Consider the following 170,002-nt stretch of genomic DNA (forward strand, 5'->3'; position numbering starts at 1 on the left):
CCGACCACCGTAAACACAAACCGGGCTCCGGTCGCGGCTGGATGAAAGACCCGTGGCAGGTCACCTTCACCGAACATGTTGTCGGCCAGCTGTGTCGCAGTCGCGGACGTGTTCACCGGAAGCTTGGTTGCCTGGACCATCTGATAGACCTTGGATGTACCTGAAAAAGGCGAGCACGGCCCCAGATGGCCGCGGCGGGGGCCATACCCTCTTACAGTTGATCGCCAAAATGAAGAAATAAACGGTCCATCAGCAACCTGGGATTGTGTTGCTTATTAGTGACACTGTAGTGGGTCATATCCTCCAAGAGATCGATGCCCCAGCGTGCCGCTGGCCTGCGCAACCTGGATGCCATGGCTCGACATGGCCTTCGAGCCGGGGCCGGTCTGGCCGAACGGGTGGCGCTGCCATGTGCCAGCGTGATCCGGTTGCCTGCATCGGTATCACGCCGGTGGCGTCGACGGTAATAGTGGAAGGCAAACCGGCGCGGGTATTTCCCCGCGCGCAGATGCTGGACTTGATGGTGCGGATCGGGATCGCACTGCGGGAAGGGTCGCACCGCAATGCCTAAGCAGGCAGAGCTTAGACTGCAAACAAAACCATAGCGAGCGGCAAGACTGGTATTGCAACCTAAGGTTTAAATGAGGCTAAGTTCATCTGCTTGGAATCGACAAGTGCCCTTCGAACCGCCTGCATGCAGGCTTCTGTCAGGACGTTTAGGTGAATGCGAAACCGCTTCATCCCGTTTGTCATCTTTGGCGCCGCGATAAACGGGCAAGCTCCTGATAGATGTACCTCGCTCGAACCTGGCGCCCGCCGGCTTTGACATTCATCTCGCTCGGAGCAGATCATGCCCTACATTACTCAACTTCCCGCCAGTTTCCTGACCTTGGACGCGGATGCCGGTGTCGCCGACCTTGGGTACAACGGTGTTCTGAACGACCTTAGCGGCTCGCAGCCTTTCGACAGCTACGATGTCGCCGCGACTGAAGGCACGACCCTGACGCGCGGAGACGCGATCACTACCGTGCAGGCGGACGGGACGCCGGTTATCTCGGGCACCTATGGCGGCTCGGGGACGTTGTCGACGGCAGCGACCACAGTTGGCCTGCCACCTCTCACAAGCCTGGTTGTTCAGGTGAACCCTGTCTCGGGATACTTCGTTGAAGGTGATGACGGAAACGCCTACTTCATTTCCGAGGAACCCTTTGACGGAAACAACGTGGGCGTGACTGTTACTGGCACTCTCTTGGGAGAGCCGCTCACAACCATCAATCTACCGTTGTCTGAACTCGAACAGACGCCTCTGCTCGGCGATGCTCTCGATGACGTTCTTGCCTCGGTGAACAACACCCTCAACACTGCAATCGTGAACGTCGCCTATGACCCCAATGGCGATCTCGTGCTGGAAGATGCGGAGGTTGTTCCGTGCTTTGTAGCGGGAACACTGATTCTGACCGAAGATGGCGAGCGTGCTGTCGAATCTTTTTCCGTCGGGGATGGGGTGGTGACGCGCGATGACGGGGCACGGCTGATCCGCTGGATCGGTTCCCGCAAGGTGAGCGCCGCAGAATTGACGAGGAACCCGAGGCTGCGCCCGATCCGTGTTCGTGCCGGAGCCTTGGGCGAGAACACACCGTCCTCGGATCTGCTCGTGTCGCCGCAGCACCGTGTCTTGGTGCGCTCGAAGACCGCGCAGAAGATGTTCGGCACGGAGGAGGTCCTGGTCGCGGCAAAGCAGCTGGTGCTGCTGGACGGGATCGACATCGCCGAGGATGTTGAGAGCGTGGAGTATTTCCACATCCTCTTCGACCGGCACGAGGTGGTGATCTCGAACGGCGCCGAGACCGAGTCCCTTTATACCGGCCCCGAGGCGCTCAAGTCGGTCGGCAAGGCGGCCCGGGAGGAGATCTTCGCGCTCTTCCCCGAGCTTCGCGACCGCGACTACGCGGTCCCCGGCGCGCGCGTCCTGGCGTCGGGCCGGATGGGGCGGAAGCTTGCCATGCGTCACGCGCAGCACGGGAAGCCGCTGGTTCACTGAAGATCCGGTTTCCGGCAATCAGGGCGGCCTCGGAAGGGGCCGCTCCTTTTCTGTCCACGCCCGCTGGCGCTGCCTGGCGGACACAGGGGGCGGCGGACGAGTCACCGCGGACGGGGGGCATCGATCGTCCGGCAGGCCCGTCCTCCCGGGCGGAACGTGGCGAATAGCGGCTTTCGCGGGCCGGGTATCGGCGCTATAGCCCTCGCGGACCGACGAAAGGGTTGATGGAATGGCAAACGTGGTGGTGGTCGGCGCCCAGTGGGGCGACGAGGGCAAGGGCAAGATCGTTGACTGGCTGTCCGAGCGCGCCGACGTGATCGCCCGCTTCCAGGGCGGCCACAACGCGGGCCACACGCTGGTCATCGGAAACCAGGTCTTCAAGCTGTCGCTGCTGCCCTCGGGGATTGTCCGCAAGAACAAGCTGGCCGTGATCGGCAACGGCGTCGTGCTGGACCCCTGGGCGCTGTTCTCGGAAATCGAGAAGCTGTCGGGGCAGGGCGTCGCCATCTCGACCGCCAACCTGATGATCGCGGAAAACACGCCCCTGATCCTGCCGCTGCACCAGGACCTCGACCGCCTGCGCGAGGAAGCCGCCGGCGCCTCCAAGATCGGCACCACCGGCCGCGGCATCGGCCCGGCCTACGAGGACAAGGTCGGCCGCCGCACCATCCGCGTCGCGGACCTGGGCGACGAGGAGACGCTGGACCAGCGCCTCGACCGCCTGCTCGCCCATCACGACCCGCTGCGGCAGGGGCTGGGGGCCGAGCCGATCGACCGCGCGGAACTCAAGGCGAAGCTGCTGGAAATCGCGCCGAAGCTGCTGCCCTATGCCCAGCCGGTGTGGAAGATCATGGCCGACGCCCGCAAGTCCGGCAAGCGCATCCTGTTCGAAGGCGCTCAGGGCTCGCTGCTGGACATCGACTTCGGCACCTATCCCTATGTGACCTCGTCCACGACCATGTCCGGCATGGCTGCCTCGGGCACCGGCATGGGGCCGGGCGCGATCGGCTATGTGCTGGGGATCGTCAAGGCCTACACGACCCGCGTGGGCTCGGGCCCCTTTCCGACGGAACTGACCGACGGCATCGGCCAGCGGCTGGGCGAGCGCGGGCACGAGTTCGGCACCGTCACCGGCCGCAAGCGCCGCTGCGGCTGGTTCGACGCGGCGCTGGTGCGCCAGACCTGCGCCATCTCGGGGGTGAACGGCATCGCGCTGACCAAGCTGGACGTTCTGGACGGCTTCGAGACGCTGAAGATCTGCACCGGCTACACGGTGGACGGCCAGCATTATGATTACCTGCCCACCGCCGCCGCCCTGCAGGCCCGCGCCGTTCCCGTTTACGAGGAGATCGAGGGCTGGTCGGAATCGACCGAAGGCGCGCGGTCGTGGGCGGACCTTCCGGCCGCCGCGATCAAGTATGTCCGCCGCATCGAGGAGCTGATCCAGTGCCCCGTCGCGCTGCTGTCCACCAGCCCCGAGCGCGACGACACCATTCTCGTCACCGACCCCTTCGCGGACTGAAGAAATGGCGGGGCCCGAAAAGGAGGGGATGAGCCTCAAGCAGCGCAAGCGCTGGTCGCTGGTGCTGCTTCTGGTCTGGATGCCGATCTGGATCGTGATCGCGGTCACGCTGATGAACTGGCTCGACGCGCGCTTCGGCCGGATGCCGATCTGGGCCGAGGTGCCGATGTATGTCTTCCTGGCCTTTGTCTGGGTCGTGCCCTTCCGCCGCGTCTTCCGGGGCGTCGGCCGGGGCGAATGACTCCCGTCCTGACCTCACCCGCCGGCGTGACGCTGATCGGCGGGGGCGAGGTCACGGCCGCCGACCTCGCCCAGGCGCTGGCGCTGGCGCCGGTGGCGGCGGCGGCCGACAGCGGCGCCGACCGGGCGCTGGCCGCGGGGCTGATGCCCGAGGCCGTCTTCGGCGACCTCGACTCCCTCTCGCAGGCGGGCCGCGCCGCCATTCCACCCGACCGCCTGCACCGGGTGGCCGAGCAGGAAACCACCGACTTCGAGAAGGCCCTGTCCCGCATCGGTGCCCCCTTCGTGCTGGGGGTGGGCTTTTCCGGCCCCCGCACCGACCACCTGCTGGCGGCCCTGACCACGCTGGTCCGCCTGCGCCGTCCCCCCTGCCTGCTGCTGGCAGGCGAGGACCTGGCCTTCGCCGCCCCCGACCGCCTGCGCCTCGACCTGCCGCCCGGCACGCGGCTGTCCCTTTATCCGCTGGGGCCGGTCACGGGCACCAGCCGGGGCCTGCGCTGGCCCATCGGCGGGCTGACGCTCGACCCCGCACATCGCACCGGCACCTCGAACGAGACGACCGGCCCAGCCGAGCTGGCGCTGCACGGCCCCTGCATCATCATCCTGCCGCGCGAACATGCCGCCGCCGCCATCCGCGCGATCCGCGTCTGACCGTTCACCGGGCCGGGTCCTTCTTCTTTGTGCAAATATCCTGGGGTGAGGCCCCGAACGGGGCCGAGGGGCGAAGCCCCTTCTCCTCTTCCCCTTGCGCGGACGGCGCGGGCCGCTAGCCTTGCGGCGGAAGGAGAGCATCATGCCCGTCAAGAACCGTTTCGCCGAGCTTCAGCCCGAGATTGCCGCCTGGCGGCGGGACTTTCACCAGAATCCCGAGCTTGATTACGATGTCCACCGCACCGCCGGCCGCGTGGCCGGGCTGCTGCGCGACTTCGGCTGCGACGAGGTGACCGAAGGGGTGGGGCGTACCGGCGTCGTCGGTGTCATCAAGGGCCGCAGCGACACGAAAGGCCGCGTCATCGGGTTGCGCGCCGACATGGACGCCCTGCCGATCGCCGAGGCGACGGGTGCGGCCTATGCCTCGAAGACGCCCGGCGTCATGCATGCCTGCGGCCATGACGGCCATACCGCCATGCTGCTGGGTGCGGCGAAATACCTGGCCGAGACGCGCAACTTCGACGGCACGGCCGTGGTGATCTTCCAGCCGGCCGAGGAAGCCGGCGCGGGCGGACAGGCCATGGTGCAGGACGGGCTGGTTGAACGCTGGGGCATCCAGGAATTCTACGGGATGCACAACATGCCCGGCCTGCCCACCGGCCAGTTCGCCATCCGCGAAGGCGCGATCATGGCCGCCGCCGACCAGTTCGAGATCGTCCTGACCGGCAAGGCCGCCCATGCGGCCCGCCCGCATGACGGGGTGGACACCACGCTGATGGCCGCGCAGGTGATCGTGGCGCTGCAATCCATCGTGTCGCGCAACATCGATCCGCTGCACAGCGCCGTCGTCTCGGTCTGCGCGGTGGAAACCAGCACCCGCGCCCACAACATCATTCCCCAGACGGTCCGCCTGCGCGGCACGACCCGCAGCCTCGACCCCGCAGTCCGTGACAGGCTCGAGGAACGGCTGCACAAGGTCGTCACCGGTGTCGCCGAGGCGATGGGCGGCTCGGCCCGGATCGACTACCAGCGCGGCTATCCCGTCACGATGAACCACCCCGCGGAAACGGTCCATGCGGCCGAGGTCGCGCGGCAGGTTGCGGGCGACGTGAACCTCGAGATCATGCCGCTGATGGCGGGCGAGGATTTCAGCTACATGCTGAACGAACGCCCGGGCGCTTACATCTTCGTCGGCAACGGCGACACGGCCGGGCTTCACAACGATGCCTATGATTTCGACGACAACGCGATCCCCGCGGGGTCGAGCTGGTTTGCGGGCATGATCGAGGCCCGGATGCCCGCCGCCTGACGCCCGGTCCTTCGGCGGCAGGACGCGTGCAGCGCGCGGCCCGCGCAGGCCCGGGAAACCTTGGAAAGCAGGCTGATCCGGCGGGTGGTGCCGGATCAGCCGCATTGCCTCAGCTGCGGTAAACCTCGACCTCGGGCAGGTCGGTCAGGTCGGCCCCCAGCGTCGTCAGCGCGGGCAGGGACACCTGGCTGCCGCCCGAGGCCGGACCCGACAGGGGGATCAGGTCCACGTTGACCGACCGGCCCGTCGCCGGATCGACGATCCGCCCCTTGCCGGGGGACTGGACCAGCGGCGTCTTGATCCAGAACCCGCCCTCGGTCGCGTCGCCCAGCGAGGCGATGGTGGTCCCGAGCCGCCCCCCGGTTGCGGTCGGGCGGGTGGCGGCGGCCTTCTCGGCGGCCGAGGCGTCCAGCTGCGACACGCTGCGCGACCCGGCCGGGCGCTGCAGCGTGCCCTCGGCCACGCCGGTGCGCGCCTCGGTGGCCGCGGCGGCCGCGGCCGATCCGGGCGCGGTCGGTGCGGCGGTGACCGTGCCGGCGGGGGTGCGGGGCGGAGGCTCGGGCCGCGGGTCCGCGCCCATGTCGCAGGCGGTCAGCGCCAGAAGCGGCAGGGCCAGCGCGCAAAGGCGCAGGGTCGGGCGGGTCGTCATGTCATATCCCTCGTGCATGATCCGTGCATCGGCTGTGCATCGCTTGCACGCCGAGATTGCGCCCCTTACCGTGCCCCTGTCCACGCCCCGGCCGTTGTTCGGCGGCAAGGCGCCCATCCTTGTGCCCCGGACGACACGGACCTATGTAACCCCCATGTCTGCCGCCCCCCTGATCGACCCCTTCGCCCGCCCGATCACCTATCTTCGGGTGTCGGTCACCGACCGCTGCGACTTCCGCTGCACCTACTGCATGGCCGAGCACATGCAGTTCCTGCCCAAGGCAGAACTGCTGACGCTGGAGGAACTCGAGCGGCTGTCCAACGCCTTCATCGACCTCGGCGTGCGCAAGCTGCGCATCACGGGCGGCGAGCCCTTGGTGCGGCGCAACATCATGTCCTTCTTCCGCGTGATGTCCGAACGGCTGGGGCAGGGGCTGGACGAGCTGACCCTGACCACCAACGGCAGCCAGCTTGCGCGCTTCGCCGGGGAGCTCGCCGACTGCGGGGTCCGGCGCATCAACGTCTCGCTGGACACGCTCGACGCCGACAAGTTCGCCGCGATCACCCGCTGGGGCCGCCTGGCCCAGGTGATGGACGGGATCAGTGCCGCCAAGGCGGCCGGATTGCGTATCAAGATCAATACGGTGGCGCTGAAGGGCTTCAACGAGGACGAGCTTTTCCCGCTGATCGACTGGTGCGGCGAACAGGGCCACGACCTGACCTTCATCGAGGTCATGCCGATGGGCGACATGGGCGAGGAGATGCGGCTTGACCAGTACTGGGCACTGAGCGACCTGCGCCGCCGTCTGGAAAGCCGCTTCACCCTGACGCCGCTGGCCGAGCGCACGGGCGGCCCGGCCCGCTATGTCCGGCTCGAGGAAACGGGCCAGAAGATCGGCTTCATCACGCCGCTGACGCATAACTTCTGCGAAAGCTGCAACCGCGTGCGCGTCACCTGCACGGGCGAGCTGTTCATGTGCCTCGGGCAGGAAGACCGTGCCGATCTGCGCGCTCCTCTGCGTGCTAGCGAGGGCGACGAGGCGGTCAAGGATGCGATCCGCGCTGCCATTGCCCGCAAGCCCAAGGGCCACGATTTCGACTATTCGCGCGGCGTGGCGGGCCAGATGACCCGGCACATGAGCCACACGGGCGGCTGAAGCCCGGCCGGCGCCGGTCCAGCCGCCGGGCGCGGGTTTACTTCACGCTGATGCGGCCATCCGGCGCGGGCGCGTAGCTCGTTCCCTGCTGCGACAGCCAGTCAGCCAGCACCTCGGCAAGGTCGGGGCCGAAGTCATAGGCGTCCGTGGCTTGGGTCGCGAACATCGCATAGCCGTCGCCGCCGCCGCGCAGGTAGTTGTTGGTGACGATGCCATAGGTCGCCTCGGGGTCGATCGGCGCCCAGCCCTCGGCGGCCTTCACCTGCACGTCACTGATCCGGCTGCCTGGGGGCGCAGCGGGATCAAGCGCATAGCGCAGCCCCGCCACTTGAGCGAAGCGGCCCGCGCCCTCCTCGACCTGGCTCGCGCCGTTTTCAAGCGCCGCCAGAACGGTCGAGCCCTTGGCACGGAAGGTCGACAGCGTGTTCTGAAAGGGCAGAACGTCATAAACCTCGCCCATGGTCACCGGGCCTGCGTCGATCGAGGCACGCAGCCCGCCGCCGTTCTGGATGGCAATGCTGATCCCCTGGTCCGCGACCCGCGCCAGCATCGCATCGGCCACGACGCTGCCCATGACGCATTCCCGCGCCCGGCAATCCGCGCGGTCCGCGCTTAGAGGGGTGGCGATCTCGGCCACCTGCTTTTGGCGCAGTTCCTCCAGCGGCTTCGCCATCTCGGCCACGCGGGCGGCGAGGGCTTCGTCCTCGGGGTGGCTGGCGTCCAAAAGGATCGGCGCGCCCTCTGCGGCGGTCAGGCGGCCCTCGTCATCGAAGGTCAGCTTCAGCTCGCCCAGATACTTGCCATAGGCATAGGCAGTTGCGACAGGAACCTCGGCGCTGTCCGAACCTTTGGCGCGGGTCGGATAGGGGCCTGCCGCGCCCTCCATGTTGCCCAGCAGCGTGTGGCTGTGGCCGCCGATGATGGCGTCGAGGCCGGGCACGCCCGCAGCGAATTCAAGGTCGCGCCCATAGCCCACGTGGGTCAGGGCGATGATCTTGTCCACGCCCTCCGCCTCCAGCGCCTGCACCCCGGCCTTCAGGCTGTCCATGTCGTCCTGGAAGATCACCGAGGGACCGGGCGAGGCCGTCTCGGGCGTGTCCATCGCAAGGGCCGAGACGAGGCCGATCTTCTCGCCCCCGACCTCCAGCGTAACGGTATGGCGCAGCTTGCCCGCCAGCACGTTCGACCGCGACACGTCGAGGTTGCCCGACATGACCGGGAACTGCGCCCCGTCGAGCAGCACCGCCGCGCCTTCGGGGCCGTCGTCGAACTCGTGGTTGCCAAGCGCCATGGCGTCGTAGCCGATGGCGTTCATGAACTCGACCGTGTCCCGGCCCTTGTAGGTCGTGTAGAACAGCGACCCTTGGTACTGGTCCCCCGCGTCCAGAACGATGACGTTGCCGCCCTCGGCGCGGATCGCCTCGCGCCGCGCGTCGATGGCCGCCTTCAGCCGGGCTACGCCGCCGAAGCATTCGTCCTTGGCCAGCGTCTCGGCGTCACAGGTCGAATCGAAGGCGTTGATCGGCTCGATCCGACTGTGGAAATCGTTAGTGTGCAGGATGTGCAACACATAGTCGGCCTGCGCGGCGCTGGCGAAACCCAGCATGGCGGCCGAGGACAGAAGCAGGCGGATCATGGCGGGCTCCGTGAGGCGGTCGGGTTCAGCCTGCCAGCGGCATGCCCCTGTGACAAGCAGAGTTCAGCGCAGATGTTCGCCTGATGTTCCAAGGCGCTTGCGTTCCGGCGCGGTCTGCCTATCTCTGGCCCTTGTCCCCCCGAGAGGTCCGCATGGAACAGAAGTTCATCGAGGTGCGCGGTGCGCGCGAGCATAATCTCAAGGGCGTGGACATGGACATCCCCCGCGACTCGCTGGTGGTGATCACCGGCTTGTCGGGCTCGGGGAAGTCCTCGCTGGCTTTCGACACGATCTATGCGGAAGGCCAGCGGCGCTATGTCGAAAGCCTGTCGGCCTATGCGCGGCAGTTCCTCGACATGATGGGCAAGCCGGACGTGGACCATATCTCGGGCCTGTCGCCGGCCATTTCCATCGAGCAGAAGACGACCTCGAAGAACCCCCGGTCCACCGTGGGGACGGTGACGGAAATCTACGACTACCTGCGGCTGCTGTTTGCCCGCGCGGGGACGCCCTATTCGCCCGCAACCGGCATGCCGATCGAGGCGCAGCAGGTGCAGGACATGGTGGACCGGGTGATGGCGCTGCCCGAAGGGACGCGCGCCTATCTGCTGGCCCCTATCGTCCGCGACCGCAAGGGGGCCTATGAGAAGGAGTTGCTGGACCTGCGCAAGCGCGGCTTCCAGCGGGTCAAGATCGACGGGGCGTTCCACGAGCTGGATACGCCGCCGACGCTGGACAAGAAGTTCCGCCACGACATCGACGTGGTGGTGGACCGCATCGTCGTGCGCGAGGGGCTGGAGACGCGGCTTGCCGACAGCCTGCGGACCGCGCTGGACCTGGCGGAAGGCATCGCCGTCCTTGAAACCGCACCGGCCGAGGGCGAGCCCGAGCGCATCACCTTCAGCGAGAACTTCGCCTGCCCGGTTTCGGGCTTCACCATTCCCGAGATCGAACCGCGCCTGTTTTCCTTCAACGCGCCCTTGGGTGCCTGCCCGGCCTGCGACGGCCTCGGGGTCGAACTGTTCTTCGACGAGCGGCTGGTTGTCCCCGACACCGGCCTGTCGGTCGCCCAAGGGGCCATCGCGCCCTGGGCCAAATCCAAGTCGGCCTATCTGATTCAGACGATCAACGCGCTTGCCGCGCATTACGGGTTCGACCGCAAGACCCCGTGGCGCGACCTGCCCGAGCATGTCCGCCATGTCCTGATGCACGGCTCGGGCAGCGAGGAAATCCGCTTCCGCTTCGACGACGCGGGCCGGGTCTATGAGGTCAGCCGCACCTTCGAGGGCGTCATCCCCAACATCGAGCGCCGCTATCGCGAGACGGACTCCGCCTGGTCGCGCGAGGAGCTTGAGCGTTACCAGAACAGCCGCCCCTGCCATGTCTGCAACGGCAACCGCCTGAAGCCCGAGGCGCTGGCGGTCAAGATCGCGGGTCGCCACATCGGCCAGATCACCGACCTGTCGATCCGCGAGGCGCTGGATGCCATCGGCGAGGTCGCCCCCACGCTGTCGCGCCAGAAGGGCGAGATCGCCGCGCCCATTCTCAAGGAGATCCGCGAGCGGCTGGGCTTCCTTGTCAACGTGGGCCTCGACTACCTGACGCTGAGCCGTGCGGCGGGCACGCTGTCCGGGGGCGAAAGCCAGCGCATTCGCTTGGCCTCCCAGATCGGCAGCGGCCTGACCGGCGTGCTGTATGTGCTGGACGAGCCCTCCATCGGCTTGCACCAGCGCGACAACGACCGGCTTCTGGATGCCCTGAAGGGGCTGCGGGACCAGGGCAACTCGGTCATCGTCGTCGAGCATGACGAGGACGCGATCCGCCACGCCGATTATGTCTTCGACATGGGGCCGGGGGCAGGGGTCCACGGGGGCGAGGTCGTCGCCAAGGGCACTCCGGCCGAGATCGAGGCCAACCCGGCCAGCCTGACGGGCCAGTACCTGTCCGGTCAGCGCGAGATCGCGATTCCCAGCGAACGCCGACCCGGCAACGGCAAGGCCGTGACCGTCGAGGGTGCGACGGGTAACAACCTGCATGACGTGACCGTCGATTTCCCATTGGGTCGCTTCGTCTGCGTGACGGGCGTCTCGGGCGGGGGCAAGTCCACGCTGACCATCGAGACGCTGTTCAAGACGGCCTCGATGCGGCTGAACGGCGCGCGGCAGACGCCCGCGCCCGCCCGCGCGGTCAAGGGGCTGGAGCATCTGGACAAGGTCATCGACATCGACCAGCGCCCCATCGGCCGCACGCCGCGGTCGAACCCCGCGACCTATACCGGCGCCTACACCCATATCCGCGACTGGTTCGCCCGCCTGCCCGAGGCGAAGGCTCGGGGTTACGGCCCCGGCCGCTTCAGCTTCAACGTGAAGGGTGGCCGCTGCGAGGCCTGCCAGGGTGACGGCGTCATCAAGATCGAGATGCACTTCCTGCCCGACGTCTACGTCACCTGCGAGACCTGCAAGGGCAAGCGCTACAACCGCGAGACTCTGGAGGTCGAGTTCAAGGGCAAGTCCATCGCCGACGTGCTGGACATGACCATCGAGGACGCGCAGGAGTTCTTCAAGGCGGTGCCCTCGATCCGGTCCAAGATGGACGCGCTGGTCCAGGTGGGGCTCGGCTACGTCAAGGTCGGGCAGCAGGCGACGACGCTTTCGGGCGGCGAGGCGCAACGGGTGAAGCTGGCGAAGGAGCTGTCCCGGGCTTCCACCGGCAAGACGCTGTATATCCTCGACGAACCCACCACGGGGCTGCATTTCGACGACACCCGCAAGCTGCTGGAGGTGCTGCAGCGTCTGGTCGACCAAGGCAACACCGTCGTGGTGATCGAGCACAATCTCGACGTCATCAAGACCGCCGACTGGATCATCGACATCGGTCCCGAGGGCGGAGATGGCGGCGGGCGGATCGTGGCGGAAGGCACGCCCGAGGACGTGGCGCAGGTTGCGGAAAGTCATACGGGCCGTTACCTCGCGCCGATGCTGGAACTCGCGGCGCAGCGGCGCGAGCCCGCCGCGGTTCCCAAGTCCAGGCGGACGCGCGTCTCCGCGGCGTAAGGCCACCCCCCGACAGGGCAACCCCTTCGGCGTCCGGTTCGTTCTGTTGCGAACGAACCGGCGAAGGAGGCTTTCATGTCCGACATCACGTTCGACTTCTCGGACCGGGTGGCGATCGTCACCGGCGCGGGCTCGGGCATCGGCAGGGCGATCGCGCTTGAACTCGGCCGGTCCGGCGCGGCGGTTGTCGTGGGCGACCTCAAGCAGGAGGTCGCCGAAAAGGTCGTGGCCGAGATCGAGGCCGCCGGCGGCAAGGCCTTGGCCGTTGCGGGCGACGTGGCCGACCCGGCCAATGCCGAGGCGCTGGTGCGGGCGGCGGCAGGCCTGCCCGGAACGCTGTCGATGGCCGTGAACAATGCGGGCATCGGCGGCCCCCATGCTGACGCGGGGGACTATCCGCTGGACGGCTGGAAGCGCGTCATCGACATCAACCTGAACGGCGTCCTGTACGGGATGCGGGCGCAGCTTGCGGCGATGGCGGCGGCGGGAACGAAAGGCTCCATCGTCAACATGGCCTCGATCCTGGGCAGCGTGGGCTTTGCGGGCTCCTCGGCCTATGTCGCGGCCAAGCACGGCGTCGTCGGCATGACCAAAAGCGCCGCCTGGGAATACGGGCCGCGCGGGATCCGCGTGAACGCGGTCGGCCCCGGCTTCATCCTGACGCCGCTGGTGGAGGAGGCCATGGACGAGGCCGCCCTGCAGGCCCTGGCCGAACGCCATGCCCCGGGTCGCCTCGGCACGCCCGAGGAGGTCTCGGCCCTGACCCTGTTCCTGCTGTCGGACCGCGCGAGCTTCATCACCGGCAGCTACCACCTGGTCGACGGCGGCTATACCGCGAGCTGACGGAACGGATCGGGGGCGGGTTCCATTGACCCCCGGTGCCGCCGCGTCTAAATGAGGCCCTAGCCAAGCCACGCCGCGCCCATGGGCGCCGCGCCGTCAGGGGAGCCCGCCTCGTGGACTATCTGCTATCCGAATATCTGCCCGTCCTCGTGTTCCTGGGCATGGCCTCGGCGCTGGTGATCATCCTTGTCCTGGCCGCCGCGATCATCGCGGTCCGCAACCCGGACCCGGAAAAGACCAGTGCCTATGAATGCGGCTTCAACGCCTTCGACGACGCGCGGATGAAGTTCGATGTCCGCTTCTACCTCGTCTCGATCCTGTTCATCATCTTCGACCTCGAGGTGGCGTTCCTGTTCCCCTGGGCGCTGAACATCGCGACGATGAGCGACGTGGCCTTCTGGTCGATGATGGTCTTCCTGGCGGTGCTGACCATCGGCTTTGCCTATGAATGGCGGAAAGGGGCCCTCGAATGGGCGTGACGGACGACATGCGCACGGACGCGGGCGCGGCCGGGGATACCGGCGGCAATATCGGATCGGCCATCGGCACGGGGACGGGTCCCGCGCATCACGGCGGCCATCCCACCCATGCCAAGTCGGGGCTGATCTTCCCGGAAGGGGTGCAGACCGGGCTGAACACCGCCGGGCCCGACCGCGAGGTCGCGACCCAGGCGCTGAGCCGCGAGCTGCAGGACAAGGGCTTCCTGCTGACCACGACCGAGGACATCATCAACTGGGCCCGTAACGGCTCGATGCACTGGATGACCTTCGGCCTGGCCTGCTGCGCGGTCGAGATGATGCATACCTCGATGCCCCGCTACGACCTCGAACGCTTCGGGACCGCACCGCGCGCCTCGCCCCGCCAGTCGGACCTGATGATCGTCGCGGGCACGCTGACCAACAAGATGGCCCCCGCGCTGCGCAAGGTCTACGACCAGATGCCCGAGCCGCGCTATGTGATCTCGATGGGGTCCTGCGCGAACGGCGGCGGCTATTACCATTACAGCTATTCCGTCGTGCGCGGCTGCGACCGGATCGTGCCGGTGGACGTCTATGTCCCGGGCTGTCCGCCCACGGCCGAGGCGCTGCTGTATGGCATCCTGCAACTGCAGCGGAAGATCCGCCGCACCGGCACCTTGGTGAGGTAAGCGATGGCCGTCTATCCCGATCCCCAGGCCTTGGCCGAACTGGGCGAGATGATCGCCGCCCGCCGCCCCAACGACGTGCTGGATTACAAGGTCGCCTTCGGCGAGCTGACGCTGACGGTCCATGCCGGTTCCATCGTCGGCCTGGTGCAGGCGCTGCGCGACGACCCGGCCTGCCGCTTTTCGACGCTGGTGGACATCACGGCCGTGGATTATCCCGAGCGGCCCGCGCGTTTCGACGTCGTCTGGCATTTCCTGTCGATGTACACGAACCAGCGCATCCGCTTGAAGGCCGCGATCCGCGAGGACGAGCTGGTGCCCTCGATCACCGGCCTGATCCCCACGGCCAACTGGTTCGAGCGCGAGGTCTTCGACATGTTCGGGATCCTGTTCTCGGGCCACCCGGACCTGCGCCGCATCCTGACCGACTACGGCTTCAAGGGCTATCCGCTGCGCAAGGACTTTCCGACCACGGGCTATGTCGAGGTCCGCTATGACGACATCGAGAAGCGCGTCGTCTACGAGCCGGTGAACCTGACCCAGGAATACCGCATGCGGAACTTCGACTTCCTGTCGCCCTGGGAAGGCACGCACCAGTTGCTGCCGGGCGACGAAAAGGCGCCGGCCACCATCGGCGTGACGGCGGAAGGCAAGAAATGAAGCCCGGGCTCAAGGTCGGCGACAGGTCCAGCCACGCGATGACGGTCGAGGAAGCGCATGTCGTGCCCCGGCTTTTCGCCGAGCAGAACGACGGCGCAGGCGCCTTTCCCGACATGCCGCCGGTCTTTGCGACCGCGAACATGGTCGCGCTGATGGAATGGGCCTGCGTCGAGCAGCTGAAGCCCTTCTACGAGGACGGCGAGGACAGCGTCGGCATCCATGTGGACGTGGACCAATCGGCGCCGACCCTGCCGGGCCAGACCGTGACGGTAGACTCCGAGGTGGAATCGATGGACGGCCGCTTCGTCTGGTTCAGGGTGCGGGCGCATGACGGTGTGGACGTGATCGGGCAGGGGCGCCACCGCCGCGCCGTGATCGAACGGGCGAAATTCGCCGAGCGGCTGGCCGGCAAGGCCGCCCTCGTGGCAGCAAGGGGGTAGGCCGATGGACGGCGACATCCGCAGCAACACGTATGACGACGGCAGCTTCGATGTGCTGACCGGCGAACAGCGCATCCGCAACTTCAACATCAACTTCGGGCCCCAGCACCCGGCGGCGCACGGCGTGCTGCGCATGGTGATCGAGCTTGACGGCGAGATCGTCGAGCGCGTGGACCCCCATATCGGCCTGCTGCACCGCGGGACCGAGAAGCTGATGGAAGACCGCACCTATCTGCAGAACCTGCCCTACATGGACCGGCTCGACTACGTGTCGCCCATGTGCATGGAACACGCCTGGTGCCTGGCGATCGAGCGTCTGACCGGCGTCGAGATCCCGCGCCGCGCCAGCCTGATCCGGGTGCTGTTCTCGGAAATCACGCGCATCCTGAACCACCTGCTGAACGTGACCACGGGCGCCATGGACGTGGGGGCGCTGACCCCGCCGCTGTGGGGCTTCGAGGAACGCGAGAAGCTGATGATCTTCTACGAGCGGGCCTCGGGCGCACGGCTGCACGCGGCCTATTTCCGTCCCGGCGGCGTCCACCAGGACCTGCCGCCCGACCTGATCGACGACATCGACGAATGGGCGGTCCACTTCCCCAAGGTCGTGGACGACCTCGACACGCTGATCACGGAAAACCGGATCTTCAAGCAGCGGACCGTGGACATCGGCATCGCCAAGGAACAGGACATCCTGGACTGGGGATGGTCGGGCATCATGGCGCGCGGTTCCGGCCTGGCCTGGGACCTGCGCCGCTCGCAGCCCTATGAATGCTATGACGAGTTCGACTTCGAGGTTCCCGTCGGCACCAACGGCGACTGCTACGACCGCTACCTGCTGCGGATGGAGGAGATGCGGCAATCGGTCCGCATCATCCGCCAGGCCGTCGCCAAGCTGAAGGCGGAACCGGCAGGCGACGTGCTGGCCCGCGGCAAGCTGACGCCGCCGCGCCGGATGGACATGAAGCGCGACATGGAAAGCCTGATCCACCACTTCAAGCTGTACACCGAGGGCTTCAAGGTCCCGGCGGGCGAGGTTTATGCCGCCGTCGAGGCGCCCAAGGGCGAGTTCGGCGTCTACCTGGTCAGCGACGGCACCAACAAGCCTTACCGCGCCAAGCTGCGCGCACCGGGCTTCTGCCACCTGCAGTCGATGGACTGGATGGCCAAGGGCCACATGCTGGCCGACGTGACCGCCCTGATCGCCACCTCGGATGTCGTCTTCGGCGAGGTGGACCGGTGAGCCCGTCCGTGATCCCGTCGCCGCGTCCGGCGACCCCCGCCGTTACCGGAGTGCCCGCCTGATGCTGCGCCGCCTGTCCCCCGTCCAGCCCGACTCGTTCGAGTTCACGCCCGCGAACCTGAAATGGGCGCGCGCGCAGATGACCAAGTTCCCCGAAGGCCGGCAGATGTCGGCCATCATCCCGCTGCTGTGGCGGGCGCAGGAGCAGGAAGGCTGGCTGTCGCGCCCCGCCATCGAATACGTGGCCGAGATGCTGGGCATGTCCTACATCCGGGCGCTGGAAGTGGCGACCTTCTACTTCATGTTCCAGCTGCAACCAGTTGGAAAGATTGCCCATATCCAGATCTGCGGCACCACGACCTGCATGATCTGCGGCGCTGGCGACCTGATCCGGGTCTGCCGCGAGAAGATCGCGGCCAGCCCGCATGTGGTCTCGGCCGACGGCAACTTCTCGTGGGAAGAGGTCGAGTGCCTGGGCGCCTGCTCGAACGCGCCCATGGTCCAGATCGGCAAGGACTATTACGAGGACCTGACGGCCGAGAAGCTGTCTGCGCTGATCGACGCGCTGGCGGCGGGCCAGGTGCCCGTGCCGGGGCCGCAGAACGGCCGCTTCTCCTCTGAGCCGATGGGCGGGCCGGTGGCGCTTGCCTCGATCGAGCGGGTCGAGAAGATGAACGCCTCGGCCGCGCTTGCGGTGGCGCAGCGCGACACGGTCAAGCGCATCGACGGGACCGAGGTGCCGCTGCTGACCCCGTGGATGCGCCAGCCCGAGAAAGCTGAGGGGGAAGGCGCGTACGATCCCCATCCCGGCGAGGGACGTCCCGTGGACAAGACCGGCGTGACGGTGCAGGAGGCGGCCGGGACCTCGGCCGCGCGGCCCCCGTCCAAGCGGGAACCGGCGGGCCAGCCGGCCGACGCGAAGGACACCGAGTGAGCTGAACCCCAAGGACAGGAACCCTCCCCATGAGCACCTGCACACGCCAATGCTGGATCTTCGCCGCCGTGATGGGGCTGGTTGTCTTCGCCCTGACGGCGGGAGTGGGCGGAATCGGGGTGCTGCCGGGGCTGTTCCTGGGCCTGGTCACGGCCGGGCTGCTGGGTGCGCTGCTGGTGATCCTGTTCTGCCAGGGCGCCGAGGATGCCGAGGAATGGCAGAATCCGGTGGAGAACGCCAAGGAGCCCGAAGGGGCCGCGCGCCGCTCGATCCGCCGCGATGACGGCGCGGTCGCGCAGGTGCCCGTGGCGCGTCCCTTGCGTCCCGAAGGGATGGCCGGTGCGCCGCAGGGCGCGGCGCTCGACCCGGCGCAGGCGATGACCTTCACGGCAGGCGCGCAGGCGGCAGAGACGCCGTCTGGCGCCGGGCCGTCCGAGACCACCGACGCGAGCCGGGCGAAGCGCCGGGGCAAGGGCAAGGCGGCGCTTGCCGAAACGCCCCGGACGGCGCATTCCGGTTCGGCGGGCGCCGGTGAACCGACATGACGGCGCCGCGGCGTTCCCCTGACGACACCGGCCAGATGCGGCTGGTGGGCGGGGTGATCGCCGGGGCGATGCTGGCCTGGCTGGCCGCGAACTGGGCGGGTCAGCATTACGGCTGGCCTGCGGAATACGCCTTTCTCGCCGATCTTGCGGCGATCGGGGCCTTGGTCTGGTCGCTGCTGGTGACCTGGCGGATCTGGCGGCGGCGCGACGGCGCGCCGCGCGAACGATAGGACGACACACGCGATGCTGAGCGATCAGGACCGGATCTTCACCAACCTCTACGGGATGGGCGACCGCACGCTGAAGGGCGCGCAGGCGCGCGGACATTGGGACGGCACCGCCGAGATCATCGCGCGCGGCCGTGACGGGATCATCGACGAGATGAAGAAGTCCGGCCTGCGCGGGCGAGGGGGCGCGGGCTTTCCCACCGGCATGAAGTGGTCCTTCATGCCCAAGGAAAGCGACGGCCGCCCGTCCTATCTCGTCATCAACGCCGACGAATCCGAACCCGCGACCTGCAAGGACCGCGAGATCATGCGCCACGATCCGCACACGCTGATCGAGGGTGCGCTGATCGCCTCCTTCGCGATGGGCGCGCATACGGCCTATATCTACATCCGCGGCGAGTACATCCGCGAGCGCGAGGCGCTGCAGGCGGCCATCGACGAATGCTATGACGCGGGCCTTCTGGGCAAGAACGCGGCAAAATCGGGCTGGGACTTCGACCTGTTCCTGCACCACGGCGGCGGCGCCTATATCTGTGGCGAGGAAACCGCGCTGCTGGAAAGCCTCGAAGGCAAGAAGGGGATGCCGCGGATGAAACCGCCGTTCCCGGCGGGGGCTGGCCTTTACGGCTGCCCGACCACGGTGAACAACGTCGAATCCATCGCCGTCGTCCCCACCATCCTGCGCCGGGGCGCCGAGTGGTTTGCGGGCTTCGGCCGCCCGAACAACGCGGGCACCAAGCTGTTCGCCATGACCGGCCACGTCAACACGCCCTGCGTGATCGAGGAAGCCATGTCGATCCCCATGCGCGAGCTGATCGAGAAGCACGGCGGGGGCATCCGGGGCGGCTGGAAGAACCTCAAGGCGATCATCCCCGGCGGCGCGTCCTGCCCCGTGATCCCCGCGCATCTGTGCGAGGACGCGATCATGGACTTCGACGGGATGCGCGAGCTGAAATCCAGCTTCGGGACTGGCTGCATGATCGTGATGGACCAGTCGGTGGACATCGTGAAGGCGATCTGGCGGCTTTCGGCCTTCTTCAAGCACGAAAGCTGCGGCCAGTGCACGCCCTGCCGCGAAGGGACCGGCTGGATGATGCGGGTCATGGACCGTCTGGTGCGCGGCGAGGCCGAGGTCGAGGAGATCGACATGCTGCTGGACGTCACCAAGCAGGTCGAGGGCCACACGATCTGCGCCCTGGGCGATGCCGCGGCCTGGCCGATCCAAGGCCTGATCCGCCATTACCGCGAGGAAATCGAGGACCGCATCAAGGCCAAGCGCACCGGCCGCATGGGCGCGTTGGCGGCGGAGTGAGGCGTGAAGGGTCAGATCCTCCATATCGATGCGCAGTCGGGCGACGGTGTGATCACCGGCGCCGACGGCCGTCGCTATGCCTTCCGCGAGGCTGACCTGCTGGGCAGCGGGCAGATCGCCCGCGCGGGCGCGCTGGTGGATTTCCAGGCCCGCGGCGACGCGGCGGTCGAGGTTTATCCCGATCCCGGCACGCCGCATGTCGCGGTCCACGGCGACAAGAACAAGTTCATCGCCGGGCTGCTTGCGCTGTTCTTCGGCACCTTCGGCGTCCACAAGTTCTATCTCGGCTTCAACAAGGCCGGGCTGATCATGCTCGCCTGCACGCTGCTGGGCTGGATCGTGTTCTTCCTGCCGACGATGATCGTGGGCGTGATCGCCTTCATCGAGGCGATCATCTACATGACGCGTTCGGACGAGCAGTTCCAGGAAACCTACGAGATCCGCCGGAAGGAGTGGTTCTGATGGAGGCCCGGCGCGATCCCGCGGATCACGGGTCCCTGACCGCCTCGTGTGGGGCAAGGGGCGGGTTCGGGTCCTATGTTGCAGGCGTCTGCAACAAGGGGACTGCCATGACCGCCGGAAAGACCTTCGCCTCTTTGACCGCATTGCTGATGACGCTGGGGGCTCTGGCCAGCCCCGTTGCCGCGCTCGAGCCGCTGAGCCAGGAACGCTACATCAACGACCGCCTGATCGCCGCGCGCGTGGCCGACCGCATCCGCCGCGAATGCCCGACACTGGATGCGCGGGTGCTGTATGCCTATACGCAGGCCCGCGCGCTGGAGCGCTATGCGCTGGACAAGGGCTATTCGCGCCAGCAGGTGGACGCCTTTCTGGATGACAAGGCCGAGCGCAAGCGCATCTATGCCGTGGCCGAGGACTACATGGCGCGAAACGGCGTGCAAAAGGGCGACGCCGAAAGCTATTGCCGCCTGGGCCGGCAGGAGATCGCGAACGGGACGGTGGCGGGCTCGCTGCTGGTGGCGAAATGAAGCGGGCAATACGCTGGATCGGGATCGGCATCACCGTGGCCGCCGCTGCGACAATGCTGCTGGCCGATGTCGCGCTGGCCACGCCTGCCGGTCGTCAGCCGGGAACGCCCGTGCACATCTATGTCATGCGCTTCGACGTGCTGTCGCCCGGCGGCATCGACTGCGCGGTGGATGCGCCCGGTTCCGAGGTCCGCAAGGAACGTGACCTGCTGGGCCATCCCCTGATCCGCATCTGGGGAAACCCCCGCGCGGCGACCATCACCTGCACCGACGCGCAGGGCGCGCGCTGGCAGGCGACGGCGCAGCAGTCCGCCCCCTACCTGCGGGCAAGCACCATTTATGGCACGGTTGTCTATCGTCCTGACCGTGCGGCGACGATGACCATTGTCGACGCCGGTCAATGGACCGAGTATCAGCACAAGACCTTCGTCCGGCTGGACTGAGGCACAAGCGCAAGGCACAGCTAGATGAGCAATCTTCGCACCATCAAGATCGATGACCAGCTGATCGAGGTCGATCCGAACCTGACGCTGATCCAGGCCTGCGAGATGGCCGGGATCGAGGTGCCGCGCTTCTGCTATCACGAACGCCTCTCGATCGCGGGCAACTGCCGCATGTGCCTGGTCGAGGTCGTGGGCGGCCCGCCCAAGCCCGTGGCCTCCTGCGCGATGCAGATCAAGGACCTGCGGCCCGGTCCCGACGGCGCGCCCTCCGAGGTTCGCACCAACAGCCCCATGGTCCGCAAGGCCCGCGAGGGGGTGATGGAGTTCCTGCTGATCAACCATCCGCTGGACTGCCCGATCTGCGACCAGGGCGGCGAATGCGACCTGCAGGACCAGGCGATGGCCTATGGCGTCGATTTCAGCCGCTACCGCGAGCCGAAGCGCGCCTCGGAAGACCTGGACCTGGGTCCGCTGGTCGAGACGCACATGACGCGCTGCATTTCCTGCACCCGCTGCGTGCGCTTCACGACCGAGGTCGCGGGGATCGAGCAGATGGGCCAGACCGGCCGGGGCGAGGACGCCGAGATCACCTCGTACCTGGGGCTGACGCTCGATTCGAACCTGCAGGGCAACATCATCGACCTGTGCCCGGTAGGGGCGTTGGTGTCGAAGCCCTATGCCTTCACCGCCCGCCCGTGGGAGCTGCGCAAGACCGAATCGATCGATGTCATGGACGCGCTGGGGTCGTCGATCCGCATCGACACCCGCGGGCGCGAGGTCATGCGCATTCTGCCCCGCAACCATGACGACGTGAACGAGGAGTGGATCAGCGACAAGACCCGATTCGTCTGGGACGGGCTGCGCCGCCAGCGGCTGGACAAACCCTACATCCGCCAGAACGGCCGCCTGCGCCCCGCCACCTGGGCCGAGGCGCTGGAAACCGCCGCCTCGGCGATGACGGGCCGGAAGGTCGCGGGCCTGGTCGGCGATCTGGCCCCGGTCGAGGCGGTCTTTGCGCTGAAGCAGCTGGTCGAGGGCCTGGGTGGCAGGGTCGAGTGCCGCACGGACGGCGCGCGCCTGCCCGCGGGCAACCGCTCGGGCTACGTCGGAACCGCCAGCATTGCGGACATCGACGAGGCCAAGCGCATCCTGCTGATCGGGACCGACCCGCGTCTTGAGGCGCCGGTGCTGAACGCCCGCATCCGCAAGGCTTGGCTGCACGGCGCGCAGGTCGCGCTGGTGGGCGAGGCGGCGAACCTGACCTATGACTACCACCATTTCGGCAATGACCGCGATGCGCTGGCCAGTCTGCTGAACGAGGATCTGGCCAACAAGGACGGCACCCCCGGCATCGTCATCGTGGGGCAGGGCGCCCTGCGCGAGGCGGACGGGGCGGCAGTCCTGGGCCACGCCATGCGCATCTGCGAGATGGGCGACTGCAAGCTGCTGGTCCTGCACACGGCGGCCTCTCGGGTAGGCGCCATGGACGTGGGCGCCGTCACCGAAGGCGGGCTGGCCGCGGCCATCGAGGGGGCCGAGGTGATCTACAGCCTCGGCGCCGACGAGGTCGAGATTACGCCGCGCGACCAGGGCGCGCCCTTCGTGATCTACCAGGGCAGCCACGGCGACCGGGGCGCGCACCGCGCCGACCTGATCCTGCCTGCCGCCTGCTACACCGAGGAGAACGGCCTGTTCGTGAACACCGAGGGCCGGCCGCAGCTTGCGATGCGCGCGAACTTCGCCCCCGGTGATGCCAAGGAGAACTGGGCCATCCTGCGGGCGCTTTCGGCCGAACTGGGCCGGACGCAGCCCTGGGACAGCCTTGCCCAGCTGCGCCGCGCGCTGATCGACGCGGTGCCGCACCTGGCGCAGATCGACGAGGTGCCCGCGAATGCCTGGACGCCGGTCGAGCCGGGGACGCTGGGACGCGCCACCTTCCGCAACGCGATCCGGGACTTCTATCTGACCAACCCCATCGCGCGCTCCTCGGGGCTGATGGCCGAGCTTTCGGCCATGGCCGCGGCACGCCGCGCGCCCGCGCTTGCGGCGGAGTGACAGGATGCGCCCCGCGATCACCGCACTGATCGCCGCAACCGCCCTGGCCGGGCTGGCCGCCTGCTCGGCCAAGCCGGAGGGCATGGGCCTTGCGGCGCCCCCCAGGGCGAAGCCCGAGGCGGTGGGCGTCAAGATCGTGGACCGCAGCGCGGCGGGCACGAAGCTCAGCCGGGCGCGGGTGTCCACCAAGTCGGGCGACATCCTGATCCTGGAACCCGACGGGTCCGTGACCGAGGTGTCGCTGGACAGCCCCGCCGGGCGCAATGCCTTCGAAGTCACCGAGGCCGAACTAGCAGAGCTCGAGGTCAATCTGGGGCTCGACCTGTCGCCGGCCGACATCGCCAATTTCGATGTGGTGTCGCCCGAGCCGCGCCGCCTGCCCACCGCTCAGCAGAAGGCGCTGGAGGAGTTCGCGGCCCGCACCCAGCCCGCCTTTCCGACGCTTCCCGCGGGGTTCGTGGCCGATCCGGCGGACTTCATCACCGCGCAGGTCGATCCCTTGGCCGGCGACCGCAAGGGCGACCTGGTCGAGGTGACCGCGAACCTGCGCGCGGGGGTGGACGCCGAGATCGCCTTCGCCTATGCCACCTGCGCGCTGGCGGGCTGGGCGAAGGGTCAGGGCAAGGACTTCGGCCGCCACATCCGCACCGTGCAGAACAAGCGGAACGGCAGGCTGCTGGTCGGCTCGGTCTTCACGCTGTCCGACTCGAAGCCGATGGGGCTGAGGGTCATGGAAACCGATGACACCTTGCGAAGCTGCAAGGACCGCGGCATTCCGGCCGCATGACAAGGGGGAAACGAACACATGGCTGACTTCATGGGATCCCCCTTGTGGCACGCGATGGTCCTTCTGGCGCAGGGGCTTGCGATCATCGCCTTCGTGATGATCTCGCTGCTGTTCCTGGTTTACGGCGACCGCAAGGTCTGGGCCGCCGTGCAGATGCGCCGCGGCCCCAACGTCGTCGGGCCCTGGGGCATCCTGCAGACGGTGGCCGACGCGCTGAAATACGTGCTCAAGGAAATCGTCGTGCCCTCGGGGGCCGACAAGTTCGTCTTCTTCCTGGCGCCCTTCCTCAGCATGATGCTGGCGCTGTTCGCCTGGGTGGCCATCCCCTTCGCGCCGGGCTGGGTCATGGCCGACATCAATGTCGGTATCCTGTTCATCTTCGCCGTCTCCTCGCTAGAGGTCTACGGCGTGATCATGGGCGGCTGGGCCTCGAACTCGAAATACCCCTTTCTCGCCTCGCTGCGCTCGGCCGCTCAGATGATCTCGTACGAGGTCTCGCTTGGCCTCATCATCATCGGCGTCATCATCTCGGCGGGAACGATGAACCTGTCGGGCATCGTGGAAAGCCAGCGCGGCGCCTACGGGATGCTCAACTGGTACTGGCTGCCGCATCTGCCGATGCTGGTGCTGTTCTTTGTCAGCGCCATGGCGGAAACGAACCGCCCGCCCTTCGACCTGTCCGAGGCGGAATCGGAACTGGTCGCCGGCCACATGACCGAATATTCGTCCACGCCCTACCTGCTGTTCATGGGCGGGGAATACATCGCCATCTGGCTGATGTGCGCGCTGATCTCGATCCTGTTCTTCGGCGGCTGGCTGTCGCCCATCCCGGGCCTTCCCGACGGGGCGCTGTGGATGTTCCTGAAGATGACCTTCTGGTTCTTCATGATCGCGATGGTGAAGGCCATGGTGCCGCGCTATCGCTATGACCAGCTCATGCGGATCGGCTGGAAGGTGTTCCTGCCCATGTCGCTGGCTTGGGTCGTGCTGATCGCCTTCCTGGCGCGGTTCCAGGTGCTCGATGGCTTCTGGGCGCGCTGGGACCACCTGGTGCCGATCGGCCAAACCGTTGTCGGAGGATAAGCCATGATCACGAATGAAATCGCGGTCGCCCTGCGCGACGCCACCGAGAACGACAAGGCCGAGTTCGCGCAGTTCCTGATGGACGCTCTGGCGCCGCACGGGATCACGCCGGACGGCTCGGTCAAGCGCATCCTGGTGGGCGCCATGGACCGCTATGCCGCGCCCGAAGGCGGCGTGGATGCTGTCGGAGAAACCCTGTAATGGCCGTCGATTTCGTCCGCGCGACCAAGTATTTCCTGATGTGGGACTTCATCAAGGGCTTCGGCCTCGCGATGAAATACTTCTTCGCGCCGAAGCCCACGCTCAACTATCCCCATGAAAAGGGCCCGCTGTCGCCGCGCTTCCGGGGCGAGCACGCGCTGCGCCGCTATCCCAGTGGCGAGGAACGCTGCATCGCCTGCAAGTTGTGCGAGGCGATCTGCCCGGCGCAGGCGATCACCATCGACGCCGAGCCGCGCGAGGATGGCTCGCGCCGCACCACGCGCTATGACATCGACATGACCAAGTGCATCTACTGCGGCTTCTGCCAGGAAGCCTGCCCGGTGGATGCCATCGTGGAAACCCCGAGCTTCGAATTCTCGGTCGAGACCCGCGAGGAGCTGCTTTACGACAAGGCCAAGCTGCTTGCGAACGGTGAGCGCTGGGAAGCCGAGATCGCCCGCAACCTCCAGCTGGACGCGCCCTATCGATGAGCGACGGTTTCACCAGGCTGTTCCAGCAGATGCTCCAGTCGGGGCAGGAGATGGCGCGCGCCTTCAACCCGGCGCTGGAGAAGTTCGATCCGCGCACGCTGGAAAAGATGTTCCCCACCATGTCTGCCGACATGATGGAGATGTGGTTTGGCCGCACCTTCAACCGCGAGGGGCTGGACGCCAAGACCCGCCTGCTGCTGACGATCGGCGCGCTGACCGTCCAGGGCGCCGTGGCCGAGCCGCAGCTGCGCCTGGCCGTCCGCCACGCCCGCGCGGCGGGCGCCACCCAGCGCGAGATCGCCGAGACGATCTGGCAGATGAGCATGTTCGGCGGCCTGCCGGCCATGCAGAAGGCGCTTGAACTGGCGCAATCGGTCTTTGCCGAGGAGGAAGCCGAGAAATGATGACCTTCGCCTTCTACCTGTTCGCGCTGAGCGTCGTGATCTCGGGCTTCATGGTGGTGATCTCGCGCAACCCGGTCCATTCGGTGCTGTGGCTGATTCTGGCCTTCATCTCTGCCGCGGGGCTGTTCGTGCTGCAGGGCGCCGAGTTCGTCGCCATGCTGCTGGTCATCGTCTATGTCGGGGCCGTGGCGGTGCTGTTCCTCTTCGTGGTGATGATGTTGGACATCGACTTCGCCGCGCTGAAAGGGGAACTGGCGCGCTACCTGCCGCTGGGGCTGCTGATCGCGCTGGTGATGATGGCGCAGCTGGGCATCGCCTTCGGCATCTGGGAGTCCGCTGCCACGGCCGAGGCAGCGCGCGTGGCGCCGATCGTGGAAAACACCCTGAACACTCATGCGCTGGGGCTGATCCTTTACGACCGCTACCTGCTGCCTTTCCAGCTGGCCGGGCTGGTCCTGCTGGTTGCCATGATCGGCGCGATCCTCCTGACCCTGCGCCACCGCCGCGACATCAAGCGGCAGGACGTGCTGCAGCAGATGTGGCGCGATCCGGCCAAGGCCATGCGGATGACGAACCCCAAGCCGGGGCAGGGGCTGCAGTAAGGCGTCAGGCCGGCACCGGAAACGTGCCGGCCACGCCGCACGCGCGGGCGCTGTTCACTCGCGCGCGCGTGATCTAAACAGCAGCGCAAGAGAGTCGCGCGCAAAAAGACCGGACCCACGAACCGGAAGGGACGAAGGCAGATGATCGGACTGACACATTACCTGGTCGTAGGGGCGATCCTGTTCGTCACCGGCGTGTTCGGCATCTTCGTGAACCGCAAGAACGTCATCGTCATCCTGATGTCGATCGAGCTGATCCTGCTGTCGGCCAACATCAACTTCGTCGCCTTCTCGGCGCACCTGGGCGATCTGGCGGGTCAGGTCTTCACCATGTTCGTCTTGACCGTGGCCGCGGCCGAGGCGGCGATCGGCCTCGCCATTCTCGTGGTGTTCTTCCGCAACCGCGGCACCATCGAGGTCGAAGACGCCAACGTGATGAAGGGCTGAGGCAGCAATGGAACAGTTCATCCTTCTCGCCCCCTTGGTCGCCGCCATTGTCGCGGGCTTCGGCTGGCGGGTGATTTCCGAACGGGGCGCCCAGATCCTGACCACGGGCGTGCTGTTCATCTGCGCCGCGCTCAGCTGGATGCTGTTTTTCGGCTTCGACGGGCAGCCCTACAAGGTCCACCTGATGGACTGGATCGTGGCGGGCGATTTCGCCGCCGAATGGGCGATCCGCATCGACCGCCTGACGCTGATCATGCTGATCGTCGTGAACACCGTTTCGGCGCTCGTGCACCTGTATTCGATGGGCTACATGGCCCATGACGACAACTGGACCGAGGACGAGCCCTACAAGGCGCGTTTCTTCGCCTATCTGTCCTTCTTCACCTTCACCATGCTGGCGCTGGTGACGGCCGACAACCTGCTGCAGATGTTCTTCGGCTGGGAGGGCGTGGGCCTCGCCTCGTACCTGCTGATCGGCTTCTACTACAAGAAACCGAGCGCCCTGGACGCGCAGATGAAGGCCTTCATCGTCAACCGCGTAGGCGACTTCGGCTTCCTGCTGGGGATCTTCGGGCTGTGGTGGCTGACCGGCTCGATCCGCTTCGACGACATCTTCGCGCAGGTGCCGGCCCTCGCCACCACCGAGGTGCCCTTCCTCTGGACCTCGTGGAATGCCGCGAACCTGCTGGGCGTCCTGCTGTTTATCGGCGCGATGGGCAAGTCCGCGCAGCTTGGCCTGCACACCTGGCTGCCGGACGCGATGGAAGGCCCGACGCCGGTGTCCGCGCTGATCCACGCCGCAACCATGGTGACGGCGGGCGTGTTCCTGGTCTGCCGGATGTCGCCGCTGTACGAATTCGCGCCCGAGGCCAAGCAGTTCATCGTGCTGATCGGCTCGGCCACCGCCTTCTTCGCGGCGACCGTGGGCCTGGTGCAGAACGACATCAAGCGCGTGATCGCCTATTCGACCTGTTCGCAGCTGGGCTACATGTTCGTGGCGGCGGGTGTCGGGGTCTATTCGGTCGCGATGTTCCACCTGTTCACCCACGCCTTCTTCAAGGCCATGCTGTTCCTTGGCGCCGGTTCGGTCATCCACGCGATGCATCATGAACAGGATCTGCGGAACTATGGCGGGCTGCGGAAGAAGATCCCCTATACCTTCTGGGCCATGCTGATCGGCACGCTGGCCATCACCGGCGTCGGTATCCCGCTGACCACCATCGGCTTCGCGGGCTTCCTGTCCAAGGACGCCGTGATCGAAAGCGCCTATGCCTCGGGCAACGCCTATGCCTTCTGGCTGCTGGTCATCGCCGCCTGCTTCACCAGCTTCTACTCCTGGCGGCTGATGTTCCTGACCTTCTGGGGCGAGCCGCGCCCGCAGAAGGTCTGGGATCCCGCCGTCAAGGCCGAGGAAGAGGTCCAGACCGCCGCCGCCGCCGCCGAGCCCGTGGCGCATGGTCATGGCGATCACGGCCACCACGACCACGATCACCACGACGGGCTGCACGCCCATGAGCATGCCCATGAAAGCCCGGCCGTGATGCTGGTGCCCCTGGGCGTGCTGAGCCTCGGTGCGATCTTCGCCGGCATGATCTGGTACGCGCCCTTCTTCGGCGACCATGACCGCGTCAGCCAGTTCTTCCACATGCCCCATGTGGCCGCTGCGGCCGACCACGGCACCGAACCCGCCGACCATGCCACGGCACCGGCCGAGGCGGCCGAGCCCGCCGATCACGCCCCGGCACCCGCCGCCGAGGGCGAGGCCCATGCGGCCGTCGCGGCCCCGGTCGGAGGCGCGATCTACATGCACCCTGACAACCACGTGCTGGACGACGCGCACCATTCGCCCAAGTGGGTCAAGGCGTCGCCCTTCATCGCCATGCTGATCGGCCTCGGCCTTGCCTGGGCGATGTACATCCGCAACCCGGCCGCGCCCGCGCGTCTGGCCGAGACACAGCGCCCGCTGTACCGCTTCCTGCTGAACAAGTGGTATTTCGACGAGCTGTACGACGCGATCTTCGTGCGGCCCGCCCGCTGGATCGGCCGCGCGCTGTGGCATGGGGGCGACCGCCGGACCATCGACGGGGCAATCAACGGCCTTGCGATGGGCCTGATCCCGCGCATCACCCGCTTCGCCGGCCGCGTGCAGTCGGGCTATCTTTTCCACTACGCCTTCGGGATGGTGCTGGGCCTTGTCGCCCTGCTGATCTGGGTGATGGCGCGGAGCATGAGCTGAGATGACGACCTATCCGCTTCTTTCGATCATCACCTTCCTGCCGATCGTCGCGGCGCTGATCCTCGCGCTGTTCCTGCGCGGCGAGGACGAGGGCGCGGGCCGCAACGCCAAGTGGCTGGCGCTGGTCGCCACGGTCGCCACCTTCTTGGTGTCCTGCGTCGTGCTGGCGGGCTTCGACCCGCAGAACACGGCCTTCCAGTTCGTGGAAGACCAACCCTGGATCATGGGCCTGCGCTACAAGCTGGGCGTGGACGGCATCTCGATCCTCTTCGTGATGCTGACCACCTTCCTGATGCCGCTGGTGATCCTCTCCACCTGGGAGATGACGGACCGCGCCAAGGACTACATGATCGCCTTCCTGGTTCTGGAAGGGCTGATGATCGGCGTCTTCGTGGCGCTGGACCTGGTGCTGTTCTACCTGTTCTTCGAGGCCGGGCTGATCCCCATGTTCCTGATCATCGGAATCTGGGGCGGGAAGGACCGCATCTACGCGGCCTTCAAGTTCTTCCTCTACACTTTCCTCGGGTCGGTCTTCATGCTGGTCGCGATGATCGTGATGTACCGCATGGCGGGCACCACCGACATCCCGACGCTGCTGGGCTTCGACTTCCCGAGCGATCCTTTCACCATCTTCGGGTGGAGCCTGGTGGGCGGCACGCAGATGCTGCTGTTCCTCGCCTTCTTCGCGAGCTTCGCGGTCAAGATGCCGATGTGGCCGGTCCATACTTGGCTGCCTGACGCGCACGTCCAGGCGCCGACCGCGGCCTCGGTCCTGCTGGCGGCGGTGCTGCTGAAGATGGGGGGCTACGGCTTCCTGCGCTTCTCGCTTCCGATGTTCCCCGAGGCCTCGGCCATCGCGCAGGGCCCGATTTTCTGGCTGTCGGCCATCGCCATCGTCTACACCAGCCTTGTCGCGCTGGCGCAGTCCGACATGAAGAAGCTGATCGCCTATTCCTCGGTCGCGCACATGGGCTTCGTCACCCTCGGCACCTTCGCGGCCAGCGAGCAGGGCGTGCAGGGCGCGATCTTCCAGATGCTGTCGCACGGCTTCATCTCGGGCGCGCTGTTCCTTCTGGTCGGCGTGATCTACGACCGGATGCACACGCGCGAGATCGACGCCTATGGCGGCCTCGTGAACCGGATGCCGATCTACGCGCTGATCTTCCTGTTCTTCACCATGGCGAACGTGGGCCTGCCGGGCACCTCGGGCTTCGTGGGCGAGTTCCTGACGCTCATGGCCGCCTTCCAGGTCAACACCTGGGTGGCCTTCGTGGCGACCTCGGGCGTGATCCTTTCGGCCGCCTATGCGCTGTGGCTTTACCGCCGCGTGACGCTGGGGCAGCTGGTCCGCACCGGACTGCGCTCGATCGCCGAGATGACCCCGCGCGAGCGCTGGATCTTCGTGCCGCTCATCGCCATGACGATCCTCCTGGGCGTTTATCCGCGGGCCGTCACCGACATCACCGGGCCCTCGGTTGCAGCCCTTCTGAACGACTATCACGCCAGCCTGCCTGCCGCTGACGCCGCGACCGCCGTCGCCGCCGCGCCCGCAGACGGCCACTAAGGGGCATTCCGTCATGATGACGTCTCTCGACCTTTACACCCTCATGCCCGAGGTGGCGCTGTCGGTCTTCGCGCTGGTCGCACTGATGTTCGGGGCCTTCTTCGGCAAGGACCGGGTCGCGGGCGCCGTGCTGTGGCTGTCGGTGATCGCGCTGCTGGTCGCTGCGGTCGCGATCGGCTGGGGCGGGCGCGGGGACGCGGAGGCGTTCTTCGGCATGTTCATCGACGACGCCTTCGCGCGCTTTGCCAAGGTGACGATCCTTTTGTCCGCCGCCGGCGTGCTGGCGATGAGCGCGGACTACCTGGTCCGCCACGGGCTGATGCGCTTCGAGCTGCCGGTGCTCGTGGTGCTGGCGGTCATCGGCATGATGGTCATGGTTTCGGCCGGCGACCTGCTGACGCTCTACATGGGGCTCGAACTGCAATCGATGGCGCTTTACGTTGTCGCGGCCATGCGCCGTGAAAGCGCGCGCTCGTCCGAGGCGGGGCTTAAGTACTTCGTGCTGGGTTCGCTCAGCTCGGGGATGCTGCTCTACGGCGCCTCGCTGGTCTACGGCTACGCAGGCACGACCAACCTGGCGGGCGTGATGGAGGCGATCACCGGGGACCGCCTGTCGCTTGGGCTGCTCTTCGGCCTGGTGTTCCTGCTGGTCGGTCTGGCCTTCAAGGTCTCGGCCGTTCCCTTCCACATGTGGACGCCCGACGTCTACGAGGGCTCGCCCACGCCGGTGACGGCCTTCTTCGCCACCGCACCCAAGGTCGCCGCCATGGCGATGATCGGGCGGCTGATGTGGGGTGCTTTCGGGGGCGTTCCGGGTGAATGGACGCAGGTGATCGCGGTCATGGCGGTGCTGTCGATGTTCCTCGGCTCGATTGCCGGGATCGGGCAGCGCGACATCAAGCGCCTGATGGCCTATTCCTCGATCGCGCATGTCGGCTTCGCCCTGATCGGTCTTGCGGCGGGTACCGTCTTTGGCGTCCAGTCCACGCTGATCTACATGGCTGTCTATGCGGTCATGAACGTTGGCACCTTTGCCTTCATTTTGTCGATGGAACGCGACGGCCGCCCGGTGACCGCCATCGACGATCTCAACCTGCTGGCGCGGGCCGAGCCGCTGAAGGCGCTGGCCATGACCGTGCTGCTTTTCAGCCTTACGGGCGTTCCGCCGATGCTGGGCTTCTTCGCGAAGTTCGGCGTGCTGAAGGCCGCCGTGGACGTGCAGATGGGCTGGCTTTCGGTCCTGGGCGTGATCGCCTCGGTGATCGGCGCCTATTATTACCTCCGGATCGTCTACTACATGTACTTCGGCACGCAGCGTGACACGCCGGTAGAATCCCGGATGGGCGGCGCGCAATGGGTCGCACTGATGGGCTCGGCGGCTGCGATGATCATCGGCGCCTTCTCGCTCTTCGGAACCGAGGCCGCGGCCGAGCGCGCGGCGCTGTCGCTGGTCGGCGAGAATGCCGTCGTCGTCCCGGCCCCCGTCGCCGTCGCGACCGCGCCCGTTGACTGACGCCAGTCTGCCGCTGTCGGCGTCCTGGCCGCAGGGCGTCGGCCGCCTGATCCTCGAGCAGACGGACAGCACCAATGCCGAGGCGGCCCGCCTCGGCACGTCGCTGGCGGGGCCGACCTGGATCATGACGCGCAGGCAGGACGCAGGGCGCGGGCGCCGTGGCCGGAGCTGGTCCATGCCTGCGGGGAACTTCGCCGCTACCCTGGCGCTGCGCCCGCAGGGCTCGCCGGCCGACGTGTCGCTTTACAGCTTCGTCGCGGCCCTTGCGCTGCACGAGGCGCTGACGGCGGTCTGTGGTCCCGCCGCGCGGCTGGCGATCAAGTGGCCCAACGACGTCCTGTTGAACGGCGGCAAGGTGGCGGGCATTCTTCTGGAAAGCGCGGGGCAGGGGCGCGACGTGTCGCTGCTGGCCGTCGGCATTGGCGTCAACCTGGCCGCTGCCCCCGAACCCGGTGCGCTGGAACCCGGCGCCGTCCCGCCCGTCTCGGTCCTGGGCGAAACCGGCCATGCCGTCGCGCCCGAGGAGTTTCTGGACTTGCTCGCCCCCGCCTTCGCGCGCTGGCAGCAGCAGTTGGCGGCCTATGGCTTCGGCCCGATCCGCACCGCCTGGACCGCCCGCGCGGCACGGCTTGGACAGACGATCACCGCCCGCACCGGCGCCACCAGCCGCACCGGCAGGTTCGAGGGGATCGACGACAGCGGCGCCCTGGTCCTGACTACCGCCGCCGGCCGCGAGGTCATCCCCGCCGCCGAGGTTTTTTTCGACGAGGTCGCCTGATGCTTCTCTGCATCGACACCGGTAACACCAACACCCTGTTCTCGATCTGGAACGGCGAGCGCTTCCTGTCCCACTGGCGCATCGCCACCGATCATCGCCGCACGGCGGACGAATATTTCGTCTGGCTGCGCTCGCTGATGGCGCTGAGCAAGCTTGAGGTCGAGGTGGACGGCTGCATCATCAGCTCGACCGTGCCGCGCGTGGTGTTCAACCTGCGCGTCCTCTGCAACCGCTACTTCGACACCCGCCCTCTGGTCGTGGGCAAGCCCGACTGCCTGCTGCCCGCGCCTCCGCGCGTCGATGCGGGCACCGTGGTCGGACCCGATCGCATCGTGAACACCTGGGCGGCCTTCGACCGCTATGGCCCGGACCTTGTGGTGGTGGATTTCGGCACCGCGACGACCTTCGACGTGGTGGGCGAGGATGGCGCCTATGTCGGCGGCGTGATCTCGCCTGGCGTGAACCTGTCGCTGGAAGCCCTGCACATGGGCGCGGCCTCGCTGCCCCATGTCGATATCTCCCGTCCCGCGCAGGTCATCGGCACGAACACCGTCGAATGCATCCAGTCCGGCGTCTTCTGGGGCTATGCCGGCCTCGTGCGCGAGATCTGCTCGCGCATCGCCGCCGAGCGCGGCCGCCCCATGAAGATCATTGCAACCGGAGGGCTGGCCGCGCTGTTCGACCAGATCGAGGATCTGTTCGACCGCTGGGACGACGACCTGACAATGCACGGGCTGCGGCTCATCCACGATTACAACAAGGAGATGGGCAATGTCTGAACGCCTGATCTATCTGCCGCTCGGCGGCGCGGGCGAAATCGGCATGAACGCCTATGTTTACGGCTACGGCAAGCCGGGACGGGAACGCCTGATCCTGGTCGATCTGGGCGTGACCTTCGGCGACATGGACAGCGCGCCGGGCATCGACCTGATCATGCCCGACGTCCGCTGGCTGGAAGACAACCGCGACCGGCTGGAGGCGATCTTCATCACCCACGGGCACGAGGATCACGTCGGTGCCCTGGGCCTGCTGTGGAACCGCCTGCGGGCGCCTGTCTATACCCGCCGCTTCACGGGTGCGCTTGCCCGCATGAAGATGGAGGAGGCGGGCCAGCCCGTCGACAAGCTGCGCACTGTCGGTGCCCGCCCCGAGGTGGTCGAGGCCGGTCCCTTCCGCGTCCAGTTCGTGCCCGTCAGCCACTCGATCCCGGAAAGCGCGGCGCTGATCATCGACACGCCCGCGGGTCGCATCGTCCATTCCGGCGACTTCAAGCTGGACGGAACCCCCATCGTGGGCGAGGCCTTCGATCCGATCCTGTGGCACGAGATCGCGGGCGAGGCACCCATCACCGCGCTGATGTGCGATTCGACCAACGTCTTCACCCGCCATCCGGGCCGGTCCGAGGCCGTGCTGGCGAACCCGCTTCTGGACTGGGTGGTGGCGCAGAAGCAGATGGTGGTGGCGACGACCTTCGCCTCGAACATCGCGCGGCTCAAGACGCTGGCGGATGCGGGAACTGCGGCCGGGCGGCAGGTGTGCCTGCTGGGCCGGGCCATGCGCAAGATGGTGACGGCGGCGACCGAGGCCGGCATCCTGCGCGACTTCCCCCGCGTGATCGGTCCCGAGGAGGCCGTCGACCTGCCGCGCGACAAGGTGCTTCTGATCGTCACCGGCAGCCAGGGCGAGCGCCGCGCAGCCTCGATGCAGCTGTCGATGGGCCGTTACCTCGGCATCGAGCTGAAGGAAGGCGACAGCTTCCTCTTTTCCAGCCGGACGATTCCGGGGAATGAACGCCCGGTCGGCCGCATCATGAATAACCTCAGCCGCATCGGCGTGAACGTCTTTGATGCGGACTCGGGCCTTTACCACGTCTCGGGCCATGCCAACCGCCCGGACCTTGAGGCTGTCCATGACCTGCTGAAGCCCCGCATCGTGATCCCCATGCATGGCGAGCACATGCACCTGCGCGAACACGCCAAGCTGGCGCAGGCCAAGGGCATGATCTCGGAAATCGTGACCAACGGCACCATGATCGATTTGGCGGGCGACCGCCCCCGCGTCGTGGACGAGGTCGAAACCGGCCGCATCTACCTGGACGGCAACGTGCTGATCGGGGCGATGGATGGGGTGGTGCGCGACCGCATCCGCATGGCGCTGAACGGCCATGCCACCGTCTCGGTCATCGTGGACGAGAACGACGAGGTCCTGCCCGACGCCTGGGTGGAAACCATGGGCCTTGCCGCCCAGGGCCGCGCGGGTGTGCCGCTGGCGCGCCATATCGAAAGCGAGCTGGCCGATTACCTCGACCGCGTGGATGACGCGACGGTGATGAACGACAAGAAGCTGGACGAGGGCGTCCGCCGCATCGTCCGCCAGGTCTCGATGGAGGAGGTCGGCAAGAAGCCCGAGGTCAAGGTCATCATCAGCCGCCTTGCCGCCGACTGAGCGCGGGGCGCCGCAGCCCGGCGCCCTGACTTTCTTCTTCGGGAAAATATCCCGGGGGCGCACGAAGTGCGGCGGGGGCAGCGCCCCCGTCCGGCCTTGCCGCTTGACCTTCCGCCGCCGCCTTGGCATCGCCCCCGCATGAGCGAGTTCGATCCCACACCCACGCACCGCAACTTCTACGGCCGCCGCCACGGCAAGACCCTGCGGCAAAGCCAGAAGGGCTACCTGTCCGAGGATCTGGGCAGCCTGCGCCCGCGCGGGATCACGGTCGAGGAGAACCCCGACCGCACCCCCATCGATCCCGCCGCGATCTTCGGAGACGACCGCCCCGTCTGGCTGGAGGTCGGCTTCGGCGGCGGCGAGCACATGGTTGCCATGGCCGCGCGCTATCCGCAGATCGGCATCATCGGCTGCGAGCCTTTCATCAACGGCGTCGCCATGCTGCTGGGCAAGATCCGCGCGGCGGGCGTGTCGAATGTCAGTGTCCATCCGGGCGATGCACGCGACCTGATGGACGTGCTGCCCGATGGCTCGATCTCCAAGGCCTTCCTCAACTATCCCGACCCATGGCCCAAGGCGCGCCACCATCGCCGCCGCTTTGTCACGCCCGAACACCTGATCCCCCTGCACCGCGTCATGGCCCCAGGCGCCGAGTTCCGCGTTGCGACCGACATTCCCGACTACATGCGCCAGACGCTGGAGGAAGTGCCGAAGGCCGGTTTCGCGCTGGTCCATGAGGGGCCGGAGCCTTGGGACGACTGGCATTCCACCCGCTACGAGCAGAAGGCGCTGCGCGAGGGCCGCGTGCCGCATTACGCCACCTTCCGACGCTGACGTGGCCCGCGCCTCCGGCGGGGATATTTTCAGACAGAAGATGGCAGGGCCGCGCGCCCCGCGCTAAGGTCTCGCCCGAATAAAGGAGAGCCCCATGTCGCACAGCGCCGAACCCATGCCCATGTCCGCCCGCCGCTCGGGCCCGCTGAAGGGCGAGGCGCAGGTGCCCGGCGACAAGTCGGTCAGTCACCGCGCGTTGATCCTGGGCGCGCTGGCCGTGGGCGAAACGCGCATCACCGGTCTGCTGGAAGGGCAGGACGTGCTGGACACGGCCAAGGCCATGCAGGCCTTCGGCGCCGAAGTGCAGCGCGTGGGCGAGGGCGAATGGGTCGTCCATGGCGTCGGCGTCGGCGGCTTTGCCGAACCCGAGGGTGTGATAGACTGCGGCAACTCCGGCACCGGCGTCCGGCTGATCATGGGCGCCATGGCGACAACGCCCATCACTGCGACCTTCACCGGCGATCCCAGCCTCTCGCGCCGTCCCATGCGCCGGATCACCGACCCGCTGGAACTGTTCGGCGCGCAAGTGACGGCGCGCGAGGGCGGGCTGCTGCCCGTCACGATCCGGGGCGCGGCGGACCCGGTGCCGGTGCTCTACCGCACGCCTGTCGCCAGCGCACAGATCAAGTCGGCGGTGCTGCTGGCGGGCCTCAACGCTCCTGGGCAGACGGTCGTGATCGAGTCCGAGCCGACGCGCGACCACACCGAACGGATGCTTGCAGGCTTCGGCGCCACTGTCACAACCGAGGTGACCGCCGAGGGCCGCGTCATCACCCTGACGGGCCGCCCCGAACTGCGCCCCTGCGCGGTCGCCGTGCCGCGCGACCCGTCCTCGGCCGCCTTCCCGGTGGCCGCGGCGCTGATCGTGCCGGGATCGGAAATCCGCGTGCCGGGCGTCAGCCGCAACCCGACGCGTGACGGGCTTTACATCACGCTGGAGGACATGGGCGCCGACCTCATCTGGGAAAACCAGCGCGAGGAGGGGGGCGAGCCCGTGGCCGACCTGATCGTCCGCCACGGTCCCCTGCGCGGCGTGACCGTTCCCGCCGAGCGTGCGGCCAGCATGATCGACGAGTTCCCCATCCTGTCAGTGATCGCGACCTTTGCTGAAGGGACGACGGTGATGAACGGCGTGGCGGAACTGCGCGTCAAGGAAAGCGACCGCATCGACGCCATGGCGCGCGGGCTGGAAGCGAACGGCGCCCGCCTTGAGGAAACCCAGGACAGCCTGACCGTTCACGGCACTGGCGGCCTTGCGGGCGGGGCGACCTGCGCCACCCATCTCGACCACCGCATCGCGATGTCGTTCCTGGTCGCGGGGCTCGCGTCGGACCAGCCGATCACCGTGGATGACGCGGGGCCGATTGCGACCAGCTTCCCCGATTTCGTGCCGCTGATGACGCGACTGGGGGCGCAGATCGGCTGACAGCCGGATCGGCGCTCCGCGTTCAGGCGCCGTTCGTACGAGACCGGGCCGCCAGGTGCATGGCGGCCCTGATCCTGTTACTTCATGCGTTGGCCGCCATGTGGCCGGTCTTGCGCAATGCCTCGCGGATCTCGTCCAGCACCGCGGGGTCGTCGATGGTGGCGGGCATCTTGAACTCCTCGCCGTCCGCGATCTTGGCCATGGTCGCCCGCAGGATCTTGCCCGAGCGTGTCTTGGGCAGCCGGTCCACCACGACCGTGTCCTTGAAGGCGGCGACGGGGCCGATGCGGTCGCGCACCATCTTCACGACCTCGCGGCCGATCTGCTCGGGCGCGATCTCCACGCCCTTCTTGAGGCACAGGAATCCCAGCGGAGTCTGGCCCTTCAGCGAATCCGCCACCCCGATCACCGCGCATTCCGCGACGGCGGGGTGCGAGGCCAGCACCTCCTCCATCGCGCCGGTGGACAGCCGGTGGCCCGCGACGTTGATGACGTCGTCGGTGCGGGCCATGATGTAGAGATATCCGTCCTCGTCGATGTAGCCCGCGTCGCCGGTCTCGTAATAGCCGGGGAAGGTGGTCAGGTAGGACTTGCGGAAGCGGTCCTCGGCGTTCCACAGGGTCGGCAGCGTGCCCGGGGGCAGGGGCCGCTTGATCGCGATGGCGCCCAGGGTGCCGGGCGGCACCGGGTGGCCCGCCTCGTCCAGCACCTGCACGTCATAGCCCGGCATGGGGACCGAGGGGCTGCCGTGCTTGATGGGCAGGGTCTCGATCCCGAAGGGATTGGCGGCAATGGCCCAGCCGGTTTCCGTCTGCCACCAGTGATCGATCACCGGCACGTTGAGGTTCTGTTCCACCCATTGCACCGTGTCGGGGTCCGCCCGCTCGCCCGCGAGGAACACGGCTTTCAGCGACTTGAGGCTGTAGTCGCGGATATAAAGGCAGGCCGGGTCCTCGCGCTTGACGGCGCGGATGGCGGTGGGCGCGGTGAAGAAGACCTTGACCTTGTGGTTCTGGATGATGCGGCCGAAGATGCCGGGGTCGGGGGTGCCGACGGGCTTGCCCTCGAAGACGATGGTGGTCGCGCCCGCCAGCAGGGGGCCGTAGCAGATGTAGCTGTGGCCCACGACCCAGCCCACGTCGGAGGCCGCCCAGAAGACATCGCCCGCGTCGATGCCGTAGATGTTCTTCATCGTCCAGTTCAGCGCGACGATATGGCCCGCCGTGTGGCGGACGACGCCCTTGGGCTGGCCGGTCGTGCCCGAGGTGTAGAGGATGTAGTGCGGGTGGTTCCCTTCGACGGGAACGCAATCGGCGGGCTCGACGCCATACTGGAAGCTGTGCCAGGCGTAGTCGCGGCCTTCGATGAGTTCAGCCACCTCCTGCTCGCGCTGGAAGATCACGCAGAACTCGGGCTTGTGCTTCGCCTCCTCGATCGCGCGATCCAGCAGCGGCTTGTAGTGGACGACGCGCCCTGGCTCGAGACCGCAGGAGGCGGCGATGATCGCCTTGGGGGTGCAGTCGTCGATGCGGACGGCCAGCTCATGCGCAGCGAAACCGCCGAAGACGACCGAATGTATAGCGCCCAGGCGCGAGCAGGCCAGCATCGCCTCCAGCGCCTCGGGCACCATGGGCATGTAGATGATGACGCGGTCACCTTTCTGGACGCCCTTCTCGCGCAGGGCACCGGCGAGGCGCGCCACGCGGTCCCGCAGCTCGGCATAGGTGATGCCCCGGTAGGAATGGGTGATCGGGCTGTCGTGAATCACGGCAAGCTGGTTGCCGCGGCCTGCCTCGACGTGCCGGTCCACCGCGTTCCAGCAGGCATTGACCTGGGCGTCCGCGAACCACTCGCCCGCCGGCCCCTGGTCGAAGAAAGCGCGGCTGGGCGGCTTGACCCAGCCGATGTCCTGAGCGGCCCTCATCCAGAAGCCCTCGGGATCGTTCTTCCACGCGGCGTAGATGTCCTGGTAGCCCATGCCCGTCTCTCCCCCTTCGACGTCCTCCATAAGCCCTAGAGGCGAGGGTGCGGGCAAATCAACAGTATTGGCCCGAACGCCCCGTCCATGTGGCGGATTGCCTCAGGCGAGGAGCCCGGGGCTTTGCAAACTTCCGGCAGGGTTTGCGGCAGGCCGGGCAAGGCCCGCCGGTCTTTGCAAAACAGCCTGCCTGCCAGGGCGAATCGCCTCAGCCGTAATGGGCAACCGGGGTTCCGGCCAGGGCGCTGATGTTCAGCAGTCCCCGCGCCGTGATCGAGGGCGTCACGATATGCGCCTTGTTGCCCATTCCCATCAGGATCGGCCCGACCTCGAGCCCCTGCGCCCGCGTCTTGAGGATGTTGCGCACCGCCGAGGCCGCGTCGGTGCCGGCGAAGACCAGCACGTTCGCCGGTTCGTCCCCCAGCCGCGACCTGGGCATCAGCCGGGCGCGGACCGCCGGGTCCAGGGCGGCATCGACATGCATTTCTCCGTCATAGACGAAGTCGACCTCGCGCTCGGCCAGGACGTCCATCGCCGCGCGCATCTTGCGGCCCGAGTCGGTGTCGAGGTTGCCGAACTGCGAATGGCTGCACAGCGCGATGCGCGGCGTCAGGCCGAAGCGGCGGACATGGCGGGCGCAGCCCATGGCGGTTTCCGCGACCTCCTGCGGGGTCGGGTCGTGATGGACCTGGGTGTCCGCGATGAAGAGGGGACCTTCCTCCTGGATCATCATGGACAGCGCGCCGACCGGATGCAGCCCCCCGCGTGCCAGGATCTCGCGCACATAGCGAAGGTGCCAGGTGTATTGGCCGAAGGTGCCGCAGATCAGGCTGTCGGCCTCGTTCCGATGCACCATCACCGCGCCAATGGCGGTGGTGTTGGTGCGCATGATCGCGCGGGCGATGTCGGGGGTGACGCCGCGCCGCGCCATCAGCGTATGGTAGGTTTCCCAGTATTCCCGATAGCGGGGGTCATCCTCGGGGTTGACGATCTGGAAATCGACGTTCGGCCGGATCGGCAGGCCCGCGCGCTCGGCCCGCATCTCGATCACCTCGGGGCGCCCGATGAGGATCGGGACGTCGTTGGTATCCTCCAGCATGGCGTTGGCGGCGCGCAGCACGCGCTCATCCTCGCCTTCCGCAAAGACGATGCGGCGCTCGGCACTTGCCGAGGCGTCGAAGACCGGGCGCATGATCAGCGCCGAGCGGAAGACCGAGCCGTCCAGATGCCGCTTGTAGGCGTGGATATCGGGCAGGGGGCGGGTCGCCACGCCCGATTCCATCGCCGCGCGGGCAACGGCGGTGGCGACCACGCCCATCAGGCGGGGGTCGAAGGGCTTGGGGATCAGGTAGTTCGGCCCGAAGGTCAGCGTCTCGCCCCTATAAGCAGCGGCCGCCTCGGCGCTGGTGGTGGCGCGGGCCAGCGCCGCGATCCCCTCGATGCAGGCGATCTGCATGGCGTCGTTGATCTCGGTCGCGCCCACGTCCAGCGCGCCTCGGAAGATGAAAGGGAAACACAGGACGTTGTTGACCTGGTTCGGATAGTCGCTGCGGCCCGTGGCGATCAGCGCGTCGGGGGCAGCCTCGCGCACGTCCTCGGGCGAGATCTCAGGCGTGGGGTTCGCCAGGGCGAAGACGATGGGACGGCGGGCCATGCGGGCCACCATCTCGGGCTTCAGCACGCCGGGGCCGGAGAGGCCAAGGAACAGGTCAGCGCCGCCGATCACCTCGTCCAGCGTTCGCAGGTCGGTCGCCTGTGCGAAGGCGGCCTTCTGCGGGTTCATGTCCACGTTCCGGCCCTCGTGAACCAGCCCGTGGATGTCGCAGAGCCAGATGTTCTCGCGTTTGACGCCCAGCTTCAGCAGCATGTTGAGGCAGGCGATGCCCGCCGCACCGCCGCCGGTCGAGACGACCTTGATGTCCTCGAACCTCCGGCCCGTCACCCGCAGGGCGTTGGTCGCGGCGGCGCCCACGACGATGGCAGTGCCGTGCTGGTCGTCGTGGAAGACCGGGATGTTCATCGATTCGCGGCAGAGCTTTTCCACGACGAAGCAGTCCGGCGCCTTGATGTCTTCCAGGTTGATCGCGCCGAAGGTGGGTTCCAGCGCGCGGACGATGGCCGCGAGCTTCACCGGGTCGGCTTCGTTCACTTCGATGTCGAAGCAGTCGATATTGGCGAATTTCTTGAAAAGGACCGCCTTGCCCTCCATCACCGGCTTGGAGGCACCGGCGCCGATGTTGCCCAGGCCCAGCACCGCCGTCCCGTTCGACACGACCGCCACCAGGTTGCCCCGCGCCGTATAGCGCGCCGCGCAGGCGGGGTCGGCCTGGATCTCCAGACAGGCCTCGGCCACGCCCGGCGAATAGGCGAGGCTGAGGTCGCGCCCGTTGGCCAGGGGCTTCGTTGCCCGGATCTCGAGCTTACCGGGGCGCGGAAACTCGTGATACCGTAGCGCCGCCTGCCGCGCATTGTCCTGCCGCCGATCGTCCATGCCCTGCCTCCGTAAGCTCGTCCTTTCGTCCTAGTCGTGGCGACGCGGCGTCACAAGCGCCGCGCCCATGGCTTTGCGCCTGGCGAAAAGCGCGGGGTTGCGCAGGTCCGCCTCGGGGCGGATGATGCCGCAAACTGCCCAAAGGTGCCCCATGTCCCTGATCGACGCCGCCCGCCGCGTGCGAGAGGCCGCTTATGCCCCTTATTCCGGCTTCAAGGTCGGTGCGGCGGTGCGCGGCGCCTCGGGCGCGATCTATGCCGGCTGCAACGTCGAGAACGTGGCCTATCCCGAGGGCACCTGTGCCGAGGCCGGCGCCATCGCCGCCATGGTCGCGGCGGGCGAGACCGAGATCACCGAGGTCTGCGTCATCGCCGGCAGCGCCCGCCCGACGCCTCCCTGCGGCGGCTGCCGCCAGAAGCTGGCCGAGTTCGCCCGCGGGGAAACGCCCGTCCTGCTTGCGACGGTGGACGGCGAGACCCTGGCGACGACCGTGGCCGAACTGCTGCCCGGCCGCTTCGAGGTTGGCCACATGGGTTGAAGGCGGACAAAGACGGACGGGGTGCGAACTGATCTTGCTGCATCTTCCTGCCTGTCGATTCGGCTCCTGCCCCATGGTCATCGCATGAAATTCCTTCCAAAGACTGAACCGACCCTGAACTCCGGACCTCCGATGACCCAGTTTCCGAACCTCACGATCGTCGATCACCCGCTGGTGCAGCACAAGCTGACGATCATGCGGAAGCACACGACCTCGACCAACAGCTTCCGCCGCCTTCTGCGCGAGATCAGCCTGCTTCTGGCCTATGAGGTCACGCGCGATCTGGAGCTGACCACGATCCGCATCCAGACGCCTCAGTGCGAGATGGACGCGCCGGTGCTGGAAGGAAAGAAGCTTGCGCTGATCTCGATCCTGCGGGCGGGCAACGGCCTGCTGGACGGGATCCTGGAACTGATCCCGGCGGCGCGGGTGGGCTTCCTCGGGCTTTACCGCGACCCGGACACGCTGCAGCCGGTGCAATATTACGCCAAGGTGCCCAACGACCTGGATGCCCGCATGGTCATCGTCGTGGACCCGATGCTGGCCACGGGAAACAGCGCGGTCGCGGCGATCGACCTTCTCAAGGCCGGCGGCGCGCGCAACATCTGTTTCCTCTGTCTTCTGGCCGCGCCCGAAGGCGTTGCGCGGATGCAGGAATCCCATCCGGACGTGGCCGTCTACACCGCCTCGCTGGACGAGAAGCTGGACGAGCATGGCTATATCGTGCCGGGCTTGGGGGATGCGGGCGACCGGATGTTCGGCACGAAGTGAGCTTGCGTTAACCGGGACTTAGTGCCCGGCCCTGTAGACCCGACCCCGGAAAGAACCGAATCGAAGGGGCCGGCGATGGGGATCTCGGGGTTTTCGCTGCTGCTGGCGGCCGTGGCCGCTCTTGCCGCACTGGCGAGCGTGACAGTCCCAACAGAGGCCGGCCAGCCGGGCGAAGGGATGCGCCGCCTCGAGGTTCCGGCCAGCGAGCTGTCTCCGGCGCTGCAGCCGGCAGAAACGCCGCCACCCGACTTCACCGCGGGCCAGTACATCGATTCGGCGGGCTGCGTCTTCGTCCGCACCGATGGGGGGTGGCGCGGACGCATCGACCGTGACGGCGCAGCGGTCTGCGGCTATCCGCCCACGCTGTCTGCCCGACACACCGGTCCGGACAGCGAACCGGCACTGTTTCCTGAGCCCGAACTGCCGCGCGCTGCCCGCATCGAGCGCGAGCTGACGCAGGTCATCATCCCCAACCTTCAGGCTGCTGAACTGGCCGAAGGCAGCCCCTCGCGCGAGACCAGGAAGGAGTCGGGCAACCCGGACCCTGACGCGCTGGGCATTCCGCAGGTACCTCAAGGCAAGGCGCCCCCCGATCCGCTGCAGATTGGTGCGACAATCACGCAGGCGCCGGCGATTTCCCGAGAGATGGCGGGTCCGGGGCGCATCGACAGGCTTTGCGCGCTGATCGGCGGCGACGCATCGGCGCAGGATGGCGCCAGCCTGGGTCTTTGCGGGGGCGCGACCTCGCTTGCCTCGCTGGCCCGTGTCTCGTCTGGACACAAGGAAAACAGCAAGGCGGGCAGAACTGCTGCGAAGGCCGGTGGAACAAAGGGCGTCTCACCGAACGCGGGGGCGAAGAGGCGGAAGGCCAAGGTCGCGGCCAGCGAGGGCTTCGGGGCAAGCCGGGCTGGCGCGTCCGCGAAGGCTCTGCCGCCGGACGACATCCGGATGATCCCGCCGGGCGCGCGCTTCGTTCAGGTCGGATCGTTCCGCGAGGCAGGACAGGCGCAAGCGGCCGCGGCTAGGCTTGCCCGGATGGGCGTGCCGGTGCTCCGAGGGACAGAGGGCAAGGCCGAGTTGGTCATGGTGGGCCCGCTCGACGGCCGGGAGGCGATCGTGCGGATGATCGAGAAGCTGCGCCGCGCAGGCTACCCCGACCTCCGCGCCCGCAGATAGGTCGAGCAGGAGGTCGGCCGACAACATGGCGGGCTAGGGCCTGCAAGAGCCGCAGTCTCACCCTCGCCTCACGTCTGATCTGTTTCCCTGTGGGGGGCTGAGCCCGAAGATGTTGGAGTTCAGGCTCTTGTGCTTGGAGATTCTCTCAAGCCACGGTGCTGGCAGCACCAGTAAGGGTCGAGCCGCTGGAGCGGACCTGAGGCGATGGCACAAGACTCTGATAGCGACAGACGCCATGCCATCGTCGCGGGAACGCGTCGGCGGCACGCAAGGGTTCTCAGCGCGCGCAGATCTGCTGCAACTGCACCCACTCGCCTTCGGACATCAGCGGCTCGGGCGGATCGGCGGCGCGGAAGGGGTCGGCCTCGATCAGGGCAAGGACCGTTTCGCCGCTGGGGTCGAGCGAGCGGGCATAGGGCGCGCTGGGCACGCCTGCCTCGCGCATCCGGTCCAGCAGCGCGTCATCGGCGGGGCGCGGGGCAGGGCGCAGCAGCAAGGCCGTTCCCTGACCAGCGACGGCACGGGCTTTCAGTTCCCCCGAGGTCAGCATCGACACAGCGGCGGGCAGCCCCGCCTTCTGCAGAACCTCAAGCAGCGGGTCCGACTGTGCTGCGGCTAGATCGGCCGCAAGCACATGGCCCGCCGCCACCTGCGGGCCCGGCTCGCCCGCGATCATGTCATCGCCGATCACCACGATGCGGCCGGGCAGGGGACGCGCGCCCCGCATCGTCGCGGGCAGCACCACGATCCGGCCGTCAGGCCCCAGCAGGCGCGCCGACAGCCGGTCCAGCACGGCCGCCCCCGAGGCACGGTCGCAGGGGGCGCCGGTCGCCTGCCGCATGTCGGCCAGAATCGAGAGCCCGACAGCCGTCCTCTGCGCAGGCGGCGCGATCCGCGCAGCATGGGCGATCACCGCATCGGGAAGCCAGATCGCACCGGCAATCACTGCGGTGCCCACCACCGTCCAGACCAGCGCGCCGCGCAAGCGGCCGGGATGGGGGCGGCTGGCAGCAATGGCGGAATGGACGCGCTCGATCGCCTGGACCATCAGCGTGTCGTCAATCTCAACCACCTCGTCCTGCTCTGCGTCCCCGGGCGCGAAGATTGCGGGCATCTGGCCGGGGTTCAGGCGGGTCACGGCAGGCAGGGACCAGTGGGACAGCGGTTCCTCGGAGCGGGGGTCGCGCAGGATCAGCGTGGCATCGCCGAAGGACACGATGACGTCGCGCAACCGCTCGGAAGGGTGGGGCCGCCACACGCCGGTCGCCTCGAGCCGCTGGAACTGCGTCAGTGCCGTCACGATCGCGGAAGCCCTTCCGTGTGGTTGCGCCAGCCTTGCCCGGGACAAGGCGACCGCCCCGGCTTCTCGGCAAGAATGTGCCGATTCATCGCACTACGTCCAGACCCGCCGCGACAAAGGACCATGAAGGGCGGAAGCGGTCAGTGGACAGCCTTCACCATTGCGGGAAACGCAGCGGTTGTCGCCCGGGCGGACGGACGAACATCATGCGAGGCAGGGATGGGCTGGGCGAGAGTTTACTCACCAATTCGAGAAAAACGCTCAGAGGCGATCCGGGCATCTTCACCGCATTTCCTTCAGGCAGTGCGGACCCTGGCCACTGTCTTGCCGGCAACAAGCGCGATGAAGCGTCCCACTTTCGTCAGGACCTTGCGCGCCCGCTCGGGGGCAGAAGATAAGGGGCAGACCAGCGCCCAAGGTGCCCTGAGCGGGAGCGGTCGGGGCCATCGCGGAATGTACCTATTCGATTGCCCGGAGCGTCAGCGTGTCGTGCATCAGATCATCCCGTCCTGCTCGGCATGGCGAGGGGCGAAGATCGCGGACACCTGCTCAAGGTTCAGCCGCGTGACAGCAGAAACCAGTCGAGCAGCAGATGCCCGGGAAGTGCAAAACCTGCAGTCGCTCCTCAGGCCGCGCCGATCTCGATGCCGCGTTCGCTGGCCAAGCGGCGCATCCGCTCTTGCAGCTTCTCGAAGGCGCGGACCTCGATCTGGCGGATGCGCTCGCGCGAGACGCCATAGCGTTCGGACAGCGCCTCGAGCGTGACGGGATCGTCGCGCAAGCGGCGCTCGGTCAGGATGTCGCGCTCGCGCTCGTTCAGCACATCCATCGCGGCGGCCAGCATCGAGCGGCGGGTGTCGAGTTCGTCCTCTTCGGCATACTGGCTAGCCTGGTCGGCGTTCGTGTCCTCCAGCCAGTCCTGCCATTGCGCGGTCGACTCGCCCTCGCCCGACCCCACGGTCGCATTCAGGGATGCGTCGCCGCCCGAAAGGCGGCGGTTCATCTCGATCACTTCCTGCTCGGTTACGTTCAGGTCATTGGCGATCTGGCGCACGTTTTCCGGCCGCAGGTCGCCTTCCTCCAGCGCGCCCAGCTTGGCCTTGGCCTTGCGCAGGTTGAAGAACAGCTTCTTCTGGGCCGAGGTGGTGCCCATCTTCACCAGGCTCCAGGACCGCAGGATGTATTCCTGGATCGAGGCGCGGATCCACCACATCGCATAGGTGGCCAGCCGGAAGCCCTTTTCGGGGTCGAAGCGCTTGACGGCCTGCATCAGCCCGACGTTGGCCTCGGAAATCACCTCGGCCTGGGGCAGGCCATAGCCGCGATAGCCCATGGCGATCTTGGCGGCGAGCCGCAGGTGCGAGGTCACCAGCTTGTGCGCGGCCTCGGCGTCCTGATGATCGACCCAGGCCTTGGCGAGCATGTATTCCTCTTCCGGTTCCAGCAGGGGGAACTTGCGGATCTCCTGCAGGTAGCGGTTGAGGCCCTGCTCGGGGCTGGGCGCGGGAAGCTTGTCGAAATTTGCCATTGTCCTTTCCTGTGCAGCGACTCTGGCGGGGTTATTCAGCGAACGTCGCGTCAACCGCCGGGGTTCCCCGCAGGGCCGCCAGCAGGGCCTGCATATCGGCGGGTAATTCACTATCAAATGCAAGCCAGCGCCCATCGACCGGATGGGCAAAGCCCAGGTGCGCCGCGTGCAGCGCCTGGCGCGGGAAGGCGGCGACGGCCTCTGCCGCATCCCCCAGCGCACGGGCCGAGGCACGGCGCGCGCCGCCATAGACCGGGTCCCCGATCAGCCCCAGCCCGCAATGGGCCAGATGCACGCGGATCTGGTGGGTGCGCCCGGTTTCCAGCCGGCATTCGACCAGCATCGCGGCGGGAGGCATGCCGAAGGTTTCCAGCATGGTCGCGCGGGTGACGGCACGGCGGCCCTGCTTGAGGCTGACGGCCTGCCGCTGGCGGTCGGTCGGGTGGCGGCCCAGCAGGGTGGCGATCTTCAGCACGTTGCCCGGCTCGAAGCTGACGCCCGGCAGGCCGCGCAGGCGCGGGTCGACCGGGTCGATGGTTCCGTGCGCCAGCGCCAGATAGCGGCGGGCGGCCGAGTGGTCCTCGAACTGTCGGGCCAGCGCCTGATGCGCCAGGTCCGTCTTGGCGACGACCAGCAGGCCCGAGGTGTCCTTGTCGATCCGGTGGACGATCCCTGGCCGCGCCGCGCCGCCGATCCCCGACAGGCTGCCTGCGCAATGGGCCAGAAGCGCGTTCACCAGCGTCCGCGAGGGCGAGCCGGGGGCGGGATGGACGACCATGCCCGCAGGCTTGTCAATGACGATCAGGCTGTCATCCTCGTGAACCACGTTCAGCGGGATGTTCTCGGGGCGGGCGTCGATCGGTTCGGGTTCGCCAAGCGTGACGACATAGTCGCCGGGCAGGGCGCGGGCCTTGCCATCGGTGACGGGGCCGTTCGGGCCACGGATCGCACCCGCGGCGATCAGCCTGGCGATGCGCGAGCGGGACAGGGCCGCAGAGTCTGGCGCGGCTTCGGCCAGCGCCTTATCAAGCCGCGAGGCGTCGGCCGCAGCGAGGTCGGCCGGAAGGGTCAGGATGAGGTCGGGCATGGCGCGGGATGATAGGGCAGGGAAGCCGGATGCGGAAGTGCCCGAACTCGCCTGGCTGCGCCGGCTGGTGACGGGGCTGGCCGTGGTGATGGGCCTGGGGATGGTGGCAGTGGCCGCCATCCTGTGGCTCAGGCTGGCGCAACCGCCGCTGCCGGAACTGCCGCCCGGGCTGGCGCTGCCCGAGGGGACGGGCGCCGCCGCGGTCACCTTCGCCCGCGACTGGACCGTGGTGGTCACGGACGCGGGCGAGGTTTTGCTTTACGATCGCTCGGGCGCGTTGAAGCAGAGGGTTCTGCCGGGGCAGTAAGCGCCCCTCGCAGGGGCGGGTCAGGTCACGCCTTGTTGCCGGCGTCCATGTCGGTCGTGGGCGCCTCGGCCTCGCTGGCGCCGGCTTGCCCGCCGGTGTCGCCCAGGTCGGGAGGGGTCATGTCCGTGGCGGGCGCCTCCGCCTCGGTGACATGGGGAGTGTCCGATCCGCTGTCATTGCCCTGGGTCCGGCCCGACTGCGCCCCGCCAGTCATCGCCGCGATCATTGCGCGCAGCTCGGCATTCTCGCTGCGGGCCTTGATCGCCATCTCGCGCACGACCTCGAATTCCTCGCGGGTGACCAGGTTGCGCTCGGCCAGCCAGCGGTCCACCCAGCCCTTCATGGCCGTTTCCGCCTCGCTTTTCGCGCCCTGAGCGACGCCCATCGCATTGGTCATCAGCCGGGACATGTCGTCGAAAAAGCGGCTGGGGCCGCTGCCGTGGGTAGTCATCGCGCAATCCTTTCGCAAAGCGTGTGGGTCTATATGGCGAGCGCGCGGCCCCCCTTCAATGCGCTGCGGTTGACACCCCCGCCCCGCGCGGCCAAGCAACCGCAGGACGCGCGAGGCCCCCATGATCCCTTTTCCCGAGATTTCCCCCGACATCTTCAGCATCACGGTCGCGGGTCGCGAGTTCGCCCTGCGCTGGTATGCGATGGCTTATCTGGTCGGGCTGCTGCTGGGCTGGCGGATCATCGTGGCGCTGATGCGTCGCCCGCGCTTGTGGGGTGGAGCCGCGCCCATGCCCCCCGAGAAGGTCGAGGAGCTGCTGACCTGGGTCGTGGTGGGCGTGATCCTGGGCGGACGGCTGGGCTTCGTGCTGTTCTACGAGCCTGCATATTATCTGTCGAACCCCGGCCAGATCATCAAGGTCTGGCAGGGCGGCATGTCCTTCCACGGCGGCTTCCTGGGCGTGGTGCTGGCCGCCTGGGCCTATGCCCGCCGGAACGGCATCGCCCCCCTGCGGCTCGCCGACGCGCTGGCGATCGCGGCGCCCGTGGGCCTGTTCCTGGGCCGCATCGCAAACTTCATCAACGCCGAGCTTTGGGGCCGTCCCACGACCGCGCCCTGGGGCGTGATCTTCCCCGGCGAGGCCGCGCAGGACTGCCCCGGCGTCGAGGGCCTGTGTGCCCGCCACCCCAGCCAGCTTTACGAGGCGGGGCTTGAAGGGCTGCTGCTTGGGTTGGTCCTGCTGCTGCTGGTCCGTCGCGGCGCGTTGGCACGTCCGGGCCTTGCGCTGGGCGTGTTCTTGGCGGGCTACGGCCTTGCCCGCTTCGTGGTCGAGTTCTTCCGACAGGCCGACGCGCAATTCGTGGCCCCGGACAACCCTTGGGGCCATGTCCTCGGAGGCCCGGTCTGGGGGATCACCATGGGCCAGCTTCTGTCCCTGCCGATGATCGCGGTGGGGCTTGCCTTTGCGCTTTGGGCGCTGCGGCGATGACTCCGCTGGGCCGCATCATCGCCGCGCGGATCGCGACCGAGGGGCCGATGCGGCTGGACGACTACATGCGGCTGTGCCTGATGCATCCTGCGCACGGCTATTATTCCACCCGCGATCCCTTCGGCACCCGTGGGGATTTCACCACCGCGCCCGAAATCAGCCAGATGTTCGGAGAGTTGGTGGGTCTTGCGCTGGCGCAGGCCTGGCTGGATCAGGGGGCGCCTGCGCCCTTCACACTGGCCGAGCTTGGACCGGGCCGGGGGACGCTGATGGCCGACCTGATGCGCGCCACGCGCCGCGTGCCGGGCTTTCACCAGGCCGCACGGGTGACGCTGGTCGAAACCTCGCCCCACCTGCGGCAGGTCCAGCGCGAAAGGCTGGGCGAGATCACGCATCTCTCCTCGGTCACCGAACTGCCCGAGGCCCCGATGTTTCTGATCGCCAACGAGTTCTTCGACGCCCTGCCGATCCGCCAGGTGCAGCGCGTGGCGGGCGGATGGGCCGAGCGGATGGTGACGCTGGACGCCGAAGGCGGCCTGGCGCTGGCGCTGGCGGCTCCCGTGGCCCTGTCGCGCGAGGCGCCCGAGGGCGAGATATGGGAGATCTGCGCCGAGGCTGCGGCGATCATGGAAGCCGTCGCCGCCCGCATCGCGGCGCATGGGGGCGCGGCCATCGCCATCGATTACGGCACCTGGAACGGCAAGGGGGACAGCCTGCAGGCGCTGCGCCGCCATGCGCCCGACGGCATCCTGAGCCATCCGGGCGAGGCCGACCTGACCGCCCATGTGGACTTCGCGCCCCTCGCAGGGGCCGCGATCCGTGCCGGCGCTGCCGTCTCGGCGCCCGAACGGCAGGGGGACTGGCTGCGGGCGCTGGGGATCGAGACCCGGGCCGCGCGGCTGGCCTGGGCGGGCGACGAAGGCGCGCAGGCCGCGCTTCATCGCTTGACCGACCCGGCGCAGATGGGGCACCTCTTCAAGGCAATGGCCGTCTGGCCGTCCAAGCTTCCGCCGCCGCCGGGCTTCCGGCCGCTGCCTCTTGCCGCCCAGCCCGTTGCGAGCGCCGGGCTGTCCGACCTCGCCCCTCGTCCCGAAGCAGACCCGCCGGCCCGATGACACTCGAAATCCTGACCCACCCCGCCCTTCACCCTCTCAAGCACGGGTTCTTCACCCGCAAGGGCGGCGCGTCCTCGGGACTGTTCGCCGGGCTGAACTGCGGTCGCGGCTCGTCGGACCAGAAGGAGATCGTGGCGATCAACCGCGCCCGCGTCGCGGCGGCGCTGGGTCTTCCGCCCGAGCGGCTGGCGACTGTGAACCAGACACATTCCGACAAGGTGGTGACCCTGACCGGGTCCGAGGACCTCGACGCCGTCGCCCGGACCGAGGCCGACGCCATCGTCACAACCGTTCCCGGCCTTGCCATCGCCGTGCTGACCGCCGACTGCCAGCCGATCCTCTTTGCCGACCCAGACGCGGGCGTGATCGCCGCGGCCCATGCGGGCTGGCGCGGGGCGCTGGACGGCATCCTGCAGGCCACCGTCGGCGCCATGCGTGACGCGGGCGCGCGCGACATCCGCGCCGTCATCGGCCCCTGCATCAGCCAGCGCGCCTATGAGGTCAGCGAGGACTTCATGGACCGCTTCCTGATCGAGGACGAGGGTTACGCCCGCTTCTTCTCGGGCGGGCCGAACGGGCGGCCGATGTTCGACCTGCCGGGTTTCGGGCTGGCGACCCTGCGCGAGCTTGGCGTCGACGCCGAATGGATCGGCCACTGCACCTATTCCGACGCCGCGCGCTTCTTCAGCTATCGCCGGGCCACGCACGAAGGCGCGGCCGATTACGGGCGGCTGATCTCGGCCATCACGCTCTAGCGGCCCTCGACCAGCTCGAAGGGGACGCCCGGCTCGTCCTTGGCGCAGCGGATGACAAGGCTTGTCTTGACGCTGGCCACGTTGTCGGCGGCCGTCAGCTCATCCGTCAGGAAGCGCTGGAAGGTGGACAGGTCGGGGCCCACGCATTTCAGGATGAAGTCGATCTCGCCGTTCAGCATGTGGCATTCGCGGACCAGTGCCCAGCCGCGGGCGCGGTTCTCGAAGGCGGTCAGGTCGCGCTCGGACTGGCTGTGCAGGCGGACCATGGCGAAGACCTGCACCTCGAAGCCAAGACTGCGGGGGTCCACGTCGGCATGATAGCCGCGGATGAAGCCCTGTTCTTCCAGCGTACGGACGCGGCGCAGGCAGGGAGGGGCCGAGATGCCCACGCGCCGGGCCAGCTCGACGTTCGTCATCCGGCCGTCGGCTTGCAACTCGGCCAGAATGCGTCTGTCGATGTCGTCCAGCCGGGCGCCTGCCATGTCTTCTCCGATGCTTGAAAACAGACGGTTCCTTATCCGTCGGCGGGTTGATCCGCAACATTGTTTCGCCATCTGACCTTTGCGCCGTTGCGGAAGACCAGCGTGGCGGCAAGGTTGAACCGCGGCCTCCGCGGGATTAACTCGGGCGCAAATCATCCATGAGGCCACCCGTGACCGAGACCGCCGCTTCCGTGCCGACCCACCACCGGCTTGTCATCATCGGCTCGGGGCCCGCCGGTTACACCGCCGCCGTCTATGCCGCCCGCGCCATGCTGGTGCCGCTGCTGATCCAGGGCATCCAGCCGGGCGGGCAGCTGACCATCACCACCGAGGTCGAGAACTGGCCCGGCGACACCCAGGTCCAGGGCCCCGACCTGATGGTGCGGATGGAAAGCCACGCCCGCGAGATGGGCGCGCGGATCGTGTCGGACACCGTGACCCGGCTGGACCTGTCGCAGCGCCCCTTTGTGCTGGAATGCGACAGCGGTGCCCGGCTGACGGCCGACGCGCTGATCCTGGCCACCGGGGCGCAGGCGCGCTGGCTGGGGCTGGACAGCGAAAGCCGCTATCAGGGCTTCGGCGTCAGCGCCTGCGCCACCTGCGACGGCTTCTTCTATCGCGGGCGCGAGGTGATCGTCGTCGGCGGCGGCAACACCGCCGTCGAGGAGGCGCTGTTCCTGACCAACTTCGCCAGCAAGGTCACCTTGGTCCACCGCCGCGACAGCCTGCGGGCCGAGCGCGTGCTGCAGGACCGCCTGTTCCGCCATCCCAAGGTCGAGGTCATCTGGAACCACGAGGTCGCCGAGATCACCGGCACCGACCAGCCGCTGGGCGTGACCGGGGCGGTGCTGCGCTCGACCAGGGACGGAAGCACCCGGACGGTTGCGGCCGACGGTGTCTTCATCGCCATCGGCCATTCGCCCGCCTCCGAACTGGTCAAGGGCCAGCTGGATCTGCGCGACGGCGGCTATGTCAGGGTCGAGCCGGGCTCGACCCGCACCTCGGTCCCCGGCGTCTTCGCGGCGGGCGACCTGACGGACGATACCTACCGCCAGGCGATCACCAGCGCGGGGATGGGCTGCATGGCCGCGCTGGATGCCGAGCACTGGCTGGCCGCCCAGGGACTGGCCGAGGGTGGGGCGACGCCCGCCAGCGTCACGGACGTTGCCCGCGAGACCGAGGTCGCAGGCTGATCCGAGCCATGCGCCGGGCGAAAGGCTGCCCGGCGCAAACCCCCAGGTTGCGGATGGCAGGCGCGGGCGATAAGGGGCAGGCGCACACCGTGGCCCCATTGCGCGGTGCAGCTCCATGTCACGAAGCACCGAGTGGAAGATGAGCCAGCAGCCGAACCTCGCGCCGATCCCGGAACTCTATGTCAACGCCGACTCGGCGCAGAAGCTCAAGGCCGACGCCGGCGAGATGCTGTCGTGGGACCTGACCCCGCGCCAGCTGTGCGATGTCGAGCTGCTGATGAACGGCGGCTTCTACCCGCTCAAGGGCTTTCTGACCGAGGCCGACTATGACGGCGTGGTCGAGAACATGCGGCTGTCCTCGGGCGGGCTGTGGCCGATGCCGATCACCCTGGACGTCAGCCAGGAGTTCGCCGACAAGATCGAGCCGGGCACCGACATCGCGCTGCGCGACCAGGAAGGCGTGATCCTGGCCATCCTGTCGGTCACCGACAAGTGGGTCCCGAACAAGAAGCGCGAGGCCGAAAAGGTCTTCGGTGCCGACGACCTGGCCCATCCCGCTGTCAACTACCTGCACAATGTCGCAGGCCCGGTCTACCTGGGCGGCCCGATCACCGGCATCCAGCCGCCGACGCATTACGATTTCCGCGCCCGCCGCGACACGCCGAACGAGCTGCGCGCCTTCTTCCGCAAGATGGGCTGGCGCCGGATCGTGGCCTTCCAGACCCGCAACCCGCTGCACCGCGCCCACCAGGAACTGACCTTCCGCGCTGCGCGCGAGGCGCAGGCGAACCTGCTCATTCACCCGGTCGTCGGCATGACCAAGCCGGGCGACGTGGATCACTTCACCCGCGTCCGCTGCTACGAGGCCGTGCTGGACAAGTATCCGGCCGCGACCACGCACCTGTCGCTGCTGAACCTGGCGATGCGCATGGCCGGCCCGCGCGAGGCGGTGTGGCACGGCATGATCCGCCGCAATCATGGCCTGACGCACATGATCGTGGGCCGCGATCACGCCGGTCCGGGCAAGAACAGCCAGGGGCAGGACTTCTACGACCCCTACGCCGCGCAGGACCTGTTCCGGCAGTACCAGGACGAGATCGGCATCGAGATGGTCGACTTCAAGCAGATGGTCTACGTCCAGGAACGCGCCCAGTACGAGCCTCGCGACGAGGTCGAGGACGGCGCGACCATCCTCGACATCTCGGGCACCGAACTGCGCCGCCGCCTGCGCGAGGGGCTTGAGATCCCCGAGTGGTTCAGCTTCCCCGAGGTGGTGAAGCAGCTGCGCCGCACCTCGCCGCCGCGCGACCAGCAGGGCTTCACGGTGTTCTTCACGGGCCTGTCGGGCTCGGGCAAGTCCACCATCTCGAACGCGCTGATGGTCAAGCTGATGGAAATGGGCGGCCGTCCCGTGACGCTGCTGGACGGCGACGTGGTCCGCAAGCACCTGTCGTCCGAACTGGGCTTCTCGAAGGAGCACCGCGACATCAACATCAAGCGCATCGGCTATGTCGCGTCCGAGATCACCAAGAACGGCGGCATCGCCATCTGCGCCCCGATCGCGCCCTACACGGCGACGCGCCGTGCGGTCCGCGAGATGGTCGAGCAGTATGGCGCCTTCGTCGAGGTCCATGTCGCCACCTCGCTGGAAGAATGCGAGCGGCGAGACCGCAAGGGCCTCTACAAGCTCGCCCGCGAGGGCAAGATCAAGGAGTTCACGGGCATTTCGGACCCCTATGAGGAGCCGCAGAACCCCGAGCTGCGCGTCCAGACCGAAGGCGTGGACGTGGACTATGCCGCCCAGCAGGTCCTGCTGAAGCTGGAACAGATGGGCCTGATCGGCCTGTCCTGAGCCGCCCATTGACAACACCGCCGCCCCCCGGTCCAACCGGAGGGCGTTTTTCATTGGGGTGCCGATGACCGATCCCGTCCTGATCCTGACGATGAAATGGGGTACGCTCTACGGCGCCGAGGACGTGAACCGCCTGGCCCGGCAGGTCCGCCGTCACCTTGCGCGGCCCCATCGATTCATCTGCTTCACCGACGACGCGACCGGGATCGGCGAAGGGGTCGAGGCGCTGCCCCTGCCCGAACTGGGCCTGCCCGCGGGCCACGGCGATACGCGCTGGCGCAAGCTGGCGCTGTTCCGGCGCGACCTGGGCGGCTTCGCGGGGGCGACGGCGCTGTTTCTGGACCTCGACCTGGTGGTGGTGGACGACCTCGGGCCGTTCTTCGACCTGCCGGGCGACTTCCGCATCATCCGCGACGACGACCTGTTCCGGCCGAAGCCCCTTCGGCAGATCAACCCGGCCCGCGACCGCTTCCTGCATTCGGTCGGCAATTCCTCGGTCTTCCGTTATCGGGTGGGGGCGCACGCCTATATCCTCGACGCCTATCTGGCGGACCCGGCGGCGGCGACGAAGGGCTACGAGATCAGCCAGCAGTTCCAGAGCGCGCAACTGGCCGCGCATGGGCACCTGAACTACTGGCCGCGCGGCTGGTGCGTCAGCTTCAAGAACGATTGCGTGGGCCGGGGGCTGGGCAGCTACCTGCGCGACCCTGCCTGCCCGGAGGGGGCCAAGATCGTGCTGTTCGCGGGCGATCCCAAGATGGCCGATGTCTTCACCGGCAAGGGCGGCAAATGGTATCGCCGCATCGGCAACATCGACTGGCTGCGTGCGGCATGGCAGGCATGATCGCGGACGCCTTCCGGCGCTGGAAGCAGGACCGCCGGCTGGCGCGGGCCGAGGCTGAGATCCTCTCCCGCCGCCTTGATCCGGCACCGCACGGGCTGAACAGCCCCCTGATCGTCAGCCTGACCAGCTATCCCGCGCGCTTCGGCTCGCTTCACCTGGTGCTGCGTTCGCTTCTGGCGCAGAGCGTGCGGGCTGACCGCGTGGTCCTGTGGCTGGACGAGAGCGACGAGCGCCTGCTTCCGCCCGCCGCCACGGAACTGGGAATCGAGATACGGGTCTGCCCCAACTGGCGGTCCTACAAGAAGATCGTGCCGACTCTGGCGGAATGGCCCGACGCGCATGTCGTGACCGCCGACGACGATGTCTATTACGGACCGGACTGGCTGGCCGGGCTGGTGCGCCATGCCGGGGCGGGCGTGGTATGCCACCGCGCCCATCGCGTGGCACTGGGCGCGGGGGGCATTCCGCGCCCTTATGCGGACTGGCAGCGCAACATCGACGCGCCGGACCGCTCGACCCTGGTCTTCCCGACCGGGGTGGGGGGCGTCCTTTATGCGCCGGGCGTCTTTCACCAGGATGTCTGCCGCGAGGACCTGTTCCAGAGACTCGCTCCGACAGCGGACGATGTCTGGCTTTACTGGATGCACCAGCTTCGTGGCAGCCAGCCTGCCAAGATCGGCGGTCGCTTCCGGATCACCGAATGGCGTGGCACGCAGGCGCAGAACCTGCGTGCCGGGAACCTGGCCGGGGACGGCAATGATCTCGCGGTCCGCGCCCTGATCGAGCACTACGGTTTTCCGGTGGAAGGCCGGAACGCGCCGGCCTAGTGGACGCTGACCGGCTCAAGCTCGTTCTGGCGTGCCAGGACGAAGGCCAGCTTGCGGTCGGCGACCAGTGCAAGGCGTTCGCCATCCACACCGTGGACGGCGTAAAGCGCGTCCAGTTCGGGCGCCTGGGCGCGAACCTCGTGGGGCAGGCTGTCCATGGCGACGCGGCGGATATAAACGGTGTTGCCGTGGACGGGCGGAAAATCATGTTTCATGTTCATTGCGATCCCCTTCACTTGCGGCTGATCGGTATGGTCTTGACGATGCCTTGCGGCGTGACGCGCCGCAGGTCGATATGCAGCAGCCCATTTTCCAACGCGGCAGCCTCGACCTCGATCCCTTCGGCCAGCACGAAACTGCGCTGAAAGGCGCGGGCGGCGATGCCGCGATGCAGGAAGACCCGTTCGTCGGCCCCCTCGGCCTGTCGCCCGCGGATCACCAGCTGCCGGTCCTCGACCGTCAGCGACAGGTCGTCCTCGGCAAAACCGGCGACGGCCAGGGTGATGCGGAACCCGTCCGGGGCGCGATGCTCGATGTTGTAGGGCGGGTAGCCTTCGGCCCCCTTGGCGGCACGTTCGGCCAGCCGTTCGAGCTGGTCGAAACCCAGCAGATAGGGGTGGGTGCCCAGGGTCATCTTGGTCATCGGCGTCCTCGGTCAACAAGCGACTGCTTCGGTCCGGCCCCGTTGCGGCGACCGGTCCCGGACCAAATATGTGGACTGAGGCATCTTCTCGCAAGTGCCCGCTAAGTTTTGCTTAGCAAAGCAAAAATCTGCGCGTATGCTGCGACTGCGCAAGGCAGGCCGAAGCAGACGATGAACGCCCACCACGAGATGTCGCCCGAGGAAATCGCCCGCACCCGGCTGGAAGGCCTGCGGCGCGAGCACCGTGAACTGGACGAGGCGATCGCCGGCATGGCGGTGGGCGGGGTCGTGTGCAGCCTGACGCTGGGGCGGATGAAGCGGCAGAAGCTCGCGCTGAAGGATCGCATCGCCCGGCTGGAAGACGAGCTGACTCCCGACATCATCGCCTGATTGCACCCGTCCGCGCCGCCGGTATGATGCGGGCTTTCCGCGAAGGGGGCAGGGGATGACGGTTCCGGTCGGCATCATCATGGGCAGCCAGTCCGACTGGGCCACGATGAAGGAAGCGGCGGCAGTTCTGGACGAACTGGGCGTGGCCTATGAGACGCGCATCGTCAGCGCCCACCGGACGCCCGACCGGCTGTGGGACTATGGCCGTTCCGCCGTGGACCGCGGCCTGAGGGTCATCATCGCGGGGGCAGGAGGCGCGGCGCATCTGCCCGGCATGATGGCCTCCAAGACCCGTGTCCCCGTGATCGGCGTCCCGGTCCAGACCCGCGCCCTGAATGGCGTCGATTCCCTTTACTCCATCGTCCAGATGCCCAAGGGCTATCCCGTGGCCACCATGGCCATCGGCGCGGCAGGCGCGGCCAACGCGGGGCTGATGGCCGCCGCGATCCTCGCGCTGGACGACGCGGACCTTGCGCTGCGGCTGGACGACTGGCGCGCGGCGCTGTCCGCCTCAATCCCGCAGGAGCCCGTCGATGACTGAGACCCTGAAGCCCGGCGCCACCATCGGCATCCTCGGCGGCGGCCAGTTGGGCCGGATGCTGTCGGTTGCGGCCAGCCGCCTGGGCTATCGCTGCCACATCTTCGAGCCCGGTCCCGCGCCTGCCGCCGACGTGGCCCACCGCCTGACGACCGCTCCCTACGAGGACGAAGCCGCCCTGCGCGACTTCGCGGCGTCAGTCGATGTCGTCACTTATGAATTCGAGAATGTCCCCGCGGCCTCGCTGGACCTGATCGAAAGCCTCGCGCCGATCCGCCCCAACCGCCGCGCGCTGTCCGTCAGCCAAGACCGGCTGGACGAGAAGGACTTCCTCACCGGCCTCGGCCTGACCACCGCTCCCTATGCCCGCGTCGATTCGACCGAGGATCTGACGACAGCGATGCAGGGAAAGGACCGCGCGATCCTCAAGACGCGAAGGTTCGGCTATGACGGCAAGGGGCAGGTCCGCATCGCGGCGGACGACGACCTCGCCGCCGCTTGGGCACAGGTGAACGCGCCGGCGGTGCTGGAAGGCTTTGTCGAGTTCACCGCCGAGATCAGCGTCATCGTCGCACGCGGACAGGACGGCGCGGTCGCGGCCTATGATCCCGGCCTGAACGTCCACCGCGAGGGCATTCTGCGCACGACCACCGTGCCCTGCGGCCTGCCGGCGCGGCTGATCCCCGACGCCGTTCTGATCGCCAGCCGCATCGTCACCGCGCTCGATTATGTGGGCGTCATGGGGGTCGAGCTCTTCGTCACGCCGCGCGGCTTGGTCGTCAACGAGATCGCGCCGCGCGTCCACAACTCGGGCCACTGGACCCAAGCGGGCTGCGCCGTGGACCAGTTTGAGCAGCATATCCGCGCCGTGGCGGGCCTGCCGCTCGGTGACGGCAAGCGCCACGCCGACGTGGTGATGGAGAACCTGATCGGCAACGACATCGACCGCCTGCCCGACCTGCTGCGCCAGTCCGACACCCAGGTCCATCTGTATGGCAAGGCCGAGGCGCGCCCCGGCCGCAAGATGGGCCACGTCAACATCATCCGGCGCTGACGCCCGCGCACCACCAGCGGGCTTCCTTTCTGACCCAAATACCCGTTGCAGCGGTGCCATCGGGCGCACCGCCACCAGTTCAGGCCCGAGGCAGCACCTCGCGCAGATAGCGCACCATGTTGCCGCCCATGACCTTGGCGATCTGCGCCTCGGACAGCCCTTCGTCCATCAGCGCCTGTGTCAGCGCGGGCAGTCCCGCCGCATCGAAGGGCACGCCGACCGAGCCGTCCCAGTCGGACCCCAGCGCCACGTGATCCTCGCCCACCAGCGCAATCGCTGCGGCGATCGAGGCCGCAATCCCTGCCGGGCTGTCGTTGCAGGTCACATCGGGCCAGAAGCCGATGCCAATGATCCCGCCGCTGCTTGCCACAGCGCGCAGCATCTCGTCGGGAAGATTCCGCAGCGTGTTGCAGACCCCATGCACGCCGGTATGGCTGATGATCGGCCGCGTCCCCGGTAGCGCCAGCACGTCGCGGACCATCCGCGGCGAGGCATGGGCAAGGTCGATCACCATGCCGCGCTGAGCAGCCTCGGTGACAACCGCGCGGCCGAAGTCGGTCAGCCCCGCCTGCGACTGCCCGTGCAGCGATCCGCCAAGCTCGTTGTCGAAGAAATGCGTGAGGCCGATCAGGCGATAGCCTGCGCCCTCGAGCACGGCGAGGTTGCCCAGGTCGCCTTCCAGCGGATGGGCGCCCTCGATCCCCAGAATCGCGCCGATCACGCGCCGGTTGGCGGCACGGTTCGCCAGCACCGCGTCCAGGTCGTCACGGCTGCGGATCAGCCGCAGGCGGTCGGGTTCAGCCTCGACGAGGTGACGCAGCCGGGCGGCCTGGTCGAGCGCCCGCTCCTTGAGGCTGAACCAGGTCTGCACCGGGCGAAGCTGACCGATGACCAGCGGCGTGATGTTGTCCGGGGCCTCGGTGTCGTTCTCGGCATAGTTCTGGCCGCGCGGACTGCGGGTGACGGCGGTGAAGACCTGAATCGCGACGTTGCCCTGATCCAGACGTGGCAGGTCCACATGGCCCTCGGTGCGGCGCACCGACAGGTCGCGGCCCCACAGAAGCGCGTCGGCGTGCAGGTCGCCGATGACCAGCCGGTCATGCAGCGCCTGCGCCTTGGCTGAAACCGGCCACTCGGCCTCGGCCGTGACTGGGTTCAGCCGGTCTGCGACGAGGCGCGGGCCGAAGACGGCGACGGCCGCAACCGCCAGCACGACCATCGCCGTCAGCACCCCCAGGACGCGGGCAAGGCGGCCCCGGCGGCGCTGGCGGAAGGGGTCGCGCGCCATCCGCTCAGGCTTCCATCGCCTCGAGCTCGTCGATGAAGCCCTCGATCATCGACAGGCCCTTGTCCCAGAAGGCCGGGTCCGCCGCGTCCAGCCCGAAGGGCGCCAGCAGTTCCGAATGATGCTTGGACCCGCCGGCCCGCAGCATGTCGAAGTATTTCGCCTGGAAGCCCTCGGGCTGCGCCTCGTAGGCCGCGTAAAGCGCGTTCACCAGCCCGTCGCCGAAAGCATAGGCATAGACGTAGAAGGGCGAGTGCACGAAATGCGGCACATAGGTCCAGAAGCTCTCATAGCCCGGCATGAACTCGAAGGCGTCGCCCAGGGATTCATGCTGGACCTGCATCCAGATGGCGTTGATGTCGTCGGGGGTCAACTCGCCCTCGGCGCGCGCCGCGTGGAGCCGGCATTCGAAGTCGTAGAAGGCGATCTGGCGCACGACCGTGTTGATCATGTCCTCGACCTTGCCCGCCAGCAGGGCCTTGCGCTGGGCAGGGTCCTCGGTCTTGGCCAGCAGCGCGCGGAAGGTCAGCATCTCGCCGAAAACGCTCGCCGTTTCCGCCAGCGTCAGGGGCGTCGAGGAGAGCAGTTCCCCCTGTCCCGCCGCGAGCCGCTGGTGGACGCCGTGGCCCAGCTCATGCGCCAGCGTCATCACGTCCCGCGGCTTGCCGAGGTAGTTCAGCAGCACATAGGGGTGCGCGTCGGTGACGGTCGGATGCGCAAAGGCGCCCGGAGACTTGCCCGGCTTGACGCCCGCGTCGATCCAGCCCTTCTCGAAGAAGGGCTCGGCCAGCTTCGCCAGTTCAGGGTCGAAGCCCGCATAAGCGTCCAGCACCGTCTGGCGCGCCTCGTCCCAGTTGACCAGCCGGGGACTTTCCTGCGGCAGCGGCGCGTTACGATCCCAGACCTGCAGCTTGTCGAGGCCCAGCCACTTCGCTTTCAGCCGGTAATAGCGGTGCGACAGGCGGGGATAGGCCGCGACCACGGCATCGCGCAGGGCTTGGACGACCTCGGGTTCCACATGGTTCGACAGGTGCCGCGCGGTCTGCGGCGTCGGCATCTTGCGCCACTTGTCCTCGATGGCCTTTTCCTTGGCCAGCGTGTTGTGGATGCGCGAAAACAGCTTGACGTTGTCGCCGAAGACCTGCGCCAGCGCCTTCGCGCCCGCCTCGCGGCGCGAACGGTCGTGGTCGGTCAGCAGGTTCAGCGTGGCTTCCAGCCCCAGTTCCTCGCCGTCCACGTCGAAGGTCAGCGCGGCAGTCGTTTCGTCGAACAGCCGGTTCCAGGCGGCGGCGCCCACGACCGAGTTGTCGTGCAGGAACTTTTCCAGTTCGTCCGACAGCTGATAGGGGCGCATCGCCCGCATCCGGTCGAAGACCGGCTTGTAGCGCGACGGCCCGCAAGGGGCGCTGAAGGTCTGCGCGAAGACGTCGTCGGGGATGCGGTTGAATTCCAGGCTGAAGAAGACCAGCGGGGTCGTCATGTCCGTGATCTTCGCCTGCAGGTCGCCCAGAGCCTTGGCGCGGGCCGCGTCCGTGGTGTTCTGGTAATAGCGCAGGCCCGCATAGGACATGATGCGCCCGGCGATCAGGTCGATCTCCTCGTACCGCTGGATGCATTCCAGCATCTCAGCGGGGGTCAGGCCGGCCAGCTTGCCCTCGTAATCGGCGGCGAAGCTGGCGCAGGCGGCCTGCAGCCGCCCAAGGTCGCGGGACAGTTCCGGGGCGTCGGGCGAGGGGTAGAGGTCCGTCAGGTCCCATTCCGGCAGGTCCCCCAAGGCCAGGGCGCCATGGGCTTCGACGTCGCGCATCAGGCTGTCGCGCAGGGGCAGGCGGGTCATGGGCGTCTCCATTTTCAGCGTTGCCCAACATCTGTCCCTTGAAGGCCGCCGGTTCAACCCGTCGCGCAGGCGATTGCCAGACTGCCACGCTGCGCCTAGCCTCTCGCCCGACGACCCAAGGGGAGAGTTCCATGTCCGACAGCGACCGCCCGCAAGCCTTTGACACGCTTGCCATCCATGCAGGTTCCGCGCCCGATCCGGCGACCGGCGCGCGGCAGGTGCCGATCTACCAGACCACCGCCTACCAGTTCCGGGATGCCGAGCATGCCGCGCGGCTCTTCGGACTGAAGGAGGTGGGCTACATCTATTCCCGCTTGACCAACCCGACCGTGGCCGCGCTGCAGAACCGCGTGGCGGCTCTGGAAGGCGGGGCGGGGGCGGTCTGCTGTTCCTCGGGGCACGCCGCGCAGATCATGGCGCTGTTCCCGCTGATGGCGCCGGGCAGGAACATCGTGGCCTCCAGCCGGCTTTACGGCGGCACGGTCACGCAGTTCAGCCAGACGATCCGCCGCTTCGGCTGGTCCTGCCGCTTCGTCGATCTGGAAGACCTCGACGCCGTCCGCGCGGCCATCGACGAGGACACGCGGGCGATCTTCTGCGAATCGATCTCGAACCCCGGCGGCTATGTCACGGATATTCCGGCCATCGCGGGCATCGCCGACGCGGCGGGCGTGCCGCTGATCGTGGACAACACGCTGGCGACACCCTGGCTGTGCCGCCCGATCGAGGCGGGCGCCACGCTGGTCGTCCACAGCCTGACGAAATACCTGACCGGCAACGGCACGGTCACGGGCGGCGCAGTGATCGACTCGGGCCGCTTCGACTGGTCGGCATCGGACAAGTTCCCCTCGCTGTCCGCGCCCGAGCCCGCCTACCACGGGCTGAAGTTCCACGAGACCTTCGGGCCCGCCGCCTTCACCTTCCATTCCATTGCCATCGGCTTGCGCGACCTCGGGATGACGCTGAACCCGCAGGCCGCGCATTACACGCTGATGGGGATCGAGACGCTGGGCCTGCGGATGCAGCGCCATGTCGAGAACGCCCAGACGGTGGCCGAGTGGCTGGCCGCCGATTCCCGCGTGCAGGAGGTCAGCTACGCGGGCCTGTCCGACTCGCCCTGGAACGAGCGGGTGCAACGGCTTTACCCCAAGGGGGCAGGGGCGCTGTTCACCATCCGGCTGAAGGGCGGCTATCAGGCCTGCGTGGAGATGATCGGGCGGCTGAAGATGATCAGCCACGTGGCGAACCTGGGCGACGCGCGGACGCTGGCGATCCACTCGGCCTCGACCACCCACAGCCAGCTGACCGAGGCCCAGCAGATCGCGGCGGGCGCGGGGCCGGACCTCGTGCGGCTGTCCATCGGCATCGAGGACGCGCAGGACATCATCGCCGACCTGGACCAGGCGCTGGGCTGAGCCCCTTGGCGTCTATCCCCGCGGCCCCAGCAGGATGACCGCGGCCCCGGCAAGGCACAGCAGCCCCCCGATCGCATCCCAGCGGTCGGGAGGCACCCCTTCCACGGCCCAGAGCCACCCCAGCGAGGCGCAGATATAGAGGCCGCCATAGGCCGCGAAGGCCCGCCCCGCCGCATCCGCCGGCACCCGCGTCAGCAGGACGGCAAACAGCGCAAGGCTTGCCATGCCGGGCAGCAGCCACAGCCAGGACCTGTCCAGTCGCAGCCACGCCCAGAAGGCGAAGCACCCTGCGATCTCGGCAAAGGCGGCGATGGCGTAGAAGACAGCCGTCATGCCCGCGCCCCGCCTTGCGCGGCGCTGATCCGCGATGGCGATGTCGCGGAATGGACAAAGCGAAGGTCCGGCGAACCCATGTCCTCGACCAAGAGCAGGCCGCCATGGCGTGAGAGCATCAGGACATCCCCTTGGCTTGATCCTGCAGAGTCCTGCTACGCCGGCCTTCATCTCGCAACCGGAGGAACGTGCAGGTCGCCTGGGGACTGACGGATGCGAACACCAACGTCCCAGCCCAACCGCCGCCAAGGACAGAGCAAGTGCTGCCGCATCTGAGCCTCTGGTCGCCAGCTGCCAGGGCAGGGCTTTCTGGGATCACCCAGGCGGCGGCAATCACGCCTCCCGGGCAGAAGCCCTTTCAGCCATGCTCCGGGCCAGAAGCGCCTTGGCCTGCGGCGTCAGCTCGCGGTCGCAGGCAGTTTCGACAAGCCTGATCTGCTCGGGCGTGAGGTAATCGGCGAAGCCGCCCACCTTGCCGCGCCGCATGCGCCGGCTTTCAATGTCGCTGCGGTCGTATTCGTGGCCCGGCAGCCCCTTTGCCAGTTCCAGCTCCTGCATGTTCTGGAAGCGAGCGGCCTCGACGGCCTTGTCCAGGATCTCGGGCCTGGTTTCCACGCCCAAGAAGGACAGAACTCTTGCCGTCTGGCCATGCGGATCGTCGGAAAGCTCCTCGTAGCTGACCACGACATGCCTGCGCCCCCGCAGACCGGCGGCCCAGTCGTTCAGGTACTTCGCCAGCGAGGTGACACCCTGCCCGGGGTCCTTCAGGAATCCGTCGATGTCGCCCGAAAAGCGGTGCTTCTGGCGCGTGGCGTGGAAATAGGACGACACCATCACGTCCCTTGGATCGCGAACCATGAAGATGACGGGATGGTTGCGGAACCGCCGGCGCGAATAGGGCAGGTGGCTGACGGGGACGAGGGGCGGCCTGGGCCGGTGGCGGGCATGGGCAAAGGCGGGCAGCCCGCGTTCCCGGTCCATGTCGAAATTCGGCATGACGCCGAACATCGAATACAGGTCCGGCCTTGCCTTCAGGTCGAAGGCGTCCGCCAGATAGGTCGACAGGATGAAGCGGAACCACGTCCGGCCGGACTTGGGATAAGAGGCCAGGACCGCGTCGATCCGGCCGGAATGATATGCCATCCCGACGCCGTTCGCGGCACGCTTCCACATGATCTGCGGCGACTTGAACAGTTTGGTCATGAGAACTGCTTTTCCACGAATGCTTCCCCTTCACCCGATTGAGGTTCGACCGCGCGTCCCGTTCCCGCCGTGCCCCCGCGCAGCGCGATGACGGCGCGTGCAAAGACCAGGGCGCAGATGCCAAGGAAGGCGAACCCCGACAGCAGTCCCAGACAGCTGGCGGCGATGACGCCGTAGTGGGGGACCACGAGGGGGATCGGGATAAAGAAGACAGCCGCCGTGATGATCGAGACGGCCGTCAGCTGGCCCACCCTGCCCACGGTCTGCAGCGCCGAGCCGAAGATCTTTCCGATCAGGAACAGGCAGGCCCCGGCAAGCTGGACAAGGATGTTCGGAAGGGCGGCAACATATTCCGGCCCGAAGGCGAAGGCGACCAGCGGTTGTCCGACCAGCGCGACAAGCCCCACGCCGCAGAGGCCAAGACCCAGAAGCATCGCGACCGAGGCGAAGACGAAGCGCAGCAGGTGCCCGAGATCGTACCGCGCCATCAGCTCGCACATGCGGGGGTAAAGAACGAGCTGCACCGGGCTTCCCAGCCGGATCACCAGCATCGCGAAGCGCTTCGCCAGCACGTAGAAGCTCAGCTCGGCAGGACTGACGAAGCCGCCCAGGGCCGCGATGTCGAACTGCCGCGTCGAGTTTCGCGCCAGCACGTTGAGGTTCGAGGCCATGATGAACCGCCACAGGCCTCCGCCCTCTTGCGTCACCCCGGTCAGCGGCGTGCCCAACAGCCCGGACCCAACCCTCTGCCGCAAGAGAGGCCAGCAGTAGAAGACGGGCAACAGGCGCTCGAGGCAGGAAACGGCGCAGAGGAGAAGGACAAAGGCCGTCAGGTCCCCGCCCGCGACGAACAGGACGCCTGTCATGACGAGGCGGAAGACCGACGCCAGGACGGTCACCCGCGCGTAAAGGCCGAAGCGGCCGAACAGGCGGAAAAGTGCGGTAACGGTCATGGGCGCGGGAAGAAGAAAGGTCAGGCAATAAAGCACGACCAGCGGCTGCACCTTTGCGTCGAAACCGAACCAGCCGCTCAGCAGGGGCAGGCAGGCCAGCGCCGCCGCCGCGGCAAGCACCGAGCCGCCGGCATCGAGAAGGAAGCCGAACTTCAGAAGCCTGCGGAACGGCAGTTCATGTGCCCTGTCGCGGTGCGGCATGCCCATGCGGATCAGGGCCTGGCTGGGCTCGAGCCGCAGGACCTGGTCGAACATCCGGCCGTAGGCCTCGATCAGGACAAGCAGCCCGAGCCCCGCTGGCGACAGCGCCTGCGAGGTCAGCGCAAAGGTTCCGAGCGTCAGGATCGCAATCGCGGCATTGGAGGACAGAATGACGACCAGGCTGCCAAGCAAGCCCTCGGAGGAGCGGGAAAACGATCGTTTGAGCCGCCGTCTTATTCGACGCATTTGCAACTGCCAGATGAAAATGCAGCGCGTCGGGAAGGGACAGAGCAGACGGAAACACGCCCGCTTGTCCATGGACCTATTGAAATAAAATCAGAAAACGATCCGAAGGCCGGCTTGCGCCGAAGCTGACTTGCCTGGAAAAACGCAGCACTCACAACATCTCCAGATCATGATTGGAGCCTAGGTTTGGAACAGAACAAACCGTTGCCGTTCATGATAGGAGGGACATGAAATTTCGCCAGCTTTTCTTTTGGCGATTGTAATGGGCTGAATGGAAGGGTGGGCCAACGACCAGCTTCGTGCCCCAAGGCAGTTGTAGAGGCGCCGAGGCTGACCACCTCTGCTCCCCTTTCGCACTGTCCCCGTGCACCGTGGAGCCATCTGAGGGTAACAGTCTGTGCAGGATCACACGCCCGCCATCACCCTGAGAATGCCCCAAGGGGTCACCCCTCCTTCCAAGTATGCAGAACAGGTGAGCTTGGTCTGCTTGGCGGCCTGCAAGAGGCGAGGGCTTGCTCTCCGGCAAACAGCGGAGAGATCCGCTTAGTGCAGCGGATGGGATGTGGAAAGCCAATCCAAGCCTCGCCTGAAGGCGAGTTCTTGTGCAGCATTATCGAGGAGATTTGGTGGAGCCAAGGGGAGTCGAACCCCTGACCTCTTGAATGCCATTCAAGCGCTCTACCAACTGAGCTATGGCCCCACCGGAGGTCTCGGGCTGCAGCATCTGCCGCCCGCGTGGGGGGTCGTATAGGGGCAGCCGCAGCAGGGCGCAAGCGGAAAAATCACGCTCGTGCAAACAACGGCGGATATTCGGTCCAATCGTTTGTTTGGAAATGAAAAAAGGGGCCCGAAGGCCCCTTTTTTGTCACGTTTGTCCGGCGATCACTCGTCGTCCGGCTCGGCAACGTCGGCGATCTCGTCCAGCGAGACGTCGGCGTCATCATCCTCGTCCAGCAGATCGTCGTCGATCTCGCCGGTGTCGGCGGCATCGTCCAGATCGTCCTCGATCACGTCATCCGTCTCGGTGTCGCGCGCCGCCGTCTTTTCGGCGATCATCGAGCGCGTGCGGGCGCTGGTCAGGCTTTCCGCCGAGAACTCGGACCCACAGGCCGGGCAGGTCATTGGGTCGTGGCGCAGGTCGTAGAAGCGGCTTCCGCAGGTGGGGCAAAGGCGCTTGGTGCCCCATTCCTCTTTGGGCATGGTGTTCTCTTTTCGCCAAAGGTCAGGTAAATCCGGCCTCCCCTGCCACAGGGCATGAGGGGTGTCAAAGGCTTTTGCCTCGGGGGCAGGGAGGCAAGGATGGGCACGGTGATCCTGAAGGACGGCACGCCCGTCACCCTGCGCCGGACCGCGCGGGCGCGGAGGATGACGCTGCGGGTGTCGCGCCGGGACGGCACCGTCACCCTGACCCTGCCGCCGCGCCTGCCCGAAGCCGAGGCGCTGGCCTTCCTGGACGACCGCCGCGACTGGCTGGCGCGCGCGCTGGAGGGGATCGAGCCGCCCCGCCCCGTGGCTTTCGGCGCGGCGCTGCCGGTCGAGGGGCGGCCCTTGCTGCTGACCCCGGCGCCGGTTCGTGCCCCACGGGTCGAGGGCGAGGCGCTGCTGCTGCCTCGGGGACGGCCCGTGGCGGTGACGGCGGCGGCCTTCCTGCGAACGCTGGCGCAGGCGCGGCTAGCGGAGGCCAGCGACCGCCATGCGCGCGCGCTGGGCTGCCGATTTACCGCCCTGGCGCTGCGTGACACGCGCTCGCGCTGGGGCAGCTGCACCCACGAGGGGCGGCTGATGTATTCCTGGCGGCTCGCCATGGCGCCGCCCCCGGTGCTGGACTATGTCGCCGCCCATGAGGTCGCGCACCTGGCGCACATGGACCATTCCTCTGCCTTCTGGGCGGCGGTGGAGCGGCTGCTTCCCGGTTACGAGAGGCAACGGCAATGGCTGCGCCAGCATGGCGGCAGCCTGCATGCCTGGCGCTTCCGCGAGGATTGAGGCACCGGGGGCGCTGCCTCAGGGGCGGAACATTTTCCAAACAGATGATGATGCGGTGAGAGCGCGGATTTCCGCCCTGCGGCATAAGGAAAATTGACAGGCGCACTGGATGTGATCACAACGCAGTCCATGGCCACTCCTCGCGCCCTCGCCCCGTCCCCTCCCGCCGCGCATGAGCGGCTGTATCGGGCCCTGAGGACGCGGATCATGCTGGGGGAACTGCCGCCCGGCCGGGCCCTGACTTTGCGCGGGATCGCCGCCGAGGAGCGCGTCAGCATGACGCCCGCGCGTGAGGCCGTGCGGCGACTGGTGGCCGAGGGTGCGCTGACGCTGTCGGCCTCGGGGCGCGTCTCCACGCCCGCGCTGTCGGTCGAGCGGATCGAGGAGCTTGCCGCCCTGCGCGCGCTGATCGAGCCGGAACTTGCCAGCCGCGCCCTGCCGCGCGCGCATTTTGCGCTGATCGACCGGCTGGCCGCGATCAACACCGCCATCGGAGAGGCCGCGCAGAACCACGACGCGGTCGGCTATATCCGCACGAACCTGGAATTTCACCGAACGCTCTACCTGCGCGCGCAGGCGCCCGCGATGCTGGCGATGCTGGAAACGATCTGGCTGCAGCTGGGGCCGACCATGCGCGCCGTCTATCAGCGGATGCGCCGGAACGAGGCGCCGCGCCACCACCGCATGATCCTGGCCGCGCTGCGGGCGGGCGACGAGCCCGCGCTGCGTCTGGCCGTGCGGACCGACGTCACGCAGGGCCTGCGCCATCTGCTGCCCGCCCCGGCCGAAGCCGGGCGCTGATCAGACTTCCTCGATACGCAGTTCGACCGGCTCGCCCTCGACGACGCCGGTGCGGGGCAGGGCCTGCATGGCGTGTTCGATGGCCTCGGGCGTGGTCTTGTGGGTGACGATCAGCACCGGGGCCGCGCCCGAAGCATGACCGTACTGCCGCATCCGGTCGATTGAGATCCCTGCGTCGCCCAGCACCGTCGCCACCTTGGCCAGCGCCCCCGGCTTGTCGGCCAGCGTCAGCCGCAGGTAATAGGCTGCCGGTACCGCCGTCCGCGCAGGCTGGGGGGTGTCCAGGGTCGTGGCGGGCTGGCCGAAGACAGGCATGCGCACGCCGCGCGCCAGTTCCACGATGTCGGACAGGACCGCGCTGGCGGTTGGCCCTTCGCCGGCGCCCGCGCCGCGCAGGACGATCTGGCCGACCGCATCGCCCTCGATCACCACCATGTTGGTGCCGCCCTCCAGTTGCCCCAGCGGGCTGTCGCAGGGCACAAGGCAGGGCGACATCCGCTGTTCCAGACCACGGCCCGTCATCTGCGCCACGCCCAGCAGCTTGATGCGATAGCCCATGTCGGCGGCGCGGCTGATGTCGTCGATGGACACGCGCTCGATCCCCTCGATCTCGACGCCTTCGAAGGCGACCTGGGTGCCGAAGGCGATCGAGGCGAGGATCGCGAGCTTGTGGCTGGCGTCGATGCCGCCCACGTCCAGCGTCGGATCAGCCTCGAGATAGCCGAGGCGTCGGGCTTCCTCGAAAACGGTCTCATAGGGCAGGCCCGCCGACTGCATGCGGGTCAGGATGTAGTTGCAGGTGCCATTCATGACGCCCATGACGCGCTTGATGCGGTTGCCCGCCAGGCTTTCGGTCATGGCCTTGATGACCGGGATGCCGCCTGCGACCGCCGCCTCGAAGCGGATGGTGCGGCCCTGCGCCTCGGCCCGCTCGGCGAGAGCCTGCCCGTGGACGGCCAGCAGCGCCTTGTTGGCGGTGACGACGTCCTTGCCTTGGTCCAGCGCCAGCTCGATCAGTTCGCGTGCGGGGCCCTCGTCGCCGCCGATCAGTTCAACGACCACGTCCACGTCGTCGCGCAGGGCAAGGTCGCGCGCCTGGTCCACCCAGGCATAGCCCGACAGGTCGGCGTCGCGGTTGCGCGTCCGGTCGCGCGCGCAGATGGCGGTGATCCGGACCGGGCGGCCCGAGCGCAGCGCGATCAGGTCGGGGTGGTTCTGGATGATCTTGACCACGCCGATCCCGACGGTCCCCAGACCGGCGATGCCAAGGCGCAGCGGCGCGGGCGAGGGGGTGGGGGACATGGAAAGCCTCGTGTCAGGAATGGGGCGCAGGGGTCGCCGGGGTGTTAGCGCGGGGTAGATGGGTTGGCAACGCGGGCGCTTACAGCCAGCGCCGGGTGCGCGCGGCCCAGGCCTCGAAACCGGCGGCGTCGCGGGCACGCAGCCATGCTTCTTCCTGCCGGATGAACATGCGGTCGATCACCAGAAGGAAGCCGGGCACCAGCACCAGTGCGGCGAGGGGCTGCCAGACAAGGCAGAGCCCCGCCACGATCAGCAGATCGCCCAGATAGATAGGGTTCCGCGTGAATCGGAAAATGCCATCCGTGACCAGTGCCGTGGGCTGCCGCGTCGGATCGACCGTCGCGCCCGCGCGCAGCATCGTCACCGCCGCGACTGCCATCAGCGCAAGCCCGGCCCCCACCAGCGCCCACCCCGGCAGAGGGGCGGTCGGCATCGGCGCAAGGCGTCCGGCAAGGAACGCCAGCCCGGTGAAGATCACCAGCCAGACCTGCGGATAGGCAAACAGCTTCCGTATCACTCCGACACTCCGTTGCCGTCGTCCAGCGCGTGGATGAAGCGGGCGACCCGGCGCGCGGCATCCAACGTCATCGCGCGGATCGCCGCAAGGTCGCTGGCGTCTAGGGTATCCTCGAAGATCTCGCCTTGAGTGTTTGCAAAGCGTGGCTGCCAGCCGCCTGCTGCGGGCGTCCATGCCGCGTGGCACAGCAGGTTGCGCCAGTTCTTGATCTCGTCCAGCTGCCCCAGCAGTTCGGGGTCAGCCACGTTCTCGCGGGCGAGTGTGCGTTCCAGCCGCTCGATCAGCGTGCCCAGCGAATCCGCCGCAACGTGGTCCATCCGCCGCAGCCAGGCGCGGAAGTCGGCCTCGGCGATGCCGCCGGGCAGGCGATGGCGGTCGAGTGCGAAGATGGCGCGCTTCAGCATGTCCTCGACATGGCCAAAGCTGGCGATGGTCTGGCCCAGCTCGGCTGCCAGCGGCGCGGGCAGCTCGTGCCAGACGGCGGGGGCTCCGTCTATTCGCGCCACAGCCTGCCGACCCAATCGGCGGGGCGGAGATAATGGCGCAGGTGCCGAGGCAGGCTTTCGCGCCGCCGTCCGTCGAAGCCGGCGCGCAGGTGGTCCGCCGGATCGCGCGGGGTGTCCTTCTCGCTCCACCGGCCGAGAATGGCGTCGGGCGGGTTCAGGCTGCCCGCAAAGATGACGATCCTGGCGCCCTTGGGGATGCGCGGCGCACGCCAGTAGCGAGCCGGGAAGGCGGGCACGCAGTCGGCGCGGAAATGGACAACCCAGCCTTTGGGCCAGAACTTGACGCCGTCCGGCGCGCGGCGGGTGACGAAGCGCTGCTCGAAGCGGTATTCGTCGGCGACCGCCTGAGGGTCGGCGCGGAAGATCTGCTGCAAGGTGGCGAGCTTGCCCACCCGCATCCGGTAGACCGAGGTCTGGCCCAGCTTCTCGAAGGGCTTCACCTTCTGGGGGTTGGTGGCCAGCACCGTGTCCTCGGGATCGCCGAAGGAGAAGAAACCGTCGAGGTTTCCGACGATCACCACGTCGAGGTCCAGAAACAGCACCGTTCCGGTGATGTCGCCCAGATCCCCCCACAGCCGCGACTTGGGCCATTTGCCCAGCGTGTTCTTCGGCGGCTCGTAGTCGAAGCGGGGCAGGGGGCGAACGGCGATCTCGGGGTGCAGGCCGGTGCCGTCGTCGGTGAAGCAGACCAGCCGGAAGGGCGGCGTGATGTTGCGCGCGATCATCCCCCGCAGGCGGTTGACGTATTCGGGGCCGAACTTTGTGCCCCACTTGATGCAGATGATCTGCTTGATCGTGCCGGTCATGGGCTCAGTGGTCGCACGGAGGACCGGCTGCGGCAAGCACCCGAAGCAGGGGCTTCGCCCCTCGGCCCCTTGCGGGACCTCACCCTAGGATATTTGGGCGAAGAAGAAACTGCTGGCCGGCTTCCTCTTCGCTCAAACGGCCCCGAGGCAGGGGCAAGAGCCCTGAAGCGGGAGCCCCTGGTCCAGCGGCGACGCAAGGGCCTCAGCCCCGTCGTTCGCGGACGATCCCCAGGATCTCGCGCGCGGCGGCCGGGATGTTGGTGCCGGGGCCGAAGATCGCGGCCACGCCCGCGTCGCGCAGGAAGGCATAGTCCTGCTGCGGGATCACGCCGCCGCAGATGACGATGATGTCGTCCGCGCCCTGCGCCTTCAGCGCCTCGATCAGCTTCGGGGCCAGCGTCTTGTGGCCCGCAGCCTGCGAGGAGATGCCGACGATGTGGACGTCGTTGTCGATGGCGTCCTGCGCGGCTTCCTCGGGGGTCTGGAACAGCGGGCCCACGTCCACGTCGAAGCCGATGTCGGCAAAGGCCGTGGCGATCACCTTGGCGCCGCGGTCGTGGCCGTCCTGGCCCATCTTGACGACCAGCATCCGGGGACGGCGGCCTTCTTCCTCGGCAAAGGTTTCGACGTCGCGCTGGATTTGGGCGAAGCCCTCGTCGCCCTCGTAGGCGGCGCCATAGACGCCGGCCAGGGTCTTCACCTCGGCCCGGTGGCGGCCGAAGACCTTTTCCATCGCCATGCTGATCTCTCCCACGGTTGCACGGGCGCGGGCAGCCTCGACCGCCGCTTCCAGCAAGTTGCCGCCCTCGCGCGCGCGGCGCTCGACCTCGGCCAGCGCCTGATCGCAGGCGGACTGGTCGCGGGTCCCCCGGATGCGCTCCAGCCGCTCGATCTGGCTGCGGCGCACGGCCATGTTGTCGATGTCGAGGATGTCGATCGGGTCTTCCTTGTCCTTGCGGTACTTGTTGACGCCGACGATCACTTCCTCGCCGCGGTCGATCATGGCCTGCCGCCGCGCCGCGGTTTCCTCGATCCGCAGCTTGGGCTGGCCCGAGGCGACCGCCTTGGTCATGCCGCCCATCGCCTCGACTTCCTCGATGATGGCCCAGGCCTTTTCGGCCAGTTCGGCAGTCAGGCTTTCCACGTAATAGGACCCGGCCAGGGGATCGACGACATGGGTGATGCCCGTTTCCTCCTGCAGGATCAGCTGAGTGTTCCGGGCGATGCGAGCCGAGAAATCCGTCGGCAGCGCGATCGCTTCGTCCAGCGCGTTGGTGTGCAGCGATTGCGTGCCGCCAAGGGCCGCGCTCATCGCCTCATAAGCGGTGCGGATCACGTTGTTGTAGGGGTCCTGCTCCTGCAGGGACACGCCCGAGGTCTGGCAATGCGTCCGCAGCATCAGGCTGGACGGCTTCCTGGCCCCGAACTCGGTCATGATCCGGTGCCACAGCAGGCGCGCGGCGCGCAGCTTGGCGATTTCCATGAAGAAGTTCATGCCGATGGCAAAGAAGAAGGACAGACGCCCGGCAAAGGCGTCCACGTCCATGCCCGCCGCGATGGCCGCGCGGACATATTCCCGCCCGTCCGCCAGCGTATAGGCCAGTTCCTGCACGAGGTTCGCCCCGGCTTCCTGCATGTGATAGCCGGAAATCGAGATCGAGTTGAACTTTGGCATCTCGCGCGAGGTGTAGCCGATGATGTCCGCGATGATCCGCATCGAGGGCTCGGGCGGATAGATGTAGGTGTTGCGGACCATGAACTCCTTGAGGATGTCGTTCTGGATGGTCCCCGACAGCACCGAGCGGTCGTGGCCCTGCTCCTCGCCCGCCACGATGAAGTTCGCGAGGATCGGGATCACCGCGCCGTTCATGGTCATCGACACCGACACCTTGTCCAGCGGGATGCCGTCGAACAGGATCTTCATGTCCTCGACGCTGTCGATGGCGACGCCCGCCTTGCCGACGTCGCCTTCCACGCGCGGGTGGTCGCTGTCATAGCCGCGGTGGGTCGCTAGGTCGAAGGCCACCGACACGCCCTGTTGCCCGGCGGCGAGGTTGCGGCGGTAGAAGGCGTTCGACTCCTCGGCGGTCGAGAAGCCCGCATATTGCCGGATCGTCCAGGGACGGCCGGCATACATCGTCGCGCGCGGGCCGCGGGTGAAGGGCGCGACGCCGGGCAGGCTGCCCATGTGATCCAGCCCCGCCGTGTCCGCCTCGGTATACAGCGGCTTGACGGTGATGCCTTCCAGCGTGTCCCAGTTCAGCGTGTCGGGATCGGCGCCCTTCAGTTCCTTCGAGGCGAGGCTGCGCCAGAGATCGAGGTCGGGGGTCCGGGTCATGGCTTGGTCCTTTCCGATGCGACCGCAGTCGCTATATTCTGAAACATGACGATCTGGATTTGGAAAATGTCGGGCCTGGCGCTGGCGGCGGGGCTGGGAACGCAGGCTCTTGCCATGGGCGCGCCTACGCCTCCGCCCGAGCCGGTCCGTGTCGAACGCGCGGCCCCCGCGCGCCCCGTCGCAGCCCGGGCGCCGGATGCCGGCGTCCCCGCGCCCGGCCCGGCCGAACTGGACATCCGTGCGGCTGCCGAGGTTTCCCCCGAGTCGCTTCTGTTCGAAAGCCGCCCCGTCATCGTCTTTGCCGATACCGCGCAGGAGCCCGCCTTCATCACGCAGATGGAGCTTCTGGCCCGCGATCCGGCCGCGATGGCGCGGCGGGACGTGGTCGTCATCACCGATACCGACCCCGCTGCCAACTCGGCCTGGCGGCAGAAGCTGAGGCCGCGGGGGTTCGCGCTGATCATCCTCGACACCGACGGCACGGTGATCGACCGCAAGCCCTTTCCGTGGGACACGCGCGAGATCGGCCGGGCGATCGACAAGACCCCCGTCCGGCGCGAGGAGACGCGGGCCAGCGGCGGGCGATAGGCGTTGCGCGCGATTTCATTGCGGAACCGGCGCGGCGCAACTATCTTGATCCGTGAAGGATGCGCCTTGCTGCACCGCGCATGAAGGGACAAAGCCATGGCCAGGGAAACTTCACCGCGCAAGATCGAGAACCCGCCACCGCCGCGGCAGGTCAAGCGGCCCGCCACGACCGACGAACTGGTCGAGCGTCTGCTGAATGCCCGCAATTCGAACGAGATTGCGGCGGTGATCGGATTGCCTCCCATTACCGGCCTCTCGGGTCCGAAGATCGCGTATTGAGACCGGCGCGCAACCGCGCCAGTTCACCGGGCAGGGTCGCGGCAATGCGCGCGGCCTCTCTCTGACGGGCGGCGGCTGCAAGGGCCTCGACCGCCTCGCGCCCACCCTCCAGACTTGCCGTCAGGATGATCATCGCGCGGCGCCCGGTCATCAGCGTCTCGTCGTTCAGCGTCAGGTAGTCGCGGAACATCTCGGTCGCGCGTTCGGGCTGGTCCTTGGCATTGGCGCGAATGTCCTGCGCCAAGGCCGAGCGGACGGCCAGCAGGCGGTAATAGCGCACCACCGGGTCGATGGCCCATTCGGGCAGGATGTGCACCTCCTCGACAATGGCGCGGAAGATGCGGTCGTTGGCGTCATGCGGCAGGATCGGAACATGACGCCCCTGAGCCAGACGCGCCACCATCGCCTCGCGCGCGTCCGGGTCATCCAGCGTCTGCCCTTCCAGCGCGGCCACATGGGCGCGGATCTCGGCCAGCAGCGCGCGCTGGATGTCGCCCACGCGCTCCTCGCGCAGCTGGCGGTCGCGGCGGCGCGACAGCGCGTGCGTCCAGAACCATCCGGCCGCCACCACGCCACCGCCGACAAGGGCGGTGACGAGCGCCGCGGCGACCCGGTCGTTCAGGAACAGCCCGCGCAGGTCCACCTGCTCACTCGAACTCCATGATGACGTCGTCGACCTTGAGGCTCTGCCCGGCTTCGGCGTTGACCGACTTGACAGTGCTGCGGCGCTCGGCGCGCAGGATGTTCTCCATCTTCATGGCCTCGACAGTGGCCAGCGCCTGGCCCTCCTGCACCTCGTCACCGGGCTGCACGTTGATGCGGACGACAAGGCCCGGCATCGGGCAAAGCAGGAACTTCGAGGTGTCGGGCGGCAGCTTTTCCGGCATCAGCCGCGCGAGTTCCGCCGTGCGGGGACGCCGCACATGGGCCTTGAGGTCGGCGCCGCGCGTCCGCAGGCGCATCCCGGCGGCGATCTTGTCCACCTTCAGCGCCAGCGGCTCGCCGTCCACCGTCAGGCGGGCCAGCGACATGCCGGGCTTCCAGTCCGATTCCACCCGCAAGCTGCGGCCGTTCACCTCGACGGACGAGCCGGTCCTGTCGGCGCGGACGCGGACCGGGAACTCCTGCCCGTTCAGCACGACGACCCAGTTCTCACCCACGCGGCGCTCGTGGTTGTCCAGCCGGCCGGTGATCTGGGTGCGGCGGATTTCCGCGACGCGGTGCATGGCGGCCGCGGCGGCCGCGACACGTTCCATCTGCTCAGACGGCAGGGTCGCACCCTGGAAGCCCTCGGGATATTCCTCGGCGATGAAGGCCGTCGAGATGTCGCCCGAGACGAAGCGGGGATGATCCATCACCGCCGACAGGAAGGGCAGGTTGTGGCCGATGCCTTCGACTTCGAAGCCGTCCAGCGCCCGGCGCATCGCCTCGATGGCCCCGGCGCGGTCGGGTGCCCAGGTACAGAGCTTGGCGATCATCGGGTCGTAGTACATCGAGATCTCGCCGCCCTCGTAGACGCCGGTGTCGTTGCGGACGCCGGTGTCCGCCGCAGGGGGGGCGTCGCCGGGATGGGCGGGCACCCACTTGTCCGCCTCCAGCAGCGGACCTGCCGCCGTTTCGACGGGCGGACGATAGCGCGTCAGCCGCCCGATCGAGGGCAGGAAGTTGCGATAGGGGTCCTCGGCATAAAGGCGGCTTTCGATGGCCCAGCCGGTGATCTTCAGGTCACCTTGGGTGAAAGGCAGCGGCTCGCCAGCGGCGACCCGGATCATCTGCTCGACCAGATCGACGCCGGTGATGAGTTCCGTCACCGGATGCTCGACCTGAAGACGGGTATTCATTTCAAGGAAGTAGAAGTTCTTGTTCGCGTCAACAATGAACTCGACCGTGCCTGCCGAGGTGTAGCCGACGGCCTTGGCCAAGGCGACTGCCTGCTCGCCCATGGCGCGGCGCGTCTTGGGGTCGAGGAAGGGCGAGGGCGCCTCCTCGATGACCTTCTGGTTCCGGCGCTGGATCGAGCACTCGCGTTCGTGCAGGTAGACGCAATTGCCGTGCTTGTCGGCCAGCACCTGGATTTCGATGTGGCGCGGCTGGGTCACGAACTTCTCGATGAAGATGCGGTCGTCACCGAAGCTGCTGGCGGCCTCGTTCTTCGAGGACTCGAAGCCCTCGCGCGCTTCCTGGTCGTTCCAGGCGATCCGCATCCCCTTGCCGCCGCCGCCGGCGCTGGCCTTGATCATCACCGGATAGCCGATCTGCGAGGCAATCCGCACCGCCTCGTCGGCATCCGCGATCAGGCCCATGTAGCCGGGGACGGTCGAGACGCCGGCCTCCTGCGCGATCTTCTTCGAGGTGATTTTGTCGCCCATGGCCTCGATCGCGGGCGAGGGCGGGCCGACGAAGACCACGCCCTCTTTCTCAAGGGCCGCGGCGAAGTTCATGTTCTCGCTGAGGAAGCCATAGCCCGGATGCACCGCCTCGGCGCCGGTCTGGCGGATGGCCTCCATGATCCTGTCGATCACGATATAGGACTGGTTCGCAGGCGGGGGGCCGATATGGACCGACTCGTCGGCCATGCGGACATGCAGCGCGTTGCGGTCGGCGTCCGAATAGACGGCGACGGTGGCGATCCCCATCTTCCGTGCGGTCTTGATGACGCGGCAGGCGATCTCTCCGCGGTTGGCGATCAGGATCTTCTTGAACATGCGTGTCCCTTGGTGGCGCTGGATATGAGAAAGCCGCCCCGGTCGATCAGACCGGGACGGCGGAAAAGGACTGGAAACGCGCGAGACGCGCGCGGGTCAGCTTACTGGCAGAGACGGACGTCGTCGCAAAGCGCGCCGCCGACGGCGCCGATCGCCGCGCCCTTGAGGCGGTCGCTGCCGCCCTTGCCGCGAACCTGCTGGACGACATAGCCGGCGCCCGCGCCGATGATGGCGCGGTCGGCGTCGGTGGGCTGGATGTTCTGCGTGCAGCCGGCCAGCAGCGCCGCGCTGAGACCGCCCACGATGAGGAGCTTCCGGGACATGAGATATCCTTCAACGAGAGGCCGGGACCTTGCACCCGGGCAGCGTGCCCCTGCGCAGTGACTCCCGGCCATTTGGAATTCGAACCGTCTTGGCTGGCGATCAACGCCAGCCAGGGGTCAGGGTTCCGCTCAGGGGGCGCAGACGCCCACGTCGTCGCACAGGGCACCCGCCGCACCGCCGATGAGGGCGCCGGTCGACACGCGCTCGTCCAGCGCCTTGGCGACGACGGCACCCGCGACTGCGCCACCCGCGGCACGCTGCGCGTCGGGCGACAGGCCGGTACCGTAGCCGGGCTGGCAAGCCGCAACGGTGCCGACGAGCAGGGCCGCGCCGCAAACGCGGAGGAGGAAGGATTTCTGCATGGTATTCTGCCTGTATTCGTGGCCCGCGAGCGGGCGAGTGGTTTAGCGTGCGCGATCACTATGACATCCCCGAACGGGACGTCAAACTGACAAGCGGGTGATGGCGCACACACAGGCATCATCCCGCGCATCACTCATCTTCCTCGTCGAAGTCCTCGTCATCCCAGCGAAAAGTCTCACGGGCGTCCGGTGCGAAGAGTTCGGGGAAGCTTGCCTCGGCACGCTTGAGGTCGACGCGAAGAAGCTGCTCGTAGCTGGTCGGATTCAGCTTGCCGACAGGCACGACCTCGCGCCCCAGCAGCCAGGACAGGCGGCCCGCGTCGAGGTTGCCGCGCTCGAAGGGCTCGTCGCCGAAATGTTCGATCAGCGCGGCCAGAAAGCCCGCATCGGCGCGCCGGTCGCCGGGCGAGCGGTCACGATAGCGTTCGCGCGCGACCAGCTTGGTTGCCCCCTTGGGACTGGCGCGGCGAATGACGAACTGGTGGTCGGTGGACGGAAGCCGTCCGGGGAAACCGCGATGCTTCAGCATGATGCCTCGCCTCTCGAAAGGACGCAAAGCGGCGCGGCGGCGGCGATGCGCGGACCCGAGGGCCCGCGCCGCAAGGCGTCAGTTGGCGCCGTACTTGCCCTGGAACACAGGCTCGGGCGCCACGACGACGGGCGCCGGGGTCGGCGCGGGCTGCTGCTGCTGGCAGGCCGAGACCAGGCCGGCGAGAACCAGCGCGAGGGCGAGCTTTTTGGACATGAATGGCTCCTGTTAGGCGGGGTCTGAGTGCCCCGGCTGCTCGATGAGCGGACCGCACCGCGCGGCCGCCGGCACATGTTAGCCGGGGCGCCCGACAGGGGACAGGGCGCGGCCGACGCGCCGCGCGCGCCATGTGGCAGGGTTGCATCAGGGCGGCTGCCGCCGCAGTCCTTGCAGATCATCACATCGGTTCCCACACACAGGCGTCACGGTTGGCGGGGATCGAGAACCCCTCGAAAAGCTGCACGATCCCGGGGTCGAAGCTGCCGAAGGGGCTGGGCGCCGAGGCCATCGAGATCACCACCTGGCTCGGGCGCGGCGACTGCCCGGCCAGACGGGGCAGGGCATAGTTCTCGCACAGCCAGACGATGTCGCGGTGGACGGGGTCCTGCATCAGGATGTCCGGGGCCGCCGGCAGCGCCATCTCGCCCCCAGCCCCCAGCGCCGCCTCGTCCTGGTGGGCCTCGTCCAGCGGACTTCCCTCGGCCCCCTCGGGCAGGGTGGCGTCCGGCGGCGCAAGCTCGGACGGCAGGGGCGCGTCGTTGATGCCGCCGCTGTCCGGCAGCGGCTGGAGCGACAGGCCGCCCGCGCTGTCGTCGGGAACCTCCTGGATGATCAGGTCGCCCAGGGCGTCGTCCAGTTCGGCCTGCTCTTCGGGCGTCAGGGGCACATCCTCGCCGAAGGGCTCGTCCAGCATCTCGGGGGGCAGTCCCTCGGCCATGTCACCCTCGTCCAAGGGCGGGACCAGGGTCGCCAGCGAGGGCATGACGAAGCGATAGCGCTGCACCAGCCCCAGACCCGGGACACGGTCCGTCAGCTCTTCCTGCAGCCAGACCTCGGCGCCCGAGGGCACCGGGATCAGCGGCTGCGCACCGTTCGCGGCCATTCCGGCTGCGGTCGAGGCAAGGAGAAGAGCGGCGGACAATGGCGTCACAGCGGGATGTTGTCGTGCTTCTTCCAGGGGTTGGACAGCTGCTTGCTGCGCAGCGAGGCAAAGGCCCGTGCCACCCGCTTGCGGGTCGAATGGGGCTGGATCACCTCGTCGATGAAGCCCTTCTCGGCCGCCACGAAGGGGTTGGCGAAGCGGTCCTCGTAGTCCTTCGTCCGCGCGGCGATCTTGTCGGCCTGGCCCAGCTCGCTGCGATACAGGATCTCGACCGCGCCCTTGGCGCCCATCACGGCGATCTCGGCCGTGGGCCAGGCGTAGTTGAAATCGCCCCGCAGGTGCTTGGAGGACATGACGTCATAGGCCCCCCCATAAGCCTTGCGGGTGATGACCGTGACCTTCGGCACCGTCGCCTCGCCATAGGCAAACAGCAGCTTCGCCCCGTGCTTGATGACGCCGCCGTATTCCTGCGAGGTTCCCGGCAGGAAGCCCGGCACGTCCACCAGCGTCAGGATCGGGATGTTGAAGGCGTCGCAGAAACGCACGAAGCGCGCGGCCTTGCGGCTGGAGTCGATGTCCAGCACGCCCGCCAGCACCATCGGCTGGTTGGCCACGACGCCGACCGTCTGCCCCTCGATGCGGATGAAGCCGGTGATGATGTTGCCCGCAAAGTCGCGCTGGATCTCGTAGAAGTCGCCTTCATCGGCGACCTTCGTGATCAGCTCCTTCATGTCATAGGGCTGGTTCGGGTTATCAGGGATCAGCGTGTCCAGCGACGGCTCGATCCGCGCCGGGTCGTCGAAGAAGGGCCGGGTCGGGGCCTTTTCCCGGTTCGACAGCGGCAGGAGGTCAAACAGGCGGCGGATCTCGGACAGCGCCTCGACGTCATTCTCGAAGGCGCCGTCGGCGACCGAGGACTTCTTCGTGTGGGTCGATGCACCGCCCAACTGTTCCGCCGTGACGACCTCGTTGGTCACGGTCTTCACCACATCCGGGCCGGTCACGAACATGTAGGAGGTGTCCTTCACCATGAAGATGAAGTCAGTCATGGCCGGCGAATAGACCGCGCCACCCGCGCAGGGCCCCATGATGACGCTGATCTGCGGGATCACGCCACTGGCCATGACGTTCCGCTGGAACACGTCAGCGTAGCCGGCAAGCGACGCCACGCCTTCCTGGATGCGCGCGCCGCCCGAGTCGTTCAGCCCGATCACCGGCGCGCCGTTCTGCATCGCCATGTCCATGATCTTGCAGATCTTCTGCGCATGGGTTTCCGAAAGCGAGCCGCCAAAGACGGTGAAGTCCTGGCTGAAGACATAGACCATGCGGCCGTTGATGGTGCCCCAGCCGGTCACGACGCCATCGCCGTAGGGGCGGTCATCCTCCATCCCGAAGTCGGTGGAACGGTGGCGGACGAACATGTCGAACTCCTCGAACGAGCCCTCGTCCAGAAGGATGTCCAGCCGCTCGCGCGCCGTCAGCTTGCCGCGCGCGTGCTGCGCGTCGATACGGCGCTGGCCACCGCCCATGCGCGCCTGCTGCCGCCGGTCTTCCAGCTGTTCGACGATGTCCTTCATGCCGCCCCTCCGTCCATGCCTGGCGGGACAATAGGGAAAGCCGGTGGTGACGCAAAGCGGAAAGGGGGAAGTTTGCAAAGTGGCCTGTTAACGGCGGCCAATTGCCGCAAAATGGCAAACACCGACGGATGCAGGGCCTTGACGCGACCCTTGGCCCCCGTCATGCCGTGGCGCATGGGATTGACGATCGACCTCGGTGCCCTTGTGGCGAACTGGAAGGCGCTCGCGGACCGCGCACCAAGCGCGCGCCCCGGCGCGGTGGTCAAGGCGGATGCCTATGGCCTAGGCGCGGCGCAGGTGGCGCCGGCGCTTTACGCGGCGGGCGCGCGCGACTTCTTCGTGGCGCAGGCCTTCGAGGGCAGGGCGATTCGCCCTCTGCTTGCGCCGGATGCCCGCATCTTCGTGCTGTCCGGGCACATGCCGGGGCAGGACCTGGCCGGGCTGATCCCCGTGCTGAACAGCCCCGAGCAGTTCTTCCGCGACCGCGCCCTGCGGCCCCGCGCACCGTTTGCGATCCAGCTCGACACCGGCATGAACCGGCTGGGGTTTGAGCCCGCCGAATGGGCCTCGGTCTGGTCCGAGGCGCTGTCGGCGGGCACGGACGAGGGCACGGGCCCGGCGCTGGTCATGTCGCACCTGATGTGCGCCGACGAGCCGGGCCATCCCGCCAACGCTGCCCAGCTTCGCGCCTTCCGCGAGATGACCGAGGGCGTGACGGCGCCCCGCTCGCTGGCGGCGACGGGCGGCATCCTGCTGGGTCCCGACTATCACTTCGACGTGACGCGCCCCGGCATCGGCCTTTACGGCGGCGAGCCGTTCCTCGACGCGCGTCCTGTCGTTACCCTTGCGCTTGAGGTGATACAGACCCGCAGCGTCGCGGCGGGCGAGGCGGTGGGCTACGGCTGCACATGGATCGCGCCGCGTACCAGCCGGATCGCCACGGTCTCGGCCGGCTATGCGGACGGACTGCCGCGCGCCCTTTCGGGCAAGGGGCTGATGCTTTGGGCTGGGGACCGCAGCGCGCCGGTCGTGGGCCGCGTCTCGATGGACCTCATCACGGTCGATGTGACTGACCTGCCCGATGTGCCGGACAGGCTGGAGATCATGAACGCCCGGCAGGGCATCGAGGATCTCGCGCGCCTGGCCGGGACCATCGGCTATGAGATCCTGACCTCGCTGGGTTCGCGCTATCCGCGCGATTACCGGCCGGCTTAACTGTCGGTTAGGGACCCCATGCTACGCAATCTCCTGTCTCATCGCCTCAGGAGGATTCGGCATGGCTTACGCGACGATCGACTTTCACCACCCGCAGACCGGGGCGCTGAAGCAGGCGCCGGTCGGATTTTCCTGGACAACGCTGTTCTTCGGCTTCTTTCCGGCGCTGTTCCGGGGGCACTGGACCGGGGCGCTGATCATCTTCCTGATCGGCTGGATCACTCTGGGCTTCGCGCAACTGGTCTTCGCCTTCATCTACAACAAGATGTATGTGAAGCACCTGCTGAGCGAAGGTTTCAAATTGTCCAGCTCCTCCTCCGATCCGGCCGAACTGTCCCGCCGCCTGCGGATCGATCTGCCCCTTGACCCGACCCGCGCCCAACCCCTTCCGGCCTGACCCCGTCCGCGCAGTCGGCCGCGCCACGCTGGCGCTTCTGCGCGGGATCGGCGCGGTCGCCATCTTCGCCGCGCGGGGACTGGCCGCGCCGGGGTTCTCGCCCCGGCTGCTGGCCGAACAACTGCTGCGCATCGGCTGGCTGTCCCTGCCGGTCGTGGGGCTGACGGCGCTTTTCACCGGCGCTGCGCTGGCCCTGCAGATCAACGCGGGCGGTGAGCGGTTCCAGGCGGGCGACGTGGTGCCCGCCATTGTGGCGATCGGCATGGTGCGGGAACTCGGGCCCGTCCTGGGCGGGTTGATGGTGGCAGCACGGGTCGCCTCGTCGATCGCGGCCGAGATCGGCTCGATGCGCGTGACGGAACAGATCGACGCGCTGGTGACGCTGTCCACCGACCCGGTGGGCTGGCTTGTGAGGCCGCGCCTCTGGGCCGCGATCCTGTCGGTGCCGGTCCTTGTGGGCGTGGGCGATACGATCGGCATCATGGGCGGCTGGCTGATCGGGACGACGACGCTGGGCTTCACCTCGCAGGCTTATCTGGCGAACTCCTGGGCCTATCTTGAAACCTGGGACGTGCTGTCGGGGCTGCTGAAGGGCGCGGCCTTCGGCTTCATCGTGGCGCTGGCCGGCTGCTGGTTCGGGATGAACGCGGGCCGCGGCGCGGCGGGCGTGGGGCGGGCGACGACAAACGCGGTCGTCGCGGCGTCGGTCGGTATCCTTGCCGCGAATTTTGTCCTTACGGGATTGTTCTTTACATGAGCGCGCCGGTCATCGAGACGCGCGGCCTTTGCAAGTCCTTCGGGCCTCAAAGGGTGCTGGACGGCGTAAACCTGACCGTCGCGCGGGGCGAGAGCCTTGTCGTGATCGGCGGCTCGGGCACCGGCAAGTCGGTGCTGCTGCGCACGATCCTGGGGTTGGAAAGCGCCGACGCGGGCGAGGTCCTGCTGGACGGCCAGCCTGCCTCGGTCGTCGTGCGGGCGCGGTTCATGCGCGACTTCGGGATGCTGTTCCAGAACGCCGCGCTGTTCGACAGCCTGCCCGTCTGGCGCAACGTGGCCTTCCGGCTGTTGCGTGTGATGCCCGCCGACCAGGCCCGCGCCCGAGCTGTCGAGCGGCTGGCCCGCGTGGGCCTTGGCCCCGAGGTCGCGGACCGGATGCCGGCCGACCTGTCCGGGGGGATGCGCAAGCGCGTGGGTCTTGCCCGCGCCATCGCCGCCGACCCCCGGGTGATCTTCTTCGACGAGCCGACCACCGGCCTTGATCCCCAGCGAGCGGCTGCGATCAACCGCCTGATCCGCGACATCGTGACCGAGACGGGCGCGACCGCCGTGACCATCACCCATGACATGACCAGCGTGCGGACCATCGCCGACCGCGTGGCCTTGCTGGATCAGGGCAGGGTGCGCTGGCAGGGGCCCGTCGCGCAGATGGATGGGGCCGACGACCCGGTGCTGCGCGCCTTTGTGCAGGGCGAGCCGCTGGACTGGGGACCACTCGCCGCAACCGGGCCGCGAGGATGAGCGCTGCCGAGCATCCGCACATTTGTGGCCCGAGGCTTGCCTTCGCCCACCCCCGCCTGCAACATGAATGCAAGCCACAGACGAGGACGCAGTGGGTCTGACCCCGACAAACCCTTCCGCCGCAGCGGGCGAGACCCTGCTTGAGTTTCCCGACAACCGCCTGCTCATGGACCTGTGCGGCCCCCATGACCGCCATCTGGCCCGGATCGAGCAGGCGCTGGGCGTCCACGTCCTGCGGCGTGGCAACCAGCTGTCCGTCGTTGGCCCGGCCGAGGCGCAGGCAGAGGCGGCGCAGATCCTGCGCGGCCTTTACGCCCGCCTGGAACAGGGCCGCGCGGTCGAACTGACCGAGGTCGAATCGGCCCTGCGCATGGGCACCGAGGCTGATGGCCCCGCCGCCACCCCGGCCCAGCAGCTCGAGATGTTCGGCCAAGGCAAGGTCGAGCTGCGGACCCGCAAGAAGATCGTCGAGCCGCGCACCGAGGCGCAGCGCGACTATGTCCGCTCTCTTTTCGCCAACGAGCTTGCCTTCGGGATCGGCCCGGCGGGCACGGGCAAGACCTATCTGGCCGTCGCCGTCGGCGTCACCATGCTGATCGACGGCCATGTGGACCGCATCATCCTGTCGCGCCCCGCTGTCGAGGCGGGCGAGCGGCTGGGTTTCCTGCCGGGCGACATGAAGGAAAAGGTCGATCCCTACATGCAGCCGCTCTATGACGCGCTGAACGACTTCCTGCCCGCGCGCCAGATGCAGAAGCTGATGGAGGAAAAGCGGATCGAGATCGCGCCCTTGGCCTTCATGCGGGGCCGGACGCTGGCGAATGCCTTTGTCGTGCTGGACGAGGCGCAGAACGCCACCACCATGCAGATGAAGATGTTCCTGACCCGCCTGGGCGAGGGCTCGCGCATGGTCATCACCGGCGACCGCACCCAGGTGGACCTGCCGCGCGGCGTCCAGTCCGGCCTGCGCGACGCGGAACGCATCCTCGCGGGCGTGCCGGGGATCTCGTTCAGCTACTTTACCGCCTCGGATGTGGTGCGTCACCCGCTGGTCGCCCGCATCATCCAGGCCTATGACGCGGACGACGAGGCCAGCGGCAGCGATGACCGCCCTGCACAGGGTTATGGCGGCTATCCGCCCCGCCGCGACTGGCGCCGCGGCCCTGAGGGGTCGCGCGATGTCTGACCTGTCCAACCCTGACACCCTGCCCGAGCCCGACCCCGTCGATATCGTCATCGAGGACGAGCGCTGGCTGGACGTCGACCTGCAAGGCATGGCCGAGCGGGCAGCGGCGGCTGCGACCCGCCACTTGGGCATCGACGCGGTCGAGATCGTGGTGATGGGTTGCGATGACGCCCGCATCGCCGCGTTGAACGACCACTTCCGGGGCAAGGCCAAGCCCACGAACGTGCTCAGCTGGCCCTCGGTCGAGCCTGCGCCCCGCGCGCCCGGCGACGTGCCGGTCCCGCCCGAAACGGACGAGCTGGGCGACATCGCCATCAGCTTCGACACCTGCAAGGCCGAGGCCGAGGCGCAGGGCAAGCCCTTTGCCGACCATGTCACCCATCTTCTGGTCCACGCGATCCTGCACCTGGCCGGCTATGACCACGAGGCGGATGCCGACGCGGAAACCATGGAGGATGCCGAGCGTTCGATTCTCGCCAGCCTCGGCATTCCGGACCCTTACCGAGAGCACTGAGTCCCATGAACGATCCCCAGAGTCCCGGCGAAGCTTCAGGCGACGCCGAACCTCCCAGTCCGAACAGGACCCTCCATTCCCACCCTCTTGCTGAGTGGGAAGCCCCGCCCCCCGAGACACCCGATCCACCCGCCCGTGGCTTTCTGGGCCGCATCCTCAGGACGCTGGGGCCGCTGGCCCCCGAGCCCGAGGACGCCCCGGACAGCATGATGGAGGCCGCGACCTCGGCCGAGGCGCCCAGCATCCTCAACCTGCGGCGCATGTCGGTGGACGACGTCGCCGTGACCAAGACCGACATCGTGGCGGTCCCGGTGACCGTCGGCCTGCCCGAACTGGTCGAGGTCTTCCGCGAGCATGGCTATTCCCGCGTCCCGGTCTATCGCGGCAACCTGGACCAGCCGCTAGGTCTGATCCACCTGAAGGATCTGGCGCTCAAGCACGGCTTCGCCCCCAAGGGCGCGCCACGTTTCGCGCTGCGTCCCCTGCTCAGGCCGCTGCTTTACGTTCCAGGCTCGATGCCCATCGGCGCGCTGCTGCAGCAGATGCAGCAGAAGCGCATCCACATGGCGCTGGTGATCGACGAATACGGCGGGGTGGACGGGCTGGTCACGATCGAGGACCTGATCGAGCAGGTCATCGGCGAGATCGACGACGAACATGACGAAAGCGAGGACGGGTTGTGGGTGCAGGAACGCCCCGGCCAGTGGCTTGTCCTGGCCCGCGCCCCCATCGACCGGGTCGAGGCCGAGATCGGCGTCAAGCTGATCAGCGGCGTCTACGAGGAAGAGATCGACACCTTGGGCGGCCTGATCTTCATGCTGGCGGGACATGTGCCTGTCAGGGGAGAGGTCGTGACTGACGACAGCGGCGTCCAGTTCGAGGTGGTGGATGCCGATGCCCGGCGCATCAAACGCGTTCGCTTGCGCCTTCCCGGCACGGCTGAAGGCGGAACCATCGCCTGATCCGACAACGGCGGGGCGCGCGTGCTGCGCGCCCGCCTTATAGGCCCTCAGCCAGCGGGCACCACGTCACCCCTAGCCATGATCTCGCGGATCTGCCGGGGAATGTCCGAGGTTGCGGCGGCCCAGGGGCTTGCCTTGGTGCGGGCGCGATGGGCTTCCAGTGCGGCCGCGTCGCGGAACAGTTCCTCGACGCGCCAGACCAGCGGGTCGTCCGTCTGCGCGATCTCGAAGAAAAGGCATCCCGGCTCGGCGCGGCTGGCAGCGACATGGGCCTCGACATGCGTCAGAAGGGCCATGAGTTGCCCCATATCGGCGCAGGTGATCTGTCCCGACAGCGCGACCTGGGATCCGACCGGGTGGGGGCGGGCGCAGTCATGGTGGGCGTGGTGCTGGCCGCAGGCGCAGGCTGACACGGGCATTCTCCTTCGTGGCGATCAGCCCCGGATCAGGGCATCGAAATCGGGATAGCTGTCCTGCTGCGGCATCCCGGCGGAATAGCCAAGGGCCTTGGGACTTTCGTAAGGATCATCGGTCGCGGCGCCGGGGTGGCAGGCGCGCAGGTATTGCCGCGTGACGCTTTCCGTCGCGCCGTAGACCTCGGGCAGGGGCAGGACCAGCCAGCTTCCGTCGTCAGTCTGGAACGCAGGGCGCGCGGGCGAACAGAAGAACTGAACGTTGTGGGGCTTGGACCAGGCCAGTCCAGCAGGAGCGGAGGTCGGATAAAGGCCGCCGGAAAGTTCACTTTGCGCCACGGTGACGGTGGACTCGACGCGCCGGCCGGGGACAGCCGCGCTGCCCTGTCCGATCTCGCGGGCAGGGGACTGGCTGAGCCAGGTGCAGCCTTCCATGTGGCAGCGGCCGACGAACACGCCGCCCTTGTTTCCGGCGTCGGAGGTAGTGTTGCCCGCGGCACGGACGCAGATGGTGAAGTCCGCACCCCGCCAGCAGGCCCGGTCCTGGACCATCCGCCGCGCCTCGCCCCAGCGGGACCGAACGCCGAAGGGCGTCAGGCCGCGCACCTCGCCCATACCGGGGCCGACGACATCCAGCGACAGCGAACTCGCGCCGCCCATCGTGCGCTCGTCCATCATGGCGATGTCGAAGCTGCCGCCACGGCGGGCCGAGAATCGGCAGGGGCCGTCCACGCGTTCCCCCTTGGCCGTGATCTCGCACAGGGCCTCGGCGGCATGGGCAGGAACTGCCGAAAAAGGCAGGCTCAAGGCGAGAAGAAGGACTTGCAATCTGCGCATGATCGGTTCTCGACGGAACGCTTGTCCCCTCGGATCATGCACAAGAACGGATGTTTGCCAATCATCCGCCAAGGAATGTTGGGCAGATCCCGGAGGTCTCCGGTCTTTCGCGTCAGTACGCGTTTATTCCCATTCGATCGTGCCCGGGGGCTTCGAGGTGATGTCGTAGGTCACGCGGTTTATGCCCTTGACCTCGTTGATGATCCGGGTCGCCGTCTCGCCCAGGAACTGGTGCGTGAAGGGATAGTAATCTGCCGTCATCCCGTCCACCGAGGTCACCGCCCGCAGCGCGCAGGCAAAGTCATAGGTGCGCCCGTCGCCCATGACGCCCACCGTGCGGACCGGCAGGATCGCCACAAAGGCCTGCCAGATCTCGTCGTAAAGCCCGTGTTTGCGAATCTGGTCGATGTAGACGGCGTCGGCCTTGCGCAGGATGTCGAGCTTCTCGCGCGTGATCTCGCCGGGGCAGCGGATGGCGAGGCCGGGGCCCGGGAAGGGGTGGCGGCCGATGAAGCGGTCAGGCAGGCCGAGCTCGCGGCCCAAGGCGCGGACCTCGTCCTTGAACAGCTCGCGCAGGGGTTCGACCAGCTTGAGGCCCATCTTCTCGGGCAGCCCGCCCACGTTGTGGTGCGACTTGATCGTGACCGAGGGGCCGCCCGAGAAGCTGACCGATTCGATCACGTCGGGATAGAGCGTGCCCTGCGCGAGGAACTCGGCGCCACCGATTTCGGCCGCGTGCTTCTGGAACACGTCGATGAAGAGGCGTCCAATGGTCTTGCGCTTGACCTCGGGGTCGCTGACGCCTTCCAGTTCGCCCAGGAACAGCTCGGATTCATCGGCATGGATCAGCGGGATGTTGTAGTGGTCGCGGAACATGGTCACGACCTCCTCGGCCTCGCCCAGCCGCAGAAGGCCGTGGTCCACGAAGACGCAGGTGAGCTGGTCGCCGATCGCCTCGTGGATCAGGACGGCGGCCACCGAGGAATCCACGCCGCCCGACAGGCCGCAGATGACCTTGGCGTCGCCCACCTGCTCGCGGATGCGGCGCACGGCCTCGGCGCGATAGCCGGCCATGGTCCAGTCGCCGGTGAAGCCCGCGAGGCGCAGGAAGTTCTCCAGCATGGTGCGGCCGTTCGGGGTATGGTGCACCTCGGGGTGGAACTGCACGGCATAGAAGCGGCGCACTTCATCCGCGATCATGGCGTAAGGCGCATTGGGCGAGGTGCCGATGACCTCGAAGCCGGGCGCAAGGGCGGTGACGCGGTCGCCGTGGCTCATCCAGACTTCCTCGCGCCCGTCGGCGAACAGGCCTGCGAAGATGCCGTCGCCCGTGTGGCCCGGCGCGGGGGCGATGAAGGCGCGGCCGTATTCGGCGTGGTGCCCGGCCTCGACCCGGCCGCCCAGCTGCTGCATCATCGTCTGCTGGCCGTAGCAGATGCCGAAGACGGGGATGCCGAGGTCGAACAGCGCCTGCGGGGCGCGGGGGCTGCCCTCGCGTGTGACGCTGTCGGGGCCGCCCGACAGGATCACGGCCTGCGGCGGGTCGGCGCGCAGTTCGGCATCGGTCACCGCCTGATAGGGGCGGATCTCGCAAAACACGTTGAGCTCGCGAAGCCGACGCGCGATGAGCTGCGTGACCTGAGAGCCGAAGTCGATGATGAGCAGGCGCTGGTGCTGGGTCATGCCCGCGCTTTAGGCTTGCGCGCGGGCCTCGGCAAGCCTGTGCGAGAAAGGCTGCCTATACGCCCCACAGCGCCGACAGGGCGGCGGCGGGGTCCTCGGCCGACCAGATCTCGGGGCCGATGGCAATGAAATCGGCGATGCCCCAGAGACGGCGCACCAGGGCGGCGTCCAGCGCGCCCTCGGCCACGACGGGCACCTCGATCATCTCGGACCACCACTGGAAGAGGTCGAGGTCGGCAGGCTCTCCATGCCCCAGCGCGGTCGGACCGCAGGGGCCGAAGGAGACGTAATCTACGCCCGCCTCGCCCGCGTTCATTCCCTCGTGCCGCGAGCCGCCGCAAAAGGCGCCGACGATGGCATCCGCGCCCAGTTCCTTGCGCGCGTGCCGGACGGCGCGGGCACCATTGGTCAGGTGCACGCCATCAAGGCCGTGGCGCAGGGCCAGCGCCACATGGTCCTCGATCACCACCGCCACGTCGCGGGCATGAGCGATGTCGCGGGCCAGGTCGGCGATGCGGCCCAGTTCCGTCTCGTCCCCCGCGCCCAGCAGGCGCAGACAGGCGACGGGATGGGCGTCCAGCACCGCCGAAAGCCGGTCCCCGAGTTCCGAGGCAGGGATCAGCGCGGGGGCGATCAGGTAAAGCTGCGGCGCGTCCTCGGTCATGGCGTGGTCCCTTTCGTGGCAGTGGGTCGGGATACCGCAGGGACGCCGCGCGGGGAAGGGGGCGTCGGACCGGGGCGCTGCCCCATCGTCGTATACGACGATCCCGGGATGTTTGCACGAAGAAGAGAGAATGAGGCTTGTTGCCCGCCCGCTTGCCCGTGGCGCCGCTGCGCGCTAGGGGCGGCGCATGACCGAGACCTCTGCCCTGCAACCCGTCGTCATCCTCGTGCGCCCGCAGATGGGCGAGAACATCGGGGCCGCCGCCCGCGCGATGCTGAACTTCGGCCTGACCGAGATGCGGCTGGTCGACCCCCGCGATGGCTGGCCGAACCCCCGCGCCGTGGCGATGGCATCCGGCGCGGCGGGGCAGGTGCTGGACCGCGCGCGGGTGTTCCCGACGCTGGCCGAGGCGATGTTTGACGTGGATCATGCCTATGCCACGACCGCCCGAGGCCGCGAGCTGACCAAGCCGGTCCACACGCCCGCGACCGCGATGGCCGAGGCGCGGGGACTCGTGGCCGAGGGACGCCGCGTTGCCCTGATCTTCGGGCCGGAACGGGCGGGGCTGGAAAACGACGACATCGCGCGGGCCAATGCCATCGTGACGGTGCCGGTGAACCCGGATTTCCCCTCGCTGAACCTCGCGCAGGCCGTGTTGCTCATGGGCTATGAATGGGGGCGCGAGGCGCTACCCGCCCAGCCCGCGCCCGCCGCCAAGCGTCCGCCGGGCGAGGTGCCCGCCACGCGGCTGGAAATCGAGAAGCTTGCCGACCACTGGGAGGAGAAGCTGACCGAGGCGCGGTTCTTCTTCCCGCCCGAAAAGGCCGCGCCCATGCGGCTGACGCTGCGGAACCTGTGGTCGCGCCTGCCGCTGACCCGGGCGGATGTCCAGATCCTGCACGGGATGGTGCGGCAACTGACCTGGAAAACCCGCGCCGATTGACCTTTGCGGGCCGGACGGCCAATGTCCGGGCCGCGTCCCGCAAGCGACTGCAAGCGAACACCGAAGGGGCCCCCGCATGGCCAAGCGCCCGATTTTCGAGGAGGTGTCCACCGCGACACCTGCCGCCCGACCCGTCGCCAATCTGATCGACACCGCGTCCAAGGGCGCGCGCGGCGCGATCAGGGTCTGGCTGGTCGTCCTGTTTGTCATGGTCATGGCGATGATCGCGCTGGGCGGGGCCACGCGGCTGACCGGCTCGGGCCTGTCGATCACCGAATGGAAGCCCGTGACCGGCGCGCTGCCCCCCAGCGGGCAGGCGGCGTGGGAGGCGGAGTTCGCCAAATACCAGCAGATCCCGCAGTTCCGCGAGGAAAACCCGACCATGGACCTTGCCGGGTTCAAGCGCATCTACTGGTGGGAATGGAGCCACCGGCAGCTGGGCCGCGCGGTGGGCCTTGTCTGGGCCGTGGGCTTCCTGTTCTTCTGGCTGACGAAGCGCATCCCGCCGGGCTGGACGCCGCGGCTGCTGACGCTTGGCGCCCTGGGCGCGCTGCAGGGCGCCATCGGCTGGTGGATGGTCGCATCCGGGCTGGTCGAGGGCATGACCTCCGTCGCCTCCTATCGCCTCGCGACGCATCTGGGGTTGGCCTTTGCCATTCTCGGGCTGATCGCCTGGTATGTGTTCCACCTCGGCCGCCCCGAAGCGCAGCTGATCCGGGCGCGCCGCGCGGGCGAGCCCAAGCTGTTTTCCATGACCACGGGCCTGATGCACCTGTCATTCGTGCAGATCCTGATCGGTGCGCTGGTCGCGGGCATCGACGCCGGGCGGCAATATACCGGCTGGCCCACCATGGGCGGCGAGTGGATTCCCGACGCCATCTGGGACCCCGCGCTCGGCTGGCGCAACTTCTTCGAGAACGCGGCCACGGTGCAGTTCACGCACCGGATGGTGGCCTACCTGCTGGCTGTCTTCGCCGTCGTGGTCTGGCTGCGCGCGCGCCGCTCGCCCCATCCGGTCACGCGCGGGGCCTTCACGGTGATGATCGCCGCCGTGGCCTTCCAGGTCGTGCTGGGCATCGTGACCGTCATGCACGGCGCGCCCCTGCCCGAGGCGCTGGCCCACCAGATCGGCGCCGTGGCGCTGTTCGTCCTGATCATCCGGGCGCGCCACCATGCGCGTTATCCTTATGAAACCAGCGTGCGGGGGACGATCCGATGATTTCGGAAAACGCGGCCATGAACGAGCTGCTGGCTTTCCAGCGCGGGACCGAGGCCCTGTCCTCGATCGCCGAGCGGCTGTCCTGGGACCAGGAAACCGTGATGCCCCGCGGCGCGGTCGAGCAGCGGTCCGAGGAGATGGCCGCGATCGAGGCCGTCCTGCACGAGCGCCGCACCGACCCCCGCATCGGCGAATGGCTTGAACTGGCCGTCCCGCAGACCGAAAGCGAAGAGCGGATCGTCGCCCTGATCGCCCGCGACTTCGGCCGTGCGAATGCCATTCCCGCCGAGCTTGCGACCGAGATCGCGCGTCAGACGAGCCTCGGGCAGGGCATCTGGGCCGCCGCCCGCGCCAACGAGGCGCCGCAGGATTTCTTGCCGACGCTGGACCAGATCCTCGTGCTGAAGCAGGACCAGGGTCACGCGCTGGTCCGCGCGGGCTTCGGCAGCGACCCCTATGACGCACTGCTCGACGATTACGAACCCGGCACCACCCAGGCCGAGATCGCCGCCCTGTTCGATGCCATGCGCCCCCGCTTGGTGGCGCTGCGCGAGGAGATCCTGGGCGCCCCCGACCAGCCCGAGGCGCTGGAAGGGCGGTTCGCGCAGGAAACCCAGATGCGGCTGGCCCGCGCCTGCGCCACCGCCTTCGGCTATGACTGGTCGCGCGGGCGGATGGACATCGCGGTCCATCCCTTTTCCAGCGGCCGCTGGCAGGACAGCCGCATCACGACGCGGATCGTCGAAACGGACCCGTTCAACTGCATCTACTCGACGATCCACGAGGTCGGCCATTCCAGCTATGAACTGGGGATCGACCCCGACCACGCCTTCACGCCGCTGGGGCGGGGCGTGTCGATGGGGGTCCACGAAAGCCAAAGCCGCATCTATGAAAACCAGCTGGGCCGCAGCCGTGCCTTCACCGGCTGGCTGTTCGCGCGCATGACCGACATGACGGGCGGGCTGTCGGTGCCGGACGCCGATGCCTTCTACCGCACCGTGAACCGCGTGACACCCGGTTTCATCCGCACCGAGTCGGACGAGGTGCAATACAACCTGCACATCATGATGCGCTTCGACCTGGAACGCGACCTGATCTCGGGGCGGCTGTCCACCGACAACCTGGAGGAGGCTTGGAACACCCGCTTCCAGCGCGACTTCGGCGTGGCGGTGGACCGGCCCTCGAACGGCGTCCTTCAGGACGTTCACTGGTCGGTCGGACTGTTCGGTTATTTCCCGACCTATGCGCTGGGGAACGTCTATGCCGGTGCGCTGAATGCGGCCTTGCGGACGGCAGTGCCGGACCTCGACGACAGCCTTCAGGACGGGGACGCGACGCCCGCCACCGAATGGCTGCGCGAGAAACTTCAGCGCCACGGCGGCCTTTACGAGCCGCGCGACCTGGTCGAGCGCGCGACCGGCAGGCCGGTCACGCCCGAGCCGCTGCTGGCCTATCTGGAAGAAAAGTTCGCCGGCATCTACGGGCTGTAAGGCCCCTCAGATCGCCAGTTCGGCCAGGATGCGGTCGGCCTCGGCCCGGCAGGGGCTGAGCGTGCTGCGGTCCTCGCCGGGGAAGAAGCGGGCGCGGACGGACGTGGGCATCGGGTTCGGGGTAGCAATGACCACGCGCGGCCCGAGCCGCTGGTTTTCCGCCTGCCAGCTGCGGGCAAAGGCAATCTGCGCGGCCTTGGTGGCCCCGTAGGCGCCGAAGAACGGCTGGCCCGCGCGGGGATCGTCGAAGAACAGGGCGGTGCCGTTGCGCGCGCGCAGCAGCGGGTCCATCAGCACCGACAGCCCATGCGTCGCGGTGATGTTCAGCGCGACCGAGCGGTCCATGTCCTTGGGATCGACATGGGGCGCGGGCGCCAGCGGCGCGGCATGGACCGCCGCATGGGCCCACAGGTCGCAGCCGCCCCAGCGGTCCAGCACCGCCTGGACAAGCTGGATCATCGCGGCGGGTTGCGTGATGTCCATCGGCGCCAGAGTGGCCGCGCCGCCGACGGCTCGGATACGGTCGTCCAGCTCCTCCAGCGCGCCGGTCGTGCGGGCGACCGCGACGACGTGATAGCCGCGCGCGCCCAGGCGCTCGGACAGGGCCGCGCCGAGCCCGCGGGAGGCGCCGGTCACGATGGCAAGTTTCTGGTCTGTGTCGCTCATGCCCAGCCCCTTGCCACTGCCCGCGCGCCGCCGCAAGCGGTGAATGGACGCAGGCCCCGCCCTACACGTTCAGCAGCAGGTGCTCACGCTCCCAGGGCGAGATCACCTGCAGGAACTCCTTGTATTCGTTGCGCTTGACAGCCTCGTAGACGGCGACGAACTCGGCCCCCAGCACCTCGCGCATGGGCTGCGAGGCCACCATCTCGTCCAGGGCGTCGCCCAGGTTCGTGGGCAATTCGTCGTCGGACATGTAGGCGTCACCCAGGCATTCCGCGCGCGGGTTCGCCCCTTGCACCAGCCCGAGGTATCCCGTCGCCAGCGAGGCCGCGATCCCCAGATAGGGGTTGCAGTCCATCCCCGCCAGCCGGTTTTCCACCCGCCGTCCGTCTGCCCCCGAAATCGGGACCCGCAGCCCGGTGGTGCGGTTGTCGCGGCCCCATTCCAGGTTGATGGGCGCCGCGAAGTCCGGGACATAGCGGCGATAGCTGTTGACGTAGGGCGCGAGCAGGGCGATCGCGGCGGGCAGATGGTTCTGCATTCCGGCGATGAAATGCAGGAACTCGGGCGTCTCGCGGCCCTTCTCGTCCGAGAAGATGTTGCGGCCAGTCTGCGCGTCCACGACCGAGTGGTGGATGTGCATGGCCGAGCCCGGCTCGCCCTCGATGGGCTTGGCCATGAAGGTGGCGAAGCAATCGTGGCGCAGCGCAGCCTCGCGGATCAGGCGCTTGAAGAAGAAGATCTCGTCCGCCAGCCGCACCGGATCGCCGTGGGCGAGGTTGATCTCCACCTGTCCCGCGCCGCCTTCCTGCAGGATGCCGTCGATCTCGAAGCCCTGCGCCTCGGCGAAGTCGTAGATGTCGTCGATGACCTTGCCGTATTCGTCCACCGCCGACAGCGAATAGGCCTGCTTGGCCGCGGCACGGCGGCCCGACCGGCCCATGGGCGGCTGGATCGGCTGGTTGGGGTCGATGTTGCGGGCGACCAGGAAGAACTCCATTTCGGGCGCGACGATGGGACGCCAGCCCCGTTCGGCGTAAAGCCCGACGATGTGCTTGAGGACATTGCGCGGCGCGACCGGCACGGGGCGTCCCTGCTGGTCGAAGACGTCGTGGATCACCTGCAAGGTCACATCGGCTGTCCAGGGCGCGGCCGAGACCGTCGAGAAATCGGGGACCAGGATCATGTCCGGCTCGGTAAAGGCGCCGGCCGGGTTGTCGGCCCATTCCCCCGTGATCGTCTGCAGGAAGATCGAGTTCGGCAGGTAGAAGCTTTCCTGCCGCGCGAACTTGGACGCGGGCATCGCCTTGCCGCGCGCGACGCCCGCCATGTCGGGGACGATGCACTCGACCTCGTCCAGACGGCGGCCCTCGATGTAGTTGCGGGCAGATTGCGGGATTTTCGTCAGCCAGTCTGACATGGAAACTTTCCGCCGGGGCTTCCGGCTTTCTCTGTATCGGGCGCCGGTCGGACCGGCCGCCGCCTGGGTCAGAGAACGGCTTCGGCCGTTCCCCTGGGGTTTTTGAAGAAGGCCTCGATGCTGTCGGCCAAGGCCGAGGAATCGGCGCTGCCGCGCCGGGCGCGCGCCTGGTCCAGCAGCTCGCCGGGAACCGCGCCGCCGCGATGCTCGATCAGGCCGTCGATAAAGCCGTCGCGGAACTCGGGGTGGGGCTGCACGGTGAAGGCGCGGTGGTCATAGACAAGCGCCGCGGCCTGGCAGAACTCGTTGGTGCCGGCGATGGCTGCGGCGGGGGGCAGGTCCACCACCTGATCCTGGTGCCAGGCGTTCAGCACCATGGGCTTGCCGCCGATCACATAGTCATGCGCGCCGACGCGCCAGCCTTCGGGATGCTTGACCACGCGCCCGCCCATCGCCTGGGCGATGATCTGGTGGCCGAAGCAGACGCCCACCATCGGCACCTCGGCGGCAAAGGCCGCGCGGATGAAATCCTCAAGCGGCGGGATGAAGGCATGGTCCTCGTAGACGCCGTGGCGCGATCCGGTGATCAGCCAGCCGTCAGCGGCGTGGACGCTTTCGGGAAACTCCATCGCCTCGACATGGTAGCGGGCGAAGGTGAAGCCGCGGCCGGCCAGGAGCCGCTCGAACATGTCGTCGTAATCGCCGTGCTCGGCGCGCGTGACGTCGGGCGACTGGCCGCATTTCAGGATGCCGATGCGCATCGGAACTCTCGCAGGTGGTGGTGGGGCCAAGGTAGGCGCGGGGGCGGGGCGGCCGCAAGGGGGCCGGAACGCCATGCCAGTCCCCGCGTTGCCTCACACGACAGTCGTGCTGGAAGCGGGCGGCACGCTTGGCTAGGGTGCCTGAAATGGCATCAGGAAAGGGACGGCGATGAATGGACTTGGCCCAGGTGGACGCAGCGCGGTCGATCCCGACGGGTTGATGGAGTTCTCGGTTGTCTTCACCGACCGCAGCCTCAACCACATGTCGAAGAAGTTCCAGGCGGTCATGCGCGACATCTCGGACATGGCCCGCGAGGTCTACGGGGCCGAGGGCGTGGCACTGGTCCCGGGGGGCGGCACCTATGCGATGGAGTCGGTCGCCCGCCAGTTCGCCCGCGATGCAGACGCGCTGATCGTGCGGAACGGCTGGTTCAGCTTCCGCTGGACCCAGATCCACGACGCGGCCCAGTTCGAGGCGGCCGCCGAGGTGCAGCCCGCGCGCCCCGAGGGCAATGCCCCGCGTCCCGCCTATGCGCCCCCGCCGATCGAGGACGTGGTGGCCGAGATCGCCCGCACGCGTCCCGGCGTTGTCTTCGCGCCGCATGTGGAAACCTCGGCCGGGCTGATCCTGCCCGACGACTACATCGCCGCGCTGGCGCAGGCAGTGCACGAGGTCGGCGGGCTGATGGTGCTGGACTGCATCGCCTCGGGGGCGATCTGGGTGGACATGAAGGCACTGGGCGTGGACGTCCTGATCTCGGCCCCGCAGAAGGGGTGGAGCGCCTCGCCCGCCGCCGGGCTGGTGATGTTCTCGGCCCGCGGGCTGGAACGGCTGGAGCAGACGAACAGCGACAGCTTCGCGCTGGACCTAAAGAAGTGGCGCGCGATCATGAAGGCCTACGAGGACGGCGGCCACGCCTATCACGCCACCATGCCGACCGACGCGCTAGTCACGCTGCGCGACGCCATGGTGGAAACGCGCGAGATGGGGTTCGAGGCCGCGCGTGCGGCGCAGTGGGACCTCGGCCGCAGGGTCCGCGCGGCGCTGGCCGAGCGCGGCTTCCGTTCGGTCGCGGCGGACGGTTTTGCCGCGCCGGGGGTGGTCGTCAGCTACACGGACGATCCCGACATCCGCAACGGCCGCAAGTTCGCGCAAAAGGGGATGCAGATCGCGGCGGGCGTGCCCCTGCAGGTGGGCGAGGGGGCCGAGTTCTCGACCTTCCGACTGGGCCTGTTCGGCCTCGACAAGCTCAAGGACGTGGATGGCACCGTGGGACGCTTCACCCGCGTGCTGGACGAGGTGCTGGCGGGCTGAAGCTCAAGGGCCCGGTCCTTCCGCTGCCAGCAACACACATGGAAACGCCGGGGCCGCGATGGCCCCGGCGCTGTGCAGGGATGGGTCGGGATCAGTCGAGGCTGACGTTGGCCTCGACCACGACCGGTTCCCACTTGGTCATCTCGGCCTTGACGTGCTCGGCCAGTTCCTCGGGACCCGAGGCCACGATCTCGGCCGAGAACTCGGCCATGCGCGCAACCACGGCCGGGTCGGCCATCGCGGTCTTGGCGGCGCTTGCCAGGGTCTCGACCACCTCGGGCGGGGTGCCGGCCGGGGCAAAGAGCGCGTTCCAGCTGTAGGTCTCGTAGCCGGGCAGCGTTTCCGCGATGGCGGGAACGTCCGGGAAGGAGGGCGCGCGCTCGGCCGTCGTCACGCCCAGCGCCTTGAGCTTGCCGCTGGAAATGTGGCTGGACGCCGAGGGCAGGTTGTCGAAGATCACCGGCACCTGGTTGCCCAGCACGTCCGTCAGCGCAGGGCCCGAGCCCTTGTAGGGGATATGGGTGATGTCCACGCCCGCCATCGACTTGAACAGTTCGCCCGACAGGTGCAGCGGCGTGCCGTTGCCCGACGAGGCATAGGCCAGCGGTTCCGTCTTCGCCAGGTCGATCAGTTCCTGCACGGTGTTGACCGGCAGCGCGGGGTTCACGGCCAGCACGTTCGGCACCAGCACCAGCAGCGACACGGGGGCGAAGTCGGTCACCGGGTCATAGGGCTTCTGCTTGAGGATCAGCGGGTTCAGCGCGTGGGTGGCCACGGTTCCCATCAGGATCGTGTAGCCGTCGGCATCCGCCTTGGCGACCTGCTGGGCGCCCAGCGAACCGCCCGCGCCGCCGACGTTCTGCACGACGATCTGCTGGCCGAGCTCCTGGCTCATGCGGTCGGCGACGATGCGGCCCACCACGTCGGTCGAGCCGCCCGCGGCAAAGGGGATCACCAGCGTTATCGCGCGGTCGGGGAAGTCTTGCGCCGCGGCGGCGCCCGCCAGCCCGAAGGCCAAGGCCGTGCCCATCAGGGCGCGGCGGGTCAGGGTCAGGGTCATGTCATTCTCCCGTTGGAACTTGCAGGGGTACGCGAGGGCCGGGGCGCAGGGCGGCGCGCCCCGGACCAGGGATCAGCCTTCGCTTTCGGTGAAAACCTCGTCGCGCTGCTTGCGGATCTGGGGCAGGAAGACCAGCACCAGCACGATCAGCGACACGACCAGAAGCCCGGCGCTGATGGGACGGGTCACGAAGGTCGTGGGATCGCCCCGCGACAGGATCATGGCGCGGCGCAGGTTTTCTTCCAGCAGCGGGCCAAGGACGAAGCCCAGCAGCAGGGGCGCCGGCTCGAACCGCAGCTTGGACATGATGTAGCCCAGAAGGCCGAAGAAGGCGACGGCGAACAGGTCATAAGGGTTGCCGTTGACCGAATAGACCCCGATCGAGGACATCGCCATGATGATCGGGAACAGCACGTAATAGGGCACGGTCAGCAGTTTCACCCAAAGCCCGATCAGCGGCAGGTTCAGCACCACCAGCATCAGGTTGCCGATCCACATCGAGGCGATGATGCCCCAGAAAAGCTGCGGCTGGTCGGTGACGACGCTGGGGCCGGGAACGATGCCCTGGATGATCATCGCGCCGATCATCAGTGCCATCACCGGGTTGGCCGGGATACCGAGTGTCAGCAGCGGGATGAAGCTCGTCTGCGCGCCCGCGTTGTTGGCACTTTCGGGACCTGCAACGCCCGCCAGCGCGCCCTTGCCGAATTCCTCCGGCGTCTTCGACAGCTTCTTTTCCATCGTGTAGGAGGCGAAGGACGCCAGGATCGCGCCGCCTCCCGGCAGAATGCCCAGGACCGAGCCGATGCCCGTGCCGCGCAGGATCGGGCCGGCCATCTGGCGGAACTCGTCGCGCGAGGGGAACAGGCGGTTGATGTTCTTCGTCATCACCTCGCGTTCGTGTTCGTCTTCCAGGTTGCGCAGGATCTCGGCGAAGCCGAAGACGCCGATGGCCACCGCGACGAAGTTCAGGCCGTCCGCGAACTGGGTGATCCCCATCGTGAAGCGGGGGGTGCCGGTGTAGATGTCGGTGCCGACGATGCCCAGGAGAAGCCCCAGCACGACCATCGCCAGTGCCTTCAGGACCGAGCCATGCGCCAGCGCCACCGACATGACGAGGCCCAGCACCATCAGGCTGAAATACTCGGCCGCGCCGAATTGCAGGGCGACGGCGGTCAGCGGCGGGGCAAACAGCGCGACCAGGAAGGTCGCCACGCTGCCCGCGAAGAAGGACCCGATCGCCGCGGTGGCCAGCGCCGTGCCCGCGCGGCCCTTGCGGGCCATCTGGTAGCCGTCGATGGCGGTGACGGCCGACGAGCTTTCGCCCGGCATGTTGATCAGGATGGCGGTGGTCGAGCCGCCGTACTGCGCGCCGTAGTAGATGCCCGCCAGCATGATCAGCGAACTGACCGGTTCCAGCTGGAAGGTGATCGGCAGCAGCATGGCAATGGTCGCCGTGGCGCCGATGCCCGGCAGCACGCCGATCAGCGTGCCGAGAATGACGCCGATCAGGCAGAAGCCGAGGTTCGCGATCGAGGAGGCGACCGAGAAGCCCATGGCGAGGTTGGAAAGAAGATCCATTGGCAGGCCCTCAGAACGGAAGCCAGGGGCCGAAGCGCCGGAAGGGCAGCCCCAGGCCATAGCTGAAGATCAGCGTGGACAGCACCGTCACCGCGACGGCGAGGATCAGGGCGTGCAGCGGCCGCATCTTCACCGAGGCCTGCGAGGCGATCAGCGTGGTGATGAACAGCGCGGGCACGAAGCCCAGGCCCCGCACCGTCAGGCCGAAGAAGATCGGCGCGGGCAGGATGAACAGGATGCCCCGCCAGGCGATGGGGGTGCCCGGCTCGCCTTCGCGGCCGAAGGACTGCAGCGTGACCAGCAGCCCCAGAAGGAACAGCAGCCCCGACAGGATCATCGGGAAATAGCCCGGCCCCATGCGCAGCGACGTGCCGATTTCCAGTCCGATCGTCTGCCAGCCGAAGAAGGCCGCGACCGCCATCAGGCCCAGGCCGGCGATCAGGTCCGTGTCGTCTCTTGGTCTCGTGGACATGGTGCCTCCCCGCCCGCATGCCGACAACAAACCCGCCGCCCAGGAGGGGGGCGGCGGGCGCATGGATCAGTTCGCCGCGGTTTCCGCCAGCAGCTTGGACCAGCGTTCGATCTCGGATTTGAAGCGCTCGTCCATAGCCGCAGGCGTTGCCAGATCGGCTGCGACCGGCGTGGTGCCCAGCGTCGCGAGACGGTCGATCACCTCCTGATCGGCAAGGGCCTTCTGCAGAGCGCCAGACAACCGGTTGCGCACATCCTCGGGGGTGCCCGCCGGCGCCCAGATGGCGTGCCAGGCCGAAAGGTTGAAGCCCTCCAGGCCGCTTTCCGCCAGTGTCGGGGTGTCGGGCAACAGCGCGATCCGTTCCGGCGTCGTGACAGCGTAAGGCTTGATCTCGCCTGCCTTGATCTGGTTGGCCGTGTTGGTCGTCTGGTCGCACATCAGGTCGAGCTGGCCACCCAGAAGATCGGTCATGGCCGGGCCGGTGCCCTTGTAGGGAACGACGGTGAATTCGATCCCGGCCGCCTCGGCCAGCTGCCGCCCGCAAAGGTCGGAAACCGAGCCGACGCCCGCAGTTCCAAAGGTGGCGCCGGTTCCCTCGCCCTTGAGCCAGCCGAGAAGGCCAGCAACATCGGCCGCCTCCAGATCCTTGCGGCTGACCAGGGTCATCGGCACGTCCGTCACCAGGCCGACCGAGGAAAAGGCCGTGTCGGTATCATAGGGAAGGTCGGGATAAAGAGCGCCGAAGGTCGACACGCCCACGTGATACAGAAGCAGCGTATAGCCGTCGGGCTCGGCCTTGGCGACGCGCGCCGCTCCCAGCGATCCTCCCGCGCCGCCCATGTTCTCGATCAGCACCTGCTGGCCGAACTCGGCGCCCATCTTGTCGGCGATCAGCCGGGCGACCGTGTCGCTCGGCCCGCCTGCGGCGGCAGGCACGACGATGGTGATGTTTCGGCTCGGATAGTCCTGTGCCATGGCCGCGCCTGCCATGAGGGGCAGGATCCCCAGAATTACTGTAGCCTTGAACGTCCTCATCAATCTCTCCTCCATGTTGATGATTGTCGTCTTGCCGAGGTCAGCGCAGGATGCTTCTCCCTGCGTATTCCCCTGTCGCACCCAGCATCTCCTCGATGCGGATCAGCTGGTTGTATTTCGCCAGCCGGTCCGAACGCGCGAGGCTGCCCGTCTTGATCTGGCCGCAGTTCGTGGCCACGGCGAGGTCGGCGATGGTCGCATCTTCGGTCTCGCCCGAGCGGTGCGACATGACCGAGGTGTAGCCCGCGCGGTCGGCCATCATCACCGCGTCCAGCGTTTCGGACAGCGTGCCGATCTGGTTCACCTTCACCAACAGCGAGTTGCCGCAGCCCTGGGCAATCCCTTCCGCCAGCCGCGCGGGGTTCGTCACGAACAGGTCGTCGCCCACAAGCTGGACCGAGGCGCCCAGCTTTTCCGTCAGCAGGCGCCAGCCGTCCCAGTCGTCCTCGGCGCAGCCGTCCTCGATCGACAGGATCGGGTAGTCGGCGCAGAGGGCTGCGAGATAGTCCACGTTCTCGGCCGAGGTGAAGGACTTGCCCTCTCCGACCATCTCGTAACGGCCGTTCTTGAAGTATTCGGTCGAGGCGCAGTCGAGCGCCAGCATGATGTCGTCACCGGGCTTGTAGCCGGCCTTCTCGATCGACCGCAGGACGAAGTCGAGGGCGTCGCGGGTGGACGACAGGTTCGGGGCGAAGCCGCCCTCGTCGCCGACGCCGGTCGCCAGACCAGCGGCCGACAGTTCTTTCTTCAGCGTGTGGAAGACTTCCGAGCCCATGCGGACGGCCTCGCGGATGTTCTCCGCCGACACCGGCATGATCATGAATTCCTGGATGTCGATCGGGTTGTCGGCGTGCTCGCCCCCGTTGATGATGTTCATCATCGGGACCGGCAGGATGCGCGCGCCCGTCCCGCCGACATAGCGGTAAAGCGGCTGCGAGGTTGCCTCGGCGGCAGCCTTGGCCACGGCGAGGCTGACACCCAGGATCGCGTTCGCGCCCAGGCGGCCCTTGTTGGGAGTGCCGTCCAGTTCGATCATCATCATGTCGATGGCGCGCTGCTCGGTCGCGTCCTCGCCGATCAGGGCCTCGGACAGCTCGCCGTTGACCGAGGCCACGGCCTCCAGCACGCCTTTGCCCAGATAGCGCGACTTGTCGCCGTCGCGCTTTTCGACCGCCTCATGCGCGCCGGTCGAGGCCCCCGAAGGAACGGCGGCGCGGCCCATCGTGCCGTCTTCGAGCGTCACATCGACCTCGACGGTCGGGTTGCCGCGGCTGTCGAGGATTTCGCGCGCGAAGATGTCGATGATGGCGGTCATGGGATATCCTTCCGCCCCAAGGGCGTGACGCGGATGCTGTTGGTGGTGCCAGGCACGCCGAACGGAAAGCCGCAGACCACGACGATGCTGTCCCGCTCGTCGCCGATGCCCAGGCGCCGGACCGCCTCTTCGGCCATGATCGGAACCGTGTCATGATCCGTCACTTCCCTGTCGATCAGCGAACGGATGCCCCAGACCAGCGACATGCGGCGTGCGACCGCAGGATCGGCGGTCAGCAGCACCGTCGGGCGGGGCGCCCGATACGAGGCGATGCGCCGCCCCGAGGCCCCCGTGGAAGAAAAGGCGACGATGGCCGACGTGTCGAGCGAGCCGGCCAGATCGACGGCCGCTTCGGCGATGGCGCGGTTCGCGGTATCGGCGCGCGGTGCCGTCGCGGTCAGCGAGGCGGCATAGAAGGGATGCGCCTCGGTCCGACGGATGATGCGGTCCATCATGGCCACCGCCTCGGCCGGGAACTGGCCCGAGGCGGTTTCCGCCGACAGCATCACGGCGTCGGCCCCGTCATAGACCGCGGTGGCGACGTCCGACGCCTCGGCACGGGTCGGCGTCGGCGTGGTGATCATCGACTCCAGCATCTGCGTGGCGACGATCACCGGCCGATCGAGCTGGCGGCAGAGGCGGATGATCTCCTTCTGCCGGCCCGGCACGTCCTCGGGCGGGATTTCCACGCCCAAGTCGCCGCGTGCGATCATGATCGCGTCGGCCTCCGCGACGATTTCGGCCAAGCTGTCCAGGGCCGAGGGCTTCTCGATCTTGGCGACCAGCCCGGCGCGGCCCTGGATCAGGGACTTGGCTAAGGCCAGATCCTCGGGCCGCTGGACAAAGGACAGTGCGACCCAATCAACGCCGAGCGACAGGCCGAATTCCAGATCGGCGCGGTCCTTTTCGGTCAGCGCCGGCAGGTCCACCACCGTGTCGGGCAGGTTCACGCCCTTGCGGTCGAGAAGGCGGCCGCCGGCAACCACCCGCGCGGTAATGGTCTTGGCATCATGCGTCATCGCCTCTAGCCGGATCCGGCCGTCGTCGATCAGCAGTTGGTGGCCGGGGCGGATGGCCGCGAAGATTTCCGGGTGCGGCAGGGGAATGTCGCCCGTGCCAAGGGTCAGGGTCAGGGTCTCACCCGGCGCGACCTCGCGCGGGCCACCCGGCAACTGGCCGATGCGGATCTTGGGTCCCTGCAGGTCCTGCAGGATGCCGATGGGTTGGCCGAACTCGGCCTCCAGTGCGCGGATGGCCGCATAGGACTGCCGGTGATCGTCGTGGCTGCCATGGCTGAAGTTCAACCGGAAGGTGTCGGCGCCTGCCAGAAACAGGCGGCGCAACATCTCGGGGCTGCGGCTCGCCGGCCCGACAGTCGCCAGGATCTTGGCGCGGCGCGGGCGCAGCGCGGAAGGTGATTGGCTGTTCATGTGATATAGACCGCCCTGAAGTCGTTGACATTGGTCAGGGTCGGGCCGGTCTTGACCAGATCGCCGATCCTGTCGAACAGGCTGTAGCTGTCATGCGCGGCCAGCACGGCGCGAGGGTCCAGCCCGGCGGCGCGGGCGCGGGCCAGGGTATTGGGGGCGATGATCGCGCCCGCCGCGTCCTCGGTGCCGTCGATGCCGTCCGTGTCGCCCGACAATGCGTGGATGCCCTCGTGCCCATCCAGCGCCACCGCGAGCGACAGCAGGAATTCCGTGTTCCGCCCGCCCCGGCCCGGCTTGGCGGGGCCGATGGTGACGGTGGTTTCGCCCCCGGACAGCAGCACCGCCGGACCTTTGACAGGTGCGCCATGCACTGCGGCGCTGCGGGCGATGCCGGCCATCACCAGGCCGGCGCCAGCGGCCTCGCCCTCGATCGCATCGCCCAGGATCAACGGCGTTATCCCCTCGGCCCTTGCCAGCTGCGCCGCCGCTTCGAGCGCCATCAGCGGGGTCGAGATCAGCCGATAATCCGCGTCGAACCACGGCAGCGGCTCGGGCGTCTGCATGAGAAGGCGCCGCGCTGCTTCGGGCAGGTCGGGGCCAAGCATACGGACGGCATTGGACAGATCCGCCCCCGCATCCGGGTCATGGACCGTCGGCCCCGAGGCAATCGCCAGCGGATCGTCGCCCGGCACGTCGGAAATCGCCAAGGTCACCACCCGCGCCGGCGCCGCGGCCAGGGCCAGCCGCCCGCCCTTGACCGCGGACAGCCGCCGCCGCACCCGGTTCATCACCCCGATCGGCGCGCCCGAGGCCAGCAGCAGCCGGTTGACCCGGATCTTGTCCTCCAGCGTCAGCCCCGGCGCCGGCGCCGTCATCAGCGCCGAGCCGCCGCCCGAGATCAGCACCAGCACCAGGTCGTCGGGACCAAGGCCCCGGGCCGCCTGGAGGATGCGCTGCGCCGCCTCGGCCCCGGCCTGATCGGGGACTGGATGCGCGGCCTCGATCACCTCAATCCGCCGCGTCGGCACCGCATGGCCGTAGCGGGTGACCACCAGACCCGACAGATCGACGCCGGGCCAGGCCTGCTCGACCGCGCGGGCCATGGCGGCGGCGGACTTGCCCGCCCCCACCACGACGACCCGCCCGCGCGGCAGGTCCGGCAGATGGCGCGCAACCGTTGTCGCCGGATCGGCGCTGTCCACCGCCGCGCGGAACAGGCGCAGCAGAAGGTCGTGGGGGTCGCGCGCCATCACCTCACCTCAGATGTTTGCGCCGCGGATCGCGTCGCAGACCGCGTCGGTAACCTGCTGCGTCGTCGCCGTGCCGCCCACGTCCGGGGTCATGACGCCATCGGCGCAGACCTGCTCGACCGCGGTCATCAGGCGCTTGGCGGCATCCGCCTCGCCGAGGTGCTCCAGCATCTGCGCGGCGGTCCAGAAGGTCGCCACCGGGTTGGCGATGCCCTTGCCGGTGATGTCGAAAGCCGAGCCGTGGATCGGCTCGAACATCGACGGGAAGCGGCGCTCCGGGTCGATGTTGCCGGTCGGTGCCACGCCCAAGGATCCCGCCAAGGCGCCCGCGAGGTCGGACAGGATGTCGGCATGCAGGTTGGTGGCGACGATCGTGTCCAGGCTCTGCGGGTTCTTGACCATGCGCACGGTCATGGCGTCGACCAGCATCTTGTCCCAGGTCACGTCGGGGAACTCCTTCGACACCTCGGCCGCAATCTCGTCCCACATCACCATGCCGAAGCGCTGCGCATTCGACTTGGTGACCACGGTCAGCAGCTTGCGCGGACGCGACTGCGCCAGCCTGAAGGCGAAGCGCATGATCCGGGTGACGCCGACGCGGGTGAAGATGGCGACCTCGGTCCCTACCTCCTCGGGCAGGCCCTTGTGGGCGCGCCCGCCGTGGCCGGAATATTCCCCTTCCGAGTTCTCGCGCACGATCACCCAGTCGAGGTCGCCCGAGCCGACATCCGCCAGCGGCGACTGGATGCCGGGCAGGATCTTGGTGGGCCGGACGTTGGCATACTGGTCGAAGCCCTGGCAAATCGGCAGGCGCAGGCCCCACAGGGTGATGTGGTCCGGCACATCCGGGGCACCCACCGCGCCGAAGAAGATGGCGTCGAAGTCCTTCAGCTGCGCCGGCCCGTCCTCGGGCATCATGACGCCGTTCTTCTTGTAGTAGTCCGAGCCCCAGTCGAACTGGGTCACGTCGAGCCGGAAGCTGCCGTCGCGCCTGGACAGCGCCTCGAGGGCCTGCAATCCGGCGGCGATGACTTCCGGGCCGATGCCGTCTGCGGGAATGGCGGCGATGCGGTAGGTGCGGGTTTCCGTGGTCATGTCCGAGGTTCTCTGTGCGATGGTCATGGGTCAGGCCTTCTGGATGGAGTTGGTTGAGGGGGAGGGCACGCCCTTGCGCGCCGTGCCCGCAATGATCAGGGTGACGGCGGCCGACAGGATGAGCAGGCCGCCGACGAAGTAGAGACCCCATTCGAAGCTGCCCGTGGACTGCTTGATCAGGCCGATGACATAGGGGCCGACGAAGCCGCCGAGGTTGCCTAGCGAGTTGATCGTGGCGATGCCGGTCGCAGCAGCCGAGCCGGACAGGAAGATGGTCGGCATCGACCATAGCGGCGGCTTGGCGGCGCTGACGCCCGCGTTCACCACCACCAGCGCCAGCACCACGGCGACCAGGGAAACAGCGAAGCCGGCAAGGAAGAGCCCGATCCCGGCAGCCGTGCAGGCCAGGGTCACGTGCCAGGTCCGTTCGCCTGTCCGGTCCGAATGGCGCGACCACAGATACATGGCGGCAACGGCGAAGATCGGCGGGATCGCATTGACCAACCCGGTCTGGACCGAGGTCAGCCCAAGGCCGTGCAACATTTGCGGCGCCCAGATACCCAGCGTGTAAAGCCCGGCCGACGTCCCGAAATACACCAGTGAAAGAGCAAGGACGCGCGGATCGGTCAGGCCCTTCAGGATCGAATGGCTGGCGCCGGCGCTTTCCTTGGCCGCGCGCTCGGCATTCATGGTGCTCGACAGCCATTCGCGCTCGTCGTCGGCCAGCCATCTGGCCTTCTCCGGGCGATCGGTCAGGTAAAACAGAACCACCACGCCCAGAACCAGTGCCGGGATGGCCTCGAGCATGAACATCCACTGCCAGCCGTGCCAGCCCATCAGCCCATCCATTTCCAGCAGCGCCCCGGAGATCGGAGAGCCGAGTGCGACCGAGATCGGCGCGGCAGCCATGAACAGGGCCGTCACCTGCGCCCGATTCTTGGCCGGGAACCAATAGCTGAGGTAAAGGATAATGCCTGGGAAGAACCCGGCCTCAGCGGCGCCCAGCAGGAAGCGCAGGATGTAGAAGCTGGTCGGTCCCTGAACAAAGGCCATCGCCCCCGAGATCAGCCCCCAAGTCAGCATGACCCGCGCGATCCAGATCCGTGCGCCGAACTTCTCCAGCGCCAGGTTCGAGGGCACTTCGAACAGGAAGTAGCCGATGAAGAACAGGCCGGCCCCGAAGCCGAAGATTGCAGGCGAGAGGCCCACGTCCTCGTTCATGTGGATGGCCGCAAAGCCCACATTCACGCGATCCAGGAACGCGATGAAGTAGAGCAGCATGATGAAGGGAATGATGCGCCATGAGATCTTTCTCATGACGCGCTTCTCGAGCGCATCGCTCATGTGATTCTCCCGGATGCGGAAAGCGCTCTCCCCAGCGCTTGTGTAAAACTACCAGAGCGGCCGGACTTCCCTCAATCACTCAAGGACTGTATAGTAAAACGATATAATCTGGTGTCGTCATGGATCTGAGGCAGTTGCGTTGCGCTCTTGCGGTTGCCGATGTGATGCATTTTGGTCGGGCCGCCGCCCGGCTGGAGATGATGCCCGCCGCCCTGGGGCGTGCCGTGCAGCAGCTCGAGGACAGCCTGGGCGTGCAGATCTTCGAGCGCACGACGCGATCGGTGGTGATCACCCCTGAAGGATTGCGGCTTCTGAAGGAAGCGCGCGTTCTGCTGGAACAGGCGGACGCCGCCGAGGCCCGCTGGCGCAAGCTGGGCCGGAAGGGTGGTCAGGTGCTTCGGCTCGGTGCTATTGATACGGCCGCCAGTGTGGTGGTGCCTCGGCTCTTGCAGGCCGTTCATGCCGTGCATCCCGACCTGCGCATCCAGCTGGTCGAGGAACGGTCCATCAAGCTGATCCCCCGGCTTCTGGCCGGCAATCTGGACCTTGCCCTTGTCAGGCCGGGTCTGAAGCCCTTCCACCGGCGCTTGCGCGGGCACCTGCTGCTGCACGAAAGCCCGGTCGTGGTCCTGCCGCCCGGTCATTCCCTGGCCGGTCAGGAAAGCGTCAAGGTTCAGGAGTTGGCGGACACGCCGCTGATCGTCCCCGATCGGCGGTCGCGTCCGCACAGCCACGCCATGGTTCTGGCACTGTTCGAACAGGAAGGCATCGAGCCGCGCATCATCCAAAATGCTGATGAAAAGCAGACCATGCTGAATATGGTGGCGGCGGGCATCGGCGCTGCGATCGTGCCGCGGTGGTGGTCAGGACTGGTGCCACGTAGCGCACATGTCTGTGCTCTGGAGATCGGCCCGGACAATGCCCGCGCCAGGCTGCCGCTTCATGTCGTCTGGCCGCGCGACGTGCGCGATCCATCCCGCGATGCCGTGGTTGACGTCTTGCTCTCGATCACCGACGAGCTTTCGGCTTTGGCGTGATGACAGCAAGAGGTGCTATAGTCGAGTGGACTGACGAGAGCACAGCATTCCCTACCTAAACTGCAACTCATCTCAACTGCAGCTTCTTTCGAGTTAGCCATTTCGAGATCTTGGTCTTGAATGCTGCAATGCAGCATTATGCCCCCGGGAGGCGGTGGGCTTCAGGAGTAAATGTCGCTGCACTTGCGACGGACTCTGTCGCGCCATGTGCTGTTTACGTGTCGTGAAAGGATTCATGGCGTCGGCTGAACTGGTTCACATGCTTGAATTCTCGCAGAGCCGAATGTCCGCCTAAGACCTCCGTGGAGGCGTCCTTCTGCACCGGCGTCCGACCGTTCCAGGGAGAACCACTTTTCAGAGCGTCGAACACACAACAGAGCGGACCCGCTCGTTGGATGCCGTTCCAATATCGCGGGAGATCCATCCCACAAACAGTCAAATTCATGCGAACTTGGCCATCTCTTCAACCGCCTTCTGGTGGCATGCGTCGATATGGGCTGCGAGATCAGCTACCATCACGAATTTCTTGCCCTTCTGACCATCTGTGGCGCGGAAGTAGGTCAGGCCGATCTTGCGCTGGTTCATCTTATTGACCAGCGTTTCCGTGTCGACGGCGAGATAACTGGCCACGGTCTCGATCGAGAGCATAGGGTTCCCGGCGAAATGGGCGAGCAGGCAGTCGAAGGTCGTCGGTTTCATGTCGTTCCTCATTAAAATTATGAGGAGCAGATTGGTTCATCAGCAACTGCCCAAAAGAAATTCTGGTCTTTCGTATCACTATAGTTAACGCACGCCCTTCAGGCGCAGACTGGCTGCGCCTGACGGTGTTGGCAATAGACGATGTCACGCACAGATCCCGTGAATGACGCGGTCGAGCCAGCACCAATTGGCGAACTTGTTACCCTTGTTCCTGACGTGGGCGTAGCGTGCCAGACAGCCACCGGGTTCATGACCCGAAATCTGACGCACGAAGTAGTCGGTCTCGCCCATCTCGAAGAGCCAGCTGATACCTTCATGTCGGAGGTCATGAAAGCGCAAGTCAACGATCGGGATAATGTCCCGCTGACGACGAAACGCAGTGCCCACAGACCTGGGATTGAAAGGAAAGATGAATGCACCCTCGCGCGGCATCGATCGTATAATCCGCATGGCCTCGTCAGGCAGAGTAACTGTGACATTGTTGCCCTTCTTTTTTCTCGGGTGTTTCATGTCCCTGACCAAGATCTTGCTCTCGACTTCGTTCAAATCGCACCACCGCAGCCTACAAATTTCGCCAAGGCGACGGGTCGAAAAAATCGCAAAGACAATAAGCTTTGCGAGTGGCAGCTTCTGCCGCTTGTTAGCTTCGGCGGCACTTAGGATTTTGTCGAGTTCGTCGAGGGTCGGGCGCCGGTCCCGCTTCGAGGAGCGTGCGATGATGTGTTCTTCCCACAGGATGTCCATGCCGTCTTCGACGACTTGGGGCGGAATGTGGGCTCCACGCTTGCGGGCCCTTTTCAGAGTCGTGCTGAGCAACGACATGTAGCCCGCAACCGTTTGCGGCTCACGGTCTTCCGAGACCATGAGTTCCGCGAAATCGACCAAATCCGCCACAGTCAGATCCGAGCAGCGCTTAGATATCCACAGAGGGTGCTTGCTCAGATAGCGCAGGTACTGCTTAGCGCTGCGCTCGATCTTCTTATCTTTGTCCAGGCGCGCATGAATGATGTCTGCAACGGTCGGCGCAGCTTGTTCCGTTTCCGGTGCGGGAAAGCCGTTCAGCTCAATTTCGGCTGTTGTCCGCTTGCGCCACGCGCGGGCGAGCGTAAGCGTGCTGAAGGTACGGCAAAGGCTGTGCTGCTTTCCGTGGACGCGCCCGCGGATCTGCACACGGTAGGATGTTGTTCCGTCGGAATTCTGGATGACTGTGGTGTTCGGCTCCTTCTTCTTTGTGGCCTTCATAGTTGCATCCCTTGCCTTCCCTACAGTTGCTGGACTCGTGGTCGCGGGTGTCATTTCAAGGGCGGGGCCGGGAAGCTTTGCGGCTTGGTCGCGCGTGATGCGTGCCAACAGGTCGTGGGTTCCATTCGATGGCGAGTGAGGGTAGGTCATTCTGTGTATCCTGACTGAGTACGGATCGGAGATCGGTCGAAGACGGCCCGCCCGGAAAAAAATTTTCTGGCGGGGCTTGGTCAGGAGACAGAGGAGGGTCACGGGCACGGAACGGCGTGCTGCGCTTGGTCGTGCTACGCCGTAGCACGCAAGAGTCGGAAACCTCGGGGAACCGTCGGAAAACCCCGAAAATCCCCGCAAGCACGCTACATGGCAGACAGGAGCCAGTGTTGGAAAGAAGCAACGAAAACAACGCGAAAGCAGCGTCGCGTTTGTCGGTTGCACCGATGATGGACTGGACCGACCGGGCATGCCGGGGCTTCCACCGCCTGCTCAGCCGCCGGGCGCTGCTTTACACCGAAATGGTGACGGCACCCGCGATCATCCACGGCGACCGGGCGCGGCTGCTGGACTATGACGCGGCCGAGCATCCCGTGGCGCTGCAACTGGGCGGGTCCGACCCCGCCGAGCTGCGCGAGGCGACCCGGATCGCCGCCGACTGGGGCTATGACGAGATCAACCTGAACGTTGGCTGCCCCAGCGACCGGGTGCAGTCGGGCTGCTTCGGTGCCGTGCTGATGAAGACTCCGGCCCTGGTGGCGGACTGCGTGGCTGCCATGCAGGAGGCCAGCCCAGTGGAGGTTACGGTGAAATGCCGCATCGGGGTGGACGAGCATGCGCCCGCCGAGGTGCTGCCCGCCTTCCTGGATACCATCGCCGCGGCTGGGGTCCGGCGCGTCACCATCCACGCGCGGAAGGCCTGGCTGCAGGGCCTCAGTCCGCGTGAGAACCGCGAGATTCCTCCGCTGGACTATCCGCTGGTCCATGCGATGAAGGCGGCTTTCCCGCAGCTGCACCTGTCCATCAACGGCGGCATCGGCTCGGCCGAGGCGGCAAGCAAACACCTTGAGGTCATGGACGGCGTGATGATCGGCCGCGCGGCCTATCACGAGCCCTGGGCCATCCTCGGCGCGGCCGACCGGCTGTGGGGCGATGAGCCGCGCTTCGCAGAGCCGGCCGAGGCTGCGCTTGCAATGCGCGAGGTAATAGCGCGGCATCTCGAAACCGGTGGGCGGATGCACCAGATCACGCGGCACATGCTGGGGCTGTTCCACGGTCGCCCCGGCGCCCGGATGTGGAAGCGGATCCTGTCCGAGCGAGGCTCGGCGGGCACGCTGGACGACTACGACGCGGCGCTGGCGGCGGTCGGCGCACAGGAATTCGCCTGAAAACGGACGCTTCGGAAATCCGCCTCGCCCTGTGATCCGTGCAAGACAGGGCATGCTGACCCGAGATGCTTCCTGCTGGGCAGCCTCGCCGCTGATCGCCTCGGCTCGGACGGATTTTGGCGATCCTCATGAACGAGCCGCTGCACACCGGGAGAGGCGCTGCCTCACGCCTTTTCGGCCACCTTGGCCGCGTCCCACAGCGCGTCCATTTCTTCCAGCGTAGATTCCTCGGGGCGGCGACCCTGGGCGGCGAGGGCCGCCTCGATGGACTGGAAGCGGCGGGTGAACTTGGCGTTGGCGCCGCGCAGGGCTTCCTCAGGGTCGATCTTCAGGTGTCGGGCGAGGTTCGCCATCACGAAGAGCAGGTCGCCGAACTCCTCGGCCAGATGCGCCGGGTCGGCGCTGCCCTTCGCGGCAACCAGTTCGGCCGTTTCCTCGCGGATCTTGTGCAGGACCTGTTCGGTCGCGGGCCAGTCGAAGCCTACGCGCGCTGCGCGGTTCTGCAGCTTGATCGCGCGGGTCAGCGCGGGCAGCCCCAGCGCCACGCCGTCCAGCGTCCCACGTTCCGCCTTGGCGGCGCGTTCCTTCGCCTTGATCGCCTCCCAGTCGCGGACCTGCTGCTCGGCTGACTTGTCGCGGGATTCGTCGCCGAAGATATGCGGATGGCGCGCGATCAGCTTGTCCGAGATCGCGCGGGCCACGTCGGCAAAGTCGAACATGCCCTGTTCCGTTGCCATCTGCGCGTGGAAGACCACCTGCAGCAGCAGGTCGCCCAGCTCTCCCGGCAGCTCGTCCCAGGCCTGCCGGGTGATGGCGTCGGCGACCTCGTGCGCTTCCTCGATGGTGTAGGGCGCGATCGAGGCGAAGTCCTGCTCGATGTCCCAGGGACAGCCGGTCTGCGGGTCGCGCAGCGCGGCCATGATGTCGATCAGGCGGCGGGTTTCGGCGGTTGCGTCGGACATGGGCGGCGTTCCTTGGAAGGGCAGGGCCTCACGAAGACACGAGCGGCGGGGCAGAGTCCACCTCTGGCCCCCGCGTTCGTGACCTGAACGCGCATGGGGGACGGCGGCTGTTTCTGGACAAGGGCCCTGGCTGCGACTAGGTTCCGCGCCAATCCGCCGCCGGGGCCCTGGTCCTGGCGTTCCCTGACCCTGCGACAAGGATCGCCCATGTTCGTCACCCCTGCCTACGCCCAGGCCGCGGCTCCTGCCGCTGGCGGAGCCGCCGCGTTCGCCCAGTTCGTCCCGCTGATCCTGGTCTTTGTGATCATGTATTTCCTGATCATGCGCCCCCAGCAGAAGAAGATGCGCCTGCACCGCGAGATGATCGCGGCCCTGAAGAAGGGCGACAACGTCATCACCCAGGGCGGCATCATCGGCAAGGTCGTCGGCGTCCGTGACGAGGAGATCGAGGTCGAGATTGCCCAGGGCGTCCGCATCCGCGTCGTTCGCGCCACCATCACGCAGGTGGTCAACCGCGCCGCGCCCGTCGCCGCGAACAGCTGAAGCCGCAGAGCCGCCATGCTGCAGATCCCGACCTGGAAACGCGTCCTCATCCTCGGCATCGTCCTGGTGGGGCTGCTTTATGCGATGCCGAACCTGTTCTATCAGCGGGTGGAAACGCATAACGACGCGATCACCGCGGCCGAGCGGGCCGGGTTCGAGACGCCCGAGCAGGCTGCCGCCCGCTCTCTGTGGCCGGACTGGCTGCCGTCTTCGCTGGTCAACCTGGGGCTGGATCTGCGCGGCGGCGCCCATCTTCTGGGCGAGGTCAATGTCGAGGAGGTCTATGCCTCGCGCATGACCGGCCTCTGGCCGGAACTGCGCGACGCGCTGGCGGCCGAGCGCGACGTGCTGGGCGCCGTTCGCCGCGTGCCCGGCCCGCCCGACCAGCTGCATGTCGAGATCGGCAATCCCGACCAGATGGCACGCGCGGTGGAAATCGCCCGCGGTCTTGCCGCGCCGGTCGTGTCGCTGTCCGGGGCGGGTGCCTCCAGCCTCGACATCACGGCGCAGGGCGCGACCATGATCGTGCAGCTGTCCCAGGCCGAGCGCGCCGCGACCGACGACCGCACCATCCAGCAGTCGCTGGAAATCGTGCGCCGCCGCGTGGACGAGGTCGGCACCCGCGAGCCCACGATCCAGCGCCAGGGCAAGGACCGCATCCTGATCCAGGTGCCCGGCATCGGTTCGGCCGAGGAACTGAAGGAACTGATCGGCACCACCGCCAAGCTGACCTTCAACCCGGTGGTCGGGCGCGGCACCGACCCGAACGTGCAGGCGGGCCTGGGCAACATCGTCGTGCCGTCGATGGATGAGCCGGGCGTGTACTATACGCTTGCCGAGGCGCCCGTGGTCACCGGCGAGGACCTGACCGACGCCCGGCCCAGCTTCGACCAGAACGGCCAACCGGCTGTGGACTTCCGCTTCGGCCCCCAGGGCGCGCGCCGCTTCGGGGCCTATACCTCGGCCAACATCGGCCAGCCCTTCGCCATCGTGCTGGACAACCAGGTGATTTCGGCTCCCGTGATCCGGCAGGCGATCACCACCGGCTCGGGGCAGATCTCGGGCGCGATGACGGTGGAGGAATCGACCCAGCTTGCGGTCCTGCTGCGTGCGGGTGCGCTGCCGGCGGAAATGACCTTCCTGGAAGAGCGGACCATCGGTCCGGAACTGGGGCAGGACTCGATCGACGCGGGCACCAAGGCCGCGACCATCGCAACCGTGCTGGTTGTGGGCTACATAGTGGCCAGCTACGGGCTGTTCGGCGTCTTCGCCTCGGTCGCGGTCATCATCAACGTCATCCTGATCCTGGCGATCATGGGGGCGATGGGGGCCACGCTGACGCTGCCGGGCATCGCGGGGATCGTGCTGACCGTCGGCACCGCAGTCGATGCCAACGTCATCATCTACGAACGCATCCGCGAGGAACTGCGGGCCGGAAAGAAGGTGGTCAAGGCCATCGACGACGGCTTCAACGAGGCGATGAGCGCCATCATCGACGCCAACGTCACCACCTTCATCGCCGCGCTGGTGATGTTCTTCCTGGGCTCGGGCCCGGTGAAGGGCTTCGCCGTGACGCTGGTCATCGGCATCGCCACCTCGGTCTTCACCGCGATCTACCTGACGCGCCTGATGATCGTGTTCTGGCTGGAACGCCGCCGTCCCGCGGCCCTGGTCCTCTAAGGGGAAACCTTCATGGCATTCCGTCTGAAACTCGTCCCCGACAACACGAAGATCGACTTCTTCCGCTGGCAGTGGCTGACCACCGGCATCTCCGCTCTCGCGATGGTGGCCTCGGTCATCATCGTCCTGACCATGGGGCTGAACTTCGGCATCGACTTCAAGGGCGGCACGACCATCCGCGCGGAAAGCCCGACCGAGTTCTCGGTGTCGGAATACCGCGACGCGCTGGCCGGGCTGGACCTGGGCGACGTGTCCATCACCGAGGTCTTCGACCCCTCCTTCGGCCCCGACCGCCATGTGGCGCAGATCCGCATCGGCACCACGAACGAGACCGGCTCGGTCACGCCCGAGGAGCTGAACCGGATCGAGGCGGCCCTGCGCGAGGTCGATCCCGGCGTCACCTTCGCGGCCGTGGAATCCGTCGGCCCCAAGGTCTCGGACGAGCTGATCAAGACCGCCTTTTACGCGGTGGGTGCGGCGACCATCGGCATCCTGTTCTACATCTGGCTGCGCTTTGAATGGCAGTTCGCCGTGGGCGCGGTGACGGCGCTGGTCCATGACGTGCTGGTGACCGTCGGCATCTTCTCGCTGTTCCAGTTGCGCTTCGACCTGACCACCATCGCCGCGCTGCTGACGATCCTGGGCTATTCGGTCAACGACACGGTGGTCGTCTTCGACCGGCTGCGCGAGAACCTTATCAAGTTCAAGACCATGCCGCTGATCGACGTCATGAACCTGACGGTGAACGAGACACTGTCGCGCACCGTGATGACCGCCATGACCACGGCCCTAGCCCTGGGGGCGCTGCTGATCTGGGGCGGGGACGTGATCCGGGGCTTCGTCTTCGCGATGTTCCTGGGCGTGTTCATCGGCGCCTATTCGACCGTGTATCTTGCGAAAAGCGTCGTGCTGTGGCTGGGCGTGCGCCGCGACTGGGGCAAGCCCGAGAAGACCGCCCGGGCCGAGCGGGACGAACTGTCGGGCACGCCCTTCCAGGATACGCCCTGATGGCCATGCGCGAAAGCGACTATCCCGGGGGCGTTCCGGTGGACGGCTACGGGCCGGGCTTCTTCCGCGTGGAAGGGCAGGTCCATCGTGGGGCGCTGATCGTCACCTCCGACGGCGCCCGGACCTGGTCGGGGCTTGAGGATGCGGCGCCCCTGGTGGCGCTGGGGGGCAGGATCGACGTGCTGTTCCTGGGCATGGGCGCCGACATCGCCCATCCGCCTGCCGCGCTGGTCGCCCTGCTGGAAGACGCGGGGCTGATGGTCGAGCCGATGTCCACCCCCAGCGCCGCGCGCAGCTACAACATCACGCTGTCCGAGGGGCGGCGGGTCGCCTGCGCCCTGCTTCCCGTCTGAGGTCCGGCATGGGCGTGCTCGTCCGGGCGCATGACCTCGCCGTGTCGCGTGGCGGCCGGCGCGCCGTCGAGGGCGTCGGCTTCACCCTTTCCGCGGGCGAGGCGCTGATCCTGCGCGGACCCAACGGCATTGGCAAGACGACCCTTCTGCGCACGGTGGCGGGGCTTCAGCCCCCGGTCGGGGGCCGCATTGAGGCAGACCCCGACGCCATCGCCTATGCCGCCCATGCGGACGGGCTGAAGGGCGCGCTGAGCGTGGCCGAGAACCTGCGATTCTGGCGCGATGTCTTCGGCGGCCCGCCCGTCGAGCCCGCGCTTGAAGCCATGAACCTGACCCAACTGGCCGAACGGCCCGCCGCGATGCTGTCGGCGGGGCAGAAACGCCGCTTGGGGCTTGCGCGCCTTCTGGTCACGGGCCGCCCGGTCTGGGTGCTGGACGAGCCCACGGTGTCGCTGGACGCAGGCTCGGTCGCGCTGTTTGCGGATGCCGTGCGCGCCCATCTGGCGGCGCAGGGCGCGGCGCTGATCGCCACCCACATCGACCTCGGCCTGCCCGAAGCGCGGGTGCTGGACCTCGGCGCGCATCGGGCAATCGCCACGGCCCCCTCGCGCGCGCCTGCGAGCTTCGACGAGGCCTTCGGATGAGAAGCCTTTCCCACGTGGAACTGCCCGGACAGGAGCACCCATGCTCGCGCTGCTGATCCGCGACCTGAGGCTTGCCACGCGGGCCGGGGGCGGCTTCGGGCTGGGCCTCGCCTTCTTCCTGATCGTCTGCACGCTGGTTCCCTTCGGCGTAGGCCCCGAGGGCGGGACGCTGGCCCTGATCGCCCCCGGCATCCTGTGGGTCGGCGCGCTGCTGGCCTGCCTGCTGTCGCTGGACCGCATTTTCGCGCTGGATTGGGAAGACGGCAGCCTCGACTTGCTGGCCACCGCCCCCGTGCCGATGGAGGGTGCGGTGCTGGTCAAGGCGGCGGCCCACTGGATCACCACGGGCCTGCCACTGGTGGTGGCGGCGCCCGTCTTCGGCATCCTGCTGCATCTGCCCTCGGGCGCGCAGGGATGGCTGGTCGCGGCGCTGCTGCTGGGGACGCCCGCGCTGTCGATGCTGGGCGCTTTCGGGGCTGCCCTGACGGTGGGCCTGCGGCGGGGCGGGCTGCTGATGTCGCTGCTGGTCCTGCCGCTCTACGTGCCCACCCTGATCTTCGGGGCCGAGGCGGTGCGACGCGGGGCCGCAGGGGGCGACGGGACGACGCCCTTGGTGCTTCTGGCCGGGATCACCCTTGCCACGCTGGCCGCAATCCCCTTTGCCGCCGCGGGCGCGCTGAGGGTCAACCTGCGGTGAGGGGGCTTCACGCGGCCCCCCCGCGCGGCTAGAGGAAGCAGCATGTCGATCTGGGAATACGCCAACCCCGTCAAGTTCATGCGCACCTCGGGCGCAGTGCTGCCGTGGTTGATAGGCGCCACGGCGATCTGCCTGCCGGTGGGACTGGTCTGGGGCTGGACGGTGCCCGAGGACTACAAGCAGGGCGCGACCGTCAAGATCATGTTCCTGCACGTGCCCTCGGCGATGATGGCGATCAACATCTGGGTCATGATGCTGGTAGCCTCGCTGATCTGGCTGATCCGCCGCCACCATGTCAGTGCCTTGGCCGCCCGCGCCGCGGCGCCCATCGGAGCGGTGATGACGGTCATGGCTCTGGTCACGGGCGCCGTCTGGGGTCAGCCGACCTGGGGAACCTGGTGGGAATGGGACCCCCGGCTGACCTCGTTCCTGATCCTTCTGCTGTTCTACCTGGGCTACATGGCCCTGTGGTCCGCGATCGAGAACCCGGACAACGCGGCCGACCTGACGGGGGTCATGTGCCTGGTGGGCTCCGTCTTCGCCTTCCTGTCGCGCTATGCGGCGCATTTCTGGAACCAGGGGCTGCACCAGGGATCGACCATCAGCGTCGCGCCGGGGGACCGGATCAGCTCGGTCTACAGCTATCCGCTGTACACCTGCATGCTGGGGTTCTTCCTGCTGTTCGTGACGCTGCTGCTGATCCGCACCCGGACCGAGATCCGCCGCCGCCGCACCGCGGCCCTGCTGGCAAGGGAGATGCGCGCATGATCGCTGAACTCGGCCGCCACGCGGCTCCCGTCCTGGCCGCCTGGAGCATCTCGGGCGTCCTGCTCGTCGGGTTGATCGCCCAGACACTGGTTGCTGCCTCGCGCGCCCGGCGTGCGCTGGAGAAGGTGGAACGCCGTGGCTAGGATCTCTCCGCTTGTTGCCATTCCGCCGCTGGCCTTCGCAGGGCTGGCCGCCATGTTCCTGTGGGGCATGGGGCGCGAGGACCCGACTGCGCTGCCCTCGGCCCTGGTCGGGCGGCAGGCGCCCGCGGTGCCCGCAACGACGCTGCCCGGCAAGCGCCAGCTGACCGACGCCGACCTGCGTGGCGGAGAGGTGACGCTGGTCAACTTCTGGGCCAGCTGGTGCCCGCCCTGCCGGGCCGAGCATCCGACGCTGGAAGCCCTGACGGCCGAGGGCATCAACGTCGTCGGCATCGATCTCAAGGACCCCGAGCCCGCCGCGCTGCGCTTTTTGGCCGAGCATGGCGATCCTTTCGCCGCGCTGGCGACCGACCCGCAGGGCCGCACGGCGATCGAATGGGGCGTGACCGCCCCGCCAGAGACCTTCATCCTGGACGGAGAGGGCAACATCCTTCACCGCCATGCTGGTCCGCTGATCCGCGAGGATTACACCAACCGATTCCGTCCCGAGCTGGACAAGGCGCTGGCTGCCGAGCGGTGAGGGCAGGGCGGCTTTCGCCGCCCCAGGCCCGGATCACCAGATGAAGTCGTCCACTCCCAGGCTGGCGAGCGAGGTCCACTCGATCTTCAGCGAGGCCGTGCCATCGTTGAAGAAGACATGACCGCCCGATTGGGTCAGGTGCTCGCGCACGTCGGCGAAGGTGTCGAGGCCCGCGAAGCTGCGCAGGTCGATCTGGTCGTCGTCGCTGCTGTCATTGAAGTTGCGGATCGTGTCCCGCCCGCCGTTGAAGATGAAGCGGTCATCGCCCTCACCCCCGCGCAGCAGGTCATTGCCGGCGCCGCCGTCCAGAGTGTCGTTGCCTTCGCCCGCCGCCAGGTCGTCATTGCCTGCGCCGCCGAGGATCAGGTCGTTGCCTTCGCCGCCGATGACGATGTCGTTGCCGGCGCCCGCGTTCAGCGTGTCGTTCCCCTCGCCGCCGAAGACCCGGTCGCCGCCCGCACCCGAGAAGACGTTGTCGTTCCCTTCGCCTGCGTTGATTGAATCCGAGCCGCTGCCCGCACGGATCGTGTCATTTCCATCATCGGCGTTGATGCGGTTGTTGCCTTCACCACCGTCGATGAAGTCGTTGCCGTCATCGTCGGTGATCAGGTCGTTGCCTGCGCCGCCCCACAGGCTGTCATTGCCGTCGTCGCCGATGAGCCGGTCATCCCCGGCCTCGCCCCAAAGGCGGTCATCGCCATCGCCCCCGACGAGGGTATCGTTGCCGGCCCGTCCCCAAAGACGGTCGTCGCCCCCGCGCCCGCGGATGAGGTCACCCAAGGTCGTGCCGACAAGACTGTTGTCGTCGTCGTTGCCATTGATGGTCGCCATGTCGCGTCTCCTTCTCTGATCCGGTTTGGGTCAGAAAGGGTAGGCGCAGGCCCGTGTGACGCCCGCATGACAAATCCGGGATCATCTGCGGCCCGGCGGGAAACCGCCCGTCAGGTGCCGCATTGGGCCTGTTCTTCCTCCTTGCTCAGAAAGACCTGCGGCTCGGGGCGTTCGCTGCTGGCATAGGCGACCGCGAATTCGCGACTGTTGTGCATCCAGCCGAAGCGGCCGTCGGGGGTCAGGACGATGCCCCCGGCCTCGCCGCCGATGTCGGCCACGTGGCGGACGGCAAGCTCCAGCGCGGCGTCCGGCTTTATCTGCCCAAGTGCGTGCATGACCCGCGCCGCCAGCATCTTGCGCGCGATATGTTCGCCATCGCCGGAGAAGGCCACCGCGCCGACGCTGTTGTCGGCATAATAGCCGCAGCCCGGCATGGCCGAGTCGCCCATGCGGCCGACCGGAGTGCCCTCAAGCCCGCCGGTCGAGGTCGCCGCGACCAGCAGCCCGTTCCGGTCCAGCGCGACACAGCCGACGGTGTCGTGGGCTCCGGCCTTTTCACGTTTCTGCCCGCTTGTCGCCTTGAGGGCGACGGGATCGCAAAGCTCCAGTCCCTTTTCTGCGGCGAAGTCCCGCGCGCCCGGACCCGCGATCAGGATGGTCTCCTCTTCCAGCATGGCGCGGGCCACGCTGACGGGATTGCGGACGCCCTGAACGACGCCCACGGCGCCGACGTTGAAGGACTGACCTTCCATCACGGCCGCGCACATCTCGACCTCGCCCGCACGGTTCGGAATGCTGCCATAGCCACAGTTGAAGATCGGGTCATCCTCGAGCACCCGCAGGGCGGCCTCGGCCGCATCAACGGCCGAGGCCCCACGTTCCAGAACTGCCTGCCCGGCAGCAAGCGCCCGCAGGCAGCCCGAGCGGTTGGCCTCGGCTTCCTCCGGCTCGATCTCCTTGGCGCCGCCGTGCAGAATGATCGCCCACATGGGATGCTCCTGATGGAAGTCTTCCTGTTCGTACCGGCGCGTGAGGCGATCCTGCGAGGCACCGGTCCCGGATGCGCCGGACCAGTCCGGATCGACCCGCGGTTACGGGTCGTCCTCCGAAAAGGCCTGCGGACGGCGCCCGGCGATGTCGAAGCGGTCGCCTGCGCCCAGGACATGCAGCGTCACGTCGAAAAGCGACAGCACCCGGTCGGGTTCGGCATCGGCGATGTTCGAGTGGGTGATGCGATGCCCGTCCACGACGGTCACCCCGCCGCTGCCGATCACGCGGAAACTGTCGCCCTCGACCACGATGGCGGTGTCCTCGTCGATGCCGATCCCCAGCGTGCGCGGGTTCTGCGACACCGCACCGAGCAGACGCCCGATCCGGCCGCGTTCCGCGAAATGCTGGTCGATGACCACGTCCTTGACCAGCCCCAGCCCCGCCGCCATCCGCAGGTCGCCGATGCGGTGGGATTCCGCCCCTGCGCCCCGCACCAGCATCGTGTCGCTCATGACCGAGGCGCCTGCCGAGGTGCCCGCGATCACCGCGCCCTGACGGTGCAGCTCATAGATGCGCCGTTCCAGCGGCGTGTCGCCGATCTGGCTGGTGATACGCAGCTGGTCGCCCCCGGTGAAATAGACCCCGGCGGCGCCGTCCAGCAGCGCCAGCTTGGCGCTGTCATGGGCTTCCTCGCGGTTCTCGACATAAAGTTCGACCAGTTCGGTGACGCCCAACTTCTCGAAGGCGGGTCGATAGGCCTCGTAATAGCCCTCGGGCTCAGACGAGGCCACGGTCGCAAGAACCAGACGGCCCCCGCGCACGCGCCGCGCGACTTCCCTCAGGATGACGCTGTCCTCGTCCTTGCGCTCATGCCCGCCGATGACGATCAGTGCGCCCGCCGTCACGGTTGAACCTTGCGCAGCAGACCGTTGGCCCCGATCTCGGCCCCCTCGGGCTCGGGAAAGGGGGGCAGGGCCCAGCCCGCGCCCATCCGGGGGCGGAGCAGATCGGGGTCGGTGCCCGCAGGGGCGATCAGTTCGACCTCCCCGTCAAGCGTTGGCAGGCGCAGCACCGGCTCGACCTTGGGGCGCCTGGGTTCCGGCTGCCAGTCAAGCACCTGCCGCCACATCTGCTCGACCTCGGTCGGGGTCAGGACCACCAGATCGCCGGGACGGGCGAGCCTCAGGCAGGTGTCGGCCGCCTCTTCCTCGTCCAGCACGCAATGCATCCGCTCGGCCGGGAAGCCTGCGGCCCGCGCGCCCTCGGCCAGAAGGCCCACGATCTCGCCCTGACCGCGGCCGCGCCGGGCCGGGTCCTCACGGAAGACGATCTCGTCGAACAGGCCGGCCGCGATGCGGCCCATCAGGTGCATGTCCTCGTCGCGCCGGTCGCCGGGGATGCTGACCATGCCGATGGCGCGGGGATGGCGCGCCCTCAGCCCCGCGACCACCCTGCCGAGCGCCGCCAGCCCCGCCGGGTTGTGGGCATAGTCGAGGATCACCCGGAAGCCGTGCGCGTCATGGATGTTCAGCCGCCCCGGCGATTGCTCGTAAGAGGTGGTGAAGCTGGACAGGGCGCGGGCCACTGCCTCGGGCTCCACACCCTGGGCAATGGCCATGGCGGCAGCGGCCATGGCGTTCTGGACGTTGAACTCGGCCAGGCCGTCCAGCGTGGCCGGGATCTCCCCCACCCGCATCAGGCGGCGGGTTTCGCCATGCCGGTGCAGGACAAGCATCCCGCCCTCACGGACCACCGCCATATCGCCCTGAGCCACATGCTCGCGCAGGAAGCCCGGCATCTCCTCCCCGCCCTTGAGCGAGAAGAAGACGATCCGCCCGCCCGCATGGCGGCGCATGGCTACAGTCAGGGGATCGTCGGCATTCAGGATGCTCGCGCCCGAACGGTGGACGGACTCGGTGACGATTGACTTGACCCGGGCCAGGTCCTCGATGCTGTCTATGCCCTTCAGGCCGATGTGGTCCTCCTGCACGTTCAGGACGGCGCCCACGTCGCACCAGTCGAAGCCGAGTCCTTCACGCAGCATCCCGCCGCGGGCAGTTTCCAGAACCGCCACCTCGACAGTGGGGTCGCGCAGCACCTTGCGCGCGCTCTGAGGGCCAGAGGCGTCCACCTCGGCGATCAGGTGGTCGCCCACCTGGATGCCGGAGGTGGTCGTGAAGCCAACGGTCTTGCCCAATGAGCGATAGATATGCGCCAGCATCCGCACGGTGGTCGACTTCCCGTTGGTGCCGGTGACGGCCAGAACCGGAATGCGGCCATTGCTACCGTCCGGGAACAGCCGGTCGATCACAGGGCGGGCCACGTTGCGGGGCTGACCCTCGGACGGCTCCAGATGCATGCGGAAGCCGGGGCTCGCGTTCACCTCGATCACGCCGCCGCCGGTCTCGCGGGCCGAGCGGGTGATGTCGGGCAGGGTCATGTCGATCCCGGCCACGTCGAGCCCGATCACCTGCGCGGCACGAGCGGCCAGCCAGGCGTTCTCGGGATGGATCTCAAGCGTGCGATCGATGGCGGTGCCGCCGGTGGAAAGGTTCGCGGTGCCGCGCAGAAAGACCTGCTCGCCTGCCCGGGGCACGCTGTCCGGGGTCAGCCCGGCCAGTTCCAGCCGCGCGCGGACATGGTCGTCGATGACGATCTTCGTCATCACCTTCACATGCCCCTCGCCCCGGCGCAGGTCGCGGTTCTCGGCCTCGACCAGTTGCGCGATGGTGGACCGGCCGTCGCCGGTCACATGGGCAGGTACGCGCTCGGCCACGGCGCAGACCTCGCCGCCGACGACCAGCACGCGATAATCGCGGCCCCGGAACTGCTGTTCGACGATGACACGGCGGCTGTGGCTGCGGGCTTCCTCGAAGGCGGCCTCCAGCTTCTCGGCGCTGTCGATGTCCAGCGTCACGCCCCGCCCGTGGTTGCCGTCGAGCGGCTTCACCACCACGGGCCAGCCGAGGTTCCCTGCGGCCGCCAGCGCGTCGGTAACCGAGCGCACCACGGCGCCCTGCGGCACCGGCACGCCCGCGTCGTCCAGAAGCGCCTTGGTCAGGCTCTTGTCCGAGGCAGCTTCGACGGCCAGCGAAGAGCTTTCGCCCGTCACGCTGGCGCGGATGCGCTTTTGCGCGGCGCCGTACCCAAGCTGGACGAAGCTGTTGGCGTCAAGCCGCATCACCGGAATGTCGCGCCGCCGCGCCTCGTCCACCAGTGCGCGGGTGGTGGGACCGAAGCCCACGCGGCCGATCAGCCGGGAAAGGTCCTGGATCGCGGCCTCGACATCCACGCTGCCGTCGGCGCTGCGGGGGGCGGGAGTGTCGTCAAGCCGCGACAGGCCGGTGATGCCGCGCAGGTTCGCAGGCAGCAGTCCGTCCACGATTTCCAGCGCGAAGCGCCCGGCCATGCGGCCCGCTTCCTCGTAACCAAAGGCGAACATGACGTTGTAGACGCCGCGCTGCCCCCGGACCGAGCGGGTCTTGCCGCGCGTGACCGGCGTTCCCGCCTTCGATTGCAGTTCCAGCGCAACATGCTCGGCCACATGGCCCAGCCAGGTGCCGTCGCGCAGCCGGCGCAGGAAGCCGCCCGGCTCGCCGAAGCAGCAGCCATGTTCGTGAAGGCCCGGAAGCGCCTGCATCAGCCGGTCAGTGAAGCCCTGCAGTCGGTTCGTGGGCCAGTCTTCAAGCGCGCCGAGGTCCATTTCGATCCGCACCATCGGCGTGGCACTGTAGAGATGGGGGCCTCGATAAACTCCGGTCCCGCGAACCTGCATGGGAGTGGCGGAAACTGAACACATGATGTTCTCCATTGTATGGCCCGCAGGCAGGGACCATGAGCAACCGGAAGTTGCGGCGAGTGATGTCTGCCGGATCAATCTCGGACAGGGGTCCTCGGCTCCGGGTGCGGAACATCCTGTAAGCTTAAAGAATGTAAGCAGGAATTCTGCTTGGCCAAGCAGAGAGGCTGGTAGATGAACCGGCTTGGTTCCCGCTTGTCAGCAGGACCGCATGAGACACTCTGCCGGATAGAGCGCCCTTGTTCCGCGAGCAGCAGGTTTCGTCCTGACTTGCGCGAATGGCGTTCCGATGGTTGCACGCAAGGGCAAACCAACTTTTTTTAGTCGGGTCCTTTCCCGGCCGATGTGCGTTGAGGCGCGAGGATGACGTTCGTCGGTCTTTCCTCGCACCCGCCACACAAAGGATTCGACAGATGTTTCTTCGCGTCGACAAGTTGCAGGTCGAACTGCCCGCGCCCGCGCGGCAGGATCCGAACGCCGGTGCCGCACTCCAGGAATTGCTGGGCGGCAAGTACGGCGAGATGTCCACCTTGGGCAACTACCTGTTCCAGAGCTTCAACTTCCGCTCCAAGAACAAGCTGCGGCCGTTCTATGAACTGGTAGCGGCGATCACTGCCGAGGAACTGGGGCACGTCGAACTGGTCTCGAACGGCGTCGCCATGCTGAACAACGGCCCCGATGTGCCGGGCGCCGACGAAGGTGACGGGGGCGACATCTCGAATGCGCCGTTCGAGATGATGAAGGACATCCGTTCGGCCGCGTCCTTCTATAGCCATGCGGGCGGGTCGGTCCCGGTCAACTCGAACTCCATGTCCTGGAACGTGGACATGGTCACGACGACCGGCAACGTGATCATCGACCTGCTGCACAACTTCCACCTGGAATGCGGCGCGCGCCTGCACAAGCTTCGGGTCTATGAATCGCTGACCCAGGACAACGTGACCGGGCGCGAGATCTGCGGCTATCTGCTGGTGCGGGGCGGCGTGCATGCCCATGCCTATGGCCTGGCGCTCAAGCGCCTGACGGGCGTGGACATCCACCAGATGCTGCCGACGCCGAACATTCCGACCGACAAGGTGCCCGAGGCGCGCAAGTATCTGCAGGCGGGGTCGCACCGCCGCATCTACACCTTCTCGCCCGGCGACTACCAGGCGCTGGCGGGGGTCTGGAGCGGCGAGGCGCTGCCGACCGATCCGCCCGGACCGCTGGAAGTGATCGAGGGGATGCCGGAAGGCGGCAAGATCCACCAGCTTGTGGGCGTGCCCTCGGCCTTTACCCCGGATTATGCGCCCGAGGAAATGTTCGAGATTGCCGAGAAGCTGACCAAGGCGGCCATGCAGGGCGGCGGCTCGCTGTAAGGCAACCCGGTGGCCGACATCGGTCGGCCACCGTTTCCTCCCTCAGGCGGCTTTCGCAGCCTTTGCGGCCTTGCGCCGGGCCACGCGGGCGCGGATCGCCTCGACATCCGTGATCGGGGTCGCGGCGAAAAGCTGGCGCGTATAGGGGTGCTTCGGGTCCGCGAAGACTTCCTCGCGCGTGCCCTGTTCCACAGCCACGCCCTCGCTGATGACCATCACGTCGTCGGCGATGTAGCGCACCACCGACAGGTCATGGCTGACAAAGACATATGTCAGCCCGAACTCGTCCTGCAGGTCCGCGAGCAGATTCAGCACCTGCGCCTGCACCGACAGGTCCAGCGCCGACACCGGCTCGTCCAGCACCAGAAGCGAGGGGTTCAGCATCAGCGCCCGCGCGATGGCGATCCGCTGCCGCTGGCCGCCCGAGAACATGTGCGGATAGCGGTTGAAGTGTTCCGGCCCCAGGCCGACCTTGACCAGCATCGCCTCGGCCCGCGCGCGGCGCTCGTCTGCGGGCACGTCGGTGTTGATGACCAGCGGCTCCATCAACACGTTGCCGATTTTCTGGCGCGGGTTGAGGCTGCCATAAGGGTTCTGGAACACCATCTGGACCTTGGACCGCATCGCCGGACCCGGACGGGTCTTCGAGATGTCCACGCGTTGCCCGTCGATCAGCAGTTCGCCACCCGAGGGCGCGTCGATCAGGGCGATGATGCGCGCCAGCGTCGACTTGCCAGAGCCGGATTCGCCCACGATTGCGAGGGTCTTGCCTTTCTCGACCTTGAAGTCGATGCCCTTCAGAGCCCGCACGGTCTTGGCGCCGCCGAACAGTCCTCCGGGAACATGGTAATCCTGGACCAGCTTGCGGCCTTCCAGCACCACGGCGCTCATCGGGCGGCCTCGGCCGCGAAGAAGTCGGACACGGTCAGAAGCCGGTCGCCGGTCGCGTTTTCCGGCAGGGCCGACAGCAGCGCCTTTGTATAGGGGTTCTGCGGGGATTCGAAGATCGACAGCACGTCGGCGTCCTCCATCTTCCGGCCCTTGTATTGCACGACGACGCGGTCGGCGGTCTCGGCCACCACGCCCATGTCATGGGTGATGAGGATCAGCGCCATGCCGTAATCCTCCTGCAGGTCCATCAGCAGGTCGAGGATCTGCTTCTGGATCGTCACGTCCAGCGCGGTCGTCGGCTCGTCCGCGATCAGCAGGCGGGGCTTGGACGCAATGGCGATGGCGATCATCACCCGCTGACACTGGCCGCCGGAAAGCTGATGGGGATAGGACTTGAGCTTCTCCTCGGGCGAGGGGATGCCGACGGCGCGGAACAGGTCCAGCGCGCGGGCGCGGGCCTCGCGGCGGCCAAGCCCGAGGTTCAGGCGCAGAACCTCCTCGATCTGGAAGCCGACGGTGAAGGCCGGGTTCAGCGAGGCGATGGGCTCTTGGAAGATCATGGTGATCTCGCGCCCGATTAGGCGGCGCCGCTCAGCCTCGGACATTGCCAGCAGGTCGCGGCCGTCATAGGTCATCTCGTCGGCGGTAACGGTGGCGGTGTCGGGCAGCAGGCCCATCACCGCCAGCATCGACACCGACTTGCCGGACCCGGATTCGCCCACGATGGCCAGCACCTCGCCCCGGTCCACGCGGATGTCCACGCCATCGACGGCGGTGAAGCTGCCGGTGGCGGTGGCGAAGCGGACGGTGAGGTTGCGGATGTTCAGGATCGCCATGCGTCAGCTCCGCTTGAGTTTCGGGTCGAGCGCGTCGCGCAGCCCGTCGCCCATCAGGTTGATCGCCAGCACCGCGATCAGGATCGCAAGGCCGGGGAAGGTGGCGACCCACCAGGCGCGGGAAATGAACTCGCGCGCCTCGGCCAGCATGGTGCCCCATTCGGGCGCGGGCGGCTGCGCGCCCATGCCGAGGAAGCCCAGCGCGGCGGCGTCCAGCACGGCCGACGAGAAGGACAGCGTCGCCTGCACGATCAGGGGCGCCACGCAGTTGGGCAGGATCGTCAGGAACATGAGCCGCAGGTTGCCGGCGCCGGCCACGCGGGCCGCGCTGACATATTCGCGCTGCTTCTCGGCCATGACAGCGGCGCGGGTCAGACGCGCGAAATGAGGCTGGTAGACGATGGCGATGGCGATCATCGCGTTGGTCAGGCCGGGGCCAAGGACCGCCACCAGCACCAGCGCCAGCAGCAGGGATGGAAAGGCCAGGATCACGTCCATGATGCGCATGATCAGCGCATCCAGCCAGCCGCCGAAGAAGCCGGCGATCAGCCCGATGATGACGCCCCCCAGCAGCGCGATCGAGACGACCACGATGCCGATGAACAGCGAATACTGCGATCCCGCGATCAGCCGCGACAGAATATCCCTGCCCACGGGGTCAGTGCCCAACAGGAACTCGGCGCGGCCGCCATCCAGCCAGGCCGGTGGCAGCAGCAGCGCGTCGCGATACTGCAGCGTCGGGCTGTGGGGGGCGAGCCAGTCGGCGAAGATCGCCGTGAAGACCATCAGCAGGAAGATGCCGAGGCCCACGACCGCGCCCTTGTTGCGGCTGAAGTAGAACCAGAACTCGCTGAGTTGACGCCGGCGGATGGCGGCGTCCGAAAGCTTGACGGATACGTCGCTCATCTGTGGCGGATCCTCGGGTTGATGAGGCCATAGGTGAGATCGACCAGCAGGTTCACGACCATCACCACGCCCGCGATCAGCAGCAGGCCGGATTGCACGGCCGGGTAATCACGGCGCGAGATGGAATCGATCATCCACTTGCCGATGCCCGGCCAGGAAAAGATCGTCTCGGTCAGGATCGCGCCGGCCAGCAGCACGCCGATCTGAAGGCCGATGGTGGTCACGACCGGGATCAGGGCGTTGCGCAGCGCGTGGACGCCGATCACGCGGCGGCGGGGCATCCCCTTGGCGCGGGCGGTGCGGACGTAATCCTCGGACATGACCTCGAGCATGGCCGACCGGGTCTGGCGCGCGATCACGGCAAGCGGGATCGTGGCCAGCACGATCGAGGGCAGGATCAGGTGCTGCACCGCCGAGGCGAAGGCGCCGTCCTGGCCCGAGATCAGGCTGTCTATCAGCATGAATCCGGTGACGTTCGGGAAGAAATACATCAGCGAGATCCGCCCCGACACTGGCGTCCAGCCGAGATAGCCCGAGAAGAAGATGATGAGCAGCAGGCCCCACCAGAAGATCGGCATCGAGAAGCCGACCAGCGCCCCGGTCATCGACAGCTGGTCGAACCAGCTTCCGCGCTTGATCGCGGCGATGACGCCGATAGGGACGCCCAGCAGGACGGCGATGAGGATGGCGACCAGCCCAAGCTCGACCGTCGCCGGGAACAGCGACAGGAACTCGGCCAGCACCGGCTTCTTCGTGACCAGCGAGGTGCCCATGTCACCATGCAGCAGCCGGCCGAGGAAGTCAAAATACTGAAGCACCAGCGGCTTGTCGTAACCCAGTTGCGCGCTGAGTTCGGCGTGCCTTTCCGGGGTGACGCCACGCTCGCCCGCCATCAGCAGCACCGGGTCGCCCGCAAGGAAGCGCGGGAAACTGAATGCGATGATGGTGATGCCGATGAAGGTCGGGACGAGGTAGAGCAGTCGTGAGAGGATGAAACGGATCATTCGCCTCTTTCCTGTGGGATGCGCGGAGGTCCGGCCCCGCGCATCCGGTTGGTACCCGGCGGGGCCGGATTATTCCGCGATGTCCACGGTCTCGAAAGTATAGTCGCCAAGCGGGCTCATGACGAAGCCGGTGACGTTCTGGCGCATCGGCACGTACTGGGTCGAATGCGCGATGGTGAACCAGGGCGCCTGTTCCTTGAAGATCACCTGCGCCTGCTCATAAAGCTTGGTCCGCTCGGCTTGGTCCGAGGTCACTTTCGCCTGCTGCAGCAGGTTGGAAAATTCCTCGTTGCACCAGAAGGCACGGTTCGCACCGCCCTCGGTAGCCGAGGCGCAGCTGAGCAGGACCGAAAGGAAGTTGTCCGGGTCGCCGTTGTCGCCGGTCCAGCCCAGGATGACCGCGCCTGCGCGGCCCGGGTCCATCGACTTGGACAGGTATTCGCCCCATTCATAGGACACGATATTGGCCTGCACGCCGGCCTTGGACAGGTCTTCCTGCATCAGTTCGGCCGTGCGGCGCGCGTTCGGCATGTAGGGCCGCTGCACGGGCATCGCCCAGATTTCCATTTGCAGGTTCTCGACGCCCGCTTCGGCCAGAGCGGCCTTGGCGGCTTCCGGATCGTAGGGGTCGTCCTGGATCGCGTCGTTATAGGACCACATGGTCGGCGGGATCGGGTTCTTCGCCGGCTCGGCCGCGCCCTGGAACACCGCGTCCACGATGGCCTGCTTGTTGATGGCCATGTTCAGCGCCTTGCGGACCTTCGGGTTGTCGAAGGGCGCGACGGTGGTGTTGTAGGCGAGGTAGCCCACGTTCAGGCCGGCCTGCTCGTCCAGCTTGAGGTTCGTGTCGGCCTTGATCGCCTCGATGTCGGCCGGGGCAGGGTAGGGCATCAGGTGGCATTCGCCGGCCTTCAGCTTCTGCAGGCGCACGGCGGCGTCCGGGGTGATCGCAAAGACCAGGTCGTCGATCAGCGGCGCGGTGCCCCAGTAGTCGGGGTTCTTCTGGAAGCGGATCACCGCGTCCTTCTGGTAGGCCACGAACTTGAAGGGGCCGGTGCCGATGGGGGCGTTGTTCAGGTCTTCCTTGGTGCCCGCCGCTTCCAGCGCGTCGGCGTATTCCTTGGACAGGATCGACATGAAGGGCATGGCGACGTTGGCCAGGAACGGCGCCTCGGGCTGATTCAGCGTGACCTTGACGGTCAGGTCATCGACCTTCTCGACGGACTTCACCAGCTTGGGCATGTCCATCGAGTTGTAATATTCGTAGCTCAGCCCCGGGATGTACTGGTTCCACGGGTGGTTGGCATCGGCCTGACGCTCGAACGAGAAGACGACGTCATCGGCGTTCATGTCGCGCGTGGGGGTGAACTTGTCGTTCGAGTGCCACTTGACGCCCGGGCGCAGCTTGAAGGTGTAGACGGTGCCGTCCTCGGACACTTCCCAGCTTTCCGCCAGGCCCGGCTCGACCTCGGTGGTGCCCTTCTTGAACTCGGTCAGGCGGTTGTAGACCGGATGCGCCGAGGCGTCGAAGGTGCTGCCCGCGGTATAGGGCGCGGGGTCGAACCCTTCGGGCGAGGCTTCGGAACAGTAGATGAAGGTCTTGGCCATGACCGGCGTCGCGGCGGCCGACAGGGCGATCGCCGACGCGGCGATCAGCCCGCGGGAGAGAAGCGTCATCGAAGGGTCCTTTCACTCACTGTTGAGAGTCGTTCTTCCCCGATCACGCCCTGCGCGCCGGAGGCTGTTCCGTTCTATAGAGGAAGTCGCGGCAGATATTCCACTGTGCAGTGAAGCGTTCGTAACGTCAGGCCACGTTCGCGTCAGGACCGAAAGGCCGTTCGATATCATAGGCCGGCGGGCAGAACCAGCGGGGTCCGTCCCCGGTCATGAAAACGATATCCTCAAGCCGGATGCCGCATTCGCCGTAAAGGCAAAGCATCGGCTCGATCGAGAAGCACATGCCAGGAGCCAGAGGGGTCCGGTTGCCCTTCACGATGAAGGGGTCCTCGTGAATGTCGAGACCGAGCCCGTGCCCCGTGCGATGCGGCAGGCCGGGCACCGCATAGCCCGGCCCGAAGCCCGCTTGGGTCAGGTGATCCCGCGCTGCCTGATCCACCGATTCGCAAGGCGCGCCGATCCGGGCGGCCGCGAAAGCAGCTGCATGGGCGGCCCGCTCATGTTCCCAAAGCTCGCGCTGGCGGGGGGTAGGGGTGCCGAAGACATAGGTGCGGGTGATGTCGGAGGGATAGCCGTGCAGCCGCGCGCCCATGTCCACCAGCACCATGTCGCCAGGCTGCAATTGCTGCGGACAGGGAACGCCATGGGGGTAGGCCGTGGCCTCGCCGAACTGCACCGCCGCAAACAGGGGCGACAGCCCTTGCGCGCGATGGGCCGCGTCGATGAAGGCGCAGACCTCGGTGGTCGAGACGCCCGCACGCAGTCCCTGCCACACGGCGCGTTGCACCTGCCAGCTGGCAGCCATGGTGGCCTGCATGATGGCGATCTCGGCGGGCGACTTGATCTGCCGCATGGCCGAGATCAGCCCCTTGGCCGGGACCACTCGCCCCTCCATCGCCGCAGAGATGGGGGCCGCGAACAGGAACGGCGTGGTGTCGTCCAGCGCAAGTGTCGCGCCCTCGCCACAGCGGGTGCCGACGGCGGCGGCGATCAGGGCATAAGGATCTTCGTCTTCTTCCCAGCAGGCGATCTCGCCGGGCTGGCGCAGAAGGCTGCGCAGCTTCGGCTCCTCGAAGGTCGGGCTGACGTGCAGCGGCTCGCCTTCGGCAAAGATAAGGGCGCCATGGATGCGCTCGGACCGGCCCAGGGCGTGGCCCAGGAAGTAGACCAGCGAGGTCGAGGCATCCAGCCAGACCGCGCCCACGGCCTCGCGGCGCATGGACTGCTGAAGCGCAGCCCGGCGCGCCGCGAACTCGGCGTCCGTGATCGCAGGGACCGAGACAGGCTGAAAGCCACGCAGCGCTTGATCAAAGTCGGTATCAACAGTCATTACAGGCCCGCAGTGGATTCGCTGGCGCGTTCTGACCCCGGAATCGGGCGAACGGCAAGCCACCGGCCATGCCTGATCCGCGCGCCCGCAACACCACGCCCCTTCTTCTTCGAAAAGATATCCTGGGGGAGCCGGCTGCCCGCAGCCGGCGGGGGCGAAGCCCCCCTGTGACCGTGCAACCCGCGGCACCTCAGCCCGGCAGGGTCAGCGTCGCCTTCAGCCCCCCCAAGACCGAGCGGCCAAGATCAAGCCTGCCGCCATAAAGTCCCGCAAGGTCCGCGACGATGGCCAGCCCCAGACCCGCCCCAGACGGTCCCATCTCGTCCAGCCGTCCGCCACGGCTGAGCGCAAGGGCATGGTCCGCATCCGCCATGCCGGGGCCGTCGTCCTGGATTCCGACGACCAGCCTGCCGTCGTGCCGAGCCGCCGAAACCTCGATCCGGGAGGCCGCGTATTTGGTGGCGTTTTCCAGAAGGTTGCCCAGCATCTCCTCGAGATCCTGACGTTCGCCGGCAAAGCGCGCGTCGGGCGCGCCGCGGAACGTGATCGCCACCGCCCGGCTGTCCGCCATTCGGCGCAGGACCAGCAGCAGATCGTCGATGACCGCAGCGACAGGCGTGCTTTGTCCCAGCAGCCGGGGCGTGCCCGCGCTACGCGCGCGGCGCAGGTGCCAGGTGATCTGGCGGTCCATGCGGTCCACCAGCACGCGGCCGGGGTGATCAGGGGACAGGGTGTTCGCCAAGGCCGACAAGGGTGTGCGCAGCGAATGGGCAAGATTGCCAAGGTGCTCGCGTGATCGCGCAATGACCAGACGGTTCGCATCCAGCAGGGCGTTCAGTTCGGCCGCCATGGGGCGCAGTTCGGCGACCGTGGGCAGGGGCAGGCGCTCGGCCTGTCCTGCCCGGATTGCCCGGATGTCACGCCCCATCCGGTCCAGCGTCCGCAAGCCCCAGCCGACCTGCGCAAGGCTTGCCGCGGCAAGGCCCGCCCCCAGCACGATCAGGGACAGGGCGAGCGGCTGGCGGACACGGAACAGGGAGACGTCGATCTCGGACCTGGGGACCGTCACGACCACGGCCAGCGCTTCCTCTGCGCCGGGCAGGGTGAAGACGCGGCGCATGACGCGGAGGGGCTCGCCCTCGGGCCCGGTTCCTGCGCCGCCGCTGTAGCTGCCCGGTGGGGCGGCAAGCCTCAGGTCCAGCAGCGATCCCGACCGCGCGAGCAGAGCGCCAGCCCCGGTTTCGAGCTGCCATCCGTAAAGCGACAGGGGCTGCGACAGGCGCGGGTCCGTGGGCGGGCGGACAAGGGCAGGGCGGCCGTCCACCCCCACCTCGGTTCCGGCAATGACGGTCTCGGCAATGGCGGCGGCCTCGGCGTCGAAACGCTCGGTCACGAAGCGGTCCAGCACGCCGCCGATGATCCACCATGCCCCCAGCAATGCCAGCGTCAGCCACAGGGCGGCGGCGGCGAGCAGCCGCGCGCGGATGGAATCGAGGCGCGAGCGGATCATGCGGATCGCCGCAGGACGTAACCTTCGCCGCGCCGTGTCTCGATCAGCCCGTCGCCGATCTTCCGGCGCAGGCGGCCGATCACGACCTCGATCGACTTGAAGTCGCGGTCGCTGCCCGCGTCGTAAAGATGCTCGCTCAACTCGGTGCGGCTGACGATGCGGTCGGGATGGTGCATGAGATAGCCGAGGATGCGCGTCTCGAAGGGCGTGAGCTTCAGCGCCACGCCGTCACGGGTGATGACCCCAAGCTGCGTGTCATAGGCCAACGGACCCGCCGTCAGCACCACGCGGGCATGGCCCGCGGCCCGGCGCACCAGGGTCTGGGCCCGCAGGACGACCTCGTCCAGCCGAAAGGGTTTCACCGCATAATCATCGGCACCGGCCCGAAAGCCCGCCACCTTGTCGGACCAGTCGCCGCGCGCGGTCAGGATCAGGACCGGCATCGTCACGCCCTGCGCACGCCAGCGGGTCAGCACCTCGATCCCTGGCAGGCCCGGCAGGCCGAGGTCCAGAACGGCCACGTCATAGGGCTCGGTCGCGCCCGCGAATTCGGCATCGCGGCCGTCGTGGAAGACGTCGGGGACGAAGCCGCCCTCGGCCATGGCCTGCGCAAGCTGGGAGGCCAGCGTCGGGTCGTCCTCCACGATGAGACAGCGCATGTCAGTCGTCCTTTTCGTTCGTGCGCGCCGCGCCCAGGTCCGCGCCCCGCACCTCGAGAAAGCGGCCGGTCATGGCATCCATGCGGATGTCCACCACATCACGGCTGCGCGTCAGGATGCGGATGCGGTAGACAAGCGGGCTGCCGCCTCCTCGTTGCGGAACAAGGGCAATGTCCAGCACCTTGCCATCGAAGCGCCGCATCGCCCGCCGAACCGCTTGGTGCATCGGCATCACGTCCTTGATCGGTCCGGCAAAGCGTTCCTCGTCCTGCGGACCGAGGTCGAGACCGCGCGGCATCGGCGCGGTCCCTGTTGGCGGATGCGCATGGTACGGTCCCGGCCCATGGCGCGAGACCGCCAGCCCGGCCAGCACCAGGACCAGCGCGGCGACAAGAGCTGCCATCAGGAAACGCGGACGCATGCTGCAGGTTATAGCGGGAAAACCCAACCGGACCCAAACAGCCTGTTGGCGTCCGGTTCGGGCTTCGCAGGCTAGGTTCGATTCGATCGAAGGGCCATGGCCTTTCGACAGGACACAAACGAAAGGACTCGTCATGCTTCGCACACTCCACAGTTCTGCCGCCATGCTGGCGGCAATCGCCGCGCTGACCTCGCCGCTGGCGGCGCAAACGGCCACGGCCCCGCAGGACGCCCCCGCTGCGCCGGCCGCCTCGGCGCCGGCGGCCCCTGCAACGGCGCTGCCGTCCGCGCTGACTGAACTGGGCATCTCGGACGCCCGCATCCAGAAGGGCCGGCGCGGCGGCCAACGGGCCGAAGGCACGCTGCCCGGTGGGCAGGTCTTCCGCGCGATGCTGGACGAACAGTCGCAACTGCGGATGATCGGCGTCGAGGGCGACGGCGCGCTGCCCGCCGACATTGTCTCACGCCTTGTGCCCGAGGCGGTGCGCGGCAACGCGATCTTCGCCGAATTTGCACAGTTGCGCGGGATCGGTCGCGGGGACGAGGGCGTGATGCTGTTCGGCGCCGATGCGCAGGGCGAGGATATCCGCGCAGGCTTCTCGGCGGACGGCACGCTGCAGCGCTTCGGGCGCGGCGACATGGACCGCGACGGCGAGCGCCATGGCAAGCGCAGGGGCGACGGCGATCAGGGGCATCACCGGGGCGACAAGGGCAGGGACCATCCCGAGAGGGACGGCGACCGCGGCCGATCCGAAGGGGCGCGCGATAACGGCGGCCCGCGTCGGGAAGGTGCAGCGGCCCCGCTGGATGACGCCGCGATCCAGAACGTGCTGCGGGACGCGGGCTATACCCAGCCGGGCACGATCACGCGCGACGGCCCCCGGACCGAGGTCGAGGCGGTGAACCCCGAAGGCGAGCCTGTGACGGTCACGGTCAACCCCCGGGGCGTCGTGGTCCGCGAACTGGCGCGCTGATCGCGCAAGGGGACCGCGTCCGCGCGGTCCTCAGCGCCGCAGCATCGGGCCGAGGTGCGACAGATCGTAGCCCGCGCTCCGTCCGGCCGACAGGATCTCGTCGGCCGGGCGATCCCCGGCCTGACCCAGTGCCCAGGCGGTGGCCGATCGGGTACCCGACCTGCAATAGGCCAGCACCGGCCCGGGCGAGCTGTCTATGATCTCGCGGAAACGCGCGACCTGGTCGGGCCCGAGCTGGCCGGGAACGATCGGCAGGTAATGATAGGTCAGCCCGGCGCGAGTGGCGCGCTCGGCCATCACGTCGCTGCGGTGGGTCGGCTCGACCTCGGCATCTGGACGATTGGCGATCACGGTCGTGAACCCAGCCTGTGCAAGCGCGTCGAAGTCGTCCGGTTCGATCTGCGGCGTGACTGCGAGATCCGGTGTGAGATGGCGAGGGTTCATAGGATGTCCTGTCTAGGCAGTTCTGACGCGCATTGTGGTCCGTGACCCTTGCGTGTCAATCTGCCGGGCGTGCGCCGGGGCACATCTTTGAATGACATAATACAGATTATTTAGAAATTTGCTGCTGTGGACGTCCCCCTCTTGCGCAGCGCGTCACGCAGTCTTTCGGCCGACCCAGCCGCGCTCAGGCCGACGCGCGTCGCCGCAGCGGACCAACTGATGCCCTTTCGCGGATTTCGCGGTCAAGATCAGCGCCAAGATACAGGTAGTCCCAGCGATACTGCCCCGCCTGGAACAGCGCCGGCAGCTTCATGACGCGCAGGCTGCCCTGTGCGAATGTACAGATGCCGTCCTCGCGCAGTTCGGACAGCATGCGACTGGCATGGACCGGCGTCATTCCGCAGATCTCGGCAATGTCGGTCTGGGCCAGAGGCACGTCGAAGCCATCCAGGCTGCACAAGCCCCGCGCATGAAGCCGCACCAGCATCTCGCACAGGAAATTGGCGATCCGTGCCCGTCCGACAAGCCGCCCGATGCGGAAGATCCAGTAACGGCTGATCGACGCTTCGATCATCGAAATGCGCCAGAACTGCTTGTTTATTTCAATCTCTTGAAGATCAAGTGCCTGAAATCTTTCGTATGATGTTTCCTTCACCGTAGCAGCGCCGAAAGCACTTTTGATGCCCGTCCAGTGGCCCAGCAGGAAACCGAAAAGATCGACATAATCGCCCGGCAGGTTCAGGCTCAGGAATTGCCGCCTGCCCATCCGGTCCAGACGATAGATGCCCACGAGTCCGCTGGAAAGATAAAGCAGGCCCTTCCCTGTCGTCTTGCCGGATGAAATCTGCTGGCGGGGCCGAAGGGCAATGGGCGCGGACTGAATATCCGACAGAAGCCGAGCCTGAAATGGCGTGAAGACGGCAGGCCAGGCCCGCTCGATGGTCATCTCTGGCATGATCATCGTCCGACCAAGGTAACGAACAGTCCTCCTGCACATGCAACAGGGTTTCAACGCATCAGCCCTGCCCCGGTTCCGGTGACCCTGTGCCAAGGACATCGCCTCTAGTTGCGCGCGGGCGGCTCATGGTCTCGCACAAGATTGTGCATGGGAACCGTCAGTGAGATGCGCACGCCCTGTCGGTCGAGTTCTCGCCTGGCGCTTCCGTCAAGCTGGTAGCGGAACATTTCCTTCAGAACCAAGCTTCCGAAACCTTCGCGGCTCAAGCTTGCCGGGACCCCCCGTTCGATCCAATCAAGGTGCAGCATGGCCTCCCTGCCCTCGACCTCTGGCTCAACCCTCCAGGCCACCCGCAGCTCGCCCCCTTCATCCAGGCCCAGCGCACCATGTTCGATCGAGTTCGTGACGAGTTCGTGGAACAGCAGGCCCATCACTTGGGCCGCGGCGGCATTCAGGTGCACCAGGGGACCGTTCAGTGACCATGCGTTCCGGCCGTCGCTGGCGTGCTGGTCGTTCAGCTCGTCCTCGACCAGATGCGCCAGGTCGAACGAGGCAGCCGGATCGCGCATCACGGCCAGGATGATGCGCCCGATCACGTCCATGCGCCCTTCCAGGTGCCAGGCATAGCTGTCCACGGTCGTGGCGCTTTCGGCAGACCAGCGGATGATCGACCGGATCAGGGCATAGCTGTTGCCCACCTGCCACCTGATCTCGCTCAGGTTCGAGCGCGCATCATCGGCGGCGTGTGGTTCAAGATCGTTCATGTTCCTGCCTGCTGATCCGCTCAAGTGGCGCCGCGACAATCGTTGCAGGTGGACGGTCTTCCGTCCGCCCGCCTGCGACACGGGTGTCCGGCATGGAGCCAGAACCGCCGGTGGTCGCCAAGGTCGGTGTAATATCCGGATTACTCAACCGCAAATCCGCAGACGGGCAGCAAGATTCTTGTGCTACAATCCCGATTGGGGCCGCTCTTGCCCCGGCCATCGACCTGCTCGGGTCGTCACGCACAGGGACAAAGGAGAGGATCATCATGACCGCTGCCACCCCGCCTCTCGCTGCGGTGAAGGGCTGTCGTATCCTGGTTCTCGAGGACGAGTTCTTTCATGCCAAGGATCTGGCCCGTTCCTCCGTTCCACGACGCTGTCGAGGCGCTCGACCGCAATGACGTGATCGACGCCGCCGTGCTGGACATCAGCCTGCGCCCGCAATCCGCCGCCAAAGCGTGATCTGGCCGGTTTCACCCTCCGCAGCCTTCCCTGTCGTGTCCCAGCCAAGGGGATTTGCAGACCCCTGACGGGTCGGCGTCACTGCCGGGCTTTGTGGCGCCGTGGCGGATCAAGCTCCGCCACGGCGCCTATGCGCTTACATCGAGGACATCCGGTCCATCACCAGCGAGGTTTCATTGCCCTGACAGGCTGCCATCAAGGCCGCGATCTGCGGGTCGGCCGAGGCGCCGCCCGAGGCAGTCGCACCTGTCGCCCCCGCTCCGCCCGAGGCCGCTGTTCCGCCGGTGGAGGCAGTGTCCCCACCCGAGGAGCCCATGCCCCCACCGGAAGAACCCGCGCCGCTTGCGCCGCTGGACGCCCCGCCTGCGCTTGCGCTGCCCGAAGTCCCGCCAGACGCGCTGCTGCTCGAGGCCCCACCAGATGCGTTCATGCTGCTGCCGCTGCTCCCCGAGGCGCCGCCAGTGGCACCGGCTGCCCCGCTGCCGGAGGTATCCGACCCGGCGCCACTGCCTGAACCCATCGTTCCGCTGGTGTCCCCGGAACTTCCGCCGGATCCGCCGGTGGCTGCCCCGGCCGAGGATCCGGTGGTGCCGGTCGCCGAAGTCCCCGAAGAACCGGTGCCCGCGGTGCGAAGCGCACTCATGGCGGTCATCTGCTGATCGGCGCTCAGCGCCATGAAATCGGCGCAGGTCATGGTTGCTGGGTCTGGCGTCTGGGCGAATGCGCTCCCCCCGAAGCTCGCCACGATCCCTGCAATCGCAAGCTTGCGTGCAAGATGCTGCATGACTTTCCTCCTCATGTTCATCGGCCCGAAGTGCCGATGGGGAAACACCGCCTGCAGGGCCATGTTCCTCCCGGACGGATTCAAGAATGTTGGCTCATCCATCCGGGACATGTCGCCGGTCAGCCGGGCAGACCCACATATGTTGCCGCCTTCAAGATGATTGAAATCGGAACTCCGGACCCTGCTGCGCGGTAGTGCGGAAGCAGTGGCGGTGCAGCGAGGCCCCATGTCGTTCCAATCCGAAGGTTTTGATCCGCTCGGGCCGCCGCTGACGCGTACTCCTGACCCAATGGGAACTTCCCGGCTGGACGGCCCTCCTGCCATGCAGGACCTGCAGCTCTGGGGCGGATGCGAATACACGGTGAACCGCGTGGGGGACCGCTTCTTCGACCAGTCGATCCGCTCGGGCCACCACGACCGCATCGGCGATCTTGAACTTTTCGCGGATCTCGGCCTGCACGCGCTGCGCTATCCTGTCCTGTGGGAGCGCGTCTCGCCGCACCATCCCGGCCAGAACGATTTCGGGTGGAGCGACGAGCGCATGGCCGAGATCCGCAGGCTCGGCCTGCAGCCCATTGTCGGCCTCGTGCACCATGGCAGCGGGTCCGTCTATACCAGCCTGATCGCGGACAGCTTTGCTCCGGGTCTTGCGGCCCATGCCCGCGCCACGGCCGAGCGCTACCCCTGGGTGCAGGACTGGACGCCGGTCAACGAACCCCTGACCACGGCGCGCTTTTCCTGCCTTTACGGCCACTGGTATCCCCATCTGCAGGAAGAGGACGCCTGCTGGCTGGCGCTTCTGAACCAGATTGACGCCACCCGCGCCGCGATGCGAGAGATCCGGCGCGTGAACCCCGCGGCGCGGCTGGTGCAGACCGAGGATCTGGGCTTCTGCCACGCCACACCGCCTCTGACGCGCGAGGCCACCTTTGAGAACGCCCGCCGCTGGCTGACCTGGGACTTGCTCTGCGGGTCCGTGGTGCCGGGCCATCCGATGTGGGCGCGGCTGGCCGAGCGTGGTTTCGGGCCACGGCTGCGGGCGATTGCCGACGATCCCTGCCCCCCCGATGTCCTAGGCGTCAACCATTACCTGACCAGCGAACGGCTGATCGACCACCGCATCACCCGCTATCCCGGCGTCGGCCCCTCGGCCGAAAGTGGTGGCCGCTATGTCAATGTCGAGGCGGTCCGCACCGTCCCCGGTGCCCTCGTCGGTATCGAGGCTCTGCTGATGCAGGCGTGGAACCGCTATGGACGCCCCATTGCCATTACTGAATGCCACAATGGCTGTACGCGCGAGGAACAGGCGCGCTGGTTCCTGCAGGTCTGGCGGGCCGCCCAGCGTGCCCGCGCGCAGGGCGCTCGGGTCGAAGCCGTGACTGCATGGTCACTGCTCGGGGCCTATGACTGGGACCGGCTGGTGATGACAGATGCGGGCCGCTACGAATGCGGCGTCTTCGACATGCGCGCCGGCAGCCCGCGCCCGACCGTCATGGCCGCGTTGCTGCGGGCGCTGGTGCGCGGGGACCGACCGCTTCACGCCGCGATCCTGGACATGCCGGGATGGTGGGACAGTGACCGGCGGCTCTGGCCCTGCGCCAGTCCGGCGCCGCCGTCCTGCCCTGCGGCGGTTGCCGAACCGGCCTCCGACCTTGCCTGTGCGCAGATGGATGCGCGCCCGATTCTCGTCACCGGCAAAAGCGGAACGCTGGGCCGGATGTTTGCCCAGCTTTGCGACATGCGCGGCCTGCCCTTTGCGCTGACAGACCGACAGGTGCTGGCGATCCACGATGCGGATTCGGTCGCGGCCGCTCTCGACCGGTTCGAGCCCGCGGCCGTGATCAACACCGCCGGGTTGGTGGACATCGACCGCGCCGAGGCGGAACCCGAACTGTGCTTTGCGGCCAATGTCGAGGGACCCGCGAACCTCGCCCGTGCCTGCCGGGATCGAGGGATCGGCTTCGTGACCTTTTCCTCGGACCAGGTCTTCGACGGTGCCAAGGGCAGCGCCTATGTGGAAGGCGATTCGACCAGCCCGCTGAACACCTATGGCCGCAGCAAGGCCGAGGCCGAGCGCTGCGTGCTGGACATCAACCCCGAGGCGCTGGTGATCCGCACAGCGGCCTTCTTTTCGCCCCATGACGTGCACAACTTCGCCGTCCATGCGGTCGAAGCCTTGCGCGCGGGCCGCTCCTTCACCGCCACGCAGGACAACTTCGTCTCGCCGACCTATGTGCCCGACCTGGTGAACGCCACGCTGGACCTGCTGCTGGACGGGGAAAGCGGCATTCGTCACCTGGCCACCCGTGGCCGCCTGTCATGGGCCGAGTTCGCACGCAGGATCGCTATGGGCGCCGGGCTCGACCCTGAACTGGTAGATCCGGTTGAGGCCGCAAGCCTGAGCCTGCCTGCCGAACGTCCGGCCGACGCGGCCCTTGCCAGCGAGCATGGCCAGCTTCTGGCCGGGATCGACGACGCCATCGGGCGCTTCCTGCGCGACTATCCGGCCTCTGCCCGGCAGGCGTGCTGAAGGCGCTGGAAAATTGCCATGTGCTGGCCGCCAAGACCAGACCGCCCGGATTGGGCGCTACTGTCCGGGCTTCTTGTTTCGGGCAGACAGCCATAGCCCGACGACCGCATGTTCCCCACGACGACGAAAGCGGCGGCGGGTCCGCAGTCAGTCCGCTGTGTATCAGGCGCCCGTCGGCATCCCAGGCATTCGCGCCCGGGATCAGCCGAGCCGATAGTTCGGCGACTCCCGTGTGATCTGGACGTCGTGCACGTGGCTTTCCTTTAGGCCTGCGCCGGTGATGCGGACGAACTGGCAGCCGCCGCGCATCTGCTCGATGGTGGCGTTGCCCGTATAACCCATCGCGGCCCGCAACCCGCCGACCATCTGGTGCAGGACCGCCGCGACCGAGCCCTTGTAGGGCACCTGGCCCTCGATCCCCTCGGGGACCAGCTTGTCCGAAGCCGCGTCCTTCTGGAAATAGCGGTCGGCCGAGCCGCGGGCCATGGCCCCCAGTGAGCCCATGCCACGGTAGGACTTGAAGGACCGTCCTTGGTACAGGATCACCTCGCCCGGCGACTCGTCGGTGCCGGCAATGGCGCTGCCGACCATGGCGCAGGTCGCGCCCGCCGCGATGGCCTTGGCGAAATCGCCCGAATACTTGATCCCCCCGTCCGCGATCACCGGCACGTCCCCCGCGCCCGACACCGCGTCCATGATCGCCGTCAGCTGCGGCACGCCCACGCCCGCGACGATCCGCGTCGTACAGATCGAGCCCGGCCCGATCCCCACCTTGACCGCGTCCGCCCCTGCATCGACCAGCGCGCGCGCCGCATCGGCGGTGGCCACGTTGCCCGCGCAGATCTCGGCATCCGGGAAGGCTGTCTTCAGCCGCGAGACGGCCAGTGCGACGCCCTCGGAATGTCCGTGCGCCGTGTCGATCACGACAAGGTCCACGCCCGCCTCGATCAGGGCCGAGGACCGCTCGAACCCCTCGTCGCCCACGGTCGAGGCGGCGGCCACGCGCAGGCGGCCCTGGTCGTCCTTCGAGGCCAGCGGGTTCAGAACCGACTGCTCGGTGTCCTTCAGGGTCAGAAGGCCGGTCAGCTTGCCCTGCCCGTCCGTCACCAGCAGCTTCTCGATCCGGCGGGCCTTCATCAGGCTGATCGCCTCCTCCCGGTCGGCGGGCTCGTGCAGCACCGCCAGGTTGTCCGAGCTCATCATGACGCGCACCGGCGTCCGGTCGTCGCTGGCAAAGCGCATGTCGCGGTTGGTGACGATGCCGACGACGCGACCGGTCTCGTCCACCACCGGGAAGCCTGTCACGTTATAGCGCAGCTGCAGCGCCTTGGCGTCGGCCAGCGTCTGGTCGGGGGTCAGGGTGATCGGGTCGTAGACGATGCCCGATTCGAACCGCTTGACGCGCCGGACCTCCTCGGCCTGCTTTTCCAGCGTCAGGTTGCGGTGGATGACGCCAAGACCGCCCGCCTGCGCCATAGCGATGGCCATGCGGCTTTCCGTGACCGTGTCCATGGCCGAGCTGACCAGCGGGATGTTCATGCGGATGCGGCGCGACACGCGCGTGGTCACGTCCGCGGTCGAGGGCATCACGCTGGAGGCGGCCGGAACCAGAAGAACGTCGTCGAAGGTCAGCGCCTCTCGAATCTGCATCGGAGTGATCCTGTCAGTGGTTCGTTTGGCAGTTTTCCCTTTCACGCGGGCGGCGGAAAGTCCAGCGGCGCCGTCAGGCAATCGCGGCGTTCGAGCGTGCGGGAAGGCGGTTCCGCATCCATTCCCGCAGCACCATCGCGAAGACGGGAAGCACAGCCAGCGTCGCCATCGCTAGCAGCAGACCCGCGATGATACGGTGCGGCTCGGTCGGCTGCGCCGCCCATAACGCCGTCCAGGCCGAGGCCGTCGCGGCCAGTGCAAATGCCGAAGCACCCCAGAAGGCCGAAAAGCCGCCCGCCAGCAGCCAGCGCGCCCCCAGCACCATCGCCAGAACGCCCGCGAGTGCGAGCCATGCAAGCAGGGTCCCCACCCCCGTCCATACCAGTTCCAGCGCCAGAATCGCCAGCATCGCGGAAGGGCCAACATGCAGCGCCAGCAGTACCCGCAGCGGCGGGGGAACGCGCATGGCCAGGACCTGCCGCAGGCTCAGCCCCCAGATCGCCAGCGCCGCAAGGATCGCGGGAAGGGCCAGCGCGGCTGCAAGAACCGGCCAATCCAGTGCAAGTGCCGCCCTTGAGGCGACTGCCAGCCCCGCGAGGCTGAGGTGCCAGTCAGGCGAAACCTGACGTCGCTCGGCCGGGCCGTCGCTCAGGACGCGCGCCAGCGTCACCAGCAGGATCGCATGGCACAGCAGTCCCAGGATCAGAAGAACCAGCCCCGCGCCTCTGCTCATCATCGCGCCCACCAGGGCGGCCAGCAGGTAAAGGCACAGGACACCCGCCCCTGTCCCTGCCCTGCCCGGCAGGATCTCCAGTTCCTCGGCCAGCACCGAAGGGCGCCGCGCAAGCTTGCAGCCATAGGCGAACAGAGCAAAGGCGGCCAGCGCCGTGACCATGCCGCCAAGCAGCTGCGCCACCCCTGCGGGCAGCGCGAACGCCGCGGCGCCCCCGGACCAGGCGAGCGACAGCTCCAGCTCGGCCAGGACGGCGAGGAACATCACCGGGGGCACCCGGCGGAACCGGCCCGGCGGCACAGGGCGGGGCATGGCGAAATGCAGGCGTTCACGGCTCATGGCGGCATGATTGCAGGCGGGCCGCCCGCTGCCAAGCGTGGCGGCCCGGTCACTGCCCCGCACCCGCCAGAAAGGCAACGTTGCGTCACTTGAACTTCCGCGATTGACCCAATTGGTCGTCGGGTCGCACATGGTGGACAAGAACCCGCTCCAGGGCGGATTTCGGGAGGGAAGGCATGAAACTTGTATTGACCGGTGCCGCTGCGCTGATGCTGACAGCCGCGCCACTTTTCGCCGGCGGGATCGAACGGGCGCCACAGTCGCTGGGCATCCTGTTCGAGCAGGGCAATTACGCCGAGCTGAGCTTCGGGGGCGTCGATCCCGAGGTCGAGGGCCGGGACATCGCGGACTTCCGCACGGGCGATGTGGCCCAGGGCTTCGGCTTTGTCGGCTTTGCCTACAAGCACCAGTTCAACGAGAACCTGTCCGCCGCCTTCATCGTCGAGCAGCCCTTCGGGGCGGATCTGCTGTACCCGACCGCGCCCCTGCCGCCCAATCCGGCGAACGACGGCTCTCCGGTCCTGGGCGGAACGCGGGTCCAGGTGGACTCGACCACGTATACCGCCCTGCTGCGCTACAGATTCGACAACAACGTCTCGGTCCACGGCGGCATCCGCGGCTCCTATGCCGAGGGCGGCGTGACGCTGGACGGCCTGGGGTACGGGGGAACCGCAGGCTATGACCTGGAACTGGACGGGGAATGGGGCACCGGCTACGTCGTCGGCGCGGCCTACGAGATCCCGGACATCGCCGCCCGGGTCTCGCTGACCTACAACTCGCCCATCGAGCATGACTTCCGGATGACCGAACGCGGCGGCCCGCTGCCGATGACCTTTGTCGGCGACTATACGGTCAAGACGCCGCGCAGCTGGACCCTGGAGGGCCAGACGGGCATCGCCGCCGACACGCTGCTGTTCGGCTCGGTCCGCTGGGTGAAATGGTCCGAGTTCGAAGTGGACAACTTCCTTTTCCCGATCGCCCAGGGTGCCGGCATTCCGCTGGTCGAGCTTGAAGATACGACCACCTACACCATCGGGGTCGGCCGCAAGTTCACCGACAACTGGTCCGGCGCAATGTCCTTCCTTTACGAGGACAGCGAGGACGGCCTGATTTCCCCCTTGTCGCCGACCAATGGCCGCAAGGGGGTCACGCTTGCCGCGATCTACACGCAGGACCAGCTCAAGATCACGACCGGGATCAACTACACCAAGCTCGGTGGCGGCGACCTTGGCGTGGGCGAGACCGGCAACAAGAGAAAGGTCGCGACGATGGACGACAGCGAGGCCTGGGGCATCGGCGTGAAGATAGGCTACAGCTTCTGAGCCTTGGCCATTGCCGCGAAAGGCCCCCCCCGGCGGGGCCTTTTCCTTTCCTGCCCCGCCGCTTAGGAAACGCCCTGATGTGGCGAGGGTGACGGATCAGATGTATTCCAGCGGCAAGGCGTGGCTTCAGGCCCCGGAAAAGCGGGTCATGCTGTTCGGGATGTCCGGGCTGGGCAAGACCCATGTCGCGTCGATGCTGCGCCGCTCGGGCGCGTGGTTTCACTACAGCGTCGATTACCGCATCGGCACCCGCTACATGGGCGAGCTGATCGCCGATGACTTCAAGCGCCACGCCATGAAGGTGCCGCTGCTGCGCGAGTTGCTGATGACGGACTCGGTGCGGATCGAGTCGAACATCACTTTCGACAACCTCGCGCCGCTTTCAACCTATCTGGGCAAACCGGGCGATCCCGCGCGCGGGGGGCTGGAGATCGGCGACTACAAGCGCCGGCAGGACCAGCACCGCACGGCCGAGATCGCGGCCATGCTGGATTCGGGTCACTTCATCACCCGCGCCAAGGAGATCTATGGCTACCGCAACTTCGTTTGCGACACCTCGGGGTCGATCTGTGAAGTCGTGGACCCGGATGATCCGGACGATCCCGTGCTGCGGTCGCTGCTGGCGCTGATGCTGCCGGTCTGGATTCGCGGCAGCGAAGCACATACGTCCGAGCTGATCCGCCGCTTCGACCAGGCGCCCAAGCCCATGTATTACCAACCCGCCTTCCTCGCCGACGCGTGGGAGGATTATGGCCGCGAGAACCCCGGCCCCGTCGATCCCGATGCCTTTATCCGCTGGACCTATGCGCGTGCGCTGGCTCATCGGCGGCCGCGCTATGCCGCGATGGCCCGCCGCGGCGTCACCGTCGAGGCCGACGAGGTCGCCCGCGTGGCCTCGCCTCAAGACTTCGTCGATCTGATCGCTGCCGCGATCGACCGGCAAGACCGAAAGGAAGACTGATGCCCATCACCCTGCCCGAGAACCTGCCCGCCTTTGACATCCTGCGGAACGAGGGCGTGATGGTCATGAGCCCCGACCGCGCGGCGCGCCAGGACATCCGCCCCCTGCGCATCGCGCTGCTGAACCTGATGCCCAAGAAGATCCAGACGGAAAACCAGTTCGCCCGGCTGATCGGGGCGACTCCGCTGCAGATCAACCTGTCCCTGATCCGCATGTCGGACCATGAATCCAAGAACACCGCCGCCGACCACATGGAGTCCTTCTATCGTCCCTTCAACGAGGTCGAGGCCTCAGGCGACCGCTTCGACGGGCTGATCGTCACCGGTGCCCCGGTCGAGCACCTGCCCTTCGAGGAAGTCACCTATTGGGACGAGCTGCGCCGCGTCTTCGATTGGTCGCGGACCCATGTCCATTCGAGTTTCGGCGTCTGCTGGGGCGGCATGGCGATGGCCTGGCATTTTCACGGGCTGCCCAAGCACCTGTTGGGGGACAAGGCCTTCGGCTGCTTCCGCCACCGCAATCTCGCCCCCGCCTCGCCCTATCTGCGGGGCTTTTCGGACGACGTGCTGATCCCGGTCAGCCGCTGGACCGAGGTGCGGCAGGAGGATATCGACGCCCGGCCCGAACTGACGACGCTGCTCGCCTCGGACCAGGTAGGGCCCTGCCTGATCGAGGATGCGGCGCACCGCACGCTTTATATCTTCAACCACCTTGAGTACGACTCGGGCACGCTCAAGGACGAATACGACCGCGACGTGGCAGCGGGGAAACCCATCGGGGTGCCCGCGAATTACTATCCCGAGGATGACCCAACCCGCTGCCCGTCGAACCGCTGGCGCAGCCATGCGCACCTGCTTTATGGCAACTGGATCAACGAGATATACCAGAACACTCCGTTCGACCTGAAGGATATCGGAAAGGGCTGAGATGGCACGGAAGACGGCTTCGCCCCAGATCCCCTTTGTTGGTGCGATCAGCCGTTTCTTCCAGCACGACGCCCCGCCCGAGCTGCGTGACGCGATCAAGCAGGCGGGCAAGGACGACATCCTCGATCCCGGCTTCCCCTATCGGGAAGAAATGCCCAAGCGGGAATATGAGACCCGCGCCGAGGCGCTGCAGGTCGAACTGGTCAAGATGCTGAGGGACGTGATCGCCACGGGCAAGCGCGTGGTCGTCCTGTTCGAGGGCCGTGACGCGGCGGGCAAGGGTGGCACCATCGAGGTCCTGCGCGAGAACCTGAACCCGCGTTCCGCCTACATCGTGGCACTGCCCACGCCGACGGAACGCGAGGCCGGGCAGTGGTATTTCCAGCGCTATGTGGCGCATCTGCCCGCCCCCGGGGAAATCGCCCTGTTCGATCGCAGCTGGTACAACCGCGGCGTGGTGGAACGCGTCTTCGGCTTCTCGACCGAGCCGCAGCGCGTGCAGTTCTTCCGGCAATTGCCTGATTTCGAAAAGATGCTGGTCGATGATGGCATCATCCTGGTGAAGCTGTGGCTGAACGTCGGCCGCGCCGAGCAGTTGCGCCGCTTTCTGGATCGCGAAAAGGACCCGCTGAAGCATTGGAAGCTGAGCCGGATCGATGTCGAGGGCCTTGGCCGCTGGGACGACTACACCGTGGCGATCCGCGAGACGCTGTCGCTCAGTCACACGCCGGTCGCGCCATGGACGGTGATCCGGTCCGACGACAAGCGGCGGGCCCGGATCGCGGCCATGCAGACCGTGCTGAGCCGCATAGACTACGCCGGCAAGGACCATGCGGTCATCGGCACGCCCGATCCCCAGATCACCGGCGGGCCCGAGATGCTTGTGCGCTAGCCCCCTTCAACGGCGCTGCGTCAGTAGGTCGAGAAGCTGAAACCGATGAAGGTGTCATCCTCGACGAACTTGTGGCCCAACCGGATCGAAAGCCTTTTCGTGAGGCGCGCCGAGACCATGATCGTAGGCGTCAGCTCTCCACCCGCTTCGTGCCACAGGGACAGTTGCGCGCCAAGGCCCGAGGGCATGTGCGTCAGCCCCCCGACCAGCAGCGATGCATCATCGATGCTGGTGTAATCCGCCATCAGGAAGCTGCCCCAGTTGCCGTATTCCGCCCAGCGGTCCGCCGACAGGCGCAGGCCCAGGCGCAGGTTGGCGCAGTGATCGCCCTCGGGGTCGAAACAATGCGCCCAGTGTTCGTCCTCGACCTCCCACCAGCCGATCTGCTCGGCCTTGAGCGCCGGTCCCGCGCGCAGCTTCCAAGGGGCGCGATCCGGTCCCACCTGCCAAGTGTAAAGCGCCGAGGCGCGAACCCAGGGCTCATCGTCGTCCTGTCCAAGGCCCAGGCCCCAGACCATGCGCCCCCGCTCGACATTGATGGCCAGTTGCCCGCCGTCCTTCCAGAGGTCCAGTTGCGTCCATGTGCCATCCCCTGCCACGGCGGCGGACCCGAGGCTCAGCAACGAAACGAACGGCAGGACGACAAGGCGCATGGGCGATTCCCCTCGCCCTTCGGTCTAGGGCCGCGATGGTTGACAGATGGTTAACGCGCGGCGTCCCTTCTGCCTGCTTGCCGGGCCTGTGGGCCGGGTCTAAATCTGAACAACTGTTCATTTCCGGGGAGGGAAAACATGGACCTGTCGAACGCCCGCGCCATCGTGACCGGCGGCGCCTCGGGCCTTGGTGCGGCCACCGCGCGGCATTTCCGCGAGCGCGGCGCGCAAGTCACGGTGCTGGACCGCGACGAGGCGGGCACCGAGGCTGCAGCCGGGTTCGGCGCATATTTCGCCCGCGCTGACGTCACTGACGCAGATTCGGTCGCCGCAGCCATTGCACAGGCGGTCGAGCGGATGGGCGGGATCGACGTCTGCGTGAACTGCGCCGGCATTGTCGTGGGGGAAAAGACGGTCGGCCGCGATGGTCCGCACAGTCTCGACAGCTTCCGCCGCACGATCGAGGTCAACCTGATCGGCACCTTCAATGTCCTGCGCCTCGCCGCCGCCGAAATGGCGAAGAACGGGCGGGACCAGGACAATGGCGTGATCGTCAACACCGCGTCGATCGCGGCCTTCGACGGGCAGAGCGGACAGGCGGCCTATGCGGCCTCGAAGGCTGCGATTGCCGGTATGACGCTGCCCATCGCCCGCGACCTCGCGCGCAACAAGGTCCGTGTCTGCGCCATTGCGCCGGGCATCTTCGGCACGCCGATGCTGCGCGGGCTGCCGCAGGACGTGCAGGACAGCCTGGCCGCCGAGGTCACGAACCCCAAGCGTCTGGGCGAGCCCGAGGAATTCGCGCGACTTGCGGCCTTCATCGTCGAGAACGGCTACATGAACGGCGAAACGATCCGCATCGACGGGGCGTTGCGGATGCGTTGACCTTCTTGCTGAGAGACGCTGATGACCGACCAAGCCCGCCGACCGGATGACAGCCGCCCCCTGGACTGCCTGATCGTCGGTGGCGGCCCTGCCGGGCTCACGGGGGCGATCTACCTTGCGCGTTTCCACCGCCGCGTCGCTGTGGTGGACAAGGGTGAGGGGCGGCTGCGCATGATCCCCCGCACCCGCAACCACCCCGGCTATCCGCAGGGCATCTGCGGGACCGAGCTTCTGGCCGACATGCGCGAGCAGGCCATCCAGTACGGAGCCACCCTTCTGACCGGAGAGGTCACGGCCCTGCGGCGCGAGGGTGACCTGATCGTGGCCAACACCGATGACGGCGAGATGAGGGCGCGTACGGTCCTGCTGGCGACCGGCGTCGTGAACCACCGCCCCCCCTTGGACGAGGAGACCCATGCCGATGCCGTGGCGCGCGGCCTTCTGCGCTATTGCCCCATCTGCGACGCCTTCGAGCAGACGGGCAAGCGTATCGGCGTCCTAGGGGGCGACCGCCATGCGCTGGCCGAGGCGCTGTTCCTGCGGACCTACAGCCGCGATATCACCTGCGTCGCGCTCAGCCATGTCGAACTGACCGCGGACGAGCAGGCGCAAGCCGACCACGCCGGCATCACCGTGCTGGGCTCTCCCATGTCGGCGCTGCATTTCGAGGATGGCTGCGTCGAGGTTACGCTGGCGGACGGCGAGCGGGTGAGGTTTGACACGCTTTATGTCGGCCTTGGGTCGCACACCCGCAACGACCTGGGCGCGATGCTGGGGACCGATCTGGAAAACGGCCAGTGCTTCGTGACGGACAGCCACCGGCGCACGACCGCGCCGCGCGTCTATGCGGCAGGAGATGCGGTCGAGGGGCTGGACCAGATCGGCGTCGCCATCGGCACCGCCGAGCGCGCCGCCGTGGCCATCCACAACGATCTGCGGGACGAGGACGGCCACACGCTGGACGACTGAGCAGCCAAGGGGCCGGATCGGCGCCATGCCCAGGATCAGGCCCTCGGTCACCCCGGAAAACATACAAATGTTGCTGGCCCGTCAGTCGAGGGCGCTGGAACTTCGCGCCGCCGCGATGGTTCTCATCCCAGCAATACCCAACGGAGGTCGAGATGATGGGGGCACGCGACCGGTTGGTCATGTGGCTGCAGGACCCTTGCGCCCTGACAGGCACAGCACGCGCCTTCCGAAACCGCCCCACGCCAAGCTCTGACGATCTGAAGACCACTCGTGAGCCCGGATGACCCGGGCCCTACCCCGAAGGAGACTTCATGAGAACGCTTATCCTTTCGACCGCCATCGGCCTTGCCACCATGGGCGCCGCCTGGGCGCAGGCCATGACCGCGCAGGACTTCGTCAACCAGGCGGCCAGCGGCGGCCTGTTCGAGGTGCAGTCCAGCGAACTGGCGCTGCAGCGCTCGCAGAACGCCGATGTGCAGCAGTTCGCCAATCAGATGATCACCGATCACACGGCGAACAACCAGGAACTGATGGCGGCCGCCCAGGCCGAGGGCCTCACGGTGCCCGCCCAGATCTCGAGCCCCCATGCCGAGCTGATGCAGACCCTGCAGGGCGCCGAGGGCGATGCCTTCGACACCTCCTACATTCAGGCGCAGACGACAGCGCATGAAACCGCGGTGACGCTGTACCAGACCTATGCGCAGGGCGGCGACAACCAGACGCTGGTGGCCTATGCCCAGAAAAGCCTGCCGGCGCTTCAGCAGCATCTGGAGCATGTTCAGGGAATGGCGAAGAACTGATCCCGGTTTCTTCCAAGGGCTGCCGGCGTCCAAGGATGCCGGCAGTTTTCACGCGTCTGTCGCCCCCTGCAAAGGCTATTGAAATCCGTTATATCACCGGAAGTTTCCAGGACTGCCATGGCTGAAGATTCCTCGACCGAACACTGGGTCTGCCTTGCAGGCGGCAACGCGCTGGGCGCCTTTCACCTTGGCGCAGTCGAGACCCTGCTGGACTCGGGTCTGACCGTCAGCCGCGTTGCAGGCGCCTCGATCGGGGCCGTCACGGCGGCCTTGTGGCTGGGGGGGCCGAAGGAAACCGCCAAGAAGAGACTGCGGGCGTTCTGGGGCCGGTCAGTCGACCGCTCCGTCTGGGCGGGGACAAGGCCTGCGCGGCAGGCTTCCGCGATGCGGGCCATGTTGGGCGGGCGGCCGCGGCTGTTCAACCCGACCCTGCCGGGCATGTGGGCCATGCATTTCCTGGCGCCCAACGACGACCACCTTCATTCGACCGCGGCGATGCGCCAGACCTTGGCCGAGTTGATCGACTTCGACCGGCTGAACGATGGCGAAACGCGCGTGATTGTCACCGCGCTGGACCAGGAAACCTCCGAGGATGTCGTCTTCGACAGCGCCACCACGCGCCTGACCGTGGATCATGTGATGGCCAGCAGCGCCCTGCCGCTGATCTTTCCCCCGGTCAGGATCGACGGACGGCTGCTGGTGGATGCGGGGCTGTCCGCGAACCTGCCCATCGCCGCCCTCTTCCGCGACCTGCCGGAACGGAACACGATGTGCTGGGCTCTCGACCTCTGGCCCCCCAAGGCGCGGCAGGCCATCTCGCCCGACACCGTCACGCGCCGTGCCCAGGACCTGATGTTCGCCGCCCAGAGCCGCCATGCACTGGAACGCCTGACCGAGACCCTATCCCCCCGCCTGCAGGAGGCAGGGATCGGTGCCGTGGTCCATCACCTCGGCTATGACGGCGGCGACTGGGAGGTCGCGGCAAAGGGCTTCGATTACTCGCGGGCCGCGCTGGAACGGCGGCGCAGGGAGGGGACCGAAGAGATGACCCGGGCGCTTTCGGCCTATGCGCCGCCGCGAGAGGCGGGGTTCAGTGTCTTTCGTCAGGTTCTTGAGAACTAGCGTTCCCGGCATGTCCCGCCACCGGCGCGCAAGTCACGCTGGCATGGTCTCGAACGCCTCGGCCAGCCGGTCGATCGCGGCGGCAAGCCTATCGTCGATCACGGTCAGATAGCGAGTCCAGTCCATGTAGCCCGACAAGGGCGCGGCGCCGTCCGAGATCCCGCGCAGCCCGACCATCGGCACCCCGAAGGCAAGACAGGCCCGGCACACCGCGAAGCTTTCCATGTCCACCATGTCGGCGTCGACGGCGTCGTAGCCCGCCCCCGACACGATCGCGGCGCCCGAGGACAGGCGCGCCTGCGGGATATCGGGGATGCGGATCGGCAGCGGCACCTCGGCCGGAAGGTCCAGCCCCGGCGTGATCCCGCGCGGGAAGCCCAGGGCCGAAACATCCATGTCGCGATAGGACACCGAGACCGCCTGATAGACGCCGCCCTGTTCCAGGTGGCGCGATCCGGCACTGCCGAGACAGACGAGCGCATCGGGCAGTTCTCGCTCGACCGCAAGCCCGGCCAGGGCCGCGGCGACCGTCACGGCGGCCTCGACCGGGCCGATGCCGGTCATCAGCGGCGTGATCCTCTGGCGCAGCGCGGGGCCGTATTCCTCGGGTGCCGCCATGACGAACAGCACGCGCCGCCCGGCGATCATGTCGGGACGGGGCTGGGCATCAGGGCGCGCGTCCAGCCGCACCGGGCGCAGGGTGGCGATGCTGTCCGCGCCGGGCGCCTCTGCAAGGCTCACGCTGCTGTCCTCCATGATCCACCCTGTTTTTTCCGTCATGGCACGGGCTTGCCAGAGACCGGCGACCAAGGAAAGCGTTCCTCGGCAAGCGCGGGGAATATCACATCCGCGACAGCGGCCTGACCGGGTCTCATGGCGCTTGCCCCGCTGCCGGGCCGCCGCTAGCGTCCTGACCAAGCACCAACACCGGAGTTCTGCCCGTGACCTTCCTGCGCACCACCGCCATCGCGCTTGCCCTTGCCGCACCCGGCCTCGCAATGGCGGCCGATCCCGAACTGACCGTCTTCGACTGGGCAGGCTTCGAAGAGCCGGTGATCTTCCAGGGCTATATCGACAAGCACGGCGACAGCCCGACCTTCGCCTTCTACGGCGACGACGATGAGGCCTTCCAGAAGCTGTCCTCGGGCTTCCGCGCCGACGTGGCGCATCCCTGCAGCCAGATGGTCTCGAAATACCGCGACGCGGGCCTGATCGAGCCCTGGGACCCCGCGCGCATCCCCGCCGTGGCCGATATCGACCCGCAGTTCCTGAACTCCGAGGTGTTCAAGGATGCCGAGGGGCTCTGGTACATCCCGACCGACTTCGGTGCGACCGCCATCGCCTTTAACACCGAGAGCGTCCCGGCCGAGGATGTCTCGACCCTGCAGGTCTTCGTGAACCCCGCCTACCAGGGCCGCACCTCGCTGCCCGATTCGGCCGATGACGTCTGGGCGCTGGCCTATCTGGCGACCGGCGTGACGGACTGGACCGAGGTCACGGACGAGCAGTTCCAGGCCGCTGCCGACTGGCTGCGCCAGGCCCACCAGAACGTCGCCGCCTACTGGGCCGACCCGGCGGAACAGTCGCAGCTGATGGCCTCGGGCGCGGTGGACGTGGCCTGGTCCTGGAACGACGCGATCCCGCTGCTGCAGGCGGAGAACTATCCCATCGGCTTTCAGCGGCAGGCCAAGGAGGGCTCCTCGACCTTCTTCTGCGGCTTCGTGAACCTGAAGAACGGACCGGGCAACGAGGACAAGGCCTATGACTTCATCAATGCCTGGCTGGCACCCGAGGCCGCCAAGGGCCTGCTGGACACCATCGGCTATGGCCACACGAACACCAAGGCTCTGGCAACCGTGGCCGACGACCCGCGCGTGACCCAGAACCTCGGGCACATCGACGCGCCGGTGCTGGCCCAGACCCCGAACAACCCGGAACAGCGCGAACGCCAGCTGGCCGAGTTCGAAAAGATCAAGGCCGGCTTCTGAGCCGAAGCTGCACCGACATTGGGGCGGCCCGAAAGGCCGCCCCTTCGCATGACCGCGCCCACCTCTGACCGCAAGAGACCTGCCATGAAACGCCGCAACTTCCTGTCCACCGCCGCCGTTGGCTCGGCTGCCACGATGCTCGCCGCCCCGGCATTGGCGCAGGCCCGGCCCACCGTCACCTGGCGGCTGACCTCGAGCTATCCCAAAAGCCTCGAAACGCTGTACGGTATCTCGGACCATGTCTCGCGCCGCATTGCCGAGGTGACGGACGGCGGCTTCCAGATCCAGCCCTTCGCAGCCGGCGAACTCGTGCCGGGCCTGCAGGCGCTGGACGCGGTCAGCGACGGCAGCGTCGAATGCGCCCATACGCTGGGCACCTACAACATCGGCAAGGACCCGACCTGGGCTTTCGACACCTCGCTGCCTTTCGGGATGAACACGCGCCAGACAACTGCGTGGCTGCTGTATGGCGGCGGGCTCGATCTGATCAACGAATTCATCGCCGGTGCCAACGTCCGCACGATCCCGTCGGGCAACACGGGTGCGCAGATGGGCGGCTGGTATCGCAAGCAGATCAACTCGGTCGAGGATCTGCGGGGTCTCAAGCTGCGGATCGCGGGCCTCGGCGGCACGATCCTGTCGCGCCTTGGCGTCGTGCCCCAGCAGATCGCGGGCGGCGACATCTATGCGGCGCTGGAGCGCGGCACCATAGACGCGGCCGAGTTCTCGGGACCCTTCGACGACGAGAAGCTGGGCTTCCAGCGCGTCGCGCCCCATTACTACTATCCCGGCTGGTGGGAAGGGACGGCCAATGTCGGCCTTTACATCAATCTCGACGCCTGGAACGCCCTGCCTGCGCATTACAAGGCCGCGCTCGAGGCCGTCTGCGCCGAGGCGCTGAACCACTGTGTCGCCAAATACGACAACGGCAACCCCGAGGCACTGATGCGGCTGATCGCGACCGGCGCGCAGCTGCAGGCCTTCCCTGACGACGTGCTGGCAGCCGCCTTCACGGAATCGCGCAAGCTTTACGCCGAATATGCCGAAAGCAATGAGAACTTCCGCAAGATCTACGAGCACTGGTCGGCCTACTGGCAGAAGCAGCAGCAGTGGCTGCGCGTGGCGGAACTGCCCTATGACTACTTCACGTCCGGGCAGGTCGGGCGCTGAGCACGAGGGCGGCCACAGCGGCCGCCCGTCCCATCAGAGGTGAATGATGACCCGCGAGGAACTTGACCGCATCGCCTTCGACCAGCCGGCCTTTGCCCGGCTGCTGGGCTTCCGCCTGATCTCGGCCGAGCCCGACGAGGTGCTGGCCGAGCTTTCGGTGACGCAGGACCTGTCGAACCGCAACGGCGTCATGCATGGGGGCGCGATCATGGCGCTGGCCGACAACATCGGCGGTACGGCCACCATGATCAACCTGCCTCAAGGAAAGACGACCACGACGCTGGAAAGCAAGACGAATTTCTTGCGGCCGATCCGCATCGGCGACACGGCGCAGGCGCGCTGCGTTCCGCTGCACAAGGGGCGCACGACGATGGTCTGGCAGACCACCATCACGCGCGGGGACGGCAAGCCTGCCGCCATCGTCACCCAGACCCAAGTCGTGATCGACTGGAAAGAGTGACGCTAAGGTCAGCCGTCAGCGGTTCTGGCCGGTGACGGGATCTACCCGGATCTCGACCTCGCGGCCCTCGGTGGTCATGTATTCGACCTCCCAGTAGCCGTCGTCGTCCCAGGACACGTCCTCGATGAAGGCGAGGTTCGGGGCGCTGCCCTCGACCGTGGCGATGATGCGCGACAAGGGCTGCGCGTTCGCGGGCGGAGGCGTGTCGGCCGCGGCAATCGCAGGCAGGGTCAGCCCAGCCAGGGCCAGTGCGGCGAACAGGGTGCGGGTCATGTCTCGTCTCCTTCGTTTACCAGTCCCCTCAACGTCCCCCCTTGCAGCGCTGTTCCGACCAGCCGCCGTGCGCGTCGCCCCCTTGCAAGGTCCGCAGCCGGGCCCTAGATTGATCCCGTTCGGGTTCGCCCGGACTATGGACATAAACGCGCAGGTAATAAGCGGATCGGACCCGGGGGCGGTACCCGGCGGCTCCACCAATAATCCCTCGTTGGGGGCAAATGGGGCCGAAACAGGATCGACGAACGTCTAAAGCTGTTTGCTTTGTCTCGGTGAGCTACCACCGTTATCGGTGCAAAAAGTACAGTTGCCAACGACAACCGTGCTCCGGTGGCTCTGGCTGCGTAAGCAGTTCGAGTTATCGAAACCTAAGTCCTTGCGCTTAGCCGCGTAAGGCGGGGTCCGCAGGCACCTGGCAACAGAAGCCTGCACTTTCCATCCCTGTTGCCCCTGCCCCATTTCGTTCCGGCGAAGGATGTGGCACGCCTGCCTGACGGGACGACCCGCGCGATGCAGGCGGGCGGCCCTCAGGATGGCTGCCGCAGGTTGACGACGATGAACAACATGACCGAGTCCCCCGAAGACCTGATCGCCCGCATGGGTGCCGCGGCCCGCGACGCGGCGGTCCATCTAGCTCAGGCACCCTCCGAGCAGAAGGACGCGGCCCTGTCCGCCGCCGCCGATGAAATCCTGCAGGCGGAAGCGGCGATCCTGCAGGCGAATGCCGAGGACCTGGCCTATGCCGCCGAAAAGGGCCTGTCGCCCGCGATGACCGACCGGCTGCGGCTGGATCCCGCCCGCATCCGCGCCATCGCCGAGGGTCTGCGCGCCGTGGCCGCGCAGCCCGATCCGGTGGGCCGCGTCCTGGCCGAATGGGACCGGCCCAACGGGCTGCACATCCGGCGCGTGGCGACACCCATCGGCGTGCTGGGCGTGATCTATGAAAGTCGCCCGAACGTCACCGCCGACGCGGGCGCACTGGCGCTCAAGTCCGGCAACGCCGTCATCCTGCGCGGGGGGACAGACAGCATCCACTCCTCGGCCGCGATCCACCGCTGCATGGCGCAGGGGCTGCGTCAGGCGGGCCTGCCCGAGGGTGCGATCCAGGTCGTGCCCATCCGCGACCGCGCGGCCGTGGCGGCCATGCTGCGGGCACAGGGGCTGATCGACGTCATCATCCCGCGCGGCGGCAAAGGTCTGGTCGGGCTGGTGCAGGCCGAGGCACGCTTGCCCGTCTTTGCCCACCTCGAGGGCATCTGCCATGTCTATGCCGACGGCGAGGCCGATCTCGACAAGGCCCGCCGCGTCGTCCTGAACGCCAAGACGCGCCGCACCGGCATCTGCGGTGCGGCCGAATGCCTGCTGATCGACCGCGCCTTCCGTGAAAGGCACGGCGACGTCCTGATCCGCGACCTGCTGGACGCGGGCGTCGAGGTGCGGGCCGAAGGCGAGCTGGCCGGGATCCCCGGCACTGTCCCTGCGCAGCCCGTCGACTTCGGGCGCGAGTTCCTGGACAGCATCATCGCCGCGCGCCTAGTGGATGGTGTGGACGAGGCCATCGCCCATATCCGTCGCCACGGCTCGGGCCACACCGAGTCTATCCTGACCGAGGACGACGCCACGGCGGAACGGTTCTTCCGCGGGCTCGACTCGGCCATCCTGATGCGCAACGCCTCGACGCAGTTCGCCGACGGGGGCGAGTTCGGCATGGGTGCCGAGATCGGTATCGCCACCGGCAAGCTGCATGCGCGCGGCCCCGTGGGGGCCGAGCAGTTGACGAGCTTCAAGTATCTGGTGACCGGCGACGGCGCGATCCGGGGCTGAGCCTCAGAAGCTCAGCTCGGCCCCGCCGGCATCCACCCTCCAGGTCACCGGGCGGCGATGGTCGGCCGCCAGCGTCCCAAGAACGGCAAAATGCACCTCGGACGGTGCGGGGCTGGTATTCGGCGTCTGGTCTGCCTCCAGCCAGCGCCACAGCGAGGGCTCGGGCCGGGTGCGCGAGGCCTGCCCCCCCAGCCGCCAGCCCTGCCCCTTCCGGGCCATGATCACCTTCCCGCCCCAAGGCATGGCGGAGTCCATGCACATGAGTGCAAGCAGCAGCATCCGCGCCTCGATCCGCGAGGCGTCTCCCCCGCCCTCGACCTCGACCGTCAGCCGCGCGTTCCGGGCATAATCCTGGGCAAGCTGGGTGATCTCGGCCACCGCGACGCGCTGATCCGCCGGTGCATAGCCGAAGGCCATCCGGTAATAGCGCACGCGCGACCGCGCGGCCCGCACGCTTTCCCCGATCAGCGTCAGTTCGGGCGAGTTGGCAAGACCGGGATAGTCCCCCGACATTTCCAGCAGTTCGACCCCGTTGCCGATCGCGCCCAGAGGGGAAACGAGATCGTGACACAGCCGCGCCGCCACCAGGCTGGCGAGGTTCGCGCCGGAGACCGCATCGAGCGAGGCTGCCGGGATTGTGACCGGGGTCATCGTCCGTTAGCCTCGGAAGGCCCCCCAAGCGAAAGAGCACCGATGACCACCGAGATTCTCGAACCCGGAATGCTGGTCCGCAACCGCGAAGCACCGGAATGGGGCATCGGGCAGGTGCAATCCCGCATCGGCGACCGGGTAACGGTCAATTTTCCGGAAATGGGAAAACAGGTTCTGGACGGCCGCCGGGTTCGCTTGGAACTGATCACGGACAACTCCTAACTCGATAAAAAATCATTTGCGTTTATGACTTTCTTACAACCTTTAAGCGTGTCAAGCGGATATCCGCCGAACGGATCGGCGCGGATTTCAACCTGCAGCGCCTTTGCAACGCAACAAGGCGAGGTTGCATCATGAAGGCTGATCCCGGCTGGCTGTCCGTTCGCCTGGCCACGCAGGAACAGGATCTGCGTGCCGCGCAGCGCCTCCGTTATCGTGTCTTTGTCGAGGAGCTTGGCGGCGACGGTCCCCTGGTGGATCACGCCGCCCGGCTCGAGCGGGACGAATTCGACGCGGTCGTCGATCACCTGCTGCTCGTCGATGCCCGCCGCGATCCGGCCGAGGGCGATCACGTCATCGGCGCCTATCGCTTGCTGCGCAGCGACGTGGCCGAGCGGTTCGGCCGCTATTACTGCGACGACGAGTACGACCTGACGCCCCTGCGCGCATCCGGCCGGCGCATGGTCGAGTTGGGCCGATCCTGCGTCGATCCGGACTTCCGCGGCGGCTCTGGGATGTTCCTTCTGTGGAACGCGCTGGCCGACTACGTGCTGGACCACAAGATCGAGGTCCTGTTCGGCGTTGCCAGCTTCCATGGCACCGATGTCGCGCCGCTGGCACAGGCGCTGTCCTGGCTGCACCACCATCACCTGGCGCCACCGGACCTGCGCCCGGTCGCGCGGGGGGCGCAGTTCCAGCGGATGGACCTGGTGCCCGCCGACCGGCTTGACCGGCGCGCGGCGATGACGGCCATGCCGGCGCTGATCAAGGCCTACCTGCGGCTGGGTGGCGTCGTCGGTGAAGGCGCCTGGATCGACCGCGCCTTCAACACGACGGACGTCTTCCTGCTGATGGACACGGCGGCCATGTCGGACCGGCATCGGAAATACTATCAGGACCGCTGGCAAGGCGCATGACAGCCCCACGCGACGATGACCCCGTCCTGTCTCGCGGCTATTCCGTCACTTGGAGGGAAGAGCCGCCCGTTACCCCCCCCCGTCCGACGCCGCGCGGGTGGCTGCTGGTCGCCCTGAGGGGGACTGCCGTCATCTCGGTCCTGCTGACGGGCGTTCTTCTGATCCTGCCCATGCGGGCCGGGGAGAGCCTTGTCGCGGGCCGCCGCCGCCCCGTGACCGGCCCTTGGGTACAGGGCATCTGCCGCCTGTGCCTGTGGTTGATGGGCATCCGCTGGGACAGGCGGGGCAAGCCCATGCAGGGCGCCGGGGCAATGGTGGCGAACCACTCCACCTGGCTGGACATCTTCGCCCTGAACGCGGCGGCGCCCGTCTTCTTCGTCAGCAAGGCCGAGGTGGCAGGCTGGCCCGGCATCAACATCCTGACCCGCGTGACCGAGACGCATTTCGTCACCCGCGACCCGCGCCTGGCCCGCGCTCAGGCGGCCGAGTTCGCGGAACGCACCGCCCTTGGCCACCGGCTGCTGTTCTTCCCTGAGGGCACCAGTACCGACGGGCGACGGGTCCTGCCCTTCAAGCCGACGCTGTTTCAGGCTTTCCTGGATCCTGCGCTGCCGCGGGGCCTTGCGATCCAGCCCGTCAGCGTCCACTATGAGGCGCCGAGCGGCCGCGATCCGCGCTTCTACGGCTGGTGGGGCGACATGGACCTTGCACCGCATCTGCTGGCGGTGCTGGCACAGCCTCGGCAAGGGCGCATCACCGTCACCCTGCACCCGCCCATCCCGGTTGCGGGCCATGACCGCAAGGCACTGGCCGCCGCGGCGGAATGCACGGTCCGATCCGCAGCCTGAAGGTCACAGCGGCCAGATCAGCGGAATCGTCAGGCAGGCGGCAATCCCTGTCACGATGTCCAGCGGAATGCCCAGGCGCATAAAGTCCGTGAAACGGTAGCCGCCCGGCCCATAGACCATCATGTGCGTCTGGTAGCCGATGGGCGTCGCGAAGGCGACCGAGGCCGAGAACATCACCGCCACGATGAAGGCGCGCGGGTCGTGTCCAAGCTGCGTTGCAAGCTCGATGGCGATGGGGGTCAGGATTACGGCAACGGCGTTGTTCGACAGGATCTCGGTCATGATCAGCCCGAGGAAATAGACCGCGATCAGCGTCCAGAAGGGGCTGAGGCCCGACAGCGACGGCGCCACCGCATCCACGATCAGGTTCACCGCGCCCGTTGCCTCCAGCGCCTCGCCGATGACCAGCATGGCGAAGATCAGCGCCAGCAGCCGCGCCTCGACAAAGCCGAAGGCCTCATCGGGGTCCACGCAGCCCGCGATCAGGATGATGGCCGAGGCGAGGAAGGCCAGGCCCATGATCGGCGCCACGTCCAGCGCGGCCAGCAGCACGACGGCCAGCAGCGCGGCGGTGGCGATGGGCGCGTGGCGGCGGCGGAAGGGCTTGGTCGTGGGCTGCGAGACATCGACAAGGTCCATGTCGGCGGCAAGCCGGGCGATGTCCTCGCGCGCGCCTTCCAGCAGCAGCGTGTCGCCCACGCGGACTTCGAGGTCGTCCAGCTGGCGGCCGATGTTCTGGTTCCGCCGGTGCGCCGCAATGGGATAAACGCCGTAACGGCGGCGCAACCGCAGGTCGCCCAGGCGCCGCCCGATCATCCGCGCACCGGGCGAGATCAGCACCTCGACCATCTCGGTCTGCACCGAAGACAGCTTGTCGAGCGCCCGCAGCGCCTTGTCCTGCTGCATTTCCAGCAGGTCGGCCATGCCCGAGCGCAGCACGATGCGGTCGCCTGCCTCAAGCACGACCTCGCTCATGTTGCGGCGCAGCGAGGCATCGCCCCTCAGCACGTCGATGACCCGAACGCCCTCGCGCTTGAAGATCTTCACGTCGCCGATGTTCATGCCGACGATGTTGCTGTCCTCGGGGATGGCGATCTCGGTGAAATAGCGCATCTGCGACCGGTCGGTCAGGAACGAGGCCATGGAGCCCCGCTCGGGCAGAAGCCGCCAGCCGACCAGCGCGATGAAGGCCGCCCCCGCCGCGGTGACGGCCAGCCCTACGGGCGCGATGTCGAAGATGCCGAAGGGTTCGAGCCCGCGGGCGCGCACCACGCCGTCCACCAGCAGGTTGGTGGATGTCCCGATCAGGGTGATCATGCCGCCCATCACGGTGAAGTAGCTTAGCGGCATCAGCAGCTTTGACGCGGAAATGCCCGCCTTTCGCGCGACCTGGATGACGATGGGGATCATCACCGCCACGACCGGCGTGTTGTTCATGATGGCCGAGGCCGCGCAGACAAAGGCAAACATCGCGGCAATGGTCACCAGAGGGTGCGTATCGGCGCGCGAGGACACGACCCGGCTCAGCTGGTCCAGCGCGCCGGTACGCAGAAGGCCGCCCATGATGATGAACATGAAGGCGATGGTCCAGGGCGCGCTGTTCGACAGCACGCCCACTGCGTCGTCATAGGGGGCGAGGCCGAGGATCATCATCAGCGCCGCCACTCCGACGGCGATCACCTCGGGCGGATGGCGTTCGCGCACGAACATGACAAACATCAGCGCAATGATGACAAGGGTCAGGACGGCGGCGGTCTGGCCGGTCAACGCGATGCCGAACATGCGGGGAACCTCGTGATGCAATCCGCGGCAGGGCGGCGGAGCGACGGATGCCCGATTTCCGGACAGGCCGCAAGAAAGGCGACGGCTCAGGCGCCGGGTTGCAGCCGCCCGCCATCGCGCACCGGCCGGATCTCGGTGGCCAGCCCCGTGCGGTCGTCGGTGACGACCAGCACGCCCGACAGGGTAGCCTCGCCCTCGGCCGGAGTGAAGCGGTCGCGCCCCATTCCGGTCAGGAAGCGGCGCATCGGCTCGGCCTTGTCCATTCCGATCACGCTGTCATAGTCGCCGCACATGCCGGCGTCCGACTGATAGGCTGTGCCGCGCGGCAGGACCTGCGCGTCGGCGGTGGGCACATGGGTATGGGTGCCGACGACAAGGCTGGCCCGCCCGTCGCAGAAATGGCCCATCGCCATCTTCTCGCTGGTGGCCTCGGCGTGGAAATCCACCACCGCCGCCTGCACTAGCCCGCCCGAAGGATGAGCGCGCAGCACCTGGTCCACCGCACTGAAGGGATCGTCGAAGGGCCGCTTCATGAAGACCTGGCCCAACGCCTGCACGACCAGCACCTTGCGGCCCCGCGCGTCCTGGAAAACGCGGTGACCGCGCCCCGGCGCCTCGCGGGCGAAGTTCAGGGGGCGCAGGACGCGGGGCTCCTCGGCGACGAAGGACAGCATGTCCTTCTGGTCGAAGGCATGGTCGCCCAGGGTGACGCAGTCGGCGCCCGCATCCAGGATCAGCCGTGCATGGGGCCCGGTCAGGCCCATGCCGCCGCTCGCGTTCTCGCCATTGACGATGGTGAAGTCGGCCTTCAGCCGCGCCTTCAGCCCCGCCAGCCGTTCCGTGATCGCCCGCCGACCCGACCGGCCCATCACGTCGCCTAGAAAGAGGATTCGCATGAGGCAGCGTTACTCCTGCGGGCAAGGCGACTCAACCCGGGCAAAGGCTTTCCACGGATCGGAAAGACCGGCATCGGCCCAAAGTCCCCTCTCGCCAGCGACAAGGCGCGGCGTTATCGAAGTCGGCATGAGCCCCCAAGATTCTCCCCGAGGACTTGCCCTTGCGATCGGCGCCTATGTCATCTGGGGGCTGATGCCGCTGTATCTGCACGGGCTCGCCCATGTGCCGGCCGCCGAGGTGATCTCGCACCGCATCCTGTGGTCGCTTCCGATCGCGCTGGTGGTGCTGCGCCACAACGGGCAGGTGGGGACCGTCGTGGACACGCTGCGCCAGCCAAGGCTGGTGGCGATGGCGGCGCTGACGGCGGTGCTGATCTCGGCCAACTGGATGGTCTATGTCTGGGCGGTGGCGAACGGGCAGGCCCTGCAGGCCGCGCTGGGCTATTACATCAACCCGCTGTTCAACATCCTTCTGGGCTGGGGCCTGCTGGGGGAACGGCTGAGCCGCCCGCAGGTGGGCGCAGTTGCCCTTGCCGCGATCGCGGTGGCCCTGCTGACCATCGCCGCCGGAGAACTGCCGGTGATCGCCCTCTCTCTGACCCTGACCTGGGGCATCTACGCCTACTGCAAGCGCCGCCTTCCCCTGCCGCCGAACGAGGGCTTCACGGTCGAGGTGCTGCTGCTGTTCGCACCCTCGCTGGGCTATGTGCTGTGGCTTTTCGCGACGGGCCAGGGTCATTTCGGCACGAACCTGCATGACACGCTGCTGCTGGCGGGCACGGGCGTCCTGACCGCGGGGCCGCTGATGCTTTACGCGAACGGCGCCAAGCTGGTCCGCCTGTCCACCATGGGCGTGCTGCAGTACATCGCGCCGACGATGGTGTTCCTGATCGCCGTCCTGGCGTTCGGCGAGCCCTTCCGGGGCGTCCAGCAGATCGCCTTCCCGCTGATCTGGGCGGCGCTGGTGCTTTACACCCTGACGCTGATCCCCCGCCGGGCCTGAGGGTTCAGTCCTCGTCCCGGCGCAGCGCGACCCGCAGGCGGGGACGGGCGCGGACCGCCTTGAAGACCGCATCGACCGCCGCCTCGGCCACCAGGCCGACGATGGCCCCGGCCACCACGTCCGTCAGGTGGTGCTTGGCGCGCGGCACCTGCACCAGCCCCACGATCCCGGCCGCTGCCAGCAGCGGACCCTGCGCATGCGGCGCCACGCGTCCCATGGCGCGGGCGGCCGCGACCGCGTCGGCGGTATGGCCCGAGGGGAACGAGTTGTAGTCGTGCTCGTCCGGGCCATTGACCCCGGTTTCGTAATGCCCTTCCTCCAGCAGCTTGTGCGGCCGTGTGCGCACGACCGCCGACTTGATCCGTCCCTTGATCTGAGTGGCGAGCCACAGCGAGGCCAAGGCCCGCGTGCTCCCTTCGGCCAGCCGCGATTGCCGGGTCAGAAGCCCGGCAACCGTTGCCGCCGCCGCCAGCGTGAAGGCCGGCGGCTGGTCGCTGATCTCGCTGAGAAAGCCAAGTGTTTCGACCGCAGGATGGTCGCGCAACTGTCCCGCCTCGACGGACAGGGCGACGTCGGCTTCGTGAAGGGTGTCGATGAGTGTCTCGGTCATGCCGGAGGAACCCGGGGGGCGTGCAAAGGTTGCGGCGCGCCCGCCGGAATCAGGCGGTGATCACTCGACTGTCACCGACTTGGCGAGGTTGCGGGGCTGGT

General features: G+C 67.4%; 173 protein-coding genes, 1 tRNA gene, 1 other RNA gene and 1 pseudogene. 99 read left to right on the top strand and 77 right to left on the bottom strand.

The window, feature by feature from the left end; translation table 11 throughout:
• The first annotated feature begins 850 nt into the window (after positions 1 to 850).
• From ACFFII_RS10540 to ACFFII_RS10560, 5 genes are all read left to right on the top strand, one after another.
• Positions 851 to 2,041 (top strand): Hint domain-containing protein, encoded by a 1,191-nt coding sequence (locus ACFFII_RS10540; RefSeq protein WP_377698853.1) that lies wholly within the window; start codon positions 851 to 853, stop codon positions 2,039 to 2,041.
• A 229-nt stretch (positions 2,042 to 2,270) separates the two neighbouring features.
• Positions 2,271 to 3,563 carry an adenylosuccinate synthase gene (locus ACFFII_RS10545; RefSeq protein WP_377698854.1) on the top strand — a complete coding sequence of 431 codons (1,293 nt, stop codon included), beginning with the start codon at positions 2,271 to 2,273 and terminating at the stop codon, positions 3,561 to 3,563.
• Between the two features lie 4 nt (positions 3,564 to 3,567).
• Positions 3,568 to 3,804, top strand: a complete 237-nt coding sequence (locus ACFFII_RS10550) for a DUF2842 domain-containing protein (RefSeq protein ID WP_090755645.1) — start codon at positions 3,568 to 3,570, stop codon at positions 3,802 to 3,804.
• On the top strand, positions 3,801 to 4,454 hold the full coding sequence (locus ACFFII_RS10555; RefSeq protein WP_377698855.1) for a thiamine pyrophosphokinase: 654 nt from the start codon (positions 3,801 to 3,803) through the stop codon (positions 4,452 to 4,454). The genes ACFFII_RS10550 and ACFFII_RS10555 overlap by 4 nt, the downstream gene beginning before the upstream one ends.
• Positions 4,455 to 4,596: 142 nt before the next feature.
• Positions 4,597 to 5,763: a M20 aminoacylase family protein gene (locus ACFFII_RS10560; RefSeq protein WP_377698856.1), complete on the top strand. Its 1,167-nt coding sequence runs from the start codon at positions 4,597 to 4,599 to the stop codon at positions 5,761 to 5,763.
• Positions 5,764 to 5,872: 109 nt separating this feature from the next.
• Here ACFFII_RS10560 and ACFFII_RS10565 read toward each other — a convergent pair whose 3' ends face one another.
• Positions 5,873 to 6,412 (bottom strand): hypothetical protein, encoded by a 540-nt coding sequence (locus tag ACFFII_RS10565; RefSeq protein ID WP_377698857.1) that lies wholly within the window; start codon positions 6,410 to 6,412, stop codon positions 5,873 to 5,875.
• A 154-nt stretch (positions 6,413 to 6,566) separates the two neighbouring features.
• Here ACFFII_RS10565 and moaA point away from each other — a divergent pair, with 154 nt between their 5' ends.
• Positions 6,567 to 7,568: a GTP 3',8-cyclase MoaA gene (gene moaA, locus ACFFII_RS10570; RefSeq protein ID WP_377698858.1), complete on the top strand. Its 1,002-nt coding sequence runs from the start codon at positions 6,567 to 6,569 to the stop codon at positions 7,566 to 7,568.
• 37 nt (positions 7,569 to 7,605) lie between these two features.
• Here the strand turns inward: moaA and ACFFII_RS10575 are convergent, their stop codons facing one another.
• On the bottom strand, positions 7,606 to 9,204 hold the full coding sequence (locus ACFFII_RS10575; RefSeq protein ID WP_377698859.1) for a bifunctional metallophosphatase/5'-nucleotidase: 1,599 nt from the start codon (positions 9,202 to 9,204) through the stop codon (positions 7,606 to 7,608).
• 152 nt (positions 9,205 to 9,356) lie between these two features.
• On the opposite strand from ACFFII_RS10575, the gene uvrA reads away from it, so the two are divergent.
• The 30 genes from uvrA to aroA all read left to right on the top strand — a co-directional run bounded on the left by uvrA (position 9,357) and on the right by aroA (position 37,903).
• Positions 9,357 to 12,257 (top strand): excinuclease ABC subunit UvrA, encoded by a 2,901-nt coding sequence (uvrA, locus tag ACFFII_RS10580; RefSeq protein ID WP_377698860.1) that lies wholly within the window; start codon positions 9,357 to 9,359, stop codon positions 12,255 to 12,257.
• A 75-nt stretch (positions 12,258 to 12,332) separates the two neighbouring features.
• Positions 12,333 to 13,100, top strand: coding sequence for an SDR family NAD(P)-dependent oxidoreductase (locus ACFFII_RS10585; RefSeq protein WP_446686940.1), 768 nt, complete (start codon positions 12,333 to 12,335; stop codon positions 13,098 to 13,100).
• 113 nt (positions 13,101 to 13,213) lie between these two features.
• Entirely contained in the window at positions 13,214 to 13,579 is a 366-nt protein-coding gene (locus ACFFII_RS10590; RefSeq protein WP_377698861.1) for an NADH-quinone oxidoreductase subunit A, read from the top strand.
• Positions 13,580 to 13,719: 140 nt separating this feature from the next.
• On the top strand, positions 13,720 to 14,247 hold the full coding sequence (locus ACFFII_RS10595; RefSeq protein WP_090755707.1) for a NuoB/complex I 20 kDa subunit family protein: 528 nt from the start codon (positions 13,720 to 13,722) through the stop codon (positions 14,245 to 14,247).
• A 3-nt stretch (positions 14,248 to 14,250) separates the two neighbouring features.
• Positions 14,251 to 14,904 carry an NADH-quinone oxidoreductase subunit C gene (locus tag ACFFII_RS10600; protein WP_090755630.1) on the top strand — a complete coding sequence of 218 codons (654 nt, stop codon included), beginning with the start codon at positions 14,251 to 14,253 and terminating at the stop codon, positions 14,902 to 14,904.
• Complete coding sequence (locus ACFFII_RS10605) at positions 14,901 to 15,344, top strand: thioesterase family protein (protein WP_377698862.1); 444 nt, start codon at positions 14,901 to 14,903, stop codon at positions 15,342 to 15,344. The genes ACFFII_RS10600 and ACFFII_RS10605 overlap by 4 nt, the downstream gene beginning before the upstream one ends.
• A gap of 4 nt (positions 15,345 to 15,348) precedes the next feature.
• Positions 15,349 to 16,587 (top strand): NADH-quinone oxidoreductase subunit D, encoded by a 1,239-nt coding sequence (locus tag ACFFII_RS10610; protein ID WP_377698863.1) that lies wholly within the window; start codon positions 15,349 to 15,351, stop codon positions 16,585 to 16,587.
• Between the two features lie 61 nt (positions 16,588 to 16,648).
• Positions 16,649 to 17,521 (top strand): NADH-quinone oxidoreductase subunit NuoE, encoded by an 873-nt coding sequence (gene nuoE / locus ACFFII_RS10615; RefSeq protein ID WP_377698864.1) that lies wholly within the window; start codon positions 16,649 to 16,651, stop codon positions 17,519 to 17,521.
• Positions 17,522 to 17,550: 29 nt separating this feature from the next.
• On the top strand, positions 17,551 to 18,066 hold the full coding sequence (locus ACFFII_RS10620; RefSeq protein ID WP_377698865.1) for a hypothetical protein: 516 nt from the start codon (positions 17,551 to 17,553) through the stop codon (positions 18,064 to 18,066).
• A complete protein-coding gene (locus ACFFII_RS10625) occupies positions 18,063 to 18,296 on the top strand; it encodes a DUF5337 domain-containing protein (protein WP_377698866.1) in 234 nt (77 codons plus the stop codon). Before ACFFII_RS10620 ends, ACFFII_RS10625 begins: the two co-directional genes overlap by 4 nt.
• Before the next feature lie 13 nt (positions 18,297 to 18,309).
• The gene (gene nuoF, locus ACFFII_RS10630) at positions 18,310 to 19,605 is read left to right on the top strand and encodes an NADH-quinone oxidoreductase subunit NuoF (protein ID WP_377698867.1); all 1,296 of its coding nucleotides are present in this window, start codon (positions 18,310 to 18,312) and stop codon (positions 19,603 to 19,605) included.
• A gap of 3 nt (positions 19,606 to 19,608) precedes the next feature.
• The gene (locus ACFFII_RS10635) at positions 19,609 to 20,067 is read left to right on the top strand and encodes a TM2 domain-containing protein (protein ID WP_377698868.1); all 459 of its coding nucleotides are present in this window, start codon (positions 19,609 to 19,611) and stop codon (positions 20,065 to 20,067) included.
• Positions 20,068 to 20,174: 107 nt separating this feature from the next.
• Positions 20,175 to 20,594 carry a DUF5333 domain-containing protein gene (locus ACFFII_RS10640; RefSeq protein ID WP_377698869.1) on the top strand — a complete coding sequence of 140 codons (420 nt, stop codon included), beginning with the start codon at positions 20,175 to 20,177 and terminating at the stop codon, positions 20,592 to 20,594.
• Complete coding sequence (locus ACFFII_RS10645; RefSeq protein WP_377698870.1) at positions 20,591 to 21,037, top strand: hypothetical protein; 447 nt, start codon at positions 20,591 to 20,593, stop codon at positions 21,035 to 21,037. The genes ACFFII_RS10640 and ACFFII_RS10645 overlap by 4 nt, the downstream gene beginning before the upstream one ends.
• 24 nt (positions 21,038 to 21,061) lie before the next feature.
• Positions 21,062 to 23,092 (top strand): NADH-quinone oxidoreductase subunit NuoG, encoded by a 2,031-nt coding sequence (gene nuoG, locus ACFFII_RS10650; protein WP_377698871.1) that lies wholly within the window; start codon positions 21,062 to 21,064, stop codon positions 23,090 to 23,092.
• Between the two features lie 4 nt (positions 23,093 to 23,096).
• A complete protein-coding gene (locus ACFFII_RS10655) occupies positions 23,097 to 23,879 on the top strand; it encodes a YNQ4 family lipoprotein (RefSeq protein WP_377698872.1) in 783 nt (260 codons plus the stop codon).
• An 18-nt stretch (positions 23,880 to 23,897) separates the two neighbouring features.
• Positions 23,898 to 24,962 (top strand): NADH-quinone oxidoreductase subunit NuoH, encoded by a 1,065-nt coding sequence (gene nuoH / locus ACFFII_RS10660; protein ID WP_377698873.1) that lies wholly within the window; start codon positions 23,898 to 23,900, stop codon positions 24,960 to 24,962.
• Positions 24,963 to 24,965: 3 nt separating this feature from the next.
• On the top strand, positions 24,966 to 25,163 hold the full coding sequence (locus ACFFII_RS10665; protein ID WP_090755619.1) for a hypothetical protein: 198 nt from the start codon (positions 24,966 to 24,968) through the stop codon (positions 25,161 to 25,163).
• The gene (gene nuoI, locus ACFFII_RS10670) at positions 25,163 to 25,654 is read left to right on the top strand and encodes an NADH-quinone oxidoreductase subunit NuoI (RefSeq protein ID WP_090755618.1); all 492 of its coding nucleotides are present in this window, start codon (positions 25,163 to 25,165) and stop codon (positions 25,652 to 25,654) included. The genes ACFFII_RS10665 and nuoI overlap by 1 nt, the downstream gene beginning before the upstream one ends.
• Positions 25,651 to 26,058 carry a carboxymuconolactone decarboxylase family protein gene (locus ACFFII_RS10675; RefSeq protein ID WP_377698874.1) on the top strand — a complete coding sequence of 136 codons (408 nt, stop codon included), beginning with the start codon at positions 25,651 to 25,653 and terminating at the stop codon, positions 26,056 to 26,058. Before nuoI ends, ACFFII_RS10675 begins: the two co-directional genes overlap by 4 nt.
• A complete protein-coding gene (locus ACFFII_RS10680) occupies positions 26,055 to 26,660 on the top strand; it encodes an NADH-quinone oxidoreductase subunit J (protein ID WP_090755616.1) in 606 nt (201 codons plus the stop codon). The genes ACFFII_RS10675 and ACFFII_RS10680 overlap by 4 nt, the downstream gene beginning before the upstream one ends.
• 141 nt (positions 26,661 to 26,801) lie before the next feature.
• Positions 26,802 to 27,107, top strand: a complete 306-nt coding sequence (gene nuoK, locus ACFFII_RS10685) for an NADH-quinone oxidoreductase subunit NuoK (protein WP_090755614.1) — start codon at positions 26,802 to 26,804, stop codon at positions 27,105 to 27,107.
• A gap of 7 nt (positions 27,108 to 27,114) precedes the next feature.
• Entirely contained in the window at positions 27,115 to 29,343 is a 2,229-nt protein-coding gene (nuoL, locus tag ACFFII_RS10690) for an NADH-quinone oxidoreductase subunit L (RefSeq protein WP_377698875.1), read from the top strand.
• Position 29,344: 1 nt separating this feature from the next.
• Positions 29,345 to 30,907, top strand: coding sequence for an NADH-quinone oxidoreductase subunit M (locus tag ACFFII_RS10695; RefSeq protein WP_377698876.1), 1,563 nt, complete (start codon positions 29,345 to 29,347; stop codon positions 30,905 to 30,907).
• Positions 30,908 to 30,923: 16 nt separating this feature from the next.
• A complete protein-coding gene (nuoN, locus tag ACFFII_RS10700) occupies positions 30,924 to 32,420 on the top strand; it encodes an NADH-quinone oxidoreductase subunit NuoN (RefSeq protein ID WP_377699006.1) in 1,497 nt (498 codons plus the stop codon).
• Positions 32,413 to 33,198 carry a biotin--[acetyl-CoA-carboxylase] ligase gene (locus ACFFII_RS10705; protein WP_377698877.1) on the top strand — a complete coding sequence of 262 codons (786 nt, stop codon included), beginning with the start codon at positions 32,413 to 32,415 and terminating at the stop codon, positions 33,196 to 33,198. Before nuoN ends, ACFFII_RS10705 begins: the two co-directional genes overlap by 8 nt.
• Positions 33,198 to 33,977, top strand: coding sequence for a type III pantothenate kinase (locus ACFFII_RS10710; protein ID WP_377698878.1), 780 nt, complete (start codon positions 33,198 to 33,200; stop codon positions 33,975 to 33,977). Before ACFFII_RS10705 ends, ACFFII_RS10710 begins: the two co-directional genes overlap by 1 nt.
• The gene (locus ACFFII_RS10715) at positions 33,970 to 35,643 is read left to right on the top strand and encodes a ribonuclease J (RefSeq protein ID WP_377698879.1); all 1,674 of its coding nucleotides are present in this window, start codon (positions 33,970 to 33,972) and stop codon (positions 35,641 to 35,643) included. Before ACFFII_RS10710 ends, ACFFII_RS10715 begins: the two co-directional genes overlap by 8 nt.
• Positions 35,644 to 35,781: 138 nt before the next feature.
• Entirely contained in the window at positions 35,782 to 36,477 is a 696-nt protein-coding gene (trmB, locus tag ACFFII_RS10720; RefSeq protein WP_377698880.1) for a tRNA (guanine(46)-N(7))-methyltransferase TrmB, read from the top strand.
• Between the two features lie 94 nt (positions 36,478 to 36,571).
• Entirely contained in the window at positions 36,572 to 37,903 is a 1,332-nt protein-coding gene (aroA, locus tag ACFFII_RS10725; RefSeq protein WP_377698881.1) for a 3-phosphoshikimate 1-carboxyvinyltransferase, read from the top strand.
• A gap of 82 nt (positions 37,904 to 37,985) precedes the next feature.
• Here the strand turns inward: aroA and ACFFII_RS10730 are convergent, their stop codons facing one another.
• The 3 genes from ACFFII_RS10730 to ACFFII_RS10740 form a co-directional block, all read right to left on the bottom strand.
• Positions 37,986 to 39,881, bottom strand: a complete 1,896-nt coding sequence (locus tag ACFFII_RS10730; protein ID WP_377698882.1) for a propionyl-CoA synthetase — start codon at positions 39,879 to 39,881, stop codon at positions 37,986 to 37,988.
• A gap of 208 nt (positions 39,882 to 40,089) precedes the next feature.
• A complete protein-coding gene (locus ACFFII_RS10735; RefSeq protein WP_377698883.1) occupies positions 40,090 to 42,372 on the bottom strand; it encodes an NADP-dependent malic enzyme in 2,283 nt (760 codons plus the stop codon).
• 30 nt (positions 42,373 to 42,402) lie between these two features.
• Positions 42,403 to 42,525, bottom strand: coding sequence for a hypothetical protein (locus ACFFII_RS10740; RefSeq protein ID WP_377698884.1), 123 nt, complete (start codon positions 42,523 to 42,525; stop codon positions 42,403 to 42,405).
• Here ACFFII_RS10740 and ACFFII_RS10745 point away from each other — a divergent pair.
• The 3 genes from ACFFII_RS10745 (at position 42,524) to ACFFII_RS10755 (ending at position 44,857) form a co-directional block, all read left to right on the top strand.
• Positions 42,524 to 42,910 carry a cytidine deaminase gene (locus tag ACFFII_RS10745; RefSeq protein WP_167649973.1) on the top strand — a complete coding sequence of 129 codons (387 nt, stop codon included), beginning with the start codon at positions 42,524 to 42,526 and terminating at the stop codon, positions 42,908 to 42,910. The two genes, ACFFII_RS10740 and ACFFII_RS10745, sit on opposite strands and share 2 nt — an antisense overlap.
• A 132-nt stretch (positions 42,911 to 43,042) precedes the next feature.
• Positions 43,043 to 43,681: a uracil phosphoribosyltransferase gene (gene upp / locus ACFFII_RS10750; RefSeq protein ID WP_377698885.1), complete on the top strand. Its 639-nt coding sequence runs from the start codon at positions 43,043 to 43,045 to the stop codon at positions 43,679 to 43,681.
• A 75-nt stretch (positions 43,682 to 43,756) separates the two neighbouring features.
• Positions 43,757 to 44,857 carry an SPOR domain-containing protein gene (locus tag ACFFII_RS10755; protein ID WP_377698886.1) on the top strand — a complete coding sequence of 367 codons (1,101 nt, stop codon included), beginning with the start codon at positions 43,757 to 43,759 and terminating at the stop codon, positions 44,855 to 44,857.
• Between the two features lie 277 nt (positions 44,858 to 45,134).
• Here ACFFII_RS10755 and ACFFII_RS10760 read toward each other — a convergent pair whose 3' ends face one another.
• The 3 genes from ACFFII_RS10760 to ACFFII_RS10770 form a co-directional block, all read right to left on the bottom strand.
• Positions 45,135 to 46,157: a hypothetical protein gene (locus tag ACFFII_RS10760; protein WP_377698887.1), complete on the bottom strand. Its 1,023-nt coding sequence runs from the start codon at positions 46,155 to 46,157 to the stop codon at positions 45,135 to 45,137.
• Positions 46,158 to 46,782: 625 nt separating this feature from the next.
• Complete coding sequence (rpoH, locus tag ACFFII_RS10765; RefSeq protein ID WP_090755581.1) at positions 46,783 to 47,685, bottom strand: RNA polymerase sigma factor RpoH; 903 nt, start codon at positions 47,683 to 47,685, stop codon at positions 46,783 to 46,785.
• Positions 47,686 to 47,716: 31 nt separating this feature from the next.
• The gene (locus ACFFII_RS10770) at positions 47,717 to 48,772 is read right to left on the bottom strand and encodes an RluA family pseudouridine synthase (protein ID WP_377698888.1); all 1,056 of its coding nucleotides are present in this window, start codon (positions 48,770 to 48,772) and stop codon (positions 47,717 to 47,719) included.
• Here ACFFII_RS10770 and ACFFII_RS10775 point away from each other — a divergent pair.
• Positions 48,771 to 49,079 (top strand): DUF6476 family protein, encoded by a 309-nt coding sequence (locus ACFFII_RS10775; RefSeq protein ID WP_377698889.1) that lies wholly within the window; start codon positions 48,771 to 48,773, stop codon positions 49,077 to 49,079. The two genes, ACFFII_RS10770 and ACFFII_RS10775, sit on opposite strands and share 2 nt — an antisense overlap.
• A gap of 211 nt (positions 49,080 to 49,290) precedes the next feature.
• On the opposite strand, the pseudogene ACFFII_RS10780 reads toward ACFFII_RS10775, so the two are convergent.
• Positions 49,291 to 49,530: pseudogene (locus ACFFII_RS10780) on the bottom strand (accessory factor UbiK family protein); the annotation flags it as partial.
• A gap of 121 nt (positions 49,531 to 49,651) precedes the next feature.
• Here ACFFII_RS10780 and lgt point away from each other — a divergent pair.
• From lgt to pgeF, 3 genes are read left to right on the top strand one after another with little or no spacing between them, the layout of a single operon-like run.
• Positions 49,652 to 50,518 (top strand): prolipoprotein diacylglyceryl transferase, encoded by an 867-nt coding sequence (gene lgt, locus ACFFII_RS10785; protein WP_377698890.1) that lies wholly within the window; start codon positions 49,652 to 49,654, stop codon positions 50,516 to 50,518.
• Positions 50,515 to 51,633: a class I SAM-dependent methyltransferase gene (locus tag ACFFII_RS10790; RefSeq protein ID WP_377698891.1), complete on the top strand. Its 1,119-nt coding sequence runs from the start codon at positions 50,515 to 50,517 to the stop codon at positions 51,631 to 51,633. The genes lgt and ACFFII_RS10790 overlap by 4 nt, the downstream gene beginning before the upstream one ends.
• A complete protein-coding gene (gene pgeF / locus ACFFII_RS10795) occupies positions 51,630 to 52,388 on the top strand; it encodes a peptidoglycan editing factor PgeF (protein ID WP_377698892.1) in 759 nt (252 codons plus the stop codon). Before ACFFII_RS10790 ends, pgeF begins: the two co-directional genes overlap by 4 nt.
• Here pgeF and ACFFII_RS10800 read toward each other — a convergent pair.
• The gene (locus ACFFII_RS10800) at positions 52,385 to 52,870 is read right to left on the bottom strand and encodes an Lrp/AsnC family transcriptional regulator (RefSeq protein WP_377698893.1); all 486 of its coding nucleotides are present in this window, start codon (positions 52,868 to 52,870) and stop codon (positions 52,385 to 52,387) included. The two genes, pgeF and ACFFII_RS10800, sit on opposite strands and share 4 nt — an antisense overlap.
• Before the next feature lie 170 nt (positions 52,871 to 53,040).
• Between ACFFII_RS10800 and trxB the strand changes: the two genes are divergently transcribed.
• From trxB to ACFFII_RS10820, 4 genes are all read left to right on the top strand, one after another.
• Positions 53,041 to 54,063, top strand: coding sequence for a thioredoxin-disulfide reductase (gene trxB, locus ACFFII_RS10805; protein ID WP_377698894.1), 1,023 nt, complete (start codon positions 53,041 to 53,043; stop codon positions 54,061 to 54,063).
• A 139-nt stretch (positions 54,064 to 54,202) separates the two neighbouring features.
• Entirely contained in the window at positions 54,203 to 55,915 is a 1,713-nt protein-coding gene (locus tag ACFFII_RS10810; RefSeq protein WP_377699007.1) for a bifunctional sulfate adenylyltransferase/adenylylsulfate kinase, read from the top strand.
• Positions 55,916 to 55,979: 64 nt separating this feature from the next.
• Positions 55,980 to 56,759 (top strand): hypothetical protein, encoded by a 780-nt coding sequence (locus tag ACFFII_RS10815; RefSeq protein ID WP_377698895.1) that lies wholly within the window; start codon positions 55,980 to 55,982, stop codon positions 56,757 to 56,759.
• Entirely contained in the window at positions 56,747 to 57,586 is an 840-nt protein-coding gene (locus tag ACFFII_RS10820; protein WP_377698896.1) for a glycosyltransferase family 2 protein, read from the top strand. The genes ACFFII_RS10815 and ACFFII_RS10820 overlap by 13 nt, the downstream gene beginning before the upstream one ends.
• Here ACFFII_RS10820 and ACFFII_RS10825 read toward each other — a convergent pair.
• Positions 57,583 to 57,807 (bottom strand): DUF1150 family protein, encoded by a 225-nt coding sequence (locus tag ACFFII_RS10825; protein WP_377698897.1) that lies wholly within the window; start codon positions 57,805 to 57,807, stop codon positions 57,583 to 57,585. The two genes, ACFFII_RS10820 and ACFFII_RS10825, sit on opposite strands and share 4 nt — an antisense overlap.
• Before the next feature lie 11 nt (positions 57,808 to 57,818).
• Positions 57,819 to 58,229, bottom strand: a complete 411-nt coding sequence (locus tag ACFFII_RS10830; protein ID WP_090755545.1) for an Hsp20 family protein — start codon at positions 58,227 to 58,229, stop codon at positions 57,819 to 57,821.
• Between the two features lie 171 nt (positions 58,230 to 58,400).
• Here ACFFII_RS10830 and ACFFII_RS10835 point away from each other — a divergent pair, with 171 nt between their 5' ends.
• From ACFFII_RS10835 to ACFFII_RS10845, 3 genes are read left to right on the top strand one after another with little or no spacing between them, the layout of a single operon-like run.
• A complete protein-coding gene (locus ACFFII_RS10835; RefSeq protein WP_377698898.1) occupies positions 58,401 to 58,619 on the top strand; it encodes a YdcH family protein in 219 nt (72 codons plus the stop codon).
• A 55-nt stretch (positions 58,620 to 58,674) separates the two neighbouring features.
• Positions 58,675 to 59,160, top strand: a complete 486-nt coding sequence (gene purE / locus ACFFII_RS10840) for a 5-(carboxyamino)imidazole ribonucleotide mutase (RefSeq protein WP_377698899.1) — start codon at positions 58,675 to 58,677, stop codon at positions 59,158 to 59,160.
• Positions 59,153 to 60,211, top strand: a complete 1,059-nt coding sequence (locus tag ACFFII_RS10845; protein WP_377698900.1) for a 5-(carboxyamino)imidazole ribonucleotide synthase — start codon at positions 59,153 to 59,155, stop codon at positions 60,209 to 60,211. Before purE ends, ACFFII_RS10845 begins: the two co-directional genes overlap by 8 nt.
• 79 nt (positions 60,212 to 60,290) lie before the next feature.
• Here ACFFII_RS10845 and ACFFII_RS10850 read toward each other — a convergent pair whose 3' ends face one another.
• Positions 60,291 to 61,499 (bottom strand): dipeptidase, encoded by a 1,209-nt coding sequence (locus ACFFII_RS10850; protein ID WP_377698901.1) that lies wholly within the window; start codon positions 61,497 to 61,499, stop codon positions 60,291 to 60,293.
• A 4-nt stretch (positions 61,500 to 61,503) separates the two neighbouring features.
• Complete coding sequence (locus ACFFII_RS10855) at positions 61,504 to 63,303, bottom strand: M3 family oligoendopeptidase (RefSeq protein WP_377699008.1); 1,800 nt, start codon at positions 63,301 to 63,303, stop codon at positions 61,504 to 61,506.
• Positions 63,304 to 63,464: 161 nt separating this feature from the next.
• Here ACFFII_RS10855 and ACFFII_RS10860 point away from each other — a divergent pair, with 161 nt between their 5' ends.
• Complete coding sequence (locus ACFFII_RS10860; protein ID WP_377698902.1) at positions 63,465 to 64,748, top strand: O-acetylhomoserine aminocarboxypropyltransferase/cysteine synthase family protein; 1,284 nt, start codon at positions 63,465 to 63,467, stop codon at positions 64,746 to 64,748.
• A 12-nt stretch (positions 64,749 to 64,760) separates the two neighbouring features.
• Here ACFFII_RS10860 and ACFFII_RS10865 read toward each other — a convergent pair whose 3' ends face one another.
• From ACFFII_RS10865 to ACFFII_RS10885, 5 genes are all read right to left on the bottom strand, one after another.
• Positions 64,761 to 65,081, bottom strand: a complete 321-nt coding sequence (locus tag ACFFII_RS10865; RefSeq protein ID WP_377698903.1) for a YnfA family protein — start codon at positions 65,079 to 65,081, stop codon at positions 64,761 to 64,763.
• Positions 65,082 to 65,414: 333 nt separating this feature from the next.
• Complete coding sequence (locus tag ACFFII_RS10870) at positions 65,415 to 66,284, bottom strand: sulfotransferase domain-containing protein (protein WP_377698904.1); 870 nt, start codon at positions 66,282 to 66,284, stop codon at positions 65,415 to 65,417.
• Positions 66,281 to 67,684 carry a lipopolysaccharide biosynthesis protein gene (locus tag ACFFII_RS10875; protein ID WP_377698905.1) on the bottom strand — a complete coding sequence of 468 codons (1,404 nt, stop codon included), beginning with the start codon at positions 67,682 to 67,684 and terminating at the stop codon, positions 66,281 to 66,283. Before ACFFII_RS10875 ends, ACFFII_RS10870 begins: the two co-directional genes overlap by 4 nt.
• Positions 67,685 to 68,308: 624 nt before the next feature.
• Positions 68,309 to 68,384, bottom strand: a tRNA-Ala gene (locus tag ACFFII_RS10880).
• A 182-nt stretch (positions 68,385 to 68,566) separates the two neighbouring features.
• Positions 68,567 to 68,884, bottom strand: coding sequence for a TIGR02300 family protein (locus tag ACFFII_RS10885; RefSeq protein ID WP_090755520.1), 318 nt, complete (start codon positions 68,882 to 68,884; stop codon positions 68,567 to 68,569).
• A 99-nt stretch (positions 68,885 to 68,983) separates the two neighbouring features.
• On the opposite strand from ACFFII_RS10885, the gene ACFFII_RS10890 reads away from it, so the two are divergent.
• Both ACFFII_RS10890 and ACFFII_RS10895 read left to right on the top strand, forming a co-directional pair.
• On the top strand, positions 68,984 to 69,670 hold the full coding sequence (locus tag ACFFII_RS10890; protein ID WP_377698906.1) for a M48 family metallopeptidase: 687 nt from the start codon (positions 68,984 to 68,986) through the stop codon (positions 69,668 to 69,670).
• A gap of 129 nt (positions 69,671 to 69,799) precedes the next feature.
• On the top strand, positions 69,800 to 70,471 hold the full coding sequence (locus ACFFII_RS10895) for a GntR family transcriptional regulator (RefSeq protein WP_377698907.1): 672 nt from the start codon (positions 69,800 to 69,802) through the stop codon (positions 70,469 to 70,471).
• Here ACFFII_RS10895 and ACFFII_RS10900 read toward each other — a convergent pair whose 3' ends face one another.
• The 5 genes from ACFFII_RS10900 to scpA all read right to left on the bottom strand — a co-directional run bounded on the left by ACFFII_RS10900 (position 70,472) and on the right by scpA (position 75,940).
• Positions 70,472 to 71,773 carry a homoserine dehydrogenase gene (locus tag ACFFII_RS10900; protein WP_377698908.1) on the bottom strand — a complete coding sequence of 434 codons (1,302 nt, stop codon included), beginning with the start codon at positions 71,771 to 71,773 and terminating at the stop codon, positions 70,472 to 70,474.
• A gap of 79 nt (positions 71,774 to 71,852) precedes the next feature.
• A complete protein-coding gene (locus ACFFII_RS10905; RefSeq protein WP_377698909.1) occupies positions 71,853 to 72,290 on the bottom strand; it encodes a methyltransferase family protein in 438 nt (145 codons plus the stop codon).
• Positions 72,287 to 72,796 carry a hypothetical protein gene (locus ACFFII_RS10910; protein ID WP_377698910.1) on the bottom strand — a complete coding sequence of 170 codons (510 nt, stop codon included), beginning with the start codon at positions 72,794 to 72,796 and terminating at the stop codon, positions 72,287 to 72,289. The genes ACFFII_RS10905 and ACFFII_RS10910 overlap by 4 nt, the downstream gene beginning before the upstream one ends.
• Positions 72,784 to 73,602, bottom strand: a complete 819-nt coding sequence (locus tag ACFFII_RS10915; RefSeq protein WP_377698911.1) for a glycosyl transferase — start codon at positions 73,600 to 73,602, stop codon at positions 72,784 to 72,786. Before ACFFII_RS10915 ends, ACFFII_RS10910 begins: the two co-directional genes overlap by 13 nt.
• A gap of 202 nt (positions 73,603 to 73,804) precedes the next feature.
• Entirely contained in the window at positions 73,805 to 75,940 is a 2,136-nt protein-coding gene (gene scpA / locus ACFFII_RS10920) for a methylmalonyl-CoA mutase (protein WP_377698912.1), read from the bottom strand.
• A gap of 45 nt (positions 75,941 to 75,985) precedes the next feature.
• Between scpA and ACFFII_RS10925 the strand changes: the two genes are divergently transcribed.
• Both ACFFII_RS10925 and ACFFII_RS10930 read left to right on the top strand, forming a co-directional pair.
• Positions 75,986 to 76,528 (top strand): DUF4174 domain-containing protein, encoded by a 543-nt coding sequence (locus ACFFII_RS10925; RefSeq protein ID WP_377698913.1) that lies wholly within the window; start codon positions 75,986 to 75,988, stop codon positions 76,526 to 76,528.
• Positions 76,529 to 76,624: 96 nt separating this feature from the next.
• On the top strand, positions 76,625 to 76,807 hold the full coding sequence (locus ACFFII_RS10930) for a hypothetical protein (RefSeq protein ID WP_377698914.1): 183 nt from the start codon (positions 76,625 to 76,627) through the stop codon (positions 76,805 to 76,807).
• Here the strand turns inward: ACFFII_RS10930 and ACFFII_RS10935 are convergent.
• The 8 genes from ACFFII_RS10935 to ACFFII_RS10970 all read right to left on the bottom strand — a co-directional run bounded on the left by ACFFII_RS10935 (position 76,773) and on the right by ACFFII_RS10970 (position 83,406).
• A complete protein-coding gene (locus ACFFII_RS10935; protein WP_377698915.1) occupies positions 76,773 to 77,450 on the bottom strand; it encodes a hypothetical protein in 678 nt (225 codons plus the stop codon). The two genes, ACFFII_RS10930 and ACFFII_RS10935, sit on opposite strands and share 35 nt — an antisense overlap.
• A gap of 4 nt (positions 77,451 to 77,454) precedes the next feature.
• On the bottom strand, positions 77,455 to 79,512 hold the full coding sequence (locus ACFFII_RS10940) for an ATP-binding protein (RefSeq protein ID WP_377698916.1): 2,058 nt from the start codon (positions 79,510 to 79,512) through the stop codon (positions 77,455 to 77,457).
• A gap of 101 nt (positions 79,513 to 79,613) precedes the next feature.
• Complete coding sequence (locus ACFFII_RS10945; RefSeq protein ID WP_377698917.1) at positions 79,614 to 79,835, bottom strand: YMGG-like glycine zipper-containing protein; 222 nt, start codon at positions 79,833 to 79,835, stop codon at positions 79,614 to 79,616.
• 129 nt (positions 79,836 to 79,964) lie between these two features.
• Complete coding sequence (locus tag ACFFII_RS10950) at positions 79,965 to 80,198, bottom strand: hypothetical protein (protein WP_090755490.1); 234 nt, start codon at positions 80,196 to 80,198, stop codon at positions 79,965 to 79,967.
• A 130-nt stretch (positions 80,199 to 80,328) separates the two neighbouring features.
• Complete coding sequence (locus ACFFII_RS10955; RefSeq protein WP_377698918.1) at positions 80,329 to 80,727, bottom strand: hypothetical protein; 399 nt, start codon at positions 80,725 to 80,727, stop codon at positions 80,329 to 80,331.
• A 78-nt stretch (positions 80,728 to 80,805) separates the two neighbouring features.
• Positions 80,806 to 80,943: a hypothetical protein gene (locus ACFFII_RS10960; RefSeq protein WP_377698919.1), complete on the bottom strand. Its 138-nt coding sequence runs from the start codon at positions 80,941 to 80,943 to the stop codon at positions 80,806 to 80,808.
• Positions 80,944 to 81,124: 181 nt separating this feature from the next.
• Positions 81,125 to 81,829, bottom strand: a complete 705-nt coding sequence (locus ACFFII_RS10965) for a DUF6497 family protein (RefSeq protein ID WP_377698920.1) — start codon at positions 81,827 to 81,829, stop codon at positions 81,125 to 81,127.
• A gap of 44 nt (positions 81,830 to 81,873) precedes the next feature.
• The gene (locus ACFFII_RS10970) at positions 81,874 to 83,406 is read right to left on the bottom strand and encodes an acyl-CoA carboxylase subunit beta (protein ID WP_377698921.1); all 1,533 of its coding nucleotides are present in this window, start codon (positions 83,404 to 83,406) and stop codon (positions 81,874 to 81,876) included.
• 174 nt (positions 83,407 to 83,580) lie between these two features.
• Here ACFFII_RS10970 and alr point away from each other — a divergent pair, with 174 nt between their 5' ends.
• The 7 genes from alr (at position 83,581) to ACFFII_RS11005 (ending at position 89,198) form a co-directional block, all read left to right on the top strand.
• Positions 83,581 to 84,621: an alanine racemase gene (gene alr / locus ACFFII_RS10975; RefSeq protein WP_377698922.1), complete on the top strand. Its 1,041-nt coding sequence runs from the start codon at positions 83,581 to 83,583 to the stop codon at positions 84,619 to 84,621.
• A 61-nt stretch (positions 84,622 to 84,682) separates the two neighbouring features.
• The gene (locus ACFFII_RS10980; protein WP_377698923.1) at positions 84,683 to 85,018 is read left to right on the top strand and encodes a hypothetical protein; all 336 of its coding nucleotides are present in this window, start codon (positions 84,683 to 84,685) and stop codon (positions 85,016 to 85,018) included.
• A complete protein-coding gene (locus ACFFII_RS10985; RefSeq protein ID WP_377698924.1) occupies positions 84,984 to 85,775 on the top strand; it encodes an MlaE family ABC transporter permease in 792 nt (263 codons plus the stop codon). Before ACFFII_RS10980 ends, ACFFII_RS10985 begins: the two co-directional genes overlap by 35 nt.
• Positions 85,772 to 86,536 carry an ABC transporter ATP-binding protein gene (locus tag ACFFII_RS10990; RefSeq protein ID WP_377698925.1) on the top strand — a complete coding sequence of 255 codons (765 nt, stop codon included), beginning with the start codon at positions 85,772 to 85,774 and terminating at the stop codon, positions 86,534 to 86,536. Before ACFFII_RS10985 ends, ACFFII_RS10990 begins: the two co-directional genes overlap by 4 nt.
• A 67-nt stretch (positions 86,537 to 86,603) precedes the next feature.
• Positions 86,604 to 87,722, top strand: coding sequence for a PhoH family protein (locus tag ACFFII_RS10995; protein WP_377698926.1), 1,119 nt, complete (start codon positions 86,604 to 86,606; stop codon positions 87,720 to 87,722).
• Positions 87,715 to 88,236, top strand: a complete 522-nt coding sequence (gene ybeY, locus ACFFII_RS11000; protein WP_377698927.1) for an rRNA maturation RNase YbeY — start codon at positions 87,715 to 87,717, stop codon at positions 88,234 to 88,236. The genes ACFFII_RS10995 and ybeY overlap by 8 nt, the downstream gene beginning before the upstream one ends.
• Before the next feature lie 5 nt (positions 88,237 to 88,241).
• Positions 88,242 to 89,198: a hemolysin family protein gene (locus tag ACFFII_RS11005; RefSeq protein ID WP_377698928.1), complete on the top strand. Its 957-nt coding sequence runs from the start codon at positions 88,242 to 88,244 to the stop codon at positions 89,196 to 89,198.
• A gap of 47 nt (positions 89,199 to 89,245) precedes the next feature.
• On the opposite strand, the gene ACFFII_RS11010 is transcribed toward ACFFII_RS11005, so the two are convergent.
• The 4 genes from ACFFII_RS11010 to ACFFII_RS11025 all read right to left on the bottom strand — a co-directional run bounded on the left by ACFFII_RS11010 (position 89,246) and on the right by ACFFII_RS11025 (position 92,795).
• Complete coding sequence (locus tag ACFFII_RS11010; RefSeq protein ID WP_377698929.1) at positions 89,246 to 89,611, bottom strand: putative quinol monooxygenase; 366 nt, start codon at positions 89,609 to 89,611, stop codon at positions 89,246 to 89,248.
• Positions 89,612 to 89,632: 21 nt separating this feature from the next.
• Complete coding sequence (locus ACFFII_RS11015) at positions 89,633 to 90,418, bottom strand: hypothetical protein (RefSeq protein ID WP_377698930.1); 786 nt, start codon at positions 90,416 to 90,418, stop codon at positions 89,633 to 89,635.
• Positions 90,419 to 90,571: 153 nt separating this feature from the next.
• Positions 90,572 to 92,131, bottom strand: coding sequence for a glutamine-hydrolyzing GMP synthase (gene guaA / locus ACFFII_RS11020; RefSeq protein ID WP_377698931.1), 1,560 nt, complete (start codon positions 92,129 to 92,131; stop codon positions 90,572 to 90,574).
• 55 nt (positions 92,132 to 92,186) lie between these two features.
• Complete coding sequence (locus ACFFII_RS11025) at positions 92,187 to 92,795, bottom strand: thiamine phosphate synthase (protein ID WP_377698932.1); 609 nt, start codon at positions 92,793 to 92,795, stop codon at positions 92,187 to 92,189.
• 187 nt (positions 92,796 to 92,982) lie between these two features.
• Here ACFFII_RS11025 and ACFFII_RS11030 point away from each other — a divergent pair, with 187 nt between their 5' ends.
• The 3 genes from ACFFII_RS11030 (at position 92,983) to ACFFII_RS11040 (ending at position 96,447) form a co-directional block, all read left to right on the top strand.
• Complete coding sequence (locus tag ACFFII_RS11030; RefSeq protein WP_377698933.1) at positions 92,983 to 93,738, top strand: RNA methyltransferase; 756 nt, start codon at positions 92,983 to 92,985, stop codon at positions 93,736 to 93,738.
• A gap of 76 nt (positions 93,739 to 93,814) precedes the next feature.
• On the top strand, positions 93,815 to 94,957 hold the full coding sequence (gene ctaA / locus ACFFII_RS11035) for a heme A synthase (RefSeq protein WP_377698934.1): 1,143 nt from the start codon (positions 93,815 to 93,817) through the stop codon (positions 94,955 to 94,957).
• Positions 94,958 to 94,974: 17 nt separating this feature from the next.
• Positions 94,975 to 96,447 carry a carboxypeptidase M32 gene (locus ACFFII_RS11040; protein WP_377698935.1) on the top strand — a complete coding sequence of 491 codons (1,473 nt, stop codon included), beginning with the start codon at positions 94,975 to 94,977 and terminating at the stop codon, positions 96,445 to 96,447.
• Positions 96,448 to 96,453: 6 nt separating this feature from the next.
• Here ACFFII_RS11040 and ACFFII_RS11045 read toward each other — a convergent pair whose 3' ends face one another.
• From ACFFII_RS11045 to ACFFII_RS11055, 3 genes are all read right to left on the bottom strand, one after another.
• Positions 96,454 to 97,113 (bottom strand): SDR family NAD(P)-dependent oxidoreductase, encoded by a 660-nt coding sequence (locus ACFFII_RS11045; protein ID WP_377698936.1) that lies wholly within the window; start codon positions 97,111 to 97,113, stop codon positions 96,454 to 96,456.
• 61 nt (positions 97,114 to 97,174) lie between these two features.
• Entirely contained in the window at positions 97,175 to 98,530 is a 1,356-nt protein-coding gene (locus tag ACFFII_RS11050; protein WP_377698937.1) for a glutamine synthetase family protein, read from the bottom strand.
• Between the two features lie 68 nt (positions 98,531 to 98,598).
• Positions 98,599 to 99,291, bottom strand: a complete 693-nt coding sequence (locus tag ACFFII_RS11055) for a type 1 glutamine amidotransferase (RefSeq protein WP_377698938.1) — start codon at positions 99,289 to 99,291, stop codon at positions 98,599 to 98,601.
• Positions 99,292 to 99,460: 169 nt separating this feature from the next.
• On the opposite strand from ACFFII_RS11055, the gene ACFFII_RS11060 reads away from it, so the two are divergent.
• Positions 99,461 to 100,606, top strand: a complete 1,146-nt coding sequence (locus ACFFII_RS11060; RefSeq protein WP_377698939.1) for an aminotransferase class V-fold PLP-dependent enzyme — start codon at positions 99,461 to 99,463, stop codon at positions 100,604 to 100,606.
• Between the two features lie 91 nt (positions 100,607 to 100,697).
• Here the strand turns inward: ACFFII_RS11060 and ACFFII_RS11065 are convergent, their stop codons facing one another.
• The 9 genes from ACFFII_RS11065 to ACFFII_RS11105 form a co-directional block, all read right to left on the bottom strand.
• Positions 100,698 to 101,666, bottom strand: a complete 969-nt coding sequence (locus ACFFII_RS11065) for a Bug family tripartite tricarboxylate transporter substrate binding protein (RefSeq protein WP_377698940.1) — start codon at positions 101,664 to 101,666, stop codon at positions 100,698 to 100,700.
• Positions 101,667 to 101,738: 72 nt separating this feature from the next.
• Positions 101,739 to 103,247 (bottom strand): tripartite tricarboxylate transporter permease, encoded by a 1,509-nt coding sequence (locus tag ACFFII_RS11070; protein WP_377698941.1) that lies wholly within the window; start codon positions 103,245 to 103,247, stop codon positions 101,739 to 101,741.
• Between the two features lie 10 nt (positions 103,248 to 103,257).
• Positions 103,258 to 103,719, bottom strand: coding sequence for a tripartite tricarboxylate transporter TctB family protein (locus ACFFII_RS11075; protein WP_377698942.1), 462 nt, complete (start codon positions 103,717 to 103,719; stop codon positions 103,258 to 103,260).
• Between the two features lie 66 nt (positions 103,720 to 103,785).
• Entirely contained in the window at positions 103,786 to 104,754 is a 969-nt protein-coding gene (locus ACFFII_RS11080) for a tripartite tricarboxylate transporter substrate-binding protein (RefSeq protein WP_377698943.1), read from the bottom strand.
• 40 nt (positions 104,755 to 104,794) lie between these two features.
• The gene (eno, locus tag ACFFII_RS11085) at positions 104,795 to 106,069 is read right to left on the bottom strand and encodes a phosphopyruvate hydratase (RefSeq protein ID WP_377698944.1); all 1,275 of its coding nucleotides are present in this window, start codon (positions 106,067 to 106,069) and stop codon (positions 104,795 to 104,797) included.
• A complete protein-coding gene (gene pyk / locus ACFFII_RS11090) occupies positions 106,066 to 107,499 on the bottom strand; it encodes a pyruvate kinase (protein ID WP_377698945.1) in 1,434 nt (477 codons plus the stop codon). Before pyk ends, eno begins: the two co-directional genes overlap by 4 nt.
• Positions 107,496 to 108,749 (bottom strand): glycerate kinase type-2 family protein, encoded by a 1,254-nt coding sequence (locus tag ACFFII_RS11095; protein WP_377698946.1) that lies wholly within the window; start codon positions 108,747 to 108,749, stop codon positions 107,496 to 107,498. The genes pyk and ACFFII_RS11095 overlap by 4 nt, the downstream gene beginning before the upstream one ends.
• 9 nt (positions 108,750 to 108,758) lie before the next feature.
• On the bottom strand, positions 108,759 to 109,871 hold the full coding sequence (locus ACFFII_RS11100) for a tartrate dehydrogenase (protein ID WP_377698947.1): 1,113 nt from the start codon (positions 109,869 to 109,871) through the stop codon (positions 108,759 to 108,761).
• A gap of 3 nt (positions 109,872 to 109,874) precedes the next feature.
• Positions 109,875 to 111,188: an MFS transporter gene (locus ACFFII_RS11105; protein ID WP_377698948.1), complete on the bottom strand. Its 1,314-nt coding sequence runs from the start codon at positions 111,186 to 111,188 to the stop codon at positions 109,875 to 109,877.
• 119 nt (positions 111,189 to 111,307) lie between these two features.
• On the opposite strand from ACFFII_RS11105, the gene ACFFII_RS11110 reads away from it, so the two are divergent.
• Positions 111,308 to 112,225: a LysR family transcriptional regulator gene (locus ACFFII_RS11110; RefSeq protein ID WP_377698949.1), complete on the top strand. Its 918-nt coding sequence runs from the start codon at positions 111,308 to 111,310 to the stop codon at positions 112,223 to 112,225.
• Between the two features lie 441 nt (positions 112,226 to 112,666).
• Here ACFFII_RS11110 and ACFFII_RS11115 read toward each other — a convergent pair whose 3' ends face one another.
• Entirely contained in the window at positions 112,667 to 112,924 is a 258-nt protein-coding gene (locus ACFFII_RS11115) for a pyocin activator PrtN family protein (RefSeq protein ID WP_377698950.1), read from the bottom strand.
• A gap of 144 nt (positions 112,925 to 113,068) precedes the next feature.
• Complete coding sequence (locus ACFFII_RS11120) at positions 113,069 to 114,316, bottom strand: tyrosine-type recombinase/integrase (protein WP_377698951.1); 1,248 nt, start codon at positions 114,314 to 114,316, stop codon at positions 113,069 to 113,071.
• Between the two features lie 230 nt (positions 114,317 to 114,546).
• Here ACFFII_RS11120 and dusA point away from each other — a divergent pair, with 230 nt between their 5' ends.
• Positions 114,547 to 115,545 carry a tRNA dihydrouridine(20/20a) synthase DusA gene (dusA, locus tag ACFFII_RS11125; protein WP_377698952.1) on the top strand — a complete coding sequence of 333 codons (999 nt, stop codon included), beginning with the start codon at positions 114,547 to 114,549 and terminating at the stop codon, positions 115,543 to 115,545.
• A gap of 164 nt (positions 115,546 to 115,709) precedes the next feature.
• Here the strand turns inward: dusA and mazG are convergent, their stop codons facing one another.
• Positions 115,710 to 116,507 (bottom strand): nucleoside triphosphate pyrophosphohydrolase, encoded by a 798-nt coding sequence (mazG, locus tag ACFFII_RS11130; RefSeq protein ID WP_377698953.1) that lies wholly within the window; start codon positions 116,505 to 116,507, stop codon positions 115,710 to 115,712.
• Positions 116,508 to 116,714: 207 nt separating this feature from the next.
• Here mazG and yajC point away from each other — a divergent pair, with 207 nt between their 5' ends.
• Genes yajC through ACFFII_RS11175 form a run of 9 tightly spaced genes read left to right on the top strand, consistent with a single transcriptional unit; the run spans position 116,715 to position 122,881 of the window.
• The gene (gene yajC, locus ACFFII_RS11135) at positions 116,715 to 117,050 is read left to right on the top strand and encodes a preprotein translocase subunit YajC (RefSeq protein WP_377698954.1); all 336 of its coding nucleotides are present in this window, start codon (positions 116,715 to 116,717) and stop codon (positions 117,048 to 117,050) included.
• A 15-nt stretch (positions 117,051 to 117,065) separates the two neighbouring features.
• Positions 117,066 to 118,730, top strand: coding sequence for a protein translocase subunit SecD (gene secD, locus ACFFII_RS11140; RefSeq protein ID WP_377698955.1), 1,665 nt, complete (start codon positions 117,066 to 117,068; stop codon positions 118,728 to 118,730).
• Positions 118,731 to 118,742: 12 nt separating this feature from the next.
• Positions 118,743 to 119,738, top strand: a complete 996-nt coding sequence (secF, locus tag ACFFII_RS11145; protein ID WP_377698956.1) for a protein translocase subunit SecF — start codon at positions 118,743 to 118,745, stop codon at positions 119,736 to 119,738.
• Positions 119,738 to 120,091 carry an Mth938-like domain-containing protein gene (locus ACFFII_RS11150; RefSeq protein WP_377698957.1) on the top strand — a complete coding sequence of 118 codons (354 nt, stop codon included), beginning with the start codon at positions 119,738 to 119,740 and terminating at the stop codon, positions 120,089 to 120,091. The genes secF and ACFFII_RS11150 overlap by 1 nt, the downstream gene beginning before the upstream one ends.
• An 8-nt stretch (positions 120,092 to 120,099) precedes the next feature.
• Positions 120,100 to 120,735: a heme ABC exporter ATP-binding protein CcmA gene (ccmA, locus tag ACFFII_RS11155; protein ID WP_377698958.1), complete on the top strand. Its 636-nt coding sequence runs from the start codon at positions 120,100 to 120,102 to the stop codon at positions 120,733 to 120,735.
• 40 nt (positions 120,736 to 120,775) lie between these two features.
• A complete protein-coding gene (gene ccmB / locus ACFFII_RS11160; RefSeq protein WP_090753440.1) occupies positions 120,776 to 121,432 on the top strand; it encodes a heme exporter protein CcmB in 657 nt (218 codons plus the stop codon).
• Between the two features lie 42 nt (positions 121,433 to 121,474).
• Complete coding sequence (gene ccmC, locus ACFFII_RS11165) at positions 121,475 to 122,200, top strand: heme ABC transporter permease CcmC (protein ID WP_377698959.1); 726 nt, start codon at positions 121,475 to 121,477, stop codon at positions 122,198 to 122,200.
• The gene (ccmD, locus tag ACFFII_RS11170; protein WP_377698960.1) at positions 122,197 to 122,343 is read left to right on the top strand and encodes a heme exporter protein CcmD; all 147 of its coding nucleotides are present in this window, start codon (positions 122,197 to 122,199) and stop codon (positions 122,341 to 122,343) included. The genes ccmC and ccmD overlap by 4 nt, the downstream gene beginning before the upstream one ends.
• Positions 122,336 to 122,881 carry a DsbE family thiol:disulfide interchange protein gene (locus ACFFII_RS11175; RefSeq protein WP_090753448.1) on the top strand — a complete coding sequence of 182 codons (546 nt, stop codon included), beginning with the start codon at positions 122,336 to 122,338 and terminating at the stop codon, positions 122,879 to 122,881. The genes ccmD and ACFFII_RS11175 overlap by 8 nt, the downstream gene beginning before the upstream one ends.
• Positions 122,882 to 122,914: 33 nt before the next feature.
• Here ACFFII_RS11175 and ACFFII_RS11180 read toward each other — a convergent pair whose 3' ends face one another.
• The 4 genes from ACFFII_RS11180 to cphA form a co-directional block, all read right to left on the bottom strand.
• Positions 122,915 to 123,712: a calcium-binding protein gene (locus ACFFII_RS11180; RefSeq protein ID WP_377698961.1), complete on the bottom strand. Its 798-nt coding sequence runs from the start codon at positions 123,710 to 123,712 to the stop codon at positions 122,915 to 122,917.
• A 110-nt stretch (positions 123,713 to 123,822) separates the two neighbouring features.
• Positions 123,823 to 124,701, bottom strand: a complete 879-nt coding sequence (locus ACFFII_RS11185; RefSeq protein WP_377698962.1) for an isoaspartyl peptidase/L-asparaginase family protein — start codon at positions 124,699 to 124,701, stop codon at positions 123,823 to 123,825.
• A gap of 102 nt (positions 124,702 to 124,803) precedes the next feature.
• On the bottom strand, positions 124,804 to 125,607 hold the full coding sequence (locus tag ACFFII_RS11190; RefSeq protein ID WP_377698963.1) for a cyanophycinase: 804 nt from the start codon (positions 125,605 to 125,607) through the stop codon (positions 124,804 to 124,806).
• Positions 125,604 to 128,477 carry a cyanophycin synthetase gene (cphA, locus tag ACFFII_RS11195; protein ID WP_377698964.1) on the bottom strand — a complete coding sequence of 958 codons (2,874 nt, stop codon included), beginning with the start codon at positions 128,475 to 128,477 and terminating at the stop codon, positions 125,604 to 125,606. Before cphA ends, ACFFII_RS11190 begins: the two co-directional genes overlap by 4 nt.
• A gap of 437 nt (positions 128,478 to 128,914) precedes the next feature.
• Between cphA and ACFFII_RS11200 the strand changes: the two genes are divergently transcribed.
• Positions 128,915 to 129,859, top strand: coding sequence for a manganese catalase family protein (locus ACFFII_RS11200; protein ID WP_377698965.1), 945 nt, complete (start codon positions 128,915 to 128,917; stop codon positions 129,857 to 129,859).
• Positions 129,860 to 129,901: 42 nt separating this feature from the next.
• Here ACFFII_RS11200 and ACFFII_RS11205 read toward each other — a convergent pair whose 3' ends face one another.
• From ACFFII_RS11205 to ACFFII_RS11245, 9 genes are all read right to left on the bottom strand, one after another.
• Complete coding sequence (locus ACFFII_RS11205) at positions 129,902 to 130,750, bottom strand: ATP-binding cassette domain-containing protein (protein WP_377698966.1); 849 nt, start codon at positions 130,748 to 130,750, stop codon at positions 129,902 to 129,904.
• Positions 130,747 to 131,586: an ABC transporter ATP-binding protein gene (locus ACFFII_RS11210; RefSeq protein ID WP_377698967.1), complete on the bottom strand. Its 840-nt coding sequence runs from the start codon at positions 131,584 to 131,586 to the stop codon at positions 130,747 to 130,749. The genes ACFFII_RS11205 and ACFFII_RS11210 overlap by 4 nt, the downstream gene beginning before the upstream one ends.
• Positions 131,587 to 131,589: 3 nt before the next feature.
• Positions 131,590 to 132,492 carry an ABC transporter permease subunit gene (locus tag ACFFII_RS11215; RefSeq protein WP_377698968.1) on the bottom strand — a complete coding sequence of 301 codons (903 nt, stop codon included), beginning with the start codon at positions 132,490 to 132,492 and terminating at the stop codon, positions 131,590 to 131,592.
• The gene (locus tag ACFFII_RS11220; RefSeq protein WP_377698969.1) at positions 132,489 to 133,496 is read right to left on the bottom strand and encodes an ABC transporter permease subunit; all 1,008 of its coding nucleotides are present in this window, start codon (positions 133,494 to 133,496) and stop codon (positions 132,489 to 132,491) included. Before ACFFII_RS11220 ends, ACFFII_RS11215 begins: the two co-directional genes overlap by 4 nt.
• A gap of 69 nt (positions 133,497 to 133,565) precedes the next feature.
• Positions 133,566 to 135,173 carry an ABC transporter substrate-binding protein gene (locus tag ACFFII_RS11225; protein WP_377698970.1) on the bottom strand — a complete coding sequence of 536 codons (1,608 nt, stop codon included), beginning with the start codon at positions 135,171 to 135,173 and terminating at the stop codon, positions 133,566 to 133,568.
• A gap of 127 nt (positions 135,174 to 135,300) precedes the next feature.
• Positions 135,301 to 136,503 (bottom strand): M24 family metallopeptidase, encoded by a 1,203-nt coding sequence (locus tag ACFFII_RS11230; protein ID WP_377698971.1) that lies wholly within the window; start codon positions 136,501 to 136,503, stop codon positions 135,301 to 135,303.
• Between the two features lie 190 nt (positions 136,504 to 136,693).
• Positions 136,694 to 138,013 (bottom strand): ATP-binding protein, encoded by a 1,320-nt coding sequence (locus ACFFII_RS11235; RefSeq protein ID WP_377698972.1) that lies wholly within the window; start codon positions 138,011 to 138,013, stop codon positions 136,694 to 136,696.
• On the bottom strand, positions 138,010 to 138,672 hold the full coding sequence (locus tag ACFFII_RS11240; protein WP_377698973.1) for a response regulator transcription factor: 663 nt from the start codon (positions 138,670 to 138,672) through the stop codon (positions 138,010 to 138,012). Before ACFFII_RS11240 ends, ACFFII_RS11235 begins: the two co-directional genes overlap by 4 nt.
• Before the next feature lies 1 nt (position 138,673).
• Positions 138,674 to 139,075 carry a PepSY domain-containing protein gene (locus tag ACFFII_RS11245; RefSeq protein WP_377698974.1) on the bottom strand — a complete coding sequence of 134 codons (402 nt, stop codon included), beginning with the start codon at positions 139,073 to 139,075 and terminating at the stop codon, positions 138,674 to 138,676.
• 151 nt (positions 139,076 to 139,226) lie between these two features.
• Between ACFFII_RS11245 and ACFFII_RS11250 the strand changes: the two genes are divergently transcribed.
• Positions 139,227 to 140,066, top strand: a complete 840-nt coding sequence (locus tag ACFFII_RS11250; RefSeq protein ID WP_377698975.1) for a hypothetical protein — start codon at positions 139,227 to 139,229, stop codon at positions 140,064 to 140,066.
• 30 nt (positions 140,067 to 140,096) lie between these two features.
• Here the strand turns inward: ACFFII_RS11250 and ACFFII_RS11255 are convergent, their stop codons facing one another.
• The 3 genes from ACFFII_RS11255 to ACFFII_RS11265 all read right to left on the bottom strand — a co-directional run bounded on the left by ACFFII_RS11255 (position 140,097) and on the right by ACFFII_RS11265 (position 142,232).
• A complete protein-coding gene (locus tag ACFFII_RS11255) occupies positions 140,097 to 140,510 on the bottom strand; it encodes a protein tyrosine phosphatase family protein (RefSeq protein ID WP_377698976.1) in 414 nt (137 codons plus the stop codon).
• Positions 140,511 to 140,694: 184 nt separating this feature from the next.
• Positions 140,695 to 141,471 carry a Crp/Fnr family transcriptional regulator gene (locus tag ACFFII_RS11260; protein ID WP_377698977.1) on the bottom strand — a complete coding sequence of 259 codons (777 nt, stop codon included), beginning with the start codon at positions 141,469 to 141,471 and terminating at the stop codon, positions 140,695 to 140,697.
• A gap of 101 nt (positions 141,472 to 141,572) precedes the next feature.
• The gene (locus ACFFII_RS11265; protein ID WP_377698978.1) at positions 141,573 to 142,232 is read right to left on the bottom strand and encodes an HWE histidine kinase domain-containing protein; all 660 of its coding nucleotides are present in this window, start codon (positions 142,230 to 142,232) and stop codon (positions 141,573 to 141,575) included.
• Between the two features lie 339 nt (positions 142,233 to 142,571).
• Between ACFFII_RS11265 and ACFFII_RS11270 the strand changes: the two genes are divergently transcribed.
• Positions 142,572 to 142,694, top strand: coding sequence for a hypothetical protein (locus ACFFII_RS11270; protein WP_377698979.1), 123 nt, complete (start codon positions 142,572 to 142,574; stop codon positions 142,692 to 142,694).
• A gap of 136 nt (positions 142,695 to 142,830) precedes the next feature.
• On the opposite strand, the gene ACFFII_RS11275 is transcribed toward ACFFII_RS11270, so the two are convergent.
• The gene (locus tag ACFFII_RS11275; RefSeq protein ID WP_377698980.1) at positions 142,831 to 143,010 is read right to left on the bottom strand and encodes a hypothetical protein; all 180 of its coding nucleotides are present in this window, start codon (positions 143,008 to 143,010) and stop codon (positions 142,831 to 142,833) included.
• Between ACFFII_RS11275 and ACFFII_RS11280 the strand changes: the two genes are divergently transcribed.
• Both ACFFII_RS11280 and ACFFII_RS11285 read left to right on the top strand, forming a co-directional pair.
• Positions 143,009 to 143,353, top strand: a complete 345-nt coding sequence (locus tag ACFFII_RS11280) for a hypothetical protein (RefSeq protein WP_377698981.1) — start codon at positions 143,009 to 143,011, stop codon at positions 143,351 to 143,353. The two genes, ACFFII_RS11275 and ACFFII_RS11280, sit on opposite strands and share 2 nt — an antisense overlap.
• 447 nt (positions 143,354 to 143,800) lie before the next feature.
• Positions 143,801 to 146,008 carry an SDR family oxidoreductase gene (locus ACFFII_RS11285; protein ID WP_377698982.1) on the top strand — a complete coding sequence of 736 codons (2,208 nt, stop codon included), beginning with the start codon at positions 143,801 to 143,803 and terminating at the stop codon, positions 146,006 to 146,008.
• A 201-nt stretch (positions 146,009 to 146,209) separates the two neighbouring features.
• On the opposite strand, the gene guaB is transcribed toward ACFFII_RS11285, so the two are convergent.
• The gene (guaB, locus tag ACFFII_RS11290; protein ID WP_377698983.1) at positions 146,210 to 147,658 is read right to left on the bottom strand and encodes an IMP dehydrogenase; all 1,449 of its coding nucleotides are present in this window, start codon (positions 147,656 to 147,658) and stop codon (positions 146,210 to 146,212) included.
• Positions 147,659 to 147,731: 73 nt separating this feature from the next.
• Positions 147,732 to 148,730: a TDT family transporter gene (locus ACFFII_RS11295; protein ID WP_377698984.1), complete on the bottom strand. Its 999-nt coding sequence runs from the start codon at positions 148,728 to 148,730 to the stop codon at positions 147,732 to 147,734.
• Between the two features lie 176 nt (positions 148,731 to 148,906).
• Between ACFFII_RS11295 and ACFFII_RS11300 the strand changes: the two genes are divergently transcribed.
• The 4 genes from ACFFII_RS11300 to ppk2 all read left to right on the top strand — a co-directional run bounded on the left by ACFFII_RS11300 (position 148,907) and on the right by ppk2 (position 152,831).
• Positions 148,907 to 150,052, top strand: a complete 1,146-nt coding sequence (locus tag ACFFII_RS11300; RefSeq protein ID WP_377698985.1) for an OmpP1/FadL family transporter — start codon at positions 148,907 to 148,909, stop codon at positions 150,050 to 150,052.
• A 100-nt stretch (positions 150,053 to 150,152) separates the two neighbouring features.
• Positions 150,153 to 151,013, top strand: a complete 861-nt coding sequence (locus ACFFII_RS11305) for an ATPase (RefSeq protein WP_377699009.1) — start codon at positions 150,153 to 150,155, stop codon at positions 151,011 to 151,013.
• Entirely contained in the window at positions 151,013 to 151,939 is a 927-nt protein-coding gene (gene metA, locus ACFFII_RS11310) for a homoserine O-acetyltransferase MetA (RefSeq protein ID WP_377698986.1), read from the top strand. Before ACFFII_RS11305 ends, metA begins: the two co-directional genes overlap by 1 nt.
• A 1-nt stretch (position 151,940) precedes the next feature.
• On the top strand, positions 151,941 to 152,831 hold the full coding sequence (gene ppk2, locus ACFFII_RS11315; RefSeq protein ID WP_377698987.1) for a polyphosphate kinase 2: 891 nt from the start codon (positions 151,941 to 151,943) through the stop codon (positions 152,829 to 152,831).
• A 20-nt stretch (positions 152,832 to 152,851) separates the two neighbouring features.
• Here the strand turns inward: ppk2 and ACFFII_RS11320 are convergent, their stop codons facing one another.
• Positions 152,852 to 153,484, bottom strand: coding sequence for a hypothetical protein (locus ACFFII_RS11320; RefSeq protein WP_377698988.1), 633 nt, complete (start codon positions 153,482 to 153,484; stop codon positions 152,852 to 152,854).
• 138 nt (positions 153,485 to 153,622) lie between these two features.
• Between ACFFII_RS11320 and ACFFII_RS11325 the strand changes: the two genes are divergently transcribed.
• The 4 genes from ACFFII_RS11325 (at position 153,623) to ACFFII_RS11340 (ending at position 157,260) form a co-directional block, all read left to right on the top strand.
• The gene (locus ACFFII_RS11325) at positions 153,623 to 154,369 is read left to right on the top strand and encodes an SDR family NAD(P)-dependent oxidoreductase (RefSeq protein ID WP_377698989.1); all 747 of its coding nucleotides are present in this window, start codon (positions 153,623 to 153,625) and stop codon (positions 154,367 to 154,369) included.
• Positions 154,370 to 154,390: 21 nt separating this feature from the next.
• The gene (locus tag ACFFII_RS11330; protein WP_377698990.1) at positions 154,391 to 155,338 is read left to right on the top strand and encodes an NAD(P)/FAD-dependent oxidoreductase; all 948 of its coding nucleotides are present in this window, start codon (positions 154,391 to 154,393) and stop codon (positions 155,336 to 155,338) included.
• Between the two features lie 311 nt (positions 155,339 to 155,649).
• Positions 155,650 to 156,138, top strand: a complete 489-nt coding sequence (locus ACFFII_RS11335) for a DUF4142 domain-containing protein (RefSeq protein ID WP_377698991.1) — start codon at positions 155,650 to 155,652, stop codon at positions 156,136 to 156,138.
• A gap of 117 nt (positions 156,139 to 156,255) precedes the next feature.
• The gene (locus ACFFII_RS11340; protein ID WP_377698992.1) at positions 156,256 to 157,260 is read left to right on the top strand and encodes a patatin-like phospholipase family protein; all 1,005 of its coding nucleotides are present in this window, start codon (positions 156,256 to 156,258) and stop codon (positions 157,258 to 157,260) included.
• A 33-nt stretch (positions 157,261 to 157,293) separates the two neighbouring features.
• Here the strand turns inward: ACFFII_RS11340 and ACFFII_RS11345 are convergent, their stop codons facing one another.
• The gene (locus tag ACFFII_RS11345; RefSeq protein ID WP_377698993.1) at positions 157,294 to 158,040 is read right to left on the bottom strand and encodes a 5'-methylthioadenosine/S-adenosylhomocysteine nucleosidase; all 747 of its coding nucleotides are present in this window, start codon (positions 158,038 to 158,040) and stop codon (positions 157,294 to 157,296) included.
• Between the two features lie 218 nt (positions 158,041 to 158,258).
• Here ACFFII_RS11345 and ACFFII_RS11350 point away from each other — a divergent pair, with 218 nt between their 5' ends.
• From ACFFII_RS11350 to ACFFII_RS11360, 3 genes are all read left to right on the top strand, one after another.
• A complete protein-coding gene (locus ACFFII_RS11350; protein WP_377699010.1) occupies positions 158,259 to 159,248 on the top strand; it encodes an ABC transporter substrate-binding protein in 990 nt (329 codons plus the stop codon).
• Between the two features lie 84 nt (positions 159,249 to 159,332).
• Positions 159,333 to 160,418, top strand: a complete 1,086-nt coding sequence (locus tag ACFFII_RS11355; protein ID WP_377698994.1) for a TRAP transporter substrate-binding protein — start codon at positions 159,333 to 159,335, stop codon at positions 160,416 to 160,418.
• A gap of 46 nt (positions 160,419 to 160,464) precedes the next feature.
• Positions 160,465 to 160,878, top strand: coding sequence for a PaaI family thioesterase (locus tag ACFFII_RS11360; RefSeq protein ID WP_377698995.1), 414 nt, complete (start codon positions 160,465 to 160,467; stop codon positions 160,876 to 160,878).
• A gap of 15 nt (positions 160,879 to 160,893) precedes the next feature.
• Here ACFFII_RS11360 and ACFFII_RS11365 read toward each other — a convergent pair whose 3' ends face one another.
• Entirely contained in the window at positions 160,894 to 161,151 is a 258-nt protein-coding gene (locus tag ACFFII_RS11365) for a PepSY domain-containing protein (protein WP_377698996.1), read from the bottom strand.
• 78 nt (positions 161,152 to 161,229) lie between these two features.
• On the opposite strand from ACFFII_RS11365, the gene ssrA reads away from it, so the two are divergent.
• Positions 161,230 to 161,584: a transfer-messenger RNA gene (ssrA, locus tag ACFFII_RS11370) on the top strand.
• Positions 161,585 to 161,706: 122 nt separating this feature from the next.
• Positions 161,707 to 162,975, top strand: a complete 1,269-nt coding sequence (locus tag ACFFII_RS11375; RefSeq protein ID WP_377698997.1) for a glutamate-5-semialdehyde dehydrogenase — start codon at positions 161,707 to 161,709, stop codon at positions 162,973 to 162,975.
• Positions 162,976 to 162,978: 3 nt separating this feature from the next.
• On the opposite strand, the gene ACFFII_RS11380 is transcribed toward ACFFII_RS11375, so the two are convergent.
• Positions 162,979 to 163,626: a histidine phosphotransferase family protein gene (locus ACFFII_RS11380; protein ID WP_377698998.1), complete on the bottom strand. Its 648-nt coding sequence runs from the start codon at positions 163,624 to 163,626 to the stop codon at positions 162,979 to 162,981.
• A 42-nt stretch (positions 163,627 to 163,668) separates the two neighbouring features.
• Here ACFFII_RS11380 and ACFFII_RS11385 point away from each other — a divergent pair, with 42 nt between their 5' ends.
• The 3 genes from ACFFII_RS11385 to olsA all read left to right on the top strand — a co-directional run bounded on the left by ACFFII_RS11385 (position 163,669) and on the right by olsA (position 165,610).
• A complete protein-coding gene (locus tag ACFFII_RS11385; RefSeq protein WP_090753507.1) occupies positions 163,669 to 163,848 on the top strand; it encodes a DUF3553 domain-containing protein in 180 nt (59 codons plus the stop codon).
• Between the two features lie 131 nt (positions 163,849 to 163,979).
• Positions 163,980 to 164,762, top strand: coding sequence for an L-ornithine N(alpha)-acyltransferase (gene olsB / locus ACFFII_RS11390; protein ID WP_377698999.1), 783 nt, complete (start codon positions 163,980 to 163,982; stop codon positions 164,760 to 164,762).
• Positions 164,759 to 165,610 (top strand): lyso-ornithine lipid O-acyltransferase, encoded by an 852-nt coding sequence (olsA, locus tag ACFFII_RS11395; RefSeq protein WP_377699000.1) that lies wholly within the window; start codon positions 164,759 to 164,761, stop codon positions 165,608 to 165,610. Before olsB ends, olsA begins: the two co-directional genes overlap by 4 nt.
• 3 nt (positions 165,611 to 165,613) lie before the next feature.
• Here olsA and ACFFII_RS11400 read toward each other — a convergent pair whose 3' ends face one another.
• Together ACFFII_RS11400 and ACFFII_RS11405 are read right to left on the bottom strand one after the other, a co-directional pair.
• Complete coding sequence (locus ACFFII_RS11400; RefSeq protein WP_377699001.1) at positions 165,614 to 167,392, bottom strand: SLC13 family permease; 1,779 nt, start codon at positions 167,390 to 167,392, stop codon at positions 165,614 to 165,616.
• An 86-nt stretch (positions 167,393 to 167,478) separates the two neighbouring features.
• Positions 167,479 to 168,288 (bottom strand): TIGR00282 family metallophosphoesterase, encoded by an 810-nt coding sequence (locus ACFFII_RS11405; protein WP_377699002.1) that lies wholly within the window; start codon positions 168,286 to 168,288, stop codon positions 167,479 to 167,481.
• A 127-nt stretch (positions 168,289 to 168,415) separates the two neighbouring features.
• Between ACFFII_RS11405 and rarD the strand changes: the two genes are divergently transcribed.
• Positions 168,416 to 169,291, top strand: coding sequence for an EamA family transporter RarD (gene rarD, locus ACFFII_RS11410; protein ID WP_377699003.1), 876 nt, complete (start codon positions 168,416 to 168,418; stop codon positions 169,289 to 169,291).
• Positions 169,292 to 169,295: 4 nt separating this feature from the next.
• Here the strand turns inward: rarD and ACFFII_RS11415 are convergent, their stop codons facing one another.
• Positions 169,296 to 169,901: a phosphatase PAP2 family protein gene (locus ACFFII_RS11415; protein WP_377699004.1), complete on the bottom strand. Its 606-nt coding sequence runs from the start codon at positions 169,899 to 169,901 to the stop codon at positions 169,296 to 169,298.
• Positions 169,902 to 170,002 lie beyond the last annotated feature (101 nt).

The sequence above is a fragment of the Paracoccus niistensis genome, from assembly GCF_042432925.1.
In the GTDB taxonomy this organism is placed as follows: Bacteria; Pseudomonadota; Alphaproteobacteria; order Rhodobacterales; family Rhodobacteraceae; genus Paracoccus; species Paracoccus niistensis.

Excerpts from the sequence above, each read along its gene's own strand:
- ACFFII_RS10540 (WP_377698853.1), top strand. The coding sequence starts at position 851 with ATGCCCTACATTACTCAACTTCCCGCCAGTTTCCTGACCTTGGACGCG.
- ACFFII_RS10545 (WP_377698854.1), top strand. The coding sequence starts at position 2,271 with ATGGCAAACGTGGTGGTGGTCGGCGCCCAGTGGGGCGACGAGGGCAAG.
- ACFFII_RS10550 (WP_090755645.1), top strand. The coding sequence starts at position 3,568 with ATGGCGGGGCCCGAAAAGGAGGGGATGAGCCTCAAGCAGCGCAAGCGC.
- ACFFII_RS10555 (WP_377698855.1), top strand. The coding sequence starts at position 3,801 with ATGACTCCCGTCCTGACCTCACCCGCCGGCGTGACGCTGATCGGCGGG.
- ACFFII_RS10560 (WP_377698856.1), top strand. The coding sequence starts at position 4,597 with ATGCCCGTCAAGAACCGTTTCGCCGAGCTTCAGCCCGAGATTGCCGCC.
- ACFFII_RS10565 (WP_377698857.1), bottom strand. The coding sequence starts at position 6,412 with ATGACGACCCGCCCGACCCTGCGCCTTTGCGCGCTGGCCCTGCCGCTT.
- moaA (WP_377698858.1), top strand. The coding sequence starts at position 6,567 with ATGTCTGCCGCCCCCCTGATCGACCCCTTCGCCCGCCCGATCACCTAT.
- ACFFII_RS10575 (WP_377698859.1), bottom strand. The coding sequence starts at position 9,204 with ATGATCCGCCTGCTTCTGTCCTCGGCCGCCATGCTGGGTTTCGCCAGC.
- uvrA (WP_377698860.1), top strand. The coding sequence starts at position 9,357 with ATGGAACAGAAGTTCATCGAGGTGCGCGGTGCGCGCGAGCATAATCTC.
- ACFFII_RS10585 (WP_446686940.1), top strand. The coding sequence starts at position 12,333 with ATGTCCGACATCACGTTCGACTTCTCGGACCGGGTGGCGATCGTCACC.
- ACFFII_RS10600 (WP_090755630.1), top strand. The coding sequence starts at position 14,251 with ATGGCCGTCTATCCCGATCCCCAGGCCTTGGCCGAACTGGGCGAGATG.
- ACFFII_RS10605 (WP_377698862.1), top strand. The coding sequence starts at position 14,901 with ATGAAGCCCGGGCTCAAGGTCGGCGACAGGTCCAGCCACGCGATGACG.
- ACFFII_RS10610 (WP_377698863.1), top strand. The coding sequence starts at position 15,349 with ATGGACGGCGACATCCGCAGCAACACGTATGACGACGGCAGCTTCGAT.
- nuoE (WP_377698864.1), top strand. The coding sequence starts at position 16,649 with ATGCTGCGCCGCCTGTCCCCCGTCCAGCCCGACTCGTTCGAGTTCACG.
- ACFFII_RS10620 (WP_377698865.1), top strand. The coding sequence starts at position 17,551 with ATGAGCACCTGCACACGCCAATGCTGGATCTTCGCCGCCGTGATGGGG.
- ACFFII_RS10625 (WP_377698866.1), top strand. The coding sequence starts at position 18,063 with ATGACGGCGCCGCGGCGTTCCCCTGACGACACCGGCCAGATGCGGCTG.
- nuoF (WP_377698867.1), top strand. The coding sequence starts at position 18,310 with ATGCTGAGCGATCAGGACCGGATCTTCACCAACCTCTACGGGATGGGC.
- ACFFII_RS10640 (WP_377698869.1), top strand. The coding sequence starts at position 20,175 with ATGACCGCCGGAAAGACCTTCGCCTCTTTGACCGCATTGCTGATGACG.
- ACFFII_RS10645 (WP_377698870.1), top strand. The coding sequence starts at position 20,591 with ATGAAGCGGGCAATACGCTGGATCGGGATCGGCATCACCGTGGCCGCC.
- nuoG (WP_377698871.1), top strand. The coding sequence starts at position 21,062 with ATGAGCAATCTTCGCACCATCAAGATCGATGACCAGCTGATCGAGGTC.
- ACFFII_RS10655 (WP_377698872.1), top strand. The coding sequence starts at position 23,097 with ATGCGCCCCGCGATCACCGCACTGATCGCCGCAACCGCCCTGGCCGGG.
- nuoH (WP_377698873.1), top strand. The coding sequence starts at position 23,898 with ATGGCTGACTTCATGGGATCCCCCTTGTGGCACGCGATGGTCCTTCTG.
- ACFFII_RS10665 (WP_090755619.1), top strand. The coding sequence starts at position 24,966 with ATGATCACGAATGAAATCGCGGTCGCCCTGCGCGACGCCACCGAGAAC.
- nuoI (WP_090755618.1), top strand. The coding sequence starts at position 25,163 with ATGGCCGTCGATTTCGTCCGCGCGACCAAGTATTTCCTGATGTGGGAC.
- ACFFII_RS10675 (WP_377698874.1), top strand. The coding sequence starts at position 25,651 with ATGAGCGACGGTTTCACCAGGCTGTTCCAGCAGATGCTCCAGTCGGGG.
- ACFFII_RS10680 (WP_090755616.1), top strand. The coding sequence starts at position 26,055 with ATGATGACCTTCGCCTTCTACCTGTTCGCGCTGAGCGTCGTGATCTCG.
- nuoK (WP_090755614.1), top strand. The coding sequence starts at position 26,802 with ATGATCGGACTGACACATTACCTGGTCGTAGGGGCGATCCTGTTCGTC.
- nuoL (WP_377698875.1), top strand. The coding sequence starts at position 27,115 with ATGGAACAGTTCATCCTTCTCGCCCCCTTGGTCGCCGCCATTGTCGCG.
- ACFFII_RS10695 (WP_377698876.1), top strand. The coding sequence starts at position 29,345 with ATGACGACCTATCCGCTTCTTTCGATCATCACCTTCCTGCCGATCGTC.
- nuoN (WP_377699006.1), top strand. The coding sequence starts at position 30,924 with ATGACGTCTCTCGACCTTTACACCCTCATGCCCGAGGTGGCGCTGTCG.
- ACFFII_RS10710 (WP_377698878.1), top strand. The coding sequence starts at position 33,198 with ATGCTTCTCTGCATCGACACCGGTAACACCAACACCCTGTTCTCGATC.
- ACFFII_RS10715 (WP_377698879.1), top strand. The coding sequence starts at position 33,970 with ATGTCTGAACGCCTGATCTATCTGCCGCTCGGCGGCGCGGGCGAAATC.
- trmB (WP_377698880.1), top strand. The coding sequence starts at position 35,782 with ATGAGCGAGTTCGATCCCACACCCACGCACCGCAACTTCTACGGCCGC.
- aroA (WP_377698881.1), top strand. The coding sequence starts at position 36,572 with ATGTCGCACAGCGCCGAACCCATGCCCATGTCCGCCCGCCGCTCGGGC.
- ACFFII_RS10730 (WP_377698882.1), bottom strand. The coding sequence starts at position 39,881 with ATGGGCTACCAGGACATCTACGCCGCGTGGAAGAACGATCCCGAGGGC.
- ACFFII_RS10735 (WP_377698883.1), bottom strand. The coding sequence starts at position 42,372 with ATGGACGATCGGCGGCAGGACAATGCGCGGCAGGCGGCGCTACGGTAT.
- ACFFII_RS10745 (WP_167649973.1), top strand. The coding sequence starts at position 42,524 with ATGTCCCTGATCGACGCCGCCCGCCGCGTGCGAGAGGCCGCTTATGCC.
- ACFFII_RS10740 (WP_377698884.1), bottom strand. The coding sequence starts at position 42,525 with ATGGGGCACCTTTGGGCAGTTTGCGGCATCATCCGCCCCGAGGCGGAC.
- upp (WP_377698885.1), top strand. The coding sequence starts at position 43,043 with ATGACCCAGTTTCCGAACCTCACGATCGTCGATCACCCGCTGGTGCAG.
- ACFFII_RS10755 (WP_377698886.1), top strand. The coding sequence starts at position 43,757 with ATGGGGATCTCGGGGTTTTCGCTGCTGCTGGCGGCCGTGGCCGCTCTT.
- rpoH (WP_090755581.1), bottom strand. The coding sequence starts at position 47,685 with ATGGCAAATTTCGACAAGCTTCCCGCGCCCAGCCCCGAGCAGGGCCTC.
- ACFFII_RS10775 (WP_377698889.1), top strand. The coding sequence starts at position 48,771 with ATGGCGCGGGATGATAGGGCAGGGAAGCCGGATGCGGAAGTGCCCGAA.
- ACFFII_RS10770 (WP_377698888.1), bottom strand. The coding sequence starts at position 48,772 with ATGCCCGACCTCATCCTGACCCTTCCGGCCGACCTCGCTGCGGCCGAC.
- lgt (WP_377698890.1), top strand. The coding sequence starts at position 49,652 with ATGATCCCTTTTCCCGAGATTTCCCCCGACATCTTCAGCATCACGGTC.
- ACFFII_RS10790 (WP_377698891.1), top strand. The coding sequence starts at position 50,515 with ATGACTCCGCTGGGCCGCATCATCGCCGCGCGGATCGCGACCGAGGGG.
- pgeF (WP_377698892.1), top strand. The coding sequence starts at position 51,630 with ATGACACTCGAAATCCTGACCCACCCCGCCCTTCACCCTCTCAAGCAC.
- ACFFII_RS10800 (WP_377698893.1), bottom strand. The coding sequence starts at position 52,870 with ATGGCAGGCGCCCGGCTGGACGACATCGACAGACGCATTCTGGCCGAG.
- ACFFII_RS10810 (WP_377699007.1), top strand. The coding sequence starts at position 54,203 with ATGAGCCAGCAGCCGAACCTCGCGCCGATCCCGGAACTCTATGTCAAC.
- ACFFII_RS10815 (WP_377698895.1), top strand. The coding sequence starts at position 55,980 with ATGACCGATCCCGTCCTGATCCTGACGATGAAATGGGGTACGCTCTAC.
- ACFFII_RS10820 (WP_377698896.1), top strand. The coding sequence starts at position 56,747 with ATGGCAGGCATGATCGCGGACGCCTTCCGGCGCTGGAAGCAGGACCGC.
- ACFFII_RS10825 (WP_377698897.1), bottom strand. The coding sequence starts at position 57,807 with ATGAACATGAAACATGATTTTCCGCCCGTCCACGGCAACACCGTTTAT.
- ACFFII_RS10830 (WP_090755545.1), bottom strand. The coding sequence starts at position 58,229 with ATGACCAAGATGACCCTGGGCACCCACCCCTATCTGCTGGGTTTCGAC.
- ACFFII_RS10835 (WP_377698898.1), top strand. The coding sequence starts at position 58,401 with ATGAACGCCCACCACGAGATGTCGCCCGAGGAAATCGCCCGCACCCGG.
- purE (WP_377698899.1), top strand. The coding sequence starts at position 58,675 with ATGACGGTTCCGGTCGGCATCATCATGGGCAGCCAGTCCGACTGGGCC.
- ACFFII_RS10845 (WP_377698900.1), top strand. The coding sequence starts at position 59,153 with ATGACTGAGACCCTGAAGCCCGGCGCCACCATCGGCATCCTCGGCGGC.
- ACFFII_RS10850 (WP_377698901.1), bottom strand. The coding sequence starts at position 61,499 with ATGGCGCGCGACCCCTTCCGCCAGCGCCGCCGGGGCCGCCTTGCCCGC.
- ACFFII_RS10855 (WP_377699008.1), bottom strand. The coding sequence starts at position 63,303 with ATGCGCGACGTCGAAGCCCATGGCGCCCTGGCCTTGGGGGACCTGCCG.
- ACFFII_RS10860 (WP_377698902.1), top strand. The coding sequence starts at position 63,465 with ATGTCCGACAGCGACCGCCCGCAAGCCTTTGACACGCTTGCCATCCAT.
- ACFFII_RS10865 (WP_377698903.1), bottom strand. The coding sequence starts at position 65,081 with ATGACGGCTGTCTTCTACGCCATCGCCGCCTTTGCCGAGATCGCAGGG.
- ACFFII_RS10870 (WP_377698904.1), bottom strand. The coding sequence starts at position 66,284 with ATGACCAAACTGTTCAAGTCGCCGCAGATCATGTGGAAGCGTGCCGCG.
- ACFFII_RS10875 (WP_377698905.1), bottom strand. The coding sequence starts at position 67,684 with ATGCGTCGAATAAGACGGCGGCTCAAACGATCGTTTTCCCGCTCCTCC.
- ACFFII_RS10885 (WP_090755520.1), bottom strand. The coding sequence starts at position 68,884 with ATGCCCAAAGAGGAATGGGGCACCAAGCGCCTTTGCCCCACCTGCGGA.
- ACFFII_RS10890 (WP_377698906.1), top strand. The coding sequence starts at position 68,984 with ATGGGCACGGTGATCCTGAAGGACGGCACGCCCGTCACCCTGCGCCGG.
- ACFFII_RS10895 (WP_377698907.1), top strand. The coding sequence starts at position 69,800 with ATGGCCACTCCTCGCGCCCTCGCCCCGTCCCCTCCCGCCGCGCATGAG.
- ACFFII_RS10900 (WP_377698908.1), bottom strand. The coding sequence starts at position 71,773 with ATGTCCCCCACCCCCTCGCCCGCGCCGCTGCGCCTTGGCATCGCCGGT.
- ACFFII_RS10915 (WP_377698911.1), bottom strand. The coding sequence starts at position 73,602 with ATGACCGGCACGATCAAGCAGATCATCTGCATCAAGTGGGGCACAAAG.
- scpA (WP_377698912.1), bottom strand. The coding sequence starts at position 75,940 with ATGACCCGGACCCCCGACCTCGATCTCTGGCGCAGCCTCGCCTCGAAG.
- ACFFII_RS10925 (WP_377698913.1), top strand. The coding sequence starts at position 75,986 with ATGACGATCTGGATTTGGAAAATGTCGGGCCTGGCGCTGGCGGCGGGG.
- ACFFII_RS10930 (WP_377698914.1), top strand. The coding sequence starts at position 76,625 with ATGGCCAGGGAAACTTCACCGCGCAAGATCGAGAACCCGCCACCGCCG.
- ACFFII_RS10940 (WP_377698916.1), bottom strand. The coding sequence starts at position 79,512 with ATGTTCAAGAAGATCCTGATCGCCAACCGCGGAGAGATCGCCTGCCGC.
- ACFFII_RS10945 (WP_377698917.1), bottom strand. The coding sequence starts at position 79,835 with ATGTCCCGGAAGCTCCTCATCGTGGGCGGTCTCAGCGCGGCGCTGCTG.
- ACFFII_RS10950 (WP_090755490.1), bottom strand. The coding sequence starts at position 80,198 with ATGCAGAAATCCTTCCTCCTCCGCGTTTGCGGCGCGGCCCTGCTCGTC.
- ACFFII_RS10955 (WP_377698918.1), bottom strand. The coding sequence starts at position 80,727 with ATGCTGAAGCATCGCGGTTTCCCCGGACGGCTTCCGTCCACCGACCAC.
- ACFFII_RS10960 (WP_377698919.1), bottom strand. The coding sequence starts at position 80,943 with ATGTCCAAAAAGCTCGCCCTCGCGCTGGTTCTCGCCGGCCTGGTCTCG.
- ACFFII_RS10965 (WP_377698920.1), bottom strand. The coding sequence starts at position 81,829 with ATGGCCGCGAACGGTGCGCAGCCGCTGATCCCGGTGCCCTCGGGCGCC.
- ACFFII_RS10970 (WP_377698921.1), bottom strand. The coding sequence starts at position 83,406 with ATGAAGGACATCGTCGAACAGCTGGAAGACCGGCGGCAGCAGGCGCGC.
- alr (WP_377698922.1), top strand. The coding sequence starts at position 83,581 with ATGGGATTGACGATCGACCTCGGTGCCCTTGTGGCGAACTGGAAGGCG.
- ACFFII_RS10980 (WP_377698923.1), top strand. The coding sequence starts at position 84,683 with ATGGCTTACGCGACGATCGACTTTCACCACCCGCAGACCGGGGCGCTG.
- ACFFII_RS10990 (WP_377698925.1), top strand. The coding sequence starts at position 85,772 with ATGAGCGCGCCGGTCATCGAGACGCGCGGCCTTTGCAAGTCCTTCGGG.
- ACFFII_RS10995 (WP_377698926.1), top strand. The coding sequence starts at position 86,604 with ATGCAAGCCACAGACGAGGACGCAGTGGGTCTGACCCCGACAAACCCT.
- ybeY (WP_377698927.1), top strand. The coding sequence starts at position 87,715 with ATGTCTGACCTGTCCAACCCTGACACCCTGCCCGAGCCCGACCCCGTC.
- ACFFII_RS11005 (WP_377698928.1), top strand. The coding sequence starts at position 88,242 with ATGAACGATCCCCAGAGTCCCGGCGAAGCTTCAGGCGACGCCGAACCT.
- guaA (WP_377698931.1), bottom strand. The coding sequence starts at position 92,131 with ATGACCCAGCACCAGCGCCTGCTCATCATCGACTTCGGCTCTCAGGTC.
- ACFFII_RS11025 (WP_377698932.1), bottom strand. The coding sequence starts at position 92,795 with ATGACCGAGGACGCGCCGCAGCTTTACCTGATCGCCCCCGCGCTGATC.
- ACFFII_RS11030 (WP_377698933.1), top strand. The coding sequence starts at position 92,983 with ATGACCGAGACCTCTGCCCTGCAACCCGTCGTCATCCTCGTGCGCCCG.
- ctaA (WP_377698934.1), top strand. The coding sequence starts at position 93,815 with ATGGCCAAGCGCCCGATTTTCGAGGAGGTGTCCACCGCGACACCTGCC.
- ACFFII_RS11040 (WP_377698935.1), top strand. The coding sequence starts at position 94,975 with ATGAACGAGCTGCTGGCTTTCCAGCGCGGGACCGAGGCCCTGTCCTCG.
- ACFFII_RS11045 (WP_377698936.1), bottom strand. The coding sequence starts at position 97,113 with ATGAGCGACACAGACCAGAAACTTGCCATCGTGACCGGCGCCTCCCGC.
- ACFFII_RS11050 (WP_377698937.1), bottom strand. The coding sequence starts at position 98,530 with ATGTCAGACTGGCTGACGAAAATCCCGCAATCTGCCCGCAACTACATC.
- ACFFII_RS11055 (WP_377698938.1), bottom strand. The coding sequence starts at position 99,291 with ATGCGCATCGGCATCCTGAAATGCGGCCAGTCGCCCGACGTCACGCGC.
- ACFFII_RS11060 (WP_377698939.1), top strand. The coding sequence starts at position 99,461 with ATGAATGGACTTGGCCCAGGTGGACGCAGCGCGGTCGATCCCGACGGG.
- ACFFII_RS11065 (WP_377698940.1), bottom strand. The coding sequence starts at position 101,666 with ATGACCCTGACCCTGACCCGCCGCGCCCTGATGGGCACGGCCTTGGCC.
- ACFFII_RS11070 (WP_377698941.1), bottom strand. The coding sequence starts at position 103,247 with ATGGATCTTCTTTCCAACCTCGCCATGGGCTTCTCGGTCGCCTCCTCG.
- ACFFII_RS11075 (WP_377698942.1), bottom strand. The coding sequence starts at position 103,719 with ATGTCCACGAGACCAAGAGACGACACGGACCTGATCGCCGGCCTGGGC.
- ACFFII_RS11080 (WP_377698943.1), bottom strand. The coding sequence starts at position 104,754 with ATGAGGACGTTCAAGGCTACAGTAATTCTGGGGATCCTGCCCCTCATG.
- eno (WP_377698944.1), bottom strand. The coding sequence starts at position 106,069 with ATGACCGCCATCATCGACATCTTCGCGCGCGAAATCCTCGACAGCCGC.
- pyk (WP_377698945.1), bottom strand. The coding sequence starts at position 107,499 with ATGAACAGCCAATCACCTTCCGCGCTGCGCCCGCGCCGCGCCAAGATC.
- ACFFII_RS11095 (WP_377698946.1), bottom strand. The coding sequence starts at position 108,749 with ATGGCGCGCGACCCCCACGACCTTCTGCTGCGCCTGTTCCGCGCGGCG.
- ACFFII_RS11100 (WP_377698947.1), bottom strand. The coding sequence starts at position 109,871 with ATGACCATCGCACAGAGAACCTCGGACATGACCACGGAAACCCGCACC.
- ACFFII_RS11105 (WP_377698948.1), bottom strand. The coding sequence starts at position 111,188 with ATGAGCGATGCGCTCGAGAAGCGCGTCATGAGAAAGATCTCATGGCGC.
- ACFFII_RS11110 (WP_377698949.1), top strand. The coding sequence starts at position 111,308 with ATGGATCTGAGGCAGTTGCGTTGCGCTCTTGCGGTTGCCGATGTGATG.
- ACFFII_RS11115 (WP_377698950.1), bottom strand. The coding sequence starts at position 112,924 with ATGAAACCGACGACCTTCGACTGCCTGCTCGCCCATTTCGCCGGGAAC.
- ACFFII_RS11120 (WP_377698951.1), bottom strand. The coding sequence starts at position 114,316 with ATGACCTACCCTCACTCGCCATCGAATGGAACCCACGACCTGTTGGCA.
- mazG (WP_377698953.1), bottom strand. The coding sequence starts at position 116,507 with ATGTCCGACGCAACCGCCGAAACCCGCCGCCTGATCGACATCATGGCC.
- yajC (WP_377698954.1), top strand. The coding sequence starts at position 116,715 with ATGTTCGTCACCCCTGCCTACGCCCAGGCCGCGGCTCCTGCCGCTGGC.
- secD (WP_377698955.1), top strand. The coding sequence starts at position 117,066 with ATGCTGCAGATCCCGACCTGGAAACGCGTCCTCATCCTCGGCATCGTC.
- secF (WP_377698956.1), top strand. The coding sequence starts at position 118,743 with ATGGCATTCCGTCTGAAACTCGTCCCCGACAACACGAAGATCGACTTC.
- ACFFII_RS11150 (WP_377698957.1), top strand. The coding sequence starts at position 119,738 with ATGGCCATGCGCGAAAGCGACTATCCCGGGGGCGTTCCGGTGGACGGC.
- ccmA (WP_377698958.1), top strand. The coding sequence starts at position 120,100 with ATGGGCGTGCTCGTCCGGGCGCATGACCTCGCCGTGTCGCGTGGCGGC.
- ccmB (WP_090753440.1), top strand. The coding sequence starts at position 120,776 with ATGCTCGCGCTGCTGATCCGCGACCTGAGGCTTGCCACGCGGGCCGGG.
- ccmC (WP_377698959.1), top strand. The coding sequence starts at position 121,475 with ATGTCGATCTGGGAATACGCCAACCCCGTCAAGTTCATGCGCACCTCG.
- ccmD (WP_377698960.1), top strand. The coding sequence starts at position 122,197 with ATGATCGCTGAACTCGGCCGCCACGCGGCTCCCGTCCTGGCCGCCTGG.
- ACFFII_RS11180 (WP_377698961.1), bottom strand. The coding sequence starts at position 123,712 with ATGGCGACCATCAATGGCAACGACGACGACAACAGTCTTGTCGGCACG.
- ACFFII_RS11185 (WP_377698962.1), bottom strand. The coding sequence starts at position 124,701 with ATGTGGGCGATCATTCTGCACGGCGGCGCCAAGGAGATCGAGCCGGAG.
- cphA (WP_377698964.1), bottom strand. The coding sequence starts at position 128,477 with ATGCAGGTTCGCGGGACCGGAGTTTATCGAGGCCCCCATCTCTACAGT.
- ACFFII_RS11200 (WP_377698965.1), top strand. The coding sequence starts at position 128,915 with ATGTTTCTTCGCGTCGACAAGTTGCAGGTCGAACTGCCCGCGCCCGCG.
- ACFFII_RS11205 (WP_377698966.1), bottom strand. The coding sequence starts at position 130,750 with ATGAGCGCCGTGGTGCTGGAAGGCCGCAAGCTGGTCCAGGATTACCAT.
- ACFFII_RS11210 (WP_377698967.1), bottom strand. The coding sequence starts at position 131,586 with ATGGCGATCCTGAACATCCGCAACCTCACCGTCCGCTTCGCCACCGCC.
- ACFFII_RS11215 (WP_377698968.1), bottom strand. The coding sequence starts at position 132,492 with ATGAGCGACGTATCCGTCAAGCTTTCGGACGCCGCCATCCGCCGGCGT.
- ACFFII_RS11220 (WP_377698969.1), bottom strand. The coding sequence starts at position 133,496 with ATGATCCGTTTCATCCTCTCACGACTGCTCTACCTCGTCCCGACCTTC.
- ACFFII_RS11225 (WP_377698970.1), bottom strand. The coding sequence starts at position 135,173 with ATGACGCTTCTCTCCCGCGGGCTGATCGCCGCGTCGGCGATCGCCCTG.
- ACFFII_RS11230 (WP_377698971.1), bottom strand. The coding sequence starts at position 136,503 with ATGACTGTTGATACCGACTTTGATCAAGCGCTGCGTGGCTTTCAGCCT.
- ACFFII_RS11235 (WP_377698972.1), bottom strand. The coding sequence starts at position 138,013 with ATGATCCGCTCGCGCCTCGATTCCATCCGCGCGCGGCTGCTCGCCGCC.
- ACFFII_RS11240 (WP_377698973.1), bottom strand. The coding sequence starts at position 138,672 with ATGCGCTGTCTCATCGTGGAGGACGACCCGACGCTGGCCTCCCAGCTT.
- ACFFII_RS11245 (WP_377698974.1), bottom strand. The coding sequence starts at position 139,075 with ATGGCAGCTCTTGTCGCCGCGCTGGTCCTGGTGCTGGCCGGGCTGGCG.
- ACFFII_RS11250 (WP_377698975.1), top strand. The coding sequence starts at position 139,227 with ATGCTTCGCACACTCCACAGTTCTGCCGCCATGCTGGCGGCAATCGCC.
- ACFFII_RS11255 (WP_377698976.1), bottom strand. The coding sequence starts at position 140,510 with ATGAACCCTCGCCATCTCACACCGGATCTCGCAGTCACGCCGCAGATC.
- ACFFII_RS11260 (WP_377698977.1), bottom strand. The coding sequence starts at position 141,471 with ATGATCATGCCAGAGATGACCATCGAGCGGGCCTGGCCTGCCGTCTTC.
- ACFFII_RS11265 (WP_377698978.1), bottom strand. The coding sequence starts at position 142,232 with ATGAACGATCTTGAACCACACGCCGCCGATGATGCGCGCTCGAACCTG.
- ACFFII_RS11270 (WP_377698979.1), top strand. The coding sequence starts at position 142,572 with ATGCCAAGGATCTGGCCCGTTCCTCCGTTCCACGACGCTGTCGAGGCG.
- ACFFII_RS11280 (WP_377698981.1), top strand. The coding sequence starts at position 143,009 with ATGCCCCCACCGGAAGAACCCGCGCCGCTTGCGCCGCTGGACGCCCCG.
- ACFFII_RS11275 (WP_377698980.1), bottom strand. The coding sequence starts at position 143,010 with ATGGGCTCCTCGGGTGGGGACACTGCCTCCACCGGCGGAACAGCGGCC.
- ACFFII_RS11285 (WP_377698982.1), top strand. The coding sequence starts at position 143,801 with ATGCAGGACCTGCAGCTCTGGGGCGGATGCGAATACACGGTGAACCGC.
- guaB (WP_377698983.1), bottom strand. The coding sequence starts at position 147,658 with ATGCAGATTCGAGAGGCGCTGACCTTCGACGACGTTCTTCTGGTTCCG.
- ACFFII_RS11295 (WP_377698984.1), bottom strand. The coding sequence starts at position 148,730 with ATGAGCCGTGAACGCCTGCATTTCGCCATGCCCCGCCCTGTGCCGCCG.
- ACFFII_RS11300 (WP_377698985.1), top strand. The coding sequence starts at position 148,907 with ATGAAACTTGTATTGACCGGTGCCGCTGCGCTGATGCTGACAGCCGCG.
- ACFFII_RS11305 (WP_377699009.1), top strand. The coding sequence starts at position 150,153 with ATGTATTCCAGCGGCAAGGCGTGGCTTCAGGCCCCGGAAAAGCGGGTC.
- metA (WP_377698986.1), top strand. The coding sequence starts at position 151,013 with ATGCCCATCACCCTGCCCGAGAACCTGCCCGCCTTTGACATCCTGCGG.
- ppk2 (WP_377698987.1), top strand. The coding sequence starts at position 151,941 with ATGGCACGGAAGACGGCTTCGCCCCAGATCCCCTTTGTTGGTGCGATC.
- ACFFII_RS11320 (WP_377698988.1), bottom strand. The coding sequence starts at position 153,484 with ATGCGCCTTGTCGTCCTGCCGTTCGTTTCGTTGCTGAGCCTCGGGTCC.
- ACFFII_RS11325 (WP_377698989.1), top strand. The coding sequence starts at position 153,623 with ATGGACCTGTCGAACGCCCGCGCCATCGTGACCGGCGGCGCCTCGGGC.
- ACFFII_RS11330 (WP_377698990.1), top strand. The coding sequence starts at position 154,391 with ATGACCGACCAAGCCCGCCGACCGGATGACAGCCGCCCCCTGGACTGC.
- ACFFII_RS11335 (WP_377698991.1), top strand. The coding sequence starts at position 155,650 with ATGAGAACGCTTATCCTTTCGACCGCCATCGGCCTTGCCACCATGGGC.
- ACFFII_RS11340 (WP_377698992.1), top strand. The coding sequence starts at position 156,256 with ATGGCTGAAGATTCCTCGACCGAACACTGGGTCTGCCTTGCAGGCGGC.
- ACFFII_RS11345 (WP_377698993.1), bottom strand. The coding sequence starts at position 158,040 with ATGACGGAAAAAACAGGGTGGATCATGGAGGACAGCAGCGTGAGCCTT.
- ACFFII_RS11350 (WP_377699010.1), top strand. The coding sequence starts at position 158,259 with ATGGCGGCCGATCCCGAACTGACCGTCTTCGACTGGGCAGGCTTCGAA.
- ACFFII_RS11355 (WP_377698994.1), top strand. The coding sequence starts at position 159,333 with ATGAAACGCCGCAACTTCCTGTCCACCGCCGCCGTTGGCTCGGCTGCC.
- ACFFII_RS11360 (WP_377698995.1), top strand. The coding sequence starts at position 160,465 with ATGACCCGCGAGGAACTTGACCGCATCGCCTTCGACCAGCCGGCCTTT.
- ACFFII_RS11365 (WP_377698996.1), bottom strand. The coding sequence starts at position 161,151 with ATGACCCGCACCCTGTTCGCCGCACTGGCCCTGGCTGGGCTGACCCTG.
- ACFFII_RS11375 (WP_377698997.1), top strand. The coding sequence starts at position 161,707 with ATGAACAACATGACCGAGTCCCCCGAAGACCTGATCGCCCGCATGGGT.
- ACFFII_RS11380 (WP_377698998.1), bottom strand. The coding sequence starts at position 163,626 with ATGACCCCGGTCACAATCCCGGCAGCCTCGCTCGATGCGGTCTCCGGC.
- ACFFII_RS11385 (WP_090753507.1), top strand. The coding sequence starts at position 163,669 with ATGACCACCGAGATTCTCGAACCCGGAATGCTGGTCCGCAACCGCGAA.
- olsB (WP_377698999.1), top strand. The coding sequence starts at position 163,980 with ATGAAGGCTGATCCCGGCTGGCTGTCCGTTCGCCTGGCCACGCAGGAA.
- olsA (WP_377699000.1), top strand. The coding sequence starts at position 164,759 with ATGACAGCCCCACGCGACGATGACCCCGTCCTGTCTCGCGGCTATTCC.
- ACFFII_RS11400 (WP_377699001.1), bottom strand. The coding sequence starts at position 167,392 with ATGTTCGGCATCGCGTTGACCGGCCAGACCGCCGCCGTCCTGACCCTT.
- ACFFII_RS11405 (WP_377699002.1), bottom strand. The coding sequence starts at position 168,288 with ATGCGAATCCTCTTTCTAGGCGACGTGATGGGCCGGTCGGGTCGGCGG.
- rarD (WP_377699003.1), top strand. The coding sequence starts at position 168,416 with ATGAGCCCCCAAGATTCTCCCCGAGGACTTGCCCTTGCGATCGGCGCC.
- ACFFII_RS11415 (WP_377699004.1), bottom strand. The coding sequence starts at position 169,901 with ATGACCGAGACACTCATCGACACCCTTCACGAAGCCGACGTCGCCCTG.